This is a genomic window from Paraburkholderia sp. BL25I1N1, assembly GCF_003002025.1.
Taxonomy (GTDB): Bacteria; Pseudomonadota; Gammaproteobacteria; order Burkholderiales; family Burkholderiaceae; genus Paraburkholderia.
Genome location: NZ_PVZB01000010.1, coordinates 113680 through 284326 on the forward strand (window position 1 = coordinate 113680; position 170647 = coordinate 284326).

Sequence of the window (170647 nt, forward strand, 5' to 3'; positions counted from 1 at the left end):
CCTTTCCCGCGAGCCGCACCACGCGCCTGCAAAATCTCGCGCGCGGCGACGAAGGCTTTCTGCTCGCGATGGGTTACGCCACGCAACGTGGCTACGCGAATTCGCATCCGTTCGCGGGCGAGATCCGCTTCGGCACGATCGCCGTGGAAATGGAACTCGACGAGCTAGGCGAAACGGTCGAAATCGGCGACATCGACATTACCGAATGCCAGATGATCAACCAGTTCGCCGGCAGCGGCGAGGTGCCGCCGACGTTCACACAAGGCTACGGTCTCGCGTTCGGCCACTCGGAACGCAAGGCGATGGCGATGGCGCTCGTGGACCGCGCCTTGCGCGCCGAAGAACTCGGCGAAACGCTTGCCTCGCCGACCCAGGATATCGAATTCATGCTCTCGCATAGCGATAACGTCGAAGCGTCCGGTTTCGTGCAGCATCTGAAGCTGCCGCATTACGTCGACTTTCAATCGGAGCTGGAACTCGTGCGCCGTTTGCGCGCGAAGCACGCCATGCAGAGCCAGCAAGAAGGCACGGATCAACCCAGCGGTCAGCAGGAGCAGGCAGCATGAACGCGCCCGACACATCTTTCGCCACCGCGCCCACGGCGTCGTACGACAGCGCGGCGCACGGCTACAACTTCGCGTACCTCGACGAACAGACCAAACGCATGCTGCGCCGCGCCTTGCTCAAAGCCGTGGCCGTGCCGGGTTATCAGGTGCCGTTCGCCTCGCGTGAAATGCCGCTGCCGTTCGGCTGGGGCACCGGCGGCATTCAGGTCACCGCGGCGATCATCGGCAAACAGGACACGCTGAAGGTGATCGACCAAGGCTCCGACGAAACCACCAACGCGGTCAACATCCGCCGCTTCTTCGCGCGCACCACCGGCGTGGCGACCACGCGCCGCACCGTCGACGCGACAATCATCCAGACGCGTCACCGCATTCCCGAAGCGCCGCTCACCGAGAAGCAGATTCTCGTCTATCAGGTGCCGATGCCCGAGCCGCTCTTTCGCCTCGAACCGCGCGTCGCCGAATGCAAGAAGCTGCATGCGCTCGCCGATTACGGCCTGATCAGCGTGAAGCTCTATGAAGACATCGTGCATCACGGCAGCATCGCGACCACATACGACTACCCGGTGATCGTCAACCATCGCTACCTCGCTTCGCCGTCACCGATTCCAAAGTTCGACAATCCGAAGATGCATATGAACCCCGCGCTGCAATTGTTCGGTGCCGGCCGCGAGCGGCGCATTCACGCGATTCCACCGTACACGCCCGTGCGCAGTCTCGACTTCGACGATCATCCGTTCGAAGTGCAGAAATGGCAGCACGCGTGCGCGCTGTGCGGATCGACAGAAAGCTTTCTAGACGAAATGATCGTGGACGACGCCGGCAAACGCATGTTCGTCTGCTCCGATAGCGACTACTGTCACGAACGCCGCGGCGACGCCGATCTCGATCTGCCGGCGCGCGAAGCACGCAAGGGAGAGCCCGCATGACGCCGCTTCTGCGCGCCCGCTCGCTCACCAAACAATACGGCGGCCGCAACGGCTGCAGAAACGTCAGCTTCGATCTGTATCCAGGAGAGGTGTTGTGCATCGTCGGTGAATCCGGCTCGGGCAAGACCACGCTGCTCAACACGCTCGCGCTGAAAACCGCCGCCGATAGCGGCTCGCTTCACTACACGGCCACGCATGGCGACAAGCTCGATCTGCTCGCGTTGTCCGAGCCGCGCCGCCGTTTGCTGATGCGCACGGAGTGGGGCTTCGTCCAGCAGAATCCGCGCGACGGACTGCGCAGCGGCGTCTCGGCCGGCGCGAATATCGGCGAGCCGCTGATGGCGGTCGGCGCGCGTCACTATGGCGATATCCGTTACGCGGCTACGCAGTGGATGGAGCGCGTCGAACTCGACGCTTCGCGCATCGACGAATTTCCCGCAGCGTTTTCAGGCGGCATGCAGCAGCGTTTGCAGATCGCGCGCAATCTCGTCACCAGTCCACGGCTCGTCTTCATGGATGAACCCACCGCCGGTCTCGACGTGTCGGTGCAGGCGCGTCTGCTCGATCTGCTGCGCACGCTGACGTCCACGCTGCATCTGTCGGTGCTGATCGTGACGCACGATATCGGCGTGGCGCGTTTGCTCGCGCACCGGTTGATGGTGATGCAGGGCGGCGAAGTGGTCGAGGCGGGCCTGACCGATCAGGTGCTCGACGATCCGCAGCACCCGTACACGCAAACGCTGGTTTCCTCGGTTCTGCCGGTTTGAGGCTCACAATGCGATCCATTGAAACAAGCAGTGAAGCGCGCGCCGGCGAGCACGCGTTCATCGACAATGCCGCGCTGATGCTGCGCGCGGTCGGCATCGGCAAGACGTTTACGTTGCATGGCCAGGGCGGTGTGCGGATCGAAGCGCTCGCGGGCGTCTCGCTCGATGTCGAGCGCGGCGAGTGCGTGGTGCTGGTCGGGCCGTCTGGCGCGGGCAAGAGCACGCTGCTGCGCTGTCTGTACGGCAATTACCTGGCGAGCAGTGGCTCAATCGTGGTTCGCGATGCGGCGAATGACGGCCAACCCGTGTCGATCACCGGCGCCGAACCGCACGACGTGTTGCGTCTGCGCCGTGGCGTGGTCGGTTACGTGAGTCAGTTCCTGCGCGTGATTCCGCGCGTGCCGACGCTCACGCTAGTCGCCGAACCGCTGCTCTTGCGCGGCGTGCCGGAGGACAAAGCGCGCGCGCGTGCGGCCGCGCTGCTAACCAGATTGAATGTACCGGAGCGGCTGTGGTCGCTTGCACCCGCCACGTTCTCCGGCGGCGAACAGCAGCGCGTGAATATCGCGTGCGGTTTGATCGCGGAGCACCCGCTGCTGTTGCTCGACGAACCGACGGCCTCGCTCGATGCGGAGAACCGCGACGTGGTCGCCGATCTGATCGTCGAGGCACGCGAGCGCGGCGCGGCGATCGTCGGCATTTTTCACGACGAAGATACGCGCAGCAAGGTGGCCACGCGCCGCGTGGAACTCCGGCCGCCGCTGCGTCACTGACGCGAATCACATGAAGCGGCGCGAGCGCCGCGCGAAACAGCACTACACTGGCGCATGCGGCATCGATGCAAAAAACACCCATACAGCCACACTCAAGTCTGACTGACTACGGAGCAAGTCGATGTTGATCAGGAACGCTCGCATCGTGACGCGAGACGAAGTATTCACCGGCGTGCTACGCGTCGAAGACGGCGTGATTCGCGACGTCGAACGCGGCACGACCAGCGCGCGCGAAGCCGAAGATTGGGACGGCGACTATCTGTTGCCCGGCCTGATCGAACTGCACACGGACAATCTGGAGAAGCATCTGGCGCCGCGTCCGGGCGTGCAATGGAACACCGATGCCGCCTTCGTGATCCACGACGCGCAAGTGGCAGCTGCCGGCATCACCACCGTGTTCGATGCGCTCGCCATCGGCTCGCGTACGAACGTGGGATTGCGGGGCCGCGATCTGCAGACGCAGTGCGCCGCGTCGCTCACGCGGTTTTCCGAGCGCAAGCTGTTGCGCGCCGAACATTTCCTGCATCTGCGCTGCGAAATCGCCACCGCAGACGTGGTGGACGTGTTCGATTCATTGTGCGCGCATCCACTGCTGCGGCTCGCCTCGGTCATGGATCACACGCCGGGGCAGCGTCAATGGCACGACCGCGAGCAATGGCGCCGCTTCCAGGAGCGCAATGGCAAGCTGAGCGACGAACACGTCGAGACGGCGCTGGCCGAACTGTCGGTCGAACAGGCGCGTTACGCCGATGCGCACCGCCGCGAGATCGTCGCGCGTTGCAACCGGCTCGGCATTCCGGTGGCGAGCCACGACGACACGCTGATCGAGCACGTCGAACAGGCCAGGCAGGAAGGCATCGTGCTCGCCGAATTCCCGACCACCCGCGTCGCTGCCCAGGCCGCGCGCAAGCACGGCATCTCGACCATCATGGGCGCGCCGAACATCGTGCGCGGCGGCTCGCATTCGGGCAACGTGTCGGCGCTCGAACTGGCGAACGCAGGCTTGCTCGACATCCTCTCGTCGGATTACGTGCCGTCGAGCCTGATGACCGCTGTGTTCGAACTGGTCGACAAAGCCGGCTGGACCTTGCCGCGCGCGATGCGAACGGTCTCCGCCGAACCGGCGCGCACCGCCGGCTTGCACGACCGCGGCGCGATCGAAGCGGGGTTGCGCGCGGACTTCGTGCGCGTGACGATGCTCGACAAGTTGCCGGTGCCGCGCGCAACGTTTCGCGGCGGGGCACGGATCGTTTGAAGTTTGAAATGTGCAGAAAAGACCCTGTTTCAGGGGTCTTTCGCTGTTCGCGCGGTGTGTGCACGGTGTGTGCCTCACGCCTCGCAAACAGCCTCAGGGCGTGGACGGCAACTGCCCCCACGCCACCAGCACCTTCTGAATTCCACGCGCATACGCATCGCGCTGTTTCGGCGTTTCCGAGTGGTAAGCGCCGATCGCGCGCCACGTATTGCCGTGCTTGACCATCTTCTGTTTCAGCAGCCAGGCCGCCACGTACACGTTCACGCACGGATCGATCAGCGCGCGATGCGGCACGCCTTCGCGCGCGAGATCGTCGAAGTGAATCGAATTGATCTGCAACTGACCCACGTCGATCGAACCGTTGACGTTTTGCCGTATCGCGCTCGCGTCACCCTTCGATTCGTACCACGCCAGCGCTCGCAGCACCCACGGGTTGACGCCTTGATAAGCGGCGGCTTCGTTGAAACAGTCGTCGGCCGCTTGCGCGGCGCCGCACACCGACAGGCAGGCGAGTGCGGTCAGGAGGATCTTCAAGGACATGCTGCATCCTTCCGCTTGTCAGCGATAAAGAGGCGAGCGCCGCAACGCCGCCGGATTACTTCGCCAACGCCTGGTCGATCTGGCGCTGCACGGAGTCGAGATAGGCATGCGACGCGTCGGATACGACGATGCGCACGACCGGCGCGGGCGAACTTCTGCGCTCTTGCGTCGGCGCCGCCATACGCTGCTTCTTGCGATGCGTCGCCGGCTTGAGCGGCAGCTCGTCGTCGCCCGCGCCCGGCGGCGGGAGCATCGCGAGCGACGGCAACGGCGGATACACCTTGTCCGCCGCAGCGGGAAATGCGGCCGGGATTGCGCCGGCGGATTGCAGATCGGCGCCCGGCTGACCGGCGAAGGCCGGCGCGCTCAGCAGCATGGCCAGCGTCAGGAAAACGATGCGAACCGTCACGGTGCCCTCCTTCACTGAACCGTCCTGATGGACACGCTATACGGCTGACCCAACCCGGCGGTGCGGTTCTCGAAGTTCACGCGCGCCGTGCGCTGTGCCGGCACGCCCTTCCACACCGCCTGATTCAGATACGCGAAGTCCTGTCCCAGCGCGGTCACGAGCACGACCGTGGACTGCGGCTGCGCGGCAGCCAGCGTGCCCGCCTTGGCGAGCACCGTGGCGAGTTGCGGATCGCGCGCACCGAGCGCATCGGGCGGAATGTCGAAGCTGATCACCTCGTTCGGCGCCTTGTCCGGATGAGCCGCAGTCGGCGCAGGCATCTGCGCGCATCCGGCGACCGCGAAAACGGCAGCCAATAACCCTATCTGTCGCTTCACGGAAGTCTCCCGTCAGATTCGTTGCTATATCGGAGTTTTCGGCAGGCTCGCGGCAAAGTTGATATGGCGGAAACGCTTCGCTGAAAATCAAAAAGACTTGCCTCAAGATCGGCGCAAACGATTGCTTCGGCGCTCGGCGAAGCGAGGATCGAGGCAAACTTGCCTCGCGGTTTTGGGGCGAAGAGAGAAGCCGGCGATAGAAATGGAAAGCTGTTAGAAAGAACCCGGAAAGCTGAGAGCAAAGTCCCTTACCCACAGCGAGCGATGCAGACGACCACAGCAACGCCCGTCACAAGAAGCGTCGCCAATTCAGGCCGGCATCCCGCGTATTCAGCCAGATCACGCCGTCGGCTCGGCCTCGTGCCCTTGCGTCGCGCCAACGTCCGCCTGCGCCTGCTCGAACTGTTCGCGGCGGCGCATGTCGAGCACATCGTGGTAACGCATATAGCCGCAGCGTCCGCCGGATTTGGCCGCGTACATTGCCGCATCCGCGTTGAGCAGCAGTTCCTCGGCTGTGCCGCTGTCGTCCGGGAACTGGCTGATGCCGATGCTCGCGCCCACGGTCATGCCCTGCCCGTCCACCTGGAGTTCTTCGTTCAACGCCGCCATGATGCGCGAGGCAATGGCGGGCGCCGCCTCCGCCGAACGCGGCCCCTCGATCAACACGATGAACTCGTCGCCGCCCAGCCGCGCCACCACATCCGCGGAACAGAGCACCTGTTTCAGCCGGCGTGCCACCGCGACCAGCACCTTGTCGCCGACGGCGTGGCCGAATTGATCGTTGATCTGCTTGAAGCGGTCCAGGTCGACGAACAGCACGGCCAGCCCTTCCTCGCGCCGCGTCGCTTCGTCGATCGCGTTTTCGAGCTTCTCCATGAACAGCACGCGGTTCGGCAGTCCGGTCAGCACGTCGTGCGTGGCGAGATGCACGAGTTCGCGTTGCTTGGTGTGCAGCGCGTCCATCTGCGCCTTGATTTCGCGGCGCAGCCGGTCGAAGCACCGCGCCAGCACGCCGATCTCGTCGGTGCGTTTGAGCGGCAGCGTTTCCATCGCGTGCTCGGCGAACAGATGCGTCGCCGCGTACGCGAGACTATGCAGCGGCTTGGTCAGCGCGCGCGCGAACAGAACCGCGAGGAACAGCGCCAGCACACTGAAAATCAGCACCATGCGCACGATTCTGTCGCCGAGCAGATTCGCGCCGGACAAGACGTCTTCGAGCGGTTTGGCGAGACCGAGCACGATGAAGCGGTTGCCCTCCAGATCGCCGAACGGCCTGCGCACGAAAGCGAGCACCTGGCCGGCGGCCTGGTGCGGCCGCGCAAGACCGTTGACCAGCGCCTCGCTTTGCGTCTGTTCGAAAAGCGGCTTGGTCACGGAGAAACTGTCCTGCATCAGCACGCGCCGGCCGCGATCGAAGCCGAAGGTTTTCGAGGCGTCCGGATTGACGAGGAAATCGCCCCACTCGTTGGCCAGATAGACCTGATAGTCGCTCGGCAAATCGCTTTGCACGCGCTTGAACAAGCCCGCCAGATCGATGTCGATCACGACCACGCCGACCACCGTGCCATTGCCGTTCGACACCGGCGTGCCGAGCCGCAAGGTCGGCTTGCCCTCCGCGGCATGCGAGCCGTATTCATGGTTGACCAGGATCGGCGAGGTGTAGATGCGGCCCGGCGAAAACGCCAGCGTGTCGAACACATACGCGAACTGGCCTTTCTCCTGCAGCTTGTCCCCTTCGACGCGCACGAGGCCGTCGGCGTCGCGGTCGAAGCGAACCAGTTCGAGTCCATAGTGCTGACGCGAAATCAGCCTGACTTGCAGGTACTCGGGGTGATGCACCATGAAACTGGAATACACCTGTGCCAGCCGTTCGCGTGCCGCGCTCGGGCCGGCACCGTCGTCGGTCTGCGCGAGCTCCGCCGTGGACGGCATGCTCGCGAGCACGAGCGCGTCGGCGGCGACATCGTCGATCGAGGTGGAAAAGCGCTGGCCGAGCAATTCCGTCGACATGAGCAGGCTGCGCTCGGCTTCGTTCACGAGCATCGTGCGGTTGGCGCGATACGCGTAATAGCCGGTCGCGCCGGACGCGAGCACGCCGATGCACGCAAGCAGCACGGATAATTTGAAGGTCAGCCCAGGCCGCATCATCAAAAACGCTCCGACCGGTCCCCGGACACGATTCGGGCCCACAGGTCCTCGCGCCGCTGAATATCTTCCACCGGGCCGATCCACACAATGCGCGCGTTATCGGTGTTTTCCGCGGGTGCCGTCAATGTGTTGGCGAGTCCCTGGCGTTGCGTGAGCAACGCGCTGACCTCCGGTTCGAGCATGTAGTTGATCCACGCGAGCGCCAGCGGCCGATCGGCCGCCGCGCGCGTCATCGACCAGCAATCCAGCCACGCGAGCGCACCTTCGTCGGGAATCACGTAGCCGACATCGGCGCCGGCGCGGCGCAGCAATTCGACCTGCTGGGTGCCGTAGTTGCCGAACATCAGCGCGACCTTATGCTGGATGAAAAACGCGGTCGCTTCCTCGGGCAACGTGTAATAGGTCAGCAGATTGCGGCGCAGATCGACGAGCTTGTGAGCAATCGCGCGCATTTGCGCGGCATCGAGTTGAAAAGGATGCGGATAGCCGAGCGCCAGCGCCGTGAACGAAAAATTGTGCTGCGCGCTGTTGAAGTCGAGCACCTTGCCGCGATAGCGCGGATTCCACAATTCGCGCATGGAGCGCGGCGCCACGGCGACCTGCGTGCGGTCGTAGATCAGGCCCATCGACGAATACGTAAACGGTATGGCGTATGCCTTGCCGCCCGACGTGATGCCGCCGATCGAGGCAAGCGCCTGAAAGCGCGGCAATTGTCGTTTGGTGTTCGGCACGCTCGCGAGATCGAGCGGCGCCAGCAGATTCGCTTGTGTGTAGCGCTGGATTTCCGCGGTATTGGCGGCGAGCACGTCGAAAGGCGGCGCGCTTACGGCGTGCATCTGGGCCCACAGCGCCTCGTCGGAGTCGACCAGCGTCACTTCCACTTTGGCTTGGTAGCGCGCCTCGAAATTCTTGACGACGTCGGCGTCCGCGTAGCCGGGCCAAGCCAGCACGCGCAGAATCTTCTCGTCGGCTTTAACCGGCGACGCCGAGAAAAGGCTCACGCAGATAAGCGTGCCGATCAAATATGTTAAAAATCCCGGACAAACGCCACATAACGACAAACGTGGGCGCGCCACGGCGCCAGCGATTCGTGAATGGAAGAATCGTTTAAAAATGCGCTTTGCATCTGCTGTCAACATCATGTGCATAACCAACACCGTTTAGCAGAAGGCCTTTCTGACGAGCGCAAACACGCGGACTCGATCCGCGGACAGGTTGCCCGGTGACTTTCTTCAGACAGAGACGCTCGATGCTGCATGTGGCGGAGCGCGAGGAGCATCGATGATAGCGCTAAGAAAACCATTTTTGGTTTTTGGCTCAGCCACAGTCGAAAAAATTACCAGTCGGACGCGATGCAGCAGACCCGCTCATCTGCATTTAACGGCAAGTTTTGCGCAAACTTTAACTCGCCATTGATGGATTGAAACGCGCGAACACGTGAATCGCGCGCTGTAATGCCGCGCGACAGTCCGTCGCTTGATCATGGCATTCGGAAGTTGCCAGCGGCGCTTCTAAAGAAGACCCGCGCCGATGCCGATAAACGATCTCTTGCCCCAAGCCGCCGGCGGCGACAGATGGCAGACCGCAGCGTCGCCGGATGCCACGCGGCCTGTCTCCTGGGCAATCGAAGAGACGGACAAGAAACAGATCATGCGCCTGAGCAAAATAGAGTGGATGTGGGTGGCCGTCGCGGCCGGATCGATTGCGTGTTTCGGCAGTTGGCTGCAGGGCGAAATGAACCGGACCGCGCTCGCGCGCGCCGAGCGCGAGACGCAGGACATGCGCGGCACCTGCTCAGGCATGTCCGCGCATGAGGCGCAGATGATGGCCAAAGGCGAGCTATGGTGCGGCGAGGTCGGCGCAGCGCGCGCGGAATCGCTCGGCAAAGAGTAAACAGAGGAACCGGCCGCGTTGTAGTCCACCGGTACTCGGGCGTCTTGAGGCATTCTTGACTCGCGCATGAGTCGGGCAGACGCAATTAGCCAACTTCATTACCAGGCGATTACAAGTCCGGGGCGCGCAACTTATTCCACGCAATACGCACCGCGGCCGCTTTCGAATCTCCACCACATTCAAGCACTAAAAGCTATCCTCATGCGCCATCCGGTGTTTCACTAGCTACCCAATCTTTTTGAACTGATAAGCTTGGCGCGCGCTGCTGGCCGCCCCGGCTGGCAGCTTCAACCCAAGCCCGGTCGTGAGTCGCGCCGGGTGCCCCGCAGCGGCACAATCGCATGCGGGCGAATTTGAACTACACCGAGGAGTTAAACAGTGAAAAAACTGCTAGCGGCTTTGACGGTTGCTCTGCTTGCTACCGTCTCGATTGGCGCACACGCTAAAGATTGGTCGACCGTGCGTTTCGGCGTTGACGCCAGCTATCCCCCGTTTGAGTCGAAGGGCTCGGACGGCAAGCTCGTTGGCTTCGACATCGACCTCGGCAATGAAATCTGCGCGCGCATGAAGGCCAAGTGCGTGTGGGTGGAAAACGACTTCGACGGCATGATCCCGGCCCTGAAGGCGAAGAAGTTCGACGGCGTGCTGTCGTCGATGTCCATGACGCCGCAACGCGCCGAGCAGATCGCCTTCTCGAACAAGCTGTTCAACACGCCGACGCGCCTCGTGGCTAAGAAGGGTTCGGGCATCCTGCCGACGGCCGACTCGCTCAAGGGCAAGACGGTTGGCGTGGAGCAAGGCACGATCCAGGAAACCTACGCGAAGACGTACTGGGAAGCGAAGGGCGCGAAGGTCGTGCCGTATCAGAACCAGGACCAGGTCTATGCCGACTTGCTGTCGGGCCGTCTGGACGCAGCGCTGCAAGACGCGGTGCAAGCTGAAATCGGCTTCCTGAAGACGCCGCGCGGCGCCGGCTTCGAATTCGTCGGCAAGAATCTCGACGATCCGAAGATCCTCGGCAACGGCGCAGGCATCGGCATGCGCAAGGAAGACACGGATCTGAAGGCGAAGGTCGACAAGGCGATCGCCGACATCATCAAGGACGGTACGTACAAGAAGCTCGAGAAGAAGTACTTCGACTTCGACGTGTACGGCGGCTAAGTCGGCCATGCGCGTCTGAGCGCGCGCATGCCGGTTGGCAGAAACGGGCTCCGCCACAGGCGGAGCCCGTTTCGTTTGCGGCGCCGCATAAAACCACACACTGCGTCATATCGGCTAAGATCGTGCGATCGAGGCGCCCGCGAGGCGCCGCCCACCGGCCCGCCACTGACCGGCCGCGAAGCAAATTCCCCACTGTTATCAACGAGATAGCGCGGCGCGCCCCACTTGGCCGCGGATTTGAAAACCATGCAAACCCAAACCCATCCGCTGATTGCCCCGACGCTCGGCACCGCCCGCAACCTCACGAGTTTCCACTACGGTCCTGGCGGCGGGCAGAAGATCTATATCCAGTCGTCGCTGCATGCCGACGAGTTGCCCGGCATGCTGGTGTCGTGGGCGCTGCGCCGCAAGCTGGCCGCGCTTGAAGCAGCCGGCAAGATTCGCGGCGAAGTCGTGATCGTGCCGGTAGCCAACCCAATCGGCCTGAATCAGCACTTTCTCGGCCATCTGACGGGGCGCTTCGAAACCAACACCGCGCAGAACTTCAACCGCAATTTCCACGACCTGTCGGCGCTAGTGCAGCCGGTGATCGAGTCGCGGCTGAGCGACAGTCTCGAGGCCAACCGCACCGCCATCCGCACCGCCATGCGCGAGGCGCTCGACGCGCAGAAGCCGGCCACCGAACTCGAATCGCAGCGTCTCGCACTGCAAAAGCTCTCGTACGACGCAGATGTGGTGCTCGATCTGCATTGCGACTGGGAAGCCGCGATGCACCTCTATACGAACCCCGATCTGTGGCCCGAAGTCGAGCCGCTCGCCTGCTATCTGGACGCCAAAGCGTCGCTGCTTGCGCTCAATTCGGTGGGCAACCCGTTCGATGAAATCCACAGCTTCTGCTGGTCGGATCTGCGCGGCCGTTTCGGCGACCGCTTCCCGATTCCGAACGGCTCGATCTCGGTCACGATCGAACTGCGCGGTCAGCGCGAAGTGTCGTATGAATACGCCGAGCACGATGCCCAGGCGATCATCGAATATCTGACCTCGCGTGGCGTGATCGACGGCACGGCCGCGCCGCTGCCGCCGCTCGAATTCGCCGCCACGCCGCTCGCCGGCGCCGAGCCGATCGTCGCGCCGATCAGCGGCGTGCTGGTGTATCGCTGCGAAGTGGGCACCTGGGTGGACGTCGGCCATGAGATCGCCGATATTGTCGATCCGTTGACAGAGCAAGTCGTCACGCTGAAAAGCACGGTGGCCGGCGTGCTGTACGCACGGCATCTGACGCGCTTTGCGACGGCCGGGCTGGAGTTCGCGCGCGTCGCCGGCGCGAAGGCGTTCCGCAGCGGGTCGCTGTTGAGCAACTAACTCTTCGGGCGGTGCCGCGCCGTTGCCCGTCGCCTCCGTAAGTACCTGAACCGAAAAGCAAATCGCCCGCTATTCAAGCGGGCGATTTGCATTGGGCGCGTCGATTGTCGAAACCCGGATCAGAAGGCGGGAGTGATCGCGCCTTTGAATTGCGTGTCGATGTACTTGCGCACTTCGTCCGACTCGTACGCCGCCACCAGCTTCTTCACCCACGGCTGATTGCGGTCCTGCTCGCGCACCGCGATCAGATTCGCGTACGGACCCTTCAGGTCCTCGATCGCGATCGCGTCTTTGGTCGGCTGCAGGCCGGCCTTGACCGCGTAGTCGGTATTAATCGACGCCGCGTCGAGATCGCCGAGCGCGCGCGGCAGTTGCGCGGCGTCGAGTTCGACCAGCTTGATCTTCTTCGGATTCTCAGCGATATCCAGCGGCGTCGCGTTGACGCCGTTCGTGCCGACGCCCGCCTTCAATTTGATCACGCCATACTTCTGCAGAAGCAGCAGCGCACGGTTGCCGTTGGACGGATCGTTCTGGATGCCGACCTTCGCACCTTCCGGCAAGTCCTTGAGCGACTTGAATTTCTTCGAATAGAAGCCCATCGGCGACACATAGGTCAGGCCGACATTGACGATCTTGTAACCGCGTTGCTTGATCTGGCTGTCGAGAAACGGCTGGTGCTGAAAACCGTTGGCATCGAGGTCGCCCGCGTCCAGCGCCGCGTTCGGCTGAATGTAATCGTTGAATTCGATGACCTTGACGTTCAAGCCTTCGCGCGCCGCCACTTTTGTCACGACCGTCCAGATTTGCGCGTCCGGACCGCTCATCGTGCCGATCTTGAGTTGTTTGTCGTCCGCGTGCGCGAACGTAGCCGTCAGCGAGACGGCGGCGATAGCGAGCAGTTTCTGGATGATTGTCCGGCGTTGCATGCGTTTCCCCACGTGCGATTTGTCGATAGGCGCGCATCGTCGCATGCGGACGCGGCGTCCGAAACCAATCGTTTTTCACACGCTTATACGCCCGATCCGGAAAAAGCTTATACGCGCATGCCCTGCGCGATTTGCGCCGGCAGCGCTATGTGAGTGTCGCGTAGGCACGACAGATTTCAAAAATAACCATGCTGTCACATACCTTACTCTGCGTTCCCTTAAATTGCGGGCCATCGCACGACCTGACCAAAGAGTTCGGCGTCGCGATCGCTTAATTTTTAATCGGAGAAAGTCTTGAACAAGAAACTATTGACCGCCGCTACTCTCGCCGTCTTCGCCACCGCCGCCCACGCGCAAAGCAGCGTCACGCTGTATGGCGTGATCGATGCCGGTATCAGCTACGTGAACAACTCGAAGACCGCAACGGGTCACGACAACCTCTTCAAGTACGACGACGGCGTGGCGCAAGGCAGCCGTTGGGGCCTGCGCGGCACGGAAGATCTGGGCGGTGGCCTGAAGGCGCTGTTCGTGTTGGAAAACGGCTTTAACAGCGGCAACGGCACGCTCGGCCAGGGCGGCGCGCTGTTCGGCCGTCAGGCTTATGTCGGTCTGTCGCAAAACAACATCGGCTCGCTGACGTTCGGTCGCCAGTACTCGTTTTCGACCGACTACCTGGGCGGCAACTACTCGACCGGCGGCCAGACCGTCGCGGGTAACTACGCTTACCACATCAACGACGTCGACCAGCTGACGTCGAGCCGTATCAACAACGCAGTCAAGTTCAGCAGCGCGAATTTCGCGGGCCTGACCTTCGGCGCGATGTACGGCTTCTCGAACCAGGCTGGCGCGTTCGCCGGCTCGCCGACGGTCGGCACGACCGCGGGTTCGTCGCGCGCTTATAGCTTCGGCGTGAACTACGCAAACGGCCCGTTCGGCGTCGGCGCGGCTTACACGGACATCCGCTTCCCCTCGCAATCGACCCCGGCGTTCTCGACGGCGATGGCCAACGTGACGACGGGCACCGTGCGCGATCTGCGCACGTTCGGTGTCGGCGGCCGTTACACGATCGCGGCAGCCACGCTGTGGGCGTTGTACACGAACACGCGCTTCGAGCCGATCACGGGCGGCACGACGACGTTCGCCGCCTATGAAGCAGGCGCGAAGTACGCGTTCACGCCGGCTCTGACGGCAGGCGCGGGCTACACGTACATGCATCTGAGCAACGCGAACAAGGGCCACTGGAACCAGGCGGACCTGAGCGTCGACTACGCGCTGAGCAAGCGTACGGACGTGTACGCGCTGGGTATCTACCAGATCGCTTCGGGCCACAACGCGGCAACGGGCGATGTGCAAGCGCAGATCGGTTCGAGCACGAGCTACTTCAGCACGTCGGGCACGGGTTCGGATAACCAGTTGGCGTTCCGCGTCGGTATCCGTCACAAGTTCTAAAGCGAGTCTCTCGCAGCGGGGAACGCGAGTTCCCCGCTGGATCGAGGTTCTGGAAAAACGCCCCGCGGGGCGTTTTTTCTTTTGGGCAATGGTCCTGCTTACTACGGACGCGGGAAGCCGAGCGCGTCCGCCTGCGTTCTCAGCTCCGCAAAGCGGCCGCCCACCGCGCTGACTGCCGTATTGGGGACGGCGCTTTGCGGCGTGACCTGACTTTTGTCCAGCTGTCCGATGCCGGTCGCGGTCGAGGCGCGAGTGGCCGCCGACACCGTGCACGCCGCGCCGTAGACACCCGGCGTGACGGCAATGGCCGGTACGTCGGTGCGCGGTGCGTCCGCCAGATCCAACGCATACGCAAGGTTGACCGTTGCTGGATCGCTGCTCCGCACGCCGAGTGGATCGAGTCCAAAGCGCCAGGCAAGCAGTTGGTGGATCGAACTGGGATCGAACGGATAACGCGACACACTGTTCGCACGCACGCGCGGTCCGAGCAGCACGCACGGTACGCGAAACCCGAGCCGCCCGTCGTTGCCCAACGCGCTTTCAGCGGCCGACACCGGTCTGACTGGCGGCGCGACATGTTCCATGAAGCCGCCCCACTCGTCGTAGACGATGATCACGAGCGTCTTGCTCCAGTTCGGGCTCGTGCGCAGCGCGTCGTAGATCTGCCCCAGCAGCACCTGGCCATTGCGCACGTCCGCATGCGGATGATCGTCGTTCGAGGTCCCCTGCGATTCGCCGCCGAAACTCGGATCGACCATGCAGAACGACGGTAGCGTGCCCGCGGCGGCATCGGTGAGGAAATCGGCGAACAGCTTGGAACGTCCGACATAGCGGGTGCCGTAAAGCGCCGTGAACGGCACGTCGTGGAAGTAATACGTCGACGAGATGTTCTTCGCGTCCAGCCGGTCCCAGATGGTCGGCAGCGACGAGGCGTCGAGCGTGTCGCTCAGACGGTCCGTTTCACCGCTATGCAGGTAGACCCGGTTCGGGTAAGTGTCGGCGAGAATGCCGCTCATGTAATAGTCGCACACGGTGTACTGCGCGGCGGCCCCTTGGTAAAACTCCAGATCCGCGGACTGGAAATAGCCGACCGGCAGCAAGTCGCCGGGCTTGAGGCTGGTGGCCGGCGTCAGCAGAAAGCCGTTCATCGCGCCGTTTGCGAGGTGGACGCGCCCGGCTTCGTACGCGTGATTCGGGTCCGCATAGGCGCAACCCTGGAAGCCATAGGCCGCATTGGCGGTGAGCGCGAACGACGCGCGCGCCGTGCCGAACGCATCGGTGAACGTGCGGCCTGCCTGTGCGCCTTCGGCGTTCGGCACCCATCCCAGCAAATGATCGAACGAACGGTTTTCCATCGTGACCAGCACGATATGGTCGATGCCGGAAGTCGAAGGATCAGGCAAAGGAGGACGCGGAAGATTGGCGCGATCCGGCGGGATCGTTCCGATCGCAGGCGGGGTCGACCCGTCTGACCCGGAGCCGCCGCCGCGCCCGCCACATGCCGACAATGCGATAGAACTTGCCAGCGCGGCGAGAATTTTCCGGCGTGCGAAATCAGGCGGATTCGGGGGCCGAGTGTTCATTTTTGTCGTCTCCTGGGTCTATGTGTATATCGTGAGGGTGTGTTCGCTCGTACGGCTGTTCGACTGCGTCGAGAGAGGTAGCAGTTAACGTTCCTCCCTGCCGGATGTTTTGCAGATCGGCGCATAACACATGTGTCCAACCAGTCGCGCAGAAGCGCAAAGACTGGTCCCCACTACCATGGGGTCATGGCCATGAAACACAGGCTGCTGACGGCCAAGGCCGCCGATCGAGTCGTTGTGGGAACCCCTCAGTCATCCGAAGCGTATGGCAAACGCTCGTATCCGCCGCGTGGGTCGATGCTTACCGGCACGGCTCGGCCGGCAGAAGGCGCCGTGACGTCGGGAGGCTAAAGTTCTGGTACGCTGCGCGCTTTGCCACCGCTTGCATTCGACTCGATGGAAACACCCTTCAATGATCGTGGCGTGTCGGTCACGCGCAACGCACTCTCGTCCGCCGGCCAGGTCTTTCCGCTGCGCGAAATCGTGGATGTGCGCGTTGTCACCGTGCCGAAGAACAAGGTCTTGCCGATCGCGATTTCGCTGCTTGGACTCGCCGGCGTTATTGCCGGCGCGATATTGCGCTCGCCGGTAGGCATGGTGTGCGGCACGATGCTGGCCGTGGTCGGCTGGCTCACCTGGCTGAGCCAGGACATCACGCATCGCCTGATGGTGCAGACGGCGAATGGCGAGCGTGAAGCGCTGTCGAGCGTCGATCGCGATTTTGTCGAACGCGTCGGCGTGGCCGTGAACGAAGCGAAGGCCACAGCCGCCGCACCGAAGGTTTGATGCCGCGCCACGCGGCTATTTGCCGCTATCGAGCGCGATAGCACGGCACGCGCCCCCGCGCGACTATTGATGTAGATCGACACTTGCACGGGCCGGTTGCCGGCCGCGCCCGCGCCTTCACACATCTTTGCAATCGCACCCGAGCGGCCATGTAGAGTCGCCGCTCCTGTTATCGCGTGTTCCCTCCCGCAGGTTTGCAAGCGACCCGGTTTATCGATCACGCCGCGGCCAATCCAGCGCGATTGCCGTTGGCTCCGTCCGCCTCGCCGCTTGCAATGCCTCGCCTTCGTCAGGGACCCGCCTTCTTGCAAAGCGTGTGACCTATGTTCCTGTCGTTTCTCGATGCCGCGCGCCGGCATTCGCGCCTCAACCGGCGTCGTCTCAGCGCGGCCGCGCTTGTCGTGACCGGTGCGCTCGTAATGAGCGGCTGCGCCGCGACCTTCCCCACGCCCACGCCGCCCGCGCCGGCTGCCTCCCTGATCAACGGCGGCCAGGACGGCCTGCTGATTCCGCTGCAAGTGGAGCATGTCGACACGGGTCACGCGCGCCTCGGCCTGCCGATCCAGCTCGACGGCAAGGCGGTATATGTCGCACTGGATACCGGCACGCAAGGCGTGCGCGTGCTCAAGTCGGTCCTTCCGGGCACGGACTATCCGAACGCCGGCCCGCTGAGTTCGCTGCCGCTGGCGAACGGCGCGCAAGTCTCCGGCGCGGCCGTCAGACTGCCGATGAGCCTCGCGGGCACGAAGCCGGCGCAAATCGACGCGCAAGCCATCGAACTGGTGAACTGCCAGCCCAACGCCCGGCGTTGCGTGGGCATGGATGGCTACACCGGTGAGTTCGGCTGGGCATTCTCCGGTCTGTTCGGCATCGGCGCGGCGCAACCGGACGACACCTGCTGCACGCAACCGCTGCGCGCGTTGCCCGGCAACATCGGCCAGCGCTACCTGGTGCACCCGAACTTTGCGAAACCTTATCTGGTGCTGAGTCCGTCGAGCGCGCTCACGAAGGACTACACGATGGTGCCGATGACCGTCCTGCAAGACGGCACGGCGCAATGGCCGAGAGGCTGCGTCAACGTCGGCGACAAGATGACCTTTTGCGCGCCGCTGGTGTTCGCCACGGCCAGCACCGACATGATCCGCGTTGAAATGGACAAGGCGCCGAACTGGACCGGCGACGACGAAGTCGGCAAGGTGCTCAATCAAGGCAACTACAACGCGGCGCTCGGCACAGGCAAATGGGTGCATCGTTATGAAGGCGCGCAAGTGACGATCGTCAAGGCGAAACCGGGCGCCGATCGCATCGTGATCGGCCTGATGGGCATGCAGAATATCGACGTGCTGTTCGATTTCCCGCACGGCCAGTTGGGCCTGCGCGCCGCGAGCGAGATTGAGCAGTTCGGGCAATAACCGCTGCGGTATCAGTTGCGGCATCGGGCAATGAAAAAGGCCGTGCGATTCACCAGCAATCGCACGGCCTTTCCACGTCCACGTCGAGCTGAGACGAAGCAACCGTCCGCTATTCGATATTCAGCGGATTCACATGCCAGATGTTGCGTGCATATTCGCCGATCGTGCGATCCGACGAAAACTGCCCCATGCCCGCCACATTCTCGATCGCGCTTTCCGTCCATGCGCGTTTGTCGACGAAGCGCGCGTCCACCTCGTCCTGAGCCTTGGCGAATGCGGCGAAATCGGCGAGCACCATGTAGTGGTCGCCCCAATCGACCAGCGTGTGAAAAATATCCGAGAAGCGCAGCGGATCGTCCGGCGAGAAGAAGCCCGTGCGAATCTGGTCGAGCGCCGTGCGCAGTTCCGCGTTGTCTTCGTAGATTTGCCGCGGCCGGTAGCCGGTGGCGCGCAGGCTGTCCACTTCGTCGGCCGTATGGCCGAAGATGAAAATGTTCTCGCGGCCCACCGCGTCGCAGATTTCGATATTCGCGCCGTCCATCGTGCCGATCGTCAACGCGCCGTTGAGCGCGAGTTTCATGTTGCCGGTGCCCGATGCTTCCGTGCCGGCCATCGAAATCTGCTCCGACAGATCGGCGGCCGGAATGATCAGCTCCGCCACGCTCACGCCGTAGTTCGGCACGAACACCACTTTCAGACGGTCGCCGACCAGCGGATCGTGATTGACCTTTTCGCTGACGTCGCCGATCAGCTTGATGATGGTCTTCGCCATCCGATACGCGGACGCGGCCTTGCCGGCGAACATCACCACGCGCGGCACCCAGTCGAGTTCGGGATTCGCGCGAATCTGGTTGTAGCGCACGATCACATGCAGAATGTTAAGCAATTGCCGCTTGTATTCGTGAATACGCTTGACCTGCAGATCGAACAACGCATCCGGATCGAAATGCAGTTTCGTGTGATGCGCGAGACGGTGCACGAGCCGCAGTTTGTTCTGCCGCTTTGCTTCACGGAAGGCTTCGATAAAGCCGCTATCCGTGCGCAGGTTGCGCAACTGCTCCAGTTCAAACAGATTGCTGCGCCAGTGTTTGCCGATCTGCTGATCGATCAGCGAGGACAGCGACGGGCTCGCCTGCGCGAGCCAGCGGCGCGGCGTGATGCCGTTGGTGACATTGGTGAAGCGGTCCGGATAGATGCTTGCGAAGTCTGCAAAGATATCGCGCGTCATCAACTGCGAGTGCAGCTTCGACACGCCGTTCACCTTGTGGCTCGCAACGATCGCCAGATACGCCATACGCACACGGCGCTGCCCGTATTCGTCGACGAGCGAAATGCGGCGGATCATCTCGGCGTCGTGACCTGATTGCTCGCTCACGTGCTTGAGAAACTGCGCGTTGATCTCGAAGATGATCTCGAGATGCCGTGGCAGCAGCCGCGCAAGCAACTCGACGTCCCACGTTTCGAGCGCCTCGGGCATCAGCGTATGGTTCGTGTACGAGAAGATCTGCGTGACATGCTTCCACGCCTTGTCCCACTGCAGATGGTGCACGTCCACCAGCAGACGCATCAGCTCGGGAATCGCCAGCACGGGGTGCGTATCGTTCAGATGCACCGCCACCTTTTCGGAGAAGCGCCCGAACGTGCTGTGCGTGCGCTGATAGCGGCGAATCAGATCCTGCATGGTCGCCGAGACGAAAAAGTATTCCTGCCGCAAGCGCAGCTCACGGCCGGCCGGCGTCGAGTCGTCCGGGTACAGCAGACGCGAGACGTTCTCCGACATGTTCTTCGTGTCGACCGCATTGCGGTAGTCGCCGCGATTGAACGCGCCGAGATCGAGCTCCTCGGCGGCGCGCGCCGACCATAGGCGCAGCGTGTTGGTCGCGTCGGTCGCGTAACCTGGAATGACGGTGTCGTACGCAGTGGCATTCACGTGCTGGGTGTCGATCCATTCCACGTGTTCGCCGCGCTGTACCGTGCGGCCGCCGAAGTGAACCATATACGTGACTTCGGGCCGCGGAAACTCCCACGGATTGCCCGCGCGCAGCCAGTAGTCCGGCGCTTCGACCTGCTCGCCGTTGACGATCTGCTGACGGAACATGCCGTATTCATATCGGATGCCATAGCCGAAGCCAGGAATGCCGAGCGTCGCCATCGAATCGAGAAAGCATGCCGCGAGCCGGCCGAGGCCGCCGTTGCCGAGCGCGGCGTCCGGCTCGATATCGGTCAGCGCATCCATATCCACGCCCAGACTCGCCAGCGCTTCCTTCATCTGATCGTGGATGCCGAGGGCGAGCAAGGCGTTCGTAAAGGTCCGGCCGATCAGGAACTCCATCGACAGGTAGTAGACGCGTTTCACGTCCTGTTCGTATTGCAGGCGCGTGGTTTTCATCCAGCGCGCGACCAGCCGGTCGCGCACGGCGAGCGCCGCGGCGTGCAGCCAGTCATGCGGATGCGCGGTGACGGCGTCCTTGCCGACGCCATACATCATGCGATTGGAAATTGAGCGCCGTAGCGCGTCGACGGTACTGTTGAGCTGGTCGAATTCCAGATCGACGGCTGTCATCGAAGCCTCCGGGAAAAAAGACGCGACATACGCGAACCGCACAGATGACGGGCGGGAGGCGCGAGCCGGTCAGGCGGGTTAAGAAACAGAGTAGGTCATTTTACGACCACCGGACACCGGCGGGCGCGAGCGCCTGGTTACGCACATGCCATGCCCGCCGACATCGGCCGGCGCGCCGCTTTTTCGCACGCGCGAGGTGCAAGCCACGTGTGTGTGGCACTGCGCGCGTGCATCGGTTCCGCAAACTGGCAAACGATTGCGAAACGCCCAATGCGCACCGAGTGAAAGGCCACGCCATTATTTTTTCGCCGCGTGACGCGCGGATGAAAGAGTGGGTGGCTCGACGCGTGGTCAAATCGGAGCACCTCACCTGCAAGCCGGTTGTGCCGGAATGGCGTGTGACAACGCGGGCGCGCAGCAGCTCTGTAGACACCGGGCGGGCTTGACCGTTAGTTGCATCTACGCAGGCTTGATCCGCGCCCTGCCTCGCCCGAGTCCCAGCACGATTTCTGCGTCTCTGTAACAATCGCTACATTCGCCGCGCGGCTGCCTGAAATGCCTCGAACGCTGCATTCGGGTCACGCGCGTCGCACGTCCCGCAACCTCTGCCACTCGCGCGCCGCGCGCCTCGACTCGTCCGGCTGCACGCAGGCATGCTCAACCCGTCGAGTCACCGCCTTGTCCGACAAACCCAGCGCCGCCCACCCCGCCCCGCCTTTTCCCGCGGACGTCCCGATGTCCGCGGCCAACCGCCGCGCGATGGCCGCGATCATGCTCGCCGTCGCGCTCGCCACGCTCGACACCGCCATCGCCAACACCGCGCTGCCGGCCATCGCCGCCGACCTGCATGCTGCGCCGGCGGCGTCGGTGTGGATCATCAATGCGTATCAGCTGGCGATGGTCGCGACGCTGCTGCCGCTCGCCGCGCTCGGCGATATCGTCGGGCATCGGCGGATCTATATCGGCGGGATTGCGCTTTTCACACTCGCGTCGCTGGCGTGCTCGCTCGCCTCGACGCTGCCGCTGCTGGCTGCCGCGCGCGTGCTGCAAGGCCTCGGCGCGAGCGCGATCATGAGCGTCAACACCGCGCTGATCCGATATCTGTATCCGCCGCACCGGCTCGGACGCGGTCTCGGCACCAACGCGCTAATCGTCGGCGTGTCGTTCGCCGTCGGGCCGACAGTGGCGTCGCTGATCCTGTCGGTTGCCGCATGGCCGTGGCTGTTCGCGGTCAACGTGCCGCTCGGCCTGCTGGCTTTGGGCTTCGCCTGGCCGGCGTTGCCGCACACCGAGCGCGGCAAGCACAACTTCGATCCGGTCGCGGCGCTCCTGAACGTCATCACCTTCGCCGCGCTGATCTTCGCGCTCGGCGAGGCGGCCCAGCGCGCGTCGACGCAATTGGTGGTGAGCGCGGCGGCGATCGCGCTGGTGTTCGGCTTCTTGCTGATCCGCCGCGAAGCGGGCCACCCTGCGCCGATGCTGCCCGTTGATCTGTTCAAGCGGCCGGTGTTCGCGTTGTCGGCGGTGACGGCCGTGTGTTCGTTCGCCGCGCAAGGGCTGGCGTTCGTCTCGCTGCCGTTCTACTTTGAAGACGTGCTGCACCGCAGTCAGGTCGAAACCGGCTTTCTGATGACGCCGTGGCCCGTGGTGGTCGCGCTGGCCGCGCCGCTGGCGGGCAACCTGTCCGACCGCTATCCGCCGGGACTGCTCGGCGCGATCGGTCTCGCGGTGATGTCGGCGGGAATGGCTTCGCTGGCGCTTCTGCCCGTGCATCCGCACGTGCTCGACATCGGCATTCGCATGGCGGTCTGCGGCGCGGGCTTCGGGTTTTTCCAGTCGCCGAATCTGAAGGCGTTGATGGCAAGCGCGCCGCCGGAGCGCAGTGGCGGCGCGAGCGGCATCGTCGCGACCGCGCGGCTGCTCGGGCAAACCACCGGCGCGGCGCTGGTCGCGTTGAGCTTTGGGATTGCCGGGCGGCATGGGCCGACGCTGGCGCTGAGCACCGGCGCTTTCTTTGCGGGAGCGGCGAGCCTCGCGAGCGGGCTGAGGCTGCTGGCGCCGTCGCATCGGTCAGGCGTGCATGCGAAGGCGTCGATGAAATGAAAAAAGCGGGCGCGCTGAAGTGAGAGTGCGTCCGCTGTGGTTTGCTGGGTTGCAGCTTCGTTCTGCTGCCTTGCTTGGCGGTGTTGCTCGCAGCCGGATGGCGTTCGGCTTAATTCGGCTTTACCGCGCCGCGAAATACGCCTTCACTGCTGCGATAAACGTATCGATATCCCCGCGCGATACATCCTTATGCGTCACGAATCGGGACGCATACAGCATCTGCGTGAGAATGCCGCGCTCCTTGAGCCACGCTTCGAGCGGCACGCAGTGCTGCTGCGGAAACTGCGCGAACACCATATTGGTCGCGACCGACTGCACCTTGACCTGATCGATCGCCTCCAGACCCGCTGCCAGATGCGCGGCGTGCGCGTGATCGTCGGCGAGGCGTTCGATGTTGTGATCCAGCGCGTACAGGCACGCCGCCGCCAGCACGCCGGCCTGCCGCATGCCGCCGCCCAGCACTTTGCGCCAGCGGTGCGCCACGTCGATCAGTGCGCGGCTGCCGACCAGCACCGAGCCGACCGGCGCGCCCAGTCCCTTCGAAAAACAGACCGAGACCGAATCGAACGGCTCGCACAATGCCGCGACCGGCTTATCCGACGCCACTGCCGCGTTATAAACGCGCGCGCCGTCGAGGTGAGCGGACAGGCCGTGCTGACGCGCAAGCTGCACCGCCTCGGCGACATACCCCGCCGGCAGCACCTTCCCGCCGATGGTGTTTTCCAGCGCCAGCAGCCGCGTGCGCGCGAAATGGTTGTCGATGGGCTTGATCGCCGCAGCGATCTTCTCCAGCGGGATCGAGCCGTCCGCGGAATTTTCGAGCGGTTGCGGCTGGATGCTGCCGAGCACCGCCGCGCCGCCGCCTTCATATTTATAGGTATGCGCCAACTGGCCCACGATGTATTCGTCGCCGCGCGCGCAATGCGCCATTAACGCCGCCAGATTGCTTTGCGTGCCGCTGGGGAAGAACAGGCCTGCTTCCTTGCCGGTGCGTTCGGCCAAGGTGGCCTGCAAACGCAACACGGTGGGGTCGTCGCCCCAGACATCGTCGCCGACTTCGGCGGCCGTCATGGCCGCGAGCATCGCCGGAGTCGGACGGGTTACGGTATCGCTGCGCAAATCGATCATTGTGTGTCCCTGTGCGTCTGTGAATGACAGCCTGTAGCAGCCGCTCGCCGTGGCGAACCGTCAGTATCGACGGGCGCCACGGCGGCGGCAGTTAGTCGCACAGTATATTCAATTAACGCTTCGCTGAAATCGCGCTGGAAAGAAGCATCACCCGCCCGACTTGGGCAGCCATGCGAGCGGATCGACCGGCTGGCCGTTCTGGCGAACCTCGAACTGGATCGACGCCACCCCGCGGCTGTCCACTCCGACTTCGCCGATGGTTTGCCCTTGTGCCACCGCATCGCCTTCCTTCACGAGCAGTGTGCTGTTCTGTCCGTAGGCGGTGATCAGCGAGTCGTCGTGTTTGATGATGATGAGCGGTCCGTACGCCTCGATACCCGTGCCGGCGTAAACCACGCGGCCGGTGGCGGCCGCCTTGACCGGATCGCCGGCGCGCCCGCCGATCACGATGCCGTTCGATTTACCGGGCGCGAAGGCTCTCAGCACCGGCCCACGCACCGGCCATTGCAGTACGCCCAGCTGCGGTCCGGCGGCTGCCATCGGCGCGCCGGGCGTGGCCGAACCGCTCGGCGCGACGGCGACCGGCGGCGTCACGACGCTGCCCGAGGCCATCGGCGGAGACACGCGCAGCACTTGCCCCGGCGTGACGGCGGCGTTGACCGGGAGGCCATTCCACGTCGCGATCTCCTGCGGCTTGTGGCCATACGCCGACGCAATCCCGTCGATGGTGTCGCCCGGATTGACCCGGTAGAAACCGGCGGGAACCGGCACCGTGCTGAGGGTGGTCGGGCGGGAAGGTGTAGTGCTGTAAAACGGCGTGCTCTCCCACGGCATGGTCGTACAGCCGCTGAATATCAAGCCGAGCGCGGCCGCTGCCAGCAACCGGGTCCCCGTCAATTGCCATGATCTTGTCATTTGATTTTCCTCGACATTTTTTCGATCAATCGGATTCAATCGATGCCCAAGCATTTGCCATGCCGCTCCTCTCGCGGGCGCGGCGGCGCTTATCCATTATGCCGCCGGGCGCGGTGAGAACCGCGCCGGCACGGCACCGGCCGGCCGCCAGAATTCAGACGCTACCTTCCGCCTCGACCACCAGAATGCGCGCAACGCCGATTGGATGCGCCACATGTTCGGTGCCGACCGAAGCGTAGAACACGTCGCCCGTTTCCAGAATGGCCGACTGTTCGACGCCGCCTTCGCGATAACGCATCTCGACGCGGCCATCGAGCACGGCGAACACTTCTTCGCCGTCGTTGACATGCCATTTGTACGGTTGATCGGTCCAATGCAGGCGCGTCGTGATGCCGCGCATGTTGGCGATATCGAGCGCTCCCCAAGGGCGCGTCGCGGTGAAATTCTTGCTGCGAATAATCTTCATGGTCACGAGGCAGTTGAGAAAAACAGCGCCGGCATGGCGTTCGATGCATGGGGCACGGCGGGCCGCCGGAACCCGCGCGAACCGGTTTCCGGCTGGCCCCATTATAGGTGCGCCGGACGGCAGGCTTATGCCGGCGGACGGCGCCGCGATTCGTGTGAGCATTGAATCCGCGGGGCGCTCGCCTATACTCGTTCTTGCTGCCCCGACGCGCCGAAAGCAAAACGTTTGAATTCTGCGAGGGAGTTGAGAATGAACAAAGCCACCTTTCTGGCCGTGCAACTCCACGTCGACGATGTCGCGGCGTCGCCCGGTCTGGTCGAGTTGCTGAACACGCATCTGGTTTTCGCCGCCGACGTGGCCGAGGCCGCCGACGCCCTTGTCCAGTTGGCCAGTATTGCGGGATTGTCGAGCGGCGTGGAGGCGAGCGTCGAGATTCCGGCTGTGGCCATCGAGCGGTTGCGCGAGGCGCTCGACAACCTGAGCGGCTACGACGAATCCTGGCTGCTGGCCCTCGAACCCAGCCGCGCATTATTCGATGAAATAAGCCGCCGGCATCGCACGCTGCACTAGAGCCGCGCTGGCGGATTGCATCCGGGTGCATCCGCCGCACCGCGCACCTTCGGCGTCCATTCAGCGGCGTCGCCGGTCCGCCACGTTTTGCTCACCGCTCGGCCTGGCTGATTCACCGGCATGCTTCACCGCCGGTGCCGTCTGCAGATTTCGGGCGACTCAACCGGAGGACCGCCGTGAAAAGTCTCCTGAACCGCCGCAACGTGCTGGCAGGCCCATCCCATCTCGTGCAGAACGCGCGAGAGAGCGCCTCCGATCCCACCTTACCCGGCAGCAGCGAGCACGCAACCTTGGCCGCGTCGTCCGACAGCTCGCCCGCCGGTCCCGCGTTGCCGCGGCCGGTTCGGCCGGTGAGCGCCTTGCGGCCCGTGCCGGTGGTGCCGGCGCAGGTCGGCGTGCGCGGCGTGCAGATCGCCGACATCGCCGAAGTGGAATGGCTCGCCGAAGAGGAAGCGCTGGCGCCGTTTCGCGTGTTCCGCAGCTTCGACTATTCGGTCAGCCTGCTGTTCCACGCGAAGGAACTGGCGTACTACGTCGCGCTCTATGAGGACGGCTTGCTGTGGCGCGCGCTGAAAGCCGCCGATCTCGACGCCGCGGAAACCGCCTTCCATCATTTCGAGGAGCAGGCGACGCGGCTCGCGGACGGCGAAACCCGGCGCGCCCAACTGGAGGCGCAGAACGAACAGTTGGCGCGCATGATCGCGCGCTCCGAGGCTCAGGCCGAACGGCTGCGCAGCGATCTGCAAAGGCGCGGCACGCACGAGCAGGCGGTGACGGCCCGCCAGCACCAGGTGCGCAAGGAGGTGTCGCAACTGGAAGCGCAGCGCGTGGCCGCGCAGGCTCATCTGAACAAGGCGCATCGGCAGATTCACCAGCTCAATCTGACGAGCAACGAAGCGATTCCACATTTACCGAATCGATGAGAACCGCGCGCTGACGAGCGCGCAGCGGCATCGCGTCGAACACCGGCGCCCTGGCCGCGCCGTAAACGACAAACGCCGCCCGGCAATCCGGACGGCGTTTCCATTTGCTTGCCGCCGTGCGATCAGGCGGCGCTTCCATCAGCTTCAGCGCAGATCAGTTGCCGAAGTAGACCGAGTTACGGTCGTTGCTGCTCACCGGACGGCCCGCTTGCGAGCTGCCGGCGATCGGTGCGCCATAGCCGCTGTTCACAGCCTGAGCGGTGCCGTTTTGGGCATCGACGCGTGCTTGCGCTGCCTGGATGTTGGCCGGGTAGTTGATCTGATCGCCGATCGGGTTGTAACCGGCCTTTTCGAGTTGAACCAGTTCAGCGCGAACTTGAGCGCGCGTAACCGGCTGATTCGATTGAGCAAAGGAAGCGACAGGAGCGGCCAGAGCGGCGGCGACTACGACTGCAGAGATAAGAGCCTTCATGATGTAAACCTCCAGAACTTGTTTTTAATTCGCTGCGGTTTGTATTCCGTAGCGCTTAAGTAGAAGTTTAAGAAGGTCGACACCTAGGGGAAACCCCTAAAACAATGAAACTCTATTTCGAATTTAGCAACAGTAGCGCACCGCTTGCCTTCGAGGCCTGTCTTGGTCTCGGCTTTCAGCAATAGTTCATCATCTTGCATTTGCAGCGTTTTTGCGGCCGGTCGCGCCCTGCTCCAAGGGCGCCACCGGCTGCGATTCAAACGCTCAGCTCCAGTTCGCGTGGAAGCTGCCCGGCTTGTCGATGCGCTCGAACGTGTGCGCGCCGAAGAAATCGCGCTGCGCTTGCACCAGGTTCGCCGGCAAACGCTCCGAACGATACGCATCGAAATACGCAATCGCCGACGCGAAAGCCGGCACCGGCACGCCCGCGTTGACCGCGGCCACCACGACCTCGCGCAACGCCGCCTGGTAATTTTTGGCGATGTCGCGGAAATACGGATCGAGCAGCAGATTGGCGATCGCCTTGTCCTTCGTATAAGCGTCCGTGATCTTTTGCAGGAAGCGGGCGCGGATGATACAGCCGGCGCGGAAAATCTTGGCGATCGTGCCGTAATCCAGATCCCACTTGTACTCTTCCGACGCTGCGCGCAGTTGCGCGAAGCCCTGCGCGTACGAAATGACCTTGCTGAAATACAGCGCGCGGCGTACCGATTCGATGAAGGCGTCGCGCTCGGCGCCGAGCGGCTTGGCCGCCGGGCCCTCCAGCACTTTGCTCGCGGCCACGCGCTGGGTTTTCAGCGAGGACAGCACGCGCGCGAACACGGCTTCCGTGATCAGCGGCAGCGGTGCGCCGAGGTCGAGCGCGTTCTGGCTCGTCCACTTGCCGGTGCCCTTCTGCGCGGCGCGATCGAGAATCACGTCGACCAGATCCTTGCCGGTCTCGTCGTCTTTCTTGCTGAAAATCTTCGAGGTGATTTCGATCAGATAGCTGTCGAGCTCGCCCTGATTCCACTCGGTATAGACCTTGCCGAGTTCTTCGTTCGAGAGACCGACCACCTGTTTCAGCACCGCGTAGCTTTCCGCGATCAGCTGCATGTCGCCGTACTCGATGCCGTTGTGCACCATCTTCACGAAGTGGCCCGCGCCGTCCGGTCCCATGTACGCGACGCACGGTTCGCCGTCCGGCGCCTTCGCGGCGATCTCGGTGAGGATCGGCGCCACCAGGTCGTACGCGTCGCGCTGGCCGCCCGGCATGATGGACGGACCCTTCAGCGCGCCTTCCTCGCCGCCCGACACGCCCGTGCCGATAAAGTGCAGTCCGGACTTCGCGAGGTCCTGATTGCGGCGGATGGTGTCGGTGAAATGCGTGTTGCCGCCGTCGATCAGAATGTCGCCCTTGTCCAGCAGCGGCTTCAACTGATTGATCGTGGCGTCGGTGCCTTCGCCGGCCTTGACCATCAGCAGAATGCGGCGCGGCTTTTCCAGCGACTCAACGAATTCTTCCAGCGTGAAAGCCGGCACCAGCTTCTTGTCCGGATATTCGGCGATGAGTTCGTCGGTTTTCTCGCGGCTACGGTTGTACACCGACACCGCGTGGCCGCGGCTCTCGATGTTGAGCGCCAGATTGCGGCCCATGACCGCTAGCCCCACCACGCCGATTGCCTGTTTGCCCATGTGAATTCTCCAGAGTCCAAAAAATGTCGTGACGCCGCGCCGGAAAAAACGTCGGCGGGACGTCGAGGGTGAAAGAATAAAAGAAATGCCAGCTTGCCGCTCGTTGGCGGACAACGGGCAGCGTTTTCCACCGCGTCGAATCTGCGGTGGACCCGCGTTTATTCGCGTTCAATCGCGTTTGACGCGCGTCAGACTCGCGTCGCGTCCGCGCGTTTCCTGAACACCAGACTGAAATTGTTGGCGGGCATCGCGATCGGCTCATCGCACACCAGTCCGACCGACACGCCCAACGCCACGACCTCCTCCATGTCGCGTACACCCCATTCCGGATCGCGGCCGCGCAACTGCTGATCGAAGGCATCGTTGCTCGGAGAAGTATGCGCTCCGCCGCGTTTGTATGGGCCGTACAGGTACAGCACACCGCCGTCGACGAGACGGCGGCCCGCACCCGCGAACAGCGCCTGCGCCGCGCTCCACGGCGATATGTGAATCATGTTGATGCAGACCACGGCGTCGAGCGTGTCCATGCCCCAGTCCGGCTGATGCACGTCGAGCGCGAGCGGCGCACGCACGTTCGTGAGCCCTTCGTGCGCGACCCACGCGCCAATCGAAGCACGCGCGTCGGCATCGGCGTCGCTCGGTTGCCAGTCGAGTCCGGGCATCGCGCGGGCGAACCAGATAGCGTGCTGGCCGGTGCCGCTCGCGATTTCGAGCACGCGGCCGTTGGCCGGCAGCACGGCGCGCAACACCGCGAGGATGGGTTCACGGTTGCGTTCAGCGGATGGCGAATGTTGCCGCAGCGCCGGTTGGAAATCGGTCATGTTCAGCTTCGGTTCTGCTTCAGTTTCAGTGCAGGGTCACACGCACGAGTTCGGCGAGTTCGCGATCATAGCGCCAGCCGGCCGGCCAGTGCAGTCAACGTCTGCGCGCACGGCGCGGTGATTTTCAACGACAACAAGGGATCGGCGCGCGTGCGTCCCAAGTTGATGGCGACGACCGGCTTGCCCTGCTTTTGCGCCCACACGCAAAAGCGATAGCCGGAATAAACCATCAGCGACGAGCCGACCACCAGCACGGCGTCCGCCGAGTCGAGCGCGCGCGAGGCCGCCTCCACGCGCTCCTTGGGCACGCTTTCGCCAAAGAACACCACGGCGGGCTTGAGCAAGCCGCCGCAATTCGAGCATGACGGAATGCGGAACCCTCCGAGATCGTGCCATTCGAGATGCGCGTCGCCATCGGCGGCGGTTTCGGCGGTCACGTCGACGAGCGCGGGGTTGTCCGCTTCAAGCGTCTGCTGGATCGATGCGCGCGAGTGCTGCATGCCGCAGTCCAGGCACGTTACACCGCCTATGCCGCCATGCAGTTCGATCACCTCGCGGCTGCCCGCCCGCTGATGCAGGCCGTCGACATTCTGCGTTACCAGCGTCGGCACGTGGCCGGCCGCTTCGAGCCGGGCCAGCGCGGTATGCGCGGCGTTGGGCTGCGCGTGCGCGACCACCGGCCAGCCCACCATGCTGCGCGCCCAGTAGCGCTGGCGCATGGCGAGCGTGCCGAGAAACTCCTGCACCATGATGGGCGGCGAGCGTTTCCATTCGCCGTTGTCGTCGCGATAGCCGGGAATGCCGGAGTCGGTGCTGATGCCCGCGCCGGTCAGCACGAACAGCCGCGGATAACGCTGCACGAAGCGATGCAGGTCGTCGAGCGTGTGCGAGTCGTTCGGGGGTTCGAGAGGCGCGGACTGAAGGTCGGTCATGACGGGGCGTGGTGAAGGGCGGTGGCGGTCCCGAGGCAACATCCCATGTGCCGCTCAGCGGTGCGAACGCGGCTTGCCGCGCGGCGTTTCCGGCTTGCGCTGGGCTTGTCGCGCCTGCCACTCAGTGAGTGCGCTTCGATAACGTTCGAGCGCTTCGTCGTAGAGATCGAACACACACGGATTGCAGCCGCTATGACAACAGTCGTCAAGATCGGGCTGCACGGGCGGCACCGGCTGCGGGTCGTCCTTCGGTGTGGCTCGGGGCACGGCAAGTTGCGTTCCATCAAGGCGGGAAGCGAACAGTATAAGTTGATCCCGCGCCGCTTGCTGCTCGTGCGAAGCCGTCAGCCCCGGCCGACGAACGGCATCTTGCTCGCCATGATCGTCATGAATTGCACGTTCGTGGAGAGCGGCAGTTCGGCCATGTGCAGCACCGCGTCCGCGACGTGCTGAACGTCCATCAGCGGCTCGACCGCGATCTCGCCGTTCGCCTGTGGCACGCCGCGCGCCATGCGTTCGGCCATTTCCGTCGCCGCGTTGCCGATGTCGATCTGGCCGCACACGATGTCGTATTTGCGGCCGTCGAGCGACACCGCTTTCGTGAGCCCGGTGATAGCGTGCTTGGTAGCGGTATAGGCGATGCTGTTCGGCCGCGGCGCATGCGCCGAGATGGAACCGTTATTGATGATGCGCCCGCCGCGTGGATTTTGCGTTTTCATCAGACCGAAGGCCGCGCGCGTGCACAGGAACACGCCGGTCAGGTTGGTATCGACTATTGAGCGCCACTCGTCGATATCGAGTTCGTCGATATCGACCGGCGAGCCGTTGCGGCCCGCGTTGTTGAACAGCACGTCGAGCCGGCCGCGGCGCGTGCGGATCGTCTCGAACAACGCGGCGACGCTATCGGCGTTGGTGACGTCGCACGCCACCGCGAGCGCGTCGCCGCCGAGTTGCTGCGCTTCTCGAACGACGGCGTCGAGCGGCGCCTGACGGCGGCCGGCCAGCACGACGCTATAACCGTGCTCCAGCAGCTTGAGCGCACACGCGCGGCCGATCCCGCTGCCCGCGCCCGTCACCAGCGCGACCTTCTTGATTCCCGTATCCGTCACGTCACGTCTCCTCGTAGTTCAGTGGATGCAGAGTGCAGACAGTCTGCACGCGAACCGCCCGTAGCGGGGCACGGCGTCTTTCGGCGCGCTTTCATTATTTGCCATTCCTGTCGACGGGCGCGTCGGGGTGCGCATCAATGGTATCGTTTGCCGTTGCGCGCCGCGCGCGCGATTCAGCGCCTTCCCAGGAAGGAGGAAGGAAGACAGGAAGCACGCTTTATGAAAGAACTCTCCACGCCGTCGTCTGGCGTCCACGGCGCGCCGTCACGACGCTGGCCGCAAACCGGTTATCCCGCGATGCTCACCGCCACCGCCGCATGGCATGTCATCGTGCTGGCGGGATGGCTGATCGCGCCCGCCGCGTGGCCCTGGTGGCTCGCCGCGATTTTTGTGAATCATGCCATTTTCACGGTAGCCGGCCTGTTGCCGCGCACCTCGCTGCTCGGTCCGAACTGGACCCGCCTGCCGGCCCATGCACGCAACGCCGACGCGATCGCGCTGACCATCGACGACGGTCCCGATCCGGCCGTCACGCCGCACGTGCTGGACCTGCTCGACGCCTTCGGCGTGCGCGCCACGTTCTTCTGCATCGGCGCGAAGGCGCTGCGTTACCCGGAACTCGCACGCGAGATCGTCGCGCGTGGCCATGCGCTCGAAAACCATTCGCAAGTTCACGTCCACACGTTTTCCGTGACGTTGCCGGGCGCCCTCACGCGCGAAATCGACGCGGCACAACGCACGCTCGAAGCCTTGAGCGGCGAACGGCCGATGTTCTTCCGCGCGCCGGCCGGCTTACGCAACATCTTTCTCGAACCGGTCTTGCGCAAGCTCGATCTACGGCTCGCGGCATGGACGCGGCGCGGCTACGACACCCGTGAGCGCGATCCGCGGGTGGTCACGCGACGGCTGCTCGATGGCCTCGCGCCACGCGACATTCTGCTGCTGCACGACGGCAACGCCGCCCTCACCGCCGAAGGTACGCCGTTGATCCTCGCCGTACTGCCGCGTGTGATCGACGCGGCGCGGCAACGGCATCTGCGTTTCGTCACGCTGCGCGAAGCGCGCGTGAACGACTGAAGCGCGGTAACGCGTACGTACGCAGGCGACTCGGCTCATACGCGTTGCAGGTTACGCGGGCTTGCACGCAGTTCATCGCGCAGCGCAGCGCGATCACCGCCGCTACATGCGGAAATCCGCCGCCATGTCTTCGTCGGTGCGTGCCTCGAGCTGGCCGCTGCGGCACGCTTTCAGGAACACGTCGTAATCGCGCTCCACCTGATCCGCGTAGGCGGCCGCATAGCCGGTGAGCGCTTCCGCGAACTGATCGCCACGGCCGATATACGCGCTGACTTCAATCGCCTGCCCGCTCGCCTTGGCATGCGCGCGCGCCATGATCCAGCCGCATAGCCGTGCATAGCCTCCCAGCAGTTCGATATCGAACAGCTCGATGTTCGCCGAGAGCTTCATATCGCGCAGCTGCCGGAAATAGAAATGCCGCCCGAGCGGCCCCGTCGCCCAACCGAGAAAGATATCGCTCGCGGCCTGCAGCATGCGCTGTCCCTGCACGACGCGCTCGCCCTCGTGCTTGTGGATTGGAGACTTGTAGAACCGCGCGATCACCGAAGGCCGCGCCTCCTTCATCTGCAGGAACAGCGGCTTACCCATGTGATCGACCAACAGCACCACCATGCAGCGCGTGCCGACGCTACCCACGCCCACCACCTTGAACACGATATCCTGCACGGTGAAATGACTGAGCAGTTCGCGCCGGTCATGCGACATCGTCTTCAGATACTCGCCCCACATGCGTTCGAGCATCTTGCGCGAGTTCCCGGTTCTGTACGCTTCGGTTTCTTCCTCGGTGAACAGCGTGTTCGCACCGAGCACATGGAACAGCGCCGGTGGCGCATCGCGAATCGTCCAGCGTTCGCCGTCGCGCTCCGCCATTTTCTCGAGCAGGTTTTCATGCGTCCGGCTCGCGGCTTTTTCCATGCCGCGCCGCACGGCGCGGCGGGCTTCCGGCGTCAGCGCGGTTTCCGCCATGCGGTCGAAGGTGATGCGGTCGTACCAGAGTTCGAGCGCGCCGCATTGCGCATACTGCGACATGCGATCGCGGTATTCGGTGACCGCCGTCATCACGAGATTTTCCGCCGCGCCCCGACTCAAACGCATATGACGCGCGGCGACAACGAGGCTCGCGGTCAAACGCTTCAGGTCCCACTCGAACGGTCCGACCGATACCTCGTCGAAGTCGTTCAGATCGAAGATGAGTTGCCGCTCCGGCGTGGCGAAACCGCCGAAATTCATCAGATGGCCGTCGCCGCAGATCGGCATGGTCAGGCCGGAGTCACGTACCTGGCTAAGGTCGTGCGCCTGCAGAAGCGCGGTGCCGCGAAAAAACGTGAAAGGCGAGGCGGCCATGCGCCCGTAGCGCAGCGGCACGAGGTTGCGCACGCGATCCTCGCTGCTTTGCCTGAGCAACTCGATCGGGTTGCGATGCAGTTCGCCTACCGCCTTATGGCTCGAACGTTTCGAATGCTCGCGAGCGGCACGGCCCCGGGCCTCCCGTTCGGCGATGGTGCTGGCTTTCATGCTGTTCTCCGTTTTTCCGGTTCTTGACTAGCGGTTCGAGAGACTGCTTCTGCTGGCACGACGACATCCGGCGACTGACGCATGAGCCCTCACCAACGATAGCCCACGCCGCCGAAAATCACATCCGAATCGCGATCATAACGGGTCACGACGCGGTTCCATTCGAGCCGCGCGTTCCAGTGCCCGGTCAGCCGATAGGAGCCCGCAATCGTGACGAGGCCGGAGAACTTGCCGGCGCCCGGCCCGGGGGTCGCGCTGTTTTCGTTCTCGTTGATCGCATAGTAAGCGCCGAGGCCGACCGCCAGCGAAACCTTGTCGTCGAGAAACGCGCGCGTGGCCCACAACTGGCTCGTCAGGCCATCGCGCCGCGCCACCTTGCTGCTGCCTTCGTGAAGATAGCCGACTGTCACGTCGAGATACTTCGCGAGGCCGCGCCGGTACTCGACTGCGCCGCCCAGCGCAGTCGGCGAACTGGTCGAGTTGACGATGGTTTTGCCGAGATACACCGCTACTTCGTTATTGGTGACCTTGTGCGCGCTGCCGCTCGCCCAGTCGCGCGGACCGGGTGAGCCCGGCGCGTCGAGCTGATAGCCGACGCCGAACATCACGCCGCTCGAATCCGGTCCGCGCTGAACGTGCACGCGATTCAACTGAAGCTGCGTAATCCACCGGTTCGACGCGTAGTACGCGGCGCGGACGCTGTACACCACACCCCAGCCGTGCGTGTTGGAATAGCTGCCGCCCTGCTCGGAGGTGGTCGTGTCGAAATAGCGATAGGGGCCGACACCGGCTTGCAGGACGAATTGCGGACTGCCTACGGGAATGCGCGCCCACAGCTGGACCATCTGGCCGTCACGGTGATGGTCGGGAATATGCCCTTCGTTGAGCCAGGTGAAGCTCGCGGCGAAATATTGCCCGAGGCCTTCCTGATAGTTGAAGGCCCACGTATAGGTGTTGATACTGCTCGCGCGCGAGCCGCCGCCGAATAGCGAAAATTCCTGGGCGTCACTGAGCGTGGGAATGAACAGCAGGCCGGCGCCTGTGAGGCAGGCGGCGGCCTTGTGACCCAGCCAACGTTGAGCAGCAGATGTCGAGGCTCGCAAAGGGGATTCCTCTCCGGTTGAGTGCTGGCGCTGCCGGTGTTCGTGATCGGCGGGGCACGGTTACGCGGCAAGGCTCGCACATGAGTGGCCGGCGATGCAAACTGCACGTCATGCTAGCAGACCGATCGGTATAAAGGTTACGTATCCTCTTGGCATCAGCGGGGCATAGTGACTCGGGTTATACCGGGACCGGCCAATACAGGTTGCAACGGCAACGATCGCGAAACGCGGGCAAATTTACGGCGTCTTTTTCGAAAACTAACTGATTAGTGAATTTTCGGCGTTTCACGCGGACGAGCACTTCAGCAACGGCGAATTCAGCCGTTTACCCATACATGCAAAAACTTTTGTGACGCACCAGAAAAGTCCTCGAAACAGGACCTGCTCTGATCGAGCATGCGCCGCGCAAGATAATCGGAGAGAGTATGTTTGTTGCAATCGGGTGGCTTCTGGTGATCGGTTCTGTGATCGGTAGCTTTATCGGCGTGGGCGGGCACCTGCCGGCGCTGCTTCAGCCCTTCGAATTACTGTGTATTTTCGGTGCGGCAATCGGCGCGTTTGTCGTGAGCAATCCGACTTCCACGCTGCGCAAAACCATCAAGGCGATTCCGTCATGTTTCAAAGGTGGCGGCTACACCAAGGAAAAATATCTGGAACTGATCGCGCTGCTTTATGAACTGCTTCAGAAGGCGCGCAAAGAAGGCATGATGTCGCTCGAGGCCGAGGTCGGTGCGCCGGAAGAAAGCGTGATTTTCCAGAAGTATCCGCACGTGCTGGAAGATCATCATCTGCTCGACTTCATTGTCGATTATCTGCGCATGATGTCCGGCGGCAACGTGAACGTGCTCGAAGTGCAGGACCTGATGGATGAGGAACTGGCCACGCATCACGCGGAAGCATCGGTCGCGGCCAACGCGATTCAGAAGATGGCCGATGGCCTGCCGGCCTTCGGTATCGTCGCCGCGGTCATGGGCGTCGTTCACACCATGGGTTCGGTGGGCGCACCGCCCGCCGTGCTCGGCGAGATGATCGCCGGCGCGCTGGTCGGCACATTCCTTGGCATTCTGCTCGCATATGGCTTCATCGGCCCCATGGCCGATCTGCTCAACGCAAAGGGCCGCGCCGAAGCCAAGCCGTACCAGTGCGTGAAGGCGGTGCTGCTCGCGTCGCTCTCCGGCTACGCGCCGCCGATCGCAGTCGAGTTCGGCCGCAAGGTGCTGTTCACCGCCGACCGTCCGAGCTTCCAGGAACTCGACGACGCTGTGCGCGCCACCAAGATGCCGAAGTCGGCCTGACGCGGAGCGGCATGATGAGCGAAAGAAGATCGCGCGCCTCGCAGGATGAGCGGCCGCCGGCGCCGGTGATCGTGCGCCGTTCGAAAAGAGCCGCCGACCATGGCGGCAATCACGGCGGCGCATGGAAGATCGCCTACGCCGATTTCGTCACCGCGATGATGGCGTTCTTCCTGCTGATGTGGCTGCTCGGCTCCACGTCGAAGTTTGACAAGCAGGGTATCGAGGATTATTTCAACACGCCGCTGTCGAGCCTGCTCGGCGGCAATGAAGGCACAGCCGCCGCGCGTCCGAGCGTGGTGCAAGGCGGCGGCCGCGACATCTCCGATACGACGCCAGCGGTCGGCAGGAAAAGCCAGGCCGAACCGACGCCGCCCTCCGCGGCCACGCCGTCGGTGGCACCGTCCGATGCGGCGCGTCTCGAGCAATTGAAGGCGAAGCTCACCGCCTTGATCGAACAAAGCCCCACTTTGAAGGCGTTCAAGGATCAGATCCGCATCTCGATCACGAACGAAGGATTGCGTATCGAGATCGTCGATTCGCAGAACCGGCCGATGTTCCCTTCCGGCAGTTCGAAGCTTCAGCCGTATGCGGTGACGATCCTCACGCAGATCGGCGCAGCGCTGAACGACGTCGACAACCGCGTTTCCATCGCCGGCCATACGGATGCGGTGCCATACACCGCGGGCCCGGAAGGTTATTCGAACTGGGAGCTGTCGTCGGAACGCGCGAACGCCGCGCGCCGCGCGCTGGTCGCCGGCGGCATGCATGGCGAAAAGCTGCTGCAGGTGCGCGGACTGGCCGACGTATTGCCGCTGAACAGCCATGTGACCGACGAGCCGACCAATCGGCGCATCAGCATTCTGGTGTTGAACAAGGCCGCGGAACTCGCCTTCTTTCACGACGGCGGACGCACCGCGATCGACGAAGCCACGCCGGCAAGTTCAGCCATCCCCGCAGTGGTCGAACGCTTGCAGCCCGTGACCGGTTCGCATAGCACGCCGTAGCATTTTTCGGCCGCGCGTCCGATAGATTTGGCGGGTGCGCTCGATAACGCACATTGCGCAGCACCTGTGTGTATAAAATCGAACCCATGCGCCCCGCCCTTTCCGAGCAACGGGAGCCCGAACTTCCGCTGCATACGCCCAGTGTGTCGTCGGTGACACTCGCCGCGATCATCGCCGTCATTGCGTGGATTTCGATCGTCGCGCAAGCCGAGGTCACGATCGATCGCACGCTCGCCCGCGGGCTCACCGTGCTCGACGGCCTCGCCCGCATGAGCAGTTACCTCACCAATCTCACGGCGCTCGCCTGCGCGATCTGTTTTACCTGTGTGGCCTTGCGTAGGCACAGATCGAAGCCTGCGCGCTTTTTCCGGCAGCCTACCGTCGTCACCGCCGTGGTGGTGTACATGGCGTTCGTGGGGATCGCCTACAACCTGCTGTTGCGCGGTTACTGGACGCCCACGGCATTGCGGATGCTGCTCAACGAATCGCTCCACAGCGTCTTGCCCATGCTCTCCGCGCTCTACTGGGTGCTGTTCGTGCCGCGCTTTCATCTCAAGCTGCGGCGTTGTCTGTGGTGGCTGGTGTATCCGCTGACCTACCTCGGCGTGACCTTCTGGCGCGGGCGCTTGTCCGATTTCTACCCCTATCCGTTCATCAATGTCGACAGGCTCGGCTTCACGCACGCGGCAGTGAATTCGGCGCTGCTGTTCGGCGGCTTCCTGATGCTGATGGCCATCTTCGTGGGGATCAATTCGCGGCGGCGCCACTGAGCGCCCGTCCGGCGCCCCTGGTTTCCCTTTTTCGCTCGGGCGCGCTTCTTGCGCCCTGTCTGGTGAACGTAAGTCGCGCTTTCCGGCGCGGCGTACGTGAGACCTTGGTGTGACAGCGTTGCGATCGCAATGGCTCACACGTAAATTTGACAATGGGAGCAAAAACGTATGGACACCAATTCGGCAGCCAATTCAGCGGAAGGCACGGTCAAGGAAGTCGCGGGCAAGGTACAGGGCGCCGTCGGCGACGTGCTGGGCGATACCGGCACGCAACTGGCCGGCAAGGCGAAGGAGCTCAGCGGCAAAGCCCAGCAACTGGCCGCGAGCACGACGAGTCTCGTGCGTGAGACTACGGCGGAAAGCCCGTTCACCGCGATCGCGGTGGTGGCGCTCGCCGGTTTTGTGGCCGGCGCGCTGTGGGCGCACGGTGCGGCAGGACGCGATTATCGCCGTTGATTTTTGACGGGGTTGACCACCGGGCGATCTGCTTCAGGCGGTCGCCCGTTTCGTGTTTGTATGCCGCCGTTCCTAACCCGCCGGTTTTGCACCGCCGGTTTTGCACGGCTTTACGCGTCGCCTTTCTTGCGACGCCCCGCGCCCATCTCCAATTCGACCCACGTAGGCGCATGATCGCTCGCATGCGGCTCGCCCCGCACCCAGCGGTCGACGCCCGCATCGCGCATGCGCGGCGCGAGGTCGGCGCTCAGCAGCAGATGGTCGATGCGCAAGCCGGAGTTTGTGTCCCAATGCCGACGGAAATAGTCCCAGAAGGTGTAGACCCGCTCGTCGCCGAAATGCGTTCGCAGCGCGTCGGTCCAGCCTTGCGCGAGCAGCCGCTGGTAACGCTCGCGGCTCTCAGGTTGCAGCAGCGCGTCCTTCAGCCAGGAGCGCGGGTTGTAGATGTCTTCGTCGGTGGGCACCACGTTGAAGTCGCCGGCCAGCACGACCGGATGAGCGCTTTTGTACAGCTTCGCCGCGTGCTTGATCAAATGGTCGAACCACGCCAGCTTGTAGTCAAACTTGGGGCCCGGTTGCGGATTGCCGTTCGGTAGGTAGAGGCACGCCACCAGCACGCCGCCCACTGCGGCTTCGAGATAGCGGCTGTGCGTGTCGTCCTCGAAACCGGGCAGGCCACGGCGGCTCTCCAGCGGCGCTTCGCCTTTCGACAGGATCGCCACGCCGTTCCATGCGCTCTGCCCTTGCCAGATTGCGCCGTAGCCCGCGTCGCGCAGTTGCTCCACGGGAAACGCGCTGTCCACCGCTTTGAGTTCCTGCAAACAGACGATGTCGGGCGCCTCGCGCTCGAGCCACTGCAGCAGCGCCGGCAGGCGCGAGCGGATCCCGTTGATGTTGAAGGTCGCGATTCGAAGCCTGGCCACGGCATGTCCTCCCTGCAATGCGTGCTATTGCGCCGCTGCGTCGCACCACTCGATCGCCCACGACTTCGCGCATGAGATGGCATCCGCCTGGTCGGAAAAGGCGTCGATGTCGCCGGAATCGTGCGACTGGACGTGTTCGTTTTTGCGCGGCGCGCGAGTGATCTTCGCTCTCGCGTAGTAGAGGCCGTCATCGTCATGGCGGGCGCGGCAATCGATATGGAAATGCCGGTAGTCGAACTGCATTCGCTCTCCTTTGAACGCGCTTCACTGCATCTGCCGTAGCATCGCTTATACCCGGGCAACCGTCCTCACAGCACGACGGCAGTCGCGCGCGCCGACCTCGCGCGCGTGATTACCGTCGTTGTGAGCCCGCGCGTGCAGTCCGCGCGAGTCAGTTCGGCACGTTCACGGCGCCGTTGGTCACGGTGATCGCATTGATGCCCGGACTCGCCGCGATCGCCGGCAGATTGGCCGTGGTCAGCGCGGGGGCGACGCCGGCCGTGCCGCCACGGGGCACCGTGTGAATCACCTGCGACGGCGGCAGCGGCGTACCACTCTTCAGATGACTCCACATCAGATTGAGCGCCTGAAGATTGTAGTAATGCAGCGGCACGAAGCGCGAGTCGAACCCCGCCACGCCGAGGAACGCATCGAAATGCTGGGCGTTCGTCACTTCGTAGAACGAGAGCTTGCTCGCCCCGCCTTCGCTCAATTGATTCAGGCCGAGGTACGGCCGCGACGCATGGTTGATCGGCACCAACGCATCCGCGCGGCCCTGCACGATGATGGCAGGCTTGCCATGCAGATTCGCGTTCACACGAATGGCCTCGACGCTGTTGGCCAGCGTGCCGTTCGTCCACAGCGTACGCAGGCAGGAGGCGCCCGAGTAACTGCCGTCGGGGGTCGCCAGCCGGTGGTCCGCCGCTCCGCCGCCCGAGTTGAAGACGAGGTTGATGCCGTTGGTCGGCGGCACCCCGTTGCCATTGCCGAACACCGTCAGCATCGGCGACACGGCCGGTGTCACGCCGGCTGTTCCCGTCGCGCTCGTCGTGCCGAAGCTGAAGTCGCAGAGGTTGGCGGTGACGCTCGCTTTCGCGTACGCATTTGCGTAAGTCACTGCAACAGCCGGCACCGCTTGCGAGTCCCACATCGGCGCTTGCAACAGATCGGAGTCGGTTTGGTAGCCGTTCTGATGCAGCAACGCCAGCGCGTTGATCGCCTGGGTCGTCACGTCGCCACCCGCGATCACGCCGGCGCTAGCGAGCGACGCGCAGCGGGCGGTGCGAATCGCCGTGGTCGTGGCGAGCGGCAGTGCCGTCAGGTACGGTGCGCCGGCCGCGGCGGGCGCGAGCGCAGCGCACGGTTGCAACTGGTTGGCGAGCGTCATGTAGTCGGCGAGCGGCTTGCCGAATGCACCGACGGGCACGCCGCCCTGAGCCACCGACACCTGCGCGGGCAAGCGCAAATTGATCTGCGGTTCGCCGACGACAACCGCGGTGATCCAACCAGACGTGTCCTGTTCCGCCGCCGCGAGCGACGCGCCGCCGCCATTACTCACCGAAGCCGCAATCGTCGTGATGCTTCCGCCCGCGTAACGCACGGTGCGGGTCGAACCGTTGAGCGCGCCATACGAATCGTTGAGCGCCCAATACGCGAACTGGATCGCCTCCAACGTATCGTTGCCCCAATCCTTCTCGGGATTCTGCTGCGAGTGCGCATGCTTGAACGCGTAGCGATTCGGAAACTGGCTGTTGTAAGTTGCGAGATCGGTGTTGCCCAGGTTGGCCGTGAAGAGGCTGGCCTTGCCCGCGGCGGTGGCATCCTGCAAGGTGCCGTCGATCAGTGTGACCCGATTGGACGATAGTTCATGCGCACCGTTGCCACTGCCTTTGTCGGTGTACGCCACCGCGCAACCTCGCTTGAGCCCCCACTCGCCGGCGGCGGAAATCGCGCCGTACACGCCGCGCGAACCGGATGACGTCGCCGTGACTATGCACGGCTGATCAGGATTGAAGCTCGCTGGTATCTGCACCAGCATGGTGACGTTCTGCGTGCCGCTGCCGTCGTCGGCGTAAGCGAGATATTCCTTGCCGGCGATCTTGCCTTCGCCGAGCGTGTCGTTGCCGTTCAGATCGACATTCGGCCCCCAGAAGCGTCCATAGCCCCCGTTCGCCGTCATGTCGACGAGCGCGCGATAGTTCGACCAGATGGCGAGGCGGCGGAGTTCGGCGGCGGTAGGTTGCGCAGCGTTGGCAATGGCCGGCGCCGCAGCCGATCCGAGGCCGGTTTTGCCGAGGCCCGCGGTGAGCAGGTCGTCGGTATTGCCGTCGTAGGATTGGCTCTTGACCGATGCTGCGGTGATAAAGCTGGGCAGCGTATTGGCTTGCGGTGGCGGGCTACTTTCGCTACCGCCGCTGTGGCATGCAGTCAGCACGACTGCCACCGCCAACATGATCGCCAGGGTTGGCACAACCGGGACCGGCCGTTGCGTGGGCTCGACTCTGAGATTGGACTTCACGTTTTTCGTCTCCGATATTTGCTAATACCGTTGTGAATGCAACGGCACCGAAATTGCCGCGTACTGTCCAATGGATCGCGACGCTTCGGATACCGACGCATCGCTAGCCTGCATTGACCTTTCAATGGAGTCAATAGACGTCATGTCTTCGCATAACGAAAGTCAGGATCCGGGCGACGTCCAAGCCGCCATCCCAACACAACCTTCACGCCGCCGCTTTCTTCAATCTGCTGCCGCTGCCGCCACAGTCGGCGCTGCGCCGCATCTGCGCGCGCAGACCCAAACCCCGACCGCGCCGCCGGCTCAGGTTCAGCAAGCGGTGCCGCCGCGTCCCGTCACGCTGACCGTGAATGGCCGCGCATACACGCTGCAACTCGAGCCGCGCGTGACCTTGCTCGATGCATTAAGGGAATACGCGGGCCTGATGGGCACGAAGAAGGGCTGCGATCGCGGACAGTGCGGCGCATGCACGGTGCTCGCCGATGGCCGCCGTATCAACTCCTGTCTGACTCTCGCGGTGATGCATGAAGGCGAGACCATTACGACGGTTGAAGGGCTTGCCGCCAACGGCACATTGAGTCCGATGCAGCGCGCCTTCATTGAACACGATGCCTTTCAATGCGGTTACTGTACGCCCGGGCAGTTGTGTTCCGCGACCGCCCTTCTGAACGAATTCCGCAACGGCACCGCCAGCACCGTCACGGCCGATGTCCGCGCCCGCCCCGCCCAACTCTCCGACGACGAAATCCGCGAACGTATGAGCGGCAACATTTGCCGCTGCGGTGCCTACGCGAATATCGTGGCCGCCGTACGCGCGGTGCATGAAGGTGGCGGCCAGAACAGCGGCGCCAACACCCCCAACGCCTGACGGAGCGACAGCATGGATGCGATCTCATACGAACGCGCCGGCGATGTCGCCGGCGCGGTGCGGGCAGCGCAGCAGTCGGGGGCGGTATTCATCGGCGGCGGCACGAATCTGCTCGATCTGATGAAGGGCGGCGTAGCGCGGCCGATGCGGCTAATCGATATCACGCATATCAGCGGACTCGATACGGTCACCACACTGCCGGACGGCGGTATCCGGCTCGGCGCGCTGGTGCGCAATAGCGATGCCGCCAACCACGCGCTGGTGCGCGAGCAATACCCGTTGCTCTCGCAAGCATTTCTGGCGGGCGCGTCGTCGCAATTGCGCAATATGGCGACCGTCGGCGGCAATCTGCTGCAACGCACGCGTTGCGGCTACTTCTACGACACGGCCTTCACGCAGTGCAACAAGCGCATGCCGGGCAGCGGCTGCGCGGCGCTCGACGGCCACAATCGCACCCATGCGATTCTCGGCGCGAGTCCGCAATGCATCGCGGTGAATCCGTCGGATATGAGCGTGGCGCTTGCCGCGCTCGATGCCGTGGTGCGCGTTACCGGCCCGGCCGGCGAGCGGACCATTGCGTTCGCCGACTTTCACCGGCTTCCCGGCGACCGGCCGGATGTCGACACCACGTTGCAGCCCGGCGAACTGATTACGGCTGTCGATCTTCTGCCGCCGCTCTTCAGCGCGAACTCGCATTATCTGAAAGTGCGTGACCGCGCCAGTTACGCATTCGCGCTGATCTCGGTCGCCGCTGCCTTGCAGATGGACGGCACTCGCGTAAAGACCGCGCGCATCGCGTTGGGCGGCGTCGCGCACAAACCGTGGCGCGCGAGTGTCGCGGAACAGATGCTGAACGGCCAGCCGCTCACGCAGGCAACGCTGAATAACGCCGCCTCGGCCGCATTGCGCGAAGCGCGGCCGCAGCGCGAGAATCGCTTCAAGGTGGAGCTCGCGCAGCGTGCGATCGTGCGCGCCGTGAACCAGGCCGCCGGGCACGCGGGAGGTGTCGCATGAATCTCATCGGCCAACCCGTCGACCGGATCGACGGCCTGCTCAAAGTCACCGGCGAAGCGCGTTATGCCGCCGAATTTCCCGAAGCGCGTCTCGCGCATGCCGTGCTCGTTACCAGCACGATCGCGCGCGGCACCATTGCATCGATCGATGCGAGCCGCGCGCAGTCACTGCCCGGCGTGCTGCTCGTGATGACGTATCAGAACGCGCCGCGTCTGCCCAACGGCGGCAAGGCCGCATTGGCGCCGCCGACGGGACGCCGCCTTTCGCTGCTTCAGGACAATCAGATTCACTACAGCAATGAACCGGTCGCCGTGGTCGTGGCCGACACGCTCGAACACGCCACGGACGCCGCGCATCAATTGCGCATCACGTATCAGAGCGGCGCAGCGACGCTGGACTTCGCGCAGGCCAAGCCGAACGCGCACGCGCCAGACAAACCGCAAGGCCGGCAAACCGACACGCGACGCGGCAGCTTCGACGACGGCCTGCAAAGCGGCGCGGTACGCGTGGACGCGACGTACACCACGCCGATCGAACATCACAACCCGATGGAGCCGCACGCCACCATGGCGCGTTGGGACGGTCCGCAACTCACGCTCTACGATTCGACGCAAGGCGTCAGCAGCGCGGCGCAGGCAATCGCCAGAACGCTCGGCGTTTCGCCCGGCGATGTGCGCGTGATTTCGCCATTCGTGGGCGGCGGCTTCGGTTGCAAGGGCTCGTCGTGGTCGCATGTGTCCTTGTGCGCGATGGCGGCGAAGCAGACCGGGCGCCCCGTGCGGCTCGTACTCGAACGGCCGCAGATGTTCGGGCCGGTCGGCGCGCGTCCGCGCACAGAACAGCATTTCGTGCTCGCCGCGCGCCACGACGGCACGCTGACCGCGATGCGCCACGACAGCATCTCGAACACGTCGGTGATCGAAGACTGGACCGAGACCTGCTGCATGGTCACGCGCATGCTGTACGCGGTGCCGAACCAGGTGACCACGCACCGCATCGTGCCGCTCAATCTCGGCACGCCGACCTTCACGCGTGCGCCGGGTGAGACGACCGGTTCGTTCGCGCTCGAATCGGCCATGGACGAAATCGCGGCGGCCTTGAAGATGGACCCGCTCGCGCTTCGCATCAAGAATTACGCCGAGGCCGATCCGCAGGAAAACAAGCCGTGGTCGGGCAAATCCTTGCGCGAGTGCTATCAGACCGGCGCGGAGAAATTCGGCTGGTCGCGCCGCTCGCCGGCGCCTCGCTCGATGCGCAACGGCAGCACGCTGATCGGCATGGGCATGGCGACCGCGACCTATCCGGCCAATCGCAGCGAAGCCAGCGCCGTTGCGCGGATCTTGCCGGACGGCACCGCGATGGTCGCGTCCGGGACGCAGGATATCGGCACCGGCACCTACACCGTGATGACCCAGGTGGCCGCCGACGCACTCGGCTTCGCGCCGGAGAACATCCACTTTGCGCTCGGCGATTCGTCGCTGCCCAGAGCGCCGGTGTCGGGCGGATCGCAGTCGGCCGCGAGCGTATCGCCGGCCGTGCGCGACGCGGCGAGCCAGGCGCGCAGCCAGTTGATCGCGCTCGCGCTCGCCGATCAGGCTTCGCCCGTGTACGGCATCGCGCTCGACGACATCACCGTGGAAAACGGCTGGGTGATGAGCCGCTCGCAACCGGGCAAGCGCGATCCGGCGGCGGCGATCATCGCGCGCTCGGGCGGCAAGCCGATCGAGGCGAGTGCGACCGTCAAGCCGGGCGACGAAAAGCAGAAGTACTCGTTTCACTCGTTCGGCGCGGTGTTCGCGGAGGTGCACGTGGATGCCGATCTCGGCACGATCCGCGTGGCACGCATGGTCGGCGTGTACGACGTGGGCCGCGTGCTCAACCTGAAGACGGCGCGCAGCCAGTTGATGGGTGGCATCGTGTGGGGCGTCGGGGCGGCGCTACAGGAAGAGACCTCGCTCGATACGCGCTATGGCCGCTTCACGAATGCGAATCTCGCCGAATATCACGTGCCGGTGAATGCCGATATCGGCTCGCTCGACATTACCTTTATCGACCGGCCGGATCCGTATATCAACACGCTCGGGGTACGAGGTATCGGCGAGATCGGCATTACGGGCGTACCGGCGGCGATTGCGAACGCGGTGTATCACGCCACCGGCGTGCGCGTGCGCGATTTGCCCGTCACGCTCGATAAGGTCATGGGCGCGATGCAGGTTTGATGGGCGCGCTTTTGCGGTCGCGGCGCGAATCGGGGCGGCGCGCGCCGCGCATTGATATTCGCGCTTGCCTGTGGCCGCGTTGCATCGCACAATCGACCTCATTCCTTCTACCGGTGCCCGCCCATGGCCTACGCTTCGCTCGCCACTGGCGTGTTGCTCGCCGCCGGTTTCGGCTCGCGCTTCGACCCGGAAGGCCTCCACAGCAAACTGCTGGCACGCATGCCCGACGGCACGCCGGTGGCGCATGAAGCCGCGCATCGGTTGCTGCGGGTCGTGACGCAGGTGGTGGCCGTGGTGCGGCCGGGTTCGGACGCGCTCGCGCGGCTGCTCAACGAGGCCGGCTGCGACGTCGTGTTCGCGGCGGAGGCCGAACGCGGCATGGGCGCAAGCCTCGCGGCCGGTGTCGAGGCAAGCGCGGAGGCCGAGGGCTGGATCGTCGCGCTTGCGGACATGCCGCGCATCGCCACTGCCACGATCGAAGCCGTGGCGCGCGCGCTGGACGGCGGCGCTTCGCTGGTCGCGCCGTTTTACCAGGGACAGCGCGGGCATCCGGTCGGCTTCGGCATCGAGCATCGCGACGCGCTGCTGGCGCTCGACGGCGATATGGGCGCGAGATCCCTCTTTATGTCGCAGCAGGTGACGCGGCTTGATGTGGACGATGCGGGTATCTTGCGCGACGTCGATACGCCTGAGGATTTGCGCAAGCTGTAGTTGTGCGCTTGGTCAGTCTGGCGTTGCCGGTAGACACACTGTCGTCGGCGCAGTCGGCCGCGACTGCTGACACGCTTGATCTGGGCCGGCATTCAGGAGCATACTGTATATCCGTACAGTATTTCACGGTTTGATGCGTTTAGTCACGCACAGCCGCGGCGCGTCCGCATGAAACGTATTTCTATCGAACCGTCTTTTGCCGCCTGGCGCCATGCGGCGCGGGAACTGTTACGGCAAGGCGTCGAACCGGAGCGGATCGAATGGGTTGAATGCGATTCGTGTGATCCGGCCGGCTCGGATAACGGCAACGCAAGCGCTCAACAACGTTCCGCCACCGCTTTGGCCGCCCCTACGCCCGCCATTCCTCGTGAACTGCTCGCCTGGCTGAAAACGGCGGCGTGCTTTTACGCGCCGGACCGCTGGTCCCTGCTCTATCGCATCCTGTGGCGTTGGACACACGGCGAACGCCACGTCCTCGATCCGCAAGACGCCGACGGCGCGCTGCTCGATCAGCGCATCCAGTCGGTCGAGCACGAAACCGGCGATCTGGTGGCGCTCACCCTGTTCAGGCGACGCGATCCGTCCATGGGACCGCCGGAATTCGTCGGCTGGTACGAGCCGCATCATGATTTGCTGGCGCAGGCCGCCGAGCGTTTTGCCGAGCGCATGGGCGATTCCACGTGGATGCTGGCGACGCCGCAGGGCGCGGCGTTCTGGAACGGCATGTTGCTGCGCATCAGCCGGCCGGCAACGGAAGAAAACGGACACGTCACGCACGCTTTGGCGGTCGGCCAGTTGAACGGGCCAGCCACGCCAGTATTACCGCCGAGCCAGCGGAGCGGGCCGACCACGCCGACATCGCCACCGGGCCAGCGGAGCGGAACGACCACGCCCACATCACCACCGAGCCAGCCGAACGGCCCGACCACGCCGACATTGCCGCCCGCCGCCATGGCCGGCGAAGCCACGACCAGCGAGCCCACCGAGGCGCTTTGGCTCGCCTACTACGCCAGCGTATTCAATGGCGCGCCGACACCCATGCCGCGGCGTTACTGGAGAACGCCGCCCGCTGGTCCGCCGCTGCCCGCGCAACTCGCGCGCAAGCGCAGCCGTCTCGGCGCACAGAGCGGCACTGTCACCGTTCCGGAGATGCCGCCGCTCGAATATTCGGCGGTGACACCACCCTTGCGCGAGCCCACCGGCCCGCTGGCCACCTGCCGGCGCTGCGCGTTGTGGCGCAACGCAAAGCAGGCCGTCGCGGGCGCCGGTCCGGCTCACGCCGCGTTCATGGTGGTCGGCGAACAACCCGGCGAGCATGAGAACCAGCACGGCGTGCCCTTCATGGGCCCCGCCGGTCAACTGCTCGACACGGTGCTTGCGCGCGCCGGTCTCGATCGCGCGGCGCTCTATCTGACCTATGCCGTCAAGCATTACAAATGGGAAACGCTGGAGCAGCAGCGCGTCCACCGAACGCCCGCGCGGCGCGAGGTCGAGGCTTGCCAGTACTGGCTGGACCACGAGCTCGCGCAGATCGCGCCGCGCGTGGTCGTCACACTCGGCGCGACGGCGCTGAAGGCGTTGACCGGCGCGCACGTCAATCTGTCGGAATATCTGGGGCAGACCATCGATCACGGCGGCCGGCTGATCGTGCCGACGTGGCACCCGTCTTATGCGCTGAAAATGGCCGACAGCCGGCTGCGCGAGGATATCGTCGCGGGCATGGTGACGGCGTTCAGTCACGCGGCGACGTTGGCGGCGGAAGGGGCGTAGCTTTTTTACCGCTGGATTTGCGCTGCTCGTGCACGCGTCGGCTTTATTGATTGACTACCGTATGCCTCTGCTCATCCAAAATCATTGCAGGGCCGTTGCCACCTTGACCTGCTCGTTTTCGAACGCGGGCTGGAAGGCATCGAGGTCGTCGTCAGTCATGCCGACCGGCGCCGACTTCGCGACGCGTTTCCAGTCTCTGACCGCGTTGCGAACTTCATTGAGAATGCGTTTCGCCTCGTCGGCAGAGAGCCTGAAATAAGGCGCTTCATTCATCACGGCCTCGATCGAGTCGACCGGCCCGTAGTCTTCATTGAGCCATAACTTCAACTCGGAGTCCTTATCCGGGAAAGGGTTGATGTCGAACGCCGGCGCGAGCCGCCACTGCCCATGCTCGACGTGCAGGAAACCGTGGTTCTGCACATGGTCGTCGACATTGGTAATCAGCAGATTGAACACGAGTCGCCGCCACAACTCCTCGAGGTCGCGCTTCGGGTCCACGCAACGCGCGATGATGCAATCAGCTATCTGGGTATAGGCGTGCTCTTCCTGCCGTGACGCTTGCAGCATGGAGCCAGCCGAGAGGTACGGAATCCGGCCGCCGTTCGCGACACGATCAAAGCGGCGCACGAGCGCAACCGGGATGTCTTCCGACATGACGATGCGCGATTGCGCCACCGTAATGCCGGCGGCTGCGGCCAGATGAAGAGCGAGCACTTCCCCACGCGTGACGCTGCGGTCGTCGTTGACACTGGGAAATTTGCCGATGGCCAGTTGCCCGTCCTCATCGAGGATCGTGCACTTGGGGCGCATACCGCCAAGCGACGTCCCGCGCCCGCGCAAATACTTCAGGTCGGCTGCGGTTTCCCTGTTCATCTCGACCGCGCGAGTGGCGCCGATCAAATGACCCAATTCGAGCAAGGGCGGCGTGCCACGCCCTCCGTCTTCAATGCTGCGCAAATAGTTGCCCGCTTCGTCCACGAATCGCAACGCACCGATCCGGCTCATATCGTCGACGCCCAGCAGGTAGTCCATCTCCGTGAGCCCGGCGCGCGGCACCTCCAGCCCCTTCTCCTGCGCCGACTTGCGACGCCTTGCGTGGTCACGCGCGATCACCCGGCATCCCCATCCGTCGGGCTCGGTATCCGCAAATGCGAAGTGAAAAATCGAATCGTCTCTGCTGGGCGCCTTACGAAACTGCTGACCGTACACGAGCTGCAAATCGGGCGAAATCTCGAACCGGTCGGTGGATTGCAGCCACGCTTCGTGATAAGCAAAGCTTGAGTTTTCGCGTGCGCCGTCCTTGTTGAAAGTCAGAGCGCCAACGGGAAGCGCCGCTTGCCCAAGCGCCACCCGGACGATCTGCTGCGACACAGGACGCTTCATAGCGCCCCCGATTCGGGCGTGACACGTTTATTGCGAACCCGCTGCGGCAGTTGCTGGTTCATTAAGGTCAGCCCGATGGTATCGCCAGCGGAATCCATTAGTCCGTCGATTTTGTCCAGCTCACCCAGAACGAGAAACGCCTGCGCGATCGTGCCGATAGAGATACGTTCGTCGCCGTGTTCCATGCGACGCAGCGTAGCGACGGACGTCCGAATGCGCTCGGCCATTGACGCCTGGGTCAACCGGCGGCGACGGCGCGCCAGCGCAAGGTCGGCTCCGAGTTTCTTCAGGGCACGCACGACCGGCAGGGGGAGCGGATCTCTTTTTCTTTTAGCGCTCACATGTGAGCGCTTATGCGGCTTTGTGGTTTCCATATGAGCGGTACTTCAGGATATGGGTTTCCTATTGTCCGCGCGCATTGTTTCTGGGTCAAGGAAATCGACTTGATCGCTCACATATGATCTTTTACCAACCTATAGCGATCATATGTGAGCGATTAACAGGAACGCAAAGTCGTGCGGATGGCGGCACACGCGTAGCAAAAAGGGACGTTCCGGGATTCACCCATTACCCGTCGACCCCTCAGGCACGCGGCTTGCGCATCACAAACCCGCCGCGCAAGCCGCCACGATTCCGCCTAAGCTGATGTGACGCCGCAATTTCCCAAGCACCGGCGCGACACTCGAGCCTCTACCCGTTTCGTCTCCGGCCCGCGCGTCGCGAACCCATCACACGCCCCATGAGCGAAACCAGCCCGCGCCTTTTCATTGTCTCGCCCCATTTCGACGACGCCGTCTTCAGTTGCGGCGCATTGCTCGCCGCCCATCCCGACGCCGCCGTGTGCACGGTATTCGCCGCGCCGCCCGAGCAGCCGATGCACACCGAATGGGATGAAAAGTCAGGTTTCACGGACGCCCATCAGGCCATCCACGAACGCACGCTGGAAGACAACCGCGCACTCGAAGTGCTCGACGCGATTCCGCTGCGCATGCCATTTCGCGACAGCCAGTATTCGGACTCGCCGTCGATCAGCAAAATGGCGGCGGCGCTCGAAGAAACCATCTATCGCACCACCGCCAACACCTTGCTGATGCCGCTCGGCCTGTATCACGACGATCACGTGCGCGTGTTCGAAGCCTGCTGTGAAATCCTGCCTCGCCTGTCGCATCTCACGTGGTTCGGCTACGAGGAAGCGATTCACCGGCGCACGCCCGGCGTGGTGCAGGCGCGGCTCGCCGATCTCGCGCAGCGTGGCATCGTCGCGACGCCCGCCAGTCCGAGCGCAGGTCACACCATCGACGCGCAGCGCCGCGCGCAACTCAAACGCGAGGCGGTCTATGCTTATGAGAGCCAGTTGCGCGCGTTTGGCGCAGGCAATTACGACGACATCTTCGCGACCGAGCGTTACTGGCAGCTCAGCGTGGGTCGTCGCGTGAAAAAGTAGCGGGCGCGGCGCGCCGGAAAGGCCTACGCTTGAAGAGAACGGCCGGCGAGAGTTCGACGCCGTCGCCGCATCGGCTTCTTCTCCACTCAAAGGTGCTGCCATGAGCTACGACATGCATACCAGTCCGATTCCCGACCCCAACGCCGATCCGAACCGCGACCCGGAAGCCGATCCGCTGGTGCCGCCGTCGCCCGGCCATCACACAGAGGAGCCGCAGCGGCCCGATGGGCCGCCCGACAAAGACCCGGTGTGACCGCGTTGCGCGGCCAGCCACCGCAAGCGCGAATCAGCGCATCAGTTCGGTAAAGCCTTGCAACAGACGGTCGATGTCGGCGGCGTGAATGTTGCCCATCGTCGAAATGCGGAACAGTTCGGCCGACAAGCCGCCTTGCCCTGCATAGATGACGAAGCCGCGCGCCTTCAGCGCGTCGTGCAGGTGCGGATACGCGATGCCTTGCGGCAAACGGTACGCGCGCAGCACCACCGACGACTCTTCCGGCGGCAGCACGCTGCCGATGCCGCGCTCGGCAAGGCCCGCCCGCCCCTGTTCAGCCAGCGCCGCATAGCGCGCGTGTCGCGCGCGCCAGCCGCCTTCGTCGGCGAGTTCGCGCAACGCTTCGACGAGTGCATAGTACGCGTGCACCGACGGCGTGAACGGCGTATTGCGCTGATCCTGCAACTTCGCGAGACGGCCGAGATCCAGGTAATACGTGCGGCTCGCCGCCTGCGCGAGCGCCGAGCGGCGCACCAGCACAAACGACGCGCCCGGCACGCCATGCAGACATTTGTTCGCCGTGGCGGCCACCGCGTCGAGACTGGCGTCGGCGAAATCGATCGCTTCCGCGCCAAAGCTGCTCACGCCGTCCACCAGCAGACGCAGCCCCCGCTCGCGGCACAATGCGCCGAGCGCGACCAGATCATTCAGACGGCCCGTGGTGGTTTCATGATGGATCACGGCGACGTGCGTGGACGCCTTGTCCGCATCGAGGCGTTCGGCGATCCTGGCGAGATCGGGCGCCTGCATCCAGTCGTGCTTCAGCGATTCGTGCGCGATGCCGTATTGCGTCGCGATCTGCGAAATACGCTCGCCATACACGCCGTTTTCCACCACGAGCAGTTTGCCGTTCTGCGGCACCAGCGCGGCAGTCATGCTTTCGACGGCCGCCGTGCCGGAGCCTGTCATCAGCACCGCCTGCCATTCGCTCGCGTCGAGACCGTAGAGATCGACGAGGCGCGTGCGGGCCTCTTCCTGCAAATCGAAAAATTCGCTTTCGCGATGGCACAGATCCGTCTGCAACAGGCTGTTGCGAACGCGTTCGGTGAGCGTCACCGGGCCGGGATTAAGCAGCAGCATGAGCGTTCCCTGACGTTGAATCGAGTTTGACTCGAGGTTGACTTCAAGCGGCGCCGATGTGGCGCATCAGACGCGTCTTCACATCGGGCGGCGTGATGGTGGGGCGCGGCAGCCCGTCGGGTGTGCCTCGGCGAATGGCCAGACGCACGAAGCGCGGGCCGTCGAGCGGCGCGGCTTCGAACAGGGCGTCGAGCACATTCACGTCGTCGCTTTCGACCGCCGACGCATAGCCGCACGCCGCCGCCACGCCCGCAAACGAAACTTGCGGCGAGACCGTGGCCTGGCCGCCGGTCGAATCGTGCGCGCCGTTATCGAGCAGCACGTGCGTGAGATTCGACGGACCGTACGCGCCGATGGTGGCGAAGGCGCCCATACGCATCAGCGCGGCGCCGTCGCCGTCGAGCGCGACCACGTGCAGGTCGGGACGCGACAACGCGAGACCCAGCGCGAACGGCGTCACGCAACCCATCGAGCCGACCATGTACAACTGGTTCGCACGGTCGTCGATCGCGTAGAGCTCGCGCCCGCAAAAGCCGGTCGACGCGAGCACCACCGTCGATTCGAGCGGCGTGTGCGCGATCACCTTGTTCAGCGCGTCGTGACGCGAAGGCAGTTCGCTCGCTGCCACATTCGTGAACCGCGATTGCGGCGTGACAGGCGCGCGGCGCTCGCTCGCACCGCCGTCCTTCAATTCGTACGGCGCCACGCTGCCCTTCTGCATCACGAGCGCGTACGGGCGGCCGGTTTCATCCATATGCGCGATGGCGCGATCGAGCGCCGGGCCGATTGCGTCGGCTTCCGTCGGGAAGGTTTCCCAGGGAATCTCCATCGTCTCGAGCATCGCGGGTGTAACCGGACCCATCAGCGCGTGCTGGGGTTCGTCGGCGACACCGGGCTGGCCGCGCCACGTGACGATCAGCAATTGCGGCAGACGGAAGGTCCACGTGAGCGAGGTCAACGGGCTCACGGCGTTGCCGAGCCCGGAGTTCTGCATCATGGTGATGCCGCGCCGGCCGTTTTGCGCGCCGAGCGTGACGCCCGCGATCAACGCGACGGCGTCGCCTTCATTGGCCGCCGACACGTAATGCAACGATTCGTCCTGCAACACGTAGTTGATGAACGGCGTCAGATACGAGCACGGCACGCCCGCATACCAGTCGAAGCCGCGCTCGCGCGCCGCCTCGACGAACTGTGCTGCCTCGATCATTGCGCGGCTCCGCTCGCCGCGTCCGTCGCATCTTTGCCGGCTGCACCAACCGCGGCCGCGAACGGCGCCTGCGCATGCGCGAAATCGCCAGCACGGCGGAAGTCTTCCAGGTCGTTCACGCCGCGCCAGTGGCCGTGCACGTATTGCACTTCAATCGATTCGCCCGCTTCGATCAGCGCGTTCAGCAACGCCGGCATGTCGAGCGACGCGAAATCCGCGCGCGCCTGCAACTGGCTCATCACCGCCTGCAAACGCTCGCGGCCTTCACCGCGCACATTCAGCAGACCGACCCAGCGGCCATGCGGTGTTTGCGACGCGATCGCCGAGGATGCATCCTGCCCGCTCGACACGTGACGCAGCACGACCTTGTTGCCGAACAAACCACGGTCGTCGGCGGCCGAACACCACGCGAAATCGCGCACGCTGGCATTTTCCGCGTCAGTCAGCGACGAATCGACCACCACGCTGAACGCCGCTTCGCTCTCCACGAGATCGCGCAGAATGTAGCTGCGGAACAGCAGATCGCCGTACGAGACCACTGTATCGCCCGCGAGTTTATCGACCGCACACGCGAGCGACGCGAGTTCGCCGGTTTGCGCGTGCTGTTCATTGACGACGAGCTTGATGCCCGCCGTGTCGATCGCATCGGCGCGATAACCGCCGACCACGGTAATGTCGTTCACGCCCTGCTTCTTGAACGCATCGACGAGCCAGCGCAAGAGCGGCTTGCCGGCGATCGGCAGCATCACTTTCGGACGGTCTTCGGTGACGGCTTCGAGGCCCTTGCCGCGGCTCGCTGCGAGCAGGACCGCGGAACCGGCGGCACGGCCGCTCGACAGGTAGCGATCCTCGGCTTCCGAGTATTCGTCGGCGTCTTGCAGGCGGAAGATTTCGTTGACGGCGGCAATGCTGTCTTCCACATTGACAAGCGTTTCGCTCGAATGGATCTCTTTGGCGACGGCCTGCATGGCCGACGTCGCCGCGCGAATCAGATGGTTCGCCCAGATCACCGTGCTGATGCCGGCTTCGCGGAACACTTCGGTGGGCGTGCTGTAGTACTTGGTCGGCACGATCACGAGCGGGCCGCGGCCGGCCCATTCGCGCGCGAATTCGAGAATTTCGTCGGGACGCGACAGCTTGCTGTGAATCAGGATCGCGTCCGCGCCGGCCTGGCGGTACGCTTCCGCGCGACGCAGCGCTTCGTCCATACCCCAGCCGGCGATCAACGCTTCAACCCGCGCGACGATCGAAAAATTCTCATCGGACTGCGAGTCTTTGCCGGCCTTGATCTTGCCGCAGAACTCGTCCATATCGGCGAGCGGCTGTGCTTCGCCGTTGATGAAGCTGTTGGTCTTGGGGAATTGCTTGTCTTCGATACACACGCCGGCAATGCCCCGCTGTTCGAGCTTGCGCACCAGGCGGCGCACGTTGTTGAAGTTACCGTAGCCGGTATCGCCGTCGAGCAGGATCGGCAGATCGCTGGCGTCGGCCATGAATTCGAGCGTGTCGACCACTTGCGTCCAGCTTGCTTCGTTGTTGTCGCGCACGCCGTATTGCGCGGAGATCGCGAGGCCCGAACCCCAGATGGCCTTGAAGCCGGCTTCGCGAACAATGCGGGCGGACAGGCCGTTATGGGCCTCCATCATGAATTCGAGTTCGTTGCTGACGAGCATCTGGCGCAGGCGCGCGCTACGGGAAACAGACACGAAAGCGGGTTCGCGGGCGTTCATTTTATGTACTCCTGGTGGCGGGCTTATCAATGCTCTTCTATTGCCCGGCTGGCGTCTGGAAAACGGCGACTATAGCGGAATTTTTATTTATTCGTCTTTTCCGTGACAGCGGTTTTCTTCATTTGCGGATAAGTGGAAAAATGTGTCGTTTTTTGCAATCCGCAATTGCGAGAAGTCGCTTGGATTTTATTGGCGTTTTGTGGAATTCTGCCGCAACCGCACGACCACGCTTCGACGGGCGGCGCGTCCGTTCGTTTTTGTCATCACGCGGTTGTGGCGATACCGAGGTTTTAGTATCCGTATTTTATTTACGGAAGGTTTTAACTCTTATTATCGATTCGCCAACACTGCCATTTTCTCACCCGCAATCGTGGGGAATCCCGATTAAATCAGCATCGAGTAAATCAGCAAGTGCGAATGCACGCATAAAGCCGCCCTCACGATGATAAAAAGTCCTTTTAGTCAGACGAATAAAAAACCTGACAGCGGGTTTCCCCTGCCCTGCGCAGCTTCTGTCGCCGCGCCGTAAACACAGTCAGCGACAAGCCACTCGCCGCAAGCGAATCCAATCCCTGACCGACCACCGTTCGAAAGCAGAAACCGCTATGACCCTGAACAAAAAACTGACCTCGATGATCGCCGTCCTCTGGATCGGCCTGATCCTGATCGGCGGCTTCGGTGCATGGCAAAACCGTGCCTCCATGATCTCCGACCGCCGCGATCAGTTGAAATCGCTGATCGACCAGGCCGACCACATCGTCGAGCGCTACTACACGCTCGCGCAGCAGCACACCATCACGGACGAGGAAGCCAGAAAGCAGGCGCTCGATTCCCTCAAGGCGATGCGTTACGGCACGGACGGCTACATCTCCGTCAACAATTCGCAGCCCGTCATGCTGATGCATCCGTTCAAGCCGCAGATGGTCGGCAAGGACCTGACGCAATTCACCGATCCGGCGGGCAACCATCTGTTCGTCGATATCGTCAACGCGGGCAATCGCGACGGCGGCGGCTTCGTCGACTACCTGTGGGCCAAGCCGGGCAGCGACAAACCCGTGGCCAAGACCAGCTTCTCGCGGCACTTCGCGCCGTGGGACTGGTATATCGTCACCGGCATGTACATGGACGACGTGCAACGCGCGTTCTACGCCAATCTGCTGCGCTGGCTCGTCATTACCGTCGCGCTCGGCGCGATCGCCACCGTCGTCATGTTGCTGGTGCTGCGCAGTATTCGCCGCATGCTCGGCGGCGATCTCGAAGTGGCCGTCGAACACGCGCGGTTGATGGCGCGCGGCGATCTGGCCACGCGCGTGCCGGTTCAGTCGGACAACACCGGCAGTCTGTTGCACGCGCTTCAGACGATGCAGGCCGGTCTCGTCGAAACGGTGTCGCGCGTGCGTCTCGGCACGGAGAACATCAATATCGGCGCGACCGAAATCGCCGCCGGCAACACGGACCTGTCGCAGCGCACGGAAGAACAGGCCGCCGCGCTCGTCGAGACGGCGTCGAGCATGGACCAGATGACGGTCAACGTGAAGCAGAACGCGGACAGCGCGCTGCAGGCCGCGCATCTCGCCGGTCAGGCCGCGGACGTCGCCACGCGCGGCAGCCGCGTGGTGGACGACGTGGTGCGCACGATGGGCGAGATCACCACCAGTTCGCGGCAGATCGGCGACATCATCGGCGTGATCGACGGCATCGCGTTCCAGACCAACATCCTGGCGCTCAACGCCGCCGTCGAAGCGGCCCGCGCGGGCGAACAGGGACGCGGCTTCGCGGTGGTCGCCGCCGAAGTGCGCAGCCTCGCGCAACGTTCGGCCACGGCGGCGAAGGAAATCAAGGCGTTGATCGAAACGTCGACGACTACCGTGGAATCCGGCGCGTCGCTGGTCGCCAACGCCGGGTCGACGATGGGCGAGATCGTGCAATCGGTGCGCCGCGTGAACGAGATTCTCGAGGAGATCAGCAACGCCTCGCGCGAACAGAGCGCGGGCATCGAGCAGGTCAATCGCGCGGTCGGCGAAATGGATCAGGTCACGCAGCAGAACGCGGCGCTGGTCGAAGAGGCCGCCGCTGCGGCGCATTCCTTGAAGGATCAGGTGGGTGTGCTGCGCGAAGCGATTTCGAGCTTCGCGCTGCCGGCCTGAGCGTTTTTACACCGCCTGACACGAGCAGCGGAACAGCAGAAGCAGCAAAAAAGAAGGCGCTCAACAGGCAGGGAGCGCCTCTTTAACACGCCGCGTCGGAGTCGACGCATTAATCGAACGAAACAGCCGCGCGGATTTTTCAAGTCCGCGCGGTTTTTTTATGGACGCGCGCGCCCCGGTCTAGCGTCGGTTTGCGCCTCGTCGGCACGGTCACCGCGCTCGGCGGCGGCACGGTGCGCGACGTTCGGCTCGGTCACTATCCTCTTGCGTGGATCTCGCATCCAGATTACGTTCTCATTACAATCGGAGCGGCGTCGATAGCCGCGGCGTGCGCGAGGTGGCTGCGCAACTGGCAAAGACTCTTCGTCACGGTCGGTGCGATCGGCTGCGACGTGGCCGCCGCGCTGGACGCAAGCCCCGCCATTGTCGTGCCGGCCGACGCGACCGCCGGCGTGCACTGCGGCATGTTGCGCGACGTGCTGTGCAACCAGATGCCGCTGGTGTTGCGTCAGGAGTTGTAAGCGGGCATCACGCCCGGCGCCGGCGTCGTGTATGTGGGTTTGCAAGCCTGCGGCGCGGCGGCGGAACCGGTGTCGCTCGTGGTGCTAGCAAGCGGTTCGCGATGCACATGCCAGCCGCGCGTTTCCGCTGGCAACTCAAGGCATTCACCGCCGCCGATTCGGGCGGCACAAGTTAATCGAGCTGTTCGTTATGCGCATCCAATGATCCAGAAGAAGAAATCGCAGTCGCACGATCCCTACGCGCCCGTCGCGAAGCATCCCTTGCTGGCCGCGCGCCTGCCGATGTGGCGTTCGAAATTCATCGTCCTGCTGGTGTTCGGCGCGTTCGCCTCGCTCGCGGGACGCGCGTTCTGGGTGCAGGTGGTGAACCAGGACTTCTACGTCGATCAGGGGCAAAAGCGCTATCAGCGCACCATCGAACTCGACGCGACGCGCGGGCGGATCGTCGATCGCAACGGCTCGATGCTCGCCGTCAGCCTCGCAACCTACGAAATCTGGGCTTCGCCCAAGCTGATCGACGAAGCGGCTGTCGCGCCGCTTTCGAAACTGCTCGATCTGCCGCTCGCGGAACTGCGCCGGCGTCTGAACGGCGACAAGACCTTCGTGCTGCTCAAGCGTCAGGTGGATGCCGAGACCGCCGGACATCTGTCGAAATTGGGCCTCGCCGGCATCACGCAGATCGCCGATTCGAAGCGCTTTTATCCCGAAGGCGAATCGGCGGCGCACGTGGTCGGCTTCACGGACATCGAGGACAACGGCCAGGAAGGCGTAGAGCTCGCCGTCAACGAACGGCTGCTCGGCGTGCCCGGCCAGCGCGAAGTGATCCGCGACCGGCTGGGGCGCGTGGTGTCCGAGACGCGGCCGCTCGTGCCCGCGCAGAACGGCGATACCATCCACCTGACGATCGACCGGCGGATCCAGCAGCTCGCTTATGCGCAACTCAAGGAAGCGATTGCCAAACATCACGCCGAAGCCGGCAGCGTGGTGGTGCTCGACGCGCGCAACGGCGAGATCCTCGCGCTCGCCAACTACCCGAGCTTCGATCCGAACGACCGCGCCCGCCTGACCGGCCGCCAGTTACGTAACCGCGCGGTGGTCGATACCTTCGAGCCGGGATCGACGATCAAGCCGGTGGTCGTCGCGCTCTCGATCGACGAGGGCAAGGTGCGGCCGCAGAGTGTGATCGATACCGCGCCCGGCTGGTACAAGATCGGGCCGGCCGTAATCCACGACACCTCGAATCATGGCGTGATGACCGTCGCGGAAGCCGTGCAGAAGTCGAGCAACATCGCGCTCGCCAAGCTCGCGTTGAATCTGCCGGCCGAAAAGATCTGGACCAAGTATCAGGAATACGGGCTCGGTTTGCGCCCGGAACTGACGTTTCCGGGCGTGGCATCCGGCAAGGTGCGTCCATACAAACGCTGGCGTCCGATCGAACAGGCGACCATGGCGTATGGCTACGGGCTGTCCACCTCGCTATTGCAGATGGCGCAGGTATACACGGCCTATGCCGGCGACGGCACCATGCATCGCGTAAGTCTGTTGCGCAACGGAGCGGGCGCGGCCGCGCCGTCCGACGACAAGGGCCACGCGGTCACGACGCCGGCCACCGCGCGTGCCATCCGCTCGATGCTGGAAATGGCAACCGGTGTGGGTGGCACAGGCCGCGCGGCGACCGTGGAGGGCTACCGGATCGGCGGCAAGACCGGCACGGCACGCAAACAGGTCGGCGCGACTTACGCGAAAAACCGCTACCGCGCGCTGTTCGTCGGCATGGCGCCGATGAGCGACCCGCGGCTGATCGTTGCGGTGATGATCGACGATCCGGCGGGCAAGGCGTTTTATGGCGGGACGGTGGCCGGCCCGGTGTTCAGCGGCGTGACGGGCGGAGCGCTGCAGTTGCTGGGTGTGCCGCCGGACGCGCCGGGTACTTGAACGAGAGCTTCGGGTGGCATGCGGCGAGCGACGGAGGCGCGCGATTCCTTTTTCGCATGCCGTGCAGAAGATTGATGCGTTGGGCTGCCATTGCGTCAATCTCGCCAGCCACCCAGTCGCGCAGGTCACGCAAATTCGGCGCGAGCGTCAGCGCCTCGTATCAACGTGCCATCTGCGCATCGCTCGCTGCTGCCAGCGCCTCGATGCGATTGCGGCCGTTGCGTTTGGCCTGATACATCGCGCGATCGGCATCTTCTATCATCGCGCCGCCCAGTTTGGCCGCCTCGCTCGGTGTGCCGCTGATCGTGCGCGCCGCCACACCGATCGACACCGTCAGGACGATGCGCTCGCCATGATTGTCCTGCAAAGCCAGCCGTTCGACCGCCAGCCGCACACGCTCGGCGACGGTAAGCGCGTCGGCCCGGTCGCCTTGCAGCAGCGCGGCGAATTCTTCGCCGCCATAACGCGCCACCGTATCGCCGAGACGCACCTGTTGCCGCACACAAGCCGCCACAGCCGCCAGTGCGCGGTCGCCGGTCTGGTGGCCGTAGGTGTCGTTGATGCGCTTGAAGCTGTCGATATCGATGAACAGACACGCCACCGGCACGCCGTAGCGACAGGCGCGCATGATCTCCTCGCGCATCCGCTCGTCGAAATAGCGGCGATTGGCGAGGCCCGTCAATGAATCGGTCATGCCCATTTGCTTGAGCCGCTCGCGATGCGCGACGTTGTCGAGACTCGCTGTCACGATGCTCGCGAAGCGCTCCAGAATGTCGGTGGCCATGCCTTCGGCGAAACGCGCCGGGTCGTCGCTGCCGAGACAGAGATAGCCGCTCGCGGCGTCGCCCACGGCAAGCGGCAGCACGATTGCGCTCGCGGGGACCGCGCCGTCGCCGAAGAATGCACGCCGCGCCGAATCGCCCATGCCGTGCAGCTTGCCGAGCCACGGCCGGCCCGCTTCGCACAAGCCTTGTGCGGCAAGGCCACCTTCGCGCGAGACCAGCAGCTTCGACTGATCGAGTGCGCGCAAGGCGGCCGGCTCGAGCAGCTCGCGCAGCATTGGCGCGCGGTCGTCGAGCCAGAGCGTCACGCCCGTCAGCGAAAATTCCCGCGGCAATTGAGTGAACAGCGTGTCGAGAAACGATGCGAAGTCCTGAGCGCCGATTAAACGCAGTTCGACGTTCTGGAAGCGCCGTAACGTGCGCTCGTTGTGCTGCACGGTATCGACGAGCGAACGAAGGCGCTCGGAAAGCGGCGTTTGGGCGAGGTTCGTCACGTTATCAGGGGCGGGCCCGAAGGCGAAGCGGGGTTGGCGACCCCAATCGCTGTAATAACGGCGGATCTTGCCGGGTCTTGAGGGTCCGATCGCGCGACTACGCTTTTACGCGGTTCGCTTTTCGCCTTCTTAAGTCTGGCTTAATTCTTTGCTGCAACCATGAGGCACAACATCCCCTGTTGAAGCCGCCAGAGCACCGGCGGCGCTTTTTCCCCGGGGTGTCGACGGCGCGCCAGAAGATGGGCTGCAGGCCCGCGAAGAAGGAGTCAGACCATGGTTGAAGACACGGTATTCGAGCATCTGCGCGCCATGCCCGGCAATGACTGGGTCAGCCAGATTCACTCATGCAAGGTCTCGGACCCGCTGCAGCATCCTTGGGGTCGCTCATACCGGCTCGTCGAATGGACCATGAAGCACACGCCCGAATCAAGCCACCGCGTGGTGCCCGCCGAGAGCACGCCGCTCGAGATCGCTCAAGCTGTTGTCTCGCACGTGCCGGGCCGCCGTTTTTGCCAGGACGGCAACGAATAACCCAGCAGCGCGCTGACACGCGCCGCGCAATCGACGCTCTAGCCGCGCGCGGCGATCGATGCGCAGTGGTCCAACGCATCATCCAGCCGGTCGTTGCCCCAGAACATTTCATCGCCGACAAAAAACGTCGGCGCGCCAAAGATGCCACGAGCCGCGGCCGCCGCGGTTTGTTCACGCAAGCGTAGTTTGTTCGCGTCGCTTTGCGCTTCGGCGATGATCTCCGCCGCCGGCAAACCCAGTTCATCGAGCGCTTCGCCCACCACTTCCATCGAACCGATATCGCGGTCATGCGCGAAGTTCAGTTGCATGATCTTGCGGCAATAGGCGGCGATCCATTCGCGCTGCGCGCCGAGGAGCGCCACGCGCATTGCAAGAAGCGCGGCGCGCGGAAACGTGGAGGGACGCTTCAGGGCGATGCCGTATTTGCGGCATTGCCGTTCCATGTCCTTCCACACATACGCACCCTTTTCCTTCTGAAGCACGAACGGCGAATTGTCGAAACCGAGATCGCGAAACACCGGCCCCAACAGGAACGGACGCCAGCGAATCCGCACGCCTCGCGCAGCGGCCTCCGCTTCGATGCGCATGACGCTGAGGTAGCTGTAATTGCTGCCGAAGTCGAACCAGAAATCGATTTCCGGCGCATGCGTGGGCACGCGCGTTGCTGATTCGTTCATCTTTTGCCCTCCAGTCATTCGTAACCGGACCGCGCTTATGTCTTGCAAAGCTTAACAGTCGGACAGAGCGCGTGTCCCTATGATGGCCCTTCACACCGCTACGTCAGATGCTCATAACATGATGAAGTATCCCTACGACATTCTCACCGCCGCGTGTCTTTTCATCATCGTGGTTTCCACGTCAATCATGCTCGTGCTGTCCTGAGCGATTCCACCCTCTTCCGCGGCACCGGAAAACCTAGGTACGCACGCTACGCGGTTCCGTAGAAAGACGGGATATACTGTACATATATACAGTATCTTTCATCTGAGTAGTGCGCCTTCCACCCTTCGAACCTCCCACGCTCATCGAACTGCGCGCCTGGTGGCGCACGCGCGACGAGCAGGCCGTCCAGCGGCTCATCCTCGAAATCCAGCGGCAGCGGCTCACGCTGCTGGAACTGCGCTATCTGATCGACGGCGGCGTCCAGCAGGCGCGCGCCGCGGACCGCACGCTGGTCGAGCGTGGCGAACCGTTAATGACACTGCGTATCAGGATCGCCCAGGAAGTGCTCCGGGTCGGTGAGATCGACGACACGCGGCAAATGAGCCGCGCCGAACAGGAAAGGCTTGCGGTTCGCACGGAAGGCCAGATGGACTACGCGCGCGAAGGCCGTCTCAGGCGACAGCGCCGCAATATCTAGCGCAAACGCGACCTCGCTGCCGCAGCGGTTAAGCGAGGTCGCGCCGTTCGATCAGCGCGTTTGCGTGGCCACGCGCAGGCCGAGCGAAATGAACAGCACGCCGATGATCTTGTTCTGCCAGCGCGTCAGCCACGTCAGACGCTTGACGAATTTGCCCAGCGGACGAATTGTCAACACGATCAACGTCGTATAGAGCGCGCTCATGCCGACAAAAATCAGCCCGAGCGTGGTGAACTGCAGAAACATGGAGCCGTGTTCGGGACGAACGAACTGCGGCAAAAACGCGAGAAAAAACAGCGCGGTCTTGGGATTCAATACTTCGGCGGGAATAGCCTGAAAGAAGGCTTTCGAGGCCGACACCGGCGCGACCGCCGGCATATGAGCGCTTGCCTGTTTTTCGCGCAACGCGCGAACGCCCAGATACACCAGGTAGGCGGCGCCGACGAACTTGACCGCGTTGAAGGCCAGCGCCGAAGTCATTAGCAGCGCCGACAGGCCGACCGATGCGCCCAGCGTATGAATGAAATCGCCGACCGCAATACCAAGGCCGGTGAGAATGCCGGCCTTGCGGCCGCCGTGCACGGTGCGCGTCAACACCAGCAGCACAGCCGGACCGGGAATCAGAAAGAGCCCGAATACAACGGCAACGAAAGTCCCTAGCGTGGATAGATCAAGCATGTCGTCTCCTTGGTGACGCGCTGGTTGCACGAACAGGCGCGCGTTCAGCGGAAGATTGTAGACGAACGGGTGATTTCTGATTCGCGCGCGCCGTGCCTGCCGTCCGGTGCACTGCCATCACTTACATGACAAACGCGCGGCGAGCGGCCGGCACAATGCACGCCGGAAACGGGCTCGCGGGTCTTGCAGAGTCGTGTCCGAGATAGTCCGTCAGTGGCGGCTGATCCGTTACCATGGCGGGCACGACGCCGCGTGCGGCCCGTATTTTTTATCTAACGAACTCCTTGCCTTGCCCACTTACACCCTGCCCGCGGCGTTGAGCGCGGAACTCGAGATACGCAAAAGCCGCTTTATTGCGTACGCGATACCGGTTGCCGACCGCGACGCCGCGATGGCCGAATTGCGGCGCCTGCGCGACGAGCATCCTGCCGCGACGCATGTCTGCTGGGCGCTGCTGGCTGGCGGCCAGTCCGGCATGTCCGACGACGGTGAGCCCTCCGGCACCGCTGGCCGGCCGATTCTCGAAGTACTGCGGCATCACGACCTGGACGGCGTGCTGGCCGCCGTCGTGCGCTACTACGGCGGCGTGAAGCTCGGTGCAGGCGGTCTGGTGCGTGCGTATACCGATGCGATCGCTTCCGCGCTGCTGGATGCGCGGCGTGTCGAGCGCATCGCGCAGGTTTCGCTGACCGTCGAGGTCAGTTACGCCGACGAGGCGAAAGTGCGCCGATGGATCGACGCCGAAGGCTATGCGCTCGTGGATAGCGCCTACGCGATGCTGGTGAAAATGACGATCCGTTTGCCCATCAACGCGGTGGATGATGCGCAGCGAGCGTTGGTGGATATGACTCAGGGAAAAGCCGGCTTCTTCTGACGGCGTGGCGTGCCTCGTCCTTAAAGGAGGCCGAGCGCGCCCCGATTAAGAGATGCCTGGGCGCGGGCCGCTGTTACCATGTTGTTTATTCCCCGGAACGACTCAATTTAATAGGGTAACTCCTCTGACCTCGACCGCCGCTTTTTCCAGCATAGCGCCTGAGTTGCCGCATCGGAGCGCGTCTGTGCCGCAGTCGCTCGATGCCACGCGTTCACCGTTGACCTCGACCGTGCTCAAGGGATGCGGCACGCTCGCGCTGCCGTTGATGCTCTCCGCCTGCTCGTGGTCGTGGTTCGGCCTGAATACCTCGGCACGCGCGGTGGCGCATCCGACCGGCTGGCTCAGCGTCGCGCCCGCAAGTGACTTCGCCTACGTGCCCGCTCGCGACGGACAAGTTTCGCCGAACCGCATCGAAAACACGGCGATGACGGGCATCGTGCTCAAGAATGACATCAATGAAACCGTGCGCAATGGCATTGTAAAGAGCCTGCGGATTGCCGGTTTTCATCTCGACGGGGGCAAGCGGGTCCTCAGCGGCAGCATCGAGAAATTCACGGTGGACGACACGCGCTCGCCAGCGTTCTGGACATTGAAAATGCGCTACGTGGTGACCGACGCCGCAACCCAGAAGGTTGTGTTCTCAACCACCAAGACGGTCAAGCAGAAGTCGCCGAAGTTCACCAGCAGCACCATCGCCATTGAAGACACGGTCAAGCTGAGCGTCGACGCATTGATCGACGATCCGGGGTTTGTCAAAGCGGTGAATTAAGCGCACCCTCGACATCGGCCTCACCAGCTTCGCTACAATCGCACAAAGGTGTCGCGCGCGCCGTCTTGCGCGCGGCCCGTCGCAACTGCGTTCTTTCTACGTGCGAGCCGTCATGTCCATCAGCGCCTGGCTGTTCTTTCTGCCCGCCTGCTTCGCGATCAATCTCGCGCCCGGGCCCAATAATCTGCTGTCCATCAACGTGGCGGCGCGTCATGGTTTCATGACCGCGTTTGTCGGCGGCACGGGGCGTCTGCTTGCATTCGCGGTGATGCTCGTGCTTGCCGCAACCGGTCTCGCCGTCGTGTTGCACGCGTCGGAGTGGTTCTTCCTCGCGATCAAACTGGCTGGCGCTGGCTATCTGATCTGGTTGGCCATTCAGTTGTGGCGCAGCGATGCGCCCACCATCGACACGACGCAGCAGGAAGATGCCTCGCTTACGCGGGTCGCACGCAGAGAGTTCCTCGTGGCTGCCGGCAATCCGAAGGCTATTCTGGTGTTCACCGCGTTCCTGCCGCAGTTTGTCGATATTGCCAAGCCGATGTTGCCGCAGTTTGCAGTGCTGGGAGCGAGTTTTCTGGTGTTAGAGTGGTTCGCTATCGCGCTGTATTCGTGGGCGGGAATGTATCTCGGGAAGTGGTTGGTGCGTGCGAGAGTAAGGCGGTGGTTTAATCGGTGCTGTGGGGGGGTTCTGGCGGCGATTGGGGTGGGGTTTTTGGTGGTGAGGCGGGGGTGACGAACTCCGAAATTCAGACGCTTGACCGCGGCTGGACGATTCGCGCGGGCATGCCCACTACGGTTACGTCTGGCGGCACATCGAACGTGACCACGGCATTTGCACCGATCTTCACGTTGCGCCCAATCGTCACCGGCCCGAGTATGCACGCGCCCGCGCCGATCAAAACGTTGTCGCCGATCACGGGCGCACCGGGCTGGCCACGACCTCCAATCACAACGTTGGGTGAGATCACAATATTGTCGCCGAGCACCGCCTGCCGGTGCACGACGATACCAAGCCCCTGATAACCGAAAACCACGTTGCGCCCAACTGTCACCGACGGCGGCAGCGATACGGAAAACACCACTCGGTTAAAAACCTTCAGCGCCCATGGCAGAAAGGGCACGCGCAATCGATGTAGCAAATGCGCGATGCGATAGATGTACAGCATGAAGAACTTCCTTTTTATACAGTCGGTGCGGTCGGTCATCCCTGCTAACGTGGGACGAACAGCGCCTTACCCAACATAAGCGCGAACTTGCTGTTCGTGACCAGATAGCGGCGCCACATGCGACGCGGTTCCTGCAGAACGCGGAAGAACCACTCCAAACCTGCCGTTTGCATCCAGCGAGGCGCACGGCTGACTTTCCCGGCCACCACATCGAAGGTCCCGCCAACGCCCATCACGAAGTCGACGCCAAGCGATTCTCGCCAGCGGTTAATAAAATTTTCTTTGGTGGGTGATGTGATGGCTACGAACAGCAGCCGTGCACTGGACTCGCGGATCCGGTCGACTACGGGTTGGTGATCGTCGCCGAAATAACCGTGGTGGTAGCCGGCGATTCTAAGACCAGGATACGTGTCTGCGCATAGCATGGCTACGCGTGCCACGACTTCGTCGGTTGCGCCTAGCAGATACACGGGAAACTCCTGTCTCGCCGCCTCCGCTAGCAGTTTGTCGAATAAATCGACGCCTGCGACGCGTTCCGGCACAGCATGACCCAGCACCCGGGCAGCCCACACGACGCCCATTCCATCAATGCTGATCATGTCGCAGCAACGGACCGACCTCGCAAGTTCCGTGTCTGCCTGCATGTGCACAAGCTTTGCGACATTGACCGCAACATGCTGAGTGAACTGCCTCGCAGCAATGCGAGTTGAAATCTCGGCGACCGTTTCATCCATTGTCGCCGCGTCCATTGGACATCCGAATACTTCAATACGCTTCATACCAACCATTCTCTATGTTCGTTCGCATCCGCCCGCGAATCGCTCGCCGCAGATGTGCCTTCATTTCTTCGATACGGAAACCGATCCAAAGAACAAGGTAATGTCGCTGACGTCGGAAGCAGAACTCTTCCACCCCGACTTGTACAGCCCCATCTTCAGGTAGGCATCCTGTACGCCGGGATAGGCATTCGGTATTCCCTGCGACGCAAACACCGAATGCCCGTCTTTCCACAATTGAGTCGAAGCATGGTGACCGGAATCGTCGGCGATGTAGCGCAGCGACCAGTTCACCCACTTGCCCTGGTCCGCGTCGGCGCAGCACAGCCATTTGCCCGCGGAAACGGTCGAAGTATTCGCCCCGCCGCGCTCGGATATGGCATACCGATTGCCCTGCAGACTCAAAGCGATTGTCGGACCGCCCGTCCGTTCGCCCTGGTGCACCTGAGTAACGATGACCGCCTGTTTGTTATCGAAGGCGAATCCGGCGGGTATGAACGTACTCCACCTCAGCAGATAGTCAGGTCCCTGCGCAAAGCTCACCGCCTTGGGAAAAATCAGCTCTGCTCGGGGAACACCGTTCGCGATCTTTGAAAAGTCTTCGGCTCGGCTCATGTGAACACGTACGGCTTTTCGTCCGGCTATTACTGGATCATCGACCACCGCGATATCACCGGGATTCGCCTGCACGCCGATGCCCGCATCAATACCGCCGCTCCACTCTGTCGAGAACAGCTTGTCGTACGTGCTCGCGAGCGCAGTCATTTGCGGATCGGTCCAGCTAACGTTCACATCTTGCGCGGCGGCGATACTAGATAGGGTTCCTAAAATACAAGCCAGCGTCCAGCGATGTATCAGGCTACAGTTCATATCACTCAACCTCCCTTGGATTCGCTCACATTTCTATAGCAGTGAACATACTGCCTGACGACTGCCTCGACGGAATAGCGACTCAAGGCTCTTGCGACGCCATGCCGCCCCATCGTGCGCGCGAGTTCGGGACTTTCCACGAGGCGCCGGATTCTTTCCGCGAGCTCGGCCACGTCTCCGCACGGGACAAGGTAACCAGTCACGCCCTCTTCCACCAGATCTAGAAACCCGCCAATGCGCGTGCCGACTACAGGTCGACCGATAAACATTGCTTCGAGCGTCGAAATCCCGAATGCTTCGAAATGGCTCGGCATGCAAAACAATGCGGCACCGCGATAGAACGCGAGCTTGGCGTCACCCTGCAGCCACCCGACAAAGCTGACCTGATCGCGAACGCCATATTCGATCGCTGCGCGCGTCCATCTATCCGTATTGCCGGCTCCGGCCAGTCTCAGTTGTATCGTCAGGCCTTGCCGTTTGAGCAGCGCCGCCGCGCGCAGCAATTCGTCGAGCCCCTTGCCCTCTGTGAATCTGCCTGCAAACGCGATATATGGCGTCGTGTCTGCGGCCTTCGCATCGGGAGCCTCGCGCGAAGACGCGCCTACCGCCGCTTCGGCGCTATATGCCGTGTTGCCGATCACGTAAAGATTTTTCGCAATGCCTTGACCGCCTTGAAGTTCCGCCGCGATTGCCGAAGAAACAGCCACTGCGGCGTCCGCTCCGCGCACGAAGCGAGACACCGCCTTGCGAGTCAGCGACCCACCGCCGACGTAAAAATTCTGGAAGTTGCCCGCGTGAAGATGAAAAATAGTTTTCTTACGGAAAAGCCGTGCGAGAAGATACAGCGTGAACTTTCGATAGAACGATCCGCGAACTGACACATGGAAATGAATCAAGTCGATACCCATGAGCAGCGCGAACAGAAAGCGCGGAATGTCGAACAGCAGAAAGCACAATAGCGATCTCGCGCTCTGGAAACCATGCGTTTCGAAGATGGCTACCGCTACACCCGCGCGCCGGAAACTCGCACGTTGTGCAGCAAGTTCCGCGAGAACGGACGCAATGCCGCCTCGCTGACCTTGTCCCGGACCCACGTGCAGCACACGTAACGGCGGTGCGTCGTAAGCTGCGTGCGACTCTTTGCTTCCGTGCTTACTCATCATGTGCCCCTTCTATAAGAGCGCGATTGTCCGCAGCACGCTTGATAAGCACGGCGATCATGGCCAGATACGGACTCACAATTGCTGAGACGAGGATGTGCCCCGCCGTGCACGCCGTCGCCATGAGGACGAAGAAGAACCACTTGCCAAAGCGCGACTCAGCCCCGCCTTCACCGCAGACAAACGCCTTCCTTATGTCCCACAAGTAAAGGACACAAACGGGTAATCCCATTGCCAACACAAGATCGGGCACGTCAATTTCGACCAGATATCGCACCACCGGATAGCCACCGGTGAGCAGTGGAAGATAGCCATCCTTCGCCACTTCGTCCCACACATTGGAAAACTTGACATCCCGCCCGGACAAGACCATCGTGAGTGCCCCGCCACTGTTCACGTGGTCATGCTGGTACATGAAATATTGAAAGCTGAGATCGACGGCGCTTTGCACGCCCGGCAATGACAGATAGGCAGCCGCCGCGAAGCCGGCCAGCAGCCCAAGAAGGGCCAACGCACGCACGGTGGCTTGCGGCACGTTATGCCGGCAATAGAAGTACGAGCAGATCATCGCAACGATTCCGGCCATTGCGGCTTTCGTACCAACAAGGCACGAAGCCAGCACGATGCTTCCCACCAGTACGCCATTCCATGCCGACCAGCCGAACTTCAACACTCTCATCAGTCCATAAGCCAAGCCCACGATCATCAGTGCGGACGCTTCGTTCTGCGCGTACACGATACCTTTGTAGCCAGAACGGATCTGCGTATCGGCCCAGTAGCTGCGAAACAGGTCGATCGAAAATACCGCGCCCGCCACGATCGCCGCCGCATATGCCAATAGCGTGAGCCGTATGAATGGTTCGAGTTTCTCAAGCTGCCTGTCGCTCATTCCCGATAGGGCCGCGAAACAAACAAAGAAGGAGAACACCTTCAGGACGAAAACCGCCTGCTGCGCAAACTCCGCACTCGACATATCGCCAAACGCATATGTCGCGGCCGAGGCGATGATCGCCACCATCGCCAGAAGCGCCGTGCGCCAGCTTGACAGCCGGATCCGTCCACTCGCCAATAGAAGCAACAGGAGTCCGGCTACCATGGTCCCGCGCACGAGCAGCGAGTAACGTGCGTTCCCACCCGCAGCGTCGAATCCATGCGCAGCCCTGACCGATAGGTAATCCGCGAGAGGCGACAGCGCGAGACCGCCAGCGAAAATCGCCCAGGTGATTGAGGTTGAACTCTGACGCGCCGACTTCTGCGCTGTCGAATCGCTCAGCCGCCTCGCAACTGCGGTATTACTCATGACGTGCTCTCACCACATCGCTGCCAGATGAAAGCCGCTGCAATGCAACCAGGCTCCAGCGAACCGTTGTGCGTAGGAGGCGAAGCGGCCAAAGCGCTGCGATGTGCAACGACGAGCGAGGCTTTATACGCGCCTTACGTTCCTGCTCGATACTGCTCGATAGCCGCTCGAAGTCTTCCCACACTGCATAGGGACGCAATTCCGCGACGCGAGCGCCACCCTCGTCGCGATGCCACGGCCAGTCATCGAGCAACGTGCCGAGCGGGCCATCACTGTAGGCAAGAGCCCGACGAGCGGCGTGCGCGGATATCCAGTAGCCCACGGACCCAGATGTCCATTGTTTGAACGGAACGCCAACCCGCAATCCGCCAACGCTCGCGCGCCACCTGAGCGGTTCATTGAAATAAGTCCACGACGACGCGGCGCGACGCAGCTTCGATCGTCCCAGCAGCACAATGTCGGCGACGGCCGACAACTCGGACTCGTCGGCATGCAACACACGTTCAAAAAAAACCGGCTCGAGAATCGCGTCGTCTTCGAGAATCACGGCGGCGCGGCCGGTATCCACGACCTTTCGCCACACCGACCGATGGCTCATGAAGCACGCTACCTCCGCACTAGTCAGCGAACGTCCGTAGCGGCGGCGAGCCGCGGCGTCGTCGTAGACGGCAGTCAGTTCGCTATGCGTGAGCAAACGCCCGTCGACCGCGTCCTCGATATGAAACTCGACGCCACGGTCGGACAACAATGCTGCGATCGCGTCCCGGCGTCCCGAGCGAGGCAGAGATATGACGTGAATGGGTGCCAGACTTTCCATCATCGATTCAACAATTGCGTAAAGTGGTGGCGCAAAGCCGGCTTGCTCAAGATCATCGACACGTAGACGACTAGCAACACCGCTTCCGCGACAAGCAGCGATATCGCCGCCCCCTGGGCGCCGAAGCGCGGCGTCAGAACGATCGCCAACCCGACGTTCAGCACACCTGCTGCCAGCATCAACAGCGACCGGATACGAGCGTTGCCGAACGGCACGAGTACTTGTAATCCGAGGAAATAAGCCAGATTGCCGAAGACGGTCGCAAGGCAAAGCGTATTCAGGAGCGACGCGGCACCTGCGTAACCACCGCCCAATATCAACGTAGTGAGCGGTGCCGAAACGCGGCCGACAAAGGCCAGTCCGGCAAGTGTGGCCAACACGGTGGCGAGCGCGCCGAACACCGTCAGCCGGGCGGCGGACTTGGGCCGTGCACTGAACAACGAAGTGATACGCGGGTAGCAAACCGTATTGATTTGAGCGGGCACCATGTTGGCCACCGTTTTGAGCTTGTCGGCGGCCGTATAGATGCCCACCTGATAGGGCGTCGTCATTGAAGCGAGGATGACCGCGTTCGTCACGCCGAAAAGACTCACAGACGCCGACGAAACGAACATGTCGGCACTTTCTCTGATGCGCTGCATGACCGAGCGCACCGAAACGGAAGGGCGTCGCAACGCGCCGAGGCGCCGTGCGGCAACCAGCGAGAAGACGCCAGTGAAAACCGCCGCCCCTGCCTGAATTCCGGCTGCGAAAGCGACATCGTCACTGTGACGCACGAAGACAAATGTCAGCGGTAAAGCCGCAAAGCGGCCAGCCAATGCTACTGTCGCAAAGACTGAGAAACGCTCCAGCCCTTGCAATAGCCAGTTCAATGTAAAGACATTGCCGATGACCATCGGCCAGGCCGCGAGTACCACAGGAAACACCGAAGCCAGCTTGCGATCGAAGTGCGCAACAACCAGCAGCACGGCAAACGCGATCACACACAGACACGCTTTCGCGGCCATCGTCGACCATACGAGTTCGTTCAGCGCCTCCGGATGCCCCCGGCGCTCGACCACCGCTTTGGGACCGCTGAGAAAAAATCCCCATTCGGTCACGAGCATGCCGTATGTGGCAATCGCCGTCGCATAGCCGAGCATGCCAAAATGCGCCGCCCCAAGCACCCGCGTCAGATAGGGAAAGGACACAAGCGGCACGAGATAGTTACCGATCTGCCAGACCATCATCGCCACGAAGTTCGTGCCGATGCGCGGCGCCTTCGGCATCGGCACGCTGCCCGTAGCACCCCGATCACTCACGTAAGGCTCCAATGGGGGCCAACGAGCGGCGCGCGCGATCACGCATGCGCCAGCACCCCACGCGTGTCGATCACCACCTTCGCCTGAAAGCGGACGGGATCCACACGTCGAAACTGCGCATGGTCCACCAGAATGACAATAATGTCCGCCTCCAGCAGCGCTTCGTTCAATTCACAGAGGCGAACCTTGCCATCGAGCAATGCCGGCAACGTTCTCACGTTCGGTTCGACGACGACCACCTGGCCTGCGAACCGCTCCGCTAGTTCGTCGGCGATTTCGACGGCCGGGCTTTCGCGCAGATCGTCAATATTCGCTTTGAATGCCAACCCGAGACACGCAATCACCGGATCCTTGAAGCGCCGCGCCGCGCGTTCCACGCGCTCGATCACATAGCCCGGCTTTGCGTCATTGACCGTTCTCGCGGTGCGGATCAGGCGCGCCTCGTCCGGGGCAGAGTCCACGATGAACCACGGATCGACGGCGATGCAATGCCCCCCCACTCCCGGCCCCGGCTGCAGGATGCTCACTCGCGGATGGCGGTTCGCAAGACGGATCAACTCCCATACGTTGATATCGAGCTTGTCGCAGATGATCGAAAGTTCGTTCGCAAAGGCAATGTTGACGTCACGGAATGAGTTCTCCGTCAGCTTGCACATCTCGGCTGTGCGGGCATCCGTCAGGATACAGTCGCCTTGCACGAAGCTTTGATAGAGCTCACGCGCCAGTTCGCTACAGCGCGGCGTCATGCCGCCGATTACGCGGTCGTTCTCGACCAGCTCGCGAATCACGTGACCAGGCAGCACGCGTTCAGGACAATGAGCGATGCGGATGTCCGACTGCTCGCCCGCCTCTTGCGGGAAAGAGAGATCGGGACGGAGCTGTGCCATCCACGCCGCCATCTGCTCAGTTGTGCCAACCGGTGAAGTCGATTCGAGGACGACAAGGTCGCCCTTCTTGAGCACCGGCGCGATCGCCTGACTCGCTGCTTCGATAAAGCGGAGGTCCGGCTTGTAGCCGTCGGAGAAAGGCGTCGGCACAGCGATCAGAAACGCGTCCGCAGGCTCCGGCGTGATTGTCGCGCGCAGATAGCCTTGCGTGACTGCCGCGTGCACCAGCATATCGAGCTCAGGCTCGACAATATGAATGGCGCCACGGTTGATGGTGTCGACGGCATGCTGACTGACGTCCACGCCGATGACACGTTTGCGGCGTGCCGCAAACACGGCTGCAGTAGGAAGCCCAATGTAGCCGAGGCCGACCACCGAAACAGTTTCAAAATCCATTTCTTTTCTATATCCGTAAGCAGGGTATGTTCGCTCAGACCGCCAGAGCCGGACCGAAACGTTTTTCAAGTAGCGCGCTCTCAATGCGAGCGCAGGCATGGCCATCGCCATAGGGGTTGCCGCGCACGCTCATCGCCTGGTAGACGGTTTCGTCGCACAGCAGCTGCGATACGGTCTGGATGATTCTCTGCACGTCGGTGCCGACCAGTTTCACTACGCCCGCGTCGACGGCCTCCTGACGCTCAGTGGTTTCGCGCATCACCAGCACCGGCTTGCCGAGCGAAGGTGCCTCTTCCTGAATCCCACCGGAGTCGGTCAGGATCAGATAGGCACGGTCCATCAGACAAACGAACGGCAGATAGTCGAGCGGCTCGATCAGATGAACATTGGCAATGCCGCGGAGAATCCGGTTCACCGGCTCGCGCACGTCCGGGTTAAGGTGAACCGGGTACACGATGTCTACGTCGGGATACGAATTCGCGATCCGAGCCAGCGCCGTGCAGATACGCTCGAACCCGCCGCCGAAACTCTCCCGCCGGTGTCCTGTCACCAGAATCAGGCGCCGCCCCGGCGTCAGCAACGGGAGATGCCGCTGCGCTTCGTCGCGTAGCCGCGTATCGCTTGCCAGTTGCTGCCGCACATGCAGGAGCGCGTCAATCACCGTATTGCCCGTCACCACGATGCGTTCGTCCGGCACGTTCTCCGCGAGCAGATTCTGTCGGGCGCGCTCGGTCGGCGCGAAGTGCATCGCGGCAAGCACGCTGGTCAGCCGACGATTCGCCTCTTCCGGCCACGGCGACAGAAGCTCACCCGTTCGCAGGCCCGCTTCCACATGGCCGACGGGCACGCGCTGGTAAAACGCCGCGAGGCTGGCGGAGAAGGTTGTCGACGTATCGCCATGCACCAGCATCAGGTCCGGGCGGCAGTCCTTCAGCACATCCCGCATGCCGAGCAGGATGGAACTCGTTACGTCATAGAGATCCTGATTCCGCTTCATCACATTCAAGTCGAAATGAGGACGGATCTGGAACAGGTTCAATACCTGATCGAGCATCTCGCGATGCTGGCCGGTTACGCAGACGAAACAGTCAATTCCCTCGGCGTTCTTGAGTTGCCTCACGAGAGGCGCCATCTTGATGGCCTCAGGACGGGTTCCGAAGGTAAGCAGAATCCTCTTTTTCATTAGCGAGTGGTTTGCTGATCGCGCACCCGAAAGCGCCGCGATACGACTATCGTGGAAGACGACGCGTGGCGCCGTGACTAAATGCTGCAATCCGTCATGCGGATTTTTCGGCCCCGTATTCGGAGAACGCGCCGTACGCACTGGCCCGCTGCGGAACGTCGTTCAGCAGAACGCCGTCGACGGTATGGCCGCCGTTACTCAGTTGACGCACGCTCTCCTGGAGCTCGGCCGCGGAGTGGCGTCCGTGACGAACGACGAGCAACGTCAGGCCCGCGTGCTTGCCGATCAGTACCGGGTCGGTCACGGCCAATACCGGCGGCGAATCAACGATGACCACGTCGTACTGTTTGCTAAACTGTGCTAACAATTTTCCGAATGCCTCGCTCATTAGCATTTCGGCCGGACTCGACGCAACGCTGCCACTCATTAGTACGTCGAGGTTGGGCAGGACCTGGTAGTGCACCGCGCTTGACGGCTCGACTCCGCCGATCACGTCTGACAAGCCGGGTTTGCTCGGGAGCGAAAAGTATCTGTGCACGTCACCTCGGCGCATGTCCGAGTCGACTAACAACACGCGTTTGCCGCCAGCCGATAGCACCGCTGCCAGATTCACCGAGAGAAACGACTTGCCGACGTCGGGCCTTGGCCCCGTCAACATCACGATGTTGTTGTGCGAATTGAGCAAGCCGAACTGCAACGCCGTTCTCAAGCTACGGATGCCTTCCACTGCCACGTCATCGGGTTGCGCCGCCGCGAGCACGTTCAATTCCGACCCGCCGCCGCGAGCCGACTGATGCAACGTCCGCTGCCGCGCGCTTCGAGACACGATCGCGTACACCGGCACGCCGACCGCGCCTTCGATTTCCGACGGCGTCTCGAGTCCGCGATTCAAAGTACTACGCACGAATGCGATAGCGCATCCGAGCAGCACACCGATCAGGCCTGACAGCGCGATCACCAGCGCTTTCTTCGGTTTGACCGGTTTTTCGGCCACCTCTGCGTAGTCGACCGTGTGGACGTTGCCGAGTTGGCCCGCCTTCAGCACACGCAACTGCTGCGTGCTATCCAGCAGCTTGGTGTACAGGTCGGTGTCGACCCGCACGTCGCGCATGAGGCGCAGCGCCTGTTGCTGCGTGCTCGGCAAAGCCGCGACTTTCTGGTTGAACGAGCGTTGTTGTTCCTGCAATTCACCGATCTGGGCGTCGATCGCCTGCACGGATGGATGTTCCGCCGTGTAACGCTGTGCGAGCGCGGAGCGCTGCTGCTGCAACTCGACCAGTTTGGTTTTGCTATCGACGATTGATTGCAGCAGAAGCTTGCCCTCTGCTTCCAGATCAACAGTGCCGTTCTGCGCGCGGAACGCGTTATATTTGGCTTCGGCCTCGTCGAGATCCGCGCGCAGTTGGGGAAGCTGGTCGGCGAGGAACTGCAGCATCTGCTGTGCTTGCGCGGACTTCCGGTCTACATTTCGCTGAACATAAATGCTCGCCACGCGATTCACGGTAGCGGCGATCCTTGCAGCATCCCCGCCTTCGAGCGAGACGGCGACAATGCCCGACTGTTTGGCCTTTTCGCTAATGTCGAGTGCGGTCCGCAGATCCGCTGTCGTCAGTTGCGTCGAGGCCCTCGCCAGATTGAACGACGTGCCAGCGCGCGCGACCATGTGGTCCACTCTCAACTGCACCGGCCCGAACCGTGTGACGCCCTGCTCCGCGATGCCCACGCGGCCGCGTAGCACCGTATGGCCATCCGCATCGCGCAGTTCGAACGTCTGATCCGCGCCGACCATCAATTTGAAACGCTGATCGTAGAGCGCAGCTGGGACGTCGAATTGGGTCACGCCCAAAGCCTCTCCGCCCCAGGCGAAACTGCTCATTCCGAGGAAGGGACTCGCCGGACTGCCAGCGGGAGCCTGCCGTGCGATCAGCGCGCCGATCAGCGGAAATCGGTGCGGCGTGGCGTTGACATCGAGATGCAAACTCCGAACAGTTTCTTCGACCACCATTCGCGAACGGATCAGTTCGATTTCCGCGTCGGTCGAGGCCTTGCTCTGGAACAGAGACGCGAGGTCGCCTAGCTTGTCGTTGAGCGTATCGCTTCCGGGGTCGCTGTCGACCTGAATCATTACATCGGCTTTGTACAGAGGCGTGCCGAAAAATGCATAGGTAATGCCGAGGAACAGCATTGCCGCCGTGGTCAACACGATCAAGAGCCGATTCTCGCTCAGCAATGCGAAAACTTCGGATAGCGTGATTTCCTTTTCGCCCAGCGCGTCGGCCGAGCGTTCCCGATCAAGTAATTTCATGATTTAGTGCGTCAGCCTGATAATGTCGTCGCACCATTTCAAAACGCTGTGCTCGATTTGCGCGAAGGCCAGTTCAAAAATGACACGATGCCGTTGATAGGGATCCACAATATCGAGCTGCTCGTGTTCGCCCAGACGAAAGACCTTTCCCCTTGCAGAGGGAAAGCGATCGAGAATCAACGTGCGCTGGGAATTCGTCATGGCCAGCACGACATCTGCCGCGCGCACGTGCTCGTTGCTAAGCGCCTCGGCTACATGACCACTGATGTCCACGCCGTGCTGGCATGCAACCTGAACCGCGAGTGGATCCGCGTGCCTGCCAACGAGGCTCGCGTACCCGCGGAACTCACTGAGACAGCAGGCAGCGCCCGTTCAAGAATGGCCCGCGCAACCGGACTGCGGCAAACGTTCCCCTCACACACCATCAAAACCCCGGTCATTTCGCAATGACTCCCGCCGTCAGACCCGTGTTAATTAACGGCATCAACAGACTCAACACGCGATTGAAACGAACAAGACCGCTACCATCCACGTACACCACGTCCTTCGGTTGCAATTCGAAATCCTTCGCAAGCAGCATCGCGACCGGCGAATGCGCGTCGAGGTGAAACACCTGCGGCGTGCCGGTCAGTGAACTGCGGATCACGAACATCTGGGCGGCATCGGCGGTCGAAGCGTTCACACTGCCGGCCTGCGAAAGTGCATCGGCCAATGTCATGCGACCCGTTCGGCGAGGAATCGCCGAAACCGGTTTGTTGACTTCGCCCATCACATACACATCGTTCTCATCGCGCGAAACGACACGCAGCAGATCACCCGCCTGTAGAAAGAGGCGCGACGGGCTCAATCCCTGAGCGAGCATTTGCGTCAGATTCACGCGATACGACCGATCACCACGCACCAGAAGGAGCTCGCTCTGATCGGCCGCCTCACTGAACCCACCGGCGCGGCTGACAGCTTCGTAAAGCGTCATTGGCACATCGTTCACCGCCAGCACGCCCGGGCTATGCACTTCCCCGTCGACGTAAACTTCATGCGCGCGGTAAGAAGCCATTCGCACTGTCACCTGCGGCTTGACGAAGTACCTGGCAAGCGCACTGCTTAGCCGCTGTTGAATCTCTTCGGCGCGCAGGCCCGCCACATGCAGCGTGCCCGCATAGGGAAATGTGAGTGCACCGTTCTGGTCGACGACGAATCCCGCAAGCGGATCCCCCGGCCTTGCCGACGATTGGGTTTGCGCAGAGCCGAGTGCCGCAGCGAATTCCGGATGATCCCAAACGACAATCTGCAACACGTCACCGGGACCGACCGTGTAGGCCTGGGGTACGCCAGAGAGCAATTGCGAAACTTCGAGCTGCTGCTGTTTGCGGCTTTGTGCGAGCTGCGAAATCAGCGCAGCGTCGAGTTCCGTTATCGCGATGTCTGGCGTACCACTCGTTGCACTCGCCTTTTCGCCCGACGCACCAATGCCGGTTTCCCCAGCCGTGCCAGAAGTGACATACGTACCCGAGTGATCCTGCGCCTGAGACGTGTCCATCCTCATCCCTGGCGCCACCGAGCACGCACTCGCCAACAAACTTACTGCCGTCATCACCACCCCAAGCCTGAAGGCGGGTCTGGCCAAAAATACCGCTAACATCGTGTTCAACCTATTCAAACCAGCGTGCCGAGGCAACGCTCTCGCCACCCAACATCGGGCAGATGTAATCCATAACTCGTGGCGATCTCTGCCTTTCTATGCAGAGTATTGCCTCACAAAAACTCGCCGGCGCCACATCGCGGAACCGCATTTCAATACGCATTCCGATGCCGCAACCCTCTCACCACCGTCGCCAGCACAATCCGCATATCCAACGCAAACGACCAGTTCCGCAAGTAATACAAGTCATGTTCGACCCGTGCCTGCATCTTCTCAACCCGATCCGTCTCACCGCGAAAGCCATTCACCTGCGCCCATCCGGTAATACCAGGCTTAATCCGGTAGCGATGGATATACCCATCGACAATTCCCCGATACTGATCATCGTGTTCGATCGCATGCGGCCGCGGCCCAACCACCGACATTTCCCCACGCAACACATTCAGAAACTGCGGCAACTCATCAAGGCTCGTGCGACGTAAGAACGCGCCGACACGAGTCACCCGTGTGTCTCCTCGCGTGGCCTGCAGAACCACACCTGGCCGCGCCGAGTGCTCGCGCATCGAACGAAACTTGTAAATGCGAAAGACACGCCCATCCGCACCCTTACGCCGCTGGGTGAACAACACGGGTCCCTTCGAAGTCGCCTTGACGGCAACTGCAATCGACAACATCACCGGCAACAAAGCCAGCAGCGCCACACTCGCGAACAACCGGTCGAAAACCGCTTTCTGAACCAGCGCGTACGGTGTCATCGGCGAGGCCATCAGATTGATCGCCGGCGCGCCGTTCAGATCGACTACGTTTCGATCGAACATCGCAAGACTGCGCACATCAGGAATAAAGCGCAAATTAACAAGGTCACCACTGAATTCGTCGAGCACCTTCAGCACGGTGTCTTCTTCGGACATCGGCAGCGCGATCCACACCTCTTCGATCTGTTCACGGCGCACCCAGTCCGCGAATTCGCGCAGCCGCTCGAACGACGGCAAGCCGTCAAACCCGGACTCACTATCCTGTCGCGTGTTGAACGTGGCAACCGCCCGGAAGCCCGCATCCGGTGAACTCATGATGTTGGCGATCACAGCGTCGCGATGCGCGCCGGCGCCCACCACGGCGACCATTCGCAGGTTCCGGCCGCCACGTCTCATCCGACCGAGTACGGCATGCACCACCCACCGCGAAGCAACCAGCGCCGCAGCGGCGATCACGGTCCAACTCACGCACCAGAGCCGGGACACCGACGCAGCGCGATGAAGCAGAAACAACATCGCGAGCCCGCAGGCCTGCACCGCGATCCAGCCGAGCACCAGCTTGACGCTCAGCCGCCATTTCGAGCGGCCACGCCATGAGTCATACACGCCGAACCAGGGCAGCAGCAAAACAGCGAACGCAATATCGAGAGCGACGAAGGCGCCTTCGAGAATCGAATACCCTGAGCGAGGCATGAACAGCAGCGAAGCAAGTGCCGCCGACAACGCGATCAACGTCGCGTCTAGCAGGCGCGCCAGCACGCTTTCCATCTCCGCCAAATCCCGGCCAGCGGTTTTACGAATCACCGTGTGCATGAGACCGGGCCTAGCGCGGAGCCGCCGATCCGACACCGCGCGACTCCCGCACAGATGTCACACGCAAGAACACAACGGGATCGCTCACATCAAGCTTTGACTTCATGGCACCACTCTCAAAATTCCTTTCGCGATGCCACGTGCATGCGCAACTTCTCATAGAGGCCGCATTCTGCGCCCACGAAGATTGGAGAGGCTTAAGAGATTTCCGAATCGTTCGCGGCATTTGTCCGCCATCCCCTTTCGCCGTCCGATTCGGTCCGGTCCTGTCCCACGTTTTTTCCGGCGCCGCGCCACCCATAACCGATCCCTAATGCACCTCTCCACAAACTTTAACTATCCGCAATCGTCCTGCCCCCGTATGCTCGAACAATGATCCGCAAACCGTGCACGGCAAGACACGGCATCGGGCAAGCGACTATTCATCATCAGAGGAGGGGCATCATGAAGATCTGTGTCTTCGGAGCGGGAGCAATCGGCGGCTTGATGGGTGTGCAACTCGCACGCGCCGGTGCGGATGTGAGTTTCGTCGCGCGCGGTCCGCATCTCGCGGCAATGCGCGAGCACGGTGCGCGTCTGATCATGGACGGTGAGACGTTCAGCGCACCGGTGCGCTGCACGTCCGACCCGCGCGAGCTCGGCGTGCAGGACTTCGTGATCATTACGCTCAAGGCGCATTCGCTGCCCGGCGTAGTCGATGCAATGCAGCCGCTGCTCGGCAAGCACACGGCCATCGTCACGGGCGTCAACGGCATTCCATATTGGTACTTCTATCAGCACGGCGGACGCTTCGCCGGCACGCGTCTCACGAGCGTCGACCCGGACGGCAGTCAATGGACGAAGCTCGGCCCCGAACGGGCGATCGGCTGCGTGCTCTACCCGGCTGCCGAAATCGTCGAACCCGGCGTCGTCAAGCATGTGTACGGCAAGAAATTCCCGATCGGGGAGCCGAGCGGAGAACGCACGCCGCGTATTCAACAGTTGCATGAGATCATGCAGGCGGCGGGTTTCGAGGCGCCGATCCGCGACAATATCCGCGACGAAATCTGGCTCAAGCTATGGGGCAACCTGTGCTTCAACCCGATCAGCGCATTGACGCACGCCACGCTCGACGTGCTCACCAGCGACCCCGGCACACGCGCGGTATCGCGCACGATGATGCTGGAGGCCAAGCGCATTGCGGATCAATTCGGCGTGCACTTTCGCGTCGACGTGGAAAAGCGTATTGATGGCGCGGGCGCGGTCGGCGCCCACAAGACATCGACGCTGGTCGATCTGGAGAATCGTCGGCCGATGGAGATCGATCCGCTGTTGACCGTCGTGCAGGAGATGGGCCGCCTCGTCGCCGAGCCGACGCCGACTATCGATGTCGTGCTGGCGCTCATTAAACTGCGTGAACGGATGGCGTTGCAAGGAGATTGAGACTCGATAGCGAGCGTGCGATCAGAAATTCGTTCGCTCTCCCGCCTATCGGCAAAGGCAAACATAAAAGGATCGAACGCCAAAACGCGTTCGATCCTTTTTTTACGCTACTGATCGATGGCGAGCCACACAGCCTTAGGCTCGGTGAAGTTCTCGATCGCGACGTCACCGTGTTCGCGGCCGAACCCCGAGTCGCCTGATCCTCCCCACGGCAGGCGCACATCGGTATATCCGTATGTGTTGATCCACACGGTCCCCGCCCTCAGATCCCGTGCAACCCGATGCACCCGGCCGATGTCCGCGCTCCACACGCCCGCCGCGAGGCTATACAGCGTGCCGTTTGCGATCCTGATCGCGTCGGCTTCGTCGTTGAAGCGAATCACGCTCGCCACAGGCCCAAATATTTCCTCCTGCGAAATGCGCATTTCATGCTCGACGTTGGCAAACACAGTCGGTTCGACAAAGAAGCCACGTTCACCCACCCGCGCGCCACCCGTGACGAGCGACGCGCCCTCTGAACGACCCGCTTCGACGTAGCCCAGCACCGTGTTCATCTGCGCCGCGGAGATAAGCGGTCCCATCGACGTTTCGCGCGACGACGGATCGCCGACCTTGATCGACTTCGCGCGCGCGGCGAGGCGCTCGACCACTTCGTCGTACACGTCGCGATGGGCGAGAATGCGCGACCCCGCCGAACACACTTGCCCGGTATTGAAGAAGATGCCCGATGCCGCGGCGCGCACGGCGTTGTCGAGATTGGCATCCGGGAAAATCAGATTGGCCGATTTGCCGCCGAGCTCTAGCGTGACGCGCTTGAAATTGCCGGCGGCGCCTTGCAGAATGCCGCGCCCCACCGAGGGCGAGCCCGTAAACGTCACCTTGTCGACTCCGGGATGCGCGACCAGTGCGTCGCCGACCACCCGCCCCTTGCCCGTGACGATATTCAGCACGCCCGGCGGCACACCCGCTTCAAGCGCGAGTTCGCCGATGCGCAGCGCGGTCAGCGGCGTGATCTCCGCGGGCTTCACGATCAGCGTGCAACCGCACGCGAGCGCCGGCGCGATCTTCCACATGCCGATCATCAGCGGGAAATTCCACGGCACGATCGCGGCGACTACGCCTACCGGTTCACGCAACGTGTACGTCAACGCATCGGGGCGCACCGGCACGACCTGGCCGTTGATCTTGTCGCACCAGCCTGCGTAGTATTCGAGCGTATCGATCGCGGCCGGAATATCCTGGCGCATCACCGCCGCGATCGGTTTGCCGGCGTCGAGGCTTTCGAGCGTGGCGAGTTCCTCGAGGTTCGCGCGCATCAGGCCGGCGAGGCGCATCAGAATGCGGGCCCGCTCAGCGGTCCGAATGCCGTTCCACACTTTCAACGCTGCGCGCGCGGCGCGCACGGCGGTGTCCACGTCGGCGGCGCTGCCTTGCGCAACCAGCGCGATCGGCTCCTCGGTGGCGGGGTTGATGTCGACGGAATATTCGCCGGTGCCGGGCGGCAAGCGCTTGCCGTCGATCAGCAGATCATGGCGCCTGAGGTCGGTTTCAGTTTCCATCATGAGGCTCCTTGCTTGGATGTTGCGTGGGCTGAGTGCGTGCGCGCCGCTTCGATTGAAAGACGCTAGGGCTCGTGGAGGACGGCGCCGTCGCGCGCAACGGTCGGCTTCGTCTGCATCTGCGAAGCGGCTAGCGACACGTCGGTGGTCTGTGAAGGAGTGGAGAATTGCGCCCAGGCTGCTGCGGCGTTGGGTCGGAGGGAACGGTTGCGGCGATGCACGAGCAGTGTCGCCAGATTCATCGCGGGTGCGAGTGGCCGGCTGACCAATGAGGCGCCTATTGCGGGCCAATGCGTGTCGATTGGCAATATGCCGACGCCGAGGCCGAGTTCAACCATGCGTAGCACCGCCGCGACATGTCCGAGTTCCTGCACCGGCCGTCGTTTAACGCCGTTCGCGTTGAAGGCGAGTTCGAGCGCCCCACGCACGCCCGTGTCGGCGTTCAGCGTGATGAGCGCCCATTCGTGCAACTCGGTCCATGTAACACTCGCGTGGCGCGCAAGCGGATGCGCAGGTGGCATCACCGCATGGAGCGGTGTCGTGAAAACCAGTTGCGCGTGCAACAGGTCGCCGGCAAGCGGCTCGGCCATCGAGACCACGCCGAAGTCCACCTCGCCCTGTTCGACGCTCGCGAGCACGCCGCTTTGAGGCTGATCCCTGACGGAGACGGCTAGCTCAGGAAAAGCCGCCGCGCAGCGCGCGAGTCCCTGCGCCACCCAACTCGACGACAACACCGGATTGCTGGCGAGCACCACCACGCCGGTGTGACCGTCGTAAGCCGCCCGCTCTTCACGCAGCGTGAGCTCGATTTCGTCGAGCAGCCGGCCGATTCTTCGCTCGAGGCTCGCCCCCGCATGCGTCAGTTCGACCTGGCGCGTGGTACGGTCGAACAGCTTTAATTCCACGGCGTCTTCGAGTTCGCGCACGCAACGACTCACCGCCGATTGCGTCAAGTCGAACTCACGCGCCGCGCGCGTAAAACTCCGCTCACGCGCGACGGCGACAAACACCTTGAGTTGCTGCAACGAAACATTCATGACGTCACTGCCGGGTGTGGACCATTCACCTATTCTCCTGTCTGCTCAGGCCAATGGCTCAAGCGCGAAGCCTTGCCGTTGCCAGCAACGGCAAGCACACCTTGCGGCTCGTTGTGCGTTTCGATCCAGCGCGAGCGCATCGGCGCGAGTATGAACTTCGCGGAAATGCCCGCGACGATCGTCACGACGGCGGAGACGATGAACACGAGATTCCATCCGCCCGTCGCCGACAACACCGACGCGATCGGTACCAGCAACGAAGCCGTACCCTTGGCGGTGTACAAGGTGCCGGCGTTGGCCGCGGCATATTTGCTGCCGAAGGTATCGGCACAGATCGCCGGGAAGATCGAGAAGATTTCGCCCCAGAACAGGAAGATCAGTGCGGCGAACGTCATGAACGCGTACGGGTTAGTGCCGTATTGCATCAGCCCGAGCAACGCCAGGCCTTCGCCGATAAAGATCACGAACATCGTGTTTTCACGGCCCAGCTTGTCGGATATGAAGCCGCACAGCGGACGCGTAAAACCGTTGCAGACGTTGTCGATGGAAAGCGTGGCGGTCAGGAGCGGCAAGGTCATGCCGAAGATCGTCATCGGGATGCGTGCGAGGCCCCAGTCTTTCGCGATTGGACCGATCTGCGCGGTCGCCATCAAACCGCCCGCGGCCACGGCGACGAACGACACGTAGATCACCCAGAACACCGGCGTCTTGATCATCTGCCCCGGGGTAAAGTCGACCTTCGACACGGCGAACTTCCTCTTCGGTGCGGCTTGCGAGCGCAAGTTCGGCTTTTTCAACAGCAGCGCAAGCGCGAGAATGCACCCGCCTTGCAGGATGCCGAAGAAGAAGAACGTATGCTCATAACCCGAACGCGTGATCATGTTGGCAATCGGAATCACCGTCACCGCGGCGCCCGCGCCGAAGCCCGCAGCGGTGAGACCCGCTGCAAGTCCACGCTTGTCGGGAAACCATTTCAACGCGTTGCCCACGCACGTGCCGTACACGCCGCCCGCACCGATACCGGCGATGACTGCGGAGACGTACAGCATCGGCAGGGTCGTGATGTACGAGTTCATCACCCACGCAACGCCCGCGCAAATCGCGCCGCCCGCGACTACGGGCCGCGGTCCGAACCTGTCGACGAGCCAACCTTCCAGCGGCACAAGCCACGTTTCAGTGAGGATGAAAATCGCGAACGCAAGTTGAATGGACGCTTCGCCCCAATGATGCCGTGCGTTCATCGGCGTGACGAACAACGTCCACGCGTATTGAAGATTGGCCACCAGAGCCATGCACACCATGCCGATGACGAGTTGCCACCAACGGTTGCCCCAAAATGCGCGGCTCGTAGTCTGCTGACTGATATCGTCCATTCGCTTTGTCTCCACTATTTGTCTGGCGCAGCCGGCTGGCGTCCCGCAGGAAATCGCCCTGCAACGCGCCGTACTGTATGCGTCCCACCTTATGTTATGACCCGAAAAAGCCGCGCTCTTCGGGAATATCTGATATTTGCGTCTTTAATTCGCTGCTTTAAAAATAGACCGGCTTAAATCATCTCTTTGCGGGAATTTCTTTATTCCGATCAATTAATGCCTTTAACCGCGAGGCGTCGGGCGTTTCGCCCATCAGGGCTCGCATCCAAGCGTTAACCCGAGTTTTTCGCCACGCGCCGCGGCGGCAATTCCGCTTTCTTATACAGAGCCATGCTAGGGTCATTGCTGAATTACTAATAATTAAAGTTTGTTATTATGTTGATTCACATTTGCTTATACATCGGTCATGACGATGCGGAATGCGACTCTGCGGCAACTGAAGGTTTTCGAAACGGTGGCGCGCCACCTGAGCTTCTCGCGTGCCGCCGAGGAATTGCACCTCACCCAGCCGGCCGTTTCCACTCAGGTCCGGCAACTCGAAGAACACGCCGGGCTGCCGCTGTTCGAACAACTCGGCAAAAAAATCTATCTGACGCCGGCCGGCACCGAAATGCTTCACTACAGCCGCGCGATCATCCAGCAGTTCCACGAAGTCGACGAAGCGATGAGTCAGCTCAAAGGCGTCTCCGGCGGCAAGCTGAATGTCGCGGTGATCAGTGCCGGCGACTACTTCTTTCCGCGGCTGCTGGCTGAATTCACGCGCCGTTACTCGGGCGTCGTGCTCAACCTCGCCGTGCACAATCGCGAGGAACTGCTGCATCAACTGGCTACCAATCAGACCGATCTGGCGGTGATGGTGCGTCCGCCCCACGAGACCGACGCGACCAACGAGCCGTTTGCACCGCACCCGTATGTGATCGTGGCGGCGCCCACGCATCCGCTCGCCAATAAGCGCAACATCAAATTCAGCCAGTTGGCGAACGAAGCGTTTATCGTGCGCGAGCGTGGCTCGGACACGTGGAATTCGATGGAAGAAGGCTTCGCCGGGCGGCTTGCCAACCTCAAGATCGCCATGGAGATCAAAAGCACCGAAACGATCAAGCAGGCCGTGATCGCGGGCATGGGTATCGCCTTTCTGTCCGCGCATACCATCAGCCTCGAATTGCAGCTCGGCCACCTGGTCGTGCTCGATGTCGAGAGCTTTCCGGTCATGCTCAACTGGTACGTGGTGCATCGAAAGAACAAGCGCCTGCCGCCGGTGGCAGTCGCCTTCAAACGCTTCCTGATGGAGGAAGGCGCGAATCTGATCGAGAAGATCACGCGCGTCAAGGAATTGAGCGTGTATAAGCAGTAGGCTATGAAGATCCAATGAAACTTTAACTATTGCAGATTCGTCAGGACTTCTATGCTGCAAGCGAGTTCCATCACTCGTCTGCCCAGGAGTCCGGTCATGAACCACGCTTCGGTTGAGTCTCATCCCAGCGCACACACTGCCCGTGTTGCCGCAAACCATCCCGACGACGCCCACCTCAGCGCGTACAACGCCGCCTTCAGCGACCTCGGCCTGCGCTTTCGCTGGGACCGCGCCACCCTCGACGTCCTCAGGGAATTCAATAGCGAGGCGGCGCAGATCACTGCCTACATCGAGCGCTTTCACGCCCATTTGCATAGCGCGTACGACGCCGACTTTCTCGCTCAAATGATTCTGCACAAGAAGGCGCAGTACTTCAGCGAGTTCGCGTCGGCGGCCGAGTGAGGGTGTTCGCGGGATCACGGTGCCGCGACGCGACACACCCGCCCACCTGAAGGTGTGAGCATTCATGGCATTCGCCGTGTCGCAGCGCGAGCCGGCCGGCGGCGGTCGCACGCACGTTGCCGCACGTGGGCACTCACGCCATTGCTGCCATTTCGACGATACGGGTAGGCCGCCGTGCGCACGCAGTATGTCGTCACGTCGCGCAGCATCCAGCTCTGCTCTTCCCCACCGTGCCATTCGATTCGTGCGAACAGCCCGTGCTTGCCCATCGTCAGGCTATGACAGCGCGCGGCAAAGGCGAGTGTGCTCGAATCGTGACCATGCTCGTGGCTGTCGGAGTACTCGCGGCTGAGCATCAAATGTACGCCCATCGCACAAGCCAGCGCGCTCATCGCGAGGAGCGCGGCGAGTCCGAATGGCTGCGCCGGTTCGGTCACGAATCCATAGCCGAGCCAGCCGCACAGCGACAGCGCAAACAGGTTGACGATGCCGTGCCCCGGCCGCGCCACCACGCTGAGTCGCAGTGCGCCGCGCAGTTTGCAGAACGCGATGGCCGACGTGGCGAAGATCAATGCGCCGATGAACACGGCGACACAGAGCTCGACGCGCTCGACATTCGCCTGCGCCGCCGACGACAGATAACGCGCGAAGCCCCCCGACATCACGGCGAGCCCCATGCTGCTGGCCAACAGCGCAACGAGGCGCGGGCGCCGCGTCAAGTTGCGCCGACGCACCAGCCACGCGCCGAGCACCGCGCCCGCCACGGCTGCGCCGACCACGCCGTCGCTCGCGCCTATGCCGGCAGCGAAAAGACCGGCGAGCGCGGCGGCCAATGCGCCCGCATGCCAGTCAGGACGGCGCTTCGGTCGCCGTTCGAGCGGCAGTTGCCCGACAGCCGCAAGCGCAACGGCCAGCACCGAAGCAAACACCACGGCCAGCGAACACCAGACGGTACTGTCATACGCTAGCGGCATGCGCGCTCCTTGGTACCGGAATGCATGGGCGCGATCCCAACGGATCGCGCGATTGGTCAAGCGTTCAGACGGCACCTGCCACGGCCGGCTCCGCGCCTGCGGCGGCGCCCGCGCGCACAGCGTTCAAGGTATTGCTCAGCGTGCCGATCCCGTCCACCGTGACCGTTACTGTCGCGCCATCCTTGATCGAACCGACGCCGACCGACGTGCCGCACGCGATCACATCGCCCGGCTCGAGCGTGAGATCCTGCGAGATCAGACTCACCTGCTCGGCGGGCGAGAAAACCATGTCGGCGAGCGGATAGTTCTGCCGCTCCACGCCATCGAGCATTGTGATGAGATGTGCCTGCTGCCAGTCGAAACCGGAGACGATCGCCGGGCCGACACAGCAGAACGTATCGAAGCCCTTCGCCCGGCACCATTGCGGAAAGTGCGGATTCTCGTTCAACAGATCGGCGGCGGTGACGTCGTTGACGAGCGTGTAGCCGAAAATCGCTTCCGCCGCCTCTTCGACACTCGCATCGCGGCAGCGCCGCCCGATCACAATGCCGAGTTCGCCTTCATAGGCGATCTTGCCGGCATAGCTGAGCGGCCGCCTGATCGGCTCACCTGAACCGATCACCGAACCCGCGGGCTTCAACAAGAAAAGCGGGTGTGCCGGCACCGGTTTGTCGAGCTTCGCCGCCAGCGCGTGAAAGTTGTTCCACAGCGCGACGATCTTGCCGGGCGCGCACGGCGCGAGCGGCGTCAGTGCGCGCGTCGACAACACGGCGCCGGTCGGCACCGGGTGCTCCAGACCTTCATATTCGTGCAGATAGCCACCTTCCACACGGCCGAACACGACGCCGCCGTCGCTCGACATGAACCGCATCCATGTATCCATACGTTGCTCCCTGTTTACGTGGATCGGGCCTAGATCGCGCCGGCAGTGCGCAGCGCACTGACCTGCTCAGGCGAATAGCCGAGTTCGGCCATGACTTCGTCGGTATGTTCACCCAGCAACGGCGAGCGCGTGACCTCGGTCGGGCTGTCGGACAGTTTGATAGGATTGCCAACCGTCAGATACTTGCCGCGAGTCGGATGATCCACTTCGACAATCGTGCCGGTTTTGCGCAACGACGGCTCTTCGGCGATTTCCTTCATCGACAGAATCGGTCCGCACGGAATGTCGTACTTGTTCAGGATCTGCATGGCCTCGAACTTGGTCTTCGTCATGGTCCAGCGTTCGATCTCGGCGAAGATATCCTTAAGATGCGGCAGGCGCGCAGCGGGCGTCGCGTAGTTGGGATCCGTGGCCCACTCTTCCTTGCCGATCACGTTGCAGATCTTCGCCCACACCGGCGCCTGCGTGATGAAGTAGATATACGCGTTCGGGTCGGTCTCCCAGCCCTTGCACTTCAGGATCCAGCCCGGCTGACCGCCGCCCGACGCATTGCCCGCACGCGGCACCGCTTCGCCGAACTCTCCGTTCGGATACTGCGGATACTCTTTCATCACGCCGGTGCGTTCGAGCCGCTGCTGGTCGCGCAGTTTCACGCGGCACAGGTTGAGCACGCCGTCCTGCATCGCGGCGAGTACGCGCTGACCGCGTCCGCTGTGTGTGCGCTGATACAGCGCCGTGACGATACCTAGCGCCAGATGCAAGCCGGTGCCGCTGTCGCCGATCTGCGCGCCTGTCACGACCGGCGGGCCGTCGTCGAAGCCGGTGGTCGAAGCCGCGCCGCCCGCGCATTGCGCGACGTTCTCGTAGACCTTGCAGTCCTCGTACGGCCCAGGACCGAAGCCCTTCACCGACGCGACGATCATGCGCGGATTCAGTTCCTGAATCCGCTCCCACGTGAAGCCCATGCGGTCCAGCGCGCCGGGCGCGAAGTTCTCGACCAGCACGTCGCATTTCTGGATCAGCGCCTCGAGCACCTGCTTGCCTTCAGGATTCTTCGTATCGATCGTGACGGAGCGTTTGTTGTGGTTGAGCATCGTGAAGTAGAGGCTGTCTACATCGGGAATATCGCGCAACTGCTCGCGCGTGATATCGCCCGCGCCCGCCCGCTCCACCTTGATGACATCCGCGCCGAACCATGCAAGCAGTTGCGTGCAGGTAGGCCCGGATTGCACATGCGTGAAGTCGAGAATGCGCACACCGTCGAGTGCTTTGCTCATGTCCTGTCTCCTGTGTCGACCAGGGCTTTGCGCTTTGGCGCCTTACTCTGGTCCTGAGCAACGTAGTTGTTGAAAAGGCGTCTACTTGTAATTTCCTGGCAATTTCGGTGCGTTCTCCGCCGCGCTGACTATGTATGCGGCTTGTCTTCGCGGCAAAAACGTTAGCGCCGTCACGCGATGCGGGCGAAACAACGGCATCGGCTTTCGGTCTGCGTCTTTTGATATATCACATACCATATTTTTAGGACCGTCAAGCGAGGTTTATCCCGCATTAGCCGGGAAGCCCCGCGCCTGCTGCGTTCGACACAAATAAAAAAGGCCCGCGGTGTCTGCACCGCGGGCCCTTCCCGTCTTACTCATCCATCAAACGCCGCCTCGCGAGGCCGCCGCGTCAGTCCAGAAAATCGCAGTTCGCCTCGACGAACGCCGCCAGATCCAGTGAATGCTGACGAGTGAGACGCTCGGCCAGTTCGGTATCGCGCTTCTCCAGCGCTTCGATAATGCGCAGATGATCGACGATCGAGCGCGATGCGCGGTCGCTCTGCGAAATGGTCATGCGGCGAATCGCGCGCACGTGGATGAAGATGTTCTTGATCGTGTCGAGAATGATCTGCGACTTGGATAACTCGACAATCGCCTGGTGAAACGCAATGTTGGCGTCCGAATACTCCGCGATGTGTTCCGCCGGCGTCGCGTCGCGGAAGTTGTCGAACATGTGGCGCAGACGGGCGATCTCCTCGTCCGTGGCGTGCAGCGTGGCAAGACGCGCCGCCATGCTTTCGAGCGCGGCCCACATCTGGATCATCTCGACGATTTCACGCTTGCTCTTGCGCACGATATAGATGCCGCGGCGCGGCACCATGCGCAGAAAACCTTCCTGTTCGAGCAGCGTCATGGCCTCACGTACCGGCGTGCGGCTAACGCCGAGCGACTCGCTCAGCACCCGCTCGTCGAGACGGATTTCTTCACGGTTCTGATAGATGTCCGCGTCGGCAATGGCCTGGCGGAGCATCGCATACGCCTGATCGCGCAAGCTCGCGCTCGCGCCGATCGGCTGCAATGACAACGTCAACGGTGTGGCCACTGCTTCAGTTTGAAGTTCTGACGACATTCATCGCCTCTTGTTGAACATGCGCACGATACGGTCTTGCCACTGCCACGCGTTGCTCGCCTAAGCCGACGAAGCGGCCATGTTGCGCTGCAAGCTGCGCGACAGGCTGCGGAATCCAGCGGGTCAACAGCACAGTGGCGGCAGAGCCTAAACCGACAACAGCAATGGCAAACAGCGAGAGAGGAACAACTTCCATTTGTAACTCCGAATGATTGAGTGAACGAATGACTCAATCATATGCTGCAATGCCGCAAAAATCAATATTCCGTATGTAGTATATCAGTCGCTGTTGTTTTTAGGATTATCTACTCACGGTAGCACGGGCCGCTCCGGGGTGTTCGGTCAAGCGGGCCGACGTGGCGAAAGATGCCGCTGTCGGGCTGCCGTCCTGGAAGAATCCGGTAGTTTATTCCGGACAACGCTACCGTTGGGCCACGAATCCGCAGATTACGCTCGTGTCTCACCAGACAAACATCATATGTATTTGTATCTCATATTGCCAAGGGCTTGATCGCCCCCTATCGTTCGACGAAGTTGATTTCGTCGCGAATTCGAGCGCGCCATATGCAATGAAAATACATATATTGGCGGCATCGAAAAACGCAATTTTTACGCCGCAAGACCTAAAGCATTCTTGCGCAAGGCCGATAACAACTAATTCGTCACCGGGAGACCGACCATGAGCAGCATCACCGAGCCGAGCGGGAATTCAGGCTCCGCCCCCTTCTTTTCCAAGCAGGCCACCGTCGCGAAGCCAGGTTTTTCGCGCTGGATGGTTCCGCCCGCGGCCCTTGCCGTCCACCTCTGCATCGGCCAGGCGTACGCCTTTTCCGTGTTCAACGGTCCGTTGACAAAAGTCATCGGCATCACGCAATCGACTGCTGACGACTGGTCGCTGACCTCGCTCGGCTGGATCTTCTCGCTGGCGATCGTGTTCCTCGGTTTGTCGGCGGCCTTCACGGGCAAGTGGCTCGAACGCGTCGGCCCGCGTCGCACGATGTTTACCGCCGCATGCTGCTTCGGCGGTGGATTCCTGGTTTCCGCGCTCGGCGTATATCTGCATCAGATCGTGCTGCTCTATCTCGGCTACGGCGTGATCGGCGGAATCGGGCTCGGCCTCGGCTACGTGTCGCCGGTGTCCACGCTGATCCGCTGGTTCCCGGATCGCCGCGGTATGGCGACCGGCATGGCGATCATGGGCTTCGGCGGTGGCGCGATGATCGCCGCGCCGTTGTCCGTGGCATTGATGAATCACTTCCGCAGCGCGACCAGCATCGGCGTGGCCGAAACGTTCGTCGTGCTCGGCATTGCGTATTTCATCTCGATGACGATCGGCGCACTCGCGATCCGCGTGCCGCCGGCGGACTGGAAGCCGGCCGGCTGGACGCCGGGCGCCACGAATCAGAACAAGATGATCTCGCGCAATCACGTGCATATCGATCAGGCGTTGAAGACGCCGCAGTTCTATCTGATCTGGCTCGTGCTGTTCCTGAACGTGACGGCCGGCATCGGCATTCTCGGCCAGGCCTCGGTGATGATTCAGGAGAGCTTCAAGGACACGGTGTCGGCAGCCGCGGCGGCTGGTTTCGTCGGCCTGCTGTCGCTCTTCAACATGGGCGGCCGTTTCGTGTGGGCGTCGGCGTCGGACTGGATCGGCCGTAAGAACACCTACTTCATCTTCTTCGCGCTTGGCGCGGTGCTGTACTACCTCGTGCCCGGTTTCGCGGCGTCGGGCCACATCGCCCTTTTCGTGCTCGCCTACTGCGTGATCCTGACGATGTACGGCGGCGGCTTCTCGACCGTGCCGGCTTATCTCGCCGACATGTTCGGCACGGCGTTCGTCGGCGGCATTCACGGGCGTCTGCTGACGGCGTGGGCCGCGGCGGGCGTCGCCGGTCCGGTGCTGGTGAACTACATTCGCGCTTATGAAGTCGCGCAAGGCGTCGCCAAGGCGGACGCGTACACGATGACCGTTCACATCATGGCCGTGCTGCTGGTAGTGGGCTTCGTCTGCAACCTGCTGATCAAGCGTGTGGACGACAAGCACCACATGACCGAAGCACAACTCGCCAAAGGCGCTTAAGGAGACTCGCATGTCGACCATTCAAGCAGTGAATCAGACCAGCAAGGTCAAACTCGCCGTCTTCTGGCTGTATGTGACACTGCCGCTGGCTTGGGGCGTGGTCAATACGCTCTCGCAGGCAATGAAGCTCTTCAAGTAAGTGTCGTTCGGCACCCCGCGCGCTCGGACGTGCGGGGTGCCTCTGCAGCGAGTGTCACTCGCTGACTGTCTAGCGGCGCGTTTCAAGCACGCCGATTTCCCGCCGCCCCGCTACCACTGATACGCCGCCCCGGCCGTGACCGCAGTGGTGGCGGAACTGATGCCCGCGCCTAGTTTCACCTTCAAACTCTGCGTGACGCGCGCCGACAGACCCACCGCCACCGCCTGATAGCCTTTGTAACCAGCCGTTCCGACGCCGATTGCGAGGTTCTTCGTGGCATCGACTTCGGGGATCGAGGTCAGCGCCAGCGCCGATGCCGTTCCGGAGTACGCGCTGCGCGCCATGTCGCTCAAACCGCCCTGGAACTGCTGCATGTTGACGGCGTCGGTCGGCCCCTGCCCCGCCGCGACGTTGGTAATACGGCGCTCGCTGCCGGACGAGCCTACCGACACCGTGTTGGTCACATCGGCCACCGAGCCCTCGCCGATTGCGACCGAGTTCGGCGCCGACGCTTTGGCGCCGCCGCCGATCGCCACGGAACCGTTGCCGATTGCCTGCGCAGCGTTACCCGAACTATTGACGGCAACATAGGGCGTGCCGCTGGTCTGGTTGTTCCGCACCACGTTGATCTGCTGGCTAAGCGTGCTGACAGTCTGGTTGGTGGTCCAGAGTTGCGCTCCGGTCACCGCATCGGTACTGGTGGCCGACAGTGTGCCGTCCTGCAGATTGGTCAGTTGGACTTTCGGCGCATTGGCCGCCGTGCCGCCGAGGGTGATCCGGTTGTGCGCCGAACTGTCGTACTGCACCGCATTCGCAACCGCGCCGCCAAGGTTGCCGACAGTGCTTTGCAGACCGGCAATATCGCTGCTGTTCTGCGTCACGCGCCCGTCCAGGTTGGTGATCGCGCCGCCGACATTGTTCACGACCGTGCCGCCCACGTTATACGTCGGCGCCGAGACCGAACCGTCCGCGTTGACGGTCGCCCCGCCGCCGAGCGCCACCGCCGTGCTCGCCGCCTGCGCGTACAGTTGCGAGCCGTTGACCGCGTTGCTGCTGGCCGGACCCACCGTGCCGGCTGCCACGCCTGTGACGACACGGTTGCCCGCCGCGCCGGCCATGTCGATCAGTTTGCCGTCCGTGGTCGCACCGACGGCGATGACGCGCGACACGGGATCCTGCGTGACCATCCCAATACCGCCGCTCTGCATGCTTTGCTGCAAGGTGTTGAGGCCGGTGTCGAGCGAGTCGAGCGCGTTGCCGACGGTGGTTTGCGTACCGCCCTGCATGTGATAGCTGGGGCCGGTCAGCGAACCGTCGGCGTTGATCTGTGCGCCGCCGCCCAGCGCGGCCACCATCGGTCTGAACTGGCCGAGATTGACCGCGGAGGCATCCGTGGTGCCGGCCGCAATGCCCGTCAACTCGCGCGCGCCGCCGGTGCCGGTGAAATCGACGCGAGCGCCGTTTGTGTCTTTCGCCACCGTGAGATTGCGCGAGGTCTGATCCTGCTGGACCAGCCCGATCTCGCCATTGCTGATCTGGTTTGTGATGTTGCTCACGTCGCCTTCGATCGTCGTGGTGCGCTGATCGAGGTTGCTGATGTTCGTCGTGTTGTCCGTGGTCCGCTGATCGAGGTTGCTGATGTTCGTCGTGTTGTCCGTGACGCGCTGATCGAGGTTGCTGATATTCGTCGTGTTCTCCGTGACCCGTCGATCGAGGTTGCTGATGTTCGTCGTGTTATCCGTGACGCGCTGATCGAGGTTCGTGATGCTGCCGGTGTTCTGCGCGACGGCCTGATTGGTGGCGAACAGTTGCGCGCCGTTGACGGCGTCCGAACTGCCGGCGGCAAGATTCGCGGCGCGCACGTTGGTGAGCCGGACCGGCGCGCTACTGCTGCCTAACGTGACGGTGTCGTGAGAGCTCGAATCGTACTGAACGGAATCGGCGCTGGCCTGGGTGGTGGTCGTGACGACGGCTGCGAGCGCCGAGCCGACATCGTTGTATATCCTCCCACCGACCTTATAGACGGGCTTCGCAATCGTTCCGTCCGCGGCAACGTCGGTGCCGCCTCCCAGCACGCCCGCCATGCCCTTCAACTGCGAGACGTTAGTGGCATCGCTGCCCTGGGTGCCGGCCGCGACATTGGCGATCTGCCGTTGCAGCGTGGCGCTACCGACTGAGATGGTATCCGCCCGGTCCGCGGAGGAATCCGCACCCAACGCGACCGATCCCGCTGCCGTGGCCGTCGCGCCGGAACCAAACGCGATTGCTTTCGTGGCGGCCGCCGTGATAAGGGCGCCGCTACCCGCAGCGATCGAGTTCGCCGCGTCCGTCTGGACGCTCGTCCCGATAGCCAATGCATTGACGTTCTGAACGGCTGCGTTATAGCCGATTGCAACACCATTCTCTGCAAAATAGTTGCTTGTCGCACCGGCGCCCACCACCGTCGCATTGGGTGCCAACGCAGCGGCTGCCGCGCCGACGGCGGTCGTATTGACGCGCGCCGCGCCCGAACTCGTGCCAATGGCGAGCGCGTTATTGTCGATGGCCATCGCGCCGACGCCGATCGCCATTGCGTTTTCGCCTCCCGACGCTGACGTCGTCAACGCGGGTGTCGTGAACGGACTAACGGCAATGAATTGGGTGACGGGTACTGGATCAGCCAGCGCAGCAGTTGCAAGCGTTAGCGTTTTTGAACGGTTCACATTGGACTCGGGCGTTTGGCCGACAGTCACCGGATCGGCGACATCCCATTCGACAGGCGCATTCATGAGTGGGTTGGGCGACTCCCCGGCCGCTTTCGCGGGCAAAGCCATCACTAACGTCCCAAACAGACTGGTGCCGACGGCTAGCAGTGCGCTATAGCCCGCAACCCCTCGCCCACCACGGCCTTTCGTCACCTCGGACCCCGCCGCGTATGTGCGGGTCGTGCTATTCCCTACGCTCTCATAAGACTTGTTCAACATTCCTCCCAATCTTTTATAGAAGATCCAAAGCACCAAGATTTTTACTATGTCATCCTAATTATTTAACGCGATCCAATAGAAACTTAAGACAGCGTGACTACCTGGTCACGACCACAAAGTCGCCGAGCACAAATATACCGTGTAAAGCGATTTTTTAGCTTATATTGGAAAAATGGCATAGCGCATTTAAGACCAAAAATGCCAAATGTCTTATATCGCGCTCATTATTTTTAGGCACTTCTAAGCAGAAATTTTGACTATTCCGAATCAGCGCACGAGACAGCGCTAATTCCGTTTGAAGTTCTCAAACGCGACGAAAATCGACCGCAACGGGTCTACCCTCGGTAGTCAAACGGAAGTCATACGGGAGAACTACACGTGAAGAGGCGCGAACTGATACAGCGGGTGACGCTATTCCCCGGCAGATCTATCAGCCGCCCGCGGCCTCCAGACGCATCGGAAAACTGATTTCGAAGATCGTCCCCTCGCCTTCGTGCGAGTCGAAGCGAATCTCGCCCTGCAGCACCCGGCACAGTTCCTTGACGATCGCGAGGCCCAGGCCCGCGCCCGGAATGTCCTCGTCCGTGGCGCGCTCGAACTCCTTGAACACGCGCTCGCGGTCCGACGCGCCGATTCCCACGCCCGTATCCGACACGCGCAGGCGCCAGCGATCGTTTTCCATCGCCGTCATGCTCAATTCGACCTCGCCCGCCTTGGTGTATTTGGCCGCGTTGGTCAACAGGTTGAGCGCGACCTGTTTGAGCTTGAGACGGTTGGAGACGACCACGTCCAGCGCGCCGTCGAAGGCGGTCTGAAGCTGCAGCCCTTTCGCTTCGATCGCGCTTTCGCAGGAGATCACCAGTTCGTCGAACAGCTCGCGCAGTGCGAAGCTTTCCAGCACGAGCGGACTGTCGTCGCCGAGCACCACCGAGTATTCAACCAGTTCGTCGACCAGCGTTTTCATATCGGCCGCCTGACGGTTCGCCAGCGCGAGCGCGGTCTCGGTTTTGGCCGGCGCGCGGCCGATCAGTTGCAGCGCCATCGAAAACACATTGAGAAAGTTGCGCAGATCGTGCACGACGCTGCGCGTGATCTGCATGCGCGACTCGTACAGGTCGCCGACCAGCCGTTGCTTGAGCGTCAGTTCGTGATTGGCGCGCTCGAGGCGCTCGGTGTAGTCGTCGATCGTGCGGTCGCGTTCGTTGACGACCTCGCGAATCGACGTCAGCGTGACAAAGCTCACGGCTTCGTCGATGAAGTGCCGCGCCCGTTCCTCGTGGCGCCGCGTGAAATACGGCCGCGCTTCGCTGAATTCGACGATCGCGCCGGTCAGCATCTGCCGGAACAGATCGAGCTCGCGCACCAGTTCGTCGATCCGGTACCCTTGCTTCCAGCGCAATTTGCCGTGCAGCCGCGCGTCGCGTTCGATCGCGCTCTCGACGTGGTCGAGATCCTGGTTCTCCAGCACGCTGCAGATTTCGTCGAGGATATTCGGGATGTGATCGGCCAGTTGTTCGTAGGTCAGCCGGTCAGATTCGGTCAATTCTGCGTCATGAAAGACCGCCTTCATCCAGCGCTCGGTCAGTTCGACCTGTTGCAGGCGCAACTGTTTGGCGAAAGCGGTGAGCGGCAGTACGTGCGAGTCTGTCATGTGGGAGACCTGGCGCCGCATGGCGGCCAAAATAGGTGTTCCGCGCCGTCCCGGCGAGACTTCCTTCGGGACATGCTTAACGCGACCGCATGGACTGCAAACCGCGCTCAGGAGGCAATGGTGAGCGCTGCGCAAGCCGCCCGGGCGCCTCCAGTATGCGCGATTTATGGAACAAAAATTAACCAGGGTTAGGACGTGTCCGCACCGGCTCGTCCCAAAGAAGGAAGTCCGGGAGGTTGCCACCGGGAGGCATCCCCCTTGCGCGAAACTGCCCCGCCGCTTCAGATCTTCTCGAACAGCACGTCCTGCGCGCCTTCCCACAGCACTTTGGTGCCGAGCTCGCGCAGCTTCTCCTTGCCTTCGACGATCGTCAGAAAGTGATTGCCCGCGAGTTGCCCCATCTTGCTCGCGAAGCAGCACGAACCGTACGCGAGAATGATCTCGGTTTCGCTGTAGCCGCCGGGATAAAACAGGATATCGCCGACCGACGGATGGCTCGTATGATTCTCGAAGCCGACCGCGTTGCCGTCGTTTTCGAGCTTGAAGTCGCCGAGCGGCACCCAGCATCCTTCGCCGCTCCAGCGCACGTGAATAAGCTTTTGCCGGTACGGCAGGAGCTTCAGGAACGCGGCCACGGTTTGCGGCGCGTCCGGATGGGTTTCGGCGGTAAAGACATGGCCGCAGGAGGTGATTCGGAGTCGGGTCATCGCCAGGTTTCCAGTGTGAAGGTGAAGGGAACGGTCGGTCGGAGCGCTTGACGCAGGGCGAGGAGCCAAGCCACGGGCACATGATTCTGTCGTCCGATGCAAGGCTTCGACAGATACAGTTGCTGTCCGACTGGTCAGTCCAGTTGGCCCCGCGCCAATGTTTTGAGCGAATTACGCCCGGCAAGCCACACCGGCACACACATGCCAGGTCCAACCACCTCGCCGCCACGAAAGTTCGTAGTTTGCAAGCTGCGCAATGCACAGCACACTGCGCGATGTGCGTGATTCCCGAAGGCGGCTCATCGGCTGAATCTTCCGGCGACCCGATCTTGTCCGCGGTCGCAGGCAGGGCGGCAGCACTGCCCGGCGGCGAAAGCGGCGAGGGGCGAGGCGCCCTCATCAGGCTGCCTCGAATTGTCCACTGCCGTCCCGCCATTGCCGCGCTGACCAGCCGGCCACTTCCAGCCGCGCAATCCGTACTTCAGCCGCGCAGCCGGTAAGCGAGCGGCGTTACGCCGTAGCCACGCTTGAACTGCACGGAGAAATGACTGGCATTCTCGAAACCAACCGCGATCGCAATCTGCAGCACGGTCTGACCGGTGGCACGCAACAGCCGCGCGGCTTCCTCGAGCCGCAAGCGCGATACATACTGATGCGGCGTCTCGCCGGTCTCGCGGCGAAACACCCGCGCAAAATGGAGACTGCTTAGCCCCGCCTGCGCGGCCAGTTCGCTGATCGCCAGATCACCGCCGAGATTGGCGCGAATGTAATCGGTTACACGGCGGACCCGGCGCGGCACGAGGCGCTCCGGGCGCGCCGGCGTTGCGGCGGCCGCGGGACGGCCGCGCGCATAGTGCTGCAACAGATGCGCGGCTAGCGCGTGGACCAGCGCATCGACATACAGACGCGAGTCGGACGGATCGGCGGCGGCGCGATGCAATGCAGCAAGCATCGCGGCGATCAGCGGATCGCGAAACTGCATCGCGTCGCCGAGGGACAGCTCACGGGAGCCGCCCAGTTCCATCTGCTCGGCGACGCTGTCGATCAGGCTGCGCTCGAGGTGCAAATGGACGGTCGACAGCGGCGCATCGCTGATCGAACGCCAGCGCCAGGAGATCGGCGCGGGCGGCACGAACCAGACGTCGCCCATATGCAGATCGGCGCTTTCCCAGCGCCCGTCCAGGTTGCGTTCGAGATGCTCGGCGCCGCTCGCGAGCGTCATCAGCGTGAGGTCCTGCAAGCCGGGCGCTTCGAGCAGCTCCTGCTCGGCCGGTTCGAGATACGAGCGCAGCACCAGGTGCCGCCACGGGCGATCCACGCTCGACACCAGTTTCTGGCCCGCCATGTAGCGGTCGTAGGCGAGCGTCGTTGTGAGTTTTGGAATTCGTACCATCACGTCCATTCCCAGGGAGGTGCCATATGAAGAGTGAACCCTGCCATGCCCGCGTTGCCGATTCTCTATCGCAGCAAGAACTCAAAAATGATAGCAAGGAACCGGCTACCGCAATTTCTGGAAATAGCTAATCATTCAGGTTGTCGTCTTTCACGCGTTTCGAACGCTGGAGCTACCGTTTCATGGAACACGAATGCGATACGCTGCCGCACTGGTTGACCGGCTCGCCGCAAGGCGAAGCCGGGCACGCGTCGGCAGCATACAACTCGGCAGTTGCCGCCCAACCGGCTTACCCGGCCGGCACACGGCAACTCGAGAAATCAGCCCACGCGGCTGAAGCATCCAGGGCACCCAACCGCACCGCAACAGGCGTGGCGCCCGCAGGCTTTCTCACGCTCTTCACCGAGGAGGAGATCGGCACGCCCTCGCCCGCCGCGCGGCGCGCTGCACCCGTCATCAGTCCACTGGTGCGCTTTGGCAGCGCGCAGGACCGCATCGAATTCGTGCGGCGGCGCATCAGGCAACTGGGCTTCGACTCGTTCAGCTATACCGCCACGCGCACGTCGGCGCATCACAAGACGATGTTCGTGCTGACCAGCTACGAGTCGCAGAACTGGCTCACGCGTTATTTTCGCGAGCGTTATTTCGAGCTCGACCCGCGCGTAGCCCTCGCCTCGCCGACCGGCATGCCGTTTCTCTGGAACACGGCCGACATGCGCGCCGACCTGCCGCGTGCGCAAATGCGCAGCGAACGGCTCGGCGGGCTGATCGACATGCTGGAGGCGACCGGGCGCAAAAGCGGCATTCTCACGCAGATGCCGCTGCCCGAGCCGGAACTGAGCGCGAGCCTGTGCTTCAACTCCGAGAGCGGCAATCCGCGCTGGATGACCGAGTCGATCGTGGCCGAAACGCTGATGTTCGCGCACACGATCCACGAATTCATCTGGACGCACGCGAAGAGCGTGATCGGCATCGCGCCCGCGCAGCAGCAACGCGTGACGCTGAGTGAATTGCAGCATGCGGTGCTGAAGGCGGTCGTGCAGGGTCAGCGAGACAAGGAGATCGCCTACTTCCTTGGGCTGTCGCCGCATAACGTCGATTACCACTTGCGCCGTCTGCGCCAGTTGTTCAACGTGCGCAACCGCGTGCAGTTGATCAATGTCGCGCAGGCTTATGTGACGTAGAGGCTGGCAAAGCTCGAAGCCGGCACGCAAACGCGTGCCGGACACTCGAAAAGCCGGTTGCGATCGCACCGCGCTCGCCGGCCTGACGCCGGCATGCGCGCGCTCATGCCCTCAGGTCTTGAGCCGATAACCCGTCTTGAAGATCCACGCGACAATCAACAAAAACACGGCCAGAAACAGTGCGGTCATGCCGAGACTCACCTCGACATTCACATCGGCGAGACCATAGAAGCTCCAGCGAAATCCGCTGACCAGATAGACGATCGGATTGAACAGCGTCACGACCTTCCAGAACGGCGGCAGCATATTGACCGCATAGAAACTGCCGCCGAGAAAAGTCAGCGGCGTGATGATCAGAAGCGGCACGAGTTGCAGCTTCTCGAAGCTATCCGCCCAGATGCCGATAATGAAACCGAGCAAACTGAACGTCACCGCCGTGAGCACGAGAAACAGGATCATCCAGAAAGGATGCTGCACTTGCAGCGGCACGAACAAGCCCGCGGTCGCGAGAATGATCAGACCGAGCAGAATCGATTTGGTGGCCGCGGCGCCCACATAACTCACGACGATCTCCAGATACGATACGGGCGCCGACAGCAACTCATAGATCGTGCCGGTAAAGCGCGGAAAGTAAATCCCGAACGAAGCGTTCGAAATGCTTTGCGACAGCAGCGACAGCATGATCAAGCCCGGCACGATGAAGGCGCCGTAACTGATGCCGTCCACTTCCTTGATGCGCGAGCCGATCGCCGCGCCGAACACGACGAAGTACAGCGAAGTCGAAATCACCGGCGCGATGATGCTCTGCATCAGCGTGCGCCAGGTGCGCGCCATCTCGAACTTGTAGATGGCGCGAATCGCGTAGATATTCATTGATTACCTCGGAGCAGACTGACGAAGATGTCTTCGAGCGAACTTTGGGTCGTGTGCAGGTCCTTGAAGCGGATGCCGGCGTCGTCGAGCGCCTTGAGCAGCGCGATGATGTCGGTGCGGCCGCCCTCGCCTTCGTAGGTGTAAATCAGTTCGTTGCCGCCCTTCGCGACGTCGAGCCCGTAGCCCGCGAGCGAGGCCGGCACTTGCTCGAGCGGACTCTCCAGTTGCAGCGTCAACTGCTTCTTGCCGAGCTTGCGCATCAACTCCGTTTTCTCTTCGACCAGCATGATTTCACCCGCGCTGATCACGCCGATGCGATCGGCCATTTCCTCGGCCTCGTCGATATAGTGCGTGGTGAGGATGATCGTCACGCCGCTCTCGGCGAGCGAGCGCACCAGCTTCCACATGTCGCGACGCAGTTCCACGTCCACGCCGGCGGTCGGTTCGTCGAGGAACAGCACGCGCGGCTCGTGCGAGAGCGCCTTGGCGATCAGCACGCGCCGTTTCATGCCGCCCGAGAGCGTGATGATCTTGCTATTGCGCTTTTCCCACAGCGAGAGGTCGCGCAACACCTTTTCGACGTAGGCCGGATTTTTCGGCTTGCCGAACAGCCCGCGGCTGAACGAGACGGTCGCCCAGACGGTTTCGAAGGAGTCGGTGGTCAACTCCTGCGGCACGAGGCCGATCAGCGAGCGCGCACCGCGATAGTCGGTTGCGATGTCACGGCCGTCCACCGTCACGCTGCCGGCGCTGGCGTTGACAATGCCGCAAATGATGCTGATGAGGGTCGTTTTGCCCGCCCCGTTTGGCCCGAGCAAAGCGAAGATTTCCCCGCGGTTGATGGCCAGATTGATGTTTTTAAGTGCATGAAAACCGGTGGCATAGGTTTTCGACAGGTTCGTGACTGAGACGATTGGCTGCATGGAATCGACGATGGCAGACACCGTTGTTTGATTAGAGGGAGCGATGCTAAAGCACCATCGCACCCGCAATGTAAAGGAAAGTGGGAAAGCGTGCAGCGCATCGCGGCGGTGCGCCGGAAACGCGCGGGGTCGAGGTAGGGATGGAAGCGCGCCGCACCGGCACGGCAAAAGGCGCAAGTTGACCGGCTTCGCTGCAGTGCAAAATAGTTCGGTTTCCAAATCGGTTTAGTTGCACCACGCCGGGAACGCCTCCTGCTCGATTGCAGGCAGTGCCGCTGCGGCGCCTGTCCGAGCGAAACGCGCTCGAGCGAGGCACACCGCTTGCGGCAGTCCATGCATGCAAGTGACAGGCGCTTGCGTGAGATCAGACCGACTCTATGGAGGTGAACCATGAAACGCATTACCAGGACGATTTTCGCTTCGGCACTTGTGATGGCATTGTCGGGCGGCGCTTATGCGCAGGCAGGCGGCGGCGCGGGAGGGGCCGGCGGCGGTGCGGGTGGTGGCGGCACCGGCGTGGGTGCGGGCGGCGGCACGACCGGCGGCGCGGGTGGGACTGCCACACCGGGCACGGGCGCCGGGTCGATGAAGAGCCCGGGCGAGTCGGGATACGGCTCGCCGGGTGTGACCGGCACCGGTGGCGGCACGGGCACCGGCACGGGGGCGACACCCAATAGCCCGTCGATGAACCGCCCGAACAACGGCATGAGCAATGGCATGAACAAAGGCGCGAACAAAGGCATGAGCAACGGGACCGGTAATGGCATGAACAACGGTGCCGGCGGCACGACGCAGAACGGCCAGTAAAACAGGCTGTCGTTGGATTGACCGGTTCAGTTTCGAACGGGGCGGCGGCGCTGATGTAAGGCATCGCCGCCCTCTTTTTTTGAAGCACAGATCACGCGTTCATCCATCGGGGGCTCTGATCATGCACGCGAGTCATTCCTCTTGCGAGGCATTTTTTCAATAACTGCCGCTCACGGCTCCGCGCAAACGAAACTGTTGGCGGAATTCACATTGCCTTTGCCGACATAGCGCGGAAACAGCGGATAGCGGCACAGCGGACGTGAGCGACCATTGGTCGCCGCCGCGATATCGGTTGCCGTCAGCGTCTCGGGCGATGCCCCGCGCGTCACCCAGTTGTCGAGCGCGCCCAGCAGATCGACCGATGGAATGAACACGCCGCTGCCGTGCTGGAATCCCGGCACCATGTACAAGCGCATGAAACTATTGACCTGGTCGATGCCGAACCTCGCCACCAGCCTGTCGTAGTAAGCGATGGTCTGGTTCGGGCTGATGACTTCGTCGGCGAGGCCTTGCAGCGTGATGAGCTTGCCGCCGCGCGCAATATAGCGCGTGAGGTCGGGGTTCATCGCGCCGATCGTCTGCGACAGCGCGACCAGTTGCGCGCGATATTTGCCGGGGTGTTGCGGGTCGAACCTGAGCGAATCGAAGCCGGCGTCGCGCGCGACGAAGTAGCGGATATAGCCGTCGCCTTGCGCGAACAGGTAACCGTTGGCAAAAAACGTCGGCACCGGCAAACGCTCCGGCTGATGCGCGAGGCCGAGCAGGCCGGTCAGATGCGTGCCCTGAAAAATGTTGTAGCCGCGATAGCCGTCGACATCCCACGCCAAACGGTAGGGCAACGAGAGCCCGTCGCGCATCACGAGCAAGGTGGCAAGCTGCGTGTTGGTGAGGCATTCATCGTGCGAAGGCGTGCGTCCGCTGCAGCGCAACGAATCGATGATCTCTGCCTCGCGCTCACGGCATGCGGCGACGTCGCTGACAATGCCGTCCGCCGCGCCGTCGAGCCGGTCGCACGCGGCGAGCGTGCGTTGATAGACGTGTTCGAGCAGCATCGGTGGAATGAAGCCGCCGGGCGTGCCGTATTCCGCCTGGCCGAGTTTCACGCCCAGCAGACGCACGCCAGTGAAATTGAGCGCGGGCGAATTCGCGATCACGCCGTCGTAATCGTCGGGATAGCGCTGCATCACGGTGTAGCCTTCGCGGCCGCCGGTCGAACCGCCGGCGAAATACATGCGTTGCGGCGGCCGGCCGTATGCGCGGGCAATCAGCGCAAGCGCGGCATCGTGGGTTTTCTTCAGATGCGCAAAGCCGAAGTTGGTGACCGCCTCGTCAACGAGGCCGAACACCGCCACCGACGAATCGCCGACATGCCCCGAGTCGTCGCCGAAGGTCGCATAACCTTGCGCGAGCGGCGCGCGGTTCGGCGAAAACGGCATCACGCCGGTGCCGCTCACCACCACGCCGTTATAACCGCCGCCACCGATCTGCAACGCGCGGCCGTTCCAGCGGCGCGGCAAATTCAGGTCGAAACGGATATCCGGCGTCGTGGCGCTGAACCCTTTTATGCGGCCGGTGATACGGCAATACTCGCCGCCTTGCTGATTGCCGGGTGCGGTCGCGCTCACCATCGCCGCGCTTTCGATCTGCACGCCGGCAGTGGGCAACGCAATCAGTTCGGGTTGCAGGACGGCGCCCGCCAATTCCGCACAGCGCATGGCGAGCGGCGCTTCCGCGAGCGCCGGCTGAGCGGCAAGCCACAACATCGCGCCGACAAAGCGGATGACCGCGCGCGAATCTCGCGCGACACGCGCACAGCGCCGCCGCGACCTCATCCGTAACCCGCGCCATTGGCGACCGCAGCCGACTTCTGCCCTTTCCAGCCGTTCCAGCCGCGCGCGATCATCAGCACGGCGCCGATAGCCACGAGATCGCCGCCCAGACCGATCAGCACGCCGCGAAAGCCATGAAACATATGCGGCGTCGCCGTATCGACGATCAGCGAAACGAGTGTGCCCGCAACGAAACACACGAGCCCCGTGCGGCCGACGGTCACCACGGCAGGCAGCCGCCGCGCGAGCCACGCGATGCTGCCCAGACGCACGAGCTGTGCGGCGAGCCAGGCAATGACGATGAAGTTGATCACGCGGTCAGGAGACAGATTCTGTTTAAACGCGCCGGGCAAAGGTTGCGTCAGCACGAAGAGTTTGACAACAGCGAACGCCAGCACCGCGACCACCGCGACTCGCGTGAACCAGCGCGCGGTGCGGGTTGCGTGAAAGCGCTCGCTGATGGGCTGCACCCGGCAGAGAATCCCGAGCACGAACATCAGTTGCCATGCAAACGGATTAAAAGCCCAGTCGGCCACATCGTCAATGCTGAATAATGCGGCCAACGGCCGGGCCAGCGCCCAGATCAGCAAGCTCAGGCTCACCGCCATGAGCGGCGAACGCCGCGCCAGCGGCACCGCGAACGGCACGCTGAGCGCGAAGACCACGTACATGGGCAATACACTCGACAGATAAGGCTGGCGCCGCAGCAGCATGATATCGAAAGCGTCGCGCAGCGGCTGAACCGCAAAAGGCGGCCAGCCGGTGAGGTCCACCATGGGACGGTTCAGATTCAGCGTTGCGAGAACGGCGCCGGACAGCAGCGTCAAGACCGCCGTCAACAGATAGGCACGGTAGATTTCCCAGCAGCGCCGCATGAAGCGCATCTTCGCCGCGTTCTCGCCGCGGCCCGCGAGCACCGCCGTGTACGCCGCCGCCGAAGCATAGCCGCCGAGAAACACGAACACTTCCGCCGAATCGCACAACGCGTAGGCATGCAGCATCAGATGCGACAGCGCGCTGCCGGGAATGTGGTCCAGCACGATGACGATCAGTACGACGCCGCGAAAGAAGTCCACTTCGATCGAGCGCCCTCCAGGAGGACTTCCACCGGGGCGGCCGCGACGGGTTTCCATTCAGGTACTCGCAGGAGAGACGCACGCATGCCGCGCGTCGTTTTTCGTAGAAACATCATGACAATAAAACGTTCCCAGCGAGGCTGCGCAGATCAGCGCCGCGCGCTGACAACCCGCCTCTAATTTCGGATGATGTGGCGGTGATTTGAAATTCGGTTGTCGGCATGCGGTAATACTGAGTCATCGCGTCTTCAATTCGCGGCAAGATTTGCGGCTTTAATTTGGCGTCGCGCGGGGGATCGGTAATCGGCGCGGAAAATAAATCGCTGGATGCGATGCGCGATTTTTTTCGCTTTTTTTCATCGTAGGATGGTTTCATGCACGCCCGTCGGACCTCGCGCGATTCGCGCGACGCCACCGTTCGACGGCGGCCACTCATGTGGACCGGACACGCGAGCCGGCCGATCCGCGATCGGCCGGCTCGCCGAGCGTCATTGCGACGCCTTCCACTCGCCACGGCCGACCCGAGTGTCACCGATGCGCGCCGGTCCTTCCACTACCGCCCAGAACGGCTGCGCCGCGCGCGCCGCCTTCGCACTGGAAGACGACCACATGAACAACAGAATTGCCGGCTTCGACGGATTGCGTGCGATCGCAGTCCTGATGGTATTTTTTCAGCACCGCCTGTTCGGCGACATCGGCGAGATTGGCCATCTCGGCGTATGGATCTTTTTTGCGCTGAGCGGATTTCTGATCATCGGCATTCTTGCTGCGCAACGCGCACGCATTGAAAGCGGCGCGAGCCGATTCGGCACCGAATTGAAGCGCTTTCTGTTTCGCCGGACCCTGCGCATTTTTCCGATCTACTACCTGATGCTGGTGGTGATGTGCGTGCTGATGGCATTCGGCATGGCAAGTCCCGAACGGGCGAGCGGCATGCCGTTTCATTTCGCCTATCTGTCGAATATCTGGATCGGCTCCGTGCTGCACTATTGGCCGGGGCGCTACTCGCATTTGTGGAGCCTCGCAATCGAAGAGCAGTTTTATCTCGTGTTCGCACCGCTCCTGCTGCTGCTTGCCACGCGTCGGCATCGCGCGGTGTGTGTTGCGATCGTCGTGGCCGGGCTCGGTTCGCTGCTCGCCATGCGCGCGGCGCATTGGCAGGAAATCACCATTTACACGCATCCGCTGACGAACTTCTGGTTGCTGGCGTTGGGTGGCATTGGCGGCTTGATGATCGCGGGGCGAGCGAGCCGCTTGCGAGGCTGGCTCGGGCACGGTGTGACACTCTTCGCGCTGAGTCTCGCGCTGGTGGGCTTCTGCGCGACCGAGCCGAGATGGAGCGAGGTGGACAGTCCACTGCTGTTCACCCTGGTCAGTGCTTCGTACGGTTTGTGCATCGCGGCGCTGGTGTGCTCGATTGCCTGCTGCCGCAACGCCTTCGTGATCGGCCTGCTTGAAACGGGCTGGCTGGTGAGCTTCGGGCGAATCAGCTATGGCTTTTACCTCTATCACAATCTGATCCCGGACCTGACGCGCAACCATCACGCCGCGGCGCTCTTTGGCGGCACGGTGCCCGTGTGGGCGCACGTGGTGGGCATCGCCGGGTCGTTTGTGATTTCGCTTGCGATGGCGATGCTGTCATGGCGGCTGATCGAAGAGCCGATCCTTCGTTTGAAGACGCGGCCTGCGTCGGCGACGTCGCCTTCGCGTCGTGAGCGGACAGAGCATTCGTCGAGGAATGACAGCACCGCATCCGACGCAGCCTGATCCAGGCGCGACCGGCGCTCACTTGCAAGCGGCGCAGTTGGGGGCACCGTTAGCGCGCGTTCAAAATGGGCCGTGGTACGCGCATTGCTGCACAACGGTGTACCCCAATCAACCGGAGAGCCCGTCGTGGCAACCATGGCCAATTCCCCGAACGAGCAAGCACACGAGCCCGCGCGCCAGCCCGAGGAAGATCCCGGCAGGCCGCCCACCGAGGTTTCCAAGCCAATCGGCGACGCAATCCCCACACCGGTCGAACCGGGTCTCGATCAGCCGCTGCCGAAAAAAGGCGAGACGCCGCCCGCTGATGAAGCCGATGGCGAGGCACTCGGCGACACCGACACGCCTCCGGGCGTGCCGGAGCCCGGACCATCGGATTTCGCGTAGTCGTAGTTAGTGCCAGCGAATAAAAAAGCGGCGCCCTTAACTGGCGCCGCCCATTGATTGCTTCGAGGCAATCAATCGATCATTCGTTCAAGCCGCTTCCGGCTCGTGAACGATCTTCAGTGCGCTCTTGTGTTCCCTGATCAGCCGATACACGGTTTCTCCGGGCACGGTCTCCTGCTCGAGCAATTCGTCCGCAATCGCGCGCAGCACCGGCTCGTACGCATGCAGCAAGCCGTAACACAGTTGGTTCAATTCCTTGAGCAGCACATTCGCGTGCTCGATAGCGCTCTTCATTTGCAGACCCGCGTACTGCGAGGGCAGCGCCGCCAGGCTGAACAGATCGCCGTCGCTGTTGAAACCGAATTTCGACACCATGTCGAGGCTGATGCGCGACGCTTCCTGCAAATCTGAAGCGGCGCCGCTCGATGCTTCGGAGAACGTCAGAATTTCCGCGTTGCGGCCGCCGAGCAACACCTGGATTTCGTTGCGGATCTCAGTCTCGCGATACAGGTGTTTGTCTTGCGCTTTTGTGATCAGCGCGACGCCGAGCGCACCGCCACGTGGCAAAATCGTGACCTCTTCCAGCACGCCAGTGCCCAGCAGCGCGGCGACGAGGCCATGCCCCGCTTCGTGCACGGCGATACGGGTGCGTTCGTCTTCGCTCAGCGCGCGCTCGGCGCCGCTCACGTCGCCGATCCGCGCGATCTTGATCGCTTCCATGAAATGCTTCGAGGTGATTTCGGTGTCGCCCGCCTTACGCGCGACGAGCCCCGCCTGATTCACCACCATCGCGACCGTTGCCGGCGACAAACCGGTGGTGAGGCGCGCCAGTTGATCGTAATCGATGCCGGCGGCTTTCGACTTCAGCTTCTCCGCGTAGAAACGGAAAATCTTCGCGCGGTCTTCGCGATCGGGCAAACGGACCTGCACGGTGCGATCGAAGCGGCCCGGCCGGCGCAATGCCTCATCGAGATTGTCGGGGTGATTGGTCGCCGCGACGATGATCACGCCTTCGTTCGAAGCGAAGCCATCCATTTCCGCCAGCAGTTGATTGATGATGCGGTTGCTCTCGGCTTCGACCGGACCGCTGCCGGTATCCGTGCGCTTGGCGAGCCCGTCGGCTTCGTCGATGAAGATCACCGTGGGCGCATTCTTGCGCGCCAGTTCGAACAGATGCTTGACCTTCTGGATGCCGACGCCGTAGTACTTCGCGCTGAAATAGCTGCCCGTGATCGAGATGAAGTTCGCGCCGCACTCGCCGGCCAGCGCCTGCGCAAGCCGCGTCTTGCCGACGCCGGGGCCGCCCACCATCAGAATGCCGCACGGTGCGCGCACGCCCATCGACGTGAACTGCTTCGGGTCGGAGAGATAGCCGCGAATGTCCGCGAGCGCCGCCTTCGCTTCGCCCGCGCCGATCACGTCGTCGAAACGCAGTGCGGGCGCCCTCGCGAGCAGCGTCGCGCCGCCGCGCATTTCGCGGCGCATGAACCACACCATGCCGCCGACCAGCAGTAACGGCAGCAGCACGCTGATGGCGTCGCGCACCTGATCGAATGCCTGCACCCAGCGCGCGCCGCCGGTTTGAATATCCGCATCGGGAAGCCAGACGAGTTGATAGGCGGCGGCTTCGTCAGCCTTCGGCTCGCCGAGTAGCAGCGCGTGCGAGAACGTCGCGTTGTGGTCGGTGACGAAGTATTTCGTGCCGTCGCGCTTCGAGATCAGAATCGCGTTGGGACTCACGCCGATCGCGGCAACCTTGGCGTCGTGAATATCGCGCAGCATTTGCGAGGCGTCTTTCTCTTCATGCGTCCATGCCGAGGAATCGTGGCGCATCTGGCTCGCGACGCCGGTCAACGCAGGCGCGACCTGTGCCGCTCGCTGCTGGTAATGCCACACGCCGAAGGCGAGCAGCACTGCGATAAGCGCCGCCGCCACCGAGATGGCGATCTTGCGCGTGCGTCTTTTACCAAGCGAATTGTTTCGCGGCTTCATGAGTCACTTCCAAAAACGGGCTCAAAGCGAGCCCCGATACTTGTCAAAGTTCAGATGGGCAGAGGTTGGCGGAGGGGAATCGACTGATGCGACACCATGCATAACCGGAAGACAGGACAGCCAACCATGCGTCCCTTTTTAACGACGTGCCCACGGCCAGTATGCCGTGTCGCCGCTTCTTCCAAATCGCAGAAAAGGCCTAGTTCTACCGTCTATCCGGCGTTTTCGAGCCGCCGGATTTTGGGGAGCGAGCACTGTGTGCAGCGCGCCATGAGACTGCTCCGGCGCACAGTTTATCAGCGCTAAATTCATTGCGTATTCCGCATATCTACTATTAACCGCTCCCTATTTAAAAGCGGTCAGAATTACTGAATATAGTCTTGTCCATGCTCGCTTATCCTCCGACGAAAAATGCCCGCTGCCGCCGCGTTCATCTGCATCTACTCTAAGAAGACCGCCGTGGATGCAGGTTCGCCGCAGCGAGCTGCACAATCCTGTGCATCACCGCGACGCCACACGATGGGAGGACTGCCATGCACGACAACACGCCGGTATTCGACACAGCGCTGACCCGTTTGCTCGGTTGTCGGCATCCCGTCATTTCGGCCGGTATGGGCGGCCCGGCGCGCGCGGAGTTAGCGGTGGCCGTTTCTGAAGCCGGCGGCTTCGGTCTGCTCGGCATGGTTGGAGAAGCGCCGGAAGTGATCGAGTGCGAAATCGCCGCCGTGCGAGCGACGACGAACCGGCCGTTCGGCGTCAACCTCATTCCTTTCCGGACGGAGCCCGCGCTGCTCGATGCGCAACTCGACGTGTGCCGGGCGGCGCAGGTGCCGGCCATGTGCTTCTTCTGGGACGTCATGCCTGACGTGGTGAAACGGGCTAAAGATGCCGGCGCGCTCGTCCTCTGGCAGGTCGGCTCGCTCGACGAAGCGCTCGCCGCGCAGCAGGCCGGCGTGGACGCAATCATCGCGCAAGGCGTGGAAGCCGGCGGCCACGTGCGCGGGCGCATCGGAATCACGGCGCTGCTGCCGGAACTTACGCAGCGTTTGCGCGTGCCGGTGGTGGCCTCCGGCGGCTTCGCGACCGGTGGCGGCCTGGTTGCCGCGCTCGCGCTCGGCGCGGTGGGCATTCACTGCGGCACGCTATTCGTCGCCACGCATGAATCTTTCGCGCACGACTATCACAAGCAACGGATCGTCGATGCTCGCGCGGGCGACACCGTGCATACCGACATCTACGCGATCAACTGGCCGCCCGGCTCGCCGGTGCGCGTGCTGGCCAACAGCGTGACGCGCGAGGCCGGCGATCATCTGTTCGGCAATCAACCGCACGTGTTGCCGCGCGAAGAAATCGCACACGACGACCAAGGGCCGATCTACAAATTCAGCACGATCTCCCCGCTGCGCGACACGGTGGGCGATCTGGAAAAAATGGCCTTGTTCGCGGGGGAATCGTCGGCGCTGGTCGAGCGGTGCGCGTCGGCGGCGGAAGTTATCGACCGGCTCATGAACGAGGCGGCGGAAGCAGCGGCGCGGGTCCGCGCCGCAGGTGTGCATTGACAGTCACGTGCTGGGGAGATGCGACGGGCCTCTTCGGGCCCGTTCGCATCGTCGCCACTTGCTCTCTCAGATTCTGCTGTTTTTATTAGCTTTTATTAGCTTTTGTTAGCGATGCCGGCCTGCATCGATCTGGTTCTCCTCGGCTCGGCGCATATCTGTGCGCAGTTTCGATTCCCATTCGGGCGGCGGCCGACTCCCTGCCACGCCCCCAGCGAAAACGATCTGCATCTAATCACGCAACATTAATGCAGGTTTTTTGTTAGGCTTGACCGTCCGTCTCACATTCGGACGGTGGCGCGTGAAATACCCGTACGCGCGCCGCGACCCCGCCGAAACACATTTCCCGCTTGCAGCAACCGATTAATGAACCAGCGTACTCCGCCGCACCATGCGGCCGCGGCCGCCGCGGCCAATTCGCGCTCCGCCACGTCGACGAGCCGTTTCAGCACGCATGGACTGGCGCCCGACGAACAATTCCTCGCCTGGCGCCGTCGCGTGGGGCATGTGGTCGACGCGCCGCCATCGAAAGCGCAGATTGCCGGGGGATTTCGCGGCGAAATCGATTTATACGCGGTCGGCGGCATGGTTTTTACCGACTGCCGCACCGATTCCATGCTGCTGGAGCGCTCGGTAGCCCGCGTATCCACCGATTCGCGGCGCGACTACGTGTTTCAGCTCTTCGTGGAAGGGGAAATCGGCCACGTCACCGGCATGCACAAAAAGCGCAGCGCGCCGGACTCGGTGGCAGGCATTGTCGCGTTCGATCTGAACCAGCCGTTTCGCGCCGAACGCCCGGACTGCCGCCTTCTCAGCCTGTTCGTACCGGCCGCGGTGGTGGACGAGGCATTGCGCGACGGCCCGGCGATTCATGGCCGCATCGTCCCGCAAGGCTCGCCGTTGACCGGCGTCGTGCTGGATCACATGACGGCGCTCGCCCGCGACATTGCGCGGCTCGATCCGGCCAGTGCCATCCATGCGTTGCAGGCGGGCACGCAATTGCTGATGGCCACGTTTCGCAAGGAAGCGCGCCTGAGCGGCGCCGGCCGCGCCGCGCTGCAGGCCGCGGTGATGGGCCGGATACGCCGCTATATCGAGGCCAATCTGCACCAGGGCGACCTCACGCCGACCAGCGTGGTTCAGGCGCTGCATCTTAAACGCGCGACGATCTATCGCTGGTTCGAGCACGAAGGCGGTCTCGGCGCCTACATCCGCAATCGACGTCTGCGCGAGGCCGCGGACGAACTAGTCCGTTATCCGCATCTGCAGGTCGCGGAAATTGCTTTTGGACTCGGCTTTCAGAGCGCGTCGGATTTCACCCGCGCGTTTCGCCGCGCATTCGGGATGAGCCCGCAGGACATGCGCGCCCATGCCTTCGTCCTGCAGCAGTCGCGCGGCGCGACCTAGCGCGTCAGGCAGGCGACTGCGACGCGCTGGCAGCGCACGCGTCCGGCTCGGGCTCTGCCTCTGGGAACGCTTCCGGGAACGCCTTCAGCGCGATCAGCGTTAGCGCGGCGGCGCCCATCAGATACCAGGCCGGGATCATCGGATCGCCTGTCCGGTTGATGAGCCACGTCACCAGAAACGGCGAAAATCCGCCGAACAGCACCACGCCAAAACTGTAGATCACCGACAGTCCGGCCGCGCGCCGGTGAGCTGGGAATGCCTCCATCATCAGCACCGAGGCGGCGCCGGCATTGTTCACCGCGAGCGCCACGTAAGCTGTGGTGATGACGAGCGCCGCGAGATCGCTCGCACCGTGTGTCAGCGCCCAGAACGCGGGCCATGCCGCCGCCAGCGAGGCGAGAAGCGATGCGTACTGCAGCGTCTTGCGGCTCGCGAGCCGGTCGGCCGCGCGCGCGATCAGCGGCGTCACGAGCAGAATCACGACGCCCGAAAGGCACGCCGTCAACAGACTGATGGTCGGCGGCCGGTGTAAGGTACGCACCAGATAGGCCGGCATGTAGAACACGGTGATATAGATGCTCACCGAAGGCGCGGCCATCATCAGAATTCCGCAGACGAGCGGACGCGTATGCTCCGCGAACAGCCGCCGCGGACTGAGCCGGGTGCGCTCCCGCGGCGCGGCCGCCGGCATGCGGCGGCGCAGATACCAGCCGACCGGGCCGATCAGGCCGCCCAGCACGAACGGAATCCGCCAGCCCCATTCGTGCATGGCGGCGGGCGACAGAAGCGCCGTGGTGCCCGCCCCCACCAGCGCGGCGGCGAAAGCGGCCGCGCCCTGACTGGCGCCGCGCCAGCTCACCATGAAACAGCGGTGCCGGTAGCCGGCCGATTCCATCAGCGAGGCCGACGCCGGGCCGATCTCGCCGCCCGCCGCGAGCCCTTGCATCAGGCGCGCGAGCACCATGAGCACCGTCGCCGCCGGGCCGATCGACGCATAGCCCGGCAGGCAGGCGATCAGCCACGTGCCGAGCGTCATCAAGGCGAGCGATACGGTGAGCCCGGCTTTACGGCCGCGGCTGTCGGCAATATGGCCGATCATGAGCGCGCCGAGCGGGCGCATCACGAAACCCGCGCCGAAGGTGGCGAGCGACAGCAACAGCGACGACGCCGGATTGTGCGACGGAAAGAACAGATTGCCGATCACGACGGCCGAAAAGCTGTAGACAGTGAAGTCGTAAGCGACGAAACCATTGCCGATCACGATGGCGGCGACGATACGCCTGAGTTCGGCGTGGGACAGCGGGACCGCTTTGCCGCCAGCAGTGTGCATGAGTGACTGTCGACGCATGTCGAGGTATTCAGGAGGGTTATGGAAGAAACGCGAGTTGCCTGTTCGACTAAACGGCGAGGTATCACGCTGCACTTTTACGGGTCCGGGCCTTGGGTCTCGCACAGACTCACGCGCGCCGCCGGTAAGCAACGCAGCCAGAGGCTCAAGCGGCTTGCGGTCGTCCCTTGCGCTTCGGCTCGACCGCTGCACCACGGCCGCGACCGTCGCCACGCGCAGACTGCGCTTGAAATACGGCGAACTCATACCATTCCACAAACGCGAAGCGCAAGATATTTCTGCATTCATGGAGGCATGACGCTGCGCGTACTGATGTCAGGAGGAAGCGGTTTTCTCGGGGGAACCGGTCCACGGACCGTTCGCGCAGTACATACTCAAGCAAGATCGCCCGGCATCGCGGCATGACGAAAGCCAGGCAACACTTTGGAGACACACAACATGACGCAATCCGACGCCCCTTCTTTTTCCACCTCGCTGGATGAAGGCCTCAGCGGCGCCACGCGAGTGGTTTTCATCGTCGGTGATCCGATCGCGCAGGTCCGCTCGCCGTCCGGCGTGACCATCGCTTTGCGCGCGGCCGGACACGATGCGGTGGTGGTGCCCGCGCACGTCGCGCCTGCCGATCTGCCCGCATTTTTTGCGGGCGTGACGCCCATGCGCAATGTCGACGGCGTGATCATTACCGTGCCCCACAAGTTCAGCGCCACCAGGTACTGCGGTTCGCTTACCGAGCAGGCGAGCTTTCTCGGCACGGTCAACACGTTGCGCCGCACGGCGGACGGCACCTGGCACGGCGGCATGTTCGACGGCACCGGTTTCGTGGCGGCGCTCGTCGATGCCGGCTGCGATCTGCGCGGCAAACATGCGCTGCTGGTCGGTGCGGGCGGCGCGGGCTCCGCGATTGGACATGCGCTGGTGCAAGGCGGCGTGGCGTCGCTCGACGTGCGCGATAACGATGCCGAACGCACGGCGTTGCTGATCGGTCGGTTGAACGCGCTCGGCCAAGGTGAAGTGCGCGGTGCGGCCGCTTCCGTGGATGCCAATGCGTATGACGTGGTCGTCAATGCATCGCCGCTCGGCATGCGTGCAGACGACCCGCTGCCCATCGACGTATCGCGTTTGCCGGCCACGACATTCGTCGGCGATGTGGTGACGAAGCCGCCGCTCACGCCGTTGATCGAAGCCGCCCGCGCGCGTGGATGCCCGACCGTGACGGGCACGCAAATGTTCGCCCGCGTGTGCGACCGGATGGTGGCGTTTTTGCTGGATGCCGATCGGTAAGCGAAGCTTCGGACGCGACAGCGTCCACGGCTCACGCTGCTACACTTGCGCGACGCCAACCTGTAGAAGACATCTGCCACGCGATTCAACGCGGCGGGTCTTCTCCTGACTCACGCTCCAACCATGCTTCGATTCGAAAACCTCAGCAAACGCCACGGCGAACGCCTCATCTTTCAGGCACTGCATTACGACACAGCATCAGGATGCGTCGCGTTGAACGACGAATCCGGCAGCGGCAAGTCGACGTTGCTCGGCATCCTCGGGGGCACGATCGAACCCGATACCGGCGAGGTGTGGCTCGGCGGCCATTCGCTGCGCAGTGCGCCGCGGGCCGCGCAATCCGTGCTCACCTACGTGCCCGAAGACTGCATGCCTTGTTCGGATCAGACCGGTCGCGAGTATCTGAACGCGGTGGCAGCGGCGCGAAACACCGCTGTCACCGCCGGCGCGTTGACGCTCGCGGACCGCTTCGGCCTCACGCCGCATTTCGAAAAACGCTTCGAGCAGATGTCGTTCGGTACACGCAAGAAGTTTTTCCTGACGTCGGCCGTGCTTGGCGACACCCAGGTGCTGATCGCGGATGAACCCGTCGGCGGACTCGACGCCGCGGCCCGCGCCGTGCTGGTCGATCTGTTCAAGACACTGGCACAAACACGCACGGTGTTTTTCTCGAGCTACGACGAGGTCTTTACGAATGCGTGCGAAGCGCACAGCGTCAACTTCGCCGACTTGGGAAAGCGCGCCTGACACGCCCTTGCATGCCGTTTGTAGCCCTTGCAGCGACATGGACAACGCGAGTGAAACCGGCACGCCGGCATTCACTCGCGCACGCTAACGGTCCTTAAACCGCCACGCAAATCTTCCCGAAGTGAGCGCCGGATTCCTCGTGCGCAAACGCCTCGCCGAGTTTCTCCAGTTCGAACGTGCTGTCGATCACCGGCTTGATGCCGGTCACTTCGAGCGCGCGGATCATGTCGCGCTGATCCTGACGGCTGCCGACGATCAAGCCTTGCAAGCGCTGCTGCCTTGCCATCAGCGCCGCGGTCGGCACCGGTCCTGCCCTTCCGGTCAACACGCCGATCAGCGCGATATGGCCACCTATCCGGCACGCGGTGATCGACTGCGGCAAAGTGCCCGGCCCGCCGACTTCGATCACATGATCGACACCGCGGCCACCGGTCAGCGAGCGGACCTGCTTGCCCCATTCCGGGTTCTCGCGATAGTTGATCGTATGGTCGGCTCCGAGTTCGCGAAACCTCTCGAGCTTCGCGTCCGATGAAGACGTCCCGATCACCGAAGCGCCCATCACTTTAGCGATCTGCAAGGCGAAAATCGACACGCCGCCGGTGCCGAGCACGAGCACCGTGTTGCCGGCCTTCAACTGGCCGTCCACGACGAGCGCGCGCCATGCGGTCAGCCCGGCCGTAGTCAACGTTGCCGACTCGGCGTGGCTATAGCCGCGCGGCGCATGCGTGAAGTAGTGGCTCGGCAGCACGACGGCTTCGCGTGCATAGCCGTCGACGCCGTCGCCGGGTGTGGTCGTGAAATCGGCGATGGCAGGCGGCCCGTTTTCCCAGAACGGAAAGAAGCACGACACCACGTGATCGCCCGCTTTGAATTCCGACACGCCCGCGCCAACTGCCTCGACGACGCCCGCGCCGTCCGCCATCGGAATCCGCCCTGCTTCAGCAGGCAGATTGCCGCTCACCACGCCATAGTCGTGAAAGTTCAAGGAGTTCGCTTGAATGCGCACGCGAATCTGGCCCGCCGCGGGCTGACCGGGATCGGCGATGTCGACGACCTGGAGATTGGCGACGGTAGCCGGCGAACCGATTTTGACGGCTTTCATGTTTTCGTTCCTCTGTGAGTTGCGCCGGCGCGCGACGCGTCGCGGCGAAATGCTCGCAAAAGAATACCGCAAGCCTGCTCTGCGCGTAGTCGAGGCGCGCACCGGCTGACGCCGGCGAAACGCTCGCTGAAAGCGCATTGTCACGAGGACAAGTCCCTTCGCGACGCCCGTGAATGAAGCGGGGCTGTCGCATGGGTCATGCATTCACTTGACGGTCTGAATGACTTCGAAGCCTTCGAATTCCGGATGCCCGAGATAGAGCACGCGATTGTCGCCGCCCGCGTTGCGATGCGCGGCGCGAAAGGCATCGGATTTCGTCCACGCCTCAAAGGACGCGTAGTCCTTCCAGATCGTATGGCTGGAATAGAGAACGTGATCGTCCTTCTGCGGACCCTTCAGCAGATGAAATTCCACGAAACCCGGCACCTCTTTCAGATGCGTATCGCGCGTGGTCCACAGATGTTCGAAAGCAGCTTCGGATCCGGGCGTCACTTTGAAACGGTTCATGGCAATGTACATGCTGAAGGCCTCTTTGCAGTCACGATGTATCTGACGGGTTTGCCGGATTCGAACGAATCGTTCCGGCGAACCCGTCAGGCGGCCTTTTATTATATGCGCGCCACTCTTCGTACCCATGTCACGACTGCGATACGGCCAACGCACCCGACACCGTCCGCGTTCAGGCCGCCTTGTCCTGCGCCACCTGTTCGAGCCATAGCCGGCTGTCCGGAAACCAGAATGCGTCTGGCCGCGGCGGCGACACGAGTTTCACCGGCAGCGACGGATTGAATATTCTGGACCATGCCGACAGATACGACGGCGTCTTCACCAGATACCCGCAACGGGACAACAGCAGACTGGAGACCAGCGCTTCGCGGCCGATTTCGAGTCCCGGATAACCGCTGAAGTGAATGGGCGTATTGCCGTACGCGAGTCGTTTCGCGGGCGCCACTTTGACCGGCCTGGAAAACGGCCACACGGCAAAGTAGTCGAGAAACGCCTGTTCGTCGCTTGAAACGAAAACGTTGCTCAAGTGCGGGTTTTCAGCAAGTGTCGTTTCTATTTGGCGGCAGAAATCGCTCCATGAAACCGGAATGGCTTCCAGCGATTTGTCCGTGCCTCTGAAATGCGCACCAAGTGTAGACGCGCCGATCTCTAGCTTGCCGCAGATCGCATCGACTTCATCGACGATATGGGCGGCTGGGCGGTAATGTGCGAAGAATAGTTCGCTGGCGCTCTTGAGTTGAAGCTGAGTCTCATAGCGTTGACGAAACCCTAACTGGACCAGATCGCGAACCGTCGACTTTCTCACCTTGTGCGCAAGCAGTGCCGCGGCCTCGCCATTCACGGACTCGAAGAAGGAAGAGAACCAGTCGATGGCTCCCTCAGCGTCTCCGTAGAGACCGCCGCGTGCGCTGATGGACGGCGTCAAAGACTTCTCGTCGCAATACATCAGAATAAACAGGACCATCTGCATCACGGAGAAGAAACCAGAGTTCTCCTGAATTTCAATGGCAAAGATTCCCCTGTTTAACCGCTGTGTGGCATGAAGTGAGATGCGACGCGGTGTGGCAACGGAATGCTTGAACCCCTCACTGCGTCGGATCTGTTTCGCCCGATCGACTACTTTTCTTAGCATGCCCGGCTCCTAATGGAATCTAGGTATTTTTAATTTCGCACGCGTCTATGCATGAGGAAGTTCACGACGCCCGAGCATAACATCTGCGAAGCGCGCGGCGAGTAAGTTCCGCCCGTCTTCGTGAGCTAACGCACAAAGGATCGGTAAGACTTCCTATACCTTGCGCCCGGTCGAGCGGCGCAAAGCATCGGCGACGCGTTCGAGCACGCCGTCCCAGTCGCCGCGTTGCGACTGCGTGAAGAGCCGCACGCTGGCGTACCAGGGGCTATCGTCGCGATCGCGCAACCAGCGCCAGCAACCGGCGAAGCGGTTGAGCAGCCACACCGGCTTGCCCATTGCCGCGGCCAGGTGTGCAACCGAAGTGTCGACGCAGATCACCAGATCGAGGTTGTCGATCAGCGCGGCGGTATCGGCGAAGTCCGTCACGTCGCACATCCAGTCCGTCAAACGCGCGTTGCATGTTGCGTCGGCGCGCTTCGCGGGGTCATCCGTCTTTTGCAGGCTGATCCAGCGCACATCGGGCAACGCGAGCAACGGCGCGATCTGCGCTGGGGTCAAGCTGCGCGCCCTGTCTTCCGTCAGACCTGAATGGCCACCTGCCCACACCAGGCCGACGCGCGGCAACCCGGCATCGGGCAACATGGCAAGCCGCGCGCGCCATGAAGCGGAGCGAGCGGCATCCGCATGCAGATAGGTGTCGCCGGGAATGTTGTCGAGCCGCGTGCCGAACGCCATCGGCAGCGACATCAAAGGACAATGCCAGTCCCAGTCGCTCAGGTCGGACAAGCCGTCGTCGAGCATCACGAGGCCTGGCAAATGCGCGAAAGATTCTTCGTACAAGCGCCGCAACGATGGCGGGCATATGTAGCCGACGCGCGCAAAACGTTCGAGCGCCATCGGCAGATAGCGCACGAACTGCAGGCTGTCGCCATGGCCCTGCTCCGGGATGACAAGCAGACGCGCGCCGTATGCGTGCCTTCCCTGGCTGGCGTTCAGGATGTCCAGGCGCTCGCCCTTCCATTGAGGCAGGGGCAGCGTCGGGCGCGCCGATACGGGGCGCCCGTCCGCATCCACGAAATTGGCCCAACGGTCTTCGAAATACGGCCAGGCCTCTTCATAACGGCCGGCGGCCAACAGGACCTGACTGAGGCTGGCACGCGCGCCGAGGTGAGACGGCGCGAGCGCGATGGCTTGCGTGAGATGCCGTTCGGCTTCACTCAGCGAGCCGAGATCCTTGAGGACCACACCCAGATTAGCAAGCGCTTGTGGATGGTCCGGCCGGAGTTCGAGCAAGCGACGGTACACCACCGCGGCATCTTCGGAACGTCCGAGCACTTGCAGGATTACCGCCATGAAGAAACAGAGAGGCAGTGACGCCGGTTCGAGCGCGAGCCCGCATTCGGCCGTTTGCAAAGCGCTTGCATACGCACGCAGTTTGATCTGGATAATACATAAGGTGCCGTAATACGCCGGGTGCGAGCGCACTTCGAGCGCGCGTTCGACCCAGCTTTGGGCCGACTCGAGCTGATTCGATGCGAGCGCAACCAGCCCATGCGTATGCAACGCGTCCGCATGTCCGGGGTCCTGCCCGATGACTCGGTCGAGGAGCGTTCGGGCCATGTCGAACTCGCCTGCCAGGCGCGCCTGCTCGGCCTGATTGAACCAGACATCAAGGGTTTCTTCGGATGGCGAAGCGGGATGGGTCGGCATGTTCGGCGCAATGAGAAAGATGGTGTCGTGTCGCGGGCGATGCTGCCTGCCGCGCGACACTGTGTGCGCGGATTATCCTTACCGCTCATCGGCCAGTCTGTAGGACCGCTCCGAAACGCCCCTCACGCGAAGCGCGCTAGCGCTTCTCCAGTTTCACCACCGTCAGCACTCCGGCCACCTCGTCGGCGACGAAGTCGATCGTGTCGCCCGGCTTGACCTGCGCGAGCATCGCCGGGTCCTTGACCTTGAATACCATCGTCATGGCATCCATGCCGAGGTTTTCCAGCGGCCCATGCTTGATGGTCAGCTTGCCGGCCGCCGCGTCCACTTTCCTGACTTCGCCATGCGACATCGCCGTTTGCGCATCGGCGCTCGCACTCATTTGCGACTCACTCGCCTCGCCCGCCGCGTACGCCGACGCGGAAATCATCACCATGCAACCCATCGCCATTGAGGCCAACCAATTCTTCATCTCACACGCTCCCACGTTAAATACGGTCCACACGGCCAGCCCGCGGCCGTCGACGTCAACCATCCGGCAACTCGCCGGTATATTCATAAGCCACCGTTCCCTTCGGATGCCTGAACCAGCCCGGGTCGCGATAGTCGTTGCGACCCAGCCCCTCGCGCACTTTCACTACCGTAAACATGCCGCCCATTTCGAGCGCGCCGAATGGGCCCGTGCCGGTCATCATCGGCAATGTGTTGTCGGGTAGCGGCATCTCCATCGCGCCCATCGAGCCCCCCGTGCTGCCCATCGCCATGTAGTCGGGCACCAGCCGGTTAATGCGTTTGGCAAGGTCTTGCTGCGGCACGCCTATCATGTTCGGAACCTTATGCCCCATCGCGTTCATCGTGTGATGAGACTTGTGGCAATGAAATGCCCAGTCGCCGGGACGATTCGCGGTGAACTCGATGGCACGCATCTGCCCGACCGCGACATCGGCGGTCACTTCGGGCCAGCGCGCGGACGGCGGAATCCAGCCGCCGTCCGTGCCCACCACTTCGAAGTGGTAGCCGTGCAGATGAATCGGGTGATTGGTCATGGTCAGATTGCCGACGCGGATCCGCACGCGATCGCCCGCGCGCACCGGCAATGAATCGATGCCAGGAAACACGCGCGCATTCCACGTCCACATGTTGAAGTCGGTCATCTCGTTGACACGCGGCGTGAAGCTGCCCGGGTCGATGTCGTAGGCGGACATGATGAACACGAAGTCGCGGTCGACCTGCATCACGCCCGGATCTTTCGGATGGACGACAAACGCGCCCATCATGCCCATCGCCATCTGCACCATCTCGTCGGCGTGCGGGTGATACATGAAGGTGCCGTGCCTCTCCAGCTGGAATTCATAGACGAAGGTCTTGCCCGGCGGAATATGCGGCTGCGTGAGACCGCCCACGCCGTCCATGCCGCAGGGCAGCGACATGCCGTGCCAGTGGACCGTGGTGTGCTCCGGCAAGCGGTTGGTCACGAAGATGCGCACCTTGTCGCCTTCAACCGCCTCAATGGTCGGCCCCGGCGCCTGACCGTTGTAGCCCCAGAGGTTCGCGCTCATGCCCGGCGCCAACTCGCGCACCACCGGTTCGGCAATCAGATGAAACTCCTTCCAGCCGTTCTTCATGCGCCATGGCAGCGACCATCCGTTGAGTGTGGCAACCGGCGCGAACGGCCGGCCGTTCGACGGCGCGCGCGGCGGCTGCATGGAGGACGTGGCCATCGAGGGTGCTTCGGGCAGCGACGCGGCGCCGGCCTTGCTCACCAGTGCGGCTCCTAGCAAAGCGGCGCCCGAGCCGCTCATAAAATGTCGACGTGACACCATGTCATTGACCTTTGGATTCTTCGGATTGGGTGGACGACGCCGCGATTTCGGTCATCGGCAAACGGCCGCCGACCGCCTGTTGCAAATCGGTCTGCGCGAGCCAGTAGTCCTTCAGTGCGTCGATAGCGCTATTCACCGCGCCGATCTGGTCGCGCGAATCGGCGAGCAGTTCGAACACGCTCGCGAGCATGCCGTTATAGCGAAGCAGCAGTTCGTCGGAGATGGTTTTGCGGATCGGCACGACTTCGTCGCGATAGTGTTTCGCGAGCGCGTAGCCGGACACGTAGGTCGAATACGCTTCGCGCACTTCGGAACGCGCGTTGATGGCGGTCCCGGCGAGGCGATTCGCCGACTGCATATAGATCGCTTCAGCGCGCGCCACTTTGGCGCTGCCCCAGTCGAATAGCGGAATCTCCACACTGATTTCATAGCCCTGCTCGCGTCCGTCGGAAGTCGTGAAATTGTTTTGATAGCCAACATCCAGCACGTTGATGAAACGCGTCGCCTTGCTCAATCCCAATGAACTCGCGACGCTTTGCGTTTGCAGTTTCGCGGCCTGAATATCGAGCCTGTTTTGCATCGCAAAGGTTTCCAGGTCGTGCAACTCGGGGCGTGTGGCAGGCAGATCCAGCAGACGCTCGGGCAATGCGTATTGCGCTTGCGAACCCCACAGGCCCATTACGCGAGTGAGCTTTTCTCGCGCGGATGCCGACTGCTGCCGCGCTCGTGCCACTTGCGCCATCGCATCGGCGTAGAAGGCCTGCTCGCGCGCGTAATCGAGTTGGCTGAAGTTGCCGGCCTGCTGCATGCGCCGTGCGAGTTCGGTGCTGGCCTCGGCCGAGTCCTTCACCTGCTCCGCGTAGGCGGCCGACTGCTTCGCAGCGACTGCGCGGATGTAGGCGCGCCGTGCATCGGCGGCGACGTCGAGCATGGCGTTGGCGGCTTGCAAGCGGGCCTGTTCGAAGCGACGGCTTTCGATGCGCGTCGTCAACGGCATCGTCAACACGCGCAACATGCCGAGCGTGAACGTGCGGCTGATGCTCAGGTCGTCGCTACCGCGCGTGCGGCTAAACGAGAAGCCGGGATTCGGCAAGCGTCCCGCCTGAACGAGGTCCGCCTCGGCGATACCCAGTTCGCCGTACGAAGCCTGCAAACCGCGGTTGTTCAGAAGCGCGATCTGGACAACCTCGTCCATGCCGAGCGGCGCGGACAGCAGTTCCCGTGTGCGTAGGGCAACGGCATTCCGGTCGTCCTCGGTCTTGATCAGGACGGCGTCTTTACCGAGTCGCTCGGATGCAACGCTCGCCACCGTGCCGAAACCGCCGTCCTTCGAAAACGTCGTGCAGCCCGCGAGTAAAGTCACCGCGATGGACATGGCCACGGTGCGGGTGGCGGGAAACAGGCACGGCCTCATTTCGCCGCCCCTTCACGATGAGAACTGTGAGCGTCTTCTTCGGCCTCAGCGGTGCCCGAATGCAGCGAGCCATGGCTCGCTTCGGAGCGGCTCGCTGCATGCGTCACCGCGCGGTTGAGCGCCGGCCAGCTCGCCACCTGCTGCTCACGGTATGGCCGATAGTCGGCCAGGACCGACGGCGTATCGAGCGCCGGCACGGATGCCGCCGGATCGGCCGGGTCAGGGAGTAGGGATATAGCGTGCGCAAGCGCCGGCAGACATGCTGTCGCGCCGAGCGCCACAATGAACGTTCGCATGAATCGTCTCGTCAAGTACGGCCACGGCGCACGGCACACGGCCGTCCATCGGGGCGGAATGAAACAACGGGAACAACGCAGCGTGAGGCTGCGAAAGAACTAGACGAGAGAGATGCGAGGAGGCCGTTCGACGCCGCCGGTCAGAAACGACGCGACGCGCACAGCAGGAGGCAGGGGAACAGCGAAATGAGCCGCGTTGCCGGACACGGACACAAGCGGCGTGACGGGCAGCGCGCCGCCGAAACAGCAGGACGCGCAAGTGGAGCATGCGTGCGCATGATGCTCGCCGCCCACGGGACTGTGATGCTGAAGATGAGCCCCGGCGTTATTGTCGGCGTGGTCGGCGTGGTCGGCGTGGTCGGCTTGTTCGGCCAGCATCGCGGCATGGTCGAGATGATGGGTCATTGCACCGGTTGCCTCCTGGCGCGCGGGTGCCGCATCGCCCACGGAATGCGAGGACCCGCATTTCATGGAGACGGCCGCGAACGACTGAACCGGTAGGCTCAGCACGAGCAGCACGACGATGAAGAGTTTGCGCCAGTAAGACATGGGTACGGAGTCTAGCATGCAGATTTGCAAAATCGTAAAGCTGAAAACGATGCCGCGCATGATGGCTTTGCGTGCGCCCATACGATTTCAACCAGCGACGAAAACCTGCTTGACCTTACCGCCGTGGGAAGGTCCACGCTGGAGTCATGACTTCTCATTGGAGGTAGGAAATGGAATTCGACGTCCCGGATATGTCCTGCGGCGGGTGCGCCAACGCCATCAAGCGTGCAGTCACGAGTCTCGATCCCGCGGCGACGCTCGAAGTCGATGTCCCCGTTAAAATCGTCAAGGTTACGTCGACGCTGGCGGCCGGACAACTCATCGAGGCCATCGAGGCGGCGGGTTTTCATCCGTCGCCGCGAGGCTGACGGACACCCTTTCCCAACGGACATTCACAATGAAAAAACTTCACGCCTTTCGTGCCCTTTGCCTGTTCAGCGGCTTTGCATTTGCTGTCGCGACCGCGCCTGTCCACGCCCAGCAACCGGCCGCCATGCCTGGCATGGACATGTCGAAGTCAGCAGATGCCGGCACCGGCGACGCGACGCAAGCCTTCAAGGCCGCCGACGACAAAATGATGCGCGACATGAGCGCCGACTATACGGGCAACGCCGACAACGACTTCGTCGCGCACATGATTCCGCATCATCAAGGGGCGATCGAAATGGCGCAGGTCGAGTTGAAGTACGGCAAGGACCCGGAGTTGAAGCGGCTGGCCAGAAACATCATCAAGGCGCAGCATGATGAAATCGCGTTCATGAAGAGCTGGCAGGCGAAGCATGGGGTGAAGTGAGGACGGCGCACTCGCTCGCGCGGCTGGGGCTCTAGGCGCCTCGATCGTCGAACGATCCGTCCATGGCGGCGGCCGCCGCGCCGGCAGAGCCCGCAGAAGTGGCCGCCATCTCGCCCCGGCTCCTCCGCCACCCGGCCGGCGGCATTCCGAACTCGCGCTTGAAAGCCCGATTGAACGCCGCCTCCGACTCATATCCCACCTGATCCGCGACAGCCGCCAGCGACTTTGTCCCAACACGCAACTCCTGCGCGGCAATCTGCAAACGCCAATGCGCGAGATACTGCATAGGTGGCTGACCGAGCAGCTGCGTGAATCGCTGCGCCAGCGCGGAGCGGGACAAGCCCGCTTTGCGCGCCAGTTCATCGACCGTCCACCCGTGTGCCGGCTGCGCATGCATCAACGCAAGCGCACGACCGACGAACCGGTCTCCCACGCCGGCGAGCCAGCCCTTCCGATCGGACGGCAGCGCGTCGATGCAGCGTCGCACCGCCTCCACGAAGAGCAGCTCCGATAGCCGCGCGAGAACAATCGCGCTGCCCACTCGCCATTCCGCCGCCTCAGCCGCCGCGAACCGTAACGACGATTCGAGCCACGCGGACTGCGGGTCATTACGCATGTCGACCTTGAAGATGCGAGGCAGCGCGGACAGCACCGGGTTGCTCAACGTGTCGTCGCACGCGAGAAAGCCGCACACCAGACGCGTGTGGTCTCCACCCCCGCCGTAGCGAAGCGCCATTAACTGTCCCGGAGCATTGCGCAACTGATTCTCGAGCAGTTCGCCAGTGGGTCCGGGCGCGATGTCGAGCGAACTGCCGAGCAGATGCGCCTCGCCTTGCGGTACGACAAGCAGTTCGCCGGCAGCCACGTAAATAGCGGACTCAGGCTCGTCAGGGAGAGAAGCCCAGCAGCCTCCCTCGGTGATCAGATGGTAGGAGACGATACGTTCGGCCGGAGGAAGGAAGCTGCCGCACAACGCCGCGTCAGCCTGGCCGTACAAACACCAGGGTGCGGTGAAGTCGCCATTTAAATACACGGCGCCACCAAGGCGAACCAGGCGGAGCACGTCAGAAAGAGCGTCCATCGTTGTCCACGAACTTCGGCGTCCTGCGCAAAAGATCTGGACGCCCGGTCATTCACCGATTTAACAGTCGCACCGATACTAGCATCCATGCGAATCCCTTACAACAATGCTAAGGAATCTTGAATGAATAGAACACTTAACCGCAATTAAGGAGGCACCACATGAATTTATAAACCCTGGCGCAATAACACTAGCGTGCATCGCACAACTTTTTCTCTGGAGCATCTCATGTCTGAAGTCCAATCTTCTTCATCACAAACCTCCGAATTCGCTGACGTCAAAGCGCGCCAGCACGCCGCGTGGGAAACGGGCAATTACGCCGTGGTCGGCACAACGCTACAGATCGTCGGAGAAAACCTGTGCGAAGCACTCGACTTGCGTGCCGGCAGCCGCGTGCTCGATGTCGCGGCGGGAAACGGCAACGGCACGCTCGCCGCCGCGCGCCGCTGGTGCGACGTCACCTCGACCGACTATGTGGCCTCGCTGCTCGACGCGGGAAAAGCTCGCGCGCAAGCGGAAGGTCTGACAGCGGTGCAGTTCCGCGAAGCCGACGCCGAAGCGCTACCCTACGCGGACGCCTCCTTCGACGTCGTCATGTCGACCTTCGGCGTCATGTTCACGCCCAATCAGGAAAAAGCGGCCGGCGAGCTGGCGCGCGTATGCAAACCCGGCGGCAAGATCGGCCTCGCGAACTGGACGCCGGATAGCTTCGTCGGCCAGGTGTTCAAGACGATCGGCAAATATCTGCCTCCGCCGCCTGGTCTCAAGTCGCCGGCGCTGTGGGGCACCCGGGCGCGGCTCGACGAGCTCTTTCATGGCAGTGTGCGCAGTGTCGCCGTGACGAGCCGCGAATTCATGTTTCGATACCACTCGCCGGCGCATTGGCTCGAGGTCTTTCGGACTTACTACGGCCCGATGAACAAGGCATTCGCCGCAATGGACGGCGAACGGCAAGCGGCCTTCCAGCTCGATCTGATGACGCTGATGGAAAGCCGCAACCGCTCCGGCGACGGGACGCTCGTACTGCCCAGCGAGTATCTCGAGATCGTGATGGTGCGGCAATGAACGGGGTCGGCCGCGTACTGGCCGGCGCGGCTGTCTACTTTTTCGATCGATGGCCACAGGCCAGCGCCGTCGGCTTGCGGTGTATGTCGCTAGCTTTCGGCCTGCCGCTGTTTTCGTCAGTTTGTTTCTTCGGTCTTCGGTTCGTTCTCGCCAGCTTCGGGCTGATGTCTTAGGCTTTGCCGTTGCATCAAAACCCGTTTTTCCCCGGCTTCGTCCATTGCAGACGAAGCCGGACGTTCGCTCAGCGCTCCTGCGGCACCCGCACCCAGCCTTCCATCAGCACCCGCGCGCTGCGGCTCATGATGGCCTTGGTGACGGTCCACTCGCCGCCGCGCTCGCTTGCCTCGGCGCCGACCCGCAACGTGCCCGATGGATGACCGAAGCGCACCGATTCTCTGGCGCCGCCGCCCGCCGCGAGATTCACCAGCGTGCCGGAAATCGCCGCCGCCGTGCCGATCGCTACGGCTGCGGTGCCCATCATTGCATGATGCAGCTTGCCCATGGACATCGCCCGCACCAGCAGATCGACATCGCCCGCGCCAATCTGCTTGCCGCTCGACGCCACATACGCAGCCGGTTTCGCGACGAACGCGACCTTCGGCGTATGCTGGCGCGTGGCGATCTCGTCGAGGTTCTTGATAAGCCCCATGCGCAACGCCCCATGCGCGCGAATCGTCTCGAACATCGCGAGCGCCTTGGCGTCGCTGTTGATGGCGTCCTGCAACTCCGTGCCCTTGTAGCCGATCGATTCCGCATCGACGAAGATGGTTGGAATGCCCGCGTTGATCATGGTCGCCTTCAGCGTGCCCACGCCCGGCACGTCCAGATCGTCCACCAGGTTGCCGGTCGGGAACATCGAGCCGCCCGCGCCCTCTTCTTCCGCGGCCGGATCCATGAATTCGAGCTGCACTTCCGCGGCCGGAAACGTCACGCCGTCGAGTTCGAAAGCGCCGGTTTCCTGCACGGCGCCGTCGGTCATCGGCACGTGTCCGATGATCGTCTTGCCGATGTTCGCCTGCCAGATGCGCACGACCGCGATGCCGTCGCGCGGAACGCGGCTCGGGTCGACGAGACCCGCGCTGATCGCGAACGGCCCGACCGCGGCGGAGAGATTGCCGCAATTGCCGGTCCAGTCGATGAACGCCTTATCGATCGATACCTGCCCGAACAGGTAATCCACGTCGTGATCGGGCCGGCTGCTTTTGGCGATGATCACCGTCTTGCTGGTGCTCGATGTCGCGCCGCCCATGCCGTCGATCTGTTTGCCATACGGATCGGGGCTGCCGATCACACGCATCAGCAGCGCGTCGCGCGCGGCGCCGGGCACCTGGGCCGCTTCGGGCAAATCTTGCAGGCGGAAGAACACGCCCTTGCTGGTGCCGCCACGCATGTAGGTGGCTGGAATCTTGATCTGGGGTTGGTAGGCCATGAAAATCTTGTCCTGATATAGGCGGGTGACATGGCATAGCGTGCCATGTCACCCTGTCCCGCGTTGTAGCGTTCGCGCTTCAGGCGAAGCGATCCGAAAAACCAGCCACCTCAAGCCGCCTTCTTCGACGACTCGAGAAAGTCCTGCGCAAAGCGTTGCAGCACACCGCCGGCTTCGTAAATGGAAACCTCTTCGGCGGTGTCGAGCCGGCACGTCACCGGCACCTCGACCCGCTCGCCGTTCCTGCGATGAATCACCAGCGTGAGGTCCGCGCCCGGCTTGCGCTCGCCGACCACATCGAACGTCTCCGTGCCGTCGATTGCCAGCGTGAGCCGGTTCACACCGGGCTTGAACTCCAGCGGCAGCACGCCCATGCCCACCAGATTCGTGCGGTGAATGCGCTCGAACCCTTCGGCGACGATCGCTTCCGCGCCAGCCAGACGCACGCCCTTCGCGGCCCAGTCACGCGACGAACCCTGGCCATAATCGGCACCGGCAATCACGATCAGCGGCTGCTTGCGTTCCATGTAGGTTTCGATCGCTTCCCACATGCGCGTGACCTTGCCCTCGGGTTCGATGCGCGCGAGCGATCCGGCTTTCACCTTGCCGTCTTCAAGCACCATCTCGTTCTTCAGCGTCGGGTTCGCGAAGGTGGCGCGCTGCGCCGTCAGGTGATCGCCACGGTGCGTCGCGTAGGAATTGAAGTCCTCTTCCGGCAAGCCCATCTTCGCCAGATATTCGCCCGAGGCGCTATCCGCCAGAATCGCGTTGGACGGCGACAGGTGATCGGTCGTGATGTTATCGCCGAGCACGGCGAGCGGACGCATGCCTTTCAAGGTACGCTCACCGGCAAGCGCGCCTTCCCAATACGGCGGACGGCGAATGTACGTGCTCATCGGGCGCCAGTCGTAGAGCGGATTGGCTTTCTCGCCTGTATCGACGGAAACCGCGAACATCGGTTCATACACCTTGCGGAATTGCTCGGGCTTCACGCTCGACGCGACGATCGCGTCGATTTCCGCGTCCGACGGCCAGATGTCCTTCAGCGTGACGGCGTGGCCGTCGGCGTCGATACCGAGCACGTCTTTCTCGATGTCGAAACGGATCGTGCCCGCAATCGCATACGCCACCACCAGCGGTGGCGAAGCGAGGAACGCCTGCTTCGCGTACGGATGAATACGGCCGTCGAAGTTGCGGTTGCCCGACAGCACAGCGGTCGCATACAGATCGCACTCGACGATCTCCTTCTGGATCGCCGGATCCAGCGCACCCGACATGCCATTGCACGATGTGCACGCATACGCGACCACGCCGAAGCCCAGTTGCTCCAGTTCGGGCAACAGCCCGGCCTCTTCCAGATACAGCGTGACCGCCTTCGAGCCCGGCGCGAGCGAGGTCTTCGCCCACGGCTTGCGAGTCAGTCCGCGCCGGTTCGCGTTGCGCGCGAGCAAACCCGCGGCGATCATGTTGCGTGGGTTGTTGGTGTTCGTGCAGCTCGTGATCGCGGCGATGATCACCGCGCCATCCGGCATCAAACCCGGTTCGTTCTCCACCTTGCCGCTGATGCCGCGCGCCGCCAGTTCCGACACCGGCAAACGGCGATGCGGATTCGACGGACCGGCCAGTGTGCGCACCACAGTCGACAGATCGAACTTCAGCACGCGTTCGTATTCGGCATTAACGAGGCTGTCTGCCCACAGGCCGGTTTCCTTCGCATAGGTCTCCACCAACTTGACGAGTTCGTCGTCACGGCCGGTGAGCTTCAGATACTTGATGGTCTGTTCGTCGATCGAGAACATCGCGGCCGTGGCGCCGAATTCGGGCGCCATGTTGGCGATCGTCGCGCGATCGCCAAGCGTCAGATTGGCCGTGCCCGCGCCGTAGAATTCGAGGTACGCGCCCACCACTTTTTCCTTGCGCAGGAATTCGGTCAACGAGAGCACCACGTCGGTCGCCGTGATGCCTTCGGCCGGCTTGCCCGTCAGTTCCACGCCGACGATATCCGGCAGGCGCAAATACGACGCGCGCCCCAGCATCACGCTTTCCGCTTCGAGCCCGCCCACGCCGATCGCGATCACGCCGAGCGCGTCGACCATCGGCGTATGCGAGTCGGTGCCGACCAGCGTATCCGGAAACGCCACGCCGTCTTTCACCTGCACGACCGGGCTCATGCGCTCCAGGTTGATCTGATGCAGGATGCCGTTGCCCGGCGGAATCACGTCGACATTCCTGAACGCACGTTTGGTCCAGTTGATGAAATCGAAGCGGTCTTCGTTGCGGCGATCTTCGATCGCGCGGTTCTTCGCGAACGCGTCCGGATCGAAACCGCCGCACTCGACGGCCAGCGAATGATCCACCACGAGTTGAGTCGGCACTACCGGATTGACCAGCGCCGGATCGCCGCCTTGCGCTGCAATTGCATCGCGCAGGCCAGCAAGGTCGACGAGCGCCGTCTGGCCGAGAATGTCATGACACACCACGCGCGCCGGGAACCACGGAAAATCCAGCTCGCGCTTGCGTTCGATAATCTGCCTGAGCGACGCGGTCAACGTGACCGGATCGCAACGGCGCACGAGGTTTTCGGCCAGCACGCGCGACGTGTACGGCAGCTTGTCATAAGCGCCGGGCTGGATCGCGTCGACCGCGGCGCGCGTGTCGAAGAAATCGAGCTGGGTGCCGGGAAGGCGTTTGCGGTTTGCAGTATTCATGGCGTAGGGGACAAGACAGTAATGATCCGGGGACGATGGCGGCGGCCGATCACGATCGGCGGCCCCTTTTTTATGGCGTTTCCCTGGCGGGCCAGTCAGGCGGTACGTGTAGTTTAGCGCGCGGCAGCATGCCGATCGGGTTTGCAGGCGGCCGCGCAAACGCGCCGCAAAAAACGGCCTTGGCTCGGGGTTTCAGAAAGCCAAGGCCCAACTTCATTGCGCCGCGCTCTTTAGACGCAATGGAGGAGAAACGCTTACTTGCGTGCGGTTATGCGCTCACCGATCGACCGCGATGAAGAGGCCAATGAAGGCGGCTTCAAAGCGACCTCAAACACGCTTCGCGAGCGGCACGAACGGCAGGTCGTCGGGTCCGGTGTAGTTCGCGCTCGGACGGATGATCTTGTTGTCGACGCGCTGCTCGATGATGTGCGCGCTCCAGCCGGCCGTGCGCGCGATCACGAAGAGCGGCGTGAACATTGCCGTGGGCACGCCCATCATGTGATACGAGACCGCGCTGAACCAGTCCAGATTCGGGAACATCTTCTTCGCCTCCCACATCACCGACTCCAGCCGCTCGGCGATATTGAACAGCTTGCTGTTGCCGGCTTCCTTCGAAAGCTTTTTGGCGATTTCCTTGATGACCTTGTTGCGCGGATCGGAGATCGTGTACACCGGATGGCCGAAGCCGATCACCACTTCCTTGTTCTCGACGCGCTTTCTGATGTCGGCTTCGGCTTCGTCCGGCGTCTGGTAGCGCGACTGGATCTCGAACGCGACTTCATTGGCGCCACCGTGCTTCGGTCCGCGCAGCGCACCGATCGCGCCGGTGATGGCCGAATAGATATCCGAGCCCGTGCCGGCGATCACGCGGCCGGTGAAGGTCGATGCGTTGAATTCATGTTCGGCGTACAGGTTCAGCGACACGTGCATCGCGTCGACCCATGCCTTTGACGGTTCAACGCCGTGCAGCAGATGCAGGAAGTGGCCGCCGATCGAGTCGTCGTCGGTTTCCACTTCGATGCGCTTGCCGTTGTGCGAGTAGTGATACCAGTAAAGCAGCATCGAGCCGAGCGAGGCCATCAGCTTGTCGGCAATATCGCGCGCGCCCGGCAGGTTGTGATCGTCTTTCTCCGGCAGCACGGTGCCGAGCACCGACACGCCGGTGCGCATCACGTCCATCGGATGCGCGGCGGCCGGGATCCACTCGAGCGCGGCCTTGACGTTGGCGGGCAGCCCGCGCAGCGCCTTCAGCTTCGTTTTGTACGCGGTCAGTTCGGCCTGGGTCGGCAGCTTTTCGTGCACGAGCAGATAGGCGATTTCTTCGAATTCGCAGGCGCTCGCGATATCCAGAATGTCGTAGCCGCGGTAATGCAGGTCGTTGCCTGTCTTGCCGACCGTGCAGAGGGCCGTGTTGCCCGCTGTCACGCCGGACAGGGCGACGGATTTCTTCGGCTTGAATGCGCCCGCGTTGGGCGTGCTGTTGTCTGCTTCGCTCATGAGTTCGTCTCCTGATGCATGGGGGATGCTTTTGAACGCAGCCTGAAATGCAAAGAACGGGCCAGCTGCTTCGACGCGCGCTAAGTGCCTGATTTCATAAGAGACACGTGATCGCATTAACCGGCATTCAATTTCACAACTGAAATGCTGATTTCAAATCAGAAACGGATGCGCGCATAATAGACGCACTTCACCCGCCTCTTCGCGAGCCGCCCTCCCTTGAGCACACCTCTCTTCGAACCCGCCCAGCGCCCCCGCATCTGGGCCGTGAGTATCAGTCGACTGCGTGATCTGTTCTTCGACATCGCCGGCGAATACGTGGAACGCGCGGACTTACGCATCGTCTCGCACGGTTTCGAAGACGCCGTGCGCGAGATCGACGCCGCGGGCGCGGGCCGTCCGGATGTGGTGATTGCCGGCGGCTCGAACGGCGCGTATCTAAAGACGCGCGTGTCGGTGCCGGTGGTGCTGATCAGCCCGACCGGCTTCGACGTGATGCATGCGCTCGCGCGAGCACGGCGCGACGGCGCGAAGGTCGCGCTCGTCACGCACGGGAATACGCCTGACGAAGTGCGCCGCTTCGTCGCCGCTTACGCGCTCGACGTCACGTTCGCCTCGTATCAATCGGCGCAGGACGCGGAGAGCGTCGTGCTCGATCTGCGCGATCGCGGCATCGACGTGGTGGTCGGTCCTGGCATGGTCACCGATCTCGCGGCGAATGCCGGCATGGGCGCGGTGTTTCTGTATTCGCGCGCGTCGGTGCGCGCGGCCTTCGACACCGCGCTCGAAGTCGCCCAAGCCACGCGGCGCGAAACGGTCCGGCGTCAACGGCTCGACAATCTGCTGCAGCATCTGCGCGACGGCGTTGTCGCGCTCGACGCGCAAGGCCGCGTCGAAGCGATGAACCAGCGCCTCGCCGCCGTGCTCGGCGTCGACGCGGCGAAGGCCGTGGGCCGCGTGCTGCTCGAACTCGCGCCCGATCTCGCGGGCAGCCTGCCGGACGCCGACGGCGACACCTTGTGCACGGTGCGTGGCGTGAGCTATGTCGTGCATCGCGGGCCGCTGGCGAGCAGCGGCGCGGCGGCGGGCACGGTGCTGACGTTTCAGGAATCGCGCGCGGTCGAACGGCTCGACCGGACCTTGCGCTCACGCCAACGCGTGCAGCAGTTCAGCGCGCGTTACCGGCTCGACGATATCGTCGGCGCGTCCGAATCGATCGAACGCGTGCGCGCGCTCGTGAGACGCTACGCGCGCTCGGACGCGACTGCGTTGATTCTCGGCGAAAGCGGCACGGGCAAGGAGATGGTCGCGCAGAGCATGCATCAGTTGAGCGCGCGGCGCGACTTCGCCTTCGTCGCGATCAATTGCGGCGCGTTTCCAGAGGCGCTGCTGGAGAGCGAACTGTTCGGCTACGAGGAAGGCGCTTTCACCGGCGCGCGCAAGGGCGGCAAGGCGGGGCTGATCGAAGTGGCGCACCGTGGCACGCTGTTTCTCGATGAAATCGGCGAAATGCCGCTGTCGCTGCAAAGCCGGCTACTGCGTGTGCTGCAAGAGCGTGAAGTGGTGCGGCTCGGATCGACTGAGCCGACGCGGGTGGATATTCGCGTGGTCGCGGCAACGCATCGCGCGTTGACCGAGGGCATCGAAGCGGGCAGCTTTCGCGCGGACCTGTACTACCGGCTCAACATTTTGAGCATCGCGCTGCCGCCGCTGCGCGAGCGGCCGACCGATCTGCTGCCGCTCGCCGTCGAACTGCTACTGCAAGCCACCGCGCGCGAACCGAGGCTCGCGGCGCGCCTGCCTGACGCGGCCGCCGCCGGGCGCCTGCTTGCCGCGCTCGCGGAGCCGCTCAAGCGCTACGCGTGGCCGGGCAACGTGCGTGAATTGCAGAACGTGATCGAACGGATCGCTGTCGAACTCGCCGATGCGAATGCCGAAGCCAATGCAGATGCGGACGCGGGCGCGATGTCGGAACACGTTGCCGAACCGGTTCTCACCCGCGACATGCTGCGCACGGTCGCGCCTGAAATAATCGAGCCGCACGCGCGCACGAAAAAAGCCGCGCTGACCCTGCGCGAACGCAGCCGTCACGTGGAAGCCGACGAAATCCGCGCCGCGCTCGCCGCGCACGACGGCGATCGCGACGCGGTCTGCGAGGCGCTCGGCATCAGCAAGACGACGTTATGGCGGAAGCTGAGCGCGACGCAGTAGGCGTGCCGTTCAAGCTATTCAAGCCGCTAGCGCCATTCGCTGCGCTCGTCCCACCATGCCGCGCCGCATTGGCCGCGGCCCGCGCGATGAACATGCTGGGCGTCATGCCGCAGCATCGCTTGAAATGTCGGCCGAAGTGGCTTTGGTCGAAGAAACCGACCTCCGTCGCCACCACCGATCCCGGCACCCCTTCGAGCAGCAGCGTCTGCGCGCGCTGGATCCGCAGCCCGCACAAATAGCGGTACGGCGATGAGCCGTATTGCTGCCGGAACACGGTGGCGAAACGCGACACGCTGAGCGCGGACAGCGCGGCGAGTTGGGCGAGCGTGACCGGTTCGTCGAAGTGAGCTTCGATGAAAGCGCGGGCCGCGTTGAGGCTGATGGACTGTTTCATGACGTCACGATGGTCGAGCGGGCCGCCGGTTGTTTCGTGAAACGCCGGATGGAAAACGCGTCGAGAGGAATCGCCGTGCTGCCCGTATCGACGAGTTCCGCCAGCGTTTCGCCTACGCCCGGGCCGATCTGAAACCCCGACCCGCTGAAGCCGAACGCGTAGAACAAACCGTCGACCTGACCGCTTGGACCGATCACCGGCTCGCTGTCGGGCAGATAGCTTTCCACGCCGCTCCATACGCGAATCACATGCAGCGGCGCCAACGCGGGCACGAGCTGGCGCATCTGCGCGAGTTGCCGCACGGTGTTGATCGGCAACACGGAAGCGCGGCTCGTCACGGCGTCGGCGGGACCGGCAGGACCGCCGCCGACGATGATGTTGCCGCGCGGAATCTGGCGAAAATAAATGCTCTCCTCCTTGATCGACGTGAACACGCCCACCGACGACTTGAACACGTACGGCACCGGCTCCGTCACGCACATTTGCGGTCCGCGCGCGGTGAGCGGCGCGGATTCGCCGAACTGTTCGGTCAACCGGCACGCCCACGCGCCGGCGCAGATCACGAGTTGCGCCGCCCAATACACGTCGCCGCGCGCGCTTTCCACGCGAAACCGGCTACCGTCTTTTTCGACGCGCACGATCTCCGCGTCCTCGATCACCCGCGCGCCCAGCCGGGCCGCCGCGCGGCCGAACGCGGGCGCGGCGAGGCGCGGATTGGCGTGGCCGTCGAGCGGAGAGATCGAAGCCGCCAGCACCTCGCGGCCGAGAAACGGAAAGCGCCTGAACAGCGCTTCGCCGTGCAGCACTTCGAGTTCGAGACCGTAGGCGCGGGCGTCGATCGCGTACTGGTCGAAATTCTCCACGTCCTTCTGGTGGTAGCACACGCGCGTATGACCCGACGGCAGAAACTCGATGTCCTCGCCGAGCAGTTCCGTGGAACGTTGCCAGGTACGCAGCGCGCGGTTCGCCATCGCCAGTTGCGACAACGCACGGCCCTGACGGCGAACGCCGCCGAAGTTCACGCCGCTCGCCTGCTGACCGGTGAGCCCGCGTTCGAGCAGAATCACCGAACGGTTGCGCTGGCGCAGGAAGAACGCTGTCGTCGTTCCAACGATACCGCCGCCAATCACGATCACATCGGCTTCGTTCGCGGTCGTCGCGCTCATTCGATCACCTCGTCGCTCACCGCTTCGGTCAGCGCCACCGGCAGCGGTTTGACCGGCGCCTGGCCGCGCAGCCGTCCCACTGAAGACAGCGGCACGCACGCCGCAGCCGCAATGATTTCCGCGCCCGCGTGGCCGCAATAGCGCCCCTGGCAACGCCCCATGCCGACGCGCGAAAACGCCTTCGCGCGATTGGCCTCTTTAGCGCCGGTCGCACGCACCACGCGACGCAACTCGCCTGCCGTGATCGTTTCGCAACGGCAGACAATCGTTTCGTCCGGCAGCGACGCGGCGAATTTCGCCGGCCACGGAAACGCTTCACGCAAGCCTGCGGCAAAACGCGTAAAGCGCGCGAGTTCGGCGCGCAAGTGCTCCACGCCGTCGACCGGCAGGCCGTAATCCTGCAAGGCGGCCAACGCCGCGAGACGGCCCGAGCGCTCTGCTGCGTCCGCGCCGCGCACTCGCGCGCCGTCGCCGGCCAGATAGACGCCTTTGATGCTGCTGCGGCCATCGGGGTCGATTTGCGGCAGCCACTGCCGAGCGGTCTCGTCGAACAGAAAGCGACAGCCGGCAAGGTCCGCGAGTTGCGTCTCGGGCCGCAGGTGATAGCCGAGCGCGACGGCGTCGCACTTGAATTCGAGGCGCTTGCCACCGGGCAATTTCACCTCGACGGCGCTCACGCCGTCTTGCGCCGAGCCTTTGATTTCAAGCGGCACTACGCCGCGATGAACCGGCACGCGTGCGTCGGCCAGCACGCGCGTCAATGCAATGCCTTTTCTGAGCGCGACGGGAATCGCCAGCAGACGCGGCAACGCGGCCACGCGCTGCATGAACGTCGAAGTGTCGAGCACCGCGGCAACCTGCGCGCCCGCTTTCACGTACTGCGCGGCCACGAGGTACAACAGCGGACCGCTGCCCATCATCACGATGCGCGAGCCGATCACGCAGCCTTGCGACTTCAACGCGACCTGCGCGCCGCCGAGGCTATAAGTGCCGGCCTGATGCCAGCCCTTGACCGGCATCAGCCAATCCGTCGCGCCGCTGCAAACGATCAGCGCGTCGAACGCGAGCTCGTGATACCGCGTGCCGCTCACCAGATGCACCGTGTTCGGCGAAATGTTCCAGACCAGCGTTTCCGGCGAATAGTCGATCTTGCTTTTCAACGCATCGAAGTTCTCATGCAGCGACGTGGCACGCCCGGCCTCGGTGCCGTAGAGCGTCTCGTAGCTGCGCGAAAACCCTTCCGGCTGACGTCGATAAATCTGCCCGCCGTCGCGCCGCCCTTCATCGATCACCACGGGCCGCAGCCCCGCTTCGACGAGCGCCTGCGCGGCGCGCACACCCGCCGGGCCGGCGCCAATGATGATCACGCGCGGGGCCATACACCCTCCCCGGCTTCCGCCAGCTTTGTGACGATCGACATGCCGGGCATCGCCGGCGTGCTGCACGCGCGCACGCGCTCGCCTTGCGCGGTCCACACCCAGCAGTCCTGGCAAGCGCCCATCAGACAGAAACCGGCGCGGCGGCCGTCGCCGAATTCGGAGTCGCGCAACGTACGCGTGCCGGTGAGCAGCGCGACCATCAGCGTGTCGCCTTCGCCGGCCTCGCGCACGACGCCGTCCACCGTGATCGGAAAGGTCTTGCGGCCCGTTTCCGCGACGCGTACAAATCGTCCGCTCATGCCGCGGTCGCCTCCACGGTCTGCAGGCGGTTCAATTCGGCGGCCGGATGGTGGCACAGAATCTCCGCGCCCGAAGGCAGCTTCTTCAACGAAGGCGGCGTTACGTTGCACTTGCCGTCGATACGGACCGGACAGCGCGCGCGGAACGAGCACAACTCGGCAATGTCGGCGCTCTCGCCCATCGCCGGCAAGGCGGTCGCGACAATGTCGCGGCGCGCGTCGAGCCAGCCGGGTTTCAAGGCCGGCACCGAATCGACCAGCAAGCCCGTGTACGGGTGATACGGCGGCGCCGCCAGCACGTCGCGCTGCCCTGCTTCCACGCGATGCCCCGCGTACAGCACGATCACTTCGTCGCAGATCGCGCGCACCGTCGAAATATCGTGGCTGATGAACATGTACGACACGCCCAGTTCGCGGCGCAATTCGGCGAGCAGATCGAGAATCGCCGCGCCGACCACCGTGTCGAGCGCGGAGGTCACTTCGTCGCACAGAATCAAAGCTGGATTGGCGGCGAGCGCACGCGCCAGATTCACGCGTTGCTTCTGGCCACCGGAGAGTCCGGCCGGCGTACGCGTGGCGATCGAAGCCGGCAGCTTCACCAGATCGAGCAACTCCAGCATGCGTTTTTTTGCGGCCGAGCCACGCAGATGGTGATAGAACGCAAGCGGCCGCCCCAGAATATCGGCAATCGAATGGCTCGGATTGAGCGCCGTATCGGCGTTCTGAAACACGATCTGGATCTGCCGATACTGCTCCGGCGTACGGCGGGAGATTTGCGCGTGCAACGGCTCGCCGTTGAACAGCACCTCGCCGCGCCCCCGGTCGACCAGCCCCGCCACCACGCGCGCGAGCGTGGTCTTGCCGGAGCCGGATTCGCCGATCACGCCGAGCGTGCTGCCGCGTGGAATCGACAGACTGACATCGTCGAGCACGCGCACGGCAGGCACGCCTTGCCGGTCGATCCGTCCATAACCCGCTGACAGCCCGCGAATCTCCAATAGCGGCGGCACGTGTTTGCCGAGATTTGGCGGCAACGTCAGCACGGCTTCCGGACGTCGCGTCGCGGCCAGCAACTGACGGGTGTACGCATCCACGGGCGCGTCGAGCACTTGCGCAACCGCGCCGTTCTCCTTCACCGCGCCGCCGTTCAACACGACGATGCGGTCGGCCATCTGCGCGACCACCGCCAGATCGTGCGACACGTACACGGCCGTGGTGCCGAGTTCGCGAATCACCTTCTTGAAGGCCGCAAGTACTTCGATCTGCGTGGTGACGTCGAGCGCGGTGGTCGGCTCGTCGAACACGACGACGGCCGGATCGGTGATCAAAGCCATCGCTGCCATCAAGCGCTGCAACTGACCGCCGGATACCTGATGCGGATAGCGCGCGCCGATCGTTTCCGGCGCGGGCAGCGCGAGCGAGCGAAATAGTCCGATCGCTTTGGCGCGTGCGGCTTCTTTCGTCATCAAGTGATGCAGCAGCGCCGGCTCGATGACCTGATCCATGATCGTGCGCGCCGGATTGAAGCCCGCCGACGCGCTCTGCGCGACGTACGCGACGGTGCGCGCGCGCAACGCGCGGCGTCCCTTCGCATCGAGCGACAACACCTTGAGCTCGCCGATGCGCACCGACCCGCCACTGATCTCGCAGCCCGCGCGCGCATAGCCGAGCAACGACAGCGCGATGGTGGTCTTGCCCGAACCGGACTCGCCGATCAGCGCGAGCACCTCGCCCTTCTTCACCGAAAAATCGACGCCCTTGACGATCTCCGTCACCGGCCCCGGTGCGGCACCCGCGACGACTCTCAGGCCCTTTACTTCGATCATGTCCCGTTCAGCCATCACGCACCTCCCTGCTTGCGGTTGCGACGCCGCAAGTTGTCGATCAGCAGATTCATGCCGATGGTCAGCGTCGCGATTGCGACGGCCGGCATCAGCACGGCGGGCGCGCCTTCCGACAAGCCGCCGATGTTCTCGCGCACGAGCGAACCCCAATCGGCGTTCGGCGGCTGCACGCCGAGGCCGAGGAAGCTCAACCCGCTCAGCAGCAGCACGATGAACACGAAACGCAAGCCGAAATCGGCGAGCATCGGATGAATCATGTTGGGCAGCACCTCGACCCGCGCGATATAGAAGATGCCTTCGCCGCGAGCGCGGGCCACCTGCACGTATTCGAGGCTCATCACGTTCACCGCGAGCGAGCGCGAAATGCGGAACGCGCCGGGAATGTAGGCGGCCGCGGCGACCGTCGTCAGCATCGGAATCGACGACCCGAACGCGGCGATCACGACGAGCGCGAGCACCTTGCTCGGAATCGAAATCAGCGCGTCGAACAGACGGCTCAGAACTTCATCGACCACGCGGCCCGAAACCGCCGCGAGCAGGCCAAAGAACGTGCCGATCACGCTGGCGAGCACGGCAGCCGCGAGCGCGAGGCCGACGGTATAGCGCGCGCCGTAGAGAATCCGGCTCAGCATGTCGCGGCCGAGATAGTCGGTGCCAAGCGGGTACGCCGCGCTGTAACGGCCAAAAATTTCCGTCGAGGTCAGCGCACCGCCTTTGTATGGCGCGACCAGCGGTCCAATGAACGCGACCAGCAGCCAGAACGCGACCATCAAGAGACCGATCAGGCCGAGTACCGAGAAGCGGTGCACGAGGCGTTTGAACACGCCGTGTTTCAGCGGCGCGACTTCGACAGGCGCGGGCTCGACGACCACTTCATCGCGGCGCACGTCGTACAGCTCCGTGCCGGCGTGAGGAACATGGTGGGGATTGGTAGGTTGGCTCATCATCGACGCAGCCTCGGGTTGGATACGATTTGACACAGGTCGGCGATCAGCACGAGCGCGAGATACGCCGCGCAGAACACCATGACGCAACCTTGCACGAGCGGCATGTCGCGGTTGGTGACCGCGTCGACCATCAGGCTCGCAAGGCCCGGATAGTTGAAGATCGATTCGACGATCACCACGCCGCCGAACAGATACGACAGACTCAGCGCCACGGCGTTGGCAATCGGCCCGACGGTGTTCGGCAACACATGCCGCCACACCACGCGCACCGGCGAGGCGCCCTTGAGCAAGGCCATTTCCACATACGACGAATTGAGCTGGTCGAGCACCGCGGCGCGCGTCATGCGCGCCATCTGCGCGACGAGCACGCAGCACAGCGTCATTACCGGCATCGCGTAGATGCGCAGCAGCGCGCCGAACGAATGTACTTCCGACAGATACGACAGGGCCGGCAGCCAGCGCAGCTTGACGGCGAAGATCAGCACGGCGATCGTCGCGATCAGGAATTCCGGCACGGCGACTGTGGAGAGCGTCAGCACATTGAGCGTGCGGTCGAGCAGCGAGCCGCGAAACATCGCCGACGAAATGCCGATCAACAGCGCCACCGGCACGGACACCACCGCCGTCAGTCCGGCGAGCACCAGCGAGTTCGGCAGGCGCGTCGCGATCAGTTGACTGACGGGCAGATTGTTCGACAACGACGTGCCGAAGTTGCCGCTCACCACATGAAGGAGCCACACGAAGTAGCGTTGCAGCGCGGGCTGGTCGAGGCCGAACTGATGCCGCAGCGCGGCTACGGCTTCGGGGGTTGCCGCCTGGCCGAGCGCCTGCTGGGCCGCGTCGCCGGGCAGCAGCCCGGTGATCGCGAACACGACTGCCGACACCAGCAGCAGCGTAAGCAGCGCGAGGCCAAGGCGCGCGGCGATGAGACGTTGCGCATGTGCTTTCATCGAGAATCGCCTCCATTGCAGTTGAAGCCGCGCACCGCCGATGAGGCGGCGCGCGTGTTGCAGGGCGTGCCCTGAGTCGAGCTCAGGTTTCGAGCCAGACGTTTTCCGCGAACATGAAGCCCATCAATCCGGCGAGCGGAATCGAACCGAGACCCTTGAGCTTGTTCGTGTACGCGTCGAGCGAACTCTGGAACAGCGGAATGCCGGTGCCGCCCGTTTCATGCACCAGCACCTGCATGTCGCCGTAGATCTTCTTGCGCTTGACGTCGTCCGGTTCGCCACGCGCCTGGACCAGCAACTGGTCGAACTTCGGGCTCTTCCAGTTCGCTTCGTTCCACGGTGCATCCGACTTGTAGAACTGCGTGAAGATTACGTCGGCGCTCGGCCGCGCGTTGACATTGCCGAAACCCAACGGATGCTTCATCCAGTGGTTCGACCAGTAGCCGTCGGCCGGCACGCGCGACACCTGCAGATTCAGACCCGCTTGCGGCGCGACCTGCTGAAGGAACATCGCCATTTCAACCGAGCCTTCGGCCGCCGGCGACGCGAAAATCTGGATCGGCGCGCTGCCCACCTTGGCCTTCTGGAAATGGAATTTCGCCTTGTCCGGATCGAAGGCTCGCTGCGGCAAGCCGGCCAGGTAGTACTTGTTGGTCGGATCGATCGGCTGATCGTTGCCGATCGTGCCGTAACCCTGGAAGATCGCGCGGCGCATCTGCTCGCGGTCCTGCAGGTACATCATGCCTCGCCGGAAATCGTCGTTGCCGGTAATGCCGCCTTCGTCGCGGACCACCAGGTCGGTGTACAGGCCCGTTTTCGTCTCCAGCACGGAGTAACCGCCGGCGCCCTTGATCTGGGCGGTCGAACGCGGGCTCACCGAGTTGATCAGTTGTACGTCGCCCGAGAGCAGCGCGTTCACGCGAGCCGACTCGTCGCCGATGCCGATCAGCTCGATTTCGTCGAGGTGCGGCATGCCCGGCTTCCAGTACTTCTCGTTCTTCACGCCGACCGTGCGCACACCCGGCGAAAATTCCTTGACCTTGAACGGGCCAGTGCCGATCGCCGTTTTGAAATCCTTGGTGCCGTCCTTGATAATCTGGAAATGCGAGGTGGCAAGGATCACCGGCAGATCGGCATTCGGACCTTCCAGCGTGATCGTCACTTCGTTCGGGCCGGTGGCCTTCACTTCCTTGATCTGATCGGCCAGCGTCTTCGCTTTCGAAGCGGTGGCCGGATCCTTGTGGCGCATGATCGAATAGACCACGTCGGCCGGCGCGAGGGCTTTGCCGTCGTGGAACTGCACGCCATTGCGCAGCTTGACGACCCACACGGTGGCGTCTTTCGTGTCGAGCGAGGTCGCCAGCGACATCTTCGCGCCGAGATGCGAGTCGAGTTCGGTCAGGCAGTTGTAGAACATGAAGCCACGCACGTAGTCGGTGCCGAGCGCGCCCTTCGCGGGGTCGAGCGTATCGGCTGCGGAGGCGGACTGCGTCGCCACGCGGATCTTGCCGCCCTGCTTCGGCGTGGCTTGCGCCAGCGCCTCGCCGCTCGCGGTCAGAAGGCCGGCGCCTGTCACCGACATCATCCCGGCTGCGGCCATCGCGCGCAGCACGCCGCGCCGCGATGCACCTTTGGCGGTCAACCGCTCCAACTCGGTGCCGAGACCAAGAGCGCCATGTTGCGAGTTTTCCTTATTCATCGAACTTCTCCGCGAGGTAGAGCTATGGGGTTGAGCAGGCGTGGCTGCGTTTTTTTAACTTCCGGGTGCAAGTGTCAATCCAACAACGAAACCATCAGTAGAAAATGTCTTTGATACGGTAATACGTGCCCACCAGCGGCAGAAACCAGGGCTTGCCGGTATGCCCGGGAATCGCAGGCCACTCCGACTCGCGCCACGGGTTCTGGTCCTCGTGGCCGTCCATCACGTCGGCCATCACCTGGCCCATGTGCGTCGACATCTGCGTGCCGTGGCCGCTATAGCCCATCGAGAAATAGATGCCGTCGTGCTGCCCGGCGTGCGGCAGACGGTCGGCGCTCATATCCACCAGACCGCCCCAGCAATAGTCGATGCGCGCGCTTGCGAGCATCGGGAACATCGCGGCGAGGCCTTCCTGCAGGATGCGTCCGCTCTTTGCATCGGACGGGCGTTCGGACGCCGTGAAGCGCGCGCGGCCACCGAACAGCAAACGCGAGTCCGGCGTCACGCGGAAATAGTTGTGCATCAAACGCGTGGTCGTGTACGCGCGCCGGTTGGGGAACACTTGCGCCAGCAACTCGGGCGACAAGGGCTCGGTCACGACGATGAACGAACCGATCGGCGCGAGGCGCCGCCGATACCAGCCGAACGGACCGTGCCGCGACGGACCTGTCGCGATCAGCACCTGCCTTGCGCGCACTTCGCCGCGCGCCGTGGTGATCCGAAAGCCACTGCCGTCTTTCACGATGGCGGTGACCGCCGCGTTCTCGTACAGCTTTGCGCCGCGCCGCACCGCCGCCTCGGCGAGACCGACCGCGAACTTGCCCATGTGCATCTGGCCGCCGTGCCGTTGCAGCAGCCCGCCGTGAAAACTGTCGGACTGGATTTCGCTGCGAATTCGGCTGCGGTCGATTAGTTCGATATCCGTATCGACTTCACGGCGAATCGCTTCCGCGGTCTTCTCCAGATGCGCGAGGTGATGCGGCTTGGAGGCCAGTTTCAGCTTGCCGGTCGCGATGTAGTTGCAGTCGATGTTTTCCTCGCGGATCAGCCACTCGACCGTATCGACCGCATCTGAAAACGCGCGGTAGCAGGCGCTCGCGCGCTCCACACCGAGTTGCGCGACCAGCGCGACGAAGTCCTGCGCGACACCGGTATTGACCTGCCCGCCGTTGCGCCCGGACGCGCCGCCGCCGATGCGGCCGGCGTCGAGCACGGTCACCGCGGCGCCGCGCTTGCCCAGCGCCTGCGCCGCCGACAGCCCGGTGAAGCCACCGCCGATCACCACCACGTCGGTCTGGCCGTCGACCGGACCCTCGCACGCCGAAAGCAGGGGCGGTGCGGTGTCGAGCCAGTAGGAATCGAGCTTCATCCGGTCTGTCCTTGAGATGGGCAATGAGCGTGAAAAACCGGCGCTTACAGGCCGAGTTCCGAAGCCAGATGCGGAATGTCCTGGACCTCGTAGTACTGGTAATACGGCGTGGACGGTTCGTGGCCGCGGTTGACGAAGACCTTGTGCTTGATGCCCATGTCGTGCGCGGTCATCAGGTCGTAGCGCAGGCTCGACGATACGTGCAACACGTCTTCCGGATTGCAGTTGAGCTGGTCGAACATGTATTCGAAGCCTTGCATGCGCGGCTTGTACGACTGCGCCTGCTGGGCGGTGAACACCTTGTGGAACGGCGCGCCGAGCTTGTCGACGTTGCTCTGGATCTGGTCGTTCGAAGCGTTCGACAGAATCACCAGCTTGTACTTCTTCGCCAGACGAGCGACGCCTTCCGGCACGTCCGGATGCGGGCCCCAGGTCGGCACGGCTTCATAGATGCTCTGCGCACCCGCTTCGTTGAATTCGACGTTCACGCGCTTGCACGCGCGGCGCAGCGCATTCACCACTACGTCGCGATACGGCTTCCATGCACCGAGCACTTCATCGCGACGATAGCCCGCGTAAAACGCGACGAGCTTTTCGAGGTCTTCACCGCTCAGCAAGTGGCCGTACTGTTCGCGCGTCATGTCGGCCATGTGGAATTTCGTCAGCGTGCCGTAGCAGTCGAAGGTGATGTATTTCGGTTCGAATTCGATCATGGTGCAGTCCTATCGTGATGGTGAACCCGCTGTCGGAGTTCATTGGCGGAAACCGCTTTGCGTGAGACCGGAGCAACGCGTCAAAGCGCACGCCGGTCGACTAAACCTCAATTCCTGTTAAAGATTTAATCAGCGCAAAAACATAGATGTTCCTGATTAGTGCGCTGCTGGTGACACAAACATTGCGTTTTAACGCCGCTGACAGCACAGAATGCGGCGTTCGGGCCGAAAGCCTTATCCCGCCTGGATTTGCGGCCGGTGCGCGAGGCGTGCATCGCGCGTTCAGGCGCGCAACTCGATCAGCACGCTTTCGAACCGCGGGCTGGCCTCGTAAGCGTGGCGGCCGGGATTCTTGCCGCCGCCGAAGCGCAGCGTCGCGCCCGGCTTCAACACGGCGAAGGTCTCGCCGATGCGCTCGGCCAGCGGTTCGGCAAGACTTTGCTCGACGTCGTCCGGATTGAAGCTGTCCATGAGCAAGGTTTCCTGGGTGACTGGCCGGTGGTCCGCGCGGTGCGTTTCGTGAATGCTTGCGCCATGACAAAATCGTAGAGCCGCGGGCCTGACATATATCGCCGACAAAATTCGCCTCGCAGCAGAAGTTACCTGTAATGCGCACCCAGACCTGGCGTTTTGCATCGAATTTCGATGCGGCCCTGTCCGTGGGCCTCGATAAAAAGATCGTCCTAGTCACACCGCGCACCGGATGACACAGTGACGGCGTAAGCCTTCAGTCAATCAGGGAGTACGGCGTGTCCGATTCGATTACCTATAGACGCTTCACCCTCGACGACATTCCCGCCGCGCACGCGTTGACGGTCGAACTCAAATGGCCGCATCGCGCGGACGACTGGAGATTCGTCCTCCAGCTGGGCGTGGGTTTCGTCGCGGAAGACGCGAGCGGCGTGATCGGCACGGCCCTATGCTGGAAATACGGCGCACAGCGCGCCTCGCTCGGCATGGTGATCGTGTCGCCGCAAAGCCAGGGGCGCGGCATCGGCACAAAGCTGATGGAACTGGTGCTGGAAGAACTGGGCGGCCGGGTTACGTTCCTGCACGCCACCACCGCCGGCCAGCCGCTTTATGAAAAGCTCGGCTTTCGTGCCGCGGGCACGCTCGACCAGCATCAGGGCGCGGCGTTTCAGCCGCCGCTCGTATCGCTGCCGCCGGGCGAGCGCTTGCGCCCGCTCGGTTCGAGCGATACGGCGCGCCTGGTCGAACTGGCGTCACGGGCCAGCGGTCTGGATCGCGGCGAAGTCTTGCCCGCGCTGCTGGACACCGCCGATGGCATCGCGCTCGACCGCGATGGCGAACTGATCGGCTTCGCGCTGTTCCGCCGCTTCGGCCGCGGCTTTGCGATCGGTCCGGTGGTCGCGGCCGCCTCGGAGGATTCGAGCCGCGCCAAGGCGCTCATCAGCCACTGGCTCGCGCTGAACGAGGGCGTGTTCGTCCGCGTCGATACGCCCAGCGATAGCGGTCTCACGGAGTGGCTGGAAGAGTTGGGCTTGCCGCGCGTGGACACGGTCGTCAGAATGGTCCGCAACGCCACGCCGGGCGAGCCCGCGAGCGCCGGTCAGGACTCGCATTACCTGCAATACGGCATCATCAACCAGGCAATCTTCTGACCGACATGGCCTTCCTCTATAAAGCCGATCCGGCGCGCGGCGCGCAGTGGGCGAAACTCTTCGCGCAGAAAGCGCCTGAGCTGCCGTTCCATATCTGGCCCGATCTCGGCGACCCGGCCGCGATCCGTTATCTCGCCGCCTGGCAGCCGCCCGAAGATCCCACGCGCACCTTCCCTAATCTGGAAGTCGTGTTCTCGGTCGGCGCGGGAATCGATCAGTTCGATCTGTCGGGCGTGCCGGAGCATGTGCCCGTCGTGCGCATGATCGAGCCGGGAATTGTCGAAGGCATGGTCGAGTACGTCACGCAGGCCGTGCTGACGATTCATCGCGATCTGTTCGACTACGGCCTTCAGCAACAGCAGCAAGTCTGGCGCGAGTTGCCGCTCAAACCGGCGAGTCAACGCCGCGTGGGCGTGCTCGGGCTGGGTGTGTTGGGCACGGCCGTGCTGGAGCGGTTGCGGTTGTTCGGCTTCGACTGTGCGGGATGGAGCCGTTCGGGCCGCGAGATAGAAGGCGTGACCTGTTATGCGGGCGAAGACGCGCTGGATGCGTTTCTCGCGCGCACCGATATCCTGATCTGCCTGCTGCCGCTCACGCCCGCCACGCGCGGGCTACTCGGCGCGGAGTTGTTCGCGAAGCTGCCGCGCGGCGCGTCGCTGATTCAAACCGGTCGCGGTCCGCATCTGAATCAGCAGGATCTGCTGGCGGCGCTCGCGAGCGGCCAGTTGCACAACGCCATTCTCGACGTGACCGATCCCGAGCCATTGCCCGCTGGTCATGCGTTGTGGACACATCCACGCGTGCGCATCACGCCGCATATCGCCAGCGCGACGCGGCCCGAAACCGCCGTTGAAGTCGTGCTGGAGAATCTGCGCCGCCATCGCGAAGGCATGCCGATGGTCGGTCAGATCGACCGCGCGCAAGGCTATTGAGGGCAGTACCGCATGAAACGCCCGCGCGGTGGTGCTTTTCAGCGTCCGCAGCAGAAAATGCCAAGACAGCGCACCAAAACGCGTCGTGCGAGCTTTTCCGGCAATTGTTTAGGTAAGCGGGCGATCGCCGCTGATCAGTAGTATGGAACGGTCAACAGCCCCTTCCGCGACGAGATACCCATCATGCCGATTCAATCGCTCATCGAAGCCGACCGTAAGCATCTGATTCACCCGGTCATCAACTACCGCGCGCACGAAGCACGCGGCGTCACCGTCCTCGAATCCGCCAGCGGCGCGTTTCTGCGTGACGCGGCCGGCAACGAATTGCTCGACGCGTTTTCCGGACTCTGGTGCGTGAACGTGGGTTACGGCCAGCAGAGCATTGTCGACGCCGCTGCCGCGCAGATGCAGAAACTGCCCTACGCGACCGGCTATTTCCATTTCGGCTCGGAACCGGCCATCGAACTCGCGCAGAAGCTGGTCGAAGTGTCGCCCGCGTCGCTGCAACACGTGTACTTCACACTCGGCGGGTCCGACGCGGTCGATTCGGCGCTGCGCTTCATCACGCATTACTTCAACGCCACGGGGCGGCCGTCGAAGAAGCACATCATCGCGCTGCAACGCGGCTATCACGGCTCCTCGACGACCGGTGCCGGTCTTACCGCTCTGCCCGCGTTCCATCGCAACTTCGATCTGCCGCTGCCGAACCAGCATCATCTGCCGTCGCCGTACGCCTACCGCAGCGATTTCGCCGACGACGCCGCGCTGATCGCCGCCTCGGTCGCAGCGCTCGAAGCAAAGGTGACCGAGCTTGGCGCCGACAACGTCGCCGCGTTCTTCTGCGAACCGATCCAGGGCTCGGGCGGCGTGATCGTACCGCCGGTCGGCTGGCTCAAGGCCATGCGTGAAAGTTGCCGTAAGCTGGGCATTCTGTTCGTCGCCGATGAAGTCATCACCGGTTTCGGCCGCACGGGTCCGCTGTTTGCCTGCCAGGGCGAAAACGTCGAACCGGATCTGATGACGGTCGCCAAAGGCCTGACGGCAGGCTATGCGCCGATGGGCGCCGTGCTGATGTCGGACGAAATCTATCAGGGCATCGCTGACGGCGACGCCGAAGCCGTGGTCGGCCATGGCCATACGTATTCGGCGCATCCGGTGAGCGCGGCGATCGGCCTCGAAGTGCTGCGCCTCTATCACGAAGGCGGCCTGCTCGCGAACGGTGTGGCGCGTGCGCCGCGTTTCGCGCGCGGCCTCGACGCCCTGCTCGCGCATCCGCTGGTGGGTGACTCGCGGCATCGCGGCCTGCTCGGCGCGCTCGAACTGGTCACCGACAAGGACAGCAAGGCAGGCTTCGACCCGGCGTTGAAACTGTCCGAACGGATCGCCGCCGCCGCGTATGAAAACCGCCTGATTTTCCGTGCGTTCGGCGACAACATCCTCGGCTTCGCACCGGCGCTTTCGTACACCGAGGCCGAGTTCGATCTGATGTTCGAACGGCTCGAAAAGACCCTCGACGACGTTCTCGCACAAGCCGATGTGCGCGCCGCGTTGAAGGTCAAAACTCATGCCACTGCATGCTAGAGTAGAGGGCCATCCCAGCCCCCACCACGATCGCCGGAGCGACAACGTTACGATGAGCAGCGACTGCAAGCTAGACCGGATTGACCTGCGCATACTTTCCCAGTTGCAGAAGAAAGGCCGCATAACCAACGTCGAGCTTGCCGACGCGGTCGGGCTGTCGCCCAGTCCTTGCCTGATCCGCGTCAAGCGTCTGGAGAAAGCCGGCTACATCATCGGCTACGGTGCGCAGATCCAGCTCGAAAAGCTCGGCGACGTGCAAATCGTGTTCACCGAAGTCACGCTCGCCGATCATCGGCGGGAAGACTTCATCAAGTTCGTGAATGCGATTCGCGACGTCGACGAGATTGTCGAGTGCCATCTGGCGAGCGGCGGTTATGACTATCTGCTGAAGTTCGTCACGCGCAGCGTGAGCCACTACCAGAGCATCGTGGAAGGGCTACTGGAACGCGATATCGGCATCGAGAAGTACTTCAGCTACGTGATCATCAAGTCGCCGTTCGTGAAGAGCCATTACCCGCTCGAAACGCTGTTCTCGCAGAATCATCACTAGGCATTGCTTTGTTGTGACCGGCCGGATCTTGCCGTCGTTCAGCGTGCAGTATTCAACGTTCGGCAATGCCGGCCATGTTCGCGCCGGCCGTATCGTCGCCCGGCGCATTGCCTTGCGCGAATTCCTCGCTCAAAAAGTCCACGCAAACGCGCACCTTCGCCGACTGTGCGAGGCGCGCCGGATACACCGCCCACAGGTTCGCCGGTTGCGTGACCTCGGGCAACACCTGCCGCAACTGACCGCTTTCGAGCAGCGGCCGCACATCCCACATGGAACGCAGCACGATGCCGCGTCCGGCCAGCGCCCACTCCACCGCCACTTCGCCATGATTAGTCGACAACGGTCCCGTGACCTTGATCGACACGGTCTCGCCGCGCACCGTCAAACGCCACAGACCGAACGGATGGTCGCGCTCCTTGATCGCGAGACACGCATGCGAGGACAGCTCGGCAAGCTGGCGCGGCGCGCCACGCCGCGCGATGTAATCGGGCGACGCGCACAACACGCGATGATTCGACGCGAGCCGCCGCGCGATCAGATGCGGCGCGATCTCGTCACCGATCCGCACGTCCAGGTCGAAGCCCTCGCCGCCGACATCGACGAGGCGGTCGAACAGATCGAGTCGCACGCTCAGTTGCGGATAGCGCTCGGAAAAGCGCGCGAGCGCGGGCGCGACGAAGCGCCGGCCAAAGCCGAAGCTGCTGGAAATGCGCAGCTTGCCGCCGGGAATGCGGCGCGTGGTGGAGACGTCTTCCACGAGCTGATCGACATCGTCGAGAATCTTTTCGGCCCACGTGTAGACGCGCTCACCGGCTTCCGTGATCGCGACGCGGCGCGTGGAACGGTGCAATAAACGCGTACCGAGCGTAGTCTCAAGCACGTTGATGCGTTTGCTGACATACGCCGCGGACACCGACAAGGCCTCCGCCGCCGCGCTGAAACTGGACTTGCGCGCCACTTCGCAAAACACGCGCAAATCGCCGAGATCGGGTGAGGGGACGGCGGTCATGGGTCGATTGCTCGCACCTGAGTTTGTACACGAATCGTGCACAGTGACTTAACTAAAGCGACTATTTTAGTCTGAAACAGCAGGAATAAAATAGCCGTTATCGAATCGTCCAGAAGCCCCAACAGACCCAAGCGGAGGAGCACAACATGTCGAAGAAATATCGGATCGCAGTCATTCCCGGCGACGGCATCGGCGTTGAAGTCATGCCGGAAGCCATCCGCGTGCTGGAGGCGGTGAAAACGCGCTTCGGCATCGAGCTGGAGTATCAGCACATTGAATGGGCGAGCTGCGAGTACTACGCGAAGCACGGCAAGATGATGCCGGACGACTGGAAAGCGCAACTGCAATCGGCCGACGCGATCCTGTTCGGCGCGGTCGGCTGGCCCGACACGGTGCCCGACCATATCTCCCTGTGGGGGTCGCTGCTCAAGTTCCGCCGCGAATTCGACCAGTACATCAATCTGCGCCCGGCGCGCCTCTTTGCCGGCGTGCCTTCGCCGCTCGCCGGCCGCAAGGCGGGCGACATCGACTTCTGGATCGTGCGTGAAAACACCGAGGGCGAGTACTCGTCGGTGGGCGGCGTGATGTTCGAAGGCACGGAGCGCGAATTCGTGCTGCAGGAATCCGTGTTCACGCGGCACGGCAGCGAGCGCGTGCTGAAGTTCGCGTTCGATCTCGCGCAACGGCGCGAGCGCAAGAAGATCACCGTGGCCACCAAGAGCAACGGCATCGCGATCAGCATGCCGTGGTGGGACAAGGTTGCGGCCGGCATCGCGGCGCAGTATCCGGACGTGGCGTGGGACAAGCAGCACATCGACATTCTGTGCGCGCGCTTCGTGCTGAGCCCGGATCGCTTCGACGTGGTGGTGGCCACCAATCTGTTCGGCGACATCCTGTCGGATCTCGGCCCTGCGTGCACCGGCACGATCGGTCTCGCGCCGTCGGGCAATCTGAATCCGGACCGCAAATTTCCGTCGCTGTTCGAACCCGTGCACGGATCGGCGCCGGACATCGCCGGCAAGAACATCGCCAATCCGATCGCGATGATCTGGTCGGCCGCGATGATGCTCGACTTCCTCGGCAACCACGAGGGCAAGGAGCGCGAGGCGCACGACGCGATCCTCGCCGCCATCGAAGCAACGCTGGTGGAAGGCCCGCATACCGGCGACCTCGGCGGCAAGGCGAACACCACCGAAGTCGGCCAGGCGATTGCGGCAAAACTCGCCTGAGTCTTTCGTTTACTTTCTGCCAGGACAACTCGCATGAGCATGGAAGCCTACCCCATCGAAGTCGAATTCCCCGATATCTCGGCGCACGAACAATCGGCGTCCGGCATCGCTTACGTGCATACGTACGATTCGGGCGCGCCGGGTCCGCATGTCATGATCAACGCGCTGACGCACGGCAATGAAGTGTGCGGCGCGATCGTCGTCGACGAATTGCTGCGCCGTGAGTTGCGGCCGCGGCGCGGGCGTCTCACGCTGGCGTTCGCCAACGTCGACGCTTACCGGAGTTTCGATCCCGCGCAGCCGGACGCGGCCCGCTTCGTCGATCAGGACTTCAACCGCGTGTGGACCGCCGCGATGCTCGACGACACCTCGCGCACGTCCAGTGAACTGGAACGCGCGCGCGCGATGCGACCGGTGATCGACGCTGTCGACGCCCTGCTCGATCTGCATTCCATGCACGAGAAGAGCAAGCCGCTGATCGTGGCGGGACCGCTGCAAAAAGGCATCGATCTCGCCGTGCGGCTCGGCACGCCGGCCACCGTGATCTGCGACGAAGGCCATCCGGAAGGCCGCCGCATGCGCGACTACGAAGGTTTCGGCGATGCGGCCAGTTCGAAGAACGCGCTGCTGATCGAATGCGGACAGCATTGGGAACAGAGCGCGGTTGCGGTCGCGCGCGACACCACCGCGCGCTTCCTGTTGCTCGCCGGCGTGATCGACGAAGCGGACCTGCCGGAAGGTTGGCTTGCTCCGCTGCCGCCGGTACAGCACATTGTCCGCGTGACGCAGCCGGTGGTGGCCACTAGCATGGATTTTCGTTTTGCGGCGCCGTACACGGGTCTCGAGATCTTCGCCGAGGCCGGCGCCGTGATCGGCTGGTCCAACGGCGAGCCGGTCACCACGCCCTACGACAACTGCATGCTCGTCATGCCTTCGCTGCGGCAACTGCGGCCCGGCGTGACCGTCGTCCGGTTAGGCAAGATCGAGCAGACCGTGACGAACAGCCAAGCCAGCGGCCAATAAAGCGGCCCGTGCACACTCAAAAGGTAACGTGAAGATGAAGGTACAGCAGCTCAAGCAAAGCGTGAATCTGCAGAATCTCGAAGACTGGGGCAAGGTGGGATTGCCCGGTACGACGCCAATTCAGGTGTCGGGCGTGCAACGCGTTATCAAGGGCAGCGAAGCCGTCGATACCGGCATCTTCGAATGCACCGCCGGCACCTATCGCCGCTCGATCAAGCAGGCCGAGGTGATGCACTTCATTGCGGGACGCGGACGCTTCACGCCCGATAACGAAGAGACCATTCACTTTCAGAGCGGCGATACGCTCTTTTTCGAAGCTAATACAGAAGGGCTCTGGGAAGTCGAAGAGACGATGCGCAAGGTCTACGTCATCTTCTGAACGCCGCGTCATAAGTTGCACCGAGGGGCGGCCTCCACCGCGCCAAACCGCTAAGGCCGGCGCTCCGCCCCTCTCTTGCCCTCCTCCCTGCGCGCGCCTCGACCATTCGGGTCAGTCGCGCCGCCTCCCAGCGCTCCCCGCTTTCCCATGCACGTCCGCGGCAGCGTCGGGTAATCCCGCGTTGCTCCCATGTTGCCGTCTTACTTACAATTCAGCTTCGTTCGCACATAGAATCTACGTTCTTATTATGAACATTTACGCGTTGTGGCCATTACCTGCGGTCTCTGCGGCGTAGTCGGTTCGCCGCGGCATGGGCGTCGCACGACTTCTAAAACGGCGTCCGATCGTATAAAAAGAAAAGGCTCGTTCCCGCGAGCCTTTGCTTATCCGGCAGTGAGGAGACCATCATGAACCGCAGCACGGCTGTGAACGTTCAAGCATTTATCAACGAACATCCCTTTTCGCCGTTCCAATGGCTCGTGTTCTCCATGTGTTTCATCATCGTCCTGCTGGACGGTTTCGACACGGCCGCGATTGGCTTCATTGCGCCTTCGCTGATCGCTGAATGGGGCATCACCAGACCGGCGCTCGCGCCCGTGCTGAGCGCGGCGCTGTTCGGCCTCGCCTGCGGCGCGCTCGGCTCGGGACCGCTGTCCGACCGGCTCGGGCGACGTTCCTTGCTGCTCGGCTCCGTGCTGCTGTTCGGCGTGGCATGCCTCGGCTCCGCCTTCTCGACCAGCATCGAACAACTGACGACACTGCGCTTCATCACCGGCGTCGGTCTCGGCGCGGCCATGCCGAACGCCGTGACGATGATGGGCGAATACTGCCCGGACCGGCGCCGCGCGACGGTGATCAACCTGATGTTTTGCGGTTTCCCCCTCGGCGCCGCGTTCGGCGGGTTCCTCGCGGCGTGGATGATTCCGCATTTCGGCTGGCGCAGCGTGCTGCTGCTCGGCGGCATCACGCCGCTTCTGCTTCTGATCGTGCTGGCGATCAAGATGCCGGAATCGGTGCGCTACATGGTGGCCAATAACAAGCCGGTCGAACGGATTCGCGCGGCGCTCGCGCGCATTTCGAGCGAAGCTGCGCAAGCGGGCAGCTTCACCATGACCGAAACGGCGCCGCAAACCGGCGGCAAGGGTGCGGCGGTAGTGCTGTCGCGCTCGTACATCATCGGTTCGGTGATGCTGTGGATCACCTATTTCATGGGTCTCGTGATCTTCTACGCGTCGATCAACTGGATGCCGATCCTGCTGAAAGACGCCGGGCTCACGCCGCAACGCGCGACACTGATTTCCGCGCTGTTCCCGCTTGGCGGCGTGGGCGCCGTGCTGTGCGGCGTGCTGATGGACCGCTTCAACGCGAACCGGATCATCGCGGCCTGTTATGCGTTGACGGCCGTGAGCGTGTACTTCATCGGTCAGGCAGTGGGCAATGTGGGCGCGCTGGTGTTCATCGTGTTCGTCGCGGGCGTGCTGATGAATACCGCGCAGTCGTCGATGCCCGCCCTCGCCGCCGCGTTCTACCCGACCGAAGGCCGCGGCACCGGCGTGGCGTGGATGCTGGGCATTGGGCGCTTCGGCGGGATTGCCGGCTCGTTCCTCGTGGCCGAACTGACCCGTCGCCACTTTTCGTTCGCGGGCATCTTCGCCATGATCGCGGTGGCGGGTCTGATTTCGTGCGTGGCGTTGCTGATCAAGCAGGCGGCGCGGCCGCATGTGGCGAACGTGGGTGCGCCGAAGGCGGAATCGTTCGGGCATTGAGCGTGTGAGTCGAATGCGTACCTAATCGACTCAAATCATGAGTCGATTAGCTCCCCCGAGGCTGAACGGCCGGTTGCACGCGATTCTGAGGCCGGATTCGGCATAAAGCTGTTGTCCCTGACAGTGAAGGGTTCGTGACTTTCCCGATAAACTACGCGCTTGTTGACCCGTGCCCATCTACCACAGGATTCAGGGAATGAAACGCGTAGTCGTATCCGCGCTGCTTGCGGCGTGCCTCGCGCAGCCGGCCGTTCAAGCCGTTGCGCAAACCGTCAGCGATCAATGCTTTGCGATCGGCGATATCGCCGGACAGGTCGCCTCCTGGCGCGCGCACAAAAAGACCAAGGCGCAAGCGCTCGAGCAGGCGGCCAAGTACTACAACGATGCGGCTGACCGGCAGGCGGTCAGCGCCATCATCGAGAAGATCTACAGCCCGGACGCGCCGCGCATGACGCCGGATCAGGCCAGCATGGCGTTCACGTCGGATTGCGCGAACCGTAAGGCGCAGACGCCCACGCAATAGCGCCTGCCCTCGCCGTTGGCGCCTGGCTCTTGCCGCTAGCGTTTCCGAAATGCATCCAGCGACGTCAGCACGTTGCCGTGGAAATCGAACAACGTGTTGTTGTCCCACTGATCGCCGGCGCCGACTTTCCATCCGACGTTCGGCGTCGGAATCCATTCGGGCTCCCACCAGAACACGCCTTTGCCGTGGCCGTCCGGTATCGCCTTGACGACGTCCGTCAGCGCGCCGAGAAACTGTGCCTGTCCTGCCGGCGTCTGCGGATAAGTCGCGGTCCCCACGTTGGTCATCGAGTTCGGTTCGGAATCGCCGTCGCTGGTGGTCCACGGGTACGCCGTCTCGACGACCATCACGTCCTTGTCGTAGCGCGTCGCGAGATCGCTCGCGTTGTTCTGCAGGTCGCTTAGCGAGCCTTGCCACTGCGGGTAGTAGGACAGACCGATCACATCGAACGTGACGCCGCGCTGGGTCGCGCTGTCGAACCACCAGCGGCTCGTCGCGTTGTTGCCGCCGCTATCGAGATGCAGCATGACCTTGATGCGTTCATCAACCGATTTGACCGCATCGTGCCCCGCCTTCAGCAATTGCGCCAGGTTGTCCCACTGATCGTACTTGCCAAGCGGCCATAGCATGCCGCCCGTGATCTCGTTGCCCACCTGCACCCACTCGGGATGCACGCCGTCGCGCTTGAGCATGTTCAGCACATTCGACGTGTACTCCGACAGCAACGCACAGGTCTGCACGATGTCCTTGCCGGCCCACGCGTGCGGCGGATACTGCTTGCCCGGATCCGCCCACCAGTCGCTGTAATGGAAGTCGATCAGAACGCGCATGCCGAGCGCGGTGGCGCGGCGCGCGAGCACGCGCACATGTTCGGCATTGTTATAACCGGCCGCGGGACTTTGATCGGCCGGGAAAAAGTTCGGATTGCCAGGATCGTTCCAGACCTTGATACGAATCGAATCGATGCCGTGGCTTCTCAACAGCAGCAGACAGTCGTGCGGCACGCCGTGCTCATAGAACTTCGCGCCGTTTGCCTCCAGTTCGAGCAGCGTCGATATGTCCGCGCCTTTTGCAAAGTGACTGCTGCGACCTGAAGCTTGCAGTTCCGCAGCCAGCGCCGGCGCGCCGGGCGTTGCACCGACACCGGCGGCGGCCGCGGTAGACGCGAGCCAGCCGAGCATTTCTCTTCTGTTCATCTGTCATCCTCCGTCAATTGATGGGCGGCCCTTTTGAAGGCCGCCTGGTCCCAGGTTCAAGCGCCCTTCCACGCGCAAACGTCGCCCGTTCTCAGCAGCGCATTGCCGAGCACGAACGTCGCGTCAGCCGGCGCCGGTGCATGCACAGGCTTCGCGCCGAAATTGAACGCAAAGGTCAAATCGCCGCGCCGCCGAATGCGCAAGCCTTCCGCCAATAGCTGCGTCTCGATCCCGGCCTCGTGCGCCGCCTGCTGCAATACCGTGCGATGCAACGCATGCGACAACCAGCCCGCCACATAGCGAACCCTGCCGTGCGAGAGAATCGCCGGCCATGTGTCGTCGAATTGCGCGTCGACATGCGTGCCGCCATTGGCCCGCACGTGCTCGCGCCAATGCACCGCCACACCGTCCGTACCGTCGATCGACACTGCGGGCGCCAGCGTGGGCCGCAGCGTTTCGACTTCGAGCACTTGCATCGGCAGAACGCGTTGCAAGGCGCCGGGCGGCAGCGTGGACGGAATGGCGAAGCTGTCGGTTTTCGAGCCGCTGCGCGGGCCGAAAACCCATTGCGCCTGACTTCGCTCGATCTGATGAACCAGCGCGTCGTCGATCACGGCGATGCTCGGCACGACCACTAACGCATAGCCCGTCAGGTCCGCGCGGCTCGACACGATATCCACGTCGAGCCCGAGTTCGCGCAACGACTCGTAGTAGTCGAACGCCAGCGTCTGATAATCGAAGGTCTTGCCATGACGCTGAATCTCGAACATCCATTGCGTCTCATAGTCGAATACGAGCGCAACAGCCGCACGCGACGGCGCTTTGAGTTCCGATAGCGCGGCACAAGCGGCAATCTCGCGCGCCGCCTGCTGCACCTCGAGGCCGCCTGGCGACAGTTCGTTGTTCGGCAGATTGAGCCCCGAATGCATCTGCTCCTGCGCATACGGACACTGACGCCAGCGGAAATACGACACCAGTTCCGCGCCATGCGCGAAGGCCTCGTACGCCCACAACCGGACCATGCCTTTCGCCGGCACCGGATTCCACGGCGCCCAGTTGACTGGACCGGCTTGCTGCTCCATCACCCAGAAACGGCCGCCGCCGATCGCCCGATAGCGGTCATGGTCGAACGCGGAAACGTCGGGATGCGCGGTGCGCGCATAACGCGCTTTCTGCTCATCGGGCAGCGCGATCGATTCGGTGCGCGCGATCGGATAGCTGTCCCACGCGGCGACATCGAGCGCATTGTCCCTGGCGAAGCGGTAGTGATCGAAGGTCGTGAAAAAGCCCATGAAGTTGTGCAGCAAATCCGCAGTTGGCGCATGCTCGCGCAACACATCGATCTGCTCACGATGAAAACTCGCCACCTCGTCCGACACGAAGCGGCGGAAGTCGAGCAGATGAATCGGATTGGCGTCGGTGGGCGTGAGGTTCGGCAAGCCGATCGCCTCGAACGACGGATACTCCATGCTCCAGAACACGTTGCCCCACGCATCGTTGAGCGCCTCGACGGTTTCGTAGCGGCGCCGCAGCCATTGATGAAAGTGCGCGAGCGCCGCAGGCGAATAGCTGGGCACGGTATCGTGACAGCCGAGTTCGTTATCGGTCTGCCATGCGACGATGGAAGGATGACGTCCGTAGCGCTGCGCCATCGCCGTGACGAGTCGCACGCACTCGCGCCGATAGGTTTCGCTGGATATATCGTAGTGACGGCGTGACCCGAAATTCCAGCGCGTACCGTCGGCGCGCACCGGCAATACTTCGGGATATGCGTCGATCAGCCACTTCGGCGGCGACGCGCTCGGCGTACCGAGCACGAGCTTCAGGCCCGCAGCCGCCAGCGTGGCGACTGCTTCATCGAGCCATTCCCACTCGAATTCGCCGGCGCGCGGTTCCATCCGGCTCCACGCGAATTCGGCAATCCGCACGTGCGTGATGCCGAACTCGACCATACGTTTCGCGTCGTCGGCCCACATCGTGCGCGGCCATTGTTCCGGGTAGTAACAGACACCAAGTTGCATGAGAAAGTCTCGTTGTTAGATGACGTCGAACAGGCGTTCAGCCCTTGCTTGCGCCGAAAGTCAGACCGGCGACGAAATGCTTCTGCATCGCGAAGAACATCAGCACGGAAGGCAACGCGGCCAGCACCGAGCCCGCTGCGACCAGATTCCATGCGGTCGTCCACTGGCCCTTGAGCGCCGCGACGCCCACGGTGATGGGCGCGGCGCCGTCGCCTTGCGTGAGGCATAGTGCCCAGAAGTAGTCGTTCCACACGAAGGTGAACACCAGGATGCCGAGCGCGGCGAGCGCGGGACGGATCAGCGGCAGCACGATGCGCAGGTAGATGGTCCATTCGCTCGCGCCTTCCACGCGCGCGGCCTCGATCATTTCGAACGGCAACTGCTTGATGAAATTGCGCAGAAAGAGCGTGCAAAAGCCGGTCTGAAACGACACATGGAAAATCACCAGCGCCCACACGCTGTTGAAGAGTCCGACCTTCAACGCCATGTCGCGCACTGGGATCATCAGAATCTGGATCGGCACGAAATTGCCCGCAACGAACGCGAACAACACGGCTGTATTGCCTGGAAACCGATAGGTGGCTAAAGCAAAACCCGCCATCGATGCCAGCACAATCGCGCCGATCACCGAAGGCACCGTGATCAGCACGCTGTTGGCGAAGTAATGCAGCATCGGCGTTTGCGTCAGCGCGGCGCCATAGTTTTCGATCAGCGCGAAGTGTTTCGGCCAACCCCAGTAGTCGCCTTGCGAGAGCTCGTCGGAAGAGCGAATCGACGTGACGAGCACGGCCAGCATCGGCAGCAGCCATATCAGCAGCGCGACGGGCAGCGACGCTTTATAGAGCCTTCGGTTAAGCGGTTTCCAGCGTTCGACGGGAAGCGGATACATGACGCGTAACTCCTGGAGATCAGCGTTCTTCGCGCAGCATGCGGCGCAAATGGAACACGATGTAGACGAGCATGATGGCGAACAGCACGACGGCAATCGCCGCGGAATAGCCTTCGCGGTAGTACTTGATGGCCTGGTCGTACATGTAATAAGCGAGCACGGTGGAACTGTCGAACGGACCGCCGCCGCTCATCACCGCAATCAGGTCGAAGCTGCGCAGCGCACCGATCACCGTCAGCACCACGGCCATGAAGGTGGCCGGCCGCAACTGCGGCAGGATTACATGCCACAGCAGCTTCACGCCCTTGGCGCCTTCCATGCGCGCCGCCTCGACCACTTCCGGATTGATGCCGGTAAGGCCCGTGAGATACAGCACCATGCAGAACGGCGTTTGCGGCCACAGTGCGGCGAAGACGATGCCGAACGTCACCGTGTGCGGATCGCCGAGCACCGGAATGCCGTGGCCGACGATCAAACGCAGCAAGCCGAAGCCCGGGTCGTAGAACCAGCTGAACACGAGACCGACCACCACGCCGGAGAGCACGAACGGCGCGAAGAACAGCGACTTCACGACGCGCATGCCACGGATATGCTGGTTCAGATACAACGCGAACAGCAGGCCGAGCGGCGGCGCGAGCAGGAACATCGCGAGCCAGATGAGGTTGTTTTTCAGAGCCGTGTAAAACGTGTCGGCATGGAACAGCTCGACGTAGTTATCGAAACCCGCGAAGGTTTTCGGCGTCATGCCGTCCCAGTGATAAAAACTGAGTGAAATGCTGCTGATGATCGGATACACGACACACAGGCAAAACAACGCGCAACCCGGCAACAGGAAGAAAAACGCGGCGCGGTGCTGATGACGGCGCGTCGTCGAGACGTGACGGTGCGAAGCCGCGGGCAAGCGGCGCGCTGCGGAATGAGACATGGATCGGGCCTCGTTGAAAAGCGAAGGCGAATCGAAGACGAGCGCCGGCCGTTGCTACGCCGCCGGCGCTCCAGGGCTGACTTCTTTACTTCTGGTAGATGCGCTTGCGGGTCGCTTCGAGGCGCACGAGCACAGCGTCGAGTTGCGACGGATCGCTATAAAACTGCAGCATCGCTTTCATGCCTTCGTCAGCCATTTCCTTTTGCATGTCGCGATCGTAGAACTGCGCAATGCCGCCTTTAGTATTGGCGAGCGTCTGGAAGCCGACCTTGGAAATCGCGTCTTCGGGTTCCGCCGACTGGCTGTTCGACGGCAGTTGGCCCCAGCCCTTCGCGAGATCGGCGTTGATCTGCGGCTGTTCCATGAAGGCGAGCAGTTTGCGCGCATCGGCCTTGTTCTTCGCTTTCGCGGGAATCAGCAGCACATTGACCGGACCGTCTTCGGCCATCGGCACGTTGGCGTCGATCACCGGGAAACGGAAGAAGCCGGTTTGCGGTTTGAGGTTCGCCGGGATGCTCGCAGAGAAGAACGTGCCCATCAGCATCATCGACGCCTTGCCGTTCACGAGAAACGGCGCGATCGAATCGAGGTCGTAGGAGAGCGCGTTGTCGATGAAGTAGCGATCGTCGATCAGCGTTTTCCACGCGGCGTAGACCTTTTTCACGCGCGCGTCGGTGTACGGAATTTCGCCGGCCATCAATTGCTGGTGGAAGGCATTGCCGTTGATGCGCAGATCGAGATAGTCGAACCAGGCGGCGAGCGTCCAGCTATCACGCGCGGCCACGGCGATCGGCGCGACGCCACTGGCTTTCAGCTTCTTGCAGGCGTCGAGGAATTCATCCCACGTCTTCGGCTCGCTCTTGATGCCGGCTTTCTCGAACAGGTCCTTGCGATAGAAGAAACCGTATGCGTCGTAGCCGAGCGGCGCCGCATACTGCTTGCCCTTATACGTCGACGCTTCTTTCACCGACGCATACTGCTGCGTCCAGCCGTTCTTGCTCCAATCCGGCGACAGGTCTTCGAGCAACCCGCGTTGCGCGTAATACGCCATGCGCTCGCCGTCGTGCCACGAGACGACGTCAGGCGGATCGGTGGCGAGCCAGCCGCTCATCTGCACCTTGTACGCTTCTTCGGTAATGTAGGTCACTTTGAGATCGACATCGGGATTGCCTTTTTTGAACTTGTCGAACGCGTCTTGCCATGTCGAGCGTTGATTACCGCGCGCCGATACATTGACGTTGAGCGTGGCGGCGTCGACGGCGGCACAGCAGAGCGAGCCGGCAACCAGCGCGGCTGCGATCGACACGTGTGCAAGACGGCGAAGGCGAAGAGCAATCATCTTGTGTCTCCTTGATACCTTGTTGGCCGGCAGCGAACGGCTGCCGGCGATGTAACCCGCTCTGTGGCGGAATTCGGCTTTGATCAATCAGTGGGCGCTATCTGCGCTCATGAACGGAAACTCACGCGGCGGCCCGTTCGGGCTCGAACGCGCTTCGCCGCAATGCAATCCCATCCGCATCGAATAGATGGCACGCGGAAGGCGGAACGTGAATGGCGATGCGTTCGCCGGAGCCGATCGGCGTATCGCCCGCAGCCTTGGCGATCAGCGTGCCCGCTGCATGATCCGCGTGAATGTAGCTGTGTTCGCCGAGCCGTTCCGAGAGCACTGTCGTGCATTGAATGAATTGCCCGTCGCCGTCGAGGCGCAAATGTTCCGGCCGCACGCCGAGCGTGACCGGCTGGCCGCTTTGCAAGCGTTGACCGTCGACGTACGCGTTCAGACGCTCGCCGCTCCGGGTCAGCGTGACCGTTACGCTACCAGGCTCGATCGAATCGACCACGGCGTCGATAAAATTCATGCGCGGCGAACCGATGAAGCCCGCCACGAAGCGCGACTTAGGATGGTGATACAACTCGAGCGGCGCGCCACTCTGCGCGACGCTGCCAAAGCGCTCCGCATCCGCGCCGGCGTGCAGCAGCACGATGCGGTCGGCGAGCGTCATGGCTTCGACCTGGTCGTGGGTCACGTAGACCACGCTCGCGTTGGCGAAGCGCTGATGCAGCCGCGCGATTTCGACTCGCGTTTGGCCACGCAGCGCGGCGTCGAGATTCGACAGCGGCTCGTCGAACAGGAACACGCCAGGCTCGCGCACAATCGCGCGGCCGATTGCGACGCGCTGCCGCTGCCCGCCCGAAAGCGCCTTCGGAAAGCGCTGCAAATAATCATCCAGTTGCAGGATGCGCGCGGCTTCGCGCACCTTGCTGTCGATCACGTCCTTGGGTTGTTTCGCGAGCTTCAGTCCGAATGCCATGTTGTCGAACACGGTCATGTGCGGAAACAGCGCGTAGCTCTGGAACACCATCGCCACGCCGCGCGCGGCAGCGGGCACACCGTTCACGAGACGTCCGCCGATATGCAACTCGCCTTCGCTCAAATCTTCGAGACCGGCGATCATTCGCAGCAGGGTCGACTTACCGCAACCCGATGGGCCGAGAAAGACACAGAACTCGTGCTGCCCGATGTCCAGATTCACGCGCCGGATCACCGGCGGATGGTCACCGTACGACTTTTGCACGTTCGTCAAACGAATTGCCGCCATGTTGCCTCCTGTGGATTTAACCGCTTAAATTTCTCTGAAAAATAAGTGGCCAACCCTTGCGCGGCAGGCATTTAATCGCTTAAATTCGAGTTCGAGGGAAAAAGTCACGGTGGGTGTCTCCTGTGTGTTTTCCAGCAAGTTATCAACGTCGCCAGCGGCTTGCAACATTTGAATCACATTCCCTGAATATGGGATAACGAGAACATGGTCACTCTGTCCGAAGTCGCGAAACGCGCTCACGTCACCGCCGCCACCGTCTCCAACGTGCTGCGCAATCGCGAGAAGGTGCGCCCGGAAACGGCTGAGCGTGTGCTCAAGGCGATCGCCGATCTCGGCTACCGGCCCAACCTGAACGCACGCGCATTGGCCGAGGGCCGCTCGTCGACGCTCGCCTTGATGCTGTCGAATATTTCGAACCCGTTCTACCCCGAGTTCGTGCTGGCAGCCGAACGCGCCGCGCGCAAAGCCGGCCACTTCCTGATGGTTTGCAATACTGACGATGACGCCGAAATCGGCCGCGCGTATCTGAACCAGATCGCTGGCACGCTGGCCGACGGCGTGCTCGTCATGAACACGGACATCACGATCAACGACCTGTGCGCCTCCGCCACGCACAGCGCGCCGATTCTGCTGGCCATGTGGGAGCACCCGGAAGCGCCGCCCGCGCTGCCCTGCATCGCCGTTGACTTCGCGCGTGCGGGCGAACTGGCCGCACGGCATCTGCTCGAACTCGGCCACCGCGAAATCGGCCTCCTGATCGGCGACGGTTGCGGCGGCTTGCAGGATGCGCGCTCCAACGGCTTTCGCGCTGCAATGCGCGCCGCCGGCATCGAGACCGATGCGGCGGCGGTGCTGCAGATTCGCGACTCGATCGACGCCGGCTACGCCGCCTGCATGCAACTGATGGCGAACCGGCCGCACCTCACCGCGATCTTCGCGACCAACGACCTGCTCGCCATCGGCGCGGCACAGGCGCTGATCACGCTGGGCCGCGCGGTCCCGAACGACGTTTCGGTGATCGGCATTACGGATATTCAACTCGCTCATCAGGTTCACCCTGCCCTGACGACGGTCGCCATTCAGACCGCGGCGATCGCCGAGTTGTCGATCGAGAGTCTGATCCGGCTCATCCAGACGCCGAACCAGCAGCCATCGATGGTGCTCGCGCCGCCGCCCACTTTGGTGGTGCGCGCATCGACCGGGCCGCGGCGGCTGAAATGAATTTGCAGGGTGATCAGCAGAAAATGCTGTGATCGCCGCAAAAAAACGGCGTGCGCACCACCGGCGCCTCGATTGGCAATTTCATCGATTGCGGTAGAGGCGTAGCATCGATCCATCAATCGACGCGCGTACGCGGCCGCGTGCCTCGCTACGTCAAGGGCAACCTGAAGGAGCAACCGAATGTCTCTCGCATTGACACGCAATGAACTGATTCGCTCGCAGAACCTGATAGACGGAGCATGGACCGGCGCCGCCGACGGCGCCCGCTTTGCTGTCACCAACCCGGCCACCGGCGAGACGATCGTCGAAGTCGCCGACAGCGGCGCCGCTGACGCGCGTGCCGCCACCAACGCCGCAGCTAGCGCATTCCCCGCCTGGCGCGACAGGCTGCCGCGCGAGCGCGCCGAGATTCTGCGCCGCTGGCATGCGCTGATCGTCGCCAATACCGACGACCTCGCGAAGCTGATGTCGATGGAACAGGGCAAGCCGCTCGCGGAGGCCCGCGGCGAAGTCGCTTATGGCGCGTCGTACGTGGCCTGGTTCGCCGACGAAGCGACCCGCATCTACGGCGATCTGATTCCGCAGCAGCAGCGCGGCAAGCGCATGAGCGCGGTGAAGGAACCGGTCGGCGTGGTCGCGGCGATCACGCCGTGGAATTTCCCGCTGGCCATGATCGCCCGCAAGATCGCGCCCGCGCTCGCGGCGGGTTGCACCGTGGTCGCCAAACCCGCCGAAGACACGCCGCTCACCGCGCTCGCCCTCGCCGCGCTCGCTCAGGAAGCCGGTTTGCCGGACGGCGTGCTGAACATGCTGTCGGCGTCGCGTGAACAGGGCATTGCCGCCGTTGCCGACTGGCTCGCCGACGCACGGGTACGCAAGATCACCTTCACGGGTTCGACGCCGGTGGGCAAGCATCTCGCGCGTGAATCCGCGGGCACGCTGAAAAAGCTCTCGCTGGAGTTGGGCGGCAACGCGCCCTTCATCGTATTCGACGACGCCGATCTCGACGCCGCCGTTACCGGCCTGATGGCGGCGAAGTTCCGCAATGGCGGCCAGACCTGCGTGTGTCCGAATCGCGTCTATGTGCAGGCTGGTGTCTATGAGCGTTTCGCCGATCTGCTCGCGAAACGCGTCGGCGCGCTGAAAGTTGCGCCTGCAACCGACCCGCAAGCGCAAATCGGCCCGATGATCAACGAACGTGCGATCGAGAAAATCGCCCGTCACGTGGAAGACGCCGTCAAACATGGCGCGAAGGTGCTGGTGGGCGGCAGGCGCCTGACGGAACTCGGACCGAACTACTACGCGCCGACCGTGCTGACGGACACGAAGGACGGCATGCTCGTCTGCTGCGAAGAGACCTTCGGCCCGGTTGCGCCGCTGTTCCGTTTCGACGATGAAGCCGAAGCGATCCGTCTCTCCAACGACACGCCGTTCGGCCTCGCCGCCTACTTCTATACGCAGGACGTGCGGCGTATCAACCGCGTGGCCGCGCAACTCGAAGCGGGCGTGATCGGCATCAATGAAGGCGCGGTGTCGAGCGAAGCGGCGCCGTTCGGCGGCGTAAAGGAATCGGGCTATGGCCGCGAAGGGTCGAAGTATGGGCTCGACGATTACATGTCGATCAAGTACATGTGCCAGGGCGGGCTGGATTGACGAGCCGCCCTCCCGCTAGAGCGAGCCTGTCAGATTTTCTGTGTGCCGAGGTCATGAGACGATAACGGAAATAACGTCCTATGACCGAAGCAACCGTGACAAAGAAGAACAGGAACC

Annotated in this window: 154 protein-coding genes and 1 pseudogene (1 of these 155 cut by a window edge); 62 read left to right on the top strand and 93 right to left on the bottom strand. The window is 62.9% G+C overall.

Annotated features, from left to right (window positions below):
- The 5 genes from B0G73_RS16645 to B0G73_RS16665 all read left to right on the top strand — a co-directional run.
- Positions 1 to 566: the final stretch of a carbon-phosphorus lyase complex subunit PhnI gene (locus B0G73_RS16645; RefSeq protein ID WP_106282411.1), read on the top strand. It extends 577 nt beyond the left edge of the window; 566 of the gene's 1143 nt are visible here — the last part of the coding sequence; its start codon lies beyond the left edge, outside the window; its stop codon occupies positions 564 to 566.
- The gene (locus B0G73_RS16650; RefSeq protein WP_106282412.1) at positions 563 to 1495 is read left to right on the top strand and encodes an alpha-D-ribose 1-methylphosphonate 5-phosphate C-P-lyase PhnJ; all 933 of its coding nucleotides are present in this window, start codon (positions 563 to 565) and stop codon (positions 1493 to 1495) included. Before B0G73_RS16645 ends, B0G73_RS16650 begins: the two co-directional genes overlap by 4 nt.
- Complete coding sequence (phnK, locus tag B0G73_RS16655; RefSeq protein ID WP_106282413.1) at positions 1492 to 2262, top strand: phosphonate C-P lyase system protein PhnK; 771 nt, start codon at positions 1492 to 1494, stop codon at positions 2260 to 2262. Before B0G73_RS16650 ends, phnK begins: the two co-directional genes overlap by 4 nt.
- A gap of 8 nt (positions 2263 to 2270) precedes the next feature.
- Positions 2271 to 3035, top strand: coding sequence for a phosphonate C-P lyase system protein PhnL (gene phnL, locus B0G73_RS16660; RefSeq protein WP_106282414.1), 765 nt, complete (start codon positions 2271 to 2273; stop codon positions 3033 to 3035).
- Positions 3036 to 3156: 121 nt separating this feature from the next.
- Positions 3157 to 4290 carry an alpha-D-ribose 1-methylphosphonate 5-triphosphate diphosphatase gene (locus tag B0G73_RS16665; protein WP_106282415.1) on the top strand — a complete coding sequence of 378 codons (1134 nt, stop codon included), beginning with the start codon at positions 3157 to 3159 and terminating at the stop codon, positions 4288 to 4290.
- Positions 4291 to 4383: 93 nt separating this feature from the next.
- On the opposite strand, the gene B0G73_RS16670 is transcribed toward B0G73_RS16665, so the two are convergent.
- From B0G73_RS16670 to B0G73_RS16690, 5 genes are all read right to left on the bottom strand, one after another.
- Positions 4384 to 4830: a lytic transglycosylase domain-containing protein gene (locus B0G73_RS16670; protein ID WP_106282416.1), complete on the bottom strand. Its 447-nt coding sequence runs from the start codon at positions 4828 to 4830 to the stop codon at positions 4384 to 4386.
- A gap of 55 nt (positions 4831 to 4885) precedes the next feature.
- The gene (locus B0G73_RS16675; RefSeq protein ID WP_258193335.1) at positions 4886 to 5239 is read right to left on the bottom strand and encodes a hypothetical protein; all 354 of its coding nucleotides are present in this window, start codon (positions 5237 to 5239) and stop codon (positions 4886 to 4888) included.
- Between the two features lie 11 nt (positions 5240 to 5250).
- Positions 5251 to 5559 (bottom strand): hypothetical protein, encoded by a 309-nt coding sequence (locus tag B0G73_RS16680; RefSeq protein ID WP_106282551.1) that lies wholly within the window; start codon positions 5557 to 5559, stop codon positions 5251 to 5253.
- 396 nt (positions 5560 to 5955) lie between these two features.
- Positions 5956 to 7764: a GGDEF domain-containing protein gene (locus tag B0G73_RS16685; protein WP_106282417.1), complete on the bottom strand. Its 1809-nt coding sequence runs from the start codon at positions 7762 to 7764 to the stop codon at positions 5956 to 5958.
- Positions 7764 to 8906: a PotD/PotF family extracellular solute-binding protein gene (locus B0G73_RS16690; RefSeq protein WP_374957011.1), complete on the bottom strand. Its 1143-nt coding sequence runs from the start codon at positions 8904 to 8906 to the stop codon at positions 7764 to 7766. Before B0G73_RS16690 ends, B0G73_RS16685 begins: the two co-directional genes overlap by 1 nt.
- A gap of 388 nt (positions 8907 to 9294) precedes the next feature.
- Between B0G73_RS16690 and B0G73_RS16695 the strand changes: the two genes are divergently transcribed.
- The 3 genes from B0G73_RS16695 (at position 9295) to B0G73_RS16705 (ending at position 12180) form a co-directional block, all read left to right on the top strand.
- Positions 9295 to 9657, top strand: a complete 363-nt coding sequence (locus tag B0G73_RS16695; protein ID WP_258193336.1) for a hypothetical protein — start codon at positions 9295 to 9297, stop codon at positions 9655 to 9657.
- Positions 9658 to 10035: 378 nt separating this feature from the next.
- Entirely contained in the window at positions 10036 to 10818 is a 783-nt protein-coding gene (locus B0G73_RS16700; protein WP_106282419.1) for an ABC transporter substrate-binding protein, read from the top strand.
- Between the two features lie 246 nt (positions 10819 to 11064).
- A complete protein-coding gene (locus B0G73_RS16705; RefSeq protein WP_106282553.1) occupies positions 11065 to 12180 on the top strand; it encodes a succinylglutamate desuccinylase/aspartoacylase family protein in 1116 nt (371 codons plus the stop codon).
- Between the two features lie 119 nt (positions 12181 to 12299).
- Here B0G73_RS16705 and B0G73_RS16710 read toward each other — a convergent pair whose 3' ends face one another.
- On the bottom strand, positions 12300 to 13106 hold the full coding sequence (locus tag B0G73_RS16710; RefSeq protein ID WP_106282420.1) for a MetQ/NlpA family ABC transporter substrate-binding protein: 807 nt from the start codon (positions 13104 to 13106) through the stop codon (positions 12300 to 12302).
- Positions 13107 to 13400: 294 nt separating this feature from the next.
- Here B0G73_RS16710 and B0G73_RS16715 point away from each other — a divergent pair, with 294 nt between their 5' ends.
- Entirely contained in the window at positions 13401 to 14555 is a 1155-nt protein-coding gene (locus B0G73_RS16715; RefSeq protein ID WP_106282421.1) for a porin, read from the top strand.
- A 101-nt stretch (positions 14556 to 14656) separates the two neighbouring features.
- Here B0G73_RS16715 and B0G73_RS16720 read toward each other — a convergent pair whose 3' ends face one another.
- Positions 14657 to 16138, bottom strand: a complete 1482-nt coding sequence (locus B0G73_RS16720; protein WP_106282422.1) for an alkaline phosphatase family protein — start codon at positions 16136 to 16138, stop codon at positions 14657 to 14659.
- A gap of 396 nt (positions 16139 to 16534) precedes the next feature.
- Here B0G73_RS16720 and B0G73_RS16725 point away from each other — a divergent pair, with 396 nt between their 5' ends.
- The gene (locus B0G73_RS16725; RefSeq protein WP_106282423.1) at positions 16535 to 16924 is read left to right on the top strand and encodes a DUF6232 family protein; all 390 of its coding nucleotides are present in this window, start codon (positions 16535 to 16537) and stop codon (positions 16922 to 16924) included.
- Positions 16925 to 17247: 323 nt separating this feature from the next.
- The gene (locus B0G73_RS16730; protein WP_106282424.1) at positions 17248 to 18336 is read left to right on the top strand and encodes a hypothetical protein; all 1089 of its coding nucleotides are present in this window, start codon (positions 17248 to 17250) and stop codon (positions 18334 to 18336) included.
- A 109-nt stretch (positions 18337 to 18445) separates the two neighbouring features.
- On the opposite strand, the gene B0G73_RS16735 is transcribed toward B0G73_RS16730, so the two are convergent.
- Entirely contained in the window at positions 18446 to 20899 is a 2454-nt protein-coding gene (locus B0G73_RS16735) for a glycogen/starch/alpha-glucan phosphorylase (protein ID WP_106282425.1), read from the bottom strand.
- 735 nt (positions 20900 to 21634) lie between these two features.
- Here B0G73_RS16735 and B0G73_RS16740 point away from each other — a divergent pair.
- A complete protein-coding gene (locus B0G73_RS16740; protein ID WP_106282426.1) occupies positions 21635 to 23002 on the top strand; it encodes an MFS transporter in 1368 nt (455 codons plus the stop codon).
- A 120-nt stretch (positions 23003 to 23122) separates the two neighbouring features.
- On the opposite strand, the gene ltaE is transcribed toward B0G73_RS16740, so the two are convergent.
- From ltaE to B0G73_RS16755, 3 genes are all read right to left on the bottom strand, one after another.
- Positions 23123 to 24130: a low-specificity L-threonine aldolase gene (gene ltaE / locus B0G73_RS16745; RefSeq protein WP_106282427.1), complete on the bottom strand. Its 1008-nt coding sequence runs from the start codon at positions 24128 to 24130 to the stop codon at positions 23123 to 23125.
- A gap of 147 nt (positions 24131 to 24277) precedes the next feature.
- Positions 24278 to 25045 (bottom strand): peptidoglycan DD-metalloendopeptidase family protein, encoded by a 768-nt coding sequence (locus B0G73_RS16750; RefSeq protein ID WP_106282428.1) that lies wholly within the window; start codon positions 25043 to 25045, stop codon positions 24278 to 24280.
- A 154-nt stretch (positions 25046 to 25199) separates the two neighbouring features.
- Positions 25200 to 25511: a cupin domain-containing protein gene (locus tag B0G73_RS16755; RefSeq protein ID WP_181196563.1), complete on the bottom strand. Its 312-nt coding sequence runs from the start codon at positions 25509 to 25511 to the stop codon at positions 25200 to 25202.
- A gap of 249 nt (positions 25512 to 25760) precedes the next feature.
- Between B0G73_RS16755 and B0G73_RS16760 the strand changes: the two genes are divergently transcribed.
- A complete protein-coding gene (locus B0G73_RS16760; protein ID WP_106282429.1) occupies positions 25761 to 26081 on the top strand; it encodes a hypothetical protein in 321 nt (106 codons plus the stop codon).
- A 176-nt stretch (positions 26082 to 26257) separates the two neighbouring features.
- Positions 26258 to 27004: a DUF2968 domain-containing protein gene (locus B0G73_RS16765; protein WP_106282430.1), complete on the top strand. Its 747-nt coding sequence runs from the start codon at positions 26258 to 26260 to the stop codon at positions 27002 to 27004.
- 154 nt (positions 27005 to 27158) lie between these two features.
- Here the strand turns inward: B0G73_RS16765 and B0G73_RS16770 are convergent, their stop codons facing one another.
- The 6 genes from B0G73_RS16770 to B0G73_RS16795 form a co-directional block, all read right to left on the bottom strand.
- Complete coding sequence (locus B0G73_RS16770) at positions 27159 to 27476, bottom strand: DUF4148 domain-containing protein (protein ID WP_106282431.1); 318 nt, start codon at positions 27474 to 27476, stop codon at positions 27159 to 27161.
- 264 nt (positions 27477 to 27740) lie between these two features.
- Entirely contained in the window at positions 27741 to 29150 is a 1410-nt protein-coding gene (gene gndA / locus B0G73_RS16775) for an NADP-dependent phosphogluconate dehydrogenase (protein WP_106282432.1), read from the bottom strand.
- A gap of 188 nt (positions 29151 to 29338) precedes the next feature.
- On the bottom strand, positions 29339 to 29971 hold the full coding sequence (locus tag B0G73_RS16780) for a DUF938 domain-containing protein (protein WP_106282433.1): 633 nt from the start codon (positions 29969 to 29971) through the stop codon (positions 29339 to 29341).
- Between the two features lie 65 nt (positions 29972 to 30036).
- Positions 30037 to 30903, bottom strand: coding sequence for an NAD-dependent protein deacetylase (locus B0G73_RS16785; RefSeq protein ID WP_106282434.1), 867 nt, complete (start codon positions 30901 to 30903; stop codon positions 30037 to 30039).
- A gap of 54 nt (positions 30904 to 30957) precedes the next feature.
- Positions 30958 to 31170, bottom strand: coding sequence for an oxidoreductase-like domain-containing protein (locus B0G73_RS16790; RefSeq protein ID WP_106282435.1), 213 nt, complete (start codon positions 31168 to 31170; stop codon positions 30958 to 30960).
- 77 nt (positions 31171 to 31247) lie between these two features.
- Complete coding sequence (locus tag B0G73_RS16795) at positions 31248 to 32012, bottom strand: SDR family oxidoreductase (protein ID WP_106282436.1); 765 nt, start codon at positions 32010 to 32012, stop codon at positions 31248 to 31250.
- A 219-nt stretch (positions 32013 to 32231) separates the two neighbouring features.
- Between B0G73_RS16795 and B0G73_RS16800 the strand changes: the two genes are divergently transcribed.
- The gene (locus B0G73_RS16800; RefSeq protein ID WP_106282437.1) at positions 32232 to 33089 is read left to right on the top strand and encodes a polysaccharide deacetylase family protein; all 858 of its coding nucleotides are present in this window, start codon (positions 32232 to 32234) and stop codon (positions 33087 to 33089) included.
- 102 nt (positions 33090 to 33191) lie between these two features.
- Here the strand turns inward: B0G73_RS16800 and B0G73_RS16805 are convergent, their stop codons facing one another.
- The gene (locus tag B0G73_RS16805) at positions 33192 to 34604 is read right to left on the bottom strand and encodes a DUF2252 domain-containing protein (RefSeq protein WP_106282438.1); all 1413 of its coding nucleotides are present in this window, start codon (positions 34602 to 34604) and stop codon (positions 33192 to 33194) included.
- Positions 34605 to 34693: 89 nt separating this feature from the next.
- Positions 34694 to 35707 (bottom strand): hypothetical protein, encoded by a 1014-nt coding sequence (locus tag B0G73_RS16810; RefSeq protein WP_374957012.1) that lies wholly within the window; start codon positions 35705 to 35707, stop codon positions 34694 to 34696.
- Positions 35708 to 36132: 425 nt separating this feature from the next.
- Here B0G73_RS16810 and motA point away from each other — a divergent pair, with 425 nt between their 5' ends.
- The 4 genes from motA to B0G73_RS16830 all read left to right on the top strand — a co-directional run bounded on the left by motA (position 36133) and on the right by B0G73_RS16830 (position 39232).
- The gene (gene motA, locus B0G73_RS16815) at positions 36133 to 37002 is read left to right on the top strand and encodes a flagellar motor stator protein MotA (RefSeq protein ID WP_106282439.1); all 870 of its coding nucleotides are present in this window, start codon (positions 36133 to 36135) and stop codon (positions 37000 to 37002) included.
- A gap of 14 nt (positions 37003 to 37016) precedes the next feature.
- The gene (gene motB, locus B0G73_RS16820) at positions 37017 to 38006 is read left to right on the top strand and encodes a flagellar motor protein MotB (protein ID WP_106282556.1); all 990 of its coding nucleotides are present in this window, start codon (positions 37017 to 37019) and stop codon (positions 38004 to 38006) included.
- 86 nt (positions 38007 to 38092) lie between these two features.
- Entirely contained in the window at positions 38093 to 38776 is a 684-nt protein-coding gene (locus B0G73_RS16825) for a Pr6Pr family membrane protein (protein ID WP_106282440.1), read from the top strand.
- A gap of 168 nt (positions 38777 to 38944) precedes the next feature.
- Positions 38945 to 39232 (top strand): CsbD family protein, encoded by a 288-nt coding sequence (locus B0G73_RS16830; RefSeq protein ID WP_106282441.1) that lies wholly within the window; start codon positions 38945 to 38947, stop codon positions 39230 to 39232.
- A gap of 110 nt (positions 39233 to 39342) precedes the next feature.
- On the opposite strand, the gene B0G73_RS16835 is transcribed toward B0G73_RS16830, so the two are convergent.
- The 3 genes from B0G73_RS16835 to B0G73_RS16845 form a co-directional block, all read right to left on the bottom strand.
- Positions 39343 to 40155 (bottom strand): exodeoxyribonuclease III, encoded by an 813-nt coding sequence (locus B0G73_RS16835; RefSeq protein ID WP_106282442.1) that lies wholly within the window; start codon positions 40153 to 40155, stop codon positions 39343 to 39345.
- 24 nt (positions 40156 to 40179) lie between these two features.
- Positions 40180 to 40398 (bottom strand): hypothetical protein, encoded by a 219-nt coding sequence (locus B0G73_RS16840; RefSeq protein WP_106282443.1) that lies wholly within the window; start codon positions 40396 to 40398, stop codon positions 40180 to 40182.
- A 148-nt stretch (positions 40399 to 40546) separates the two neighbouring features.
- Entirely contained in the window at positions 40547 to 42607 is a 2061-nt protein-coding gene (locus B0G73_RS16845) for a D-(-)-3-hydroxybutyrate oligomer hydrolase (protein WP_106282444.1), read from the bottom strand.
- 208 nt (positions 42608 to 42815) lie between these two features.
- Here B0G73_RS16845 and B0G73_RS16850 point away from each other — a divergent pair, with 208 nt between their 5' ends.
- The 5 genes from B0G73_RS16850 (at position 42816) to B0G73_RS16870 (ending at position 49255) form a co-directional block, all read left to right on the top strand.
- The gene (locus B0G73_RS16850) at positions 42816 to 43541 is read left to right on the top strand and encodes a 2Fe-2S iron-sulfur cluster-binding protein (protein WP_106282445.1); all 726 of its coding nucleotides are present in this window, start codon (positions 42816 to 42818) and stop codon (positions 43539 to 43541) included.
- A 12-nt stretch (positions 43542 to 43553) separates the two neighbouring features.
- A complete protein-coding gene (locus tag B0G73_RS16855) occupies positions 43554 to 44555 on the top strand; it encodes a xanthine dehydrogenase family protein subunit M (protein WP_106282446.1) in 1002 nt (333 codons plus the stop codon).
- Positions 44552 to 46774 carry a xanthine dehydrogenase family protein molybdopterin-binding subunit gene (locus tag B0G73_RS16860; protein ID WP_106282447.1) on the top strand — a complete coding sequence of 741 codons (2223 nt, stop codon included), beginning with the start codon at positions 44552 to 44554 and terminating at the stop codon, positions 46772 to 46774. Before B0G73_RS16855 ends, B0G73_RS16860 begins: the two co-directional genes overlap by 4 nt.
- A 123-nt stretch (positions 46775 to 46897) precedes the next feature.
- Positions 46898 to 47485 carry an NTP transferase domain-containing protein gene (locus B0G73_RS16865; RefSeq protein ID WP_106282448.1) on the top strand — a complete coding sequence of 196 codons (588 nt, stop codon included), beginning with the start codon at positions 46898 to 46900 and terminating at the stop codon, positions 47483 to 47485.
- Positions 47486 to 47653: 168 nt separating this feature from the next.
- Complete coding sequence (locus B0G73_RS16870; RefSeq protein WP_106282449.1) at positions 47654 to 49255, top strand: UdgX family uracil-DNA binding protein; 1602 nt, start codon at positions 47654 to 47656, stop codon at positions 49253 to 49255.
- 81 nt (positions 49256 to 49336) lie between these two features.
- Here the strand turns inward: B0G73_RS16870 and B0G73_RS16875 are convergent, their stop codons facing one another.
- Together B0G73_RS16875 and B0G73_RS16880 are read right to left on the bottom strand one after the other, a co-directional pair.
- Positions 49337 to 50638, bottom strand: coding sequence for a type II toxin-antitoxin system HipA family toxin (locus B0G73_RS16875; protein WP_106282450.1), 1302 nt, complete (start codon positions 50636 to 50638; stop codon positions 49337 to 49339).
- On the bottom strand, positions 50635 to 51012 hold the full coding sequence (locus tag B0G73_RS16880) for a helix-turn-helix transcriptional regulator (RefSeq protein ID WP_106282451.1): 378 nt from the start codon (positions 51010 to 51012) through the stop codon (positions 50635 to 50637). The genes B0G73_RS16875 and B0G73_RS16880 overlap by 4 nt, the downstream gene beginning before the upstream one ends.
- A gap of 365 nt (positions 51013 to 51377) precedes the next feature.
- Here B0G73_RS16880 and B0G73_RS16885 point away from each other — a divergent pair, with 365 nt between their 5' ends.
- Together B0G73_RS16885 and B0G73_RS40500 are read left to right on the top strand one after the other, a co-directional pair.
- Positions 51378 to 52082 (top strand): PIG-L deacetylase family protein, encoded by a 705-nt coding sequence (locus B0G73_RS16885; protein ID WP_106282452.1) that lies wholly within the window; start codon positions 51378 to 51380, stop codon positions 52080 to 52082.
- A 100-nt stretch (positions 52083 to 52182) separates the two neighbouring features.
- Complete coding sequence (locus B0G73_RS40500; protein ID WP_165614491.1) at positions 52183 to 52335, top strand: hypothetical protein; 153 nt, start codon at positions 52183 to 52185, stop codon at positions 52333 to 52335.
- 33 nt (positions 52336 to 52368) lie between these two features.
- On the opposite strand, the gene B0G73_RS16890 is transcribed toward B0G73_RS40500, so the two are convergent.
- Genes B0G73_RS16890 through aepX form a run of 3 tightly spaced genes read right to left on the bottom strand, consistent with a single transcriptional unit; the run spans position 52369 to position 56373 of the window.
- Complete coding sequence (locus B0G73_RS16890) at positions 52369 to 53436, bottom strand: 2-aminoethylphosphonate aminotransferase (RefSeq protein WP_106282453.1); 1068 nt, start codon at positions 53434 to 53436, stop codon at positions 52369 to 52371.
- A 43-nt stretch (positions 53437 to 53479) separates the two neighbouring features.
- Positions 53480 to 54643, bottom strand: coding sequence for a phosphonopyruvate decarboxylase (aepY, locus tag B0G73_RS16895; protein WP_106282454.1), 1164 nt, complete (start codon positions 54641 to 54643; stop codon positions 53480 to 53482).
- Positions 54640 to 56373, bottom strand: coding sequence for a phosphoenolpyruvate mutase (gene aepX, locus B0G73_RS16900; protein WP_106282455.1), 1734 nt, complete (start codon positions 56371 to 56373; stop codon positions 54640 to 54642). The genes aepY and aepX overlap by 4 nt, the downstream gene beginning before the upstream one ends.
- Positions 56374 to 56978: 605 nt before the next feature.
- On the opposite strand from aepX, the gene B0G73_RS16905 reads away from it, so the two are divergent.
- The 3 genes from B0G73_RS16905 (at position 56979) to B0G73_RS16915 (ending at position 60976) form a co-directional block, all read left to right on the top strand.
- Positions 56979 to 58520, top strand: a complete 1542-nt coding sequence (locus B0G73_RS16905) for a methyl-accepting chemotaxis protein (RefSeq protein WP_106282456.1) — start codon at positions 56979 to 56981, stop codon at positions 58518 to 58520.
- Between the two features lie 191 nt (positions 58521 to 58711).
- The gene (locus B0G73_RS16910) at positions 58712 to 59041 is read left to right on the top strand and encodes a trimeric intracellular cation channel family protein (RefSeq protein WP_181196564.1); all 330 of its coding nucleotides are present in this window, start codon (positions 58712 to 58714) and stop codon (positions 59039 to 59041) included.
- A gap of 201 nt (positions 59042 to 59242) precedes the next feature.
- Positions 59243 to 60976, top strand: coding sequence for a penicillin-binding protein 2 (locus tag B0G73_RS16915; protein ID WP_106282458.1), 1734 nt, complete (start codon positions 59243 to 59245; stop codon positions 60974 to 60976).
- 160 nt (positions 60977 to 61136) lie between these two features.
- On the opposite strand, the gene B0G73_RS16920 is transcribed toward B0G73_RS16915, so the two are convergent.
- Positions 61137 to 62252, bottom strand: coding sequence for a diguanylate cyclase (locus tag B0G73_RS16920; protein ID WP_106282459.1), 1116 nt, complete (start codon positions 62250 to 62252; stop codon positions 61137 to 61139).
- A gap of 273 nt (positions 62253 to 62525) precedes the next feature.
- Here B0G73_RS16920 and B0G73_RS16925 point away from each other — a divergent pair, with 273 nt between their 5' ends.
- Entirely contained in the window at positions 62526 to 62783 is a 258-nt protein-coding gene (locus B0G73_RS16925; protein ID WP_106282460.1) for a DUF2866 domain-containing protein, read from the top strand.
- Positions 62784 to 62821: 38 nt separating this feature from the next.
- Here B0G73_RS16925 and B0G73_RS16930 read toward each other — a convergent pair whose 3' ends face one another.
- On the bottom strand, positions 62822 to 63460 hold the full coding sequence (locus B0G73_RS16930; protein ID WP_106282461.1) for a 2-hydroxychromene-2-carboxylate isomerase: 639 nt from the start codon (positions 63458 to 63460) through the stop codon (positions 62822 to 62824).
- A gap of 314 nt (positions 63461 to 63774) precedes the next feature.
- Between B0G73_RS16930 and B0G73_RS16935 the strand changes: the two genes are divergently transcribed.
- On the top strand, positions 63775 to 64143 hold the full coding sequence (locus B0G73_RS16935; RefSeq protein WP_106282462.1) for a hypothetical protein: 369 nt from the start codon (positions 63775 to 63777) through the stop codon (positions 64141 to 64143).
- A 51-nt stretch (positions 64144 to 64194) separates the two neighbouring features.
- On the opposite strand, the gene B0G73_RS16940 is transcribed toward B0G73_RS16935, so the two are convergent.
- On the bottom strand, positions 64195 to 64821 hold the full coding sequence (locus tag B0G73_RS16940; protein WP_106282463.1) for a LysE family translocator: 627 nt from the start codon (positions 64819 to 64821) through the stop codon (positions 64195 to 64197).
- A 289-nt stretch (positions 64822 to 65110) separates the two neighbouring features.
- Between B0G73_RS16940 and B0G73_RS16945 the strand changes: the two genes are divergently transcribed.
- The 3 genes from B0G73_RS16945 to B0G73_RS16955 all read left to right on the top strand — a co-directional run bounded on the left by B0G73_RS16945 (position 65111) and on the right by B0G73_RS16955 (position 67197).
- The gene (locus B0G73_RS16945) at positions 65111 to 65695 is read left to right on the top strand and encodes a YigZ family protein (RefSeq protein WP_106282464.1); all 585 of its coding nucleotides are present in this window, start codon (positions 65111 to 65113) and stop codon (positions 65693 to 65695) included.
- A gap of 229 nt (positions 65696 to 65924) precedes the next feature.
- Positions 65925 to 66464, top strand: a complete 540-nt coding sequence (locus B0G73_RS16950) for a hypothetical protein (RefSeq protein WP_106282557.1) — start codon at positions 65925 to 65927, stop codon at positions 66462 to 66464.
- A gap of 112 nt (positions 66465 to 66576) precedes the next feature.
- A complete protein-coding gene (locus B0G73_RS16955; protein ID WP_106282465.1) occupies positions 66577 to 67197 on the top strand; it encodes a LysE family translocator in 621 nt (206 codons plus the stop codon).
- Between the two features lie 13 nt (positions 67198 to 67210).
- Here the strand turns inward: B0G73_RS16955 and B0G73_RS16960 are convergent, their stop codons facing one another.
- The 13 genes and pseudogenes from B0G73_RS16960 to B0G73_RS17020 form a co-directional block, all read right to left on the bottom strand.
- Positions 67211 to 67669 carry a serine O-acetyltransferase gene (locus B0G73_RS16960; RefSeq protein ID WP_258193337.1) on the bottom strand — a complete coding sequence of 153 codons (459 nt, stop codon included), beginning with the start codon at positions 67667 to 67669 and terminating at the stop codon, positions 67211 to 67213.
- Between the two features lie 5 nt (positions 67670 to 67674).
- Entirely contained in the window at positions 67675 to 68409 is a 735-nt protein-coding gene (locus tag B0G73_RS16965) for a WecB/TagA/CpsF family glycosyltransferase (protein ID WP_181196565.1), read from the bottom strand.
- 60 nt (positions 68410 to 68469) lie between these two features.
- Positions 68470 to 69276: a heparin lyase I family protein gene (locus B0G73_RS16970; protein ID WP_106282467.1), complete on the bottom strand. Its 807-nt coding sequence runs from the start codon at positions 69274 to 69276 to the stop codon at positions 68470 to 68472.
- A 5-nt stretch (positions 69277 to 69281) separates the two neighbouring features.
- On the bottom strand, positions 69282 to 70439 hold the full coding sequence (locus B0G73_RS16975) for a glycosyltransferase family 4 protein (protein WP_308706145.1): 1158 nt from the start codon (positions 70437 to 70439) through the stop codon (positions 69282 to 69284).
- A complete protein-coding gene (locus tag B0G73_RS16980) occupies positions 70429 to 71736 on the bottom strand; it encodes an O-antigen ligase family protein (RefSeq protein ID WP_106282468.1) in 1308 nt (435 codons plus the stop codon). The genes B0G73_RS16975 and B0G73_RS16980 overlap by 11 nt, the downstream gene beginning before the upstream one ends.
- On the bottom strand, positions 71729 to 72556 hold the full coding sequence (locus B0G73_RS16985) for a glycosyltransferase family 25 protein (protein ID WP_106282469.1): 828 nt from the start codon (positions 72554 to 72556) through the stop codon (positions 71729 to 71731). Before B0G73_RS16985 ends, B0G73_RS16980 begins: the two co-directional genes overlap by 8 nt.
- Positions 72553 to 73821 (bottom strand): flippase, encoded by a 1269-nt coding sequence (locus B0G73_RS16990; RefSeq protein ID WP_374957014.1) that lies wholly within the window; start codon positions 73819 to 73821, stop codon positions 72553 to 72555. The genes B0G73_RS16985 and B0G73_RS16990 overlap by 4 nt, the downstream gene beginning before the upstream one ends.
- A gap of 71 nt (positions 73822 to 73892) precedes the next feature.
- Positions 73893 to 75137, bottom strand: coding sequence for a UDP-N-acetyl-D-mannosamine dehydrogenase (wecC, locus tag B0G73_RS16995; RefSeq protein ID WP_106282471.1), 1245 nt, complete (start codon positions 75135 to 75137; stop codon positions 73893 to 73895).
- A 34-nt stretch (positions 75138 to 75171) separates the two neighbouring features.
- Positions 75172 to 76320, bottom strand: coding sequence for a non-hydrolyzing UDP-N-acetylglucosamine 2-epimerase (wecB, locus tag B0G73_RS17000; protein WP_106282472.1), 1149 nt, complete (start codon positions 76318 to 76320; stop codon positions 75172 to 75174).
- Between the two features lie 94 nt (positions 76321 to 76414).
- Positions 76415 to 78625 (bottom strand): polysaccharide biosynthesis tyrosine autokinase, encoded by a 2211-nt coding sequence (locus B0G73_RS17005; protein ID WP_106282473.1) that lies wholly within the window; start codon positions 78623 to 78625, stop codon positions 76415 to 76417.
- A gap of 3 nt (positions 78626 to 78628) precedes the next feature.
- Positions 78629 to 79065, bottom strand: a pseudogene (locus tag B0G73_RS41890) (low molecular weight protein-tyrosine-phosphatase).
- Positions 79062 to 80216: a polysaccharide biosynthesis/export family protein gene (locus B0G73_RS17015; protein WP_106282474.1), complete on the bottom strand. Its 1155-nt coding sequence runs from the start codon at positions 80214 to 80216 to the stop codon at positions 79062 to 79064. The pseudogene B0G73_RS41890 and the gene B0G73_RS17015 overlap by 4 nt, the downstream one beginning before the upstream one ends.
- A gap of 200 nt (positions 80217 to 80416) precedes the next feature.
- The gene (locus B0G73_RS17020; protein WP_106282475.1) at positions 80417 to 81832 is read right to left on the bottom strand and encodes an undecaprenyl-phosphate glucose phosphotransferase; all 1416 of its coding nucleotides are present in this window, start codon (positions 81830 to 81832) and stop codon (positions 80417 to 80419) included.
- A 444-nt stretch (positions 81833 to 82276) separates the two neighbouring features.
- Between B0G73_RS17020 and B0G73_RS17025 the strand changes: the two genes are divergently transcribed.
- Positions 82277 to 83254, top strand: coding sequence for a 2-dehydropantoate 2-reductase (locus B0G73_RS17025; RefSeq protein WP_106282476.1), 978 nt, complete (start codon positions 82277 to 82279; stop codon positions 83252 to 83254).
- 107 nt (positions 83255 to 83361) lie between these two features.
- Here B0G73_RS17025 and B0G73_RS17030 read toward each other — a convergent pair whose 3' ends face one another.
- From B0G73_RS17030 to oxlT, 3 genes are all read right to left on the bottom strand, one after another.
- Entirely contained in the window at positions 83362 to 84813 is a 1452-nt protein-coding gene (locus B0G73_RS17030) for an aldehyde dehydrogenase family protein (protein ID WP_106282477.1), read from the bottom strand.
- A 65-nt stretch (positions 84814 to 84878) separates the two neighbouring features.
- On the bottom strand, positions 84879 to 85850 hold the full coding sequence (locus B0G73_RS17035; protein ID WP_106282478.1) for a LysR family transcriptional regulator: 972 nt from the start codon (positions 85848 to 85850) through the stop codon (positions 84879 to 84881).
- 29 nt (positions 85851 to 85879) lie between these two features.
- Positions 85880 to 87223, bottom strand: a complete 1344-nt coding sequence (oxlT, locus tag B0G73_RS17040; protein ID WP_106282479.1) for an oxalate/formate MFS antiporter — start codon at positions 87221 to 87223, stop codon at positions 85880 to 85882.
- A 406-nt stretch (positions 87224 to 87629) separates the two neighbouring features.
- On the opposite strand from oxlT, the gene B0G73_RS17045 reads away from it, so the two are divergent.
- Together B0G73_RS17045 and B0G73_RS17050 are read left to right on the top strand one after the other, a co-directional pair.
- Positions 87630 to 88577 (top strand): LysR family transcriptional regulator, encoded by a 948-nt coding sequence (locus tag B0G73_RS17045; RefSeq protein ID WP_012427868.1) that lies wholly within the window; start codon positions 87630 to 87632, stop codon positions 88575 to 88577.
- 96 nt (positions 88578 to 88673) lie between these two features.
- Positions 88674 to 88979, top strand: coding sequence for a hypothetical protein (locus tag B0G73_RS17050; RefSeq protein ID WP_106282480.1), 306 nt, complete (start codon positions 88674 to 88676; stop codon positions 88977 to 88979).
- 62 nt (positions 88980 to 89041) lie between these two features.
- Here the strand turns inward: B0G73_RS17050 and B0G73_RS17055 are convergent, their stop codons facing one another.
- From B0G73_RS17055 to B0G73_RS17075, 5 genes are all read right to left on the bottom strand, one after another.
- Positions 89042 to 89953, bottom strand: coding sequence for an NAD(P)(+) transhydrogenase (Re/Si-specific) subunit beta (locus B0G73_RS17055; RefSeq protein WP_106282481.1), 912 nt, complete (start codon positions 89951 to 89953; stop codon positions 89042 to 89044).
- Positions 89954 to 90017: 64 nt separating this feature from the next.
- Complete coding sequence (locus B0G73_RS17060) at positions 90018 to 90836, bottom strand: fumarylacetoacetate hydrolase family protein (RefSeq protein WP_106282482.1); 819 nt, start codon at positions 90834 to 90836, stop codon at positions 90018 to 90020.
- Between the two features lie 29 nt (positions 90837 to 90865).
- The gene (gene frc, locus B0G73_RS17065; protein WP_106282483.1) at positions 90866 to 92113 is read right to left on the bottom strand and encodes a formyl-CoA transferase; all 1248 of its coding nucleotides are present in this window, start codon (positions 92111 to 92113) and stop codon (positions 90866 to 90868) included.
- A gap of 391 nt (positions 92114 to 92504) precedes the next feature.
- Positions 92505 to 93224, bottom strand: coding sequence for a GntR family transcriptional regulator (locus tag B0G73_RS17070; protein ID WP_012427873.1), 720 nt, complete (start codon positions 93222 to 93224; stop codon positions 92505 to 92507).
- Positions 93202 to 93420 carry a hypothetical protein gene (locus tag B0G73_RS17075; RefSeq protein WP_106282484.1) on the bottom strand — a complete coding sequence of 73 codons (219 nt, stop codon included), beginning with the start codon at positions 93418 to 93420 and terminating at the stop codon, positions 93202 to 93204. Before B0G73_RS17075 ends, B0G73_RS17070 begins: the two co-directional genes overlap by 23 nt.
- 483 nt (positions 93421 to 93903) lie before the next feature.
- Here B0G73_RS17075 and B0G73_RS17080 point away from each other — a divergent pair, with 483 nt between their 5' ends.
- Both B0G73_RS17080 and B0G73_RS17085 read left to right on the top strand, forming a co-directional pair.
- A complete protein-coding gene (locus tag B0G73_RS17080; RefSeq protein ID WP_106282485.1) occupies positions 93904 to 95307 on the top strand; it encodes an OFA family MFS transporter in 1404 nt (467 codons plus the stop codon).
- 10 nt (positions 95308 to 95317) lie between these two features.
- Positions 95318 to 95446: an oxalate:formate antiporter gene (locus B0G73_RS17085; RefSeq protein WP_106282486.1), complete on the top strand. Its 129-nt coding sequence runs from the start codon at positions 95318 to 95320 to the stop codon at positions 95444 to 95446.
- Positions 95447 to 95556: 110 nt separating this feature from the next.
- On the opposite strand, the gene B0G73_RS17090 is transcribed toward B0G73_RS17085, so the two are convergent.
- From B0G73_RS17090 to B0G73_RS17105, 4 genes are all read right to left on the bottom strand, one after another.
- Positions 95557 to 98214 (bottom strand): YadA-like family protein, encoded by a 2658-nt coding sequence (locus B0G73_RS17090; protein WP_374957013.1) that lies wholly within the window; start codon positions 98212 to 98214, stop codon positions 95557 to 95559.
- Positions 98215 to 98839: 625 nt separating this feature from the next.
- Positions 98840 to 100060, bottom strand: coding sequence for a sensor histidine kinase (locus B0G73_RS17095; protein ID WP_106282488.1), 1221 nt, complete (start codon positions 100058 to 100060; stop codon positions 98840 to 98842).
- Positions 100061 to 100341: 281 nt separating this feature from the next.
- Positions 100342 to 100767 carry a DUF3830 family protein gene (locus tag B0G73_RS17100; RefSeq protein WP_106282489.1) on the bottom strand — a complete coding sequence of 142 codons (426 nt, stop codon included), beginning with the start codon at positions 100765 to 100767 and terminating at the stop codon, positions 100342 to 100344.
- 481 nt (positions 100768 to 101248) lie between these two features.
- Entirely contained in the window at positions 101249 to 102160 is a 912-nt protein-coding gene (locus tag B0G73_RS17105; protein WP_106282560.1) for an AraC family transcriptional regulator, read from the bottom strand.
- Positions 102161 to 102342: 182 nt separating this feature from the next.
- On the opposite strand from B0G73_RS17105, the gene B0G73_RS17110 reads away from it, so the two are divergent.
- Positions 102343 to 103344: a LuxR family transcriptional regulator gene (locus B0G73_RS17110; RefSeq protein WP_106282561.1), complete on the top strand. Its 1002-nt coding sequence runs from the start codon at positions 102343 to 102345 to the stop codon at positions 103342 to 103344.
- 111 nt (positions 103345 to 103455) lie between these two features.
- Here B0G73_RS17110 and B0G73_RS17115 read toward each other — a convergent pair whose 3' ends face one another.
- Together B0G73_RS17115 and B0G73_RS17120 are read right to left on the bottom strand one after the other, a co-directional pair.
- Entirely contained in the window at positions 103456 to 104217 is a 762-nt protein-coding gene (locus B0G73_RS17115) for an ABC transporter permease (protein ID WP_106282490.1), read from the bottom strand.
- Positions 104214 to 105140 carry an ABC transporter ATP-binding protein gene (locus B0G73_RS17120; protein ID WP_106282491.1) on the bottom strand — a complete coding sequence of 309 codons (927 nt, stop codon included), beginning with the start codon at positions 105138 to 105140 and terminating at the stop codon, positions 104214 to 104216. Before B0G73_RS17120 ends, B0G73_RS17115 begins: the two co-directional genes overlap by 4 nt.
- Positions 105141 to 105530: 390 nt before the next feature.
- On the opposite strand from B0G73_RS17120, the gene B0G73_RS40505 reads away from it, so the two are divergent.
- On the top strand, positions 105531 to 105947 hold the full coding sequence (locus B0G73_RS40505) for a hypothetical protein (protein ID WP_181196567.1): 417 nt from the start codon (positions 105531 to 105533) through the stop codon (positions 105945 to 105947).
- Positions 105948 to 106117: 170 nt separating this feature from the next.
- On the opposite strand, the gene B0G73_RS17130 is transcribed toward B0G73_RS40505, so the two are convergent.
- The 3 genes from B0G73_RS17130 to B0G73_RS40035 are packed head-to-tail and all read right to left on the bottom strand — an operon-like array spanning position 106118 to position 109228.
- Positions 106118 to 107779 (bottom strand): tannase/feruloyl esterase family alpha/beta hydrolase, encoded by a 1662-nt coding sequence (locus B0G73_RS17130; protein ID WP_106282492.1) that lies wholly within the window; start codon positions 107777 to 107779, stop codon positions 106118 to 106120.
- On the bottom strand, positions 107776 to 108909 hold the full coding sequence (locus tag B0G73_RS17135) for an OpgC domain-containing protein (protein WP_106282493.1): 1134 nt from the start codon (positions 108907 to 108909) through the stop codon (positions 107776 to 107778). Before B0G73_RS17135 ends, B0G73_RS17130 begins: the two co-directional genes overlap by 4 nt.
- 55 nt (positions 108910 to 108964) lie before the next feature.
- Positions 108965 to 109228, bottom strand: a complete 264-nt coding sequence (locus B0G73_RS40035) for a hypothetical protein (RefSeq protein ID WP_146144189.1) — start codon at positions 109226 to 109228, stop codon at positions 108965 to 108967.
- 233 nt (positions 109229 to 109461) lie between these two features.
- On the opposite strand from B0G73_RS40035, the gene B0G73_RS17140 reads away from it, so the two are divergent.
- Positions 109462 to 110619, top strand: a complete 1158-nt coding sequence (locus B0G73_RS17140; RefSeq protein WP_258193340.1) for an acyltransferase — start codon at positions 109462 to 109464, stop codon at positions 110617 to 110619.
- A 126-nt stretch (positions 110620 to 110745) separates the two neighbouring features.
- A complete protein-coding gene (locus B0G73_RS17145; RefSeq protein WP_106282495.1) occupies positions 110746 to 111003 on the top strand; it encodes a hypothetical protein in 258 nt (85 codons plus the stop codon).
- 87 nt (positions 111004 to 111090) lie between these two features.
- On the opposite strand, the gene B0G73_RS17150 is transcribed toward B0G73_RS17145, so the two are convergent.
- Positions 111091 to 112995: an AAA family ATPase gene (locus tag B0G73_RS17150; protein ID WP_106282496.1), complete on the bottom strand. Its 1905-nt coding sequence runs from the start codon at positions 112993 to 112995 to the stop codon at positions 111091 to 111093.
- A 533-nt stretch (positions 112996 to 113528) separates the two neighbouring features.
- On the opposite strand from B0G73_RS17150, the gene B0G73_RS17155 reads away from it, so the two are divergent.
- The gene (locus B0G73_RS17155) at positions 113529 to 114554 is read left to right on the top strand and encodes a nitronate monooxygenase family protein (RefSeq protein WP_106282497.1); all 1026 of its coding nucleotides are present in this window, start codon (positions 113529 to 113531) and stop codon (positions 114552 to 114554) included.
- Between the two features lie 363 nt (positions 114555 to 114917).
- Complete coding sequence (locus B0G73_RS17160) at positions 114918 to 115958, top strand: AraC family transcriptional regulator (protein WP_106282498.1); 1041 nt, start codon at positions 114918 to 114920, stop codon at positions 115956 to 115958.
- A gap of 4 nt (positions 115959 to 115962) precedes the next feature.
- Here the strand turns inward: B0G73_RS17160 and B0G73_RS17165 are convergent, their stop codons facing one another.
- Entirely contained in the window at positions 115963 to 117288 is a 1326-nt protein-coding gene (locus tag B0G73_RS17165; RefSeq protein ID WP_258193341.1) for an MFS transporter, read from the bottom strand.
- 456 nt (positions 117289 to 117744) lie between these two features.
- Here B0G73_RS17165 and B0G73_RS17170 point away from each other — a divergent pair, with 456 nt between their 5' ends.
- Positions 117745 to 118587 carry a shikimate dehydrogenase gene (locus B0G73_RS17170; protein ID WP_106282499.1) on the top strand — a complete coding sequence of 281 codons (843 nt, stop codon included), beginning with the start codon at positions 117745 to 117747 and terminating at the stop codon, positions 118585 to 118587.
- Between the two features lie 123 nt (positions 118588 to 118710).
- Positions 118711 to 119334 carry an ATP-binding cassette domain-containing protein gene (locus B0G73_RS17175; protein WP_106282500.1) on the top strand — a complete coding sequence of 208 codons (624 nt, stop codon included), beginning with the start codon at positions 118711 to 118713 and terminating at the stop codon, positions 119332 to 119334.
- Positions 119335 to 119428: 94 nt separating this feature from the next.
- Here the strand turns inward: B0G73_RS17175 and B0G73_RS17180 are convergent, their stop codons facing one another.
- From B0G73_RS17180 to B0G73_RS17220, 9 genes are all read right to left on the bottom strand, one after another.
- Positions 119429 to 120436 (bottom strand): NAD(P)-dependent alcohol dehydrogenase, encoded by a 1008-nt coding sequence (locus tag B0G73_RS17180; protein ID WP_106282501.1) that lies wholly within the window; start codon positions 120434 to 120436, stop codon positions 119429 to 119431.
- Positions 120437 to 120640: 204 nt separating this feature from the next.
- Positions 120641 to 120955, bottom strand: coding sequence for an antibiotic biosynthesis monooxygenase (locus B0G73_RS17185; protein WP_012427906.1), 315 nt, complete (start codon positions 120953 to 120955; stop codon positions 120641 to 120643).
- 160 nt (positions 120956 to 121115) lie between these two features.
- Positions 121116 to 122075: a hypothetical protein gene (locus tag B0G73_RS17190; protein ID WP_106282502.1), complete on the bottom strand. Its 960-nt coding sequence runs from the start codon at positions 122073 to 122075 to the stop codon at positions 121116 to 121118.
- A gap of 153 nt (positions 122076 to 122228) precedes the next feature.
- Complete coding sequence (locus B0G73_RS17195; protein WP_181196568.1) at positions 122229 to 123785, bottom strand: tetratricopeptide repeat protein; 1557 nt, start codon at positions 123783 to 123785, stop codon at positions 122229 to 122231.
- A 136-nt stretch (positions 123786 to 123921) separates the two neighbouring features.
- Complete coding sequence (locus B0G73_RS17200; protein WP_106282562.1) at positions 123922 to 124257, bottom strand: copper-binding protein; 336 nt, start codon at positions 124255 to 124257, stop codon at positions 123922 to 123924.
- Positions 124258 to 124312: 55 nt separating this feature from the next.
- Positions 124313 to 125608, bottom strand: a complete 1296-nt coding sequence (locus tag B0G73_RS17205) for a multicopper oxidase family protein (protein ID WP_106282503.1) — start codon at positions 125606 to 125608, stop codon at positions 124313 to 124315.
- A gap of 1 nt (position 125609) precedes the next feature.
- Entirely contained in the window at positions 125610 to 127022 is a 1413-nt protein-coding gene (locus B0G73_RS17210; protein ID WP_106282504.1) for a TolC family protein, read from the bottom strand.
- Positions 127019 to 127318 (bottom strand): hypothetical protein, encoded by a 300-nt coding sequence (locus B0G73_RS17215; protein WP_106282505.1) that lies wholly within the window; start codon positions 127316 to 127318, stop codon positions 127019 to 127021. The genes B0G73_RS17210 and B0G73_RS17215 overlap by 4 nt, the downstream gene beginning before the upstream one ends.
- Before the next feature lie 99 nt (positions 127319 to 127417).
- Positions 127418 to 127885 carry a hypothetical protein gene (locus tag B0G73_RS17220; RefSeq protein WP_106282563.1) on the bottom strand — a complete coding sequence of 156 codons (468 nt, stop codon included), beginning with the start codon at positions 127883 to 127885 and terminating at the stop codon, positions 127418 to 127420.
- Positions 127886 to 128037: 152 nt separating this feature from the next.
- Here B0G73_RS17220 and B0G73_RS17225 point away from each other — a divergent pair, with 152 nt between their 5' ends.
- Positions 128038 to 128235 carry a heavy-metal-associated domain-containing protein gene (locus tag B0G73_RS17225; RefSeq protein ID WP_106282506.1) on the top strand — a complete coding sequence of 66 codons (198 nt, stop codon included), beginning with the start codon at positions 128038 to 128040 and terminating at the stop codon, positions 128233 to 128235.
- A gap of 29 nt (positions 128236 to 128264) precedes the next feature.
- Positions 128265 to 128660 (top strand): DUF305 domain-containing protein, encoded by a 396-nt coding sequence (locus tag B0G73_RS17230; RefSeq protein WP_106282507.1) that lies wholly within the window; start codon positions 128265 to 128267, stop codon positions 128658 to 128660.
- A 31-nt stretch (positions 128661 to 128691) separates the two neighbouring features.
- On the opposite strand, the gene B0G73_RS17235 is transcribed toward B0G73_RS17230, so the two are convergent.
- Positions 128692 to 129741: an AraC family transcriptional regulator gene (locus B0G73_RS17235; protein ID WP_106282508.1), complete on the bottom strand. Its 1050-nt coding sequence runs from the start codon at positions 129739 to 129741 to the stop codon at positions 128692 to 128694.
- A 228-nt stretch (positions 129742 to 129969) separates the two neighbouring features.
- Between B0G73_RS17235 and B0G73_RS17240 the strand changes: the two genes are divergently transcribed.
- Positions 129970 to 130806 (top strand): class I SAM-dependent methyltransferase, encoded by an 837-nt coding sequence (locus tag B0G73_RS17240; RefSeq protein ID WP_106282509.1) that lies wholly within the window; start codon positions 129970 to 129972, stop codon positions 130804 to 130806.
- Between the two features lie 241 nt (positions 130807 to 131047).
- Here B0G73_RS17240 and prpF read toward each other — a convergent pair whose 3' ends face one another.
- The 3 genes from prpF to prpC form a co-directional block, all read right to left on the bottom strand.
- Positions 131048 to 132235, bottom strand: coding sequence for a 2-methylaconitate cis-trans isomerase PrpF (gene prpF, locus B0G73_RS17245; protein ID WP_106282510.1), 1188 nt, complete (start codon positions 132233 to 132235; stop codon positions 131048 to 131050).
- Between the two features lie 110 nt (positions 132236 to 132345).
- Positions 132346 to 134943: a Fe/S-dependent 2-methylisocitrate dehydratase AcnD gene (acnD, locus tag B0G73_RS17250; protein ID WP_106282511.1), complete on the bottom strand. Its 2598-nt coding sequence runs from the start codon at positions 134941 to 134943 to the stop codon at positions 132346 to 132348.
- 327 nt (positions 134944 to 135270) lie between these two features.
- The gene (gene prpC, locus B0G73_RS17255; protein WP_106282512.1) at positions 135271 to 136440 is read right to left on the bottom strand and encodes a 2-methylcitrate synthase; all 1170 of its coding nucleotides are present in this window, start codon (positions 136438 to 136440) and stop codon (positions 135271 to 135273) included.
- Between the two features lie 219 nt (positions 136441 to 136659).
- Between prpC and prpR the strand changes: the two genes are divergently transcribed.
- On the top strand, positions 136660 to 138651 hold the full coding sequence (gene prpR / locus B0G73_RS17260) for a propionate catabolism operon regulatory protein PrpR (protein ID WP_106282513.1): 1992 nt from the start codon (positions 136660 to 136662) through the stop codon (positions 138649 to 138651).
- Here prpR and B0G73_RS17265 read toward each other — a convergent pair.
- From B0G73_RS17265 to B0G73_RS17315, 11 genes are all read right to left on the bottom strand, one after another.
- On the bottom strand, positions 138608 to 139045 hold the full coding sequence (locus tag B0G73_RS17265) for an AraC family transcriptional regulator (RefSeq protein WP_106282514.1): 438 nt from the start codon (positions 139043 to 139045) through the stop codon (positions 138608 to 138610). The genes prpR and B0G73_RS17265 overlap by 44 nt on opposite strands.
- Entirely contained in the window at positions 139042 to 140211 is a 1170-nt protein-coding gene (locus B0G73_RS17270) for an FAD-binding oxidoreductase (RefSeq protein WP_106282515.1), read from the bottom strand. Before B0G73_RS17270 ends, B0G73_RS17265 begins: the two co-directional genes overlap by 4 nt.
- Complete coding sequence (locus B0G73_RS17275; RefSeq protein WP_106282516.1) at positions 140208 to 141590, bottom strand: NAD(P)/FAD-dependent oxidoreductase; 1383 nt, start codon at positions 141588 to 141590, stop codon at positions 140208 to 140210. Before B0G73_RS17275 ends, B0G73_RS17270 begins: the two co-directional genes overlap by 4 nt.
- Positions 141575 to 141889 carry a (2Fe-2S)-binding protein gene (locus B0G73_RS17280; RefSeq protein WP_106282517.1) on the bottom strand — a complete coding sequence of 105 codons (315 nt, stop codon included), beginning with the start codon at positions 141887 to 141889 and terminating at the stop codon, positions 141575 to 141577. Before B0G73_RS17280 ends, B0G73_RS17275 begins: the two co-directional genes overlap by 16 nt.
- The gene (locus tag B0G73_RS17285) at positions 141886 to 143730 is read right to left on the bottom strand and encodes an ABC transporter ATP-binding protein (RefSeq protein ID WP_106282518.1); all 1845 of its coding nucleotides are present in this window, start codon (positions 143728 to 143730) and stop codon (positions 141886 to 141888) included. The genes B0G73_RS17280 and B0G73_RS17285 overlap by 4 nt, the downstream gene beginning before the upstream one ends.
- A complete protein-coding gene (locus B0G73_RS17290) occupies positions 143730 to 144680 on the bottom strand; it encodes an ABC transporter permease (RefSeq protein WP_106282519.1) in 951 nt (316 codons plus the stop codon). The genes B0G73_RS17285 and B0G73_RS17290 overlap by 1 nt, the downstream gene beginning before the upstream one ends.
- Positions 144677 to 145630: an ABC transporter permease gene (locus B0G73_RS17295; RefSeq protein WP_106282520.1), complete on the bottom strand. Its 954-nt coding sequence runs from the start codon at positions 145628 to 145630 to the stop codon at positions 144677 to 144679. The genes B0G73_RS17290 and B0G73_RS17295 overlap by 4 nt, the downstream gene beginning before the upstream one ends.
- An 82-nt stretch (positions 145631 to 145712) precedes the next feature.
- Positions 145713 to 147329: an ABC transporter substrate-binding protein gene (locus B0G73_RS17300; protein ID WP_106282521.1), complete on the bottom strand. Its 1617-nt coding sequence runs from the start codon at positions 147327 to 147329 to the stop codon at positions 145713 to 145715.
- Between the two features lie 94 nt (positions 147330 to 147423).
- Complete coding sequence (locus B0G73_RS17305) at positions 147424 to 148698, bottom strand: FAD-binding oxidoreductase (RefSeq protein WP_106282522.1); 1275 nt, start codon at positions 148696 to 148698, stop codon at positions 147424 to 147426.
- Positions 148699 to 148742: 44 nt separating this feature from the next.
- A complete protein-coding gene (locus B0G73_RS17310; RefSeq protein ID WP_106282523.1) occupies positions 148743 to 149411 on the bottom strand; it encodes a haloacid dehalogenase type II in 669 nt (222 codons plus the stop codon).
- Positions 149412 to 149693: 282 nt separating this feature from the next.
- Positions 149694 to 149882 (bottom strand): hypothetical protein, encoded by a 189-nt coding sequence (locus tag B0G73_RS17315; protein ID WP_106282524.1) that lies wholly within the window; start codon positions 149880 to 149882, stop codon positions 149694 to 149696.
- Between the two features lie 278 nt (positions 149883 to 150160).
- On the opposite strand from B0G73_RS17315, the gene B0G73_RS17320 reads away from it, so the two are divergent.
- The 4 genes from B0G73_RS17320 (at position 150161) to B0G73_RS17335 (ending at position 154096) form a co-directional block, all read left to right on the top strand.
- On the top strand, positions 150161 to 151033 hold the full coding sequence (locus B0G73_RS17320) for a GNAT family N-acetyltransferase (protein WP_106282525.1): 873 nt from the start codon (positions 150161 to 150163) through the stop codon (positions 151031 to 151033).
- A gap of 5 nt (positions 151034 to 151038) precedes the next feature.
- Entirely contained in the window at positions 151039 to 151965 is a 927-nt protein-coding gene (locus B0G73_RS17325) for a glyoxylate/hydroxypyruvate reductase A (RefSeq protein ID WP_106282526.1), read from the top strand.
- A 183-nt stretch (positions 151966 to 152148) separates the two neighbouring features.
- Positions 152149 to 153546 carry an aspartate aminotransferase family protein gene (locus tag B0G73_RS17330; protein WP_106282527.1) on the top strand — a complete coding sequence of 466 codons (1398 nt, stop codon included), beginning with the start codon at positions 152149 to 152151 and terminating at the stop codon, positions 153544 to 153546.
- A 52-nt stretch (positions 153547 to 153598) separates the two neighbouring features.
- On the top strand, positions 153599 to 154096 hold the full coding sequence (locus B0G73_RS17335; protein ID WP_011491802.1) for an Lrp/AsnC family transcriptional regulator: 498 nt from the start codon (positions 153599 to 153601) through the stop codon (positions 154094 to 154096).
- Positions 154097 to 154148: 52 nt separating this feature from the next.
- Here the strand turns inward: B0G73_RS17335 and B0G73_RS17340 are convergent, their stop codons facing one another.
- Complete coding sequence (locus B0G73_RS17340; RefSeq protein ID WP_106282528.1) at positions 154149 to 155105, bottom strand: LysR substrate-binding domain-containing protein; 957 nt, start codon at positions 155103 to 155105, stop codon at positions 154149 to 154151.
- Positions 155106 to 155251: 146 nt separating this feature from the next.
- Between B0G73_RS17340 and B0G73_RS17345 the strand changes: the two genes are divergently transcribed.
- The 5 genes from B0G73_RS17345 (at position 155252) to B0G73_RS17365 (ending at position 160025) form a co-directional block, all read left to right on the top strand.
- A complete protein-coding gene (locus B0G73_RS17345) occupies positions 155252 to 156334 on the top strand; it encodes a tartrate dehydrogenase (protein WP_106282529.1) in 1083 nt (360 codons plus the stop codon).
- Positions 156335 to 156367: 33 nt separating this feature from the next.
- Positions 156368 to 157357, top strand: a complete 990-nt coding sequence (locus B0G73_RS17350; RefSeq protein ID WP_106282530.1) for a succinylglutamate desuccinylase/aspartoacylase family protein — start codon at positions 156368 to 156370, stop codon at positions 157355 to 157357.
- Between the two features lie 34 nt (positions 157358 to 157391).
- Entirely contained in the window at positions 157392 to 157736 is a 345-nt protein-coding gene (locus B0G73_RS17355) for a cupin domain-containing protein (RefSeq protein ID WP_106282531.1), read from the top strand.
- A gap of 407 nt (positions 157737 to 158143) precedes the next feature.
- The gene (locus tag B0G73_RS17360) at positions 158144 to 159502 is read left to right on the top strand and encodes an MFS transporter (RefSeq protein ID WP_106282532.1); all 1359 of its coding nucleotides are present in this window, start codon (positions 158144 to 158146) and stop codon (positions 159500 to 159502) included.
- Between the two features lie 196 nt (positions 159503 to 159698).
- The gene (locus B0G73_RS17365; RefSeq protein WP_106282533.1) at positions 159699 to 160025 is read left to right on the top strand and encodes a hypothetical protein; all 327 of its coding nucleotides are present in this window, start codon (positions 159699 to 159701) and stop codon (positions 160023 to 160025) included.
- A 35-nt stretch (positions 160026 to 160060) separates the two neighbouring features.
- Here B0G73_RS17365 and B0G73_RS17370 read toward each other — a convergent pair whose 3' ends face one another.
- The 6 genes from B0G73_RS17370 to B0G73_RS17395 all read right to left on the bottom strand — a co-directional run bounded on the left by B0G73_RS17370 (position 160061) and on the right by B0G73_RS17395 (position 167656).
- Positions 160061 to 161221: an arabinogalactan endo-1,4-beta-galactosidase gene (locus B0G73_RS17370; protein ID WP_106282534.1), complete on the bottom strand. Its 1161-nt coding sequence runs from the start codon at positions 161219 to 161221 to the stop codon at positions 160061 to 160063.
- 56 nt (positions 161222 to 161277) lie between these two features.
- On the bottom strand, positions 161278 to 163242 hold the full coding sequence (locus B0G73_RS17375) for a beta-galactosidase (RefSeq protein ID WP_106282535.1): 1965 nt from the start codon (positions 163240 to 163242) through the stop codon (positions 161278 to 161280).
- A gap of 37 nt (positions 163243 to 163279) precedes the next feature.
- A complete protein-coding gene (locus tag B0G73_RS17380; RefSeq protein ID WP_106282536.1) occupies positions 163280 to 164131 on the bottom strand; it encodes a carbohydrate ABC transporter permease in 852 nt (283 codons plus the stop codon).
- A 19-nt stretch (positions 164132 to 164150) separates the two neighbouring features.
- A complete protein-coding gene (locus B0G73_RS17385) occupies positions 164151 to 165056 on the bottom strand; it encodes a carbohydrate ABC transporter permease (RefSeq protein WP_106282537.1) in 906 nt (301 codons plus the stop codon).
- Between the two features lie 85 nt (positions 165057 to 165141).
- Positions 165142 to 166395: an ABC transporter substrate-binding protein gene (locus B0G73_RS17390; protein WP_106282538.1), complete on the bottom strand. Its 1254-nt coding sequence runs from the start codon at positions 166393 to 166395 to the stop codon at positions 165142 to 165144.
- Positions 166396 to 166516: 121 nt separating this feature from the next.
- Positions 166517 to 167656, bottom strand: coding sequence for an ABC transporter ATP-binding protein (locus B0G73_RS17395; protein WP_106282539.1), 1140 nt, complete (start codon positions 167654 to 167656; stop codon positions 166517 to 166519).
- Between the two features lie 204 nt (positions 167657 to 167860).
- Here B0G73_RS17395 and B0G73_RS17400 point away from each other — a divergent pair, with 204 nt between their 5' ends.
- Both B0G73_RS17400 and B0G73_RS17405 read left to right on the top strand, forming a co-directional pair.
- Positions 167861 to 168877 carry a LacI family DNA-binding transcriptional regulator gene (locus tag B0G73_RS17400; RefSeq protein ID WP_106282540.1) on the top strand — a complete coding sequence of 339 codons (1017 nt, stop codon included), beginning with the start codon at positions 167861 to 167863 and terminating at the stop codon, positions 168875 to 168877.
- 180 nt (positions 168878 to 169057) lie between these two features.
- Entirely contained in the window at positions 169058 to 170530 is a 1473-nt protein-coding gene (locus tag B0G73_RS17405; RefSeq protein ID WP_106282541.1) for an NAD-dependent succinate-semialdehyde dehydrogenase, read from the top strand.
- Positions 170531 to 170647 lie beyond the last annotated feature (117 nt).

Bases quoted from the DNA above. Each gene is read 5' to 3' on its own strand.
- oxlT (WP_106282479.1), bottom strand. From the start codon at position 87,223: ATGGACGATATCAGTCAGCAGACTACGAGCCGCGCATTTTGGGGCAAC.
- B0G73_RS17100 (WP_106282489.1), bottom strand. From the start codon at position 100,767: ATGACCCGACTCCGAATCACCTCCTGCGGCCATGTCTTTACCGCCGAA.
- B0G73_RS17400 (WP_106282540.1), top strand. From the start codon at position 167,861: ATGGTCACTCTGTCCGAAGTCGCGAAACGCGCTCACGTCACCGCCGCC.
- B0G73_RS40035 (WP_146144189.1), bottom strand. From the start codon at position 109,228: ATGAAACCATCCTACGATGAAAAAAAGCGAAAAAAATCGCGCATCGCA.
- frc (WP_106282483.1), bottom strand. From the start codon at position 92,113: ATGAGCAAAGCACTCGACGGTGTGCGCATTCTCGACTTCACGCATGTG.
- B0G73_RS17375 (WP_106282535.1), bottom strand. From the start codon at position 163,242: ATGCAACTTGGTGTCTGTTACTACCCGGAACAATGGCCGCGCACGATG.
- B0G73_RS17055 (WP_106282481.1), bottom strand. From the start codon at position 89,953: ATGCCGCTAGCGTATGACAGTACCGTCTGGTGTTCGCTGGCCGTGGTG.
- B0G73_RS17085 (WP_106282486.1), top strand. From the start codon at position 95,318: ATGTCGACCATTCAAGCAGTGAATCAGACCAGCAAGGTCAAACTCGCC.
- B0G73_RS16955 (WP_106282465.1), top strand. From the start codon at position 66,577: ATGTCCATCAGCGCCTGGCTGTTCTTTCTGCCCGCCTGCTTCGCGATC.
- B0G73_RS17115 (WP_106282490.1), bottom strand. From the start codon at position 104,217: ATGAATATCTACGCGATTCGCGCCATCTACAAGTTCGAGATGGCGCGC.
- B0G73_RS16960 (WP_258193337.1), bottom strand. From the start codon at position 67,669: ATGACCGACCGCACCGACTGTATAAAAAGGAAGTTCTTCATGCTGTAC.
- B0G73_RS17345 (WP_106282529.1), top strand. From the start codon at position 155,252: ATGTCGAAGAAATATCGGATCGCAGTCATTCCCGGCGACGGCATCGGC.
- B0G73_RS16770 (WP_106282431.1), bottom strand. From the start codon at position 27,476: ATGAAGGCTCTTATCTCTGCAGTCGTAGTCGCCGCCGCTCTGGCCGCT.
- B0G73_RS17105 (WP_106282560.1), bottom strand. From the start codon at position 102,160: ATGGTACGAATTCCAAAACTCACAACGACGCTCGCCTACGACCGCTAC.
- wecC (WP_106282471.1), bottom strand. From the start codon at position 75,137: ATGGATTTTGAAACTGTTTCGGTGGTCGGCCTCGGCTACATTGGGCTT.
- B0G73_RS16985 (WP_106282469.1), bottom strand. From the start codon at position 72,556: ATGATGGAAAGTCTGGCACCCATTCACGTCATATCTCTGCCTCGCTCG.
- B0G73_RS40505 (WP_181196567.1), top strand. From the start codon at position 105,531: ATGAAACGCATTACCAGGACGATTTTCGCTTCGGCACTTGTGATGGCA.
- aepY (WP_106282454.1), bottom strand. From the start codon at position 54,643: ATGATCGAGGCAGCACAGTTCGTCGAGGCGGCGCGCGAGCGCGGCTTC.
- B0G73_RS16750 (WP_106282428.1), bottom strand. From the start codon at position 25,045: ATGACAAGATCATGGCAATTGACGGGGACCCGGTTGCTGGCAGCGGCC.
- B0G73_RS17360 (WP_106282532.1), top strand. From the start codon at position 158,144: ATGAACCGCAGCACGGCTGTGAACGTTCAAGCATTTATCAACGAACAT.
- motB (WP_106282556.1), top strand. From the start codon at position 37,017: ATGAGCGAAAGAAGATCGCGCGCCTCGCAGGATGAGCGGCCGCCGGCG.
- B0G73_RS17340 (WP_106282528.1), bottom strand. From the start codon at position 155,105: ATGACCGCCGTCCCCTCACCCGATCTCGGCGATTTGCGCGTGTTTTGC.
- B0G73_RS16780 (WP_106282433.1), bottom strand. From the start codon at position 29,971: ATGACCGATTTCCAACCGGCGCTGCGGCAACATTCGCCATCCGCTGAA.
- B0G73_RS40500 (WP_165614491.1), top strand. From the start codon at position 52,183: ATGAGCTACGACATGCATACCAGTCCGATTCCCGACCCCAACGCCGAT.
- B0G73_RS17275 (WP_106282516.1), bottom strand. From the start codon at position 141,590: ATGGCCCCGCGCGTGATCATCATTGGCGCCGGCCCGGCGGGTGTGCGC.
- B0G73_RS16725 (WP_106282423.1), top strand. From the start codon at position 16,535: ATGGAAACACCCTTCAATGATCGTGGCGTGTCGGTCACGCGCAACGCA.
- B0G73_RS16885 (WP_106282452.1), top strand. From the start codon at position 51,378: ATGAGCGAAACCAGCCCGCGCCTTTTCATTGTCTCGCCCCATTTCGAC.
- B0G73_RS16975 (WP_308706145.1), bottom strand. From the start codon at position 70,439: ATGATGAGTAAGCACGGAAGCAAAGAGTCGCACGCAGCTTACGACGCA.
- B0G73_RS17135 (WP_106282493.1), bottom strand. From the start codon at position 108,909: ATGGAAACCCGTCGCGGCCGCCCCGGTGGAAGTCCTCCTGGAGGGCGC.
- B0G73_RS17225 (WP_106282506.1), top strand. From the start codon at position 128,038: ATGGAATTCGACGTCCCGGATATGTCCTGCGGCGGGTGCGCCAACGCC.
- B0G73_RS17355 (WP_106282531.1), top strand. From the start codon at position 157,392: ATGAAGGTACAGCAGCTCAAGCAAAGCGTGAATCTGCAGAATCTCGAA.
- B0G73_RS17295 (WP_106282520.1), bottom strand. From the start codon at position 145,630: ATGAAAGCACATGCGCAACGTCTCATCGCCGCGCGCCTTGGCCTCGCG.
- B0G73_RS16890 (WP_106282453.1), bottom strand. From the start codon at position 53,436: ATGCTGCTGCTTAATCCCGGCCCGGTGACGCTCACCGAACGCGTTCGC.
- B0G73_RS17350 (WP_106282530.1), top strand. From the start codon at position 156,368: ATGAGCATGGAAGCCTACCCCATCGAAGTCGAATTCCCCGATATCTCG.
- B0G73_RS16905 (WP_106282456.1), top strand. From the start codon at position 56,979: ATGACCCTGAACAAAAAACTGACCTCGATGATCGCCGTCCTCTGGATC.
- B0G73_RS17175 (WP_106282500.1), top strand. From the start codon at position 118,711: ATGCTTCGATTCGAAAACCTCAGCAAACGCCACGGCGAACGCCTCATC.
- B0G73_RS16760 (WP_106282429.1), top strand. From the start codon at position 25,761: ATGAACAAAGCCACCTTTCTGGCCGTGCAACTCCACGTCGACGATGTC.
- B0G73_RS17020 (WP_106282475.1), bottom strand. From the start codon at position 81,832: ATGCACACGGTGATTCGTAAAACCGCTGGCCGGGATTTGGCGGAGATG.
- B0G73_RS17205 (WP_106282503.1), bottom strand. From the start codon at position 125,608: ATGGTGTCACGTCGACATTTTATGAGCGGCTCGGGCGCCGCTTTGCTA.
- B0G73_RS17015 (WP_106282474.1), bottom strand. From the start codon at position 80,216: ATGACGGCAGTAAGTTTGTTGGCGAGTGCGTGCTCGGTGGCGCCAGGG.
- B0G73_RS17075 (WP_106282484.1), bottom strand. From the start codon at position 93,420: ATGGAAGTTGTTCCTCTCTCGCTGTTTGCCATTGCTGTTGTCGGTTTA.
- B0G73_RS17200 (WP_106282562.1), bottom strand. From the start codon at position 124,257: ATGAAGAATTGGTTGGCCTCAATGGCGATGGGTTGCATGGTGATGATT.
- B0G73_RS17385 (WP_106282537.1), bottom strand. From the start codon at position 165,056: ATGTCTCATTCCGCAGCGCGCCGCTTGCCCGCGGCTTCGCACCGTCAC.
- B0G73_RS16665 (WP_106282415.1), top strand. From the start codon at position 3,157: ATGTTGATCAGGAACGCTCGCATCGTGACGCGAGACGAAGTATTCACC.
- phnK (WP_106282413.1), top strand. From the start codon at position 1,492: ATGACGCCGCTTCTGCGCGCCCGCTCGCTCACCAAACAATACGGCGGC.
- B0G73_RS16680 (WP_106282551.1), bottom strand. From the start codon at position 5,559: ATGCCTGCGCCGACTGCGGCTCATCCGGACAAGGCGCCGAACGAGGTG.
- B0G73_RS16845 (WP_106282444.1), bottom strand. From the start codon at position 42,607: ATGTTGGCGGTGGCAGTCGTGCTGACTGCATGCCACAGCGGCGGTAGC.
- B0G73_RS16850 (WP_106282445.1), top strand. From the start codon at position 42,816: ATGTCTTCGCATAACGAAAGTCAGGATCCGGGCGACGTCCAAGCCGCC.
- B0G73_RS16705 (WP_106282553.1), top strand. From the start codon at position 11,065: ATGCAAACCCAAACCCATCCGCTGATTGCCCCGACGCTCGGCACCGCC.
- B0G73_RS17315 (WP_106282524.1), bottom strand. From the start codon at position 149,882: ATGGACAGCTTCAATCCGGACGACGTCGAGCAAAGTCTTGCCGAACCG.
- B0G73_RS16730 (WP_106282424.1), top strand. From the start codon at position 17,248: ATGTTCCTGTCGTTTCTCGATGCCGCGCGCCGGCATTCGCGCCTCAAC.
- B0G73_RS16670 (WP_106282416.1), bottom strand. From the start codon at position 4,830: ATGTCCTTGAAGATCCTCCTGACCGCACTCGCCTGCCTGTCGGTGTGC.
- B0G73_RS16875 (WP_106282450.1), bottom strand. From the start codon at position 50,638: ATGAAGCGTCCTGTGTCGCAGCAGATCGTCCGGGTGGCGCTTGGGCAA.
- B0G73_RS17230 (WP_106282507.1), top strand. From the start codon at position 128,265: ATGAAAAAACTTCACGCCTTTCGTGCCCTTTGCCTGTTCAGCGGCTTT.
- B0G73_RS17365 (WP_106282533.1), top strand. From the start codon at position 159,699: ATGAAACGCGTAGTCGTATCCGCGCTGCTTGCGGCGTGCCTCGCGCAG.
- B0G73_RS17285 (WP_106282518.1), bottom strand. From the start codon at position 143,730: ATGGCTGAACGGGACATGATCGAAGTAAAGGGCCTGAGAGTCGTCGCG.
- B0G73_RS17030 (WP_106282477.1), bottom strand. From the start codon at position 84,813: ATGGAAACTGAAACCGACCTCAGGCGCCATGATCTGCTGATCGACGGC.
- B0G73_RS17235 (WP_106282508.1), bottom strand. From the start codon at position 129,741: ATGGACGCTCTTTCTGACGTGCTCCGCCTGGTTCGCCTTGGTGGCGCC.
- B0G73_RS17220 (WP_106282563.1), bottom strand. From the start codon at position 127,885: ATGCTAGACTCCGTACCCATGTCTTACTGGCGCAAACTCTTCATCGTC.
- B0G73_RS17280 (WP_106282517.1), bottom strand. From the start codon at position 141,889: ATGAGCGGACGATTTGTACGCGTCGCGGAAACGGGCCGCAAGACCTTT.
- B0G73_RS17035 (WP_106282478.1), bottom strand. From the start codon at position 85,850: ATGAATGTTTCGTTGCAGCAACTCAAGGTGTTTGTCGCCGTCGCGCGT.
- B0G73_RS16840 (WP_106282443.1), bottom strand. From the start codon at position 40,398: ATGCAGTTCGACTACCGGCATTTCCATATCGATTGCCGCGCCCGCCAT.
- B0G73_RS16870 (WP_106282449.1), top strand. From the start codon at position 47,654: ATGAAACGTATTTCTATCGAACCGTCTTTTGCCGCCTGGCGCCATGCG.
- B0G73_RS16690 (WP_374957011.1), bottom strand. From the start codon at position 8,906: ATGATGTTGACAGCAGATGCAAAGCGCATTTTTAAACGATTCTTCCAT.
- B0G73_RS16800 (WP_106282437.1), top strand. From the start codon at position 32,232: ATGAAAGAACTCTCCACGCCGTCGTCTGGCGTCCACGGCGCGCCGTCA.
- B0G73_RS17005 (WP_106282473.1), bottom strand. From the start codon at position 78,625: ATGAAATTACTTGATCGGGAACGCTCGGCCGACGCGCTGGGCGAAAAG.
- B0G73_RS17070 (WP_012427873.1), bottom strand. From the start codon at position 93,224: ATGTCGTCAGAACTTCAAACTGAAGCAGTGGCCACACCGTTGACGTTG.
- B0G73_RS16880 (WP_106282451.1), bottom strand. From the start codon at position 51,012: ATGGAAACCACAAAGCCGCATAAGCGCTCACATGTGAGCGCTAAAAGA.
- B0G73_RS17120 (WP_106282491.1), bottom strand. From the start codon at position 105,140: ATGCAGCCAATCGTCTCAGTCACGAACCTGTCGAAAACCTATGCCACC.
- B0G73_RS17160 (WP_106282498.1), top strand. From the start codon at position 114,918: ATGAACCAGCGTACTCCGCCGCACCATGCGGCCGCGGCCGCCGCGGCC.
- B0G73_RS16930 (WP_106282461.1), bottom strand. From the start codon at position 63,460: ATGAACGAATCAGCAACGCGCGTGCCCACGCATGCGCCGGAAATCGAT.
- B0G73_RS16650 (WP_106282412.1), top strand. From the start codon at position 563: ATGAACGCGCCCGACACATCTTTCGCCACCGCGCCCACGGCGTCGTAC.
- B0G73_RS16965 (WP_181196565.1), bottom strand. From the start codon at position 68,409: ATGAAGCGTATTGAAGTATTCGGATGTCCAATGGACGCGGCGACAATG.
- gndA (WP_106282432.1), bottom strand. From the start codon at position 29,150: ATGGGCAAACAGGCAATCGGCGTGGTGGGGCTAGCGGTCATGGGCCGC.
- B0G73_RS16830 (WP_106282441.1), top strand. From the start codon at position 38,945: ATGGACACCAATTCGGCAGCCAATTCAGCGGAAGGCACGGTCAAGGAA.
- B0G73_RS17155 (WP_106282497.1), top strand. From the start codon at position 113,529: ATGCACGACAACACGCCGGTATTCGACACAGCGCTGACCCGTTTGCTC.
- B0G73_RS16940 (WP_106282463.1), bottom strand. From the start codon at position 64,821: ATGCTTGATCTATCCACGCTAGGGACTTTCGTTGCCGTTGTATTCGGG.
- B0G73_RS16720 (WP_106282422.1), bottom strand. From the start codon at position 16,138: ATGAACACTCGGCCCCCGAATCCGCCTGATTTCGCACGCCGGAAAATT.
- B0G73_RS17405 (WP_106282541.1), top strand. From the start codon at position 169,058: ATGTCTCTCGCATTGACACGCAATGAACTGATTCGCTCGCAGAACCTG.
- B0G73_RS16925 (WP_106282460.1), top strand. From the start codon at position 62,526: ATGGTTGAAGACACGGTATTCGAGCATCTGCGCGCCATGCCCGGCAAT.
- B0G73_RS17395 (WP_106282539.1), bottom strand. From the start codon at position 167,656: ATGGCGGCAATTCGTTTGACGAACGTGCAAAAGTCGTACGGTGACCAT.
- aepX (WP_106282455.1), bottom strand. From the start codon at position 56,373: ATGAACGCCCGCGAACCCGCTTTCGTGTCTGTTTCCCGTAGCGCGCGC.
- B0G73_RS17210 (WP_106282504.1), bottom strand. From the start codon at position 127,022: ATGAGGCCGTGCCTGTTTCCCGCCACCCGCACCGTGGCCATGTCCATC.
- B0G73_RS16695 (WP_258193336.1), top strand. From the start codon at position 9,295: ATGCCGATAAACGATCTCTTGCCCCAAGCCGCCGGCGGCGACAGATGG.
- B0G73_RS16710 (WP_106282420.1), bottom strand. From the start codon at position 13,106: ATGCAACGCCGGACAATCATCCAGAAACTGCTCGCTATCGCCGCCGTC.
- B0G73_RS16915 (WP_106282458.1), top strand. From the start codon at position 59,243: ATGATCCAGAAGAAGAAATCGCAGTCGCACGATCCCTACGCGCCCGTC.
- ltaE (WP_106282427.1), bottom strand. From the start codon at position 24,130: ATGATCGATTTGCGCAGCGATACCGTAACCCGTCCGACTCCGGCGATG.
- wecB (WP_106282472.1), bottom strand. From the start codon at position 76,320: ATGAAAAAGAGGATTCTGCTTACCTTCGGAACCCGTCCTGAGGCCATC.
- B0G73_RS16805 (WP_106282438.1), bottom strand. From the start codon at position 34,604: ATGAAAGCCAGCACCATCGCCGAACGGGAGGCCCGGGGCCGTGCCGCT.
- B0G73_RS17150 (WP_106282496.1), bottom strand. From the start codon at position 112,995: ATGAAGCCGCGAAACAATTCGCTTGGTAAAAGACGCACGCGCAAGATC.
- B0G73_RS17325 (WP_106282526.1), top strand. From the start codon at position 151,039: ATGGCCTTCCTCTATAAAGCCGATCCGGCGCGCGGCGCGCAGTGGGCG.
- acnD (WP_106282511.1), bottom strand. From the start codon at position 134,943: ATGAATACTGCAAACCGCAAACGCCTTCCCGGCACCCAGCTCGATTTC.
- B0G73_RS17390 (WP_106282538.1), bottom strand. From the start codon at position 166,395: ATGATTGCTCTTCGCCTTCGCCGTCTTGCACACGTGTCGATCGCAGCC.
- B0G73_RS16855 (WP_106282446.1), top strand. From the start codon at position 43,554: ATGGATGCGATCTCATACGAACGCGCCGGCGATGTCGCCGGCGCGGTG.
- B0G73_RS17300 (WP_106282521.1), bottom strand. From the start codon at position 147,329: ATGAATAAGGAAAACTCGCAACATGGCGCTCTTGGTCTCGGCACCGAG.
- B0G73_RS17180 (WP_106282501.1), bottom strand. From the start codon at position 120,436: ATGAAAGCCGTCAAAATCGGTTCGCCGGCTACCGTCGCCAATCTCCAG.
- B0G73_RS17095 (WP_106282488.1), bottom strand. From the start codon at position 100,060: ATGACAGACTCGCACGTACTGCCGCTCACCGCTTTCGCCAAACAGTTG.
- B0G73_RS16990 (WP_374957014.1), bottom strand. From the start codon at position 73,821: ATGCCGAAGGCGCCGCGCATCGGCACGAACTTCGTGGCGATGATGGTC.
- B0G73_RS17310 (WP_106282523.1), bottom strand. From the start codon at position 149,411: ATGATCGAATTCGAACCGAAATACATCACCTTCGACTGCTACGGCACG.
- B0G73_RS17305 (WP_106282522.1), bottom strand. From the start codon at position 148,698: ATGAAGCTCGATTCCTACTGGCTCGACACCGCACCGCCCCTGCTTTCG.
- phnL (WP_106282414.1), top strand. From the start codon at position 2,271: ATGCGATCCATTGAAACAAGCAGTGAAGCGCGCGCCGGCGAGCACGCG.
- B0G73_RS17170 (WP_106282499.1), top strand. From the start codon at position 117,745: ATGACGCAATCCGACGCCCCTTCTTTTTCCACCTCGCTGGATGAAGGC.
- B0G73_RS17025 (WP_106282476.1), top strand. From the start codon at position 82,277: ATGAAGATCTGTGTCTTCGGAGCGGGAGCAATCGGCGGCTTGATGGGT.
- B0G73_RS17050 (WP_106282480.1), top strand. From the start codon at position 88,674: ATGAACCACGCTTCGGTTGAGTCTCATCCCAGCGCACACACTGCCCGT.
- B0G73_RS17130 (WP_106282492.1), bottom strand. From the start codon at position 107,779: ATGAGGTCGCGGCGGCGCTGTGCGCGTGTCGCGCGAGATTCGCGCGCG.
- B0G73_RS17195 (WP_181196568.1), bottom strand. From the start codon at position 123,785: ATGCCGACCCATCCCGCTTCGCCATCCGAAGAAACCCTTGATGTCTGG.
- B0G73_RS17330 (WP_106282527.1), top strand. From the start codon at position 152,149: ATGCCGATTCAATCGCTCATCGAAGCCGACCGTAAGCATCTGATTCAC.
- B0G73_RS17290 (WP_106282519.1), bottom strand. From the start codon at position 144,680: ATGATGAGCCAACCTACCAATCCCCACCATGTTCCTCACGCCGGCACG.
- B0G73_RS17380 (WP_106282536.1), bottom strand. From the start codon at position 164,131: ATGTATCCGCTTCCCGTCGAACGCTGGAAACCGCTTAACCGAAGGCTC.
- B0G73_RS16685 (WP_106282417.1), bottom strand. From the start codon at position 7,764: ATGATGCGGCCTGGGCTGACCTTCAAATTATCCGTGCTGCTTGCGTGC.
- B0G73_RS17090 (WP_374957013.1), bottom strand. From the start codon at position 98,214: ATGAATGCGCCTGTCGAATGGGATGTCGCCGATCCGGTGACTGTCGGC.
- B0G73_RS17215 (WP_106282505.1), bottom strand. From the start codon at position 127,318: ATGCGAACGTTCATTGTGGCGCTCGGCGCGACAGCATGTCTGCCGGCG.
- B0G73_RS17190 (WP_106282502.1), bottom strand. From the start codon at position 122,075: ATGCTAAGAAAAGTAGTCGATCGGGCGAAACAGATCCGACGCAGTGAG.
- B0G73_RS17270 (WP_106282515.1), bottom strand. From the start codon at position 140,211: ATGAGCGCGACGACCGCGAACGAAGCCGATGTGATCGTGATTGGCGGC.
- B0G73_RS16785 (WP_106282434.1), bottom strand. From the start codon at position 30,903: ATGACCGACCTTCAGTCCGCGCCTCTCGAACCCCCGAACGACTCGCAC.
- B0G73_RS16735 (WP_106282425.1), bottom strand. From the start codon at position 20,899: ATGACAGCCGTCGATCTGGAATTCGACCAGCTCAACAGTACCGTCGAC.
- B0G73_RS17185 (WP_012427906.1), bottom strand. From the start codon at position 120,955: ATGTACATTGCCATGAACCGTTTCAAAGTGACGCCCGGATCCGAAGCT.
- B0G73_RS16980 (WP_106282468.1), bottom strand. From the start codon at position 71,736: ATGAGTAATACCGCAGTTGCGAGGCGGCTGAGCGATTCGACAGCGCAG.
- B0G73_RS16865 (WP_106282448.1), top strand. From the start codon at position 46,898: ATGGCCTACGCTTCGCTCGCCACTGGCGTGTTGCTCGCCGCCGGTTTC.
- prpC (WP_106282512.1), bottom strand. From the start codon at position 136,440: ATGAGCGAAGCAGACAACAGCACGCCCAACGCGGGCGCATTCAAGCCG.
- B0G73_RS17240 (WP_106282509.1), top strand. From the start codon at position 129,970: ATGTCTGAAGTCCAATCTTCTTCATCACAAACCTCCGAATTCGCTGAC.
- B0G73_RS17335 (WP_011491802.1), top strand. From the start codon at position 153,599: ATGAGCAGCGACTGCAAGCTAGACCGGATTGACCTGCGCATACTTTCC.
- B0G73_RS17045 (WP_012427868.1), top strand. From the start codon at position 87,630: ATGACGATGCGGAATGCGACTCTGCGGCAACTGAAGGTTTTCGAAACG.
- B0G73_RS17370 (WP_106282534.1), bottom strand. From the start codon at position 161,221: ATGAACAGAAGAGAAATGCTCGGCTGGCTCGCGTCTACCGCGGCCGCC.
- B0G73_RS17060 (WP_106282482.1), bottom strand. From the start codon at position 90,836: ATGGATACATGGATGCGGTTCATGTCGAGCGACGGCGGCGTCGTGTTC.
- B0G73_RS16970 (WP_106282467.1), bottom strand. From the start codon at position 69,276: ATGAACTGTAGCCTGATACATCGCTGGACGCTGGCTTGTATTTTAGGA.
- B0G73_RS16740 (WP_106282426.1), top strand. From the start codon at position 21,635: ATGTCCGCGGCCAACCGCCGCGCGATGGCCGCGATCATGCTCGCCGTC.
- B0G73_RS17110 (WP_106282561.1), top strand. From the start codon at position 102,343: ATGGAACACGAATGCGATACGCTGCCGCACTGGTTGACCGGCTCGCCG.
- B0G73_RS17080 (WP_106282485.1), top strand. From the start codon at position 93,904: ATGAGCAGCATCACCGAGCCGAGCGGGAATTCAGGCTCCGCCCCCTTC.
- B0G73_RS17140 (WP_258193340.1), top strand. From the start codon at position 109,462: ATGAACAACAGAATTGCCGGCTTCGACGGATTGCGTGCGATCGCAGTC.
- prpF (WP_106282510.1), bottom strand. From the start codon at position 132,235: ATGGCCTACCAACCCCAGATCAAGATTCCAGCCACCTACATGCGTGGC.
- B0G73_RS16825 (WP_106282440.1), top strand. From the start codon at position 38,093: ATGCGCCCCGCCCTTTCCGAGCAACGGGAGCCCGAACTTCCGCTGCAT.
- B0G73_RS16755 (WP_181196563.1), bottom strand. From the start codon at position 25,511: ATGAAGATTATTCGCAGCAAGAATTTCACCGCGACGCGCCCTTGGGGA.
- B0G73_RS17265 (WP_106282514.1), bottom strand. From the start codon at position 139,045: ATGAAACAGTCCATCAGCCTCAACGCGGCCCGCGCTTTCATCGAAGCT.
- motA (WP_106282439.1), top strand. From the start codon at position 36,133: ATGTTTGTTGCAATCGGGTGGCTTCTGGTGATCGGTTCTGTGATCGGT.
- B0G73_RS17165 (WP_258193341.1), bottom strand. From the start codon at position 117,288: ATGCACACTGCTGGCGGCAAAGCGGTCCCGCTGTCCCACGCCGAACTC.
- B0G73_RS16860 (WP_106282447.1), top strand. From the start codon at position 44,552: ATGAATCTCATCGGCCAACCCGTCGACCGGATCGACGGCCTGCTCAAA.